Here is a 230,686-nt window from a genome sequence, read left to right on the forward strand (position 1 = left end):
CGCATTGCGCGCCATCTGTTCGCTGCCCCTGATTGCCCTGTACGTGGCCTGGCGCGGCGCGTTTGCCGGCATCTTCCGGGTGCGCTGGCCGATGCACCTGCTGCGCGCCGGGCTGGGCATCCTGATGCTGGCGCTGTTCGCGTTCGGCCTGCAGAAGCTGTCGTTGGCCGAAGCCTATTCGATTTTCTTCATTGCGCCGGCCCTGATCACAGCCTTGTCGGTGCTGCTGCTGCGCGAGCGCGTCGACCTGGCGCGCTGGGTCGCGATCGGCGTGGGCCTGGTTGGCGTGCTGGTCGTGCTGCGTCCCAGCGGCGCGGGTTTTCTGACGGTGGGCGGCCTGGCGGTACTGGGGTCGGCCGCCTGCTACGCCGTCTCGGCGATCACGGTACGCGTGCTGTCACGCACCGACCGCAGCGAGCACACGGTGTTCTGGCTGATGGTGCTGATTGCCATTGGCGCGGGCACCCTGGCGGCGCCCGACTGGGTGCCGCTGTCGGCCCGTGACATCCCGATCCTGTGCGGGCTGGCGGTGTCGGGCTTCATCGGCCAGCTGGCGATCACCGAAGCGTTTTCGCGCGGCGAAGCGTCGAGCGTGGCGCCGTTTGAATACTCGGCCCTGGCCTGGGGCGTGGGCCTGGACTGGCTGCTGTGGCGCGCGCTGCCCGACAGCTACACGCTGCTGGGCGCAGCGATCATCATCGGCAGCGGCCTGTATCTGATCCGCCACGAGAAAGAGCATGTCGAGGCCGAGCATCCTTGAGGCGCAGGGGAGGGGCGCAGCAGCGCCGGAAGCGCTGGGCTATAATCGATCCATGCTGAAACAACGAACCATCAAGGAACTGGTCCGCGCCACCGGCGTCGGACTGCACTCGGGCCGCAAGGTCGAACTCACGCTGCGCCCGGCCGCTCCGGACACGGGCATCGTGTTTCGCCGGGTCGATCTCGATCCGATCGTGTCCATTCCCAGCTCCGCGCACGTCGTGGGCGACACGCGCATGGCGTCGGTCCTGATCAAGGACGATGCGCGCGTCTCGACCGTCGAACACGTGATGTCGGCCTGCGCCGGTCTGGGCATCGATAACCTCGTCATCGACGTGACGGCCGAGGAAATCCCGATCATGGACGGTTCGGCGTCGTCGTTCGTGTTCCTGCTCCAGCAGGCCGGCGTGCAAGAGCAGCCGTCGGCGCGCAAGTTCATCCGCGTGCTGAAGGACGTCGAAGTGCGCCAGGGCAGCGGCGCGGCCGAAAAGTGGGCGCGCCTGTCGCCGCACAACGGCTACAAGCTCGATTTCTTCATCGAATTCAATCACCCGGCGGTCGATGGCACGATGCAGCGCGCAAGCGTGGACTTCGGCGACATCACCTATGTGCGCGACGTCGCGCGTGCCCGCACCTTCGGCTTCATGCAGGACGTGGAAAGCCTGCGCGGTATGGGCCTGGCGCGCGGCGGCTCGTTCGAGAACGCGATCGTGATGGATGAATACCGCATCCTCAATGCCGACGGTCTGCGCTACGAAGATGAATTCGTGCGCCACAAGATCCTCGACGCGATCGGCGACCTGTACCTGGTCGGCCATCCTCTGCTGGCCAGCTACACGGCCCACAAGTCGGGCCACGCGCTCAACAACGACCTGCTGCGCGCCTTGCTGGCGCAGCCGGACGCGTACGAGATCGTCAGCTTCGATGCGCTCGATACCGCGCCGCCGTCGTACGTCAAGCAGATGACGCGCGAGTGGGCGCAGAGCTGACCCCAACGCTGCCGCTGCTTATTTCAGATTAGCGTCTTTTCGCTGCCAGCGCCCTGAGCGCGGCCACCAGATCGCGGTTGTGCTTGTCGTCCGGCAGTGATGCTGCCAGTTCCTCGAATGCGCGCACCGCCGTCGGTGGCAGCTCCAGCGTGCGCATCTCGGGTTTGTCGGGCAGCGCGCGCGTGACCTGCACCTTGATGCGGGTGGATTCCACCTGCCAGCCGCGCCCGATGAGCGTCGTCTGCAGCTTGGGCAGCATCTGCTTCAGTCGCGCCGCCAGCGCCGAGCTGGGCACGGCCAGAATCAACACCCCTTCCTGGAACGACAGCACATCGCAGTTGTGAAACACGGCCGGCAGCGCCGCGGCGCAATCGGCCTGCAGGCGCGCCATGCGCGTGATGGCCGGCATCAGGCTGGCCAGGCGGTCGTTCGAGCGCAGGAAGTCGGTGGCGGCGTGCGAGGTCTGCCGGTTCTTGGTGCCGAAGATATGGACCGGGCGCTTTGGGGGAGGTTGCTGCATGCTCGGAACATACCACAGCGCGCGCCAGATGGGGAAACCCCGGCGCAGCGCCGGGTCGCGGGCCATGCAGGGTGGGATTTTGCACGCTGCACGAGGCAGTCTGATAACGTTTCTGTCCCTGCGGGACTTGTTATCCTGCCCACGATCCCCAAGTGTGGCCGAATCGCATGATAAAATCAGTGGTTATTTGCCTAACGCGGTCTTTGGTGAAATCTGTTTGATATCATCTTGGCTCCCTCATTGGCGTCTATTGCGGCGTATTTAATACTAGAAACCAAGCATGTCATTCCTGACCCAGATTTTCGGCAGTCGCAACCAGCGACTGCTCAAGCAATATCAAAAGACCGTGCGTGTCATCAACGCGCTCGAGCCACAGATGGAGCAGCTCTCGGACGCGGAACTGCAAGCCAAGACGCCTGAATTCAAGGACCGGCTGGCCAAGGGCACGACCCTCGACGAGATCCTGCCGGAAGCGTTTGCCGTCTGCCGCGAAGCTGCCAAGCGCGTGATGAAGATGCGCCACTTCGACGTCCAGCTGATCGGCGGCATGGTTCTGCACCAGGGCAAGATCGCGGAGATGGGCACGGGCGAGGGCAAGACCCTGATGGCCACGCTGCCGGTCTACCTGAACGGCCTGTCGGGCAAGGGCGTGCACGTCATTACCGTCAACGATTACCTGGCGCAGCGCGATGCTGACCAGATGGGGCAGCTGTACGGCTGGCTGGGCCTCACGACCGGTGTCAACCTGTCGCAGCTCGACCACGACAGCAAGCAGAAAGCCTACAGCTCGGACATCACGTACGGCACCAACAACGAATTCGGCTTCGACTACCTGCGCGACAATATGGTCTACGACCTGCGCGAGCGCGTCCAGCGCGGCCTGAATTTCTCGGTGGTCGATGAAGTCGACTCGATCCTGATCGATGAAGCGCGTACGCCTTTGATCATCTCGGGCCAGGCCGAGAACCATACCGACCTGTACATCCGCCTGAACGCGGTGCCGCCGCAGCTGGTCCAGCAGATCGGCGAAGAAACCCCGGACGGCAAGGGCAAGATCGAAGTCCCGGGCGACTACCTGAAGGACGAAAAAGCGCACACTGTGCTGCTGACCGAATCGGGCCACGAGCACGCCGAAGCGATCCTGACCGAGATGGGCCTGCTGCCTGAAGGCGCGTCGCTGTACGACGCCGGCAACATCACGCTGATCCACCACCTGTATGCGGCGCTGCGCGCCCACGTCCTGTACCACAAGGACCAGCACTACGTGGTGCAGAACAATGAAGTCGTCATCGTCGACGAATTCACCGGCCGCCTGATGACGGGCCGCCGCTGGTCGGATGGCCTGCACCAGGCCGTCGAAGCGAAAGAGGGCGTGCGCATCCAGAACGAGAACCAGACGCTGGCCTCGATCACGTTCCAGAACTACTTCCGCATGTACGGCAAGCTGGCCGGCATGACCGGTACCGCCGATACCGAAGCGTTCGAATTCCAGGAAATCTACGGCCTCGAAACCGTCGTCGTCCCGCCGAACCGGCCGTCGCAGCGCAAGGACCGCCAGGATCAGGTCTACAAGACGTCCGACGAAAAGTACAACGCGATGGTCATGGACATCCGCGACTGCTACGAGCGCGGCCAGCCGGTCCTGGTGGGCACCACCTCGATCGAGAACTCCGAGCTCCTGTCCGGCATCCTGACCAAGGCGAATCTGCCGCACAACGTCCTGAACGCGAAGCAGCACGCACGCGAAGCGGAAATCGTCGCGCAGGCCGGCCGTCCGAAGATGATCACCATCGCCACCAATATGGCCGGCCGTGGTACCGACATTGTCCTGGGCGGCAATATGGGCAAGCAGATCCAGCTCATCGAAGCCGATGGCAACCTGACCCCCGAGCAGAAAGCGGCCCAGTCGCAGACGCTGCGCGACGAGTGGCAATCGCTGCACGACCACGTGGTCAATGCCGGCGGCCTGCACATCATCGGCACCGAGCGCCACGAATCGCGCCGCGTCGACAACCAGCTGCGCGGCCGTTCGGGCCGTCAGGGCGATCCGGGTTCGTCCCGCTTCTACCTGTGCCTGGACGACGCGCTGCTGCGCATCTTCGCGGGTGACCGCGTGCGCGCGATCATGGACCGCCTGAAAATGCCGGAAGGCGAACCGATCGAAGCGGGCATCGTCTCGCGCTCGATCGAGTCGGCCCAGCGCAAGGTCGAGGCCCGCAACTTCGACGTGCGCAAGCAGCTGCTCGAGTACGACGACGTCGCCAACGACCAGCGCAAGGTGATCTACACCCAGCGTAACGAACTGCTCGAAGCGACCGACATCAGCGAGATGATCAATTCGCTGCGCGTGGGCGTGTTCACCGACCAGGTGCGCATCCATGTGCCGGCCGAATCGGTCGAAGAACAGTGGGACGTCAAGGCGCTGGAAACGACGCTGGCAGGCGAGTGGAGCCTGAACGTGCCGCTGCAGCAGATGCTGCAGGACGAGCCGAACCTGAACGACGACGAACTGCTCGAGCGCGTGCTGGCTGCGGCCGAAACGTCGTACAACAACAAGGTCGGCATCGTGGGCCGCGAATCGTTCGGCGGCTTCGAGCGCAACGTCATGCTGCAAAGCGTCGATACCCACTGGCGCGAACACCTCGCGGCGCTGGACCACCTGCGCCAGGGTATCCACCTGCGCGGCTACGCACAGAAGAACCCGAAGCAGGAATACAAGCGCGAAGCGTTCGAGCTGTTCAGCAGCATGCTGGACCTGATCAAGAACGAAGTGATCCGTACGGTGATGACGGTGCACATCCAGTCGCGCGAAGAAGTCGAAGCGGCCGAAGCAGCGATGGCAGCGCAGGCGGCCCAGCTCGAGAACGTCAACTACCAGCACGCCGACTACAACCCGTCGGCCGCGCCGGAAGAGCTGTTCAATCCGAACCCGAACAAGGGTGGCGAAGGCGACGCGGTCTCGGCCGAAGACCACAGCAGCTACATGGGCGTGAAGGTCGGCCGCAACGACCCATGCCCTTGCGGCAGCGGCAAGAAGTTCAAGCAGTGCCACGGCAAGCTGGCGTAAGCGCAGCAGGCAGGTAGCATGTGAAAACGGCCGGGGAAACCCGGCCGTTTTTTATTTGGCCCGCAATTTCGTACCGGAGGATCGTGCCGTTACAATAAGCGATTCGAATTTTTCCAACGAGATCACCATGGCCGTCAATTCCCCCCTGCCAGTCGCAGCCGACCTGAAACCTGTCAACGGCATCCAGATCGGTTTCGCCGAAGCCGGCATCAAGAAGCCCAATCGCAAGGACATCCTCGTCATGCGCGTGGCAGAAGGCGCCACTGTCGCCGGCGTGTTCACGCTCAATCGCTTCTGCGCCGCACCGGTCCAGGTCAGCAAGGCCAACCTGGCCGCCGTGAAAAACGGCGGCGCGCCGATTCGCGCGCTGGTGGTCAATACCGGCAATGCCAACGCCGGCACGGGCGAAGAAGGCCTGGCCAATGCGCAGGCCACTTGCGCCGAGCTGGCCAAGCTGCTGAATATCGAGCCAGGCCAGGTGCTGCCGTTTTCGACCGGCGTGATCCTGGAACAGCTGCCGCTGCAGAAGGTCGTCGCCGGCCTGCCGGCCGCAGTGTCGAACCTGAAGGCGGACAACTGGTACAACGCCGCCGAGGCGATCATGACCACCGACACCCAGCCGAAGGCCGCGTCGCGCACCGTCACCATCGGCGGGCACACCGTCACGATGACCGGCATCAGCAAAGGCGCTGGCATGATCAAGCCGAACATGGCCACAATGCTGGGCTACCTGGCGTTCGACGCCAAGGTCGCGCAGCCGGTGCTCGATGAACTGGTCAAGCATGCGGCCGACCATTCGTTCAACGCGATCACGATCGATGGCGATACGTCGACCAATGACTCGTTCATCATCGTCGCCACCGGCGCCGGTTCGCTTGTCATCGACAAGGCCGAAGGCGCGGATTACGAAGCGTTGAAAGACGCGGTCACCGACATCTCGCGCAACCTGGCGCAGCAGATCATTCGCGACGGCGAGGGCGCCACCAAGTTCATGACCATCACGGTCGACGAAGGCGCCGATGTGGCCGAGTGCCGCAAGATCGCGTATGCGATCGCGCATTCGCCGCTGGTGAAAACCGCGTTCTTCGCGTCGGACCCCAACCTGGGCCGCATCCTGGCCGCCATCGGCTATGCCGGCGTCGATGACCTCGATGTGACGAAGCTCGACCTGTATCTGGATGGCGTCTGGGTCGCCAAGGCGGGCGGCCGCAATCCCGACTACAAGGAAGAAGACGGCCAGCGCATCATGAAGCAATCCGAGATCACGGTGCGCGTCAAGCTCGCGCGCGGCGACGCCACGGCCACGGTCTGGACCTGCGACCTGTCGCACGACTACGTGACGATCAACGCCGACTACCGGTCCTGATCTTGACGTCGCCACTGGACCAGTTCCTGCGCCGCGCCGAAGGGCTGCTCGAGCGCCTCGAGGCCGTGCTGCCGGCCGCGCATGCCCGTGAGCCGGACTGGAAGCGCAGCACGGCCTTCCGCTGGCGCCGCCGCGCGGGTGGCGCCGGCAATTACCTGCAGCCGGTGCTGCACGCGTCCACGATCAACCTGGACGACCTGCACCACGTGGCTGCGCAAAAGCGCCAGATCGAGCAGAACACGCGCCAGTTCGTCGCGCGCCGCCCGGCCAACAACGTGCTGCTGACCGGCGCGCGCGGCACCGGCAAATCGTCGCTGATCAAGGCGTGCCTGAACGGCTACGCCGACCAGGGCCTGCGACTGATCGAAGTCGACAAGGCCGATCTGGCCGACTTGCCCGACATCGTCGACCTGGTCGCGGGCCGGCCCGAGCGCTTCGTGATCTTTTGCGACGACCTGTCGTTCGAAGAGGGCGAGGCCGGCTACAAGGCGCTCAAAGTTGCGCTGGATGGCAGCATCTCGGCGCAGTCCGACAATGTGCTGATCTACGCGACGTCGAACCGGCGTCACCTGATGCCCGAGAAAATGTCGGACAACGCCGGCTACCAGCATGGCACGGATGGCGACCTGCATCCGGGCGAGACGGTCGAAGAGAAAATCTCGCTGTCCGAGCGGTTTGGTTTGTGGCTGTCGTTCTACCCGTTCCGCCAGGACGACTACCTCGCGATCGCCGGCCACTGGCTGGCCAGCTTCGGCTGCACGCCGGAGCAGATCGCGGAGGCCCGACCCGAAGCGCTGCAGTGGGCCTTGCAGCGCGGCTCGCGTTCGGGCCGTGTGGCCTGGCAGTTCGCGAAAGACTACGCAGGCAAGTTGCCGGATCAAGCCGCATGAGTGATGTGAACATTCAACCCGTCGATGTCGCCGTCGGCGTGCTGATGCGCCCGAATGGCGACGTGCTGCTCGGCCAGCGCCCGGAGGGCAAACCGTATGCCGGCTACTGGGAATTCCCGGGCGGGAAAGTGGAGGCCGGCGAAGACATCTTCGCGGCGCTGCAGCGCGAATTCATGGAAGAACTCGGGGTGCAGGTCGTCAGTGGGGAGGCCTGGTGCTGCGTCGAACACGTCTATGAGCACGCGCACGTGCGCCTGTATTTCTACATCTGCCGCGCGTGGACTGGTGAACCGCAAAGCCTGGAAGGGCAGGCCTTTGCCTGGCAGGGCGCGTATGGCGTCAGTCCGCTGCTGCCGGCGACGATACCGCTGCTCGAATGGCTCGACCGCGTCCGTTTTCCGGATCGCATCACGTAAAGTTCATCGCATAAAGATCCGGCCAGCACTGGCTGCGCACTGGTAGCGCAGGACCCTTGCCAGCGCCGACGCCAACTGGCGAGGGGCCTGGGTGTGACGTTCCGCGACGGCGTCAGGATGGCAGATCAGCGCTGTTGTCGTGACTTCTTGCGCGCATCGCCCCAGCCGCGCAGCCAGCGGGTCAGCCAGCGATCGACCTTGTCGCACGCACATTCCCCCGCTGCCTAGCAACCCAGGTGCGCCATAGCACTGCCCAGCGGCCTGCTGCAGCCATCGCACGGCAACAGGTCGCACTCCCCACGCTGGTAGTGCAAGACAGGATTGGGCGCCGCAACCACACGTGCAGCCAGCGCGCGGTCGTGCGCAGCACCACAACGCCGCGACTGGCGCCGCAGGAGCGGCAACCCCAGCCTCAGGCCATGGCGCGCAATGACGCGGTAGCCATGGCCCGAGCAGCTGGCGCGGCCCGTGGCGGCGCGCCAGGCGCAGGAAAAACCCTTGAGAGGGGAGAGGTGGCGCTGGTACAGGCGAATTGCCCACAGCGCCAGTCGCGTGCCGATGGAATGCGGCGCGCGCGCCATGTCAGCGCTGTGGCTGAGGCGGTGGCGGCTCGTCGAACGGGTCGAGCGGGTCGGCCGGCACGGCGCCGGGGATGACGAATTTTTCTTCGGCCCAGGCGCCCAGGTCGATTTGCTTGCAGCGCTCGGAGCAGAACGGGCGATACTTGTTCGCCTCGGTCCATTCGACTTTCTTGCTGCAGGTAGGGCAGGAAACAACGGTCATCGTACGGTCAATCGGTTAAAAATTACAGAGCGTCAGGTCGAACGGCACATCGGCTTCGAGCGGCTTGGGCTTGCAGTCGCCGTCCTGGCTGGTGAAGCGCACCCACAGCATGTACTTGTTGGCCGAGATCTCGGGGATCGCGCCGGTCGTTTCGTCCAGCGTCAGGCGCAGCATCTGGTAGATTTTACCCTGCAACATCTGCTGGTAGCTGCCGGCGGCGGCGAACAGCTTGACCGACGTGCCCGAATTGCGCAGCAGGCGCAGCACCAGCGACAGCGCTTCGAGCAGTGGCGAGAGCGGCCCGAACCAGCCCATGATGTCCTCGAAGCGCTTGTCGAACGGGCGCTTTTGCCAGGCAAAGTACGACGGCAGGTCGAACTCGCAGGCGCCGCCCGGAATGATGGTGCGGCCTCGAATGCTCATGAGCCACTCGTTCTCACGCACGTTCTGCCCGGTCTTGCCCTGGCTCGCGACCAGCGCGCTGCTGGCCGTATCGAGTTCGGCCAGTACGGCATCGAGGGTTTCGGCCACGACGGCCGGGTTGCTGCGGTAGGCCAGCAGCGACTGCTTCTGGCGCTCGAGTTCCTGCAGCAGGTCGGATTTCAGGTCGGCGCGACCGGCCACTTCCAGCATGTCGAAGATCGTCGCGAGCGCGACATGGTGCTGCATCGGGTGTTCCTGATGCACGAAGAACTTGAATTTCTCGTACAGGTCTTCCAGCCGCAACAACGTGCGAATCCGCTCGTTGAAAGGATATTCGTAGACGATCAAAATGACATTCCTCTGAATGTAGGCGGGAAGGCAACTGCGTGATTCTGAACCATGCGGCCCGAAATTACAAACACTGCATCACTCTTGTTACACACTTAACGCGAGATACCGTTCATGCAATGCCTGCACCTGCTTTTGCAGGACGTCCAGGCCGGCGTCGTTGTCGACGACATCGTCGGCCTCGGCCAGGCGCCGGGCACGCGTGACCTGGGTTGCCATGATCGCACGGACCTCGTCGGCAGTGAGGTGACTGCGCTGCATGACGCGCGCCACCTGCGTGTCTTCGCTGCAGTCGATGGCCAGCACGCGCGTGACGCGTTCGCGCCAGCTGCCCGATTCGATCAGGAGTGGCACCACATAGATCACATACGCGCCGGTGGCCGCCTGGCCGGCCGCTTCGGTTGCGGCGCGGATGCGCGGATGCAGGATGGCTTCCAGGCGCGCACGCGCGGTGGCATCGGAGAACACGAGGGTACGCATGCGCGCGCGGTCGAGCGCGCCGTCGGGCTGCGCGAAGTCGGGCCCGAATTCGGCCACGATGGCAGGCATCGCCGCGCCCTGCGGCGCCGTCAACCCATGGGCGATGACGTCGGTGTCGACGATCGTCGCGCCCCGCGCGGCAAACAGGTCGGCGACGGTGCTCTTGCCGCAGCCGATGCCGCCGGTGAGCCCCACCGAAAAGGCCGGCGTCATCCGAACAGGCCCGCCGTGAAGCCGCCCAGCTGCGCGCCGTACAGCATCGTCAGCAGGCCCGCCGCCGCCAGGTAGGGGCCGAACGGGATCGCCTTGTCGCGCGCGCGCTTGGCAAACACGATCAGGCTGATGCCGACAATGGCGCCGACGACCGACGACAGCAGGATGATCGTCGGCAGCGCGGTCCAGCCCAGCCACGCGCCCAGGCCGGCGAGCAGCTTGAAGTCGCCGTAGCCCATCCCTTCCTTGCCGGTGGCCAGCTTGAACAGCCAGTACACGGACCACAGCACCAGATAACCGGCGGCGGCGCCGATGACGGCATCCTGCAGCGGCACGAAGGTGCCGTTCAGGTTGATGAGCAGGCCCGCCCACAGCAGCGGGTAGGTGAGGTCGTCCGGCAGCAGTTGCGTGTCGTAGTCGATGAAGGTCATCGCGATCAGCAGCCACGCAAACACCAGGCTGGCCATGCCCATCGCGCCGCTGCCGAAGGTCCAGACCAGCAGGCCGGACACGATCGCGGTGAACAGTTCGACGGCCGGATAGCGCGGCGAGATCGGCGTCTTGCACTTGCGGCACTTGCCACCGAGGACCAGATAACTGATGACCGGGATGTTTTCCATGGCCGTGATCCGGTGCCCGCAGCACGGACAGGCGGAGCGGGGCACGGTCAGGTTGAAGCGGTCCGTGTGCGGTGGTGGCTGGCCGTTTTCCTGCGCAACGTAATTGTCGGATTCACGCTGCATCATCTTCGGGATGCGGTAGATCACGACGTTCAGGAAGCTGCCGACCAACAGGCCCAGCAGGGCCGCTACCAGCGTGGGTGCAAGCTGCGCAGGGAGCGCAAACAAAAGGGATTCCAGGGGCATGTCGGTCGTTTCGGGTCGGGTGGCATGCAGTACGGGCAGGCTGCACGGTAGATTCTGTAGAACAACCTTATTGTAGGGCGTTTCCCCCGTTTGGCGAAGCGCTTTGCCGGTTCCCGCACACGATTGCGACGCCTCACGCATGGTCTGCCGCCGCACACCAGACTCGGTCCATCGACGCTCCCCTCTACCACGCTCATGCCAACTCCGACATTCACATTTCTGAACCACGCCAGCTGGTTGCTGCGCACCGACAGCGCGCTGTTGCTGGCCGACCCGTGGCTGGAAGGCACGGTGCACAACGACGCCTGCCGTTTGCTCGACGGTTCTACCGGCAGCGCCGGCCTGATCGCCGAACTCAATGCCAGCGGCTTGCCGGTCTTTGTCTGGTGCTCCAGCGCCCGGCCGGATCACCTGTCGCGCCGGTTCGTCGAGCGTTTTCGCGCCGAATTTCGCGGGGTCGCCACCTTTCTCTGCCGCCAGGGCGACTGGCGCCTGGCCCACGAACTGCGGCGCCACCACCTGGCCATCGCCGAATGTCCCGTTGGCGCAGTGCGCGCGCTGGCCCCAGGCCTGCACCTGACGGCCCATGCCAGTGGCGAAGCCGAATCGTATTGCCTGATCGCGTGCGGCCGGTACACGCTGCTGCACCTGGGCGAACGGGCGCTGGCCACTGCCGCCGCATGCCACCGCGCTGCTGCACAACTGCGCGCGGCACAGGTCAGGGTCGATGTGCTGCTGACCGGCTTTGCGGATCTGGCCTGGTATGACAATCCCGACGATGCCCCACGCGGCGAGTCGTCAGCCGGGCGCGGCATCGAGCGCATGGCGTGCCAGGCCGACGCATTCCGGCCGCGGCTGATCGTGCCGGTCGCCTCGTTCGCGCAGTTCAGCCGCATCGACAACGCGTGGCGCAATCAAGGCCATCCCGCGCCACTGGACATGCTGGAGGCGCCAGCGCTGGCTGCGCTGCGTGGCGTGATCCGGTTCATGCGGCCCGGCGCGCAGTTCGATCTGGCATCCGCCACGCCAGCCACCTTGCGCGCGCAGCACGACGCAGCGCTGGTGTACTGGATGGCATGCTGGCTCACGCAGCCAGCACCGCTGCCGCGCCCGGCCCAGGCCACGCTGGCCGAATTGAAAGAGGCATTTGCCAGTTACTGCGAGCGCGCCGACGCGCGCCTGCATGGGTTGCCGCGCTGGCTGGAATGGCTCGGCGCCATGCGTCCGCTGCACCTCGCGCTGCCCGACCTGCACCGCACGCTCGTGCTGTCGTACCGGCACGGCCTGCGCCCACTGGCGTGCGATGCCAAGGCCGATATCGCGATGTGTTCGGGGACCGCGCTCTACTTGCTGCGCGCCGGGGACGGGTTCGACACAACGGTCGCCGGCGGCTGCCTGCGCAGCATGCGCGCGCGTGGCTTGTCGACGTTCGTGCGGTTCTTCTTGCCGCAGCGTCTTTGCCGGCACGTATTGAATCAACCACGGCCATGGATATTGGGCGGTACCTTGCTGCGCGCGGTATTGGGTTGGGCCTGGCGTGCAATACGTACATCATTGCCGTAAATGCACTGCTTGAATTGACTGCAGCGCAGCCAATTACTATCGGCTGTGATACGGGCATGAATCCGAATCGGTCATTCATTTAATCCCATCATATTACGTGATGGGAGCATTCGAAATCCGCATGGGTTTGTCGTTACATCTCGACCATAAACCACGGCGCCGGCATTTTGAGCGATGACGATATTGATATTGGCCTGGCTATTTTTCTGGCTGAAATGTCATTTTGCATGGCGCGAATAGTGTTGTTACACTGTTTCATTTATGCAACATGTGAAGTTTTTTGCCTGCATGGGTCGATCATGCTTGAGCCCCCTGGCACAGGGTGGCCAGAGTGACATTGATCTTTGTCCGACCCCTCTTGCGGTAATTCGTGAGGCCGGGTTGTCGCGCCCTGTGTGCTGGGACGCGGCCAATTACGAAACAATTGTATTGACGCTGATGTTGGTTATGCCGAACGCTGACCGCGCCTTGTAATACAGTGTTCATGTAGTAAATGCATTTCATTCACTGCATTAAAACTCTTGAAATTTCTGAATATTCGAATGTTTCATTTGTAAATATATACGCGTTGTCGATCCTGATTTCCCTATACGGCAACGAGCGCGGCGGGGTCGCCAAAAAACTGCACCAATCAACGATAGATAATGGCCAGTGCCAATTCCAGCGCCGGGATTTTCAATGGCGTATCAAGTTCAGCATGGTTATCATGCGAGATGCCTGAAGTATATATATCCAACGTCAATATGGAGCAACGACATTATGTCCGATGACCAGCAATCTCCTTCCCGGCGCCGCACGCTCATCAAGACCCTGGTCTTCGTGCCGATGGGTGCGGGCGCGGCAGCGGCGATCCAGCAGAACCTGCCCAACGCGACGGCCGCAGCGCCGACCGAAGGCAAGCCTGACGCCTACACCCCCAAATTCTTCACCGCGACCGAATGGAAATTCGTCATCGCCGCCGTCGATCGCCTGATCCCGCATGACCAGCACGGCCCTGGCGCCGTCGAACTGGGCGTGCCGGAATTCCTCGACCGCCACATGCAGAGCCCGTACGCCGCCGGCGCGATCTGGTATATGCAGGGCCCGTTCCTCGAAGCGACGTCCGAATTTGGCTATCAGGGCAAGCTGGCGCTCAAGGACATCATCCGCGTGGGCATCAAGGCCGTCGACGCGCATTGCGCCAGTAGCTTCTCGGGCAAGGCGTTTGCCGACCTCGACCTGCGCATGCAGGAGGCGGTATTGAAGGATCTCGAAGAAGGCAAGATCAAGCTGGCCGACATTTCGTCGAAGCTGTTCTTTGCTGATTTCCTCGCCGAAGTGCGGGCCGGCTACTTTGCCGACCCGAGCCACGGCGGCAACAAAAACATGGGCGCATGGAAGATGATCGGCTACCCCGGCATGCGGGGCGATTATCTGGAGTGGGTCAAGATTCGCGACAAACCGTATCCGCTCGGACCGGTCGATCTGGCGGGACGGAGAGGATAAAGCATGGCAATCGTAAAACCAAAAACAGATGCAGTGATCGTTGGCATGGGCTGGGTTGGCGCCATCATTGCCAAGGAATTGACGGACGCCGGCATGAACGTCGTCGTGCTCGAGCGTGGTCCTGACCGCGACACGCAGCCCGACTTCGCTTACCCGCGCGTAATCGACGAGCTCGAAGGCTCGGTGCACCGCAAGTACCTGCAGTCGCTGGCACAAGAGACCATCGCCATCCGCCACAACGGCACGACGTCGGCCGTGCCGATGCGCCGCATGGGCTCGTTCAAGCCGGGCACGGGCGTCGGCGGCGCCGGTTCGCACTGGTCGGGCTGCCACTTCCGCGCGCTGCCGGAGGATTTCAAGATCCGCAGCATCATGGAACAGAAGTACGGCAAGAAGATCCTGCCGGCCGGCATGTCGATCCAGGATTTCCCGATCACGTATGAAGATCTGGAACCGCACTTCGACCACTTCGAATACGTGTGCGGCACCTCGGGCAAGGGCGGCATCATCAATGGCGCGCAAGTTGCTGGCGGTAATCCGTACGAAGGCTCGCGCTCGCGCGAATTCCCGCTCGGGCCCAACCCGGACTACCTGGGCGCCGAATACTTCTACAAGGCTGCCAACGCGATGGGTTACCACCCATACCCGATCCCGGCCTCGAATGCCTCGGGCACCTATGTCAACCCATACGGTTGCCAGATGGGGCCGTGCAATTTCTGCGGCTTCTGCTCCGACTATGGCTGCCTGAACTACTCGAAGGCGAGCCCGAACGCGAACATCCTGCCGGTGCTGCGTGGCCGCAAGGGGTTCGATCTGCGCACGATGGCGCAGGTCATGAAGGTCAACCTGACGCCGGACGGCAAGATGGCCACCGGCGTGAACTACCTCGATGCCCAGGGCCGCGAGACCGAGCAGCCGGCGGACATCGTCATCCTGGCCGCGTTCTCGCTCTACAACGTGCACCTGATGCTGTTGTCTGGCATTGGCCCGGCTTACGATCCTGTCACCAAGACCGGTACCGTCGGCAAGAACTACTCGTACCAGAACCTGAACCGCGTCTCGCTGTTCTTCGACGAGACCGTGCACGCCAACCAGTTCATGGGCATTGGCGGCGGCGGCGCCACGTTCGATGACCTGAACGGCAACCGTAACGATCCGACCAAGACCGGCTTCATCGGCGGCGGCATCATCTGGGCGCGCCAGCCGGGCGGCGGACCCGTGCGCGGCATCGCGACCGCACCGGGCGTACCGGGCTGGGGCAGCGACTGGAAGAAGGGCGCCAAGGAAGCAATGCGCCATTCGTTCTACTTCGAAGTGCAGGGCTCCTGCATGTCGTACGACGATGCCTATCTCGACCTCGATCCGAACTACAAGGACGGCTTCGGCCGGCCATTGCTGCGCATGACATTCGACTGGCACGAGAACGAAATCATCGCGTCGCAATACCTGGTCGGCAAGGCGCAGGACATGTGTCAGGTGCTCAATCCATTGGCCATCAAGGGCGATGCGAAAAAGGCAGGCAGCCACTACAACATCAACCAGTACCAGAGCACGCACACGGTCGGCGGCGCCATCATGGGCGACAACCCGAAGACGTCGGCCCTGAACAAGTATCTGCAATCGTGGGATGTGCCGAACGTGTTCGCGCCAGGCGCCAACGCTTTCCCGCAGAACAATGGCTACAACCCGACCGGCATGGTCGGCGCGCTGGCGTACTGGTGTGCCAAGGCGATCCGTGAGCAGTACATCAAGAACCCAGGCCCACTGGTCCAGGCATAAGAGGACAAACAGATGACGACGAAAAAACCTGTGAAAAAAGTCCTCCTGACCCTTGGCATCGTTGGCGCGCTGGTGTTTGCCGGCATGTACGGCTACGCCGTCGCACCGACCGAGACGCGCAAGATCGAACCGGGTCCGCAGCTTGCAGCGGGCGCGAAGCCTGATGCCGGCCTGATCGAGAAGGGGCGCTATGTCGCCACCGCCTCGGACTGTATCGCCTGCCACACTGCGCCAAGCGGCAAAGCCTTCGCGGGCGGCCGCGTGATCCAGTCGCCGATCGGCAATATGTACTCGACGAACATCACGCCCGACAAGACGACTGGTATCGGCAACTACACGCTGGACGATTTCGATCGTGCGATCCGTCACGGCATCACGCCGACCGGCGGCACGCTGTATCCGGCGATGCCGTTCCCGTCATATGCCCGCATGAGCGACGACGACCTGCGCGCGCTGTACGCCTACTTCATGCACGGCGTGGCGCCGGCGAGCGCTGCAAACCGCGCGGCCGACATCCGCTGGCCGCTGTCGATCCGCTGGCCGCTGGGCATATGGCGCAAGACGTTCGTGCCGGTGCAGGGCCCGATGGACCTGTCGAAGTACGCCGACCAGCGCATTGCCCGCGGCGCCTACCTGGTCCAGAGCCTGGGTCACTGCGGCACCTGCCACACCCCGCGCGCGACCACGCTCAACGAGCTGGCGCTGGACGAGTCCGGTCCTGAGTACCTGGCTGGCGGTCCGCTGATCGACGGCTGGCTCGCGGTGAACCTGCGTGGCGACAAGGTCGACGGCATGGGCAATTGGAGCGAGAAGGATATCGTCGATACCCTCAAGACCGGTCGCAACAGCCATTCCGGCGTGCTCGGCGAGCCGATGCAGGACGTTGTCCTGCACAGCACGCAGAACATGACGGATGCCGACCTGAGCGCCATGGCAGGCTACCTCAAGACGCTGCCTGCCACGGGCAACAAGAAAGCCAGCTTCACGGCCAGCACGGCAACGGTCGACGCCATCATGAGCGGTGACGACAGCCAGCGCGGTGTCCAGCTGTATCTGGACAATTGCTCGGCCTGCCACCGTGTCGATGGCAAGGCCTCGGGCAATGTGTTCCCTGCGCTGCCGGGCAACCCGACCGTGCTGCAGCAGGATCCGAGCTCGCTGATCCGCGTGATCCTGGCCGGTGCACGCCTGCCATCGACCAAGACGGCGCCATCGGAACTGGGCATGCCGGGCTTTGCATGGCGTCTGTCGGACGAAGAGACGGCGCACCTGACCACCTTCGTGCGCAATGCCTGGGGCAACAAGGCTGCGCCAGTCGGTGCCGCCGATGTCGCCAAAGTGCGCAAGGCACTGAAGGACCACGAAATCCACGAGATGGACAAGGGCGATACCAAGCACTAAGCGTGTGGGGGTAGCGTGACGGCGGCGCCGTCGGTACAGGGTCATTCACGTGATCCGGTGCTGGCGGCGCCGCTTTTTTTTGGCGTGTGCCGGCGATAAACGAGGCTTTCCGATCGGCATTCCGCCGTCAGACGTGTGTCCATCACGCCCAACCTTCCTGTACAGTTTCTGCTGTCGGAAGAAAGAGCCCCGTGACGACGGCAGGTTCCACATCGGCACGCGTCGTGTTTCGCTTGAAGGTGTGCACGTGAATAAACCCCACGCCAGCGGCTCCATGCGCTGGCAACCGAGTTCAGCCTGACGGGGCTGCCGGACCATCCATGACAATCGAACTTGTTCTAGTTGCTGCCAGGAGCTTCCTGTTTGTATTGGTAACGATGTTGCCAATCCTTAATCCGGCCGCCACTGCGCCGATTTTCCTGAGCCTGACCGAAGGTGCATCGCCGCCGATCCGCACGCTGCTGGCACGCCGCATCGCCCGCAATATGTTCTGGCTGATGGCCGGTTCGATGCTGATCGGTTCGTACGTCCTCGATTTTTTTGGCATCTCGCTGCCCATCGTCCGCATTGGCGGTGGCCTGATCCTGGCGTCCGTCGCCTGGCGCCTGCTCGGGGCGACGCCGGCCACGCCCGACAGCCGGGCCTCTCTGGCCGAAACCTTTACGCCGGAACACGCGCAGCGCCAAGCCTTTTATCCGCTGACCTTTCCGATCAGCTGTGGCCCGGCCTCGATCGCCGTCGCCATCACGGTCGGCGTGGCCCTGCATGATGTCAAGGTCGTGTTTTCACTGGCGCGCATGGGCGGCGCCTTGCTTGCCCTGGGCCTGATTGGCGTGCTGCTGTACCTGGCGTTCCGCTACGGCGAGCATTTCCTGCGCCTGATCGGCGAAGCCGGCACCGCCGTCTTCCTGCGCCTGACCGCGTTCATCCTGCTGTGTCTGGGCGTGCAGATCGTCTGGGACGGGGTGCGCGAACTGGTGCTCGGGCTGATGCCGGTGGCCACCCAACTTGCCGCTTTAATTTGACCTTATGGTCCTGACCTTTGGAGACCATCGATGACTTTCCTCACCACCACACCTGCCTGCATGGCGTTTGCATTATCGGGGTCGCTCTGCGGCAGCGCTGCGTTCGCGCAGGACACGCCGGAGCTCGACTTCTACGGCTCGCTGCGCACCCAGGTCGAATCGGTCCATCCCGACCGTGCTGATTCCTATACCAGCCTGCGCGATGCGTATTCGCGCGTGGGTGTCAGCGGCAAATACCCGATCAATGCGGGCCTGGCGCTCGTCGGGCAAGTCGAGCTCCCGGTCGATGTCGCCAACGCCAGGCTGCGCGACCCCTACGACCAGGATGAAAACATTCGCATCGCCAGCGTCGGCGTGAAGGGCACGCTCGGCGCGCTCACCTACGGCCAGCAGTGGATGCCTTACTACAACGCCGTGGCAGCGCCGGTGGACATGTTCAGCACGTACTACAGCGGCTATGCGACCTACACCGTGTTCCGGGTGGCCAAGACGCTGGCGTACACGACCCCGGACTACAACGGGCTGTCGTTTGGCGCCGGCTATGCGCCCAGCAGCGGCAACCGCCGTTCGACCTCGCGCATCGACGACCGCCGCTGGCAGGCGGTGGCCACGTATGTCCGCGGCGACACCCGCCTGGCGGCAGGCGTCGATGACCGGGGCGACGCGGGCTATGGCAAGAACCGCATCTACGGCGTCACGCTCAGCCACCAGGCCGATGCCTTGTACCTCGCGGTGAAGTACGAGGCATTCGAGACGGGCAACCGCCAGCCAGGCGGCTTCTCGACCGATGGCAACCGCGCCATCAATCTGTATGGTCACTATGCTCTGGGCAAGAGCACGATCAAGCTGATGCTCGCGAAGGTGGACAACTACGGCGACGAGATCATCCACCTCGGCATCGATTACGCGCTGTCGCGCGACGCACGGCTGTTTGCCGAGCTGTATCGTGAAGCCGAGACGGCGGCGCTGACGACGCGGCGTGGTGGTCTGGCGGATGTGGATGGCGGTGTGCGTGGTGGTCGTGCACTGGCGGTGGGGTTGCGTTACGATTTTTGAGGTTCGACGACGTGAGCCTGCAGGCCTGTCCACAACGTCGTCAGCGCCTTCGCACGTCGGCACAAACGTCAAGGAATGCGTACGATGAATGACGCCGTCGCCCCTTGGGCAAGCGTGCCCGACACGGTAACCGATCCGTCCTGGAAGGCAAGGCCGCCGCTGAGGATAATTTCATAGGTGCCGACGTCGTCTGGCGCAACGGTCGCCTTGATGGAAAGTGTAGCCGATCCGGTACGCAGTGCCCCGAGCGAGCAGCTATTCGATGCGCCGATGTTCGTGGTGCAGATCGTCTTTCCGTTGACGGCAACCGAAAAAGCATCGTCAGCGGCGCTGCCGTTGTCCCTGACTTGAATGTTGCCGCTGACAGCATTGCCGATACAGGAATCCGCATTGACTTTTGACGGCTTCTTGAAGATCTCGCCATTGGGAACATATTCGACATGCAGATGCGCTGCTTGGGAGCCACCTGAATCGTCGGACAACGCAATGATGGAACCTGCCGAAACGGTCTCGTTCAGTGCAACCTTGACGCCGTCTTTCTGCAAGTGCGCATACAGTGATTTGCTACCGTCTTCGTGCTCAATGATAATGTATCGTCCCCAGCCTTTGATCAGCTTTCCGCTGCGCGGATCCGGTTTGGCAAGCGGCCGCTCGTCGAACCCTATCAGCAGGACTTTGCCTTTTGCCATCGAGAGAATATCAGTACCATCTGCAGCGCGATAATCGACACCATAATGTTTGGGGGGATTGAATGCGCCGGTGACGGTACACTTGCGAATGGCGCCTGCAAGGTCGCCCTGTCGCAGGTTGACGCGGTGGCAGAGGATAGAAGGTCAGATTTGATATCCGTGTCACGAAACTCTCCCGTAATCGCCAGCGCAGGCCAGGGACGCAACTGCTCGGCCTCAACGCTCGTCCCCATGGCACCCAGCCGCGCCGCTCTTGCTGTGGAAGGCGTGGGCTTCGTGCGCGTCGAGCCGATGACAATGACTGCTTTCCAAGTTTCGTCCGCTGAGCGACGATTGGTGAACATGCCTGGTTCCAGGCCGAATCGCAAGGTCCTGCTGGCAGCATCATAAGACGCGTCGATTAATTCGAAGTTATCCAGTACTTCGTCGCCACCGTCCTGGAAAACCTGAACAAAAACGCGCGGCTCGTCGTTTTCCTGCAGACGCGCCTCGAGTTCCGCAGGTATGTTTGCGATGACGCTCAATGTATTCAATGGACTGACCTGACGGGTGTTGATCCTCAACTCGCGCACCGCTCGCACTGGTGCCGCAAACATCTGCGAAGTCAGGTCAAAATCAGCGGCGGTCATGGCGCTCGCGGTGCTCCACAGCCCGATCTGGGTCTCGGTGGCAAACGATGCCGCTGGCACATCGACAGTTGCCACCTGCGGCAGAGTGATGCTGAATGGCGTGGTTCTCGAGGATGCCGATACCGCCGGGGTCGTGATTTGAATGGTCTGGCTCACCGATGCAGGTGCCCCGTCATCGTCCGTTACCGTCAATTTCACGATGTATGAACCCGAGGCGCGATATGCATGGACTGGCGATGCTTCGGCATTGCTCGCACCATCACCGAAATCCCAATACTGCGTGGCGATCTGCCCGTCGGAATCCTCGCTCCCGGCTGACGAAAAGGCGTAGGTGGTGACTTGATCTGCGGAGGGCTGTGAGACGGACATTGCCGCCCTTGGTGCTTTGTTGTTGTCGTGGTGACACGCCGCCAATAGCATTGCTATGGCAACCAGCATGATCGATGTTGCCCTGCCTTTATCGAATGACATGATATCTCTTTCATTCTTCTTGGGTATGGCTGGCCAGCGAGGGCATCGTACAGGCTCCTGTGCTGGTGCGTGGGTTGCCTGTTGAATCTACTCCGCGTGGCTGCCCGCACCTTGGCAAGAACAGGGCCAACGGCAAGATCAGGGTCTGGTCTGGCATTCCGACACGAGGCCAACAACAATCTATTGATGAAAGCCCTGCGAACGGACTAAGGAAGAGTTCGTGTCCAAATGTCAGACCTGACCCTCGCTATTACTGGCGGTCGGACTGCGTTACGATTTTTGGTGTGGTGGGCAGGGGTCTGCGAAAGCATTACAGCACCTCGGTTGCATGAAAACCACAGCGGTCTCGAGGTGGATGCACGGGCTTCTCCTACGAACGTGTTGTGAGAAGTAATGCATCACGCACGCTGAGGAATTTTCCACTAGGAAACTTCATGCCGCGTGGGTGACAATGTATTTCATCCCCCACCTCGTGTCGCAACATACCGAATCATGCTGAAAAATCTCAACGTCACCGGCAAACTCGGTTTGCTCGTCGCCATCATGCTGGCGGCAATGATCGCTTTCGGCTGGAGCGCCCATACGGGCCTGCAGCGGGTCTCGGCTGCAGGCGCTGAAGTGGGCCACGTGCGCCTGCCGTCAATCCATGGGCTGCTGTCAGTCAGCGAAGGACAGACGGCGGTGAAGGGCTACGACATGTCGGTAGCGCTGTACCAGAACAATCCTGATGCGCGGCAGCAGCTGGAAGCCATTCTTGCGCATCGCCGCAAAGCCTGGGAGCGGATCGATGCCGGCTGGCGCCTGTATGAGCCTCTGCCACAGACGCCCGAAGAGACCGTACTCTGGAATCAGTTCCAGGGCGAGTGGAAGGCCTGGCAAGCCGCTGAAGAACAGGTTGCGCGTACCATGGCCGCGCTTGCTGGCAATACGTCGCCGGAGCGGCGGCAGGAACTGTTTGCGTCTTTCTTCCAGCAGGTCAGCGCTGCCGAACCGCTGTTCGTGCGCTCCGAAACGACATTGGAGAAGATCGTCGCCCTCAATAACGCCATTGCCAGTGCCAGCATCGAGACGGCCGACGACAGCGCCACTGCTGCACGGGTGGCGATGGCGACAGTTGCCCTGGTGGCGCTGACCGTCGCCGCCGTCTGCGCCGTCGCCATTACGCGCAGCATCGTGCAGCCACTGCGCCAGGCTGTGTCGGTGGCGTTGACCGTCGCCGCCGGCGACCTGACGAGCGTCATCGTCGTCAGCGGCAACGATGAAACCAGCCAACTGCTCGGCGCGCTAAAGCAGATGAACGACAGTCTGGCCGGCATCGTGGAACGTGTCCGGGCCAGCACCGAGACCATCGCGATCGCCTCTGCGCAAGTGGCAGTGGGCAGCCAGGATCTGTCGTCCCGGACCGAAGAGCAGGCATCGTCGCTCGAGGAAACCGCATCGTCGATGGAGGAACTCACCTCCACGGTCAAACAGAATGCCGACAACGCACGCCAGGCCGATGCGCTGGCCGCGCAGGCTTCTCAGGTAGCTGTCCGTGGCGGAGAAGTGATCGCCGGCGTGGTCGATACCATGGACGGCATCAACCGCCATTCGAGCAAGATTGCCGACATCATCGGCGTGATCGACGGCATTGCGTTCCAGACCAACATCCTGGCGCTGAACGCCGCGGTCGAAGCGGCGCGTGCGGGTGAGCAGGGGCGAGGCTTTGCCGTGGTCGCCGGTGAAGTGCGCACGCTGGCGCAGCGCAGCGCGAGTGCGTCGAAGGAAATCAAGGCCCTCATCAATGAATCGGTGGTCCAGGTCGCCCAAGGGACACGACTGGTGGGCGACGCCCGCGCCACCATGACCGAAGTGGTCGACAGTATTCGCCGTGTGAACGACGTGATGTCCCACATCAGTGCCGCCAGTGCCGAACAGTCATCGGGCATCGAGCAGATCAACACTGCCGTCGTGCAGATGGATCAGGTGACACAGCAAAACGCGGCCCTGGTCGAAGAGGCGGCCGCTGCCGCCGAATCGATGCAGAACCAGGCAGCGCAACTGACGCACGTGGTGTCGTCCTTCAAGACACGTGGACCAGTCGCGCAGCAGGGTGGGGCAGCACACATGGCCGCCCGCACACGGCCGGCATTAAGCGCATGAACAGTTTCCGTGGTTTGTGGATGCCGCTGGAAGCGCAGTCGCGATCTGAATTTTTGTTTGACAGCATCCTTGCGTAAACGCATCTTAGCCTTATGTGTTCCCGATGAAAAATTCGATTTCTTCGACGCAGCATCCCGACGTCCTGTACGGACCCCACCAGCCCGAGTTGCTGCGCGATGAAATCCTGGCCGACTTGCTCGAAGCCAGCGCGCAGCGTGCGCCTGACCAACCTGCCTTCGTGTCCGGCGCACGCCAGCTCAGCTACCGCGAACTCGACGAGCAGGCCAGCCTGGCGGCCTCGCGCCTGATCGACTCCGGCATCGGGCCGGGCGATATCGTCGGCCTGTGGATGCCGCGCGGGATCGACCTGTTGATCATGCAGGCCGCGATCGCCAAGACCGGAGCCGCCTGGCTGCCGGTCGACGAAGACACACCGGCCGAGCGCCTGCTGGTCTGCATGACGGACGCCGGTTCGCCGGCGCTGGTGACCAGCGAACGGATGCGCGAGCGTCTCGGCAGTATTACCCAACCCATCCACATGGCCGAGCACCTGCTGCTGCCGGCAGCGGATGGCTACGTGCTCCAGCGCCGCGGCGTGGTCCCGGGGAGTGCGCCGGCCTATGTGATCTACACGTCGGGTTCGACCGGCAAGCCGAAAGGCATCCTGATCGACCAGCGCAGCATCTGCCACTTCCTGCGCAGCGAGAACGCGGTGCTGGGCGTGCGTGCGGATGACCGTGTCTATCAGGGCTTCTCGGTCGCCTTCGACATGTCGTTCGAAGAAATCTGGATTTCCTATCTGGTGGGCGCGACGCTCTGGCTCGGCCCCAAGGAAGCCGCAGGCGATCCGGAAGCGCTGCCGCGCCTGCTCGCCGAAAACGGCGTCACCGTGCTGCATGCGGTGCCAACGCTGCTGTCGCTGTTTGCCGAAGACGTCCCGAGCCTGCGCATCATCAACCTGGGCGGCGAGATGTGTCCGGAAGCCGTGGTCGAGCGCTTCTCGCGGCCCGGCCGTGTCATGTTCAACACCTATGGCCCGACCGAAGCGACGGTCTCGGCCAGCCTGGCGCGCATGGAACCGGGGCGCACGATCACCATCGGCGATCCGCTGCCAAACTATGGGCTGCTGGTCATCTCGACCGAAACCGACAAGGGCCTGCAGATCTTGCCGCGCGGCGCCACCGGCGAGCTGTGCATCACCGGTCCCGGTCTGTCTGCCGGCTACCTGGGCCGCCCTGATCTGACTGTCGAAAAATTCCTGCCCAACCCATGGGCCAGTGGCAGCGACGATGCGCGCCTGTACCGCACGGGCGACCTTGCGCGCATCGAACCGGACGGGCAGGTGGTGTGCCTGGGCCGTACCGACGACCAGGTCAAGATCCGCGGTTTTCGCGTGGAACTGGGCGAGATCGAGGCCGTGCTGGCCCAGCAGGACGGCATCGGTACGACCGCCGTCCTGCTGCGCAAGGACGATGGCATCGACCGCCTGGTTGCCTATCTGGTGCCGACGCCGGCCGCGACCGACGAACAGCTTGCCAGCCCCACGCTGCGCACGGCGCTGTCCGGCCGCCTGCCGCCCTACATGGTGCCGAGCCGCTTTGAAATCCTCGCGGTCATGCCGCGTCTGACCTCAGGAAAGATCGACCGCAATGCCCTCAAGGCCATGGCACTGAGCGCGCCACTGCCGAGCGACCTGGCGGCATCGGACGCGCCGGAAACGCCGGGGGAGACCGCCTTGTTCGCAGCCCTTGTCCAGCTGTTCCCGGGGCAGCCGATCCGGCGCGAGCAGGATTTCTTCTCCGACCTGGGCGGTCACTCGTTCTTTGCCGCCCGCCTGGCAAGCGCCTTGCGTCAGGATCCGCGCTTTGCCCATATGACGGTGGGCGACATCTACCAGAAGCGCCAGGTTGGCGCGATCGCGGCCAGCCTCGATCAGGGCGCGGGAACGGCGGCGATGGAGGCCGACTGGACCCCGCCGCCCGCAGCGCAGCGCTGGCTGTGCGGCCTGGCCCAGCTGGCGGTCTTTCCGCTGCTGGTAACGCTGCGCATGGCGCAGTGGCTGGCGCCGTTCTTTGCTTACCACTACCTGACCGGTGAGCCCGGCGACAGCGTCCCCCGTGCGGTCGCGGCGGCGATCGGCGTGTTCCTGCTGGCGACGGTCATGGAGTTCGTGCTGGCGATTGGCGGCAAATGGCTCGTCGCCGGGCGGCTCAAGCCTGGCTCGTACCCGCTGTGGGGCATCACCTACTATCGCTGGTGGCTGGCCGACCGCCTGATCGATGCGGCGCCCACCTACCTGCTGGCCGGGTCATCGCTGTACACCTGGTGGCTGCGCCTCTTGGGCGCGAAGATTGGCGACGATGTCGTGATCGGCTCGATGACGGTGCGCGCGCCCGAACTGCTGCAGTTTGGCGACAACGTCAGCATCGGCAATGCCGTCAATATCGAGAACGCGCGTGTGGAACGCGGCCGCCTGCTCCTGGGGCGTGTCACGCTCGAAGACGACGCGTTCGTGTCGTCGTACGCCATCTTGGAAGGAAACACCCGCGTGGAGCGGCGCGGCCATCTGGAGGGCCAGTCGGCGCTACAGGACGGTGGAGTCGTGCCCGCGAACCGCGTCTGGAAGGGCTCTCCGGCACGCGATGCCCACGCGTTCGATCCATCGGCACTGCCGCCGCGCCCGCACACGGGCCAGCTGCGCCGCGCAGGCGAAGCACTGTTCTTCGTCTTCGGCATCCTGCTGGTGGCGACGCTGTTCTTCATGCCGGTGTTCCCGAGCTTCGTGCTGATCGACTGGTTCGACGAACGCGGTGCGCTGGCCTGGCTGCAGGCGAGTACCATCGAAGGCCAGCTGGTGCGCTACTTCGTGCTGGCGTTGCCGGCCAGTGCCGTGCTGGTGTTCCTGACCATGCTGGTGTCGGCGGCGATCCGCTGGGGCTTTTTGCCGCGCATCCAGCCGGGCCGCTACGCCGTCCACTCGAACGCCTATTGCAAGAAGTGGCTGGTCAGCCACATCCAGGAGTCGAGCCTGAACGTCCTGCACGGCATCTACGCCACTGTCTACGCGCCGTTCTGGTACCGCCTGCTGGGCGCCAAGGTCGGCCGCGATGCCGAGATCTCCACCGCGCTGGGCGTGGTGCCGGACATGCTGACGCTGGGCGATGAAACCTTCATCGCCGACGCCGTGATGCTGGGCGACGAACATGTCGATGGTGGCTGGATGACAATGAAACCGACCGTGGTGTCGAACCGCTCGTTCGTCGGCAACGGCAGCTATATCCCGGACGGCACCATCCTGCCGGAGGGCGTGCTGGTTGGCGTGCATACCCACGCTCCGGACAACGAGCGCATGACGGCCGGCGACACCTGGCTTGGCTCGCCTCCGATCCGTCTGCCGGCGCGCGAGCAGGTCGGCGGTTATCCGGAACATCTGACCTACCGGCCATCCCTGATGCGCCGCCTGGGCCGCGCGCTGGTGGAAGCCTTCCGCATCGTGGCGCCGCATGCCATGGTGATTACGGTCGGCTACACGGTGGTGCTGGACCTGATGCCCATCGCAGGGGCAGGGCACTGGGGCGCTGTCATTGCCTACCTGGCGCTGATCGGGCTGGCCTACGGCATTGGTAACTACCTGTTCGTGCTGGCGTTCAAGTGGCTGTTACTGGGCCGCTACGAGAAGCGCGCGGAGCCGATGTGGACGCCGTTCGTGTGGCTGTCCGAAGGCGTCACCAATATGTACGAAGGCATCGCGGTGCCCAACTTCATGCGCTACCTGCGTGGCACGCCATGGCTGCCGGTCGCCTTCCGCCTGCTCGGCTGCCACATCGGCAAGGGCGTGTACATGGACACCACCGACATCACGGAGTTCGACTGCGTGCACATTGGCGACCATAGCGAACTCAATGCGCTGTCCTGTCCGCAGACCCACCTGTTCGAAGACCGGGTGATGAAGATCGACCGCGTTGACATCGGCAGCAAGGTCTACCTCGGTCCGCGCAGCGCGGTGCTGTACAGCGCCCGTGTAGGGGATAACGCGCGCCTGGGACCACTGACGCTGGTGATGAAAGGCGAGCATATTCCGGCCGCGACGAGCTGGGTTGGTCTGCCTGCGGCGCCCTTGCGGGCAGCGGGGTGAGCGTGGTGACGCCGCTGGCTGTTCGCTGGAACGGCGACGCCAGCGGCTCGCAGCTCGCTGAACCACGCGGTCTGGCTTTACTCGGTGTACGCGGGCAGTCAGCACGTGAAGCGGCCCGGCTTCGCATCCGCGCCGCTCTGACAGCAGCGCTGGCCGCGCATGTCGGCATCGATGCCGGCCGAATCGCACTGCATTCGCCCCAGGGTGTTGCGCCCTGGGCCGTGGTGGCGCTGGACGCCGGAGATCAGCGGGTTGCGCTGTCGATCAGCCATGACGGCGACATCTCGGTCGCGGCATATTCCTTCAGCGGTGCAGTCGGCATCGATGTAATGTCGATCTCGCCCGTATCGGACTGGCGGGCAGTAGCGCGCGATTACCTGGGGCCGGTCGCAGCAAGTAAGCTGGCAGCATGGCCCGACGGCGAGCGGGATGCCGCGTTTGCGCATGCCTGGAGTGAACACGAAGCACGCCTGAAGTGCCTTGGCTTGCCACTAAGCGAATGGTGCGACGAGCACGCCGTCGCGCTGCAGGCATGCCGCTGCTTTCCGCTGGCGCTGCCGGACGGCTATGTGGGTTATGTCGCGCTGCCGGCAATGCCATCTGTTTGATTATGATCAGAAAACCTGCAGACATGACCTGCAGATGTCAACGTCTGCGATGCTCTGAATATAGCGCCATGAAGTTTTTTGCTGACTATCCAGACTGGGCATTAAAGCGGTCTTCAGGTTAGTTTAAGCGGCGTGCAGGATCCAACCGGAATAATTTAGTCGAACATGTCCGCTGACATGTAGACCGCCACACCTGAACTATCTATTTGCGCCTTGGGATGCCACAAAATCCTGAATGAGCGCGCCAGTGTGCAGATTTACTTTGCCAACGTGGTCAGCCCATGGCAGTGCGGTTCCAATGGAAACACCAATGGTTTGCTGACGCAGTTCATGTCGAAGGGCTGGAGCTGACGGTCTGCTCGCAGGATGACTTCGACACTATCGCGCTTCCACTCGATATCTGACACGGGAAACGCTGGACCTCCAACGACCGCTCGCGGTCCAGAACGAGCACATGGCTCGACTAGACTTGCAAGCCAATTCAATTCATAAACCCTCATGTGTATTTGGTTCTCGAGACCGCCCACAAGGCTCTTTATCGACAGCTCATGCCTTGAAATTGTCGCTCTGTCGCAAAAAATCGAATAGATTGCGAATCTCAATTAAAATTTCCATCTCGTTTTTTAAGAAATGTTGCAAAACATTCTTCAACCCGGAAAATTATTACTTTTATATGAGAAATCTGATTGCAGCTTTTTTCATGGTATCCATTTTTATTCATAATTCTGCCTTCTCGGTGGAGTCAGATCCCCCTGTAACACTCAAGATTGTAGATTTTTCGCCTAAATTTTTGAAATTCTATGAAAAAGCAAAAAGCGAAAATCTCCAACCTGATGCCCGTTGGGCTCTATGGAAAAAAATGGTAAATTTTGCGGCTGTTCCTCCTACCGATGCAGGGCAACAACTGGCTCGAGAAATGCTTGATAACGCTTGGTCACGTTACCCCGATGCTATGGAGCAGATTTCGGCCGGAGCTCCAGGTATGCTTCCACGGCCGGAAGATTCTTTGAAAAGCATCGTCAAGCTGCTCAAGCCAGTAGAGAAGAGCGAAGTAACGTTGATAACGTTTGTCGGCGCATTTGATAATAATGCTTTTACTTCGGCTGGTAGTGGAAAAATCATGACAGCTCTTCCTGTCGAAATGGATCAAAGAGCAAGAAAGCTGGTTACAGATCACGAACTTACACATGCTGTACATATAGGGATCGGTAGCATCAGTGGAGGTTGGGAGCGAAGCATTGGAGCGACAGTCTTGAGCGAGGGTCTGGCAATGCGGGTCACTCAAGAATTGAACCCGGATCTGAGTGATGCAAGTTACGTGGACTTTACTCCAGGTTGGTTGGTTAATGCAGATAAAAAACGTGAAGAAATAATAAAAGGTATCAAACCTTTTTTATTCTCGAGTGACAGTGCAGATGTAATGAAATTCACAATGGGAAATGGCACAACCGGTATTGAACGTGAAGCCTATTATGTAGGGTGGATCGTCGTTAAATATTGGATGGAAAAAGGAATGACTTTGGCCGAAATTGCCCGCATTCCTGAAAAAGAAATGCCCAATAAAGTAGCTGAAGCTCTTGATTCCTTGTAAAAATAAATTATCGATAAGAAGATTGATTTTAGTCTCAGTAAAGATGTTTTGCCCTAGAGAGGCTTTAACGCACGAACGAACGGGGTCACGAGCGAACGGGGTCAGGTCTGGCATTCAGACACGAGCTCAACGCACGAAGTGGGTCAGGTCTTGTAGAGCAAGGTGACGTTGCCGAACGAACGGGGTCAGGTCTGGCATTCAGACACGAGCTCAACGCACGAAGTGGGTCAGGTCTTGTAGAGCAAGGTGACGTTGCCTGGCGTGTCCACGGAAATTCCACGAGCCAAGTCCCTGAACGCTTCCGGATTATTGAAACGTTCAGGATACTTGCTTAGATTTTCTATAGCGGTCTCTGCCGAGTATTGGGTACGGCTTTGCATTAGAATGCAATTGTTGCGTGGTGATATGTGTTGCGTGACGACATTCCGAAACTACCGTAGGCAGAGAGCGCGCTGCGCAAATCCGCGAGAATTTCTTGCCGGTGCATTTCCAGCGCCGGCGGCAAGTCGAGCGGTGGGTGGGCAAGTGTCCAGGTGGTGTTTTCCTCAAACGTCGCATCATCCGGAGATCTGGAAATTAAATCAATTTCAAGTAAAACACTCTTCCAGAAAAACGTAAAGGTCATCGTGGATGGATTTTCCTTATCAAGACGTATCCAGCGGAGATAAATGTTGCGTTCCCGGTCAATAACCCATCCATTCCCGAATCCTACAACAAATAAATCTTCGTTAATTTCCCTCAATCCATAGGCAACAATATCAGCTTCTGAAATATTTTCACGGATAAAGCTCATCATTTCCCCAATCTTGTTATAGGATTGCAAAGGCTTTGGTGCATAACTAGCCGAGTTCGGCATTGCCGGACCCCAGTTGGAATTATGGCATGGTCACCTTCGCAGTTGTGCATAAACAAACGGGGTCACACAAACGAACGGGGTCAGGTCTGGCATTCAGACACGAGCTCAACGCACGAAGTGGGTCAGGTCTGGCATTCAGACACGCGCTTAGCAAAAGTCTATTTATGAAAGCCCTGTCACCGGACAAAGGAAGAGTGCGTGTCTAAATGTCAGACCTGCCCCTGGCTACTGCTGGCTACTGGCTACATGACCCTGGCTACAGTCGTCCAGATGGATCGGGTGACAAAGCAAAACGCGGCTCTGTCGAAGAAGCGGCAGCGGCAGCCGAATCGATGCAGAACCAGGCTGCCCAGCTGGCGCACGTGGTGTCGTCCTTCAAGACCAGCGGACCAGTCTCGCAGGGCGGCTCAGCACACGTGTCTGCACGGGCACTGCGGGCACTGCGCGCATTGCGCGCATGAGCATTTGCTGTCGCACAAACCTGTCGTCTGCTGGGCATGAGCCGAGCCGGCTTCTACCGCGCAGGAGAAGCACTGTTCCTCGTATTCGGTATTCAACCTTGTTCTTTATAGCTGAGCGCCAAACAAATCTCACTGTCTTTGACATCAGCAATTGGCCCAAGAATCGCAGGATCAAAGGGCCGCGGCGCAACACCTGATTCAAACAGAGTAGGCAAGTCAGGGTTTGCCAAAGCTGCGCGTCCCACCGCAACAATATCCGCCCCATCTGCAAGGGCGTCATTGGCACGCGCGGCGTCTCCCAGACTGCCGTTGGCAATGATCGGGACGCCTGGCGCGTACTGATGCGCCAGTTTCACAAGACTTTCCGTACTACCGTCAAATGCTGGTCGCCAAGCCTCAAACTCAGTGATATGGATGAAATCAGCGCCTGCATCAGCCAGGGCGCCAAAAATAGCTTGTGCGTCGCTTTGTTTTCCTGGCCACTTGCTCAAATAGTCGTTCACCTTGGCTTGCGAAATACGAATTCCAACCGGAATCGCGTCGCCCAGCGCTGCTTTTACTGCACGAAGGACCGCTACAGGAAGGGCAAGACGAGATGCAACGGTTCCACCCCATGCATCAACGCGGTCATTTGTTTCAGCGGTCAAGAATTGATCCAGCAAATATCCGTTGGCGGCATGAATCTCAATTCCATCGAAGCCAGCAATATGTACAGCGCGCGTAGCTGCCGCGACGAAGCCTTCGATAACCTCCGCGATGCCTGCTTCGTCCAGAGCGACTGGCATTGGATACGCGCCAGTGCCGTAATAGAACGCCATCTGCTCGCCCTTGGGACGAATCGGCGAGGGCGCTACATTCCAGGAACGGAAGCGGTTCTCCTGGCTCAGCGCGCCTGCATGCATCAATTGAGCGAACATTCTGGTGTTGTGCGCGTGTGCATCGTCTGTAATTGCTTGCCACGTTGCCGCTTGCTTGTCTTCTGCCATACCAGGCTGGTTGCGATAGCCCTGCGAATGGCTGAGGTCAGTGTAGAGTCCCTCAGCAATCACCAGGCCAAAGCCGCCGGCGGCAAACCGTGCGTAGTAGCGGCGCATCGTGTTGGTTGCCAAGCCATCTTCCGTAGCGCTTACACGCGTCATTGGCGCCACCGTCAGGCGATTCTTGAGCACGTTTCCTCTTATATCGAATGCGGATAAAATCGTTTGAGCTGTGTGAATCATAGGGATGCCTGTAAAGATGGGGAAAAGCCTGATAATACGGATGCAGGCATCAGAGGCCAACTCTGTTTGAGGTGAAACCGGCTTAACGGAAAAGGTGAAGCGATGCAGATAGATGACGTTCGTGTTTTCCTTGCGGTTGTAGCAACAGGGAGTCTGTCTGCAGCGGGCCGCCAGCTCGGCGTGGGGCCCATGCAGATATCCCGCCGGATTGCTGCGCTCGAGGCGCAGCTGCAAGTGCGCCTTTTTCAACGCACAACGCGTTCGGTGTCTATGACCGCCGAGGGGGAAGCCTTTTTGTCGTATGCGACAACAATGGTAGATGCGGCAGACAGTGCGCAACAGGAATTGCGGCCATCGCCAACACGAGTGACAGGAACTCTACGGATGACAGCACCCAGCGTTTTCGGTCAGGCTATCGTCATGCCGCTGCTGCCGGGGTTACTCGAAGCGCATCCCGAGTTACGTGTTGATCTGGACCTTTCAGATCGCGTCGTCGACCTCGTTGGTCAAGGGCTGGACCTGGCATTGCGCGTAGCGACACTGGCCGATTCCGACCTGATAGCGCGGCGCCTTGCAGCCAATCCTCGTATCATTTGCGCATCGCCCGATTATGTTTCACGGTTTGGGCAACCTGCAACAGTGGCAGCCCTTGCTAGTCACGTATGCGTGATACTGCAGGCAGTACCGAAATGGCCACTCATAATCAATGGTGTTCTTGTACGGCACCAGGTGCAAGGCCGCGTGGTCACGAGTAGTGTTGATGCGGCACGAGCTGCGACCCTGCAGGGATTGGGTTTGGCAATGTTGACATATCTTGATGTACACGAGCATCTGCGAACAGGCGCGCTTGTGCGGATAGACCTGGCCGACGCGGCAATGGAGAGCCTCGCAGTCTGGGCGGTAACGCCGAGCCGGATTTTTGCGCCGACAAGGGTTAAGGTTTTTCTTGCGGAATTGGAGAAAGCCTTTTCGCGTATCGCTGCGCGGTGATAACCGAGCGCACAATGAAGCATGTCCGCATGATCCAATGAAGGGCTGCCCTTCGCGGAAATCGGCTTTTCAGTGTACCGCGAAGGCCGACCGACCCCAGTCGTCAGGCTTCGTCTACACCACCGACCCAAGCTTGAAAATCGGCAAATACATCGCCACCACCAGACCACCGATCAGCACACCAAGAATCACCATGATCAACGGCTCCATCAGCGACGACAGCGCCGCGACAGCCTCGTCGACTTCTTCCTCGAAGAAGTCGGCCACCTTGCCCAGCATGGCATCCAGCGAGCCCGATTCCTCGCCAATCTGCACCATCTGGATCACCAGGTTCGGGAACACGTCGGCATTCTGCATCGACGCCGTCAGGCTGGTGCCGGTGCTGACCTCGTTCTGGATCTTGCGCGTCGCTTCCAGGTAGACGGCATTGCCGGATGCGCCGCCGACCGAGTCGAGCGCTTCCACCAGCGGCACGCCGGCGGCGAACATGGTGGCCAGCGTGCGGGTCCAGCGCGCGATGGTGGCCTTGCGGATCACGGGGCCGAAGATCGGCAGGCGCAGCAGCAGGCGGTCCATCGCCTGCTGCATCTTGAGCGAGCGGCGCCAGGCCTGGAAGAAGAAGTAGCCGGTGGCGAACATCGAGCCGAAGATCAGGTACCACCAAGTGACGAAGAAGTCCGAGATCGCCATCACCACCAGCGTTGGCGTGGGGAGGTCGGCGCCGAAGCTTTCGAACACCTGCTTGAAGGCCGGCACCACCCAGATCATGATCACGGCGGTGACGATGAAGGCGATGGCCAGGATGGCGATCGGGTAGGTCAGCGCCGACTTGATCTTGCCCTTGAGCGCGAGCGTCTTTTCCTTGTAGATCGCCAGGCGCGTGAGCAGGTCTTCCAGAATACCGGCCTGTTCGCCGGCCCCGACCAGGTTGCAGAACAGCGGATCGAAGTACAGCGGAAACTTGCGGAACGCCCGGTTCAGGCTCGTGCCGGTCTCGACGTCGTTGCGCAGGTCCTGGATCAGCTTGGCCATCGACGGGTTGCCGTGGCCCTTGCCGACGATGTCGAACGATTGCAGCAGCGGCACGCCGGCCTTCATCATGGTCGCAAGCTGGCGCGTGAACATGGTCAGGTCCTTGTCGGTGATCTTCTTGCCGCTGCGGTAGACCTTCTTCTTGACCTTGGTGACCATGATGCCCTGGCGGCGCAGGGTCACGTTGACGATTGCTTCGCCGCCGGCGCGCACTTCGCCGCGCACGGTGCGCCCGGTCTTGTCCTTGCCTTCCCAGGCGTACACGTTCTCCTTGACCTGTGCGCCACGGCTCTTGGGGGATAGGGAAGTTGCCATAGGGGTTCCTGTTCAGGTCTTATTCGTTGGTGCAGCCGAGGACTTCTTCGACGCTGGTCAGGCCCTGCTTGACTTTCATGAGGCCCGAGCGGCGCAGCGAGTTCACGCCTTCCTTCTCGGCCTGGGCCGCGATTTCCATCGCGTTGCCATTGCCCAGGATCAGCGCCTCGATCGCGGGCGAAATCGGCATGATCTGGTAGATGCCGACCCGGCCCTTGTAGCCTGAACCCAGGCAGCGGTCGCAGCCGACCGGGCCGTACGGCTTCCACGTGTCGTCGATGTCGCTCTCGCGGTAGCCGGCGGCAAGCAGCGCGTCGTGGCTCGTCTCGAGCGGCTGCTTGCAGGTGCACAGGCGGCGCGCGAGGCGCTGGGCCGTGATCAGGATGACCGACGAGGCGATGTTGAACGGCGCCACGCCCATGTTCATCAGGCGCGTCAGTGTCGACGGCGCATCGTTCGTGTGCAGCGTCGAGAACACCATGTGGCCCGTCTGCGCGGCCTTGATCGCGATGTCGGCCGTTTCCAGGTCGCGGATCTCGCCGACCATGATGATGTCGGGATCCTGGCGCAGGAAGGACTTCAGGGCGACAGGGAAGGTCAGGCCGGCTTTTTCATTGACGTTGACCTGGTTCACGCCGGGCAGGTTGATCTCGGCCGGGTCTTCCGCGGTCGAGATATTGATGCCCGGCTTGTTGAGCAGGTTCAGGCAGCTGTACAGCGAGACGGTCTTGCCCGAGCCCGTTGGGCCGGTCACGAGCACCATGCCGTAGGGGCGGGCGATGGCATCGAGCAGCAGCGCCTTCTGGTCCGGGTCGTAGCCGAGCGCGTCGATGCCCATCTGGGCCTGGGTCGCATCCAGGATACGCATGACGGTCTTTTCGCCGAACAACGTGGGCAGCGTGCTGACGCGAAAATCGATCGTGCGCGTGGCCGACATGATCAGGCGCATGCGGCCGTCCTGCGGCACGCGTCGTTCGGCGATGTCCAGGCGCGCCAGCACCTTGATGCGCGAGACCAGCTTTTCGCGGATCGCCAGTGGCGGCGACGCATGGTCGCGCAGCACGCCGTCCACGCGCAGGCGGATGCGGTAGAACTTCTCGAAGGGCTCGAAGTGGATGTCGGATGCGCCCATCGTCACCGCGTCGATCAGGATCTTGTTCAGGAAGCGCACGATCGGCGCATCCTCGACATCGTTGGCTGCCTCGAGGGGCGGGGCTTCCTTGTCGTCGTCGGCGAACTCGATCGCCGCTTCTTCGCCGGCCAGGTCGCTCAGGTCCTGCTCGGCACCCTTGGCGATGGCCGCCAGCAGGGCCAGCAGGGCGTCGTGCGGCACGATCACCGGTTCGACCGTGGCCTCGCTCTGGAACTTGATCTGGTCCAGCGCCTGGCTGTTGGTAGGGTCCGACAGCGCGACCGACAGCTTGTTGCCGCGCTTGGCCAGCGCGATCACGCGCTGCGCCTGCATCAGCTTGGCATCGATGGCGCTGGCGGGCAGCACGCCCACCGAGAAGGTCGACAGGTCGAGCAGCGGATAGCCGAAGGTCTCGGCGCAGAAGGCGGCCAGCGTGCGCGCGTCGATTGCGCCACTGGCCAGCAGGGCATCGATGAACGCCCCCTTTTCCTGCGTGGCTTTCTTGTGCAGCATGTCCGCCTGCACGGCGCTCAGGCGGTTAGCCTGGACGAGCGCGCGCGCAAGGCCCGACAACGGTGTGCCGGTGGTCGGATGAGGGAGGACTGCTGCCATATGAGCCGGGTGTGGTACCTCAGGGAAGTGACTAGGGCGCCAGAGTCACCGGCGGGTCAAGGGATGATGCCTACGGGCACTACTTTTGTAAAGGTTTTGGTGTGAGCGGCCGCAAGACGGCCATGTGGACGGTCTGGCATGCGATGCCGGATCGTCCACATGGTAACGCGCGCATCGGGCGCGCTACAGAGTGAGCGGCATTGGCCGCGATGAAACTCTCTTGGCAAACCCATTACGGTTGTGGTCGCCTTGCAAAGCTGGGTTTTCGCAACACTTTGGCCGGTACTGGCTGCCTGCGTTCTAGCGTGCGAGCGCCAGGCGGGTGGTCGATGCTGCACCGGTCACGCCGGTCGCGCCAGGCGCATGCGCAAGCTTGAACACGGCCAGCGCCTCGGTCAGGTGGTCGGTCTGGCCGGTCAGCGATTCGGCGGCGGCGGCGGCTTCTTCGACCAGCGCCGCATTCTGCTGCGTCATCTCGTCGATGCTGCCGATGGCCAGGCCAATGTCCTCGATGCCCGCGTTCTGGCGCGTACCGGCATCGCGGATTTCGAGCATGATGGTTTGCACCTTGGCTACCGCCTCGACGATCTGCGCCATCGTCGCGCCGGCTTCGTCCACCAGCGTGCTGCCGGCATCGACCTTGGCGACCGAGTCGCCGATCAATTCCTTGATTTCCTTGGCGGCGGCGGCCGAGCGGTGCGCCAGCGTGCGCACTTCGCTGGCGACCACGGCAAAGCCGCTGCCCTGTTCGCCGGCACGGGCGGCTTCGACCGCCGCGTTCAGGGCCAGGATATTGGTCTGGAAGGCGATGCCGTCGATGGTGGCGATGATGTCGACGATGCGTTTCGACGAGGCGCTGATGTCGCCCATCGTCGTGACCACGCCGCCGACGACGTCGCCGCCGCGCGAGGCGATTTCGTTGGCCGTGACCACCAGCGCACTGGCTTCGCTGGCGTTGGCGGCGTTCTGGCGCACTTCGCCCGTCAGCTCGGCCATCGCACGCGTGGTGCGGTCGACGTTGGAGGCCTGCGATTCGGTGCGGCTGGCCAGGTCGGCGTTGCCGGTGGCGATTTCGCTGCTGGCGCTGGCGATGGCGTCGGCCGAAGCCTTGATGTCACCCACCAGCGTGGACAGGCGCGTGCGCATCTCCTTCAGTGCGGCCAGCAGGCTGCTGCTGTCGCCCGCGTCGGTATGGATTTCCATCGACAGGTCGCCGGCGGCCACGGCCTGCGCGATCTTGCGCGCATAGGCCGGCTCGCCGCCGAGCTGCTGCCAGATGGTGCGGACCATGAACCACGAGATCGCCACCAGTACCGCAATCACGATCAGGGCCGACAGCACCATCGCGATGACGGTCTGGCGCACGCTGTTCTGGCTGGCTTCGATGCCGGCGGCGAACTGGCGCTGTGCCAGATCGGCGGTCTTGGCCAGGTCGGCATTGAGCGTGGCCAGGGCCTTCTGCATGGCGCCGACGGTGGCTTGCGGATCGCCTTGCTCCAGCTCGAGCATGATGCGGGCCGTGGACAGTGCCGGCGTGTAGTAAGCGGTGAATTCGGTATTCAGGCGTGCGCTCGTGGCTTGCTGGCCGGGGATTTTCCCCAACTGATCGAGCGCGGTGCGCACCTTGGTGGCCTGGTTGTTGGCCTGGTCGACGAGCGCCTTGTCGTTTTCGGTGACGGCATCGGTCAGCATGACGGTGACGGCCCCGATGTCGAGCGACAGGACCTTGACAGCGTCCATCAGCGGATAGTCCACCGACTCGGTGGTGGTGATCGACTTCAGGGCGCCGTTCGCGATGGTCGCGCTGATGCCGGCACCCAGGCCGAAGATGATGGCGGAAATGATGGGCAGTGCCCAGATCCTGCGCTTGATGCTCATGCTTGTCTCCAGATACAACGCCCGCCACGCGGCGCAGAGCCGGCGGCGGGCATGGTTATTACTTGCTTATGGGGTGAGGACGACCTTGACGCTTGCATCGACGGCGCTCTTGTCGATGTAGCCGATGGCCTTCGGGTTGGCGGCGACGGCCGCCTTCACGCCGGCACTGTCGGCAACTTCCTTGGGCATCGTGGCCTTGCCGGTAAATACCAGCTTGGACCACAGGGCCTTGGCCTGGGCCGCGTCCTTGTCCGCGACCTTCTTGTAGAACTCGGCGCGCACCGGGGCGTTGTCAGGCTGGTCGATCGGCGTCATCGACGTCGATTTACCGAGGAAGAACTGGGCGACCTGGTCCTTGGTCAGCGCGCTTTCGGCAGCCTTCGGGTTGACGACGACAACGACTTCGGCGAGGGCCGGCAGTGCAGCGAAAGCGGTACTCAGGCAGGCGGCGATGATGATTTTTTTCATGGTCGCTCCTTAGAACACGAAGTCGAGGGCGACGGCGCCGACGGTCACAGGACCGGAGAAGCCTGGCTTGACATTGATGAACAGGCCGTTGCCGGTTGGCTTGATGCGGTCGATCTGTACCTTCAGCGCGGCCGACTTGTAGAAGTCCCAGCGCACGCCGATGGTGTCGGTGGTCTGCTCCCCCTGGCCGACGCCCGAAACGGCAATCCGGCTCACGCCGGCGCGCAGCGCCCGCAGGGTCGGGGTGCAGGCGGCCGGGAAGCCAGCCGGGCAGGCGGCCGGCACGGTGTTGTTGATGGTGCTGTCGATCTTCAGTTCCGAGCGGGTGTAGTACGGCAGGAACTTGCCGATGCGGTAGCCGCCCATCACGTACCACGACGTGGTGTCGTTGATGTAGGTTTCGGTCTTGCGCTTGGCAAATTCGCTCTGCAGCACGAAGTTGTTCCAGTCGGCAGTCAGGCCGACCGAATTGAAGGTGCCCTTGTCGCCCTTTGCTTCCACTTCGCTTGCCAGCGCCGTCAGCTGGGGCAGGCGATAGCCGGCGCCGGCGGCGCGCAGCGAGCCGACCAGCGTATTGAGCGATGGCAGGTCGTCCAGCGTGATCTTGGTGCGGGCGTGGCCGACGCGCAGCGTGAACGGGCCATTTTCGGCCATCACGTTCAGCGCCAGGATGTCCTTGCCGCGCACGTGGAAGCTCGTCACCGGCGCCTTGGTGCTGCCGGCTGCGAACTGCGTGGTCAGGCTGGTGTTGCCGAACTCGTGGCGCCAGGTGATGTCGGCGCCGTCGACGCTGTTGAATGGCACTTGCGAATACACTTCCGACGGCGGCCGCAGCATCGTGTTGGCATAGCCCACATTGCGATAATCCGAGATCATGAAGATCGGCAGGCCGACGCGGCCCACGCGCACGCTCAGCTCATCCGAGATGCGGAATTTGGCGAAGGCCCAGCTCAGTTCGGCGCCATAACCTTCTTCGGCGTCCTTGCGCACGAGGCCCTGGGCGGTCAGCGACAACCAGTCGTTGACGGTGTAGTCGGCTTGCAGGCCGAGGTTCGAGTCGATACCGGTGCGGAAGTCGCCCGCACTGCCGCTGGCCTGGTTCGGGCGGGCGAATTCGGCGCGGTCGTCATCCGAGTAGGTGGCAGCAGCGGTGCCGAATCCGCTGATCTTCACGGCGTTCTCCTGTGCCTGTGCGACCGACGCGCACAGAGGCAGCGCCAGCAGACTGGCGATCATTGTTTTTTTCATAATTGGATTAAGCTGAAACGTAGGCTGCTAGGGACGACGGCGCTGACAAGGGCAGCAGGCAAGAGCGCCGGTACATACTGGAATTTATTCTATCCACGCGGCAATATTGACAGCAACAGTTTTATGACACGTGGAGAGTATTTGAGACAATTCGCGATGTAGTGTGGCCTAACTGACACAGTAAGTGGTCACGTTAAATTTCATTGTGGCAACTTAGTCGCTGCGCTCCACGGATGGCGGGGTGCAATCCAGATGGCCGGCATCGTTTTGCAGGGGAATGCGGCGGCCATCGATCTCCAGGTCCGCCAGCACCGGCGGTGCGGCGCGCAGACGACCGGCGCGCATGGCGTCGAACAGGGGCGTGCAATCGCCGAGCATCACGGGCAGGCTGGCGGCCAGTTCCCAGGCGCCGCGTGCGTTCTGGCGCAATACGGCGCCGCCATCCCCGCCGGCACCGACCACCACCACCTCGGGCCGGGCGTCGCCACCCAGGTCGAGCACGAACGCATCACACGCGGCGTTCTGACTGCGCATGCAGCGCGGCAGGCGCCCCCATTGCTGCGCGTTTCGCCATTCGGTCTGCACGAAACCTGCCGGCAGCACGGCGCCCGCCGGCCACACGCGCAGCTGGTCGGCCAGCCGGATGACGCCGGTGCCCGGGCCGGCGTCAAGGTCGGGCTGGCGCAGGCGCGCCAGCTCGGTCCGCAGCCAGGCGGCATCCGCGCCGGTCGTGTTGCTCTGGACACGAGCCAGTGCGGCGCGGCCGTAGCGCGCGCCGTTATGCCACAGATAGGCCAGGTCCAGTTGCCGTAACGCGATCTTGCCGGCGTCCAGACGCGCCAGCTGGCTGGCCACGGCGATGCGCCCCGGATCGCCGGGCGGCGAGAGCAGCAGCGCCAGTACGCCAATTACCGTGAAGGCGGCGGCGATGTTCACGCCGGCCAGCGTGGGCAGCCAGCCGCGCCGCAGGGCTGCCGCTGCATACCCGCCGGCATAGCACGCGGCCACCAGCAGGCAGGCGGCGGCGATCACCCGGTCGGTCGACCAGCCGTGATCGAGCACGCGCAGCGCGACGGCATACGCCGCAAGCAGCGTCAGCGGCGCCAGCAGCAGGCTCGCCACGCGCGCCGAGATGGCGATGACGCGTGCCGGACGCTCGCTGCCATCCTGGTAGGCCGCATTGATCAGCACCACGAAGGTGGCCGCCGCCGACAGCAGCATCCCGGCGGCGCTGCGCGTGGCCCACAGCGGCTCGAGCCCGGTGAAAGGCAGGCTGGCCAGGAAGCCGCCCACCAGCAGCGTCAGCACCGGCAGGGTCCATGACAGCAGCACGTGCACCAGATTGCGGATGCCGCGCACGATGGCCGGCTTGACGTCGGTCAGGTGCAGGGCGCTGGCAAAGGCGAAGGTGGTGACGGGAATGAAGAACCAGGCCTTGCGCATGGCCTGGCTCAGAAAGTCGAGCCGGATCAGGTCGAACAGCGATGCGCCCAGTTGCAGCACGAGCCAGGCCGTGCCGACGAACAGGCCGCTGAAGGCCACCTGCAGACCGAGGGTCCAGGCGACTTCAAAATACGTGGCATATGACGCCACGCGCCGGCGCTCACGCGCGCCGGCAAGCACCAGCGCGTGGGCGATGAAGCAGCCGGCCACCAGGCACACCCACAGGGCGCTGGACGGCGTCGGGCGCAGCATGTCGGCGCCGCCCATACGGCGCCAGATGTCGTAGATGGCCAGCAGCGCGATCGCGACGGCGGCGGCGCCCAACCAGCGCGCCAGTGTGCGACGCGGCAGGTGGCCGAGAGCGCTGCTCAGGACGATCGGCAGCAGCACGCCCAGCATCACCAGAGGCGCGAACAGCAGGGGAACCGTTGCGGGCCATGACGTGTTTTGCAGCGCCATATAGAGCAGGTACAGCAGCGCACCCTGTGCCAGGCCGATGCCGATGCGCGCGCGGCCAAGCCAGGCGGGCAGGCGGTGGTCGGTGGTATCGGGGAGCGTATCCATGGCGCTTAGCTGCCGCGGTAGGTCGAGTACGACCAGGGCGTCATCACCAGCGGCACGTGGTAATTCTGGGCGCTGTCGCCGATGCCGAAGCCCAGCGTGATCCGGTCCAGGAAGCGCGGGGTGGACAAGGCCACGCCGCGTGCGGCGTAATAGTCGCCCGCATGAAACACCAGCTCGTACCGGCCGGGCCGCAGCGCTGCTGCATCGAGCAACGGGCTGGCGCAGCGGCCATCGTCATTTGTCACGTCGGCCTTGATCAGCGTGCGGCCTGCGGCGTCGATCGCGTACAGCTCGACGGTGATGCCGGCGCCGGGGCAGCCGTGTGCAGTGTCGAGTACGTGGGTGGTGAGTTTGCCCATGGGTGTCCTTGCGTACGGGGAGACTCATCATAACGTGGCAGGCGCGCGGCGTCACTTGGCGGGGTAGCGGCAGGACTCTATAGGATGGTCATGCAGGCGCAGACCGACTCACCGGGGCTGCGCCGGTCGCATGCATTGCACGGCAATACCGCGTACCGGCATGAATGCTGAGTTGGTTCATGGCAAGCCGGTGTATCATGTGCGATGACTGGTAAATGGCATGTAATGATCGTGGACGACGAGCTGGATTTGCTCGAGAGCGTCGCATGGCTTCTTGAAACTGAGGGCTTCCGGGTGTCGCTGCATGACGACCCGCGGCGAGCCGTGGCCGCTATCAGTGATGGGGTAGCGCCGGATCTGGTCATGCTCGACTATCGCATGCCGTGGTTGAACGGCTCGCAGACCCTCCAGCAGATGCGGGGATTCGGTTTGAAGGCGCCGGCAGTGCTGGTGTCGGCGATGGCAAGCCTGGCTGCCGAATCGGCCGCTGCCGGCTTCGATGAGTCGTTGTCGAAGCCATTCGAGTTCGACCAGATGGTCCGCCTGATGCGCCGCCTGCTGCCAGCCGCGCGCGCATCCGATCCAGGAATGGCCTGATGCAATTTCTGTCCAACGTCCGGCATCCCGATGTCGGGCAGGTGCGCGCAGCATGGGAACGCTATGTGCAGCATCAACATCTTGCGCCGGACACGCTGCGGCCGTACGTGCTCAGGGCGTGGGACCGCGCACGCGCCAGTGGCTGCAATCCGCGCCTCGGCCGCGCCGATCTGCTGGGAGAACACGACACACAGCAGCTGCTCGCACAGCGTCACGAGCTCATCACGGCAACCGCGCCGTTTCTCGGGGCCCTGTCTAGAGCAGCAGGTGAAAACCGGCACGCGGCGATGCTGGCGGACACCGACGGCCGGCTGCTGTGCCTGACGGGCGACCCTGAAACCATGGCTGATGAGAATTTCCCGCGGCCGGGTTCCCTGCTCGACGAGGCGCATGCCGGCGCCAACGGCGTCGGCACCGCCATCGCCGAGAACGGTTATGTGGAACTGGTCGGCCCCGAGCATTTCATCGAGGGCTTTCATGCCTTTACGTGCCAGGGTGTACCGATCACCGGGCCGCATGGGCCGATGGGCGTGCTGAGCATGTCGGTGCGGACGCTGGCCACGGCCGACCGAGTGCGTGACATCCTGTTCTGCGCCACCGAAGCAGTGGAATGCGAGTTGCTGGCCAAGTGGCTCTCCGGTATCAGCGGCCACGAGATGGAGCACACCCTGGAACGCCTGCGGCAAGACATGCTGCAACGCCTGACGAGCGCCCGCCTGCGCATGGAGGTCGCAGCGCGCCGGATTGCCGCCGGTGCCGACGTCACCGCCATGGTGCAGTCTTCCAAGACAATGAGCACGCAGTTCGCCCGTCAGGCCCGCACCTGGCGCGTGCTTGCGCTCGAGCACACTGGCCCCGCCCAGCCCGAGCCCCTGGCGCTTGCCGACATCGTGCAGGACCTGCTGGATCTGCTTGCCACCGAAGCGCGGGTGGTCGGCGTGCAGTTCGAGTGGGGCGCCGCCGAACGTGTGACGGTGCTGGACGATCATCAGGCGCTGACGCGTCGCCTGCTCGGTGGCTGCCTGTCGGCCCTGCAGAAGGCAGCGCCTGGCTCGACGCTGGTCGTCGACGTCGGTGCGGTTGGGGGGCTCGGGCGCACTGCGCTCAAGGAACGCTTCATCGACGGCCGGGTGCGCCCCGGGCCGGTGGTCGAATCCTTGCGAGTGACGTAGAGAACGACGCACCGCGCATCCACACTGGACTGCTGCAGGCATCGCATGGCACGATGTGAGTGGACCAACTCCATCTGGAATGTGCATGCCGACCTTCTACCCGCGCGACCTGGCCGGCTACGGCCGCACGCCGCCCCATCCGCAGTGGCCGGGCGCGGCGCGCATCGCGCTGCAGTTCGTGCTCAACTACGAAGAGGGCGCCGAAAACAATGTGCTGCATGGCGATGCGGCATCCGAAACCTTCCTGTCCGAGATTGTCGGCGCCAGTGCCTTCCCCGCGCGCCATATGAGCATGGAGTCGCTCTACGAATACGGCTCGCGCGCGGGCTTATGGCGCCTGCTGCGCCTGTTCGAGGACCGCAAGCTGCCGCTGACCGTGTTCGGCGTAGCGCAGGCGCTGGCGCGCCATCCCGACGCGGTGGCCGCGTTCCAGGAACTGGGCCACGAAATCGCCTGCCACGGGCTGCGCTGGATCTCGTACCAGAATGTCGACGAAGCCACCGAGCGCGCGCACCTGCACGAAGCCGTGGCGATTTTCCGCGACCTGACGGGCGCGCCGCCGCAGGGCTGGTACACCGGGCGCGATTCGCCCAACACGCGCCGTCTGGTAGTCGAGCATGGCGGCTTTGCCTACGACGCCGACCATTACGGCGACGACCTGCCGTTCTGGCAGCAGGTCGAGGCCGCCGGGCCGGATGGGGTGGTGCGCCGCACGCCGCATCTGGTGGTGCCGTACACGCTCGACACCAACGACATGCGCTTTGCCTCGGCCGGCGGCTTCAATTCGGGCACGCAGTTTTTTGACTACCTGAAGGATGCCTTCGACGTGCTGTACGCCGAGGGCGACCCGCATGGGCTGAACCAGCCCAAGATGCTGTCGGTCGGCCTGCATTGCCGCCTGGCGGGCCGCCCGGGCCGTACGGCGGCGCTGGCACGCTTCCTCGACTACGTGGGCCGGCACGACAAGGTCTGGGTCACGCGCCGCATCGACATCGCCAATCATTGGAAAATGGTGCATCCTTGGACCATGTGACGGCGTTACACTATATTTTTCATGATATGAGCAATATCATCCATTGATTATAGGTTGATGGACCCTGAATGGTAGCCTTCCGCCTTTGGCGTCCAGTAATCCACTCACCAAAGACAGGCATGTCAGAACCGATCCGATTCCTCTACCAGGGCCAGGTGCGCGAACTGCGCGACGTGAAGCCCACGCAAACCATCCTGCAGCACCTGCGGGAGGATTTGCGCTGCACCGGCACCAAGGAAGGTTGCGCCGAAGGCGATTGCGGCGCCTGCACCGTGGTGATCGGTTCGTTGGAAGATGGCGAACTGGCCCTGCGCGCGGTGAACGCCTGCATCCAGTTCACGCCGACGCTCGACGGCAAGGCGCTGTTCACGGTCGAAGACCTGGCGCAGCCGGGTGGCGCGCCCCATCCCGTGCAGCAGGCGCTGGTCGAATGCCACGGTTCGCAATGCGGCTTTTGCACGCCGGGGTTTGCGATGTCGCTGTTTGGTATGTACCTGAAGCAGGAAGGGCGCGCGCCATCGCGCTGCCAGATCAACGATGCGCTGTCCGGCAACCTGTGTCGCTGCACCGGCTACCGCCCGATCATCGACGCCGCGCGCCGCATGGTCGAACTCCCGCCGGTTGCCTTCGACCGCGCTGCGCTGGCCGAGCGCCTGCGCACGCTGCAGCGCGGCCACGGCTTCACGTACGCCGCGCATGGCCAGCACTTCCATGTGCCGCGCACCGTGGCTGAACTGGCGGCGCTGCGCGCAGAGCACCCGGCCGCCGTGCTGCTGGCCGGTTCGACCGACGTCGGGCTGTGGGTCACCAAGCACCTGCGCGAACTGGGTGACGTGATCTATCTCGGCCAGGTTGGCGAGCTCAAAACAATGCGTGAACAAGACGGCATGCTGGAGATCGGCGCCTGCGTTTCGCTGCAGGATGCCTACGCGGCACTGGCCGCGCGCTATCCCGCTGAACTGACGGAACTCTGGCAGCGCTTCGCGTCGCTGCCGATCCGCCATGCCGGCACGCTGGGCGGCAACGTGGCCAACGGCTCGCCGATCGGCGACTCGATGCCGTGGATGATCGCGCTGGGCAGCCAGGTGGTCCTGGCCAGCAGCGCCGGTACACGCGTGCTGGCGCTGGACGATTTTTACCTGGGCTACCAGAAGAAGGATTTGCGGCCCGGTGAATTCGTCCAGGCCGTGCGCGTGCCGCTGCCGCATTCGCGTCCGGGCCTGCGCTTTCGCACCTACAAACTGGCCAAGCGCTTCGACCAGGACATCTCGGCCGTGTGCGCCGCGTTTGCCATCGTGCTCGACGGCGAGACGATCGTCGATGCCCGCATTGCATTCGGCGGCATGGCCGCAACGCCACAGCGCGCCGCGCAGGCCGAGGCCGCGCTGCTGGGCCAGCCGTGGAGCGAAGCCGTGTTGAGCACCGCGATGATGGCGCTGGGCCGCGATTATGCGCCGCTCACTGACGCAAGGGCGTCCAGCAGCTATCGGATGCGCACCGCGCAAAACCTGCTGCGCCGCTTCTGGCTTGAAACGCGCCTGCACGATCCGCTGCCCGCGCAGGCAGTCAATGCCTTTGCCGGCGCCTGAGGAGACGACCATGAACGACGGCGGCATCAAGAACCTGGACGTCTGGGCCGAAGTGGGCCGTGCGCGCAAGCACGAGTCGAGCGAGCTGCACGTGCGCGGCGGCGCGACCTTCACCGACGATATCGCCGAGCTGGCCGGCACGCTGCATGCGGCGCTGGGCCTGTCGACGCGCGCGCATGCGCACATCGCCGCCATCGATCTGGCGCCGGTGCGTGCCAGCGCCGGCGTGGTTGCCGTGCTGACCGTGGCCGACATCCCGGGCCTGAACGATTGCGGCCCGATCATCCACGACGATCCGATCCTGGCCGATGGCCTGGTGCAGTATGTGGGCCAGCCGATCTTCATCGTCGTCGCTGACAGCCACGACAACGCACGTCGCGCAGCGCGCCTGGCGCAGGTGACGTACGAGGACCTGCCCGCGATCCTGACCCCGCAGGCGGCGCGCGCCGCGCAATCGTACGTGCTGCCGCCCATGCGCCTGACGCGCGGCGATGCCGCAGCCGCATTCGCGCGCGCGCCGCACACCGTCAAGGGCCAGCTGTACGTGGGCGGGCAAGAGCAGTTCTACCTCGAAGGCCAGATCGCGTATGCGATTCCCGGCGAAGACCGCGGCATGCACGTGTACTCGTCGACCCAGCACCCGAGCGAGATGCAGCATGTGATCGCCCATGCGCTCGGCCTGCATTCGCATCACGTGACGGTCGAGTGCCGCCGCATGGGCGGCGGCTTTGGCGGCAAGGAATCGCAGTCGGCGTTGTGGGCTGCGGCGGCGGCCATCGCCGCCGTGCGTACGGGCCGTCCCGTCAAGCTGCGCGCCGACCGCGACGACGACATGCTCGTCACCGGCAAGCGCCACTGCTTCCATTACGAGTACGAAGTCGGCTACGACGACGCGGGCCGCATCCTGGCCGCGCGGGTGGACATGGTCACGCGCGCCGGCTACTCAGCCGATTTGTCCGGCCCCGTGGCCACGCGCGCCGTCTGCCACTTCGACAATGCGTATTACCTGTCCGACGTCGACATTCGCGCTGCCTGCGGCAAGACCAACACGCAATCGAACACCGCGTTTCGCGGCTTCGGCGGTCCGCAGGGCGCGATCGCCATCGAATACGTGTTGGATGAGATCGCGCGCAACCTGGGGCGCGATGCGCTCGATATCCGGCGCCTGAATTTCTACGGCAAGCAGGAGTGCAACGTCACGCCCTATGGCCAGACGATTGTCGACAACGTCATCCCCGAACTGGTGTCCAAGCTGGAAGCGGACAGCGACTACCGCGCGCGCCGCGCGGCCGTGGACGACTACAACCGCACCAGCCCCGTGCTCAAGAAGGGGCTGGCGCTCACGCCGCTCAAGTTCGGCATCGCGTTCAATGTCACGCACCTGAACCAGGCCGGCGCGCTGGTGCACGTCTATGTGGACGGCTCCATCCTCGTCAATCACGGCGGCACCGAGATGGGGCAGGGCATCAACACCAAGGTGATGCAGGTCGTCGCGCACGAACTGGGCGTCGAACTGGGGCGCGTGCGCGCCACGGCGACCAACACCAGCAAGGTTTCGAACACGTCGGCCACCGCCGCCTCGACCGGCGCTGACCTCAACGGCAAGGCGGCGCAGGATGCGGCCGGCAAGATCCGCGCGCGTCTGGCGCAATTCGCCGCGCAGCAGTACGGCGGCGCGGCCAGCGACGTGCGTTTCGCGGCCGGCACCGTGTTCGTCGCCGGCCTGGCGCTGCCGTTCGAGGAACTCGTCGCCAAGGCTTACCTGGCGCGCGTGCAGCTATGGTCCGATGGTTTCTACGCCACGCCCGGCCTGCACTGGGACCCGAAAACGATGACGGGCCGTCCGTTCTCGTACTTCGCGTACGGCGCGGCGGTGTCGGAAGTGGTGGTCGACACGCTCACGGGCGAATGGAAGCTGCTGCGTGTCGACGCACTGTACGACGCCGGCCGCTCGCTCAATCCGGCGATCGACATCGGCCAGGTCGAAGGTGCGTTCATCCAGGGCATGGGGTGGCTGACCACCGAAGAACTGTGGTGGAACCCGGCCGGCAAGCTGATGACGCATGCGCCGTCGACCTACAAAATCCCTGCGGTGTCGGACTGCCCCGAGGATTTCCGCATCGCGCTGTTCGACAACGCCAACGTCGAAGACAGCATCCACCGCTCCAAGGCCGTGGGCGAACCGCCGCTGCTGCTGCCGTTCTCGGTCTTCTTCGCAATCCGCGACGCCATCTCGAGCGTGGGCGGGCACCGGGTCAATCCACCGCTGAATGCCCCCGCGACGAGCGAAGCCATTCTGGATGCGATCGCGTTCGTCGAGGGCGCCGCCGGCGCGCGCGCGTGACGATGGACTGGTTGCGCGCCCAGGGCGATGTGCCGTCCGTGCTGGTCACGGTGGCGGCCGTGAAGGGCTCGGCGCCGCGCGAGCCGGGCGCGAAGATGCTGGTGCGCGCACACGACTTTGATGACACCATTGGCGGCGGCCATCTCGAACACCGCGCGCTGGAGATTGCGCGCACGATGCTGGGGCTGGGCGAAGCGCGCCGCTTCGAGCGTTTTGCGCTGGGCCCGAGCCTGGGCCAGTGCTGCGGCGGCGTCGCCTGGCTGGCGTTCGAGCGCGTCGATGCCGCGCAGGTTACCCTGCTGCGCGCCCGCCGCAACGCCGACACCTGGCGCCTCGTTGCGCTGGACGGCGCGTTCGAATGGGCCTTGTTCGACGACGCGGCGCCCCTGGCGGGTACGCCGGACGCGCCGGCATTTGAACGCGCACCCGCAGCCCGCGTGCTGGACGGCGAGGGCGGTCGCCGCTGGCTGCTCGACCCGGTCCTGGCGCCGCGCGCGCACCTGATGCTGTTCGGCGCCGGCCATGTCGGCGCTGCCATCGTGCGCGCGCTGGCCGAGCTGCCATGCCGCGTGACGTGGGTCGACGAACGCGACGCCATGTTCCCGCCATCCATCCCTCCGAATGTGACGATCGAGGCGACCGATACGCCCGAGGCGCTGGTAGAACACGCCGCGCCTGGCACGAGCTTTCTCGTCATGACCCACAGCCACGCGCTCGACTTGCGCCTGTGCCACGCGATCCTGGCGCGCCCCGCGCATCTGGCCACGCCCGACTGGTTCGGCCTGATTGGATCAGGCACCAAACGCAGCCAGTTCGAAGCGCGCCTGCGCGAGCGCGGCATCGACGATGCGCGCCTGGCCAATATGGTCTGCCCGATCGGCTTGCCCGATATTGCCGGCAAGGCCCCGGCCGTGATTGCGGCGTCGAGTGTGGCGCAATTGCTGGCCGTGTGGGAAGCTTCAGGCCACACTGCATATCACCCAGAACTTCAACCGGAATTCCTGTAATGCCCACTGCATCACCCAATGTGCAGGCCTATCGCGCCAGCCTGCTGCACTTTCGCGCCGATCCGGCGTTCGACGATGGCGCCGCGCTGTTGTATGAAGACGGCCTGCTGATCGTCGAGGATGGCCGCATCCAGGCCGCCGGCGACTACGCCGCGCTCGCGCCCACGCTGCCTGCCGGCCTCGAACCTGTCGACTACCGCGGCAAGCTGATCGTCCCCGGCTTCATCGACACGCACCTGCATTACCCGCAGACTGACATGATCGCCTCGCCAGCCCCGGGCCTGCTGCCGTGGCTCGAGACCTATACCTTCCCGACCGAGCGCCGTTACGAAGATCAAGAGGATGGCCGCACCACGGCTGATTTCTTCCTCGACGAGCTGCTGCGCTGCGGAACCACCACGGCGATGGTCTACTGCACCGTGCACCCGCAATCGGTCGATGCATTCTTTGCCGCAAGCGAAGCGCGCAACCTGCGCATGGTGGCCGGCAAGGTGCTGATGGACCGCAATTGCCCGGACTTCCTGCGCGACCTCGAAGGTGAATTGGGCGAGAGCGAAGCGCTGATCAAGCGCTGGCACAAGCGCGGCCGCGCGCTGTACGCGATCACGCCGCGCTTTGCGCCGACATCGACCGAAGCCCAGCTGCGCCTGACGGGCGAACTGGCGGCGGCGTATCCGGACACCTTCATCCAAACCCACGTGGCCGAGAACCGCGACGAATGCACCTGGGTCGGCGAGCTGTTTCCGCAGGCGCGCAGCTATCTCGACGTGTATGACAGCTATGGGCTAATGCGCCCGCGCGCAATGTTCGGCCACTGCATCTGGCTCGACGACGAAGACATGGCGCGCATGGCGGCCACCGGCTCGGCCGCCGCCGTGTGCCCGACGTCGAACCTGTTCCTGGGCAGCGGCCTGTTCGACTTCGAGCGTGCCGACAAGGCCGGCATGCTGCTGTCGCTGGGTACGGACGTGGGTGCCGGCACCTCGTTCTCGCTGCTGCAGACGATGAACGAAGCGTACAAGGTCGCCCGCATGAAGGGCAGCTACCTGACGGCGCTGCGCATGTTTTATCTCGCCACGCTGGGCGCCGCACGCGCGATGGGGCTGGACGACACGATCGGCAGCTTCGCGCCCGGGCTCGAAGCCGACTTCGTGGTGCTGGACCGCGAAGCCACGCCGCTGATGGCGCGCCGCACGGGCCACAGTCACTCGCTCGAAGAGCTGCTGTTTGCGCTGGCGCTGCTGGGGGATGACCGTACGGTGGCCGCGACGTATTCATATGGTCGCCTCGTCCACGAAAGGTAGGGTTGACAATATTGCCAACCCCGCACGAAGGCGTTAGAGTCTGACGCTTGCCACCCATCCTGAAAGTTTCACATGCACAAGTATTTGCCCGGCAGTGCGCTGCTGGCGCTGGCCGTCGTCGCTTCGCCCGTCCTGGCCCGGGCGCCATCGGTCACCGCCAACGAAGCGGTCACCGCGCGTCACTACGCCAGCCTGATCGAGGGCAGCACGCCGCGCCTGTCCGAGCTGACGATGTTCTTCACGCAGATGCCCAAGGGCGGCGATTTGCACCACCATTATTCGGGCGCGATTTATGCCGAGACCTATGTCGATTTCGTTGACAAGCAGGGCTTCTGCATCGACAAGAATACCTACCGCATCGAGACCGATAAGGCGACCATTGCCGCGCAGCGCGCCAAGCCGGCTCTTGAGCGCACCTGCCTGACGGGCGCACAAGTCAACGCCGATGAAAACACCTGGCGCGAGCTGGTCAAGCGCTGGTCGAACAAGGACTTCAGCAACCACGTCGCGATCCAGCCAGCGCCGGACCGCCTGTTCTTCGGCACCTTCGGCTACTTCGGCCCGGTGGCCAACGACAATCTGCGCGAAGGCCTGCAGGAGATCAAGGCGCGCGCCATCGCCGAAAATGTCGGCTACATCGAAACGATGTTCCTGCTCTCGCCGTTCGTGGCCAACCCCGCCTTCGACACCAGCACCCGCGCCAGCGTGAACGACGACGCGGCGCTGGGCGCCCAGTTGCGCGCCGAGCTGGCAGCACTGGACGCCAACGCGGCCTACAACACGTCGATCGACAGCTTCGTCGCGCAGATCAACGCGGCCTCGGAAGGCATCGACGACGAGCGCTTCACGATGCGCTACCAGAACTACACGCTGCGCCTCCTGGCGCCGTCGCAGGTGTTTTCGGCGATGGTGTCGAGCTTCAAGGCCGCCGCCAAGGGCGGGCGCATCGTCGGCGTCAACATCGTCGGCCAGGAAAGCCTGAACGTGTCGATGCGCGACTACCTGCTGCACATGAAGATGTTCCGCTTCCTGAAAACGGTGTACCCGGACGTGAAGGTGGCGATGCATGCGGGCGAGCTGGCGCTGGGCGAGGTGCCGCCGGAAGGCCTGAAGTTCCACATCGACAGCGCCCTGGGCATTGCCGGCGCCGACCGCATCGGCCATGGCCTGGACCTGGCGCATGAAGCCAATGCGCCGGCCATCATCAAGACGATGCGCGAGAAGGATATTCCGGTCGAGATCAACCTGACCTCGAACGCGTTCATCAGCGGCGTGGCAGGCGCGGATCATCCGATCCACCTGTACCGCAAGTATGGCGTGCCGTACGTGATCTCGACCGACGACGCCGGCGTGACCCGCCACACGCTGTCGCATGAGTACGTGCAATTTGCCAGCCAGTTCAAGCCGTCTTACGCCGAGATCAAGAAGGCGTCGTACAACAGCATCCACTATGCCTTCTTGCCCGTTGCAGAAAAACAACGCTTAACAAAACAGCTGGATGGGCGCTATGCCCGATTCGAAGCGCAAGTCGCTGCCATGGCGACCCAGGCAGCGCGCGTGAAATAAAGTGTGTCACTCCCGATCCGGCGCTCGCCGGATCGCCTCCCTGTCATAAACAACCTTCGACTTTTCGGCACTAAGTTAGTCCAGAAGTAAGGTTTGTCGTCTTCTCGCTACAGAATTTCCCCTTGCACCGCTGGTTCTACTGATTTTTTGCCGAAAAAATTTCACCGTGGAATGCCACGCATATAATTCCGCCATGTCATAAAGCGCGCCAAATGACACGATTTATGTCGCGTAACGACAACGTCGACCGGACGATTTATACGGAAAAGCTCTGAATAGCGAAGCCAAATTGAATTTGTCGGGCTGAAAACGCTGATGCATATTGGCGCAATTCTGGTGTAAATCAAGCCACAGATCGTGTCATTTTGTTGAAACATTGTACCGATACAATCGCAGCCGCTTGCCGGCTGAATCACTGACGCGGCACGAAGAATACAACAAGCAGTAAAGCAGGGGAGGACGTCCGTCGGGCGTCCAACAAACAACTTTGAAGTTCTTTTTGGGGTAATCAATGATCACTCAGCAGCAGATCCGGCTCACCAAGTTGGCGCTGGCTTTGTCAGTTGCGTTGGCGGCGTCGCCGTCGTTCGCACAGAACACCACTTCGGCCGTCGGTGGCCGTATCTCGAACGTCTCGGGTCAGCCTGCCGCTGGCGCGCAAGTGCAGATCCTGCACACCGAGTCGGGTTCTGTCAGCAATGTCGTAACCGACGCTGAAGGCCGCTACGTTGCACGTGGCCTGCGCGTGGGTGGTCCTTACACCATCACTATCACCAAAGACGGTATCACCCAGACCCGCAACAACGTCTTCCTCGATCTGGCCCAGACCGCCGAAGTCGACGCCACCCTGGGCGTGCAGACCGTGACGATCGCCGGCACTGCACAGCGTTCGGAAATCTTCTCGAGCAACAACATGGGTGCGGGCACTGCCATCAGCAACACCCAGCTGCAGACCCAGGCATCGATCCAGCGTAACCTGCAAGACTATGCGCGTGCCGACCCGCGCGTCTCGCAGACCGACAAGGACCGCGGCGAAATCTCGGTCGCCGGCCAGAACTCGCGCTACAACTCGACGACCATCGACGGCGTCGCGATCAACGATACCTTCGGCCTGGAATCGAACGGCAGCCCGACCGCGCGCCAGCCGATCTCGATCGAAGCGATCCAGTCGGTGCAGGTCAACGTCGCCAACTACGACGTCACCCAGAAGGGCTACACCGGCGCGAACATCAACGCCGTGACCAAGTCGGGTACCAACACCTACAAGGGCGGCGTGTACTACGTGTTCCGCAACGACACGATGTCGGGCGACCGTTACAACCCGATCACCGACGTCTACACCGACGCGCCAAAGTCGAAGGAAACCACCAAGGGTATCTGGGCTTCCGGTCCACTGATCCAGGACAAGCTGTTCATCTACGCATTGGCTGAAAACTTCGAAAGCTCGCGCTCGAGCCCGGAATTTGGCCCAATCGGCAGCGGTACCGGCACCACCGTCGGCATCCCGCAGTCGGCCATCTCGGAAGCGCAGCGCATTGCCCAGCAGACCTACGGCGTCGACATCGGCAGCTCGGCTGTGCCAACCGGCTCGATGCTGACCTCGAAAGAGCGTATGGTGAAGTTCGACTGGAACATCACCGACGAACACCGCGCCAACCTGCGCTACGCCAAGACTGAACAGAGCGAACCGTTCTACCCGGGTTTCTCGGCCACCGGCGTCGGCCTGTCGTCGGGCTTCTATAACCAGGGCAAGACGATCGAGACCGCTGTCGCCCAGGTGTTCTCGGACTGGACCCCGAACTTCTCGACCGAGTTCAAGTTCTCGACCCGCGACTACGATTCGGTTCCGACCAACGCGACCCGCACGCCATCGATGTCGCTGCAGTTCAGCGGCGCGCTGCCGGCTGATGCGCCTGCCGGCCTGTCGACTGCCAACCGCTTCATCAACTTCGGTACCGATTTCAGCCGCCACAACAATGTCCTGCGCAACAAGACCAAGGATATGTATGCCGGCGCCAACTGGATTGTGGGTGACCATGAACTGAAGTTCGGCGTCGACCAGACCAAGAACGAAGTCTACAACTCGTTCCTGCAGGGTATCAATGGCTCGTACACGTTTGCCTGCCTCGATTCGACCGATGTGAATTTCTACAGCTTCGGCGCATTGCCAAGCTGCGCAAATGCCTCCAATGCTCGGGTACAGCAAGCCGTGCTGGAGAACTTCCAGCGTGGCCGTCCACTGGTCTATAACCAGCAGCGTGCATTGGCAGGCGCATCACTCGAGGATGCGATTGCCCGTTTCGACACCAAGAACACCGGCCTGTTCCTGCAAGACACCTGGACCGTCAATGACCAGCTGACCCTGACGTACGGCGTGCGTTACGACCGTAACGACATCGGCGGCCGTCCACTGGCCAACGCGGCTGCGGCCCGGCCGCTGGTGGCGGGTAACCCGGCCACTGGCGTGCGTCAGTCCGGCGGCTTTGGTCTGGACAATACCCAGACCATCGACGGTACCGACCTGATCCAGCCACGCTTCGGCTTCAACTACCGCTTCGACAAGTCGCAGCGTCCGACCCAGATCCGCGGCGGCGTCGGTCTGTTCCAGGGCGCGGCAGCCACCGTGTGGATGTCGAACCCGTTCTCGGGCACCGGCGCTGCCACGGCCACCATCGGCTGCTCGGGCACTGCTGCGACCCGTTGCCCGACCACGGGCGGCCTGATCAGCTTCAATCCGGATGGCCAGCCAGCCGTCGCCGGCGCCATTCCGGCCGCCGACGTCAACTTCCTGGATCCGAACTTCCGTCAGCCATCGATCTGGAAAGCCAACGTGGCGTTCGACACCGAACTGCCGTGGTATGGCATCGTGTTCGGCGCCGAAGCGCTGTACACCAAGAACAAGAACGGCATCTTCTATGAACACCTGAACCTGGGCGCAGCAACGCGCACCGGCTCGGATGGCCGTCAACTGTTCTGGAATACCCAGGGCCTGAACCCGGCGTGCTATGGCGTGTCGAACAACACGGCAAACCTGATCACCACCTGCGGCGCGGTCAACCGTTCGCTGAACAACCGCAGCTTCGGCAACGTGCTGGTGGCGCGTGATACCGACAAGGGCGATGCAAAAGTGCTGACCGCGTCGCTGTCGCAGCCAATGACCAAGGGCTTTGGCTGGTCGGTGGCGTACACCTACACCGATGCAACCGAAGTCTCGCCGCTGACGTCGTCGGTGGCCAACTCGAACTTCAACGGCCGCTCGGTGTTCAACCCGAACGAAGAAGTCGCCGCGAACTCGAGCTATGCGATCAAGAACCGCGTCAATGCGCTGATGAACTTCCAGAAGAAATTCTTCGAAGGCTACAACACGCGTCTCGGCGTCTTCTACGAAGGTCGTGAAGGCCGTCCGTACAGCTGGACGTTCAACAACGACATGAACGGTGACAATCTGGCCGGCAACGACCTGATGTACATCCCGACCGCCTTCGGTGCGAACGAAGTCGTGTTCTCGGGCGACACCGCGACCAGCCGTGCGAACGAGCAGCGCTTCTGGGACGTCGTCAATGCGAACAAGGGCCTGAGCAAGGCTGCCGGTGGTGTCGTGAAGCGTAACAACTCGACCGCCGAATGGGTCAACACCTTCGACGTGCGCATCAGCCAGGAAATCCCGGGCATCTTCGCACGCAACAAGGCGACCTTCTCGCTCGACTTCATGAACTTCGGCAACCTGCTGAACAAGAAATGGGGCCGTACCGAAGAGATCAGCTTCCAGTCGGCTGGTGGCCAGGCACGCAGTTTCGTCGATGTCGCCGGTATCGATGCACAAGGTCGTTATATCTACGTCGTGCGTAACGATGTCGAGCGTCAGGACCTGAAGCAAGCCAAGGGCGAGTCGCAGTGGGCCATCCAGGCAACCCTGCGTTACGAATTCTAAGCAGCGCGAATTGGTAGCTTGAAGTAGCCTGAAGTAGCCAGAACGGCCGGTGGAAACACCGGCCGTTTTTTCATCAAAAAAGTCCGCAGCCCTGCTGCTGTAAGGATTTCCTGCGCACAGGCGGCATGGGATAATGCCTGCTGTTGCGCTTATCCAAGCCCCCGTTTTTCGGGCGCCGGCCACCCCGGCCCGATTCCATAAAAGGTGTTTTTCATGATCGTCTCGCGTCGCGCAAGCGCCCGTCTTTCCACGCTGACCGTTGCGCTGCTGCTGGCCGGCTGCGTGACCGCTCCCCAGACCCCGGTTACCATCAATCTGGTCTCGCTCAACGACTTCCACGGCAATCTGGAGCCAAGCCGCTACGTGCTCAAGGGCGCCGATGGCAAGGATCAGGTCATGCGCGCCGGCGGCGCCGAAGCGGTGGCCGCGGCCCTTCAGGCCTGGCGCAAGCAGGACAAGGACCTGCTGCTCGTGTCGACCGGCGACATCGTCGGCGCCAGCCCGGCGCTGTCGTCGCTGTGGGCCGACGAGCCGACGATCGAAGTGATGAACATGCTGAACCTGCGCGCGAGCGCGGTGGGCAACCACGAATTCGATGGCGGCCGCAAGGAACTGCTGCGCCAGCAGAATGGTGGCTGCGATTCGCCGCACCCGACCAAGGCCTGCAAATTCACGCCGACCTTTGGTGGCGCCAAATTTACCTATCTGGGTGCGAACGTGATCGACAAGGTCACGGGCAAGCCAATCATCCCGGGCTTCACCATCGAAACCGTCAAGGGCATCAAGGTCGGCCTGATCGGCGTGGTGCTGCGCGATACGCCGAACATGGTGGTCGCATCGGGCATTGCGGGCTTGACGTTCGGCGACGAAGCCGAAGCGATCAACAACGCGCTGCCTGCGATGCGCGCAGCCGGCGCCAAGGTCATCGTGGCCCTCGTGCACCAGGGCGGCCGCACGGTCGAGTCGCCATTGCAAGCCGGTTGCAGCAAGCTCACGGGCGACATCGTCCCGGTCGTCCAGAAGATCGATCCGACGGTCAAGCTGGTGCTGACCGGGCACTCGCACCAGGGCTATCTGTGTGATGTCGATGGCCGCGTCGTGACTCAGGCCGATACGGCCGGCCACTTGCTCACGCGCGTGTCGATGCAGGTCGAGCCAACCACCGGCGCAGTGTCGAACCTGACCGTCGCCAACGTCGTCATGAAGCCGGGCGAGTACCCGGCCGATCCGAAGATGGTTGCGTATATCGCGCAGGTAAAAGAGCGCAGCGAGGCTGCGCTGACGCGCCCGATCGCGAAGATCGCCGTGGCGCCGCTGCTGCGCAAGAATAACGATGCGGGTGAATCGCCGCTCGGTAACCTGGTCGCCGACGCGGCGCTGGACTCGGCCCGCAGCCTGGGTGCGCAGTTCGCGTTCATGAACAATGGCGGCATCCGGCGCGACCTCGAAGCGCTCGCCGACAAGACCGTCAACTTTGGCCAGGCCCAGGCCGTGCTGCCATTCGGGAACACGACCGTCGTGATGAACCTGACCGGCGCGCAGATCCGCAACCTGCTCGAGCGCCAGTGGCCCGACGGCGCGAACGTGACGTCCGGCGTGTTGCAGGTCTCGCAAGGCTTTACCTATACGTGGGATGCCAAGCGGCCCGCCGGCACCCGCCTGGTACCGGGCAGCATCAAGCTCAATGGCAAACCGCTGGTGGATACCGCAACGTATCGGCTGGCACTGAACAACTTCCTGGCCGAAGGCAGCGACGGCTATCCCGAATTCGCACTTGGCACCGAGCGTATCGACACCGGCCTGCGCGACCTGGATGGCTTCATCACCTACCTGAAAAAACTCGAAGGGCAGGGCGCCGCGCTGGCCCCGGCTACCCCGCGCATCGTGCGCCTCAATTAAGCACCTCAAAAATGATCATGAAAAAACTCGCATGCGTGCTGGCGCTCACCAGCGCCTTCGGATTACTGGGCGCATCGGACGCCGCTGCCTGGGGCCGCGACGGCCACCGCGCCGTCGGCTCGATCGCCGACAAGCTGCTCAAGGGGACGAACGCCCAGAAGCAAATCGCACTACTGCTGCAGCCGGGCGAATCGCTAGCGTCGGTCGCCAACTGGGCCGACTGCGTCAAGGGCACCTACTGCGGCCCGCAGACGCCCGAGATGGTGGAATACGTCGAAGGCAACCCGCGCCACAGCGAATACCACTACACCAACGTGCCGTTCCAGCTCGATCACTACCATGAGCATGGCGTGGGCACGAGCGATGTCGACATCGTGCAGACGCTGGAGCAGTGCATCGCCGTCCTGCAGGGCAAGACCGATCCGGCGCTGAATCCGCACAAGTTCACCAAGCGCCAGGCCCTGATCCTGCTGGCGCACTTTGCCGGCGATATTCACCAGCCGCTGCACGTCGGTTCGGCGTTCGTCAGCAAGGACGGCAAGTTCATCGTGCCAAAATCGCGCGCGGAGATCGACGATACGCTCGTGTTCGATTCGCGCGGCGGCAATAACCTGCTGCTCGATGACGAGAAACTGGCAGCGCTGTCGAAAGGGGTGATCCCTGCTGCAGAAGCGGGCGATGCGCCGGTCGTCATCAAGGAAGGCGTGCCGAAGGCACTGACTAAGCCGTTCCACTCGTACTGGGACAGCACGACGGTCGACTATGCATTCCGCCGCGTCAAAACGCGCACGCCGGAGCAGTTCGCGGACGTGGCGATCGCCAGCGCGCCGCTGGTCGCGAAAGCCAAAGGCGACGTGGCCACCTGGCCGGTGCAGTGGGTGGAAGATGGCCTCAAATCCGCCAAGCTGGCGTATGCCGACGTGGTGCCGGGCAAGCTGACGCCGCAAACGGGCAAGAAGGGCGAGACCTACTACACCTTCGCGCTCGAAGTGCCGGCCAACTATCCGGTGCCAAGCTCCGAAATCGCCAAGACCCAGCTGATCAAGGGCGGGTACAACCTGGCCGCAATGCTGCAGGCGATCTGGCCGTAAGTTTCATCTTCGGCGCTGCGCAGATTGTTCGTTGCGCGCGCTGCACTTTTGGCACGGCCTCGGATAGAATCCGGTCATCCCCCGACCACAGACTCCCGAGGCCCCATGCATGTTCCATTGAAGGCTGCCATCGCGGCAGCCTGCCTGCTCCCCGCATTCCACGCTCACGCACAATCGCCAGCGGGCGCCAGCCTGCCGCTGTGGGAATTCGGCCTGGGCGCCGCTGCCCTGAGCACACCGGCGTATCCCGGCGCCGACGACCGCACCACCCGCGTCCTGCCCATCCCGTTCCTGCTTTATCGCGGGGAAGTGCTGCGCGCCGACCAGTCGGGCATCGGTGCGCGTCTGTTCCGCTCCGACCGGCTTGAGTTCGACGTTGGCCTGTCGGGTGCGTTGCCGTCGGACTCGGACGACGTCGAGGCTCGCGCCGGCATGCCGGATCTGGGCGCGCTGTTCGAATTTGGCCCGCGCCTGAAAATCCGCGTGGCCGACATTGACGCGACGAGTCGATTGCGCGCCGAACTGCCGCTGCGCGCGGTGATCGAAGCGCGGGGCGGCCTGCGACGCCAGGGCTGGACGTTCGAACCGAAGCTGGCCTACGAAACGCGCGGCGAGCGCGGTCTGTGGTCGTTCGAAGCCAACACGTCGGTGGTGTTCGGCGACAAGCGCATCAACCGCTATTTCTATGAGGTCGCGCCGCAGTATGCAACCGCCAGCCGCGATGCGTACAGCGCCGATGCCGGCCTGGTACTGGCGCGCGTGGGCCTGTTTGCCACGCGCCAGCTCAATCCCGACGTGCGCCTGTTCGGCTACGTGCGCTACGAGTCGTACGCCGGCAGCGCCAACCGCGACAGCCCGCTGCACCTGAAGAATTCCGGCACGTCGGCCGGCATCGGCTTCGCCTGGACGCTGGCACGCTCGAGCCGGCGTGCGGCAGGCTTCGAGCCGGTCGATCCGGTCACGCCATGACGTAACGCGGACAAGATCGGTGTTTGGCGCCATTCAGCTTTACGGCTTGTGAATGGCACCATCAGAAATCGCCAAGAAAAAGAGCGGCATGTAAAAAGAGTGGGACATACGCCGCTCTTTTTACATGCCGCTCTTTTCTTCAGGCCGTCACGACGCAGTGTCAGCGTCGCGTGGCGCTGTTTCAGCGATTACTTCTGCTTGTAAGAAACACGACCCGATAACCCGATCGTACCGGCGCCGTTGGACAAGTCTTCGGTGCCGCTCAGCGAGCCGCCGCCGGTTGCGTGAAAATAGGTGCCGGAGCCGCCGGTGATGGTGAAGGTGCCGCCGTTCATGACGTAGGCAGTGCCTGCGCCGGTAGGAACGAACTGACCACTGTAATCGGCGAAAATCTGGTCGCCGTTTGGATACAGCAGGATGAACTTGCCATTGCTGAAGGTGAACGTCGTGCCAGACTGGGCGAAGCAATCTCCGCCCACGAAGGCGACTGGCGTACCTTCAGCCGTCTCACCGTGGCCGGCAAGCTTGCCGCCGAGGGTGGACGCACATTGCGGCGCAGGGCCCACTTTTTCATTGAAGACGCCTTTGACTTCAAGCGCCCTGACTACGTTCGGACCGGCCGAGGCCGAAAACGAAGCGGCCATCAGAACCAGGCTGGACAGGAGGCGTACGGAGGCAGTCTTCATTACAATAATTCCTTGGCTGTTAAAAAAATGATATTGCACATACTAAGATAAGAGAAGAAATCCTCTTGCTCGCACGATTCCATTTTTTTACGTTGTTGCAGGTTTCCCACATGCTCCTGGTGCTGGCGTCCATCGTCAGCAAGACGCGCCCGTTGTCGGCGTTCTGGCGCACGGTCGAGGTCAGCTCTTCCATCGACGATGCGGTCTCTTCCAGCGCGCCGGTGTCGTTGTCGCCCTGAACGACGATCTGGCTGCCCAGGTCACCCGTGGCGACAGTCTGCGCCATCAGCACCGCTTGTTCGAGCGGCGACGTGATGAGCAACACAAGCAGGGTGAAGCACAAGCAGGGTCAGGTCTGACATTCGGACACGAACTCAACAAGCACAAGCAGGGTCAGGTCTGACATTCGGACACGAACTCAACAAAACCTCCATTTATGAATTCCGTGTGGAAGATAGTAATGAAGAGTCTGTGTCCGAATGTCAGACCTGACCCTGGCTATGCTGGCTACATGACCCTGGTTACGGGCCGGCCCAGTGTGCTTTGAAATCTCGTGCCGCGTCAGCTTGTCAGGAAAAGCAAGCTGCCGCAAATCCGGCCCAGTGCCAGCCGGCTTAGATTGGGCCGGGCTGGCGTACGTAGTCGCGCGGTGCGCAACCCATGACACGCTTGAACGCGGTACTGAAGGCGCTCTCCGATTCATAGCCGAGCGCCGGTGCGATGACGGCGATCGCGTCGCGCGATGTCAGCAACCGGTCGGCGGCCAACAGCATGCGCCAGCGCGTCAGGTAATCGATGGGGGTTTCGCCGACGCGCTCCTTGAAGCGCAGCGCAAACGTCGAACGCGACATCGCCGCCAAGGCGGCCAGCGCGTCGATCGTCCACTTGCGGGACGGATCGCCATGCAGCGCATTCAACGCGGCGCCGATCTGCTTGTCGCCCAGGCCATAAATCCAGCCGATGCCGCCAGCCCGGCCCTCGGCCAGGATGATGCGCAGCGCCTGAAGCAACACCAGGTGCGCCAGGTGCCGCGCCATCAAAAATCCACCCGGCAAAGGCGTGCGCAGTTCGGCCATGACGCGCTCCATCGCACTGCGCAATGCTGCACGGTCTGCCTCCGCGCGGATGTGCACGATGGGCGGCAGCACGCCGAGCAGGATGTCCGCATGGCGGCTGTCAAAAGCGAAGTAGCCGCCCAGGCCGTAGACGGCGCCGCCATTGTTGAGGGTGACGACGCCGCCTTCTTCCACCGACGGGAACACATCCCACGCGTCGGCCGGAACCACGTCGAGCGCACTGCCCAGCCGGAACGCCAAACCCCGGGGCAGCAACACGCAGTCGCCCGCCTCCAGCAACACACCGGCAATGCCGTCGACTGCCAGCCAGGCCTGCCCCGACAAGATAGCGAAGCATCTAATGCTGCGGTGCTCCGGGTAGCCGATGGCCCAGTCGCCGGCGGCATCGACGGCACGGAACATGTAGTTCACGGGCTTAAGCAGGGAAAGTACATCCGATAGTGCATCCATGAGTGTCCTCGGACGATGGCAAAGATAATGCAGACTTTAGCATATAGATCATGCAGAAAGACGTCTGTACTATCGTTGCTTTCGTAACGGAGGTCGCGATGTCCCTGCTTGTCTTTGCCGCCATTCTGGCACTGTGCATGATCCCGGCCACGTTGGCCGCGCGCCGCGATCTGCGGACGATCCGCGGCGTCAACGTCTGGGCCAAACCACTCAAATTCCTGGCGGCCCTGGCGCTGTTTTCCGCTACCACGGCCGTGCTGATGCGCGCCGCTGGCCCCGGCGCCCCTTTCGCCGCCATCGAGGCGCTGATCGTCGCAACATCGACCTTCGAGGCGGCCTATATTACTTACCAGGCCAGCCGTAACGAGCCGTCGCATTACAACACCAGCGACGCGCTGCACACGGCGTTGACGGTGCTGATGGCATGCGGCGCCATCGCATTGACCGCGTCGCAAGCCTGGCTGGCCTGGATCATCATCGACACCAATCCCGCATGGCGCGCGTCGGTGACCGTCTTTGGCGCCGTCACCGGCTTGCTCATGACCTTCGTGCTCGCCACCGTCAGCGGGTTGATACTGGGCGGGAAGCGCGCGCCAGCCGGGGCCGGGTTGCCGCTGGTCGGCTGGCGCCGGGTTGGCGATGCGCATCCCGCGCATTTCATGGGCGTGCACGCGCAGCAGATCATCCCCGCTTTCGGTTTCATTGCAGACCGTCTGCTTGGTAGCGCCGCGCATGCGGGCTTTACGGCCATGACCGCGACCTATGTGTTGGCGTGGGCGGCACTCACGCGGATGCAACTCAAACAAAGCACTGTGGCGACCGCCGCGGCCTGACCGTCCACTCACCAGGATCCCCTTGTCCAATCCACTTCAAATCGCCATTATCGGCACCGGCAACATCGGTAGCACCTTCGCCTACCAATTGGCCCTCGCCGGTGGGCACGCCGTGACCGTCATCGCCCGCCCGGATTCCCCCCGGCTGCGGCAACTGCAGCGCGACGGCGCCATTGTCAGGGATGACGGCACGCGCGCCTCGGTGACCGTCGCCGATCGGCTCGACACTGCGACGCCGTATGACCTCGTGATCGTCACTGTGCCGGCGCAGCAGGTCGACACCCTGATTCCCGCTCTGCGCGACAGCGCCGCCGCACGCATCCTGTTCATGGTCAACCAGTTCGACCCCGAGCGCTTGCGCGATGCAATCGGTCCCGCGCGCTGCGACTTCGGCATGCCATTCGTGCAGGCCAGCCTCGACGCCGACGGCAGATTGCATGCGGTTATCGGCGCCGGCGGACAAAAGAGCAAGCTCAGCGCGCAGCGCTGGGCTGACGTGTTCAACGCTGACGGTCTGCCTGCGGTCCTGGAGCCGGACATGCTGCGATGGCTGCGCTGCCATGCACCCTTGTGCGTCGCATTCGAAGCAGTTTCGGTGGCAGGCGTGCGCCGGGGAGGCGGCGCCACCTGGGGCGAAGCGGCAGTCCTGGCACGCGGCGTGCAGGCGTGTTTTGCGCTGATCGTCAGCGGCGGCGACCAGCTCTATCCAGCCGGGAAACGGCGGCTGCACGCCAGCCCGTTCTGGGTGACGGCCGCCATCTTGTGGTCGGTGTCGCGCATTCCCTCGTTTCGTATCCTGCTGGCCCAGGGCGAGAATGAATGCCGGGCGCTGGCCGGCGCCATGGCAGCCGCAGCGCAGCAGGCCGGCCGATTCAACGATGTAAGAAAGATCACCGCCATGCAGCCGCCCAGGGTTGATGCACAACGTACGTGAACGCCGGATCTGCCGTGACGCAGGTGTATCAGGTTGGTAACGCCACGAAGCCAGTGCACCCTGCGCCAGGTTTTTCTTTACTCAGCCGTGGCGCACTGGCCACCACTGCGCCACGCCCCACGCCAGCTCGGGCAGGATAAAAATCCAGAGCACCGGCTCGCCAGTGGCGCTCAACGCCCACACCATCCATGTGGCAAACATCATGCGCGCAGCGCCGTCATAGCGGCCAAACCGCTGCTGCGGATCGGCGATGCGCAGCAGTGACCATACCAATACCACGCTACCCAGCAGGCAGGCGAACAAGACGTGAAACGGAGCGAACACGGGCAGCGCAGAGCCACCGAGCGCCTGGTTAATGCCGCTGAGCTGGCTATGGGCTAGCGCAAAAGTCCATGGTGTAGCAAATAGCGCTGTTACCAGGACGTCGTACACGCCGCTGGCGCGCACCAGGCGCGTAAAGCTGGAAGCTGAAAACTGCATGATCTCTCCTCATATTGAACGAGACCGGATGCTAAAGCCTGGAGTACACTCCATGGTCAAGCGAAAACAGGAGCAACCATGCAGATAGGAGAAATGGCAAGCGCCACTGGCCTGTCGCGCGACACCTTGCGGTTTTACGAGAAGCGTGGCCTGCTGCATGCCCGGCGCAGCGCCAACGGCTACCGCGACTATCCACCCGAGGCGGTGGAGTGGCTACGCTATATGCGCCTGGCGCAGTCACTGGGTTTTACGTTGGTAGAAATCGAAGCGGATCTGCCGCTTTTGACCAATCCAGATGCATCCGGCAAGCAGCTGCGAGCGGCGCTGGCGCGCAAGCTCCAGGACATCGATCGTCGTATCTCTGACCTGCAGACGCTGCGCGACGATCTGGCGCGGCGACTGACGCCCGATATGGAACAATGTCCATTGCGATCTAGCCTGGAAGCTTGATCGCTTTGCAGTCTTCACCAGGATAGATCTGTCTGATGAACGCTTGATCGATAGTCGTCCATTGCACTTTTGCTCCCTGACGTTTGCTGGTCTTCGTAAAACCGTCATTTGCGAAGCGGTGACGGGCCGCATGCGACCCGAAGCGGACCTTGCATATGAAACTCTACCGAGAATATTCATGACAAACGCCATCGTTAAGACTGAAATTCAAGGCAACTGCGTAACCGTCTGCGGAGTAGCGCGTAACCAGCAGCCCTTTTGATGTGTTGTAGGTTCCGCCATTCAATGCCTGATCGACAAAGCAAACCTCCAAGTCCTCGATCCCATCCTCGTTGACGTCCTTCCTACCCACAATCTTCGGAAGCCGGGGTCAGGTCTGACATTCAGACACGAGCTCAACACAACGTCGATTTTTGAATGCCGTGGGGACGGCAATAAGGAAGAGTCCGTGTCCAAATGTCAGACCTGACCCCGGCTGTGACCCTGGCTACCTTCCGTTCAAACCATGAAAAACGCCGGGCGAACCCGGCGTTTGGCTAGCTACCCGATGTGTCCAGGATTACGCGGCTTCGCGCATCCCCAGCGCCGGCCGCGCCGGGTGTTTGAGTGCCGGGCGCACCTGCTGCGCTTCGAAGCGGAACGTCGACACCAGCTGCGACAGCGCTTTGGCCTGTTCGCGCATCGAACTCGATGCGGCGGCCGCTTCTTCGACCAGCGCCGCGTTCTGCTGCGTCACCTGGTCCATCTGCGCGATCGCCTGGTTCACCTGTTCGATGCCGGCCGACTGCTCCTGGCTGGCCATGGCAATGCCGGACATGATGCTCGTCACACGACCGATACTGCTGACGATTTCCTGCATCGTCGCGCCGGCATCCGACACCAGACGGCTGCCTTCCTCGACCTTGGCGCTCGAGTCGCCGATCAGGGTCTTGATCTCTTTCGCCGCTGCCGCAGAACGCTGCGCCAGGCTGCGCACTTCGGAGGCCACGACCGCGAAACCTCGACCCTGTTCACCGGCGCGCGCTGCTTCCACTGCTGCGTTGAGTGCGAGGATGTTGGTCTGGAACGCGATGCCATCGATGACGCCGATGATGTCCACGATCTTCTTCGACGAATCGGTGATCGCGTCCATCGTCTGGACGACGCGTCCGACCGTGTCGCCGCCACGGCCAGCCACCTGCGAGGCGTTCTGCGCCAGCGTGTTGGCTTCGCGGGCGTTGTCGGCGTTCTGGCGGACGGTCGAGGTCAGTTCTTCCATCGACGATGCGGTTTCTTCCAGCGCGCCGGCCTGCTGCTCGGTGCGGGCCGACAGTTCGAGGTTGCCGGCCGAGATCTGGTCGGCCGCCTCGGCGATGGTTTCGGTACCGCTGCGCACCTGGCTGACGATGCCGACCAGATTGTCGTTCATGTCCCTCAGTGCGCCCATCAGCGCGCCGGTTTCGTTGTTGCCCTGGACGACGATCTGGCTGCTCAGGTCGCCCGTGGCGACGGTCTGCGCGACCAGCACCGCTTGTTCGAGCGGCGTCGTGATGCGACGCCCCATCCACCAGGCGAACAGACCGCCGACGATCAGTGCGATCGAGGCGAACGCCACTTGCAGCTTCAGGCTGGTCTGGAAGCCGTCCTGGATCTGCTTCGAATCGGCGGCCACGACCTCTTGCTGGAATTTGACGATCGCGCTCAGGCTATCGAGATAGGACTGCACGCGTGGCAGCATGTCGGTCGTCAGGAAGGCACGCACCGCGGCGTCGTCGCCGGCCGCTTTTTGCGCCATCACGCTCTTGCGCGCCTTGCGGTAGCCTTCGCGCTGCTCGTCGACTTTGGCAAACAGCGCCATGGCAGCGTCGTTGCCGGCCAGGCTCTCGACCAGGGCCTTGTGCAGCACGTCCGAGCGCTTGGACGCCTTGGACATCGCGTCGACAAAGAATTTCTCGTCGCTTGCATCGGTCACCTTGATGGCGGCAATGGTGCGCGCAGCGTTGGTCTCGATGATGGCTTGCCACTCCTGCAGCATGGCCAGGCGGTACATGCTCTCGCCGGTCAGTTTGTCGGTGAGGGCTTCAGCTTTCTGCATCTGCAGCAGGCCGATCCCTACCAGCAGCAGCATGGCCGCAAGAATGGTGGCGAAGCCGCCGAGGATCAGCGTGCGAATCTTAAGGTTTTGAAATGTCATGGCGTTCCGTGAGTCAGTAAATACGATGTCCGTGAAAACCAAAAGTTTCCATAGGGAATCATATTGTTGCAGATTCGGAACAAGAAAAACTGAAAAATTGCTGTAATGACGATAAATTCGCGCAATTGTGGCGAGATACCGACGATTTCGGTGTCAATACGACTGTTGGTTGTGGGATTTGGAGAGAATGATGTCCTGCCCCCAGCGGTGGAGGGCAGGACGGGGGATGCGCGTTAGCGCGACTTGACGAACGGCTTGCCCAGCGCCTTGGGCGCCACCGACTTGGCCATCAGGCCCGCCAGCACCACCACGGTAACGATGTACGGGATCATCTGGATCAGCGAACCCGGGATGCGGCCCACGACCGGCAGGTCGACGCCTTCGATCTGGATCTGCACCGCGGCAAAAAAGCCGAACATCATGCAACCCAACACCGTGTGCACAGGGCGCCAGTTGCCGAACACCAGCGCCGTCAGCGCAAGGTAGCCGGCGCCGGCCGACATGTCGCGCAAGAAGAAGCCGCTCTGGACGATCGACAAGTAAGCGCCCGAGAACGAACACAGCACGCCGGCGATGATCATCGCCGTGTAGCGGGTGCGCTGGACCGAGATGCCGGCTGCGTCCGCCGCATGCGGGTTTTCGCCACAGGCGCGCAGGCGCAGGCCGAAGCGGCTGTAGAACAGCACCCAGTGCACGATCGGGAGGAGGGCGAAGGCCAGGTACACCAGCACCGAATGCCCGCCGATCAGGCTGCCGTAGACCCAGCCCAGCACCGGCACGTCGGCCACCAGTTCGGTCCCGGGCAGGATGACGCTCGCGAGGCGCGCCTCACCGAGGTCCGGCGTACGGCCGCCCTGCTGGAAGAAGTACTGGGCGACGACGAACGTCAGCCCGCTCATCGCGATATTGATCGCGATGCCGGCCACGAGCTGGTTGCCCTTTTGCGTGATCGAAACGAAGGCCTGGATCAGCGCCAGCACGACGGAGGCGACGATGCCGGCCGCGATGCCCAGCCACGGATCCTGGTAGGTATAGGCAACGCCGGCCGACACAAAGGCCGACGCGAGGATCTTGCCTTCGAGGCCGATGTCGACCACGCCGCTGCGCTCGGCGAACAGGCCGGCCATGGCCGCGAACATCAGCACCGGCGCGTTGCGGATGGTGGAGACGACGATACTGGCGAACTGGAAGTCTTCCATGGCTTATCCCTTGCTTGCGCCGTTGTTGGAGCGTGTTGCGTTGATCAGTTTGAGTACCGCCGGCGCGTACATGTTTTCCATGGCGCCGCAGAACAGGATGATCAGGCCCTGGATGAAAATGAAGGTCTCTTGCGGGATGTTCGGTTTTTCCAGCGACAAGTCAAAACCGCCCTGGATCAGCGCGCCGAACAGGATCGACGAGAGCAGGATGCCCACGGGGTGCTGGCGGCCCATCAGCGCAATGGCGATGCCGATGAAGCCCGCGCCGGCCGGGAAGTTCAGGCTCAGGTAGTGGGTCGAGCCGAGGATCGAGTTCACGGCTGCCAGGCCCGCCAGGGCGCCCGAGATCAGCATCGCCACGATGATCGTGCGGCTGATGCGCACGCCCGCGTAGTGCGCGGCGTGGGCATTCAGGCCGGTCGCCTGCAGGCGATAACCCCAGCTCGAACGCGACACCGCCACCCAGTAGACGACCAGTGCGACCAGGGCCAGGAGGAAGGCCAGGTTCAGCGGCGTGCTCTCGCCGAAGAACGGCAGCCAGTTCGACAGCAGCGGGATCGCGGCAGCGTCGGTGAAGGTGCGGCTGGCCGGGTTCTGGTCACCCTCGGGAATCATGTACTTGACGATGATGAAGTTCATCAGGCCAGCGGCGATGAAGTTGAACATGATGGTCGTGACCACCACGTGGCTGCCGCGCCTGGCCTGCAGGTAGCCCGGCAGGAAGGCCCAGGCGGCGCCGAACACGGCGCTGGCGACGACCGCCAGCGGGATCAGGAGCCATGGCGAGAGCGTGGCATCGAACGCCAGCATCGCCAGCGTCAGGCCCAGGCCGCCCAGATACATCTGGCCTTCGGCGCCGATGTTGAACAGGCCCGCCTTCATCGCGATCGACACGGCCAGACCCGTGAACACGAAGGTCGATGCATAGAACAGCGTGTACGACAGGCCTTCCGGATTGATGACGGCGCTGTTGACGAGGATCTGCAGCGACTCGACCGGGCTTTCGCCCAGCAGATGGATCACGAGCGCCGCGACCAGCAGGGCAGAGAGCAGATTCAGGACCGGCAGGACAAAGCCCGAGGCCCAGCGTGGGAGTTCAGTGGTTTTCATGATTTGTGCATCCCGCCCATCAACAGGCCAATGCGGGTCGTGTCGAATTCGTCGATCGGCAATTCGCCGGTAATGCGCCCGCCCGACATCACGATGATGCGGTCCGCCAGCGCGCGCACTTCTTCCAGCTCGGTCGAGACCAGCAGGATCGCGACGCCTTCGTCGCGCAGGCGCAGCAGTTGCGTGTGGATGCTCTCGATGGTGCCGATGTCCACGCCGCGCGTGGGCTGGCCCACCAGCAGCAGTTTCGGCGCCGCCGAGACTTCGCGCGCGATGACGACCTTCTGCTGGTTGCCGCCCGAGAGCAGGCCGATGCGCACATTCGGGTCCTTCGGGCGCACATCAAAGGCTTCAAGCAAATGGGCGCAGCGCTTGGCGATGGCGTCAAAGTCGAACAGGCCCAGGCCCTTCGTGACGCGTTCCTGGTAGCCGAACACGGTGTTCTGCATGACCGAGAAATCCTTGATCACGCCGTCGCGCAGGCGGTCTTCCGGCACGTGGCCGATGCCCATGTCGCGCAGTTCGGCCGGCAGGCCGTCGGCATTCGAGCGGCCAGCGAAGGGCAGGGGTTTGCCCTCGAGTGAGACCGCGCCGGAGGTTGGCAGACGCATGCCCGACAGGATGTGCATCAGCTCACTCTGGCCATTGCCCGACACGCCGGCAATGGCGACGATCTCGCCAGCGCGCACCGACAGGGCGATGTCGCCCAGCAGCTGCACGCCGTTGGCGTCCTTCAGTTGCAGGTTCTCGACCTGCAGCACCGGCGCGCCCGGCGCGTACGGTTTGCGCGGCAGGTTGCCTTCGATCGGGCGGCCGACCATCATGTTGGCAAGCTGCTCCTTGCTGGTGTCGACGGTGGCGACGGCGCCGGCCAGGCGGCCCGCGCGCATTACGGTCACCTGGTCGGTGATGTCCATGATCTCGCCCAGCTTGTGGGTGATCAGGATGATGGTCTTGCCCTGTTCCTTGAACAGCCGCAGGATGTCGAACAGCGACGCGATTTCCTGCGTGGTGAGCACGGCGGTCGGCTCGTCCAGGATCAGGATTTCGGCGCTGCGGTAGATCTGCTTGAGGATTTCGACGCGCTGCTGCGCGCCCACCGACAAATCGGAAATCACGGCCAGCGGATCGACGTCGAGGTGGTAGCGCGCGCAGATCTCGCGCAGCTTCACCTCGGTCTCGCGGCGTTTCTTCGAGAGCTTGAAGGCGCCTTCGGCCCCCAGCATGACGTTGTCGAGCACCGTCATGTTCTCGACCAGCATGAAGTGCTGGTGAACCATGCCGATGCCGAGCCCGATGGCTTCCTGGCTCGAGCGGATCTGCTGCTCCTTGCCGTTGATGACGAGCTGCCCGCTGTCGGCATGGTAGTAGCCGTACAGGATGCTCATCAGGGTGGATTTGCCCGCGCCATTTTCGCCGATCACACCATGGATCGAACCCTTGGCGATCGAGAAGCTGACGTCGGCGTTCGCCTGCACCGGCCCGAAGGCCTTGCTCACGTTGCGAAATTCTACGGCTGGCTGCATTGCGATCTGTCGTAAAAAGGAAGTGTGCTTATCATTCAAAAGCGCGCCGGACCGGTAATCAACCGGCGCGGCGCGCTTCGAATGGAATGAAGGTGATCAGACCGGGCAGGAACTGCCGGCGCGGTAATCGATGACCTTGATCTTGCCGTTGATGATGTCCTGGCGTACGCCGTTGACGCGCTTTTCGATCTCCGGCGTGACGACCGCGCGGTTATCTTTGTCGAGCACCCAGTCGACGCCGCCTTCTTTCAGGCCCTTGTAGGTGACGCCTGCTTTCCAGGTGCCTTTCTTGACTGCCATGAACGAGTCATACACGGCCACGTCGACGCGCTTGACCATCGAGGTCAGCATCGTGCCCGGGTGCAGGTAGTTCTGGTTCGAGTCGACGCCCACGGCCAGCTTGCCCTTGGTCTTGGCCATCTGCAGCGCGCCCATGCCGCTGCCGCCGGCCACGGCGAAGACCACGTCCACGCCGCGGTCGAATTGCGCACGTGCCAGCTCGCCGCCCTTGGCCGGGTCGTTCCAGGCCGCAGCCGTGGTGCCGACCATGTTCTGGATGATTTCAGCTTTCGGTGCCTGTGCCTTGGCGCCCTGGCCGTAGCCGCAGGCGAACGCGCGGATCAGCGGAATGTCCATGCCGCCGACAAAGCCGAGCTTCTTGGTCTTGGACGCCATGGCCGACGCCACGCCGACCAGGTACGCGCCTTCCTGCTCCTTGAACATCACCGATTCGATGTTCGGGCCTTGCGCCACGCTGTCGATCAGGATGAAGCGCACGTTCGGAAATTCACGGGCGACTTTTTGCACGGCCTGGGTCTGCGAGAAACCGATGGCGGCGATCAGGTCGACCTTCTTGCGCGCCAGGCCGCGCATGACTTGCTCGGCCTGGGTATCGCTATTGGCCTGGACTTCCAGCACTTTCACGCCGGTCTCTTTCGAGAAACGCTGCAGGCCCTCGAAGGCCGACTGGTTGAACGACTTGTCGAACTTGCCGCCCGCATCGTAGACCATGCCGAATTTCGGCGCGGCGATCGGTGCGGTCGATGGCGCCGCCAGCGCGCTGCCGGCAAGGCACATGGCCGCCACGGTGATGCTGAGTTGCTTGAATTTCATGGTTGAGCTCCTGGAATAGCGATATTGTACCCGCCGCATGCCTTGCGATGGGATCGGCTGCGCGATTGTCGCAGCACGGCGCCGTGCAAGTGGTTACGGTTTGTATCTGGGGAGGGGCGTTGAGGCCAGGCCCGCGCCCTTCGGGCACAAGCTGTCAAATATGCATCAAGCTGCAAGTTGATGACAAATACGATTTTACTTCCCAATTTATTCGCTGGAAATATAAATGCTGACAAATTCGGCGATTATTTTGCAGCGAGGGCCAATTCGGGCGCTGTCGCCGTCGTTTCGACCGGTGGCGTGGCATTGGCCACGGCATCGGCCACGGCGGCAGCAGCAGCCGGCGTCACCGGCGCGCTGAACTGGCGCGTGAGGAAACCGGCGACCATGGCGTGCGTCGCTTCCAGGTACGGGATGGTCATGTGGTCGGAATCCGGCACCACTTCGTCGGCCACCAGCGCGCCCAGCTTGGCCACCAGGAGGTCGGTGTGGAAGTGGGGCACGACATCGTCGCTGGCGGCGCGCAGCACGTAGGTGGGGGCCTTGAGCATCGGTGCGTACTTGATCGACTCGAAGCGGTGGCGCAGCATGTATTCGATGGGCATCACGCGAAACCGTCGCTTGGCAATCGCCAGGATCGAATCGTACGGCGTGATCAGCACGACCGAATGCGCGGGGCGTTCGCGCGCCACCTGCACCGCAACGCCCGAGCCCAGGCTGCGGCCAACGACGGCGATGCGCTGCGGATCGACCTGGCCGCGTGTGGCCAGCCAGTCGTAGAGCAGGGCGCCGTCTTCGATCATGTGAATCTCGGCCGGGATGCCTTGCGAGTCGCCATAGCCGCGGTAATTCATCGCCAGCACGGTCATGTTGGGGAACAGCTTGCCGGCGTCGCGCGCGACCCACGACACTTCTTCGGAGCGTCCGCCGAAATACAGCACGGCCGGGCGCGGGCCGGGAATCACGGGCGTCATCAGCCAGCCGGCCAGGCGCGTGCCGTCCTTGGCGCGCAAGACGACAGGGCGGGTGCGGTGGCCGCTCGAACGGGGACTTTTGACTTCGCGTTCGAGCGTTGGATTGAACACCAGGCGGCGCTGGTTGGCCGCGACGGCAGCGGTCAGGCCCAGCCATAACATGCTGGCCAGTCCAGTGAGTCCCGCCGCCATTTTTTTCGAAGTGTCCATGCTTGCAAGTCTACGCCTGCCGTCGAGTTTTGTTCTTAGAGGCATCCTTCTATGCACGTTCCATGACGGTTTGTCCGCCTAAAAAGTTGTTTTATTCCAACATGGCAGAGCCTGCCCCATGGTAGCGATGCCGGACGGCATGCTTGCGCCACTGCCTCGGCTTTCCGGTAGGATCTAGCTATCCGGCCTCGCGCCATCTCCTGGAGTCTTCGTGCACTTTCTTCTGACCTATGATCTGGCCCCCGACTATCTCGAACGCCGCGGTGAATTTCGCGACGCCCACCTGGCGCTGGCGTGGGAAGCGCAGGAACGTGGCGAGCTGATTCTTGCCGGCGCTACAGCCGAGCCGGCCGACAAGGCCGTTCTCGTGTTCGACTGCGAGACCTCGGAGACGGTGCAGCTGTTCGCGGCGCGCGACCCGTATGTGCTCAACGGCCTCGTGCGCGCGTTCCACGTGCGCCAGTGGAATACGGTCGTCGGTGACCTGGCGGCCAATCCTGTCCGGCCGGGGTAACGGTAGCAACCTGGATTCGCCTCGGCGCCCCATGAACATCGGGTAAGATTGCCCGCGTTTATCACCGCCGGGGAATGCAATGCAATCTGCTGTGAATCTGTGGCCACTGCTCGGCGTGGTCGTCATCGTGGTCGGGTTCGTGCTGCGCGCCAATCCGGTGCTGGTGGCCGTTGCCGCCTGCGGCGTGACGGGCGTTGCCGCCGCGATGTCGGTCATGACGCTGCTCGAAACGCTTGGCGCCGCCTTCCTCAAGACCCGCAACCTGCCACTCATCCTGCTGCTGCCGCTGGCCGCCATCGGCCTGCTCGAGCGCTTCGGCCTGCGTGACCGCGCCCAGGCCGCCATTGGCAAGGTGCGCTCGGCCACCGCCGGGCGCCTGCTGATCGTCTACCTGTTCGCGCGCGAGAGCACGGCGGCGCTGGGCCTGACCAGCCTGGGCGGGCATCCGACGATGGTGCGTCCGCTGGTGGCGCCAATGGCCGAAGCGGCGGCCGAGGCGCAACACGGTCCGCTGCCGCAGCGCATCCGCTACCGGATCCGCGCGATGTCGGCTGCCACCGACAATATCGGCCTGTTCTTCGGCGAAGACATCTTTGTGGCGTTCGGCGCCATCGTCCTGATGCACACGATCCTGCAAGCCGAAGGCATCGAGGTCAATCCGCTGCACATCGCGCTGTGGGGCATCCCGACGGCAATCACCGCGTTCGTCATCCACGCCTGGAACCTGCGCCGCCTGGATGCCGAGATCGCCCGCGCCGTGCTGGACGAGAAGGGCGCCGCATGACGCTGTCGATCGATCACTTCTACATCCTCGTCGGCCTGCTGCTGGCGGCGGTGGCCATCATGAACCTGGTGGACCGCAGTAATCCACGCCGGGTCACGACGGCCCTGTTCTGGGGCCTGTACGCGCTGCTGTACCTGGCGGGCGAAGCGCTGCCGCTGGCGGCGGTCGGCGCCCTGATGATCGGCATGGCGCTGCTGGCCGGCTTTGGCGGTGTGAAGGCCGGCCAGCCCAAGGCGCTGGCGCCGGAAGCGCGTCAGGCCAGTGCCGCGCGGCTGGGCAACCGCCTGTTCATCCCGGCGCTGCTGCTGCCGCTGGTGACCGTCATCGGCGCGACTCTGCTGAAAGACGTGCAGCTGGGCAGCCTGCCGCTGCTCGATCCGGCCCACATCACGATCGTGAGCATGGGTTGCGGCGCGGTCGTGGCGCTGATTGCTGCATGCTGGCTCACGCGGGCCACGCCGCTGCAGGGCGTGCGCGAAGCGCGGCGCCTGGTGGATGCGATGAGCTGGGCGGTCGTGCTGCCGCACATCCTGGCGGTGCTGGGCCTGCTGTTTTCCGAAGCGGGCGTGGGCAAGGCGGTGGCGCATCTGACGACAACCTACATCGGCCTGGACTCGGCGTTCATCGCGGTGGCCGTGTACTGCCTCGGCATGGCGCTGTTTACGATCGTGATGGGCAACGGCTTTGCCGCGTTTCCCGTCATGGCCGGTGGCGTCGGGATCCCGGTGCTGGTGGGGGTGTACGGCGCCAACCCGGCCGTGATGGCGGCGATCGGCATGTTCAGCGCGTATTGCGGTACCCTGATGACACCGATGGCGGCCAACTTCAATATCGTGCCGGCGGCGCTGCTGGAACTGCCCGACAAGAACGCCGTGATCCGGGCCCAGATCCCGAGTGCGCTGCCGATCCTGGTGGCCAATATCTTTTTGCTCTATTTTTTGATGAGAGTTCATTAGATAGGTGGTTGGATAAAACATATGGCTCATTAAATTAAGAATATAATAATCTTTTGGTTCATTCAGTTGTGCCTAGTAAGATGAGCCCATTTAATTTTTCTTGGAGGTGATTGTGGGTGAGGAACTCAAGTTAGAGTTAAGTGATTCAAAAAAAGAAGAATTGATAAAAGAATATATTTCTATTCGAGATTTATATGAAGATCTCGCTAGCTGCATTCAAGGGGAATTAAAAGCTTCGCTTGATAGTAAGAATATTTCTTACTCGAGCGTGGATTCGCGAACTAAGAGTGTTGATTCTTTTATTGAAAAGGTTCAAAGAAAAGGCTATGTGAATCCACTTGAGGAAATTGAGGATTTATGTGGGGTACGAGTAATCTGTTATTACCCGGATGAGATTGAGCAGATTTGTTCAGTATTGAGCGAAGATTATGATGTAAAACAAAAAGAAAATACTCAGAGCAGACTTCAGCCACATGAATTCGGATATCGATCCACACATCTCATAGTGACACTTAAATCTTCATGGCTCCAAACCCCTCGTTATGGAAAATTAGGAAATCTTAAAGCAGAGGTTCAAGTACGTACGATCCTCATGCACGCTTGGGCAGAAATTGAACATAAAATAGCTTACAAAAGTACAGAGCAAGTTCCAGATCAGTTCAAGAGGAAATTGTCTGTGCTCAGCGCTAAGTTTGAGGAGGCCGATGAGCAATTTGAAGATTTGCGAAGAGGACTTTTAGAATATAAAAAATCGATTTTTGAAAAAAGCTTGGAAGGTGTTGGCGCGTTTTCAATGCATGATTTAAATCTAGATTCTTTGCAGGGTTTTTTAGATGCTGCCTTTCCAACGAGAGCGGGAAGTAAGATGCATACCGCCGTACTATTGGAGGAAATGGTAAGAAGCGATCTAAAGATGAAAGATTTGGTCGAAGCATACCAAATGCTAGAGCCAATTATTCCAGAAATGGAGGCAACACATATGTCCGAAAAAGTTAATTTTACCAGTTGGGCACAGATTGGAGTCGCTATTAGTCTTTTGGAGGCATATAATCAAAAATATTACGTGGAGCGATATAGGAGAATGGCCAATTCAGAATATTGGATTGATTCAGTAGAGAAAATGAAAAAGGTTGTTGATAATTTCTTGAAAAAAAACAAGAAATAAAAATTTGAGTTTTCAATTTTGTGTATTTTTAAATAGGATATGAATTGATAAGGACTATCCTTCTTACCGGCTTCGAGCCGTTCAATGGCGCCACCATCAATCCGGCCTGGGAGGCGGTGCGCTCGCTCGAAGGCTGGCAGGGCGACGGCTTCCAGGTCGAGGTGCGCCAGTTGCCATGCGTGTTCGGCGACGCCATCGAAGATCTGACGGCGCTGATCGACGAGCTGCATCCGGACGTCGTCATCGCGGTTGGGCAGGCGGGCGGACGGCCCGATATCTCGGTCGAGCGGGTAGCGATCAATGTCGACGATGCGTCGATCCTGGACAACGGCGGGCGGCAGCCGGTCGATACGGCGATTGCCGCCGACGGCCCGGCCGCGTATTTCTCGACGCTGCCGATCAAGGCGATCGTGCACGCGCTGCGCGCACGGGGGCTGGTGGCGGGAGTCTCGCAGACGGCCGGTACGTTCGTCTGCAACCACGTATTCTATGGCTTGATGCACCACGCTTCGACCCAGCCGCAGACTATCAAGGCGGGGTTTATTCACGTGCCGTTCCTGCCCGAACAGGCGGCCGCGCGGCCGGATGCGCCACCGTCGATGGCGCTGGAAGACATCATCGCCGGCGTCAAGCTGGCGGTGGAAGTCACGCTCGGCGTCGACACCGACCTGCGCGAAGCAGGCGGCGCAACGCACTGACAGCGATCAGCGCAGCTTGATCATGGTGACGGCTTTCTCGTCACGCAGCTCGAATGCGGCATCCTCGAAGCTCGGCGGACCGAAACGGCCACGGGCATCGCGGCTGAATGCGTACGGCTCTTTCGGGATGCCCAGCACGTTACGATCGAGCTTGCCGTTGTCGTTCTCGTCCTGATACGACAGCACGGCCCACGAGCCGGCCGGCACGCCATCGACCGTGACGACCGTCTCGCCCGCCTTCGCCGGTGCCGAGCCCGAATACGCGCAATCCTTTAAAAAGGTCGTCTTGTCGCACACCGCGACGAGCACCTTGCCCTTGGCCGTGACGCCCTGGACGCGCACTTCGATCGAGGCGGCCGAGGCGCTGCCTGCGGCGCAGAATGCTGCTGCGAGCAGCAGGGTACGGAAAGTCGATTGCATGGTTTCTCCAATGGTTCAATTGTTGGTGTATCGTGTTTGACCGCCTGCCGCCATGGCTGCGCAACCGTCCCGCTACCGTGCGCGGCGGTCGCATGTTAGGCTGTCGGCATCCGCTTCCATGCCCGCCACCCCATCTAGGCGCTTACTTCATTATGCTGCTCAACGCGCTCATCGTTATCGCCACCATCGCCTTCATGGAATTGTTTTCCATCGTCGCGCACAAGTACATCATGCACGGCTTCGGCTGGGGCTGGCATCGCTCGCACCACGAGCCGCGCACCGGCTGGTTCGAAAAGAACGACCTGTACGCCGTCGTCTTTGCCGGCATCGCCATCGCCCTGATCTGGTTCGGCACGCGCGGCTACGGGCGCATCGAATGGATCGGCGCCGGCATGACCGGCTACGGCCTGCTGTACTTCATCGCCCACGATGGCCTGGTGCACCAGCGCTGGCCGTTCCGCTACGTACCGCGCAGCGGCTACTTCAAGCGCCTGTACCAGGCCCACCGCATGCACCACGCGGTCGAGGGCAAAGAGGGCGCCGTGTCGTTCGGCTTTTTGTACGCGCCGCCCGTCACCAAACTCAAGCAGCAGTTGCAGGCCCAGCAGAACCAGCTGCGGGGGCCGCGCGGCCAGGCCGCTGCCACAGACCACGCCGCACCGGCAGCTCGCGACTAGACCCAAAACGCGAGGCCAGCGCCTGCAGCCCGCCCAGCGCGAGCAGGCGCAGCTTGGTCGCCTTCGACGTGCCGACCCGCTTGTCCCACGCGCGCGGTCCGCGCCGTTTTACTTCCACACCGATCTGCCGATACACATTGCGCGCCGTGGCAATCGCCCACGCCGAGCGCAGCGGCAACGCCGCCAAACCAATTGACGCCGACGCGTAGTATGGCTCCGCATGGTCCACCAGGCGCGCAGCCACTGTCGCCAGCGCAGCGCGGTGGCGCGGCAGCGCGACCAGATCCGGCTGGATGCCCGCCTCGATCAGCCACGCGTCCGGCACGTAGCAACGGCCGATGGCGGCGTCGTCGATGATGTCGCGCGCGATATTCGTCAGCTGGAACGCGAGGCCCAGATCGCAGGCCCGGTCGAGCACCGCTTCGTCGCGCGCGCCCATGATCGACGCCATCATCAGCCCGACGACGCCGGCCACGTGGTAGCAGTAGCGCAGCGTGTCGTCGATCGTGCGGTAGCGCGCTTCGTTGACGTCCATCGCAAAGCCGGCCAGGTGATCGTACGCATAGCGCGGCGCGATCGCGTGGCCCAGGGCCACTTCCTGGAACGCGGCAAAGGCCGGGTCGCGCATCGGCTCGCCCTCGTAGGCGCGGCGGGTGTTGTCGTACAGCCGGTCGAGTTCGAACGGCGCATTGTGCGTGGCCTGCACCACCGGGGCGCTGGCAAAACCCAGTTCCTGGCCATCGACGACATCGTCGCAGTGGCGGCACCACGCATACAGCATCAGCACGGCGCGCCGCGTGGCCGGCGGGAACAGCTTGGCGGCCGCTGCAAAGCTCTTCGACCCGACCTCGATGGTCTGGGTCGCGTGCGCCATCAGGTTCTGGCCAGCCTCTGTCGTCATCGCAGCCCTCCGGCGTGCGCTCCCGCGTTGACACCTTCGAGCATCAGGCCGGCCGTGGCCTTGGCCGAACCGATCACGCCCGGCACGCCCGCGCCCGGGTGGGTGCCGGCGCCGACCAGGTACAGGTTCGGCAGTTCGGCGTCGCGGTTGTGCGGGCGGAACCAGGCGCTTTGCGTCAGGATCGGCTCGAGCGAGAAGGCCGAACCCACGTGCGCATTGAGCTCATCGCGGAAGTCGTTCGGCGTGAAGATGCGGCTCGTGACCAGCTGGCTGCGCAGGCCCGGCATGTAGCGCTTCTCGAGGTAGTCGAAGATGCGGTCGCGGTAGCGCGGCCCTTCGACGTCCCAGTCGATCGGCGCATTGCCCAGGTGCGGCACTGGCGCGAGCACGTAGTGGCTGCCGCAGCCCGGTGGCGCCAGCGACGGGTCGGTCACGCACGGCGCGTGCAGGTACAGCGAAAAGTCGTCGGCCAGCTTGTCGCTCTTGAAGATCTCGGTGATCAGGTCTTTGTAGCGCGCGCCAAAGCAGACCGTGTGGTGCTGCAGCTGCTCATGGTGCTTGTTCAGGCCGAAGTAGATCACGAACAGCGAATTGCTCCAGCGCTTCTTGCGCAGCGCTTCGCCCTGGCTGCTGCCGCGACCGTGGTTGCTCAGCAGGTTGGCATACGTGTGCACGACGTCGGCATTCGACGCAACGGCGTCGGCCGGGAACCAGCGACCATCTTCCAGTCGCACGCCGCTGGCCAGGTTGCCGACGGTTTCGATGCGCGCCACGGGGGCGTTCAGTTCGAGCTTGCCGCCCATGTCCTGGAACAGGCGCACCAGACCATTGACGAGTGCACCGGTGCCGCCGCGCGGGAACCAGACGCCCCAGCGCCGTTCCAGCGCGTGGATCAGCGTGTAGATCGAGCTGGTGGCGAATGGATTGCCGCCCACCAGCAGCGAATGGAACGAGAAGGCCTGGCGCAGGTGCTCGTTCTTCACGAAACGCGAGACCATGCTGTAGACGCTCTTCCATGCTTCGAGGCGCGCCAGTTTCGGGCCGGCGTTGATCATGTCGCGGAACGACAGGAACGGCACCGCGCCCAGCTTCAGGTAGCCCTCGTCGAACACGGCTTTCGAATAGGCGAGAAAGCGCTGGTAGCCGGCCACGTCAGCCGGGTTCATGGCATGGATCTGGCGGTCGAGCGCTTCCTGGTCGTTCGCGTAGTCGAAGAAGGTGCCGTCTTCCCAGCACAGGCGGTAGAACGGCGTGACCGGCAGCATCTCGACATAGTCGCCGATCTTCTTGCCGCACAGCGTGAAGAGTTCCTCGATCGCGGTTGGATCCGTGATGACGGTGGGGCCGGCGTCGAAGGTAAAACCCTGGTCTTCGTAGACATAGGCGCGGCCGCCCGGCTTGTCGCGTTTTTCGAGCAGGGTGGTCTGCGTGCCGCCGGCCTGCAGCCGGATGGCCAGGGCCAGGCCACCGAAGCCGGCGCCGATCACGACGGCGCGCTTGGGTTCGATTTTCATCTGGTTCATTCGGGATTCCTGATCTGATGGGGTTGTGTCTTGCGGACGGCGACGAAGGCTTCCATGACCGGGACCGGCGGCTTGCCGGTCAACAGGCGCAGCTTGTCGGCGAATGTCAGGCGGCCGGCGTAAAAGCGCACGATCATTGGCGCGCCCAGGCGGTAAAAGCGTTGCATCACATGCCAGCGGTGGTCGGGGCTGCCGGCCATGAACAGCATGCGGTTGAGCATGCGGAAAAAGCCCTGGCGCCGCCACTCCTCGCGCGCCTCGGCGCGAATCGCGGCAAACAGTGATTGTGCCGCAAATGGCGCTGCCAGGTCGGGCAGGGCCGCGATACGTTCAGCCAGGCGCACGGCCACGGGCAGCGAATAGCCGGTGGTCTGGTGAAACAGGCCGGCGCGCAGGCCGACGGTGGGCTGGCCGTCCAGCGCAGCCCAGAAGCGGTCGAAGTCGCCCGCCAGCACGATCGGCAACGAGCCCTGTTCTTCGCGCAGCACGTCGCGGATCTGCCAGCCGCGCCCGGCGGCGTAGGCCGCGATGTTGGCGCGCAGCCGCTCCGGTTCCCAGACAGCGCTGTCGACGTAATGGGTGTCTTCGATCAGCACGCGGTCGGGGCCGAACGGCAGCAGATACACGAAGCGGTAACCGCCTTGCTGGGCCACGCTCGCGTCCATGATCACCGGCTGCGTCAAACCGTGCGGCGCGTGCAGGCGCACTTCCTGGCCCAGAAAGGTCTGGTAGCCCAGCGCCAGATGCGGGCTGGCGCTGGGGCCGCGTCCGTCGATGACGGCGTGCGCATGCAGCAGCGTGCCATCGGCCAGGCGCACGCTCGTGGGCGTGACGGCGTCGATCCGCACGCCGGTGCGCAGCAGCGGGCCGAGAGCGGCTTCGATCGTGCGCGCAAAATCGGGCGAGGCAATGCTGGCGTAACCGCCATTCAGGGCGCGCGCGTGTTCGGGAAACACGACGTCGTAGCCCGGCCAGCGGTGCGAAACGAGGGGCGCGATCCAGCGCAGCTGGGCCGCCGTCAGGTCGCTGTCGTGGAATGACCAGGTATGGTTGCCGCCCAGGTGCCGGCCCTGCTCGAGCAGCAGGATGCGCAGTTCGGGGCGCTCGCTCTTCAGGCGCCAGGCGATCAGGCTGTTGGCCAGGCCGCCGCCGACCAGGATCAGGTCGTGGTCGATGCTGGCGCGCTCACCGTTGCTGCGCTCATCCATGGCTGGCCACCGCCGTCGGCAGGTGCAGTGCGGTCTCGATGATGTCGGCTGCGCGCGGCGCGCCGCCGGCAACGCGGATCGCGTCGGACAGCGGGGCCATGCGTGCAGCGAAATCCGGCTCGGCCAGCAGCCGGCGCAGCTTGCGCACCAGGTCGGCCACGCTGCTCATGCGCGGCGAGGCGCGCAGGCCAACACCGCTGTACTCGACGCGCGCGGCCCCGCCCGGGTGGTCGAAGGCAATCGGCAGCGCCAGGATTGGCGTACGCGCCGCCACCGCTTCCATGATGGTGTTCGCACCCGCATGCGAGACGATCGCATCGGCGCGCGCCAAGACGGCCAGTTGCGGCACGTAGGCATGCACGCGCGTGCTGCCGATGGCTTCGAGCGCGCGCACCTGCGCGGTATTCAACCCGCCGCAGTGCGCGATCAACAGGTCGGCATCAAGCTGCTTGCAGGCCTTGGCGATGCGCTTGAAGAGCGGATAGCGGTCGCTCACCAGCGTGCCGAGCGACGCGTAGATGAACGGGCGCGTGCCGGAGGCTGGTGGCAGGAACGGCGCCAGTTCTTCCGGGGTCAAGGCTGGCGCCACATTGGCCGCGTGCAGCGGCCCGACATGGTGGAAGTGTGCCGGCAGTTCGCGGCGCGGGAAATCGAAGCCCGGCACGATCTGCGCGATCTGCGCCAGCGGCGACAGGCATTCGTGCAGCATGCTGCGTGGTGGCAGGCCAAGGCGTTGTGCTTGTGCCGCGATCGCGCGGTGGTGCGGGCCCATCATCCAGTCATACACGCGCGTGCTGCCTTCGACGATCTTGAAGGCGCGCTCGCTGTCTTCGTAGACGAACGGCATCACCGGCAGCGGAATGCCCGGCTCGCGGTTGACGGGCAGGGCGCATGCGATCGAAATAAACGGCATGCCGATGCTTTCGGCCACCATGCCGCCGGCCGCTTCCATCTGGTCTGCCAGCACGCAGTCGACCTGCAGCGCCTTAAGCGCCGCCGGCAGTTCGCGGCACAGCATCTCGGTGCTGGCCGCCATGTCGAGGATCACGCGGCGCAGGCCCAGCGGGCTGCCGGGATTGGCCACACGTGCGAGCATCGCAGGCAGCGAGCCGGCCGGATGGGTTGTCGCGCCAATGGCGTGAAAGCCGACGCGCGCATCCTTGACATAGGCGGCCGCGTCCGGGCGATGGATGAACGTGACGCGGTGGCCGCGCGTGACGAGTTCGCGCGCCAGCACCATCAGCGTGTTGAAGTGGCTATACAGGGCCGGAGCCACGACCGCGAAGTGCGTCATGCGAAGGTTGGTCAGATCAGGAGAATTCAGTTCAGGCGCAACTCGGCCAGCTGGGGACTCGGGCGCAGTTCGCGCGGCTTGGCAGGTTCGGCGATGAAGCGCGCGCCCTTGGCTTCCTTGGCGAACAGCGCGCCCATGAAGTGCCGCGTGCGGCCCTTGCCGCCAATGGCGGCGCCCAGACAGCGGTCGGCCTCGATCAGGCAGGCCGACAGGCGGCGCTGCGCTTCGTCGAAGCCGAGCGTGTTGATCAGGGTGGCCTTGCCGATGTCCTTGCCGGTGTCCTTGCCCGTGATGGCGCTGTCATTGCCCGCGCCATCGAGGAAGTCATCCTTGATCTGGAATGCCTGGCCGGCTGCCAGCGCAAAGGCGCGCAGCTGCTGCGACACGCTCTCGTCGGCATGGCACATGATCGATGCCATGTCGACGGCAACGCCCAGCAGCAGGCCGGTCTTGAGTTCATTGGTGGTGGCAATCGCCTCGGGCGAGCGGGCGCCGCCGTGCAGGTCTTCGAACTGGCCGCGTACAAGCCCCTGGTCGCCCACCGTCTGCGCCAGCGTCGCGACCAGGCGCGCACGGGTGGCCGGCTGGATATCCTGGGATTGCGACAGCACGCCAAAGGCGCGGCTGAGGAGGGCCACCGAGGCCAGGATGGCAACATCCTGGCCAAACTGGATGTGGATCGCCGGTTTCCCGCGGCGCAGGCTGGCGTCGTCCATGCATGGCAGGTCGTCGAGGATCAGCGACGCCGCGTGCACCAGTTCGACCGAGCAGGCCACGTCGATCAGGGCAGGCGAGGCGCAGCCGAGGTCGCGCGCCACCAGCATGACCAGCAGCGGCCGCATGCGCTTGCCGGCCGACAGGGCCGACGTACGCATGGCCTTGGCCAGGCTGTCAGACTGGCCGTTCGCGCTCAATAGTTGTTCAATGCGGTCGTCGATCGCCGAGCGCAGCGTGTCGATGTCATCGAACACGGCGTCGTCGAATTTTTTCAGGCGGAGCCCGTCGTAGCGCGGCGTTGCTGTAGTCATACGAGCTCCTCTGGAAAATTGATGGTCTTGATAACTATCATACCGGACCCAAAGTTAAAAAATAATTAATTGGCCTCAATCGTGCGTAGTTTCCTGCCTAGAAATTATACACATGCATGCAAAAAGGCAATACATGGCGGGACAATCACGGTTCGATTGTTCACAAGGTTGGTGGATCGGGGAAAAGGATTTTCAAAAACGCCCGCACGACCGGCGCATCGTCCTGCGCCGGATAACTGATATACAGGTTGGCCGACGGCGCATGTTCGTTAATTGGCAGGAAGCGCACCCCCGGCCAGCCGATGCGGCTCGTCGTTTCCGGCATCAGGGCCACGCCCAGGCCGGCGCCGACCATCGCCAGCAGCGTCTGCGGCTCGGCCGCTTCCTGGAAAATGGTCGGCTCGAAGCCCGCATTCACGCAGCATTGCATCAGGTAGCGCGGCTCGGCCGACTGGTCCAGGTGCAGCGTCAGCATCGGCTCGCCGGCGATGTCGAGCAGCGAGATCGCGTCGCGCCCCGCCAGCGGGTGGCGTGCATTGACGGCCACGCAGAACTGCTCCTTGAAGCACAGCTCCTGGCGCAGGTTGGCCGCTTTCAGCACGTCCGGTTCGATGCGTGGCTCGCGCCAGAAGCCCACGTCGATCTGCTTGTTGCGCAGCGCCTCCCACTGGTCATTCGGCCCCAGTTCGTGGATCGTCCACGTCACGCGCGGGAAATCCGTCTGAAAGCGTTCGAGCAGGCCAGGGATCGGCCCCCACATCGCCGAGCCGACGATGCCCACGCGCAGCCGGCCCACCTGGCCGCGGTCGATCTGGCGGATGGTATCGATCGTCATGCGCATCCGGCCCAGCAGGTCGGCCGCCTCGACCATCAGCGCGCGCCCGGCCACGGTCAGCTCGAAGCTGCGCGTGGTGCGGGTAAACAGGCGCACGCCCAATTCGCTTTCGAGCTTCATGATCTGCTGCGACAGCGGCGGCTGCGAAATGTGCAGGCGCTCGGCGGCGCGGCTGAAGCTTTTCTCTTCAGCCACCGCCAGGAAGTACTTCAGTTGTTTCAGGTCGATCGACATGGGCGGCTACGCTGACGACTCAGGCCGCGCGGTGGTTCAGCGCCACGGCCAGGCGCGCGCCGATCAGCGCGTTGTTCTTGACCAGTGCGATATTGGTGGCCAGGCTGCGGCCCTCCGTCAGCTCCTTGATGCGGCCCAGCAGGAACGGCGTGACCTTCTTGCCCGTGACGTTCTGGCTGGCCGCTTCGCCCAGCGCCTGCGTGATGATCGCGTCGATCTCGGCGGGCGCCATCGCCGCATCGGCCGGCACCGGATTGCTCACCACGACGCCGCCCGCCAGGCCGAGCTGCCACTTGGTGCGGATGAACGCTGCCTGGTCTTCGGGGGAGTCGATCTGGAAGTCGGCCTGGAAGCCGCTCTCGCGCGTGAAGAAAGCGGGAAAGCCCGGCTGGCCGACGCTCAGCACCGGCACGCCGTGCGTTTCGAGGTATTCGAGCGTCAGGCCAATGTCGAGGATCGATTTGACGCCGGCGCAGACGACCGCCACGCTGGTCTGCGCCAGTTCCTGCAGGTCGGCCGAGATGTCGAAGCTCGTTTCGGCGCCGCGGTGCACGCCGCCAATGCCGCCGGTGACGAAGACTTCGATGCCGGCCAGCTGCGCGCAGATCATCGTCGCAGCGACGGTGGTTGCGCCCAGGCGCGCCTGGGCCAGCACGTACGCCAGGTCGCGCCGGCTCACTTTCATCGCGTCGGGCGAGGAGCCGAGCAGTTCGAGCTGCTCGTCCGACAGGCCGATGCAAATCTTGCCGGCGATGACGGCGATCGTGGCCGGCACGGCGCCGGCGTCACGGATGATCTGCTCGACTTCGCGCGCGGTGCGCACGTTCTGCGGGTACGGCATGCCGTGCGAGATGATGGTCGACTCGAGGGCGACGATCGGTTTGCCGGCGGTGCGGGCGGCCGCCACTTCGGGCGAGAGCAGGAGGAAGTTGTGCATGGGAGGTCTCTGGTTAATCAGTCATAAGGAGTTGGCGGTCGGCCGGTTCATCGAGCAGGCCGGGCGCAAGTTGCGGGCAGACGGTCTGCGCGCAACCGATGGTCATGGCGGATAAGGCCAGGCCGCGGCGGCAGGCCAGGTCGAGCGAGGTGGCGCCGCTGTACAGGCTCCAGCAGACGGCGGCGGCAAACGCGTCGCCGGCGCCGGTGACATCGACCACGTCGACGGCCGGTGCGGCCAGGCTGCGCAGGCCATCGGGCGTCGTGAACATGACGCCCTGGGCGCCGCGCGTGACGATCACGTCCTGCGCGCCGTCGGCCTGCAGATCAAGGCAGGCGCGCGCGATCGCGGCCTCGCTGTCCATCGCGCGGCCGGCGCGTTCTGCCAGTTCGCCCAGGTTCAGGATCAACAGGCGCAGGCCGCGCAGGTCGCGCGGCAGGCGGTTGATCTTCGGTTCGGATACGGCGACGACGACCATCGGCACGCCGCCCGCCAGCGCGTCGCCCAGCAATCCGGCCACGGCATCCTGCGGCAGGTTCAGGTCGGCCACGATCAGGGCGGCGCCGGCGCGCTGCGGCGCGCGGCTGGCGAAGAACGCGGGCGTAAGTGCGTCGTTGATCGCCATGTCGGCCAGCGCGACACGCATCTCGCCATCTTCATCGAGCACCGCCGTGTAAGTGCCGCTGGCCGCGCCGTCGACCAGCAGCACGCTGCGCGTGTCGATGCCCGCTTCGTCGGCATGCGCGAGCAGCGCGCGGCCCGAGGCGTCCGGGCCAACTGCAGTGATGAGGCTTGTGGGGGCGCCCAGGCGCGCGAGGTTCTCGGCGATATTGCGCGCCACGCCGCCGAACGATTCGGTCTGGCGTGCCGGATTGGATGTGCCCAGGGCCAGTGGACCGAGCGAGCGCAGCTTGCGATCGAGGTTCGACGCGCCGATACAGACGACGGGGCGGTGATCCGGCAGCACATAGGCGCGGCCGAGGATGCGCCGCTCGCGCACGAGCGTGGCGATGTAATTGGCGACGGCCGAACGCGACAGACCCAGCTGGGCCGCCAGGTCTTGCTGTGAGATGAACGGGTTGGCGCGGATCAACTCGTACAACTGGTCTTTTTTGGGCATCGCTCGGTGGATTGATTTAAACTTATGTCAGGCAATGCTAGACATTTGTCATGGCGCCGTCAACGTCGGCGTGGCCCTGCTAATTTATCGCGAAAATATATAAATCGGGAAGAAAAAGTGTATTTGCCATACATATCGGCATTCATGCATAGTTATAATATTCAGCTGACCAGACGCCGCCGCGCCTGACAAGGCCGCGCCAGTCTCACTCCCATCCCCCGGATTCACCAGAACTTCACAAGGAATATCATGTCCAGCAATCTCCCGTTCGACGCCGCCGACATCATCCGCGCCCGCAAGCCGGGCTTCGCACCGCGCGTCGCGCTGATCCTTGGCTCCGGACTGGGTGTGCTGGCCGAACAGATGACGGACGCCGTCTCGATCAGCTACGCCGACCTGCCGGGCTTCCCGATCAGCACCGTGCATGGCCACGCCGGTGAGCTGGTGCTGGGCGAACTGGCTGGCGTGCCGGTCGCCTGCATGAAGGGCCGCGGCCACTTCTACGAAGGCTACGGCCCGGGCGTGATGACCAACGCCGTGCGTACCCTCAAGCAGATCGGCTGCGAACTGCTGTTCGTGACCAATGCCGCCGGCTCGCTGAACATCGAAGCCGATGCCGGCTCGCTGGTGGCAATTACCGACCACATCAACTTCTTGCCGGGCAGCCCGATGTCGGGCCCGAACGACGAGCGCTTCGGCCCGCGTTTCTTCAGCATGTCCAATGCGTACGATGCCGAGACGCGCGAGCAGGTCAAGGCCGTCGCGAAAGAAAAGGGCATCGTGCTGAACGAAGGCGTGTACCTGGCCGCGGCCGGCCCGCACTTCGAGACCGTCGCCGAAATCCGCGCCTTCAAGACGCTGGGCGCCGATGTCGTCGGCATGTCGCTGATCCCCGAAGTGATCGCGGCGCGCCACTGCGGCCTGAAAGTGACGGCGGTGTCGGCAATCACCAACCTGGCCGAAGGCCTGTCGCCGTTCGCGCTGTCGCACGAGCAGACCCTGAAGTACGCGGCGATCGCGGCCAAGGACATGGTCACGCTGATCCATGCGTATATCGAGCGCCTTGGTTCGACCCCACGCGCAGACGCTTAATCACACTTACCGAAAGCGAGCGATCCAATGTCCCGTGCATTCATCCTCCTGCTGGACTCCTTCGGCCTGGGCGCGCTGCCCGACGCCGACAAATACGGCGACCTTGATGCCAACACCTTCGGCCACATCGCCGAATGGGCCGCAAAAGAAGGCAAGCCGATGGCGCTGCCGAATCTCGAGCGCCTCGGCCTGGGCGCGGCCGGCCACAAGGCCAGCGGCGAATGGGCGCCGGGTTTCAGCCAGCGCGACGGGTTCACCGGCGCCTGGGGCATCGCGCGCGAACAGTCGACCGGCAAGGACACGCAGAGCGGCCACTGGGAAATCGCCGGCGTGCCGGTGCTGTTCGACTGGGGCTACTTCCCGAAGACCGTGCCGTCGTTCCCGCAAGAGCTCACTGACAAGCTGCAGGCGTTGACCGGCGTGCCGGGCTGGCTGGCCAACTGCCACGCCTCGGGCACCACCGTCATCAACGACTTCGGCGATGAACACGTCGCCAGCGGCAAGCCGATCCTGTACACGTCGGCCGACTCGGTGCTGCAGATCGCCGCGCACGAAGAGCACTTCGGCCTGGAGCGCCTGTACGCCGTCTGCGAAGCGGCCTATGAGCTGGTCAAGCCGTACAACATCGGCCGCGTGATCGCGCGTCCGTTCACGGGCGCCAACGGTGACTACAAGCGCACGTCGAACCGCCACGACTACGCGGTGCCGCCGGTCGCGCCGACGCTGCTGGACCACGTCAAGGATGCGGGCGGCGACGTCTTCGCGCTTGGCAAGATCAGCGACATCTATGCAGGGCAGGGCGTCACGCGCCTGATCAAGGGCCCGGACAATATGGCGCTCTTCGACCGCCTGCTCGAAGTAGCCGACGAAGCGGGCGACAAGTCGCTCACGTTCGTCAACTTCGTCGACTTCGACATGCACTTCGGCCACCGCCGCGACGTCGCCGGCTACGCCAACGCGCTGCACGAACTGGATGCGCGCCTGCCGGAATTCATGGCCAAGCTGAAGGACGGCGACCTGGTCGTACTCACCGCCGACCACGGGTGCGACCCGACCGCGCCGGGTTCGGACCACACCCGCGAACACATCCCGATGATCTTCTTCGGCCCGAACGTCGCGCCGCAGGAACTGCCAGTGGCAGACACCTTCTCGGACATCGGCGCCACGCTGGCGAAACACCTCGGCGTCAAACCACTTTCGAACGGAATCGCACAGCTATGAGCCAGCCGCTGGACTTCAAACGCAACGTCGCCATGGACCTGGACCTTGGCCTGATCAACAGTCTCAAGGTCAATCGCAACGCGGCCGACCGCCGCGCCGCGAGCCTGGCGAACCGCCGCACGGTGAAGAAGGAATACCAGGCCGCGTGGCTGGTGCGCGCGATCGAGTGCATGGACCTGACCACGCTGTCGGGCGACGACACGCCGGGCCGCGTCGAGCGCCTGTGCATGAAGGCGATGCGCCCGCTGCGCGCCGATCTGATGGCCGCGCTGGGTCTCGAGACCCTGAGCACGGGCGCCGTCTGCGTGTATCACGAGATGATCACGCCGGCCGTCAAGGTGTTGCAGGGCCGCTTGCCGATCGCCGCGGTGTCCACGGCCTTCCCGGCCGGCCTGTCGAGCATGGAAACCAAGCTGCGCGAGATCGAACTGTCGGTCGCTGCCGGCGCCACCGAAATCGACATCGTCATCACGCGCCAGCACGTCTTGCTGGGCAACTGGCAGGCGCTGTACGACGAGATGGTGGCGTACCGCCAGGCCTGCGGCGACGCGCACGTCAAAGCCATTCTGGCCACCGGTGACCTGGTCACGCTGGAGAATGTGGCAAAAGCTTCGTGGGTCTGCATGATGGCCGGTGCGGACTTCATCAAGACCTCGACCGGCAAGGAAGGCGTGAACGCCACCATCCCGGTCTCGCTGGTGATGGTGCGCGCGATTCGCGACTACCACGAACTGACCGGTTTTCAGGTCGGCTACAAGCCCGCCGGCGGCGTCTCGACGGCGAAGTCGGCGCTGCAATACCTGACCGTGATGAAGGAAGAACTGGGCAACGACTGGCTGCAGCCGCACCTGTTCCGCATCGGTGCTTCAAGTCTGCTGACCGACATCGAACGCCAGCTCGAGCACTACGTGACCGGGAACTACTCGGCCGCCCATCGTCACGCGCAACCTTAAATCCGGATACGTCATGCCAACAATTAAAGAGATTCTTCAGACCATGGACTACGGCCCCGCTCTCGAGACCACCAAGGAAGCGCAAGCATGGCTGGACGGTCACGAGCGCCGCTTTGGCCTCTTCATCGACAACGCCTGGAGCGATGCGGGCGAGACCTTCGCCACGACCAATCCGGCCGATGGCGTCGAACTGGCGCAGGTCACGCAGGCGACGAACGACGATGTCGAACGCGCCGTGGCAGCCGCGCGCCGCGCGCAGCCGGGCTGGGTCGCGCTGGGTGGCCATGGCCGCGCCAAGATCATGTACGCGCTGTCGCGCCTGCTGCAAAAGCACGCGCGCCTGTTTGCCGTGCTCGAAACGCTCGACAACGGCAAGACGATCCGCGAAACGCGCGACGCCGACCTGCCGCTCGTGGCCCGTCATTTCTACCATCACGCCGGCTGGGCGCAGCTGCAGGCCGAAGAATTCGCGGACTACCGCGCCGTCGGTGTCGTCGGCCAGATCGTGCCGTGGAATTTCCCACTGTTGATGTTGGCGTGGAAGATCGCGCCGGCGCTGGCCGCTGGTAACACGGTCGTGTTCAAGCCGGCCGAGTACACGCCGCTGACCGCCTTGCTGTTTGCCGAACTCTGCCAGCGCGCCGGCGTGCCGGCTGGTGTCGTCAACATCGTCACGGGCGACGGCCGCGTGGGCGAGGCCATCGTCAATCATCCGGGCATCGACAAGATCGCGTTCACCGGTTCGACCGAAGTCGGGCGCCTGATCCGCAAGTCGACCGCCGGCAGCGGCAAGAAGCTGTCGCTCGAGCTGGGCGGCAAGTCGCCGTTCATCGTGTTCGACGATGCCGATCTGGACGCCGCCGTCGAAGGCCTGGTCGACTCGATCTGGTTCAACCAGGGCCAGGTCTGCTGCGCCGGTTCGCGCCTGCTGGTGCAGGAATCGGTGTACGACCGCTTCATCAAGAAGGTCAAGGCGCGCATGGAAACCCTGCGTGTCGGTTCACCGCTCGACAAGTCGAACGATATCGGCGCACTGGTCGACCCGGTGCAGCAGCAGCGCATCCACGGCCTGGTGGAATCGGCCCGCGCCGAAGGTTGCGAAGTCTGGCAACCGACGGGCGAGCTGTCGGCGGCAGGTTCGTGGTACCTGCCAACCCTGATCACGGGCGCATCGACGTCGGCCGCCGTGGCGCAGGCCGAAATCTTCGGGCCGGTGCTGGTGGCGATGAGCTTCCGCACCCCGGCCGAAGCGGTCCAGCTGGCGAACAATACCGTCTACGGCCTGGCCGCCTGCGTCTGGAGCGAGTCGATCAGCCTGGCGCTGGACGTCGTCCCGCAGATCAAGGCCGGCGTGGTCTGGATCAACACGGCGAACCAGTTCGATGCAGGCTGCGGTTTTGGCGGCTACAAGGAATCGGGCTACGGCCGCGAAGGCGGCAAGGAAGGCATGTATGAGTACCTGACGCCGCTGTCGGAAGATGCACGGCCTGCCGCGCCGGTGTTTGCTGCCAAGGGCGCGGTGAAAGCAACGGACGCCGACAGCCCGTTCGCGATCGACCGCACCGCCAAGCTGTACATCGGCGGCAAGCAGGCGCGCCCTGACGGCGCCTACAGCCGTGCGATCAATGGCGCCAACGGCGCGTTCCTGGCCGATATCGGCGAAGGCAGCCGCAAGGACATCCGCAACGCGGTCGAAGCGGCGCACAAGGCCGCCGGCTGGGCCAAGGCCACCGCGCACAACCGCGCGCAGGTGCTGTACTACATCGCCGAGAACCTGGCGATCCGCGCCGACGAATTCGCCGCGCGCATCGCGCAGCAGACCGGCTCGAATGACGCCGCGCGCGAAGTGGCAGCCTCGGTCGAGCGCCTGTTCTACTGGGCAGCATGGGCCGACAAGTACGACGGCCAGGTGCACCAGCCGCCGATGCACGGCATCACCGTGGCACTGAACGAGCCAGTGGGCGTGATCGGCATCGTGTGCCCGAACGAGAACCCGCTGCTGGGCTTTATCTCGCTGGTCGCACCGGCGCTGGCACTGGGCAACCGCGTGGTGGCGGTGCCGTCGGAACAGTATCCGCTGTCGGCGATCGACCTGTATCAGGTGCTCGATACGTCGGACCTGCCGGGTGGCGCGCTCAATATCGTCACCGGATCAAGCGACGAACTGGCGCGCACGCTGGCCTCGCATGGCGAGATCGATGCCGTGTGGCGCCATGACGGTTCTGCCGAGGGGTGTGCCGAAGTCGAGCGCCTGTCGAGCGAGACCCTCAAGCGCACCTGGACCGGCGGCGCAAAAGGGCGCGACTGGTTCGATACGAAGCAGGCTGGCGGCCGTGTCGTGCTGCAGCATGCGAGCCAGGTGAAGAACGTCTGGATCCCGTACGGCGTGTAACACACCACCAATCCACAACAACGTCATTCCCGGCCAAGGCCGGGAATGACGTTTTGAAGCCAACAATTGATAGAGACGTCCCCATGTTCCTCCCCCAAGAAATCATCCGCAAAAAACGCGATGGCGGCATCCTGTCGGCCGAAGAGATCCAGTTTTTTGTCCGCGGCATCCCTGACGGCAGCGTCACCGAAGGCCAGATCGCCGCGCTGGCGATGGCGGTCTACTTCAACGACATGACGATGGATGAACGCGTCGCCTTCACGCTGGCGATGCGCGACTCGGGCCGGGTCATGGAGTGGAAGTCGCTGGACCTCCCAGGCCCGGTCGTCGACAAGCACTCGACCGGCGGCGTCGGCGACGTCGTCTCGCTGATGCTCGGCCCGATGATCGCGGCCTGCGGCGGTTTCGTGCCGATGATCTCGGGGCGGGGCCTGGGCCATACCGGTGGCACGCTCGACAAGTTCGATGCGATCCCCGGCTACAGCACCGTGCCTGACCCGGACACCTTCCGCCGTGTCGTCAAGGACGTCGGCGTGGCCATCATCGGCCAGACCGCCCAGCTGGCGCCGGCTGACAAGCGTTTCTACAGCATCCGCGACACCACGGCGACCGTCGAATCGGTGGCGATGATCACCGGCTCGATTCTGTCGAAGAAGCTGTCGGCGGGTCTCGATGCGCTGGTGATGGACGTGAAAGTGGGCAGCGGCGCGTTCATGCCGACGCCCGAAAAATCGCTGGAACTGGCCGAATCGATCGTCAACGTCGGCAATGGCGCCGGCACCCGCACGTCGGCCATCCTGACCGGCATGAACGAGTCGCTGTGCCATGCAGCCGGCAATGCAGTGGAAGTGCGCGTCGCCATCGATTACCTGACCGGCAAGGCGCGCCCGGCACGCCTGCACGAAGTCACGATGGCGCTGTGCGCCGAAATGCTGGTCATTTCGGGCCTGGCAGGCACGGACGCCGAAGCGCGCGTCAAACTCCAGACCGCGCTCGACTCGGGCGAGGCAGCCGAGCGCTTTGCGCGCATGGTCACGGCGCTGGGCGGCCCGGCCGATCTGATGGACAAGCCGGACGCGCACCTGGAAACGGCGCCCGTCATCGTGCCTGCGCCGGCCCTCCAAGCCGGCTACGCCGTCTCGGTCGACACCCGTGGCCTGGGCCTGGCGGTGGTCGCGCTGGGTGGCGGTCGTGTGCGCCCGCAGGACACCATCGACTTCGCCGTGGGCCTGACGGGCCTGGTTGAACTGCGCGACCCGATCGCCGTGGGCCAGCCGCTGGCAATGGTGCATGCACGTTCCGCGGAGGCCGCTGAACGCGCCGTGCGCCAGGTGCAGGCGGCTTACCAGATCGGCGACACCCAGCCCGCTGCCGAGCCAATGATTCACCGCATCGTCCGTCCTTGAAAGAAACGCCATGACCTACACAAAACTGATCGACGAAGCGCGCGCCGCGCGCGAGCTGGCCTACGCGCCGTACTCCAACTTCCAGGTGGGGGCAGCGCTCGAATGCAAGGATGGCCGCATCTTCCGCGGCTGCAATGTGGAAAATGCCGCCTACGGCCTGTGCAATTGCGCCGAGCGCACGGCGTTCTTCAGCGCCATTGCCAACGGCTACAAGCCGGGTGACTTCGCAGCGCTGGCCGTCATCGGCCAGACCGAAGGCCCGATCGCGCCCTGCGGCGCCTGCCGGCAAGTGATCCTGGAATTGGGTGGCAATGAATTGCCGGTGATCCTGACCAATCTGACGGGTGCGATGTTCGAGACCACGGCAGCGGCGCAGTTGCCGAATGCGTTCGGGGGCCATGACCTGCAGTCCTGAAAGAAAATGTTCATGGCGCGCGGAAACGTCTGCGCGCCATGATCGCAGCTTCGGTCAATCAGCCCTTGTAATCGCCAGGTTGATCACAAAGTGATGATATATACACATTGACTTGGAGCTTGTTATGAAAAAATTGATCGTCTTGCTTAGTGGCGTCGTCATCGCGGCCAGTGCCGCGGCCCAAACCACCCCGACCACGCCGCAGCCAGCCAACGCAGGGGCCGCCCAGCAAAAAGCGCCGGTGATGGGCACCGCGGACAAGCGCGCCAACCCTGCAGCGGAGCCGGAAGACAGCGCGAACTCGGTCTCGACCGATTTCCAGGGCAGCAGCAAGCAGGAAACCACGGCGGCAGGCATGGGTCAGCCGAAGAAGCAGACCGAGCGTACCTCGAGCGCGACCCGGACCGGGACCGCCACTCAGGACGTTGAAGACAAGACCAAGAAGTAATCCAGTGCCGGAACGGCGTCGCAACGCCGTTCCAACTGCGTTATAACCGCGTTACAACCTACTATCACCACATCAGATCGTCCGGAATCTTGAAGTCCGCGTACGGATCGTCTTCTTCCACTTCCTGTACTTTCTTCTTGATCTGCACGACGATCGACGCATCGCGCTGGGCGATCTTTTCGCCGATGATGCGCGGCACCAGCTCGAAGCTGCCGTTCATGTGCACGATCACCAGTCGACCTGCCACCAGGTGCTCGACGATCTGCGACGTCACGTGGATACGCTCGATCCTGGTGCCGAACGTGAAGTTGTAGGGCACGTCGCCCTTGCCCTTGGGCTGCTTGTTCTTCTGCACCATCTGCGCGATCTGCGCCAGGATGGCTTTTTGCGCAGCAGCCGCATCGCGCTGCGTGTTCAGCTCGCGCGCACGCTCGGCGTTCTTGCGCTGCAGCTCGAGCGCCGCTTCGCGCGCCTCGTTGACCGACTCCACGCCCGTGCGCAGCTCGTGCTTGTGCTGTTTGCTTTTTGCCTGGGTGACCTGTTTGACCTTTTTCTTGTCGACCAGGCCGGCCTTGAGTAACTGCTCTTGCAGCGAAACCATAATGTGCTTTCCCTAAGTATGACGGGCCGCCCGATCACGAAGGCGGCGCAAGGGCGCTAGCATAACAAACAAGCGCCAAGCCGAGCCAGTCAGGCAGCGTCCCACGGATTGTAGGTGCCGACCTGCCACAGATGGCCTTCCAGATCGCGGCAGGCAAATGCGCGCCCGCCCTGCGGCGCGTCGCCGATCGGCTGGGTGATCACTGCGCCACTGCCGAGCACGCGGGCATGCACGGCGTCGGCGTCGTCCACGTTGAGCCAGATCGTTTGCGTCAGCAAGCCGCCAGCCTGTGCCGGTGTCGCCAGCAAGCGGCCATAGTCATCTTCGGTATGGGTGCCGATCATCACCATGCCATCGCCCAGTGTGAGCTCGGCGTGCGCAACTTCGCCCTGCCTGCCGGGGATGCAACGCCGTATCGTGAAGCCGAAATTCGTGCACAGCCAGGCAAGCATGGCAGGGGTATCGTGGTAACGCAGGCAGGGGACGACAGTGGAAGGCATGACACGCTCCCGGTTCGGTTGGTCGGAACAGCGAAGACAATCCAAAGATGCTTGAAATTTCGACAACGGGCCCACAATGTAAGCATATCGTACCTTCCAACCGGAGACCATCATGAACCCGTCAGACGAAAAAACCTTGCAGGACTTCCTGGGCCAGCTGGTCCAGGCCCGTGGCGTGACAAAAGATCCGCAAGCCGATGCGCTGATCCAGCGCGCCGTGGCCGAGCAGCCGGACGCAGCCTACCTGCTGGTGCAGCGCGCGCTGCTGGTCGAGCAGGCGCTGGGCAATGCCAAGGCGCGCATCGCCGAGCTGGAACGTCAGACCACGAAAAGCAGCGGCGGGTTCCTCGACGCGAATACGTGGGGCAACTCGGCGCAAAGCAATTCACCGTCATCAGCACAGGCTCCGGCGCAAGGCGCAGGGCAGGGTACGGCAGCACCAGCCCGCAGCGGCGGCTTCCTGGGCGGGGCCGGCGGTGGCATGCTGGGCACGATCGCGGCCACGGCAGCCGGTGTGGCGGCGGGTAGTTTCCTGTTCCAGGGTATCGGCAATCTGCTCGATCATGGTGGGTCCCACGGCGGCGCAGAAGGTGGCGCCAATCATCTGCTGGCCGACAATGGTGCGGGCGAGACGAACAGCGGCGGCGCCCTGGCCGACCAGGCGGGCATCGGTGCCATCGATGAACCGAACGCGGCCGACGATCCGCTGGCCGACAGCAACCATGGCGATGAGCCGAGCGGGTTCTTCGATGGCGACGGATCGGACGAGGGCGTGTTCGGCTGATCAGGCCGGCATGCGTAAGCTCAGCCGGTTACGAGCGCCGTGATTCTTGCCGCGTCGTCCGGCGTCGCCGGGTTGTAGACGACCATCGACAGGTCCGGGCGAGCATCGACCGCAAACGACGAATATTCCAGTGCGAGCCAGCCGGCAACCGGATGGTTCAACTGCTTCGTGCCTTCGCCGTAGGTGCCGACATCCCGGCTTTGCCACAGCGCGTCGAAGTCCGGGCTGCGCTCGCGCAGCTCGCGGACCAGTGGTTCCGACTGGACGTCGACGCCGGCGCGCGTCATGTCGGCCCGGAAGGCCGCGACGACGAACCGCGCCACGCTGTCCCAGTCGCGCTGGGCGGCGCGCGTGGCGGGGTCACAAAAGATGCGGCGCAGGATATTGCGTTGCCCGGGCGTGGCGCTGTCGTAGCCGAACACCGCCGCGGCGGCGCGGTTCCAGGCGACCACATCCCAGCTGGCAGTCTTGACGAAGGCCGGGCTCGCGGGTAAGGCGTCGAGCACGCGCTGGATGCGCGGCGAGATTGCTGCGTGCGGCGCATGGTGCGGGGCTGGTGGGCGGCCCAGCGCCAATAGGAACAGGTGCTCGCGCTCGGCCCCGGTAAGCATCAGTGCGCGCGCGATGCGCCCGGCGACCTCGGCCGACGGGGCGCCGCCCCGGCCCTGTTCCAGCCAGGTGTACCAGGTGGTGCTGATACTGGCGCGCTGCGCGACTTCTTCGCGCCGCAGGCCAGGCGTACGCCGGCGCGTGCTGCCCAGCCCGAGCGCTGCCGGATCGAGGCGGGCGCGGCGGTCTTTCAGGTAGCTGCCCAGCGGATTGTCGCGGCTCGTTGCCCCATCCATCCTGTTACCTCTTATACCCGTATAAAGTCACTACTTTACCCGGATACGCAGCCCGTCGATAGTGGACATCAACCCAACAAGGAGGATGTCATGCATGTATTCATTACCGGTGCGACCGGATTCGTTGGCACTGCCGTGGTACAGGATGTACTCGCTGCCGGCCACACCGTCACGGGCCTGACGCGGTCGGAAGCCGGCGCGGCGGCGCTGGCCGCGCTTGGCGTGCGGGCCTGGCGTGGCACGCTCGATGATGTGCAGGGACTGCGCGACGCAGTCGCGGCGGTCGATGGCGTGATCCATACCGCGTTCGATCACGACTTTTCACGCTACGCCGCCAACTGCGAGCAGGACCGGCGCGCGATCGAGGCGCTGGGCGCCGCGCTCAAGGGCTCGAATCGTCCGTTGATTGTGACGTCAGGCATGGTGCTTGATGTGCAGGGCCGACCGGCGACCGAGGAGGATGTGACGTTTCCGCTCAGCCCGGCCTATCCGCGTGCATCGGAACATGCCGCCAGCGCGCTAGTCGCGCGCGGTGTGAATGCCTCGGTCGTGCGCCTGCCGCCATCTGTCCATGGTGAAGGGGATCATGGCCTGGTACCGATGATGATCGGTTTCGCGCGCACAAAAAGAATGGCGGCATTTGTCGACGATGGCGCCAACCGCTGGTCGTCGGTGCATCGTCTCGATGCCGCGCGCGTGTTTCGCCTGGCGCTCGAGCGCGCCGCTCCCGGCGCGCGCTATCACGCCGTGGCCGAGGAGGGCGTGCCGTTCAGCGAGATTGCAGCGGCGATCGGCCGCCGGCTGGGCGTGCCGGTGACCGGCATCGCGCGCGCGGCAGCAGCGCAGCACTTTGGCGCGCTGGCGCATTTCGCCGGGATGGACGTGCCGGCAGCGTGCAGCTGGACACGCGAGGTGCTCGATTGGCATCCACGCCAGGGCACGCTGATGGAGGATGTCGACAGCACGCGTTATTTCCCGGCTTGATCGGGCACGCGACGTTCGTCAGACGGGCGTCATCAGTACGCCGGTTGCGGCGGCCAGGGCCACGACCAGCCAGGCCGGCGCACGCCACGTTACCAGCAGCATGAAGCAGCCCAGCGCCACGGCGGCGTCGCGCAGGTCGAGCACGGCGCTCGTCCAGACCGGGTTGTACAGCGCCGCGCCGAGGATGCCCACGACGGCGGCGTTGGCGCCCATGACCGCGTGGTGCAGCGCGCGCTGGCGCTGCAGCCGGGCCCAGAACGGCAGGGCGCCGTAGACGAGCAGCAGTCCTGGCAGAAATAACGCCACCAGGGCCACGCAGGCGCCGCCGACGGCAGTGGCGCTCATCCCGGCCTGCGCACCAAGGAATGCGGCAAATGCAAACAAGGGTCCGGGCAGCGCCTGGGCCATGCCATACCCCGACAGGAACGTTTCGCTGGCGATCCAGCCGCTGGCAACGGTTTCGGCCTGAAGCAGCGGCAGCACCACGTGGCCGCCGCCGAACACGAGCGCGCCAGAACGGTAGAAGGCGTCGAACAGGGCGAGCGGTCGGTACTGCGTGGCAGTGGCGACGACGGGCAACAGCACGAACAGCAAGGCACACAGGACCAGCGCGGCAACCCCGCCCGCCACACCCACCGGAAACGCGAGCGGGGCAGCGCCGTGCGGTGTCTCACCGCGACACCAGGCCCAGCCGGCCAGCGCACCGGCCGCGATGGCAATCAACTGGCCACCGGGGCCGGCAGCAACGACGACGATCGCGATCGCGGCCAGGGCAATCACCTTGCGTTGCCAGTCGGGCGTCAGCGTGCCCGCCATCCCCCACACGGCTTGCGCGACGACGGCGACCGCCACCAGTTTCAGCCCGTGCACCGCGCCAGTGGCCAGCGGGCCGGTCGTGACGGCGGCGCCGAGCGCCCAGGCGAGCATCAGCAGCGCCGACGGCAAGGTAAAACCCAGCCACGCGGCGCAGCCACCCAGTACGCCCCCGCCGCGCAGCACGCCCAGCGCGAAGCCGACCTGGCTCGACGCCGGGCCGGGCAGGAACTGGCATAGCGCGACCAGTTCACCATAGCGCGCGTCGTCCAGCCAGCGGCGGCGCAGGACGAATTCGTTGCGAAAGTACCCCAGGTGGGCGATCGGGCCGCCGAACGAGCGCAGGCCCAGCAGCAGGAAGATCCGGAAGATGGCGAACAGCGAACTGGCGCCTGCGCCATACGCCGGGGGAGGGAGCAGGTCGGTTTGGTCGTGCACGACTACATTTGCTGGAACAGCGTACTGTGATTGCGGCTGACTTCCAGCGCCTCGGGGTAGCCGTGCAGCGTGAGCATCTGGCGGCCGCGCAGGTCGCGCCGCACCTCGGCGATCGCATCGACCCGCACCAGCGTCGAGCGGTGGATGCGCCAGAATTCGTCCGGGTCGAGCGCTTCTTCGAGTTCCTTGAGCGTCTTGCGGATCAGGTGCTGGGCGGTGGCCGTCTGTACCCGCGTGTACTTGTCGTCGGACTGGAAGAACAGCACCTCGGACGTCGCGACCATGCGCAGGCTCGTGCCCGACTGGGCCTGGATCCAGCGCAGATAAGCCGGTTTTGACGAAGGCGCCGCGCGCCCCAGCAGCTGGTCGCCCAGTTGCGCCAGCCGCGCCAGCTGGGCGCCGATGTCCTGGGGCTTGTGGTCAAGCTGGCGGCGCAGGCGCGCCACCGTGGTGTCGAGCCGCGCCAGCGTCACGGGCTTGAGCAGATAATCGATCGCGCCGTGCTCGAACGCCTCGACTGCATACTGGTCGTAGGCGGTGGCAAACACGATGTGGCAGTCGGCGTACAGCTGCCGCGCCGCGTCGATGCCACCCATGCCGGGCATGCGGATGTCGAGAAAGGCGATGTCCGGCTTGTGCTGCGCCGCCAGCGCTACCGCCTCGACGCCGTTGGCGGCTTCGGCGACGATGCGCAGCTCGGGCCACGCCTCGTGCAGGCGCGAGCGCAACTGGTCGCGCATCAGGGCTTCGTCGTCGGCAATCAGGGCAGTGGGCATGGCGGAATGCATGGCGGAGTGCATCGTAATATCAACCGTCTTCGGTCATCCGGTACGGCAGGCGAATCGACACGCAGGCGCCGCCCGTCACCGGTGCTTCGATCACGAGTTCGGCCGACGTGCCGTACAACAGCGCCAGGCGTTCGCGGATATTCGCCAGGCCTACGCCGCTGCCGGCATGCAGGTTGAAGCCAACGCCGTCGTCGAGGACATCGACATGCAGCGTCGCGCCTTCGACCCGCGAGCGCACGACAATCGTGCCGCCGGCAACCTTGGGCTCGAGTCCGTGCTTGATCGCGTTCTCGATCAGCGTCTGCAGCATCATCGGCGGGAACGGCGCGCTGCCGAGAAAATCGGGCACCTCGAAGCGGACCTGAAGCCGCTCTTTCATCCGCGCCTGCATGATGGCGAGATAAGCGCGCGAGAGTTCGACCTGCTTGCCCAGCGTGCCGCCGGTGCCGCCTTTGCCCATCGCGCCGCGCATCTGCGGCAGCGATGCGCGCAGGTATTCGATCAGGTGGCCGTGCACGCGCGCGGCTTCCTTCGGATCGGTTTCGATCAGCTGGCCGATCAGCGCCAGCGTGTTGAACAGGAAGTGCGGCTCGACCTGGGCCTGGAGCGTGGCCATCTGCGCCTCGGTCAGGCGCCGTTCGAGATTGGCCACGTCGGCCTTGCTCGACGCATCGCGCGCCAGTAGTTCGGCGCGGCGCTTGCCGCCGGCGAGCACCTTGACGCCAAACGAGACCAGGATGAACCAGCTCGCCGGTTCGACCAGGTTGACGAACAGGCCCGCGACAAAGCTCAGGAACCAGACCAGGTACAGCTGGCGCCACTCGATCAGCGCGAGCCAGTCGAAGAAGCGCCACCACAGCGCGCCCGCTTCGCGCATGGCGTCGCGCACGAAGTCGAGCGCACGGTTGATCCGGACCGCTGCCATCGCTTATTCTCCGCTCGTGTGGCGCAGGCGGCGCTGTGGGCGGCCAAACACGGCCACGGCAACGAACTTGAGCACCAGCAGGCCAACGAACAGGCTCAGCACGATCGGCACGATGGTGAGCAACGCGGCGAGGGCAATGGCGAGCACCAGCAGCACCGGCCACGGCATGCGGGTCAGGTAGCGTGCACCGGATTTGGCCAGGCGCCAGGTGGTGCGGCCGGCCACTTCGGCATTGCGCAGGATTGACTGGAAGCGGCTGGCGGGCGTATGAATGGTTTTCACGTGCAGTCCTTTCAAAGAGTGATGACCCTACTGTAGGGATGCAGCCCGCGCAGGCCAAGGGCGATCCGACGAACGGTGTGAATTTCGGGGCGAGCGGTCGTCAGCGTGGATGAGCGGGGCACGGTTTTGCCTGTCAATACGGCGGCGCTGCACGATGGATGCTACGGCGCGGTGAGCTTGAGCGCTTCCTGGCGCATCACGTCGAGCATGCCCGCCTGCGGCGTGCGCGCGCAGCCGGCCAGCGTCGCGTCAAACAGCGTGTCGGCCGGCGGGAATGTCCGGCTTGCGCCTTCACGTTGAAAGCTGTAGATCAGTTTGCCGACGCTCTCGTAGAACACCGGCAGTTCGCGCAGGCTGCGCTCCGGGAACGTCGCAATATGGTAGGCCACATCGACGTTCAGGTCGGCGCAGGTCTTGGTGGCGATGGTCGCGGTGTGGTCCTTGCGGAAGCGGTACGTGACCAGCCCACTGACAGCGCCGTCCGCGCCGGTGATGTCGAGCTGCCTTGCCATGCCAAGGGCCAGCGCATCGAGGTCGGCCGAGCGCGATGAATCACGCACCGCCGCTGCAGCCTTGCGGCCCCGCGTGCCGGGCGTGAGTTCGACCGTGACCATGCCCTGGACGCCGCGCTGCACGAGTGCCTGCGGATAGCTGGCGTCGCTGGCGTAGATCGTGATCTCGCGCCAGGCCGGCACCGTGGCCTGTGCCGCGACCGATTGCGGGGCCAGCCCAAGAACCCCAAGCGCCAGGGCTGAACACGCTGCGATGGTTTTCATGGCTGGCCTCTGCATCGTCGTCAGGATGCCTTGCGCTCGTTCCAGTAATCGCGCAGCAGGCCGTAGAACACGGTGTCGGCGTATTCGCCGTGCACGCGCCACCGCTGCGGCATGAAGCCTTCCTTGCGAAAACCGAGTTTTTCCAGCACGTGGGCGGACGCGTCGTTGCGCGGGTCGATGTCAGCCTCGACCCGGTTGATGCCGACTTCGTTAAAGCCGTGATCGAGCACCGCTTCGATCGCTTCGCTGGCATAGCCATTGCCCCAGTGGCCCTTGGCGATGGCGTAGCCCAGTTCGCAGCGGTTGTACTGGTTGTAGAAGTGGTGCAGGGCGACGGTGCCGATCACTTCGCGGCTGCCCGCCAGCTCGATGGCAAAGCGCAGCTCGGTCTCGTCGCGGTAGGCTTCGAGCGCGCGCGCGATGGCGGTTTCGGCCATCGAGATGTCGGTCCACGGCTCGGCGCTCCAGTAGCGCACGACGGCAGGGTCGGAAAAAATGGTGTACAAGGCCCGTGCATCGGTGGCGGCCAGCGGGCGCAGCATCAGGCGTTGGGTGGTCAGGACAGGGGTGCTATAAGTCGACATGGGTTTGCATTGTCATAGTTGTAAGCGTTAGCATACCATCGACTCGGGGCGTGCAGACAAGCGCCACGCGCTTTACTGTCACCGTCTACCATCGCCATCGAGGCAGGAGATCCTTCATGCACCAGGCCAGGCCCGGCACCATGGCATCCTTCTGGATGCCCTTCACGAACAACCGCGACTTCAAACACGACCCGCGCCTGCTGGTCTCGGCCGAAGGCATGTATTACCGCGACGTCGATGGCAACCAGGTGCTCGACGGCGCCGCCGGCCTGTGGTGCGTGCCGTGCGGGCACGGCCAGCCGAAGATCGCGGCGGCGATTGCGCAGATGGCCGGCCAGCTCGATTTTGCGCCCACGTTCCAGATGGGGCATCCGGCTGCATTCGAATTGGCCGAACGGCTGATCGACTTCAGCGGGGGCCGTTTCTCCCATGTGTTTTATACCAACTCCGGTTCGGAAGCGGTCGACACCGCACTCAAGATCGCGCTGGCCTATCACCGGCTGCGTGGCGAAGGCGGGCGCACGCGTTTGATCGGCCGCGAGCGCGGTTATCACGGCGTGGGCTTCGGCGGGCTGTCGGTCGGCGGCATCGGCGCCAACCGCAAGGCGTTCGGCCCGCTGCTGCCGGGTGTCGACCATCTGCGCCACACGCACGACCCCGAGCGCAACGCCTTCGCGCGCGGCGAGCCCGAACACGGCGCCGAACTGGCCGACGACCTCGAACGCATGCTGCTGCTGCACGATCCGTCGACGATCGCCGCCGTGATCGTCGAACCCGTGGCCGGTTCGACCGGCGTGCTGATTCCGCCCAAGGGCTATCTGGCGCGGTTGCGCGCGATCTGCGACCGGCACGGCATCCTGCTCATCTTCGATGAAGTCATCACGGGCTTTGGCCGCCTGACCACGCCGTTTGCGGGCGACTGGTTCGGCGTCGAACCGGACATGATGACGACCGCCAAAGGCATCACCAACGGCGCCGTGCCGATGGGCGCCGTGTTTTCCAGGGGCTTCATCCACGATGCGTTCATGGAGGCACCGCCCGGCATCGAGCTGTTTCACGGCTATACCTATTCGGGCCACCCGCTGGCATGCGCCGCGGCGCTGGCCACGCTCGACGTGTTTGCCGAGCAGGGCGTACTGGCCAATGCGGCGGCCATCCAGCCGTATTTCGAAGAAGCGCTGCAGTCGCTGCGCGGCCTGCCGCACGTGATCGACCTGCGCTCGCTCGGCATCATCGCCGGCATCGAGCTGGCCCCGATCCCGGGCCAGCCGGGCGCGCGTGGTTATGCGGCGCTCAAGGCGGCGTTCGCCGAGGGTCTGTTGATCCGTACGACGGGCGACATCATCGCGCTGTCGCCGCCGCTGGTCATGGGGCGCCAGCATGTGGATGAATTGTTCGGCAAGCTGGCGGATGTGTTGAAACGGCTGGCTTGATCCGCGTCAAGCTTGCGGGAAATCCAGCAAGAAGTCAGATAAGACCCGTCCCGCAATATCGGCATCGTCGGCCGTCATCGTCTCGAGCGGATTGTGGCTGATCCCGCCGTTGCCGCAGCGGACGAACAGCATCGCCACGTCGGTCAATTCTGCCATGCGCATCGCGTCGTGGCCGGCGCCGGATGGCAGCTCGAAATGGGGCAAGCCTGCCCGTTCCACCGCTGCGCCCAGCTGCGCCATCAGGCGCGGCGCGCATGGTACGGCGTCGATCTCCAGCAGCTTGACCAGCCGCTCGCCGATGCCGCGCGTGGCGCAGATGGCGCTGATGCCGGCCAGGATATCGGCCACTGCGTCCAGGCGCACCGCATCGTCGGCGGCGCGGATGTCGAGCGACAGGCGGCAGGCGCCGGGGATCACGTTGACCGAGCCGCCTGGTACCTCGAGCTGGCCGACCGTGCCGACCAGCGCTGCGCCCTGGCGGCAGCGCGCTTCCACCAGCAGCACGATCTCGGCGGCGGCGGCGGCCGCATCGCGCCGCATGCCCATCGGCGTGGTGCCGGCATGGCTGGCCACGCCGCGCAGTTCGACGAGATAGCGCGAGCTGCCGGCAATCGCGCTCACCACGCCCAGCGGCAGGCCGCGTTCGAGCAGCACCGGGCCTTGTTCGATATGGACTTCGATAAAGCCGAGCAGCAGCGCCGGATCGCGCGCGATGCCGGCGATATCAGAATGGTCGTGGCCAGCCAGCGCCAGCGCGTCCCCGAGCATGACGCCGTCGCTGTCGACCGCGGTCAGCAACCCCATGTCGAAGCTGCCCGCAACCGCGCTGCTGCCCAGGAACGTGCTTTGATACCGCACGCCTTCTTCTTCGGCAAACGCGATCACTTCCAGGTCGTACGGCAGGCGCTGGCCGTGCGCGTGCAGGTCGGCGACGACGGCGATCGGCAGCAGGATGCCCAGGCGCCCATCGTACTTGCCGCCATCGCGCACGGTGTCGTAGTGCGATCCCGTCGCCAGCGTTTTTGCGCCCGGTTGCGCGGCGGCGTAGCGGCCAACGACGTTGCCCAACGCGTCGATGTGGACCGTCATGCCAGCATCGCGCATCCAGCCGGCGATGCACGCGGCGGTGCGCTGGTGGGCTGGCGTCATGTAGGCGCAGGTCAGGTTCGTTTCAACGTCGCTGATGGCGCCCAGCGCTTCGCACCAGTCCATCACGCGCGCGCCCAGCGACGGCGTCACACCCAGCAGCGCGTTCAGCCGGATCTCGGCGATGCGGTGCACCTGGCGCAGTGCTTCGCGCAGCTCGTCGCCACGCGCATTGCCGATGCGCCGCTCGAAGGTGGCGATGATGGCCTGGCGCGACAGGCCCTGGCCGGTCGGCCCTTTGACTGCGAGGAGGAACGGAAAGCCGAAGCGGCCGTTGTAGTCGGCATTGAGCGCGTGCAGCTGCGCGTATTCGGCCGGTGTGCAGCGGTCCAGTCCCGAGCTGGCTTGCTCGCTCGTCGATTCAGCCGTCAGGGCGCCGGCGATCGCCGCCTTGCCCGCCAGTTCCGGATGGGCGCGCAGCAGCGCCAGTTGTTCGTCGATGCTGGCCGCGTCCACCACCGACTGCAAGGCGCGCTTGAGCGCGGCCAGGCTGGCGAACGGGCGGGCATGCGCGGCGCGCGCCGCGATCCATGGCGAGTGTTCGTAGATGCCGCGCAGGGCCTCGACAAAGCTGGCAGCCTCGCTTGCGTTCAGCGTCGCGATCGTGGTCATGTGCGCTCCATGGTGGTCAAGCGATCGATCATACGGGCTGGCGGTGGCCGCGCCCATATCGGCCGGCGGATGGCTGCCAGCAGCCTGCGCATATAGACTAGCCCTGCACCAGGGCGCGCGCGGCGCTGCTGACCTGGTCGCGCAGCCATTTGTGCTCGGTCGACTGGTGCACGCGCTGGTGCCACAACTGATAAAAGCGCATCGGCGGAAACTTCACCGGCACCGTGAAGCTTTTCAAAGGCAGCGTCTTCTCGTAGGCGCGGATGAACTGGCGGCCGGTGGTCAGGACCAGGTCACTTTGCGTAAGCATGTACGGGATCACGCCGAAGTAGGGCGACTCCACCGCTACGCGACGCTGCAGGCCGAGGCGTTCGAGATGCGCGTCGATCACGCCGTGGTACCCGGGCAGCATCTGGGTCGGAGCGACATGGGGCAGGTCGAGATAGTCCTCGAGCGTCATCGCGTCCGGCGCCGTGCGCCGCGCATACGGGCTGTCGGCGCGCATCGTGCAGATGATCGGGTCTTCGAACAGCTTCGAGATGTGCAGGTGCGCCGGCGGCTCGTCCCAGTTGGCGATCACCAGGTCCATGTCGCCATCGGACAGCATGCGCAGGTAATCCTGGCCCGGCCCCAGCGCATGGATCACCACCTTGCTGCCGGGCGAACCGCGGCGCAGCAGCGCCACCACATTGGGCAGGAAGCGCGCATCGAGGTAATCCGGCGCGGCGATGTGGAAGGTGCGCGTGGCGTCTTCGGGCTGGAACGGCGCCTTGCGCACGAACAGGCTCTCGGCTTCGTCCAGAATGCGCTTGGCGGGCTTGAGCAGACCTTCGCCGTGCTGCGTCGGCACCATGCCGCGTGCGCCGCGCACGAGGATCGGATCGCCCGTCAGCTCGCGCAACTTGCGCAGCGAGGCCGAAATCGAGGGCTGCGGCTGATTGAGTTTGAGCGCCACGCGCGAGACGTTTTTCTCCACCAGCAGCAGGTAGAGGATGCGGATCAGGTGCAGGTCGAGGTTGCGGGGAAGGCTGGACATGGCCGAGAATTCTTGGTTGTATATCGAGTCGGATATGTCGAATATACGCCGATTTTGTTGTTGCAGAAATGGAAATCAGCGTATCGTCAAGCCGTCGGTTGCCATGGTTGCACTGGCGCGCGCGCGTAGTTCCCCTTGAATCTGCGACCCTGAAGGACGCCCATGTTCGACCCCGGATACCTGGCCCCCTACGTTCTCGAATGGCTCAATCTGCTGGTGCGCTGGCTGCACATCATCACCGGCATTGCCTGGATCGGCGCATCGTTCTACTTCGTCTGGCTCGACAACACGATCAAGCCGCCGGCGCCCGGTTCGGAGCTCGAGCGCAAGGGCGTGGCCGGCGAGCTGTGGGCCGTGCATGGCGGCGGCTTCTACAACCCGCAAAAATACCTGGTGGCGCCTGCCGAATTGCCAAAGGAGCTGCACTGGTTCAAGTGGGAAGCCTATTCCACGTGGCTGTCGGGCTTTGCGCTCCTGACCATCGTGTATTACATGAACGCGAAAGCGATGATGATCGACCGCAGCGTGGCCGATTTGTCGAGCGGGCAGGCGATCGGCATCGGCATCGGCAGCCTGATTGTCGGCTGGATCGTCTACGACCTGCTGTGCCGCTCACCGCTGGTGCAGCGCCCGCTGGCGTTTGGCGCGACGGTCTTCCTGTTGTTGGTTGGCAGCAGCTGGGTGCTCACGCACCTGCTCAGCGGGCGCGCGGCGTACCTGCACGTGGGCGCGATGATCGGCACGATGATGGTGGCAAACGTAGCAATGCTGATCATTCCCGGCCAGCGCAAGATGGTGAATGCCATGCTGGCGGGGCAGAAGCCCGACCCGGTCCACGGCATCAAGGCCAAGCAGCGCAGCGTCCACAACAACTACTTCACGCTGCCGGTGCTGTTCATCATGATCAGCAACCACTACGCGATGACCTACAACCACCCGCATGCATGGGCGGTGCTGGGCGTGATCATGCTGGCCGGCGTGTTGATCCGTCACTTCTTCAACCTGCGCCACAAGGGCCGCATCGAATGGCGGTACCCGGTGGCGGGCGCCGCGCTGCTGCTGGGACTTGGCGTGCTGCTGGCGCCAGCCCGGCCTGTGCGCGTCGATCCGGTGGTCACTACCGCGACGGCCGACGCCGCACGCTTCGCCGAGGTCCGCACGATCATGGGGGCGCGCTGCGTCTCGTGCCATGCGGCGCAGCCGACGCAGCCCGGCTTTGCGGCCGCGCCGCTGGGCGTCATGCTCGAAACACCGGAACAGATCGGCCAGAACGCCGCGCGCATCTACCAGCAGACCGTGCAAACCAGGGCCATGCCGCTGGCGAATCTGACGCACATGACCGATGCCGAACGCGCCGTGGTCAAGGCCTGGTTCGAGGCCGGCGCCAACACAGGAACCACACCATGAACGCATTGCAGACACGCCTGACCGACTGGATCGACGCCCACTTCGATGACGAAGTGCGCTTCCTGCAGGCCGTCGTGCGGATCCCCACCGATACGCCGCCGGGCAACAACGCGCCACACGCCGAAGCCGTGGCCGACATGCTGGAGGGCGCCGGCTGGCCGGTCGAGCGGCACCCGGTACCGGCGCAGCAGGTGATTGACTACGGCTTGGCCAGCATCACGAACCTGATCGTGCGCCGGCCGTACGGCGGAGCCGGGCCGACGCTGGCGCTCAATGCGCATGGCGACGTGGTGCCGCCGGGCGAGGGCTGGACCCATCCGCCGTATGGCGCCGTGATCGAGGACGGTTACCTGTACGGGCGCGCGGCAGCGGTATCGAAAAGCGACTTCGCCACCTATGTGTTCGCGGTGCGCGCGCTCGAAGCCCTGGGCGCGCCGCTGCATGGCGGCGTCGAGCTGCATTTTACGTATGACGAAGAATTCGGCGGGTTGCTGGGGCCGGGCTGGCTGCTGGAGCAGGGCCTGACGCAGCCCGACTACGTGATCGCCGCCGGTTTTGGCTACAGCATCATCACGGCGCACAACGCCTGCCTGCAGCTGGAAGTGACGGTACATGGCAAGGCCGGCCACGGCGCGATGCCCGAGACAGCGGTCGATGCGCTGCAGGCAGCCACGCGGGTATTGAATGCGATCTACGGCGACCTGCCACGGCTCAAGACCACCAAGTCGGGCGTACCGGGCATCGATTCGCCGACGATGCTCGTCGGGCGCATCGACGGCGGCACGAATACCAATGTGGTGCCAGGCAAGGTGGTGTTGAAGCTCGACCGGCGCATGATTCCCGAAGAAGACCCGGTCGCGGTCGAGGCGCAGGTGCGCGCGCTGATCAACGACGCGGTAGACGGCATGCCCGGCATCCGGCTCGAGGTCAAGCGCCTGCTGCTGTCGCAGGCATTGCGCCCGCTACCCGGCGCGCAGCCGCTGGTCGAGAGCCTGCGCCGCAATGCGCACACCGTGCTGGGCGAAGCGATTCCCGCCGTCGGCACGCCGCTGTATGCCGATGCGCGGCTATATGGCGAGCGTGGCATTCCGGCCGTCCTGTACGGGGCCGGACCGCGCACGGTCACGGAGGCCAATGCCAAGAAAGCCGACGAGCGGCTGGCGCTGGACGACTTGCGCAGCGCCACCAAGGTGGTGGCGCTGACGCTGCTGGACATGCTGGGCGCGCCGTAAACGGTCAAGGCCGCCCGGTTGCCCCGGCCTGGCCCAGCGCTTCGGCCATCCGCACGAGCTTCACGAACTCGGCACGATAGCCGTCCGGATCGTTGCCCCGGGCGTCGTTGGCCAGCGTGGCGATGTCGGCATAGCTGTAGTCACTCACCTGCGGCTCGCCGCGCAGGCGCTGGCCAAACGCGGCGACGGCCACCGCGAAGCGCTGGTCAGCCGGCGCGGCGGCCAGCGTGGCGCGCGCTGTTGAAGGACGCACCGGCTGCTCGGCCAGTCGGCTCTTGTTCTCGCCCGGCAGCTTGTAGCGCACCCGCACGAACGCCAGCTCGTCGTTCTTGCCCACGGGTACGGCCTTCTTGCCGGTGCCGTAGCGCAGCGGGTCGACCAGTTTGGCAGCACCCACCGCCGGCGTGATCTCGTAGATCGCCGTCACCGTGTGGCCGGCGCCCATGTCGCCCGCATCGACATTGTCGTCCTTGAAGTCCTGGCGCGCCAGCATGCGTGTTTCGTAGCCGATCAGGCGGTAGGCCGCCACGCGGGCCGGGTTGAACTCGACCTGCATCTTGACGTCGTTGGCGATCGGGAACATGGTCGAGCCAAGTTCGCCCTGCAGCGCCTTGCGCGCTTCCAGCAGCGAGTCGATGTAAGCCGCATTGCCATTGCCTGACTGCGTCAGGCGCTGGATCAGCGCATCGTTCAGGTTACCGTCGCCGACGCCGAAAATCGACAGGTAGACGCCGCTCTTGCGCTTGTCGGCGATGAAGGTTTCGAGCTGGCGCGGGTCCCTCACGCCAATATTGAAGTCGCCGTCGGTGGCCAGGATGACGCGGTTGACGGCTTTCGCATCGAAGTGGCGTTGGGCCATGGCGTAGGCGCGCTCCAGGCCATCGCGGCCGGCCGTACCGCCGGCTGCCTGCAATGCATCGATGGCGTCCAGGATCTTCTGCTTGTCGCCCCCCGTCGTGGGCTCGAGCGCCACCGTCGTGCCATTGGCGTAGGTGACGATCGCCACCCGGTCCTGTTCGCGCAAGCCTTGTGCGAACAGGCGAAAGCCCTGCTTGAGCAGCGGCAGGCGGTCTTGCGGGGCCATCGAGCCGGACACGTCGACCAGCAGCACGACGTTCATCGGCGGCCGCTCGGCGCGCTGCAGATCGTAGCCGCGCACGGCCACGTGCAGCAGCTGGCTGTCCGTATTCCAGGGGCTGGGCATGATGGCCGTGGTCAGCGCGAATGGCTGGCTGGCCTTGTTCGGTGCGGCGTAGGCGTAGGGGAAGTAGTTCACCATTTCCTCGACCCGCACGGCGGCCGGTGGCGGCATGCGGCCGGCGCTCAGCTGGCGCCGCACGTACGCATACGACGCGGTATCGACGTCGCTGCTGAAGGTGGATACGGGTTGTTCTTCGACCAGCACTGCGCGGTTGGTCTGGGCGTCGGGGAAGCGCTCGGCGCCGGGTGCATAGCTCGGGGACGGGTAGGGCATCACGTAAGGCTTCGTGGCGACGCGACGCTGCATGCTTGTCGGCGGCGCACCCGCGTAGCCGTGATAGGAGGAGATATTGCGGTTGCTGCTCCCGCTGACTCCAACCACGGTGGAGGGCGCAGGAGGGGGCGGCGGTGCGACGGCGCTATCCTCTTTCATCTGCTCGGGCGCACTGCAGGCGGCCAGCAGCAGCGTCGCTGCAAGGAGGGGCAAAGCGGCGGGCAGGGCGGCGGCGGCGCGCGAGCGTGGCATGGCGGGACCTCATGACGTGGTGGTTGTCATAAGGTGCACCAGCCGCGCGCCGCCGGCAATCGCGCTTACATCCTGTAATGCCTATGCACGCAGGGTATGCGCAGCGGTTGCCTGCGCGGGGATTACTTCTGCTTGAGCGAGCGCTCGAACAGCTGATAGATCCGGCGGTACTGGTCGTACCAGGCTTCGGGCTGCACGTAGCCGTGGCGTTCGAGTGGGTAGCTCGCCATCTCCCAGTGGTCCTTCTTCATCTCGATCAGGCGCTGCGCCATGCGCACCGAGTCCTGATACAGCACGTTATCGTCGATCATGCCGTGCGAGATCAGCAGGTGGCCTTTCAGGTTCTGCGCGTACTCGATCGGCGACGATTTTTTATACGCTTCCGGGTCGATGTCCGGCGTGTTGAGGATGTTGGCCGTGTACTCGTGGTTGTAGCTGGTCCAGTCGGTCACGGGGCGCAGCGCGGCGCCGGCCTTGAACACGTCCGGTGCGCGCATCAAGGCCATGAAGGTCATGAAGCCGCCGTAGCTGCCGCCATACACGCCGATATTGTTGGCGTCGCCCTGCTGCTGGCCGACCAGGTATTTCACGCCGTCGAGGTAGTCGTCCAGTTCCGGGTGCCCCATCTGGCGGTAAATCGCGGTGCGCCATTTGGCGCCATAGCCTTTGGAGGCGCGGTAATCCATGTCCAGCACGATGTACCCCTGCTGGACCAGCAGGTTGTGGAACATCTGCTCGCGGAAGTACACCGGATAACGCTTGCTGACGTTCTGCAGGTAGCCGGCGCCGTGCACGAACATCACGACCGGGTAGGTCTTGCCGGCTTCCAGCTGCGCAGGGCGATACAGCTTGGCGTGCACCGGATCGCCGCCGGCGCTCGATGGCACGGCCACGTATTGCGGCTCGATCCATTCACGCGCCTTGAAGTCCGGCGTGCGGGTGTCGGTCAGCTTGGTGGCGGCGCCGCCCGAGACGGGCACGGTCGCGATCTGGATCGGCGTGTAGCTCGACGACCAGTGCACCAGCAGCTTGTTCTGGTCCGGCGACAGGTTGAAGCGTTCGACGCCGTCGAGCTTCGTCACTTCACGCACCGCGCCGCCTTTGGCGCTCACGGCGCAGACTTCGTAGTCGCCCGGCGCTTCGTGGTTGCACAGCATGTAGGCGGTGCTGCCATCCGCGCTCCAGCGCACGTCGCTGGCTTCCCATTTGCCCGAGGTCAGCGCGCGTGGCGCAGCCGATCCGGCGCCCATGGTGTCCTGCGTGTACAGGTGCGAGTAGCCCGATTCTTCCGACAGGTACCACAGCGTGCGGTTGTCCGGCAGCCAGCCGAATTCGGCGTTGTCGTAATTGACCCAGGCGCCGTCGGTGACGCGGTTCAGGGGTTTGAGCTTGGCGTCACGCAGGTCGACGCTGGCGATCCAGCGGTCCTTGTTGTCGACTGAGCGCAGCATCACGGCGACGTTGGCGCCATTGCTGCTCCAGTCGATCGCATTGCGGCCACCCGAGACCACCACCGGCCGGTTGCCCTTGAGTGGATCCTTCTTGGCGGCGGCGCGCAGCGCGGCCAGCGGATCGACGGTAATGCCGGGCAGGGTGTCGAAGCCGATGTCCTTGACGGTATTGGTGCGCAGGTCGACCAGTTTCAGCGAATGCGCAGGCGGCATATTGCGGCCCACACGCGTACGCACGTCTTCCGTTTCTTCGTAACCCGATTCGTTCACGTAGCGCGGCATCTTGCCCACGCGGCCCTTGTCGGCGCTCTTGGCGGCCGTGACGACCAGCAGCCAGCGGCCGTCCGGCGACAGCGAACTTGCCTCCAGCGTGACCTTGTCGCCCAGGTAGACGGGCGTTGGCGCCATCGAGGCATCGACCCGGCGCAGTTCGTCGTTGCGGGCACGCAGCGCGTCGCGGTCATCCTTCTGGCGCTTGAGGTGCTCGATCAGGCGCAGTTCGGTGGCACGGTAGGCGTCGTCTTCCGGTGCATTTGGATCCTTCGCGGCGCGCGGCAGCGCGGCCGGGCCGGTGACCCGGGTGACGCGGTCCCACACATACCAGTCGGTGCCGATGCGGTACTGCACCGAGCGCTCGTCGGCCGCGTACTGCGCGTTGCCGATGCGGCTCGCGCCGCGCGTGACCTGCACCAGCTGGCCCGATTTCAGGTCGCGTTCGAACAGATCGTTGTTGCGGATGACCAGCATGCGCGTGTTGTTGCGGTTGTAGACCACGTCGGCGCTGTCGATCTTCGCCAGCTCGGCATCGCTGACCATCTGCGCCTTGCCGGCGTTCGCGCCAGCCTGAAACGTGTCACGCACGGGCGAGCCGGTGCGCTTTTGCTTGTAGTACACCTGCTTGCTGTCCCAGCTGAACCAGGCGTCTTCCACCGGCGTGCCGATCCAGTCGGGATGGCTCATGGCCTGGTCGAGGGTGATGGGTGTCGGTGCTGCTGCTGCCGGCAGTGCGACCGATGCCAGCGAGGCCGCGAACGAGGCCGCAAAGAGGGTGAGTGCAGGTGTGCGCATGGGTATGTGGTAAGTGAAAGAAGGGCTTTCTGGCCAGAAATGCGAATGCATTCTAGCGCAGCCACTTGCCACGGCGCGCGGATCGGAGAAGGTTTTTTTACTATAAATACAACGCCGGCAGTATGTCAATACGGCCGGCGTGCGGTAAAACAGGCGGATTATTCCGCCTTGATCGGGGCATGTGCCCTGATGCTTACATTGACTTGAACGGGCCTTTTGGCGGGCGTGGCAGGTACATCGAGACACGGGCGGCAACGGTCAGCACGGCCAGGGCGATGGTCAGGTATTCGAGTGGATGCATGATTAACCCCGCACCGATGGAGCGTAACCGCCGTGGGCGATGTACAGGTCTTGCGAGAAACTACGAATGGCGGCGATGGCCGCTGCGAAGAAATTGGTTTGCTGGATAGCTGCAGTCATGTTGCGCTCCTGGTTAAATACTGTCATGTTGCGTTGCAGTATATGAGCCATCGAGTCATAAGAAAACTTTTCATTCGTGATTCCCGCGATTCACAAAACGAATAATTGTTTAGTTGCTCACTGGAAAGATATGCGGTTGACGCATATCTCGACAATCGGCACACGCATAAGAAGGGCGAGGATTCGATGCAATGGGGAAACAAGGTATGATTCTTGCATGCAAAAACGGCATGAAACCGCGAGACACAACAACCCCACATTTGCGCATTGTTGTCGTGCTGTCCGCAACGGCACCCGGCGCCGACCCCGATGCGGCCCAGGCAGCGCAGACCCGGCGCAGCACCGCACTGCGCATTGGCCTGCTCGAATCGGGCTACGACCTGGTCGCATCGCTCCCGGCCGACGTGTTCCTGCCCGAGCGCATCGCGCAGTTGCAGCCCGACCTGATCATCCTCGACAGCGAGTCCGACGCCCGTGACGTGCTCGAACACATCGTGATCGCCACCCGCGACGCGCGCCGGCCCATCGTGCTGTTCACCGAAGACGACGCCCCTGCCAGCATGGACGCCGCACTGGAAGCGGGCGTGTCGGCGTACATCGTGGCCGGCCTGCAGGCCGAGCGCGTCAAACCGGTGCTCGACGTCGCGCTGGCGCGCTTCCGGCGCGAGCAGCGGCTGCTTGATGAATTGAGCGATACCCGGCAAAAGCTGGCTGAGCGCAAGGTGCTGGACCGCGCGAAAGGCATGTTGATGACGCGCTACCAGCTGACCGAAGACCAGGCCTACCAGCGCCTGCGCAGCCTGGCCATGAACAAGAACATGAAGCTGGTCGACGTCGCGCAGCGCCTGATCGACGTGGAAGACCTGCTGGGCTGAGCGCCCCGCAGCTAATAAGAACATCAGGATATCTATGACATTGGCAGGCAAGGGCGCATGGATCGCCGGTACCGACCGTCCCGAGATCGAGACCATCCGCATTGGTTTCATGCCGCTGGCCGACTGCGCGCCGTTGGTGATGGCGTCGGTGCTGGGCTTCGATGAACTGTACGGCGTGCGCTTTGCACTGAGCCGCGAACAGTCCTGGACCGGCATGCGCGAGCACCTGGTGGGCGGGCAGCTCGATGCGGCGCAGGCGCTGTACGGCATGGTGTATGGCATTCAGAACGGCATCGGCACCGGCCAGTGCGACATGGCCGTCTTGATGAACCTGAACCAGAATGGCCAGAACATCACGCTCTCGCGCACCTGGGCGGAAGCAGCAGCAGAACCGGGCGGGCTGGCGCGCCTGGTGCAGGCAGGGCAGCGGCTGACGCTCGCGCACACCTTCCCGACCGGGAACCACGCGATGTTCCTGTATTACTGGCTGGCGGCGCAGGGCGTCGATCCGTTGAGAGACTGTCGGGTGGTGACAGTGCCGCCGGGGCAGATGGCGGCCAGCCTGGCGGCCGGCCATATGGACGGCTTCTGCGCGGGCGAGCCGTGGGGCCAGCGCGCGCTGCGCGACGGCGCCGGTGTGCAGGCCGCATCGAGCGAGCAGGTATGGCCGAACCATCCCGGCAAGGCGCTGGGCACGCGCGCTGCCTTTGCCGCGACCCATCCGAATGCCTGCCGCGCGATGATCGCTGCGCTGCTGCAGGCCGCGCGCTGGCTCGACGCCTCGCGCGCCAATCGCGAAGCGGCAGCCGAGGTGCTGGCCAGTCCCGCGTATGTCAATGCCAGCCGCGAGACGCTGCAGTATTGCCTGGCCGGTGCGAACGAAGGCGCGGCCTGGCGTGGCCACAACGGCCTGCGGTTCTACGCGGACGGCGAAGCGAACTTCCCATGGCTGTCCGATGGCATGTGGTTCATGACGCAGCACCGCCGCTGGGGCTTGCTCCGTACTGATTCCGATACCGATCCCGATTACCTGGCGCTGGCGCAGCAGGTCAACCGCATCGACCTGTATCGCGAAGCGGCCGAGCGCACCGGCACGTCACTGCCTGCGGCCACGCTGCGCACGTCCACGCTGATGGATGGGCGGGTCTGGGATGGCAGCGACCCGCATGCTTTCGCTCAAGACCTCGCACCTGCTTGACGCCGGTCGCGGTGCACGCCCGTGCATCATCTTGGGGAATGGTGCACCGCGATGCAGCGTCCAGCAGGCGCCTGTCACCGGCCCCGCCCTGAACCGCGCGTGGCACGCCTCTTGCTGATACAGAGCACAGGATCAATGACGATCTCCTTCATATAACGCTGGCCCAACGACGGGCCGGCACCAGGACAACGGCGTCCGCAGCTTCTGCCCCAGGCAGCAGCGCGGACGCCTTTTTGTTTTCCAAGGACGAAAATCATGACCGGCAAAGCAGACAGCATTCATCTCTTCTCGTTCCAGGGCGCGCCGATGCGCGCCTTCCATCTGACCTGGGTGGCCTTCTTCATTTGCTTCTTCGCGTGGTTCGCCTGCGCGCCGCTGATGCCCGTCATCAAAGGTGAATTTGGCCTCTCGATGGAGCAGATCGCCAATATCAATATCGCGGCCGTGGCGATCACGATTTTTGTCCGCCTGCTGGTCGGCCCCCTGTGCGATCGCTACGGCCCGCGCAAGACCTACACGGGCCTGCTGCTGATCGGCGCGATTCCCGTGCTGGGCGTGGCGATGGCGCAGAGCTACGAAACCTTCCTGCTGGCGCGCCTGGGCATCGGCGCGGTCGGCGCCAGCTTCGTCATCACCCAGTACCACACCTCGGTGATGTTCTCGCCCAAGGTGGTCGGCACCGCCAACGCGGCTGCTGCCGGCTGGGGCAATGCGGGCGGTGGCGCGGCGCAGGCGCTGATGCCGCTGCTGCTCACCGCCGTCGTGATGCTGGGCGTGAGCCAGTCGATGAGCTGGCGCGTGGCGCTGGTGGTCCCGGGCGTCATGATGATCATCATGGCCTTTGTGTACTGGCGCTACACGCAGGATTGCCCGGCCGGTAACTACGACGACCTGCGCAAGACCGGCAACCTGCCGGCCAGCGCCGGCAAGGGCGGCTGGGCCAGTTTCACCGAAGGCTGTCGCAACCACCGCGCCTGGCTGCTGTTCGTCACCTACGGCGCCTGCTTCGGCATCGAGATATTCATCCACAACATCGCTGCCGTGTATTACGTCGAGCATTTCGACCTGACGCTGGGCCAGGCCGGGATGGCCGCCGGCAGCTTTGGCCTGTTGGCGCTGTTCGCCCGCGCGCTGGGCGGCTGGCTGTCGGACCGCGCTGCCAGGGGCGGTGACGTCAATCGCCGCGTGACCATGTTGTTCGTGCTGATGATCGGCGAAGCGCTGGGCCTGTTGTGGTTTGCGCAGGCCGACGGCGTCGTGTTTGCGGTGGTGGCCATGCTGGTGTTCGGCCTGTTCACGCACATGGCCTGCGGCGCCACCTATGCGCTGGTGCCGTTCATCGCGCCCAAGGCGCTGGGCGGCGTGGCCGGCATCGTCGGTGCCGGTGGCAATGTGGGCGCCGTCGCCGCGGGCTTCCTGATGAAGGGTACGGGTGATATCCAGAGCACGCTCACGATCCTGAGCGGCCTGGTCGTGGTGGCCAGCCTGTGCGCGCTCGGCGCGCGCTTCGGCAGCACGTCCCGCATCCCCTCCAGCACCCCGTCCGCAACCGTTGCAGCATAAAGGAGAACGTCATGCATATCGTCGTCATCGGCCACGGAATGGTGGGCCACAAATTCCTCGAAACGCTTGCCGCGGGCAGCATGCAGGACCCGGCGACACCGCTGCGGGTCACGGTGCTGGGCGAAGAGCCGCGCCCGGCCTACGACCGCGTGCACCTGTCGGAATTCTTTGCCGGTAAAAGCGCGGACGACCTGTCGCTGGTCGCGCCGGGCTACTTCGAGCGCGCCGAGTTGGCCGAGCGCGTCGTGCTGCGCCTGAACGCGAAGGTGGTCGCCATCGACCGCGCCGCGCAATCGGTGCTGCTGGGCGACGGCAGCGCTGTCTCCTACGATCGCCTGGTGCTGGCCACCGGCTCGTACCCGTTCGTGCCGCCCGTGCCCGGCGCCGAGCGCAAGGACTGCTTCGTGTACCGCACGATCGAAGACCTCGAAAAGATGAAGGAATGCGCCGGTCGTGGCGACGGCACGCGCCAGCGCATCGGCGTCGTCATCGGCGGTGGGCTGCTGGGCCTGGAGTGCGCCAAGGCGCTGCGCGACCTGGGCCTGCAGGCGCACGTCGTCGAATTCGCGCCGCGCCTGATGGCGGTGCAGGTCGACGATGCAGGCGCACGCGTGCTGCGCACCCGCATCGAAGAACTGGGTGTCGGCGTCCACACCGGCAAGAACACGCTGGCCATCGTCGATGGCGACGCCACGACCCACCGCATGCAGTTCGCCGACGGCACGAGTCTGGACACCGACATGATCGTGTTCTCGGCCGGCATCCGGCCGCGCGACGAACTGGCGCGCCAGGCGGGGCTCGAGCTGGGCGCGCGTGGCGGCATCGTCATCGATGGCCAGTGCCTGACGTCCGACCCGCACATCTACGCGATCGGCGAATGCGCGCTGTGGAGCGGCCAGCTGTTTGGCCTGGTGGCGCCGGGCTACGACATGGCGCGCACGGCCGCGCGCCATGTGCTGGGCGCCGAATGCGGCTTTGCCGGCGCCGACATGAGCACGAAGCTCAAGCTGATGGGCGTGGACGTGGCCAGCCTGGGCGACGCGCATGGCACCACGCCAGGCAGCCGCAGTTATCAGTTCCTCGACGAGCGGCGCCAGACCTACCGCAAGATCGTCGTCTCGAGCTGCGGCAAGTACCTGCTTGGCGGCGTGCTGGTGGGCGACGCCGCATCGTACGGCGCGCTGCTGCAGACAATGCTCAACAAGATCGAGCTGCCCGAAGCACCCGAATACCTGATCCTGCCCGAGAGCGGCAACACCGTGCGGCCGGCGCTGGGCGTGGACAAGCTGCCGGCCACGGCGCAGGTCTGCTCGTGCAACGACATCTCGAAGGGGGCGCTGTGCGAGGCGGTGGCGGGCGGCGCCACCACGATCGGCGCGCTGAAAAGCTGCACGACGGCCGGTACGGCCTGCGGCGGCTGCGTGCCGCTGGTGACGCAGGTGCTGAACGCTGAACTGAAAAAACTGGGCGTGGCCGTCAACAACCACCTGTGCGAACACTTTGCGTACTCGCGCCAGGAGCTGTACCACCTGGTGCGCGTGGAAGGCATCAAGGAATTTGGCGAGCTGCTGGCGCGCCACGGCAAGGGTCTGGGCTGCGACGTCTGCAAGCCGACCGCCGCGAATATCCTTGCCTCCGTGTGGAACGATTTCGTGCTCAAACCGAAGCACGCCAGCCTGCAGGATTCAAACGACTACTTCCTTGGCAACATCCAGAAGGACGGTACCTACTCGGTCATACCGCGCATGGCGGGCGGCGAAGTGACCGCCGACGGCCTGATCGCCGTGGGCATGGTAGCCAAGAAGTACGGCCTGTACACCAAGATCACGGGCGGCCAGCGGGTCGACCTGTTCGGCGCGCGCGTGGACCAGTTGCCGGCGATCTGGGAAGAGCTGATCGACGCCGGCTTCGAGTCGGGCCACGCCTACGGCAAGTCGCTGCGCACCGTGAAATCGTGCGTCGGCTCGACCTGGTGCCGCTATGGCGTGGGCGACAGCGTGGGCTTTGCCATCGAACTGGAAAACCGCTACAAGGGTTTGCGCGCACCGCACAAGATCAAGTTCGGCGTGTCGGGCTGCACCCGCGAATGCGCCGAGGCGCAGGGCAAGGACGTGGGCCTGATCGCCACCGACAAGGGCTGGAACCTGTACGTGTGCGGCAACGGCGGCATGAAGCCGCGCCACGCGGAACTGATCGCATCGAACCTGACCGAGGCCGAGGTGGTACGCCTGACCGACCGCTTCCTGATGTTCTACGTGCGCACGGCTGAACGCCTGCAGCGCACGTCGACCTGGCGCGAAAACCTCGAAGGGGGCCTGGAGTATCTGCGCCAGGTGGTGGTCGAGGACAGCCTGGGCATCGGCGATGAACTCGAAGCGCAGATGCAGCACGTGGTCGACACCTATGCCTGCGAATGGAAGGAGGCCATCACCAATCCGGCCGTACGCAGCCGCTTCCGCCACTTCGTCAACAGCGCGGAAACGGATAGCAACGTGGTGTTTGTGCCCGAGCGCGGGCAGGTGCGTCCGGCCACGTTCGACGAACGCCGCCGCACGATTCCCATCGCCGTGGCTTGAGGAGAATGACCATGCATCGTGACACCCAACTTGCCAACTGGACGGCGGTGTGCCGGCTCGACGAGATCGTCCCCGACACCGGCGTGTGCGCGCTGCTCAACGGCCGCCAGGTGGCCGTGTTCCGCGTCGGCGAACTCGAGCCGCGCGTGTTCGCCATCGATAATTACGATCCGAATTCGCAGGCCGCCGTGCTCTCGCGCGGGCTGGTGGGCAGCATCGGCGAGCGCATCGTCGTGGCCTCGCCCATCTACAAGCAGCACTTCGACCTGGCCAGCGGCGAGTGCCTGGAAGCGCCGGCGCAGTCGGTGGCAAGCTATCCGGCCCGGATCGATGGCGCCGTCGTCTGGGTCGCCGCATGAGCACCACGAGCACCATGAGCACAACGTACAGGCCCGCGCTGGTGGTGGTCGGCAACGGCATGGCCGGGATGCGCACGGTCGAGGAACTGCTCGCGCTGGCGCCAGGCATGTACGACATCACCGTGTTCGGCGCCGAGCCGCACGTGAACTACAACCGCATCATGCTCTCGCCCGTGCTGGCAGGCGACAAGACGCAGGACGACATCGTGCTGCATCCGCGCGCGTGGTACGCCGAGCATGGCATCACGCTGCACACGGGCGACCCGGTCGTGGCCATCGACCGCCGCCGCCGCGTCGTGCGCTCGCAGTCGGGCGTCGAAGTGGCGTATGACCGCCTGCTGCTGGCCACCGGTTCTCAGCCATTCATCGTGCCCGTGCCTGGCGCGGACCTGCCGGGCGTGGTGGGCTTTCGCGACCTGGATGATGTTGACACCATGCTGCAGGCAGCGCGCGACGGCCGGCACGCGGTGGTGATCGGCGGCGGCCTGCTGGGGCTGGAAGCGGCCAATGGCCTGTTGCGGCGCGGGATGGACGTGACGGTCGTGCACCTGACCGGCAGCCTGCTGAACCAGCAGCTCGATGGCGATGCGTCGCTGCTGCTTAAGGGCGCGCTCGAGCGGCGCGGCTTGCGCATCCTGCTGGGCGTGCAGACCGAGGCCATCCTGGGTGACGGCAAGGTGGCATCGGTGCGCCTGTCGGACGGCGTCACGCTGCCGGCCGACCTGGTGGTGATGGCTGCCGGCGTGCGCCCGAACGTGGCGCTGGCGCGTGCGGCCGGCCTGCATGTCGAGCGCGCGATCGTTGTCGACGACACGCTGCAAAGCTACGACCCGCGCGTGTATGCGGTGGGCGAATGCGTCCAGCACCGCCGCGCCACCTTCGGCCTGGTCGCGCCGATTTGGGAGCAGGCGCGCGTCTGCGCGGCGCACCTGGCCGGCTTCGGCCACCGCCGCTACGTGCAGCAGGCCGTGGCCACCAAACTCAAGGTCACGGGGATCGATCTGTACTCGGCCGGCGACATCGTCGGCGGTCCTGGCACGCAAGACCTGGTGCTGCGCGACCGCCGCTCCGGCATGTACAAGCGCCTGGTCCTCGACGGCAATCGCCTCACGGGCGCCGTACTGTATGGCGATGTGGCCGACGGCCCCTGGTATTTCGACCTGATCGGACGCGGCGTCGACATCTCGGCGATGCGCGACCGCCTGTTGTTCGGCCCTGCGTTGTGCGACGCGCAGGCTGCCTAGAAAGCTACCCCATGACGATTCCGATCCACGCTGTACGTACCACCTGTCCCTACTGCGGCGTCGGCTGCGGCGTGAAAGCGACCGCGCTGCCCGGCGGCGGCGCGACGATCGAAGGCGACCTTGAGCACGCCGCCAACCGTGGCCGTCTGTGCGTGAAAGGCTCGGCGCTGGGCGAGACGCTCGATCTGGATGGCCGCCTGCTGCATCCGGCCGCGCGGCAGGGAGGGGCGCTGGTGCGCGCCAGCTGGGACGAAGCGCTGGATACCGTGGCGGCCGGCTTCGCCCGCATCATCGCCGAGCACGGGCCGGACGCGGTGGCGCTGTACGTGTCGGGCCAGATCCTGACCGAGGATTACTACGTCGCCAACAAGTTCATGAAGGGGTACGTCGGCAGCGCCAATATCGACACCAATTCGCGCCTGTGCATGTCGTCCGCCGTGGCCGGTCACAAGCGCGCCTTTGGCGAAGACGTGGTGCCGGGCTGCTACGAGGATTTTGAGCTGGCCGACGTGATCGTGCTGGTCGGCTCGAACGCGGCCTGGTGCCATCCGACGCTGTTCCAGCGCATCGTGCGCGCCAAGGAAGCGCGTCCGGCCATGCAGATCGTCGTGCTCGACCCGCGTCGCACGGCCACCTGCGAGCTGGCGGACCTGCACCTGGCGCTCATGCCCGGCAGCGACGTGGCGCTGTTCAACGGGCTGCTGGCGCACCTGGCGCGCAGCGATGCGTTCGATGCGGACTACGTCGCAACGCACACGACCGGCCTGGATGCGGCGCTCGATGTCGCCAACGCAGGCGATGACGTGGCGCGTACCTGCGGCCTCGATCCGGATGACCTGCAGGCGTTCTACGACCTGTTCGCCCGCACCGACAAAGTCGTCACCGCATTCTCGATGGGCGTGAACCAGTCCAGCAGCGGCACCGACAAGGTCAATGCGATCATCAACTGCCACCTGGCCACCGGCCGCATCGGCCGTCCCGGCATGGGCCCGTTCTCGCTGACGGGGCAACCCAATGCGATGGGCGGGCGCGAAGTGGGCGGGCTGGCCAATATGCTGGCGGCGCACCTGGATCTGGACAATGCCGGGCACCGCGACGCGGTGCGCACGTTCTGGGAGGCGCCGCGCATCGCCGACAAGGCGGGCCTGAAAGCCGTGGACCTGTTCCGCGCGATCGAAGCGGGCAGCGTCAAAGCGGTGTGGATCATGGCGACTAATCCGGTCGTGAGCATGCCGGACGCCGACCAGGTGCGGCGCGCGCTCGCTGCCTGCGAGCTGGTGGTGGTGTCGGATGTCGTGGCGGGCACCGACCTGGCACCGTATGCGCATGTGGCCCTGCCGGCGCTGGCCTGGGGCGAGAAGGATGGCACGGTCACCAATTCCGAACGGTGCATCTCGCGCCAGCGCGCCTTTTTGCCGGCACCGGGCGAGGCGCGGGCCGACTGGCGCGCGCTGTGCGATGTCGCGCAGCGCATGGGGTATGCCGGGTTCGACTTCGACAGCGCGCATGCGATCTTCGACGAACACGCGCGCCTGTCGACCTGGAAGAATGACGACGATGGCCACCGCCGCGCATTCCGGCTCGATTCGCTGGTGGGCATGCGCCGCGCCGCGTATGACGCGCTGCAACCGGTGCAGTGGCCGGTGAATGCAGCGGGGGAGGGCACCGCGCGCCTGTTTGGCAGCGGCGGTTTTTCGTACCCGGACGGCAAGGCGCGCTTCATCGCGACGGACGTGCGCGCACCGGCCAATCTGCCTTGCAGTGAATTTCCGCTGGTGCTCAACACGGGCCGCCTGCGCGACCAGTGGCACACGATGACGCGCACCGGCAAGTCGCCGCGTCTGGCCGGCCACGCGGCTGAGCCGTTCGTCGACCTGCACCCGCACGATGCGCTGCTGGCCGGCGTGCGCGAAGGTGAGCTGGCCCGCATCAGCTCACGCTGGGGCGCGATGGTGGCGCGCGTGGCGCACGGCGGCGGCATCGCGCGCGGCGCCGCGTTCGTGCCGATTCACTGGAACGGGCAGACGGCGTCCGATGCGCGGGTGGGGGCGCTGGTCAATCCGGCCGTCGACCCGGTCTCGGGCGAGCCGGAATTCAAGCACACGCCGGTGCGGATCGAGCCGTTCGGCGTGGCCTGGTATGGCTTCATCATGAGCCGGCACGATCTTGCCCTCGACGGGGTGGCGCACTGGACGCGGGTGCGCGGCAGCGGCTTCATTCGCTATGAGCTGGCCGGGCGCGCACCGGTCACGCCCGGTATCGCGCGCGCGCTGCTGGGCGCCGGTGACGACGCCGATGCGGACGCCGACTGGATCGAGTACCAGGATCAATCGGCAGGCATGCTGCGCGCCGCGCTGCTCGTCGACGGGCGCCTCGAAGCCTGCCTGTTCGTGGCGCGCGTGCCCGATCTGCCGGCGCGCGCGTGGCTGGGCGGGCTGTTCGCCGCCCCCGAACTGGGCCCGCGCGAACGGGCCACGCTGCTGGCCGGCCGCGCCGTGCAAGCCGGGCCCGATCCGGGGCCAACGGTCTGCTCGTGCTTCGGCGTTGGCCGCAACACGATCTGCGCCGCGATCCGGGCCGGGGACTTGCAGACGCCCGGTCAGGTGACAGCCTGCCTGAAGGCGGGCGGCAACTGCGGCTCGTGCATCCCCGAGATCAAGTCGCTGCTGCACGAGGTGCGCTTCGCCACTGCCGCCGCCGCGTGATCAGCCCGGCGGCGTTTTCGGGGCCGGTTTGGAGGTGAGCAGACTGGCCACTACCGACCCCGCCAGGATCACCCCGACCACCCCAAGCGCGATGCCGGTCGGGATCTTGTAGATATCGAGCAGCAGCATCTTGATGCCGATGAAGATCAGGATCCCCGCCAGGCCATATTTGAGCAGGTGGAAGCGGTCTGCCATATCGGCCAGCAGGAAGTACATGGCGCGCAGGCCGAGGATGGCGAAGACGTTTGACGTGAAGACGATGAACGGGTCGCTCGTCACAGCGAAGATCGCCGGAATCGAATCGACCGCGAAGATCACGTCCGTGATCTCGACCATGATCAGCACCACGAACATCGGCGTGGCAAAGCGCAGGCCGTCGCGCATGATAAAGAACTTCTCGCCATGATATTCGTCGGTGATCCGCATGTGCCCGCGCAGCCATTTCAGCACCTTGTTGTCGGCCAGGTCGGGTTCGCTGTCGGCCGAGATCAGCATCTGGATACCGGTGTAGAGCAGGAACAGCCCGAAGATGTACAGAATCCAGTGGAACTGGGCCAGCAGGAGCGCGCCCAGATAAATCAGGATCGCGCGCAGCACGATGGCGCCCAGCACCCCATACAGCAGCACGCGCTTCTGGTATTGCGGCGGCACGCCGAAAAAGCTGAAGAGGGTGATCCAGACGAACACATTGTCGACCGCCAGCGATTTTTCGATCAGATAGCCGGTGAGGTACTCAAGCGACTTCGCTTTGGCCACGACCGGGCCGGCAATGCCTTCGAGATACCAATAGAACCAGCCACCGAAGGCCAGCGCGACCGAGATCCAGATCAGCGACCAGATGGCCGCTTCTTTGGTGCCGACCTTGTGATCGCCCGACGTCTTCAGGCCAAAGAAGTCGATGGCCAGCATGACGACGACGAACGCGGTGAAGGAGAGGTAGAGCGTGGGTGTGCCGACCGATTCGAGCATGTGTCCTCCGTGGAGTGGCAGTGGCCGCTGGTGGGGGCGTGCTGACCGGCACGCGCTGTCATTACAGCATGAATTTTATGGAAATGCTACATGCATGAAGGTCATTGAGACGGGCTTGTGATGACGGTGGCGGCAAGAGAAACGGCTGCTGGTTGCGGCTGTATCGTGCAAGGTGTCGGGTGACACAGAATGTCAACCCGGATCGAACCACTGCCGGCGTTGCGCGATTCCCAGTCGGTAAACAGATCACTTCAAGTCGACATTAAAACGATCAGTTTTATTCAAGCTATTACTCGGAGGGTATATCGTTTGCGACCGATTTTCTGCGTTGTCAGAAATGGCTCATGCTATTTATCTGCAGTGCTGTCCGGTGAATCTTCCCGGTTGATCAACAGCGCGACAAAACCGGGAAAGCAAGCGCAAACTAGCCAACATGCTGCACCAGGCATTTGCCCGCGATCCGAACGACGCGGATTTGCCTGTCATTCAGGCTAGGTAGTAGCCATGAATTAACATTAAATACTTCATTCCAATAATAAATTTGATGAACCAAATTACACTAAAAGCTGTTTTGTTTGACATTGACGGCACGCTTATCGATAGCAATGATGCCCATACGCAAGCGTGGATGCAAACTCTTGAACGGCATGGCCATGTAGTCAGTTACGAGCAGATAAGGAGTTTGATCGGTAAAGGATCGGACAAGGTTTTCGCTGAGCTACTTGACATCGACTCCGAATCGGCCCTGGCGAAACAGATTACAAAAGACCGCACGCAGTTATTGCTGAGCAGGTTTATGGAGAATTTGAATCCGACACCTGGCGCCCGGCTGTTGGTGCAGCACATGAGGTCCAAAGGTCTGCGTCTGGTCATTGCATCATCCAGCGGCGAAGAGCTACCGGCATTACTCGCGCAGGCCGGCCTGCAGGATTTGCTCGACACATCGGTCTCTTCGGATGAGATAAAGGCGTCCAAACCCGACAGTGACATCATCGAAGTTGCCTTGCAAAAGGCCGGCGTGCATTCCACCGAGGCCGTGATGATTGGCGACACTCCCTATGATATTGCGGCGGCCAAGGCAGCCGGCGTCAAGTGCATTGCACTGCGCTGCGGCGGCTACTGGGACGATGCAGCGTTGTCCGAAGCCTTCGCGATCTTCGATGATCCCGCAACGTTATTGCGTCACTGGCCCGACGCGCTGGTGGCAGGCTGAATTCGATGGCGAATTTCGAAATTCTTCTTAGCCTGGTGGCATTCTGCGTCCTGCTTGCGATCGTGGCACAGCGCCTGGATTTGCCGGTGGCGATCCCTCTGGTATTGGGCGGCATGGGTCTCGCTCTGATACCAGGGTTGCCTGCGGTCGAGCTGGATCCGGAGCTTGCACTGGCTCTGTTTCTGCCGCCACTTCTGCAGGTCAGTGCCTACCGCACAGATTGGCCTGCGTTCCGTTCGAACCTTCGGCCCATTCTTTTACTGGCTATCGGCGCCGTTCTCTTTACGACAGCTGCAGTCGCCGTTGTGGCGCACTGGCTGGTGCCCGGACTTCCCTGGTGGGCTGCAGCAGCACTTGGTGCCATTGTGGCGCCGCCCGACGCTGTTGCCGCCAGCTCGGTTCTGAAGAAATTTAACCTGCCCAAGCGGATCGTCACCGTCCTGGAAGGCGAAAGCCTGATCAACGATGCGTCGTCACTAGTCCTCTACCGTTTCGCTGTCGCGGCGGTAGCGGCAAGCTCGGTCAGCTATTCGAGCGGCCTGTTTCAGTTTTTTGGCATGGGAATCGGCGGAATCATCATCGGCTGGTTGACCGGTCGTTTGGCGATGTGGGTGTTCAGCAAGGTCGATGACACGATGCTCGACATCACGATCAGCATTCTGGCAGGTTTTGCAGCTTACCTGAGCGCTGAGGCGCTGCACGCATCGGGCGTGTTAGGCGCGGTAGTTTGTGGTCTCGTCCTGGGCCGGAAACAGCATGCGGAATTCACAGCCCGTACCCGATTGGAGCTCCACGCAGTCTGGAATTTTATCGAGTTCCTGCTTGCCAGCTTGATCTTCATGCTGATCGGACTTCAAATGCGGGGCATCGTTGAACGGCTTGCAAGTGAGAGTGCCACGGCGCTTACGTCGCTTGCATTGCTTGCACTTGCCGTGTCTGTGACCCTCATTGTCAGTCGCTTCGTTTGGGTGTTCATGACAGGCTGGCTGCCAGGCGCGTTCTCGCGGAGCGAGGCAGCGCAGTCGACGCGTCCCCTTTGGACGCACCATGCGGTCGTGTCCTGGGCCGGGATGCGAGGGGTGGTCAGCCTGGCGGCGGCACTTGCACTGCCGGCCAACTTTCCCGCGCGAGATGTCATCGTTTTCCTGGCATTTTGTGCGATTTTCGCGACGCTTATTGTTCAGGGCACCACGCTTGGCTGGCTGGTACGAAAACTCGAAGTGATCGAGCCGGAAAAGGACGCTGCTGAACCAGCAGAAGCACTGGCCAGAGCAGAGATTGCTGACGCCGCGCTTGAAGTAGTCAAGGAACACCTCGAGCCAGCCGCCAGCCCGGAGCATTCAACTGCAGCGTCTGCACTTGTTGACGAGTACGAAGCCAGGGCTGAGCGGGCAGCTGACGAGAAAGAAGCTGAATCGCCCGAGAACGCCGAACAGTTCAATGCGCAAAGACGCTTGCGGCTGGTGGCAATTGAAGCAGCCCGGGAGAAGCTGTCCGAGCACACAGATCAAGTCGATGCGGAGACGCACCGCTCACTGGCAAACGAATTGGACCTGGAGGAGCAGCAAATCAGAAGTGCAATGAGCAAATCCAGCTAACTCGTCAGTGTCAGTCTGCACTACGCAAAAGCTTTAATGCAGAGAATATATGAAGCTTTTGCGATCGCGGTGCCACATCTTGACGAATTACTGCGTTTAACAAAATGCGTTGTACCTGATCACGATGGGCCTTGCTGCCATCAAGCAGGGGAGGCGCCTTCAAAACTTTTAATGGAGTAAGTTAATTATTCTGTCTCCGCCATCTTGCGCAGTTGACCAATTACCGACATAGACCATGGAAAAAACGAAAATTACTGGCTGAGCAGCCCTGTCGACAACGACTATATTTCGGCAGAAAGATATTTGAGTTTGTTGTTTAAACCACGTAAATGTCGCAAACTGTTGCAGAAATTGCGCGCCGCGCCAATGTCAGAATATCCGGCCAAAGATATTTTACGCGCCTCCCGCACGCCGATGTCCGAAGTCGCTGCCTTTGACTGGTCTCACCATCAGCAGCAAATTCGCGATGGTGAGGCGCTTGGCCCCATCCTGATCGTTCGACAGAACGACGGCTCAGGCTTGATCATTGCGGATGGCTTTCATCGCATGTGTGCCCTTTTTACGGAAGATGAGCTGATCAAGGTTCCGTGCAAGATTGCCTGAACCTGGGCAGTCTTGTCGTTCAGGTGTCACGTTCGGTGTCATGTCAGGTTCGGTGTCAGGTCTGACATTTGGACACGGACTCTAACATGGTCAAACGTGTTCGCCTTCCAACGCCATTGCTGAGGAAGGATGAGTTTGTTCTGGACGCCGTCGCATAAAACTGGAGATAGATGAAAACGTCAACTCTGTACAAACTGGAATTGTGTAACGCTGAGGCTGTGTCCAAATGTCAGACCTGACCCCCGCTTTTTTTCCATTGGAGCGTAAATGATGCTATGAGGCCTTTGAAGATCCGTACTCTGCAAAGTAGTGACGCTGAACAGTTGCTGAAATTTGAATTGGAAAATCGCCAATGGTTCGAGCGGCATATTGACGCCCGCAGACCCGATTTTTACTCAGTCGAGGGCGTTACTGAACATATCGCCTCGTATTTATCCGGCCTTGCTGACGGAACATGGCATCCGCTTGTCATCGAAGATTCTGACGGCCAAATAGTTGGTCGAGCAAACCTGAAAGATATCGATATAGCGGAAAGATCGGCAGAAGTCGGCTATCGGATTGCCGAGCGCGCTTGTGGGCAAGGGCTGGCAACACTCGCGGTCAGGCGGTTGATTCAGGAGGCACGGTCACGTTGGAACCTGACTCGGCTGGTCGCCAATGTATATGCTGAAAATATTGGTTCGGCAAAAGTGCTTCAACGGTGTGGATTCGTGATCGAACACGTCTTACACCAGCAAGAAACACAAGACGATTATCGGTTCGTGCTTTCGATCAACGGCAATAGCTGATACGAATCGGCCGACTTCTGATCAAACTAGTCAATTGTCTGCATCCGGTTCATGTCGGCCGGAAATTTCCACATCCATCGTCTGCCGGCATGGCGCCGGCAGACGAACATGGCGCCAGGCGCCGGATCAGCGCAGCGTGCGTGCGAAGAACTCGTCGGTGCGGCTGTTGGCCAGCGTGGCCGCGTCATGGTCGTAGTGACCGCCACCCGGACGGGCAAATGCGTGGTCGCAACCAGGGTAGACATGGATTTCGGCATCGTTGCTGTCGGCAAACGCGGCCTTGATCTTTTCCTGCGCCTCAGGGCCGATGTATTCGTCGGCGCCGGCCAGGTGGTACAGGAACGGCGCGCCGATGTTCTTGGCTTCGGCCAGGTAGTTGTCGGTGCCGCCGCCGTAGTAGGCCGCGAATGCATCGCCATCGGTGCGCGCCGCGCTCAGGTAGGTCATCAGTCCGCCCAGGCAGTAGCCGGTCACGCCGACCTTGCCGTTGCTGCCTTCCATCGTGCGCGCTGCGCTGATGGTGGCGGCAATGTCCTGCACGCCGTGGTCAAAATCGTAGCTCTTGTACAGGGCGAATGCGCGCGCGACGTCGGCTTCATTGGCTTCCGACAGATCCACGCCTGGCTCTTCGCGCCAGAACAGGTCGGGGGCGACGGCGATGTAGCCCTTGGCGGCGTAGTTGTCGGCGATGCTGCGGATGCCGGCGTTCACGCCGAAAATTTCCTGCAGCACGATGATGACCGGGTAGGTGCCGACGACGTCGGGACGGGCCACGTAGCAATCGAAACCGCGTTCGGCGGTGGAGACAGTGAGTGTTTCGGACATGGAATTCCTTTTGGTTGACGGAGAGGGTGCCGGCCGGGTTGCATGAGCGGCCGTAGCGACACATATGATAAGACGAATGGGGCGGAAGCTGCCACCAGCACGATTGTGGCCCGTCTTCCTCGTGCGCGCAGACCTCAGCCCTGCAGACTGACGCCCATTTGCCGGCAGTATTGGGCGAGGTGCTCGGGCAGATCCGCTGGGCACACGCCGCACGCCCGGTTGCCCGGCACGGCATAGTCGATGAAGGTCGGATAGGGCAGATCAAGCTCGGCCATGATCGAGCGAAACGCCTCCAGCGTCTTGCCGGCGCCCAGTCGGGCGTTGCGCTGTTTTTCCTGGGCAATCGAGGAAACACGGCGCTGCTGGTAGTCGTGCGCCGGATAGACCAGCGTCTCATCCGGCAGCGCAAACAGTTTTTCGGTCACGCTGCGATATAGCGCATCGGCATCCCCGTTCTGGAAATCCGTGCGGCCGCAGCCGTCGATCAGCAGGGCGTCGCCGGTGAAGACCCGTTCGCCCAGAAGATACGAAAAGTGGCCATCGGTATGGCCGGGGGTATGCAGCGGCTGCAGGGATATGCCGCCGACCTCGAACGGGCGGCCTTCCTCGATCGCGACATCGGCGCAGGGCAGGCAGTCGAACGCGGGTGCGGCGATCTTGCTGCCGGTGGCGTTGCGCAATGCCAGCGCCGCAGTGATGTGGTCGGCATGGATATGGGTGTCGAGCGTGTAGGCCAGTGTCAATCCCAGCTCGTGCAGCACGCCAAGATCGCGCTCCATGCTGACGATCACCGGGTCGATCAGGATGGCCTGGCCGGTCTGCCGATCACCCAGCAGATAGGTATAGGTGCTCGACAGCGGTTCGAAAAGTTGCTTGAAAATCATGGTACCTCCTGTGATCGGTGGATCAGGGCCTGCGTCGCTCGAGCAGTTCGAAGATGCCCATGCCCGCCAGCATGGCGGCGCAGAAAATGAGCGGCTGCACCGCGCCCGTCGCGAGCGAAGCCAGCGCTGGACCGGGACAGAAGCCGGCCAGTCCCCAACCGGCCCCGAACGCGAGGCTCCCCAGCACCAGCCGGCGGTCGATCCGGGTGGCTGTCGGCAGGTGCATGGGCTCGCCCAGCAATGATTGCCGGCGCCTGGCGGCGAACCTGAATGCGGGGAATGCCACCAGGATCGCGCCGGCCATCACCAGCGCCAGCGACGGGTCCCAGCGGCCAGCCAGGTCCAGAAAACCAAGTACCTTGGCCGGATTGGTCATGCCGGCCACGATCAGGCCGATGCCGAACACGAGGCCGGTAATCAATGCCATCAGGATGCGCATGCCGTTCTCCTCAAGCCAGTAGATGGCGCACGATGAACACGGTCGCGAAGCCGGCGCCCATGAAGGCCAGCGTGGCCGCCAGCGAACGAGCCGAGCCGCGCGCCAGCCCGCACACGCCATGGCCGCTGGTGCAGCCGGCGCCGTAGCGGGTGCCGATGCCGACCAGCAGGCCGGCGGCGGTCAGGGTGCCCGTACCGGCATCGATGCGCATGGCGGGCAACGGGACGGCTAGCGTGTACACAAGCGGCGCCGCGACCAGGCCGAGCAGAAACGCGATGCGCCAGCCACGCTCGCCCGGGGCCGGCCCCAGCAGCCCGCCGAGAATGCCGCTGATGCCGGCGATGCGGCCATTGAACAGCACGAACATGGCGGCCGCCAGGCCGATCAGCAGGCCACCGCCCAGCGCGCTCCAGGGAGTAAAGTCAGTCCAGTTCACGGTCATTGCTGCCTCCTGGTTGTGCACAGAATTGCTGGTACAGGACCTGCAGCACGGCACTGGCCGCGTCGCTGGCCAGGCTGTAATAGATCTGCTTGCCGTCGCGCCGGGTCGTGACCAGGCGCTCCTCGCGCAACACACCCAGCTGTTGCGAAAGGGTGGGCTGGGCAATGCCCGACGCCGCTGCCAACTCGCTGACGCAGTATTCGGCTTGTGTGAGCTGGCACAGCAGCAGCAGCCGGTCCGGATTGGCCAGCGTCTTGAGCAATGCGCAGGCGCGCACGGCGGCGGCTTGCATCTCGAGCAGGTTCAATGGTTCTGGATGGGGGGTCATGGTTATCGCTTTCATCTGGCGCCCATTGAATCACACTATATCGAAAAACAAACTATCTTTTAATATATTGATGGGTTCTTGGCGAAGGTTTGGCCGGCGCCGACGCGTGTGCCCGGCACGGGGTAGAATTTCAGGGCATTGTGGTCGTCATGCCGTCGTCGAACGTCTTCATGGCTCACCACGACCATTGCCATATTCTGAAAGAACCGTACATGAGTCATTTCGAGCACCTCCGCAGTCACGCCATTCCTGCACTCCAGGCCACGATGGAAGAGTATGTCGCGCCGGCGTCCGGCGCGCGCCACATCCACCTGACCACCAGCGGCGCCGACATGGCGTTCCTGGTGGGCTTCCCCACCGTGCCCGACGCCAGCGATGGCCGCGCGCACATTCTCGAACACCTGGCGCTGTGCGGCTCGCAGCGCTATCCGGTGCGCGATCCGTTCTTCGCCATGCTGCGCCGCTCCACCGCGACCTTCATGAATGCATTCACCTATGCCGACCGCACCGTGTATCCGTTCGTCAGCACCGACGAAAACGATTTCTACAACCTGCTCGACGTGTACCTCGACGCGGCCTTCTTCCCGAAGCTCGACTACCTGAACTTCCTGCAAGAGGGCTGGCGCTACACGCTCACCGATGGCGTGCTCGGTTATCAGGGCGTGGTCTTCAATGAAATGAAGGGCGCGTTTGCCGACCCGGGCCACGCGCTGTACAAGGGCCTGACCTCGACCATCCTCAGCGGCACCACCTACGAAGTCGATTCGGGCGGCGATCCGCTGGCCATTCCCGAACTCACGCACCAGATGCTCAAGGACTTCCACGCCAGCCATTACCATCCGTCGCAGGCGGTCTTCATGACGGCCGGGCCGCTGCCCGCTGCCGCAGTGCAGGAGCGCATTGCCGAGCGCGTGCTGGCGCGCCAGATCGATGTCTCGGCACGGCGCGTCCCGCAACTGGCCAGCGCTTTCGCGGCGCCGCAGCGCAATACCGTGCGCATCCCGTCACAGCAGGGCCGCGACAACGAATTCGGGCTGCAAATGACGTGGCTGATGGGCGAGTCGGCTGTCCCGAAAGTAGCGTTTGAAGCGAGCCTGCTGTCGGCCGGCCTGCTGGGCGACGCTGCCGCGCCGCTGATGAAGGCGATGGAGACGGCGGGCTACGGCCGTCCATCGGGCTTCAATGGCCATGACGACAGTGCGCGCCAGATGCTGTTCCACGTCGGCATGGAGGGTCTCACCGAGGCCCAGGCGCCCATGGCCGAAGCCCTGATCTGGTCCACGCTGGAGCAGGTGGCCGAGCAGGGCGTGGAGCACGCCACGCTGCAGGCCGCGCTGCGCGACCTGAAATACCAGCAGCGCAATACCCGCAGCGGCAGCATGCCGAATGTGCTCGAACGCCTCTTGACCGCGCTGCCGGTCGCGATGCGCGACGGCGACGTCGTCACCGCGTTCGACAGCGATGCGATCCTGCAGGCGATGGAAAGCGATATCGCCGATCCGGCTTACTTCAAGTCGCTCGTGCGTAACCTGTTGACGTCGCCTGGCCGCCTGGTCTCGACCATCGTGCCGGACGCCGCCTATTTCTCCGACCGCGACGCGGTGGAAAGCGCGCGCCTGGCGCAGGCTTCGGCCCAGCTGACCGACGCCGACCGCGCGCGCATCGCGGCCGATACCGTGGCCCTCGAAGCGCATCAGAAAACAGCCTTCGATTCGCAGGTGTTGCCGCGTATCCGGCCCGGCGATGTGAGCACGCAGCCGCGCGCCTTGCCCGCGTTTGCACCGACCGCCGACGACATCCACGCGTTCAGCATCGGTTCGAACGGCATTTCGTCGGCCAGCATCGTGTATGACGTGTCGGCCATCCCGGCCGCCGACTGGCCATGGCTGGCGCTGTACACGCAGCTGCGCGACGACCTGGGCCTCGAAGGCCAGGACTATGCCGAGGCCGGCGCCTGGCGTCAGCGCATGGTGCCGTCGTTCGGCTTCGACCTGCAGCCGTTCCAGTTGCCGGACGGCGCGCTGCGCATCGACCTGACGGTATCGGCCAACGCCCTGCGCGAAGAGCATGCCAATATCGTCGCAGTGCTCGACGCCTATATGGCACGGCCACGTTTCGACGAGGCCGTGCGCCTGCGTTATCTGCTCGAGCGCAAGGTGGAAAACACGCTGGACGACCTGGCGCAGGCCGGCAGCCACTACGCGGCCATGGCCGTGAGCGCGCCGCTGGCGCAGGTGCGGCGCTTCCAGGACGCCATTGCCGGACCGACAGCGCTGGCATTCAACGCCCGCCTCAAAACCCTGGCCGCAACGCCGGAAGGCGTGGAGCAGGTCGCGGCCGAACTGGCGCGCATTCACGCTACCATCGTGGCTCAGCGCCCGAGCATGCTGTGCGCCGGTAGTGGCGACGATGGCCACGAGTTGGCGCGTCTGCTGGCGGCGGCCTGGCCGACATCCAGCACTACCACTGGTGCAACTGTGGCGCCTGGCGCGTCCGCAGAAGCCGCACCGCAGCCTCCGGCGAATGTCGCGCTGCACGCGGCAGGCCAGGTCAATCACTGCAATATCGCCTGGGCAGTGCCGATGTCGCACGACGATGACGCCGGCGCGCTGAGCGTGGCTGCCGAGCTGTTCACCAACCAGGTGCTGCACACGGCGCTGCGCGAAGCGGGCGGCGCGTATGGCGGCAGCGCATCGTATGCAGGCGATTCGGGCGTGTTCTCGATGGCGTCGTTCCGCGACCCGCGTCTGGCGGCGACCTACCGCGATTTCGACGGGGCGGTCGACACCATTCTGGCGTCCGACTACAGCGATGAGCAGGTCGAGGAAGCCATCATCGGCGTGATCAAGAAGCTCGACAAGCCGGAAGCACCGTGGGATGCGGTGCGGCTGGGCTGGCGCATGTTCCGGCGCGGCACCGACATGGCCACGCGCGAGCGTTTCCGTCAGAGCGTGCTCGGCTGTACGCAGGCGCAGGTGAAGGCGGTCGTACAGAAGTACCTGAAGAACGGCACCGCCAGCCGCGCTGCGTTCGCGGGCAATACCGAGCAGGATCTGGGCGGCCTGGCCGTGCTGGATTTGTCGGTGCTGGCCGGGGCTTGATGCAGGATGGTTGATGGAGGGCGGCTGCCGTCGGTCGCCGCTTTTCAAGCTAATTCCCTATTAAAATATTTTAGGCACAATATTTAATAGGGTATTTATTCTCGGTTATATTGGCAGGCGCACTACCTGTCGTGCAATTCAGCCAGCGCTGATCCCTTCATTCGTTTTCCAATCACTCCGATGCATTGATGGTACGCAGAATCCGTCCCGGATATCCTGCATACCATGCAATGGTATTGCGCGTGGGCGCACGATTTTTAAAAAGATTTTCTCAATTAAATATCTGCACGGATAATGTGGGTGAGATGCGCCATGAAACTGGTTGAAGCATTGGATATTGCGCCGGGTATATCGCAAGTCATCGATATTGGCGCTGCAGCGAAAGCCGGCACGGTCACGTCGTATTCAACCAGAATGCCGCGTATCAGTATCAAGCAATGGAAAATGTTTCATGCGGTAATTGATTACGATGGTTTCGATGGCGCCGCCGATCGTTTGCACGTAACCCAATCGACCGTCAGCCACGCCGTTGCCAAGCTCCAGGAGCAACTCGGCCTCTCTCTGTTGGAACTGAAAGGCCGCAAGGCCCAGATTACTGCCGAAGGTCAATGGTTGCTGGAAAGGTCACGCGAACTGGTCAGGCATGCCAATGCACTCGAGGGGCTGGCCGACAATCTGCGCCAGGGCTGGGGGCCTGACGTGCGCGTGGCAATCGACCCCGGTTTCCCGTCCGACCTGCTGATTCAGGCCGTGCGGCATTGCTCGCCGTCGTTGCACGACATGCGCCTGAGCGTCAGCGAAGTCACGCCCGACGGCGCCCGGCGCGCGCTGCATGCCGGCGAGGTCGACATCGCCATCGGCGCGCAACCGGTGGCGGGCTTTGCTGCCCGTTTCCTGTTCGAGGTCGAGCACATCGCCGTGGCCCATCCCGCCCATCCGCTGTTGTCAGGCAAGCGCGCCATCACGTACGATGAGCTCGTCACGCATTCCCAGATTGTCATCGGCCCGGAGCAACACGGGGGCGTTGCCAGCCCGGCCGAGTCGGCGTCACACCCCCCGGGGGCCTGGCGCGTTTGTCATCCGGACCGGGCGATCGATATCCTGCGACAGGGTGTGGGTTATGCGTGGTTGCCCAGGTTCCAGGTGCAACAGGCGCTCGACGCCCGGCACTTGTGCGCGGTGCCGGTGGTGGGCGGACGCCATCACCACACGCGCCTGTACCTGATGTGCGCGCAGTCGGTAGCGGCGGGGTCGGTCGCCAGGCAATTTGCCGATGCATTGCAGGTCTGCAGCGCACGCTGCTTGCATGCAGGCACAGGCCAGGCATGAAACGCGCCCAGCAACCGATGTCCATGGCGCTGTCGCGGCGTGGCAAAGACGGTGACGCGCTCGAAGCGCTGTCCGGGATCAGGCACGTGCTGCGCAACGGCTGGCTGATCGTTGGCACGGCCTGTGCCATCACCATCTTCGCGATCACTGTCGCACTGGGTGTGAAGCCACTCTATGAATCGAACATCCTGATCCAGATCACGCGCCACGCGCCCCCGTCGGCCGACCTGCAGACCGAAACCCCCGCCATCACCGAAATCGAGATACTGCGCTCACGCTCGGTCCTGGCGCGGGTGGTCAATGCGCTTCACCTCGATATCGCCGTCGAGCCGACCGTGTTTCCCGTCGTTGGCGCGTTCATTGCGCGCAGCAATCCGGGCTTGTCCGATCCTGGCCTGTTCGGTCTCGGCGGCTATATCTGGGGCAACGAACAGGTGGGGGTCGACATCTTCAATGTCCCTGATGCGCTGCTGGACCAGCCATTCAAGCTGGTCGTCAGCGGCCATGATGCCTATACGCTCAGCCAGCCAGAGGCCGGCATACGGTTGCACGGCAAAGTCGGTGAGCATCTGCGCGCCAGGACGCTGCCCGGAACGCTGGACATCCTGGTCACGACCATCCATGCCAGACCGGGCGCGGCGTTCACACTGCACCGCAGTCGCGAAGGGCAGGCGGTGGACAGGTTGCAACGGTCACTGGCGATCGCCGAAAAAGGCCGGCTATCGAATGTGATCGGTGTGTCGCTGCAGGGGGGCAATCCCGAGCTGGTCAGCCGCATCCTCAATGAAATTGCCGACCAGTATATCCAGCAGCAAACCGCACAGAAAACCGACGAGGTGAAGAACCAGCTCGTGTTTTATGACCAGCAAGTCTCGCAAGCGCAACGCCGCATTCGTGAGCTCGACGTCAGGCTTAACGAACTCTTGCGCAAGCATGGCGCCTCCGACCTGAGCGAAGACGCACGTATCCTGGCCCAGCAATCGCTCGTGCTGCAGGCCGAACTGACGGCAAAAGAACAGCAGAAAATCGCATTGTCGGCCCGCTTTGGCGACCGGCACCCCGATATGCTGGTCGTGACGCGGCATATCGCCTCGATCCGCCGTGACCTGGCTGACATCGAGACCCGGCGCAAGGGCTTTGCAGCGGCCCAGCAAGAAATTTTGGCGGTCAACCGCGACAAGCTGGCGCACAGCCAGATGAGTTTCGAGCTCCTCAATATGCGCCACAAGCTGGATGCGTTGATGCTGTCGAATCACATCAACGTGCGCCTGGTCGACCGGGCTCAGACACCACTGCAGTCGGTCTCGCTCGCCTTGCCGGTCATGGTCGTGCTGGCCTGCATGCTGGGCATGACCAGCGGCGTCATCGCCTCGGTACTGAAAAACTCACTCGTGCGGCGCAAGTACCGGAGTGGCACAACGTGGGGCGTACGACGCCTCGTGATCGGTACCCAGGCACCGCTGGCCGACGACAACGAGAATCCGCAGGGCGCCATGTCGCCCGCCGCAGGGCAGGGCGACGCGCAACCTGCCGCGGGGCACGGCAGACGGTAGGCAACACCGCAAGGGGCGAGGCACCGGCGACGACTGCGCAGGGGTGAACGGGCTGGCCGGTTGCTGCGGCGCATGGACCTCACTGCAATCGCAAACGCGGCAATCCGACGTGCAACGCGCCACTGCAACTCATCGATGCCATGCAGATGATTCCAGGTGACCACGGCGCGGCGATCGTCATCCAGAAAAATATCTTCCGATATTTTCCAAGGGATTAGTCGCAAAAGAAACCAATCATAAAAATGCATCTGAAGAGCGTCGTCGACTACCGATGCATCGATTTTTTCAACGTTTTCCATTTCTCCTCTTTGCTACAGTAAAAGCCTGTATCGAGACGATCTGCGCGAATGTCGAGACTGCCGATGGCAACGACATGGTGCGTCGTGCGCGTGAATGCCGACGATTTTCGGATATGAACGGAGGGCATGATGGCGGTGAAACAAACATTCGGTGGCCTTGAATCCATGTTTCTATCAGCATTATTGTTTCCGCTTGTCGAAACATTTGTATTGGCATTGTTGGTCAGCTTATGCATTTGCATGCTCAATATCCTCACCGAGCGTTGGCACGGCAAGTTTTCATTCGATCTCGATGTCAATGGCGTTCAGAAAGTTCACAAGACCCTCGTTTCACGTACTGGCGGCGTGGCCATGGTGGCCGGCGTGCTGGCAGTCCCGTCAAGCGCCAGCCTGTTTGGCTATCCGCCAGCGCAGCAAGTCGAGACGAACACGCTCATCCTGCTGCTGTTGCTGGCTGCGATGCCTGCGTTTTTGGCCGGCATCATCGAGGATCTGACCAAACAGGTGTCGGTCCGCATCCGCCTGTGCGCGATCCTCACGAGCGCCGTGCTCGCCGCCTTTCTGGTGGAAGCGCATTTGCCACGCCTCGATATCTGGGCGCTCGACGGCATCCTGCACTGGCTACCGGTCTCGCTTGGCATTACCGCGTTTGCAGTGGCCGGCGTGTCCAATGCCATCAATATCGTCGATGGCTTCCATGGCGTCGCCGGTGGCACGGTGGTTGTCATTCTTGCTGGCACAGGTTTTCTGGCATGGCAGGATGGAGATCTCCTGGTCACGCAGCTGGCTCTGGCCGGGATGGGCGCGACCATCGGCTTCCTGCTGCTCAATTACCCCACCGGCCGCCTGTTCATGGGCGATGGGGGCGCGTACTTCATCGGCTTCTGGGCGGCGGAAGTCGCGGTGCTGACGATTGTCCGCAATCCCGGCATCAACGCCTGGCAGATTCTCGCCATTTACGCCTACCCGGTGATCGAAGTGTTGTTCAGCATCTACCGACGAAAGTTTCTGCGCAGCGCGCTGGTCGGCGCGCCGGACCGCCTGCATCTGCATTCACTGTTTTACCGGCGCGTTGCCTGCAACAGGATCCGCATTTCCCGCTACACATGGGTGCGTAACGCTGGCGTGGCCTGCTTCGTCACCGCATGGCTCAGCGCCGCGACGATCGCCGCCGTGCTGGTCGGCGACACCGTGCCGTCCGCCGTGACGCTGGTCCTGGCTCAGATGGTGGTCTACGTGGCGGTCTACATGCGTCTGGTGCGTGGCCACTGGGGCCGTTGTCGCCACCCGGCCGTCATTCTTGGCTTGCGGCCTCAACCAAGGAGCAGGGCGATCTGACCGATCCGCCTGCCGTGCAACGAGCACATTCATCCGATTTGCCACTCTGACAGGAACAGGTCATGCACAACTACGACGCGATCCAGACGGCGCTGCGCGCGCATCCCCGGCGCTGGCTGATCACCGGCTGCGCGGGCTTTATCGGTTCCAATCTGCTTGAAACCCTGTTGAAGCTCGATCAGACCGTCGTTGGTCTGGATAATCTGTCGACCGGTTTCCAGCGCAACCTGGATGAAGTGCGCAGTCTCGTGACAGCCAGTCAGTGGCAGCGCTTCACGTTCATGCAGGGAGATATCCGCGATCCGCAACTGTGCAGGCATGCCGTCGCGGGGGTCGACAAGATCCTGCACCAGGCCGCGCTGGGCTCGGTGCCGCGCTCGATCGCGGACCCGGTCGCCACCAACGACACCAATATCAACGGTTTTCTTCAATTGCTGATCGCTGCACGCGATGCGCGGATCACGTCGTTCGTGTATGCGGCGTCCAGCTCGACCTATGGCGACCATCCCGGCCTGCCCAAGATCGAAGAGCGGATCGGCAGGCCGCTGTCGCCCTATGCGCTGACGAAGTACGTCAACGAGCTGTATGCCGATGTGTTTTTCCGTTGCTACGGGCTGCGCACCGTGGGCCTGCGCTACTTCAACGTGTTCGGCAAGCGGCAAGATCCCAATGGCGCTTATGCCGCCGTGATTCCCAGGTGGATCGCGGCAATGATGGCAGGTCGCCAGGTGCAGATCCATGGTGACGGCAGCACGAGCCGTGATTTCTGTTATGTCGACAATGCGGTGCAAGCAAACCTGCTGGCGGCGATGGCGCCGGTCGCTGCCGGCAGTGCAATCTACAACGTGGCCGTCAACGACGCGACGACGCTGAACCAGCTATTCGCGTGTCTCAAGACCATTCTGGGTACACACGGCGTGACGGCGATCATGGAGCCGCTTTACACCGCGTTTCGCGCTGGCGATGTGCGCCATTCGCAGGCGGACGTGAGCAAGGCGATGCGCGAACTCGGGTATGCGCCGGCGTACCGCATCGATGCAGGTTTGAGGGCAGCTGTGCCATGGTATCGCGCACACCTTGCCAGTGCAGCACCGCGCGCGGATGCTGTTGAGGGCGCCGTTGGAGTCGCGGCTGAAGGCCTTGTTGCCAGCGCTGGCGTCACTGCAGAGGTTACTTCCGACAGCAACTTCGATATCGCCTCGGATGTCACCTCGGGTGTCACCTCGGATGTCGCCACAAGCGCAGGTGCGAGCCATGCCCACGCCAGCTAAGCATTTCCAGTCGGTGGCGATGCTGCCGCCCGGCTGCGGGGAGTGGTGCAAGTGAGCCTGCTCAATGCGCTTGGTACACGGTGCCGCATCGCCGATCCGCAGCATCTCGCGATTTTTAGGGGGATGCTGACTGTTGCGCTGTTCACCTTGCTCGGCAAGCTGATGAGTGCGGTGAAGGAGATGGTCGTCGCCTACCGCTACGGCCTCTCTGCCGAGGTCGATGCTTACCAGTTTGTGTACAACCTGGTGTCCTGGCCGCTTGGTATCTGGGCCAGTGTGCTGACGGCCGTGCTGGTGCCCCTGGTGGCGCGCATGCGCGTGTCCGATCCGCAGGCAATTCCGCGCTTTCGCGCCGAGCTGGCCGGCTTCACGCTCATGCTCGGCACGGGTCTGGCGCTGCTGGGTGGGCTGGGCATCGGCGCCCTGTTGCGGTTCGACCTGAGCGGCTTGCCGACGCACTCGGCACAGCTTGCCGCGACGGCGCTTCCCGGCATGCTCGTGATGCTGCCGCTCGGTCTGCTGGTCGCGCTGCTCTCGGCGTGGCTGCTGGCGGCGCAGCGCCACATCAACACCCTGCTCGAATGCGTGCCGACACTGTTCATCGCGGCAGCGGTTCTGACGTTCACCGGCGGCGGTATCGGCCCGCTGGTGTGGGGCACGGTTGCCGGCTGCGCCGTTCACCTGCTCACGCTGCTGGCGCCCATGACGAAGCGCCACGAGCTCGTCGCGCCGGTCTTCACCAGAACGTCTGCCCAGTGGCAATGGTTCTGGCAAGGCTTCGGCATCATGCTTGCCGGCCAGGCATTGATGAGCTTTACCGTGATCATTGACCAGTTCAATGCGGTCGGCCTCGGCACAGGCGCGCTTGCCACGCTGGGCTACGCGAACCGGGTGTTGTCGTTGATTCTCGGCCTGGCGGCCATCGCTGTCTCGCGCGCCACGCTGCCCGTGTTCTCGCAGGCCAGCGCCGACGCGACCGGGGACGTCTACCGTGTCGCCGCGTCGTGGGCGCGCCTGATGTTTGTTGGCGGGGTCGTCGTGATGCTGCTGAGTTATCTGATCGCGCCGTGGGCGATACGGCTCCTGTTCGAGCGGGGCCAGTTCCATGCCACGGACACGGCCCAGGTTGCCGAAGTCTTGCGCTACGGCTTGCCGCAGTTGCCCTTCTATTTTTCGTCGATGGTGCTGGTGAGCTACGCGCTCAGCCAACGTCGTTACGGCGTAATTTTCTGGTCCGGCGTCATCGGCTGTGGCGGCAAGGTGATCGGCAACCTCTTGCTGGTGCCGCGTCTTGGCATCAACGGCATCGCGTTGGCGACAATGGTGGTGTACGGTCTGAACGCATCGTTTTTCTGGCTGGTGCTGCGGCGCTGGTCGTCACCGCGGCGCCCTGCGCCCTGTCCGTGAGAAATGGAGCGCATCCCGTGAAGATCCTGTTGCTGTTGCATAGCCTGTCTGCAGGCGGTGCCGAGCGTGCTGCCTGCACGTTGGCCAATGTCTGGGCAAATCGGGGCCGGGAGGTGACCATTGTCACACTGGCTCCGGTCAGTGCCGATTTTTATCCGCTTGACCGCAGGGTGGTGCGCGTGTCACTCCATCTGGCCGGGGACAGTCGTCATGCGCTCCATGGTCTGTGGCAGAACGTGCGGCGCGTGCTGGCGCTGCGGCGCCTGCTGCGCCGTCTTCAGCCGCACGTCGCGCTTGCTATGATGAGCACGCCAAATGTGCTGTTGGCGCTTGCCAGTTTGTGGCTGCCGGCATTACGCACGATCGGTTCGGAGCGGTGCTATCCGCCGCACGCACCGCTCGGTCGCCTGTGGCACGTCCTGCGCCGCAACCTGTACGGCCAACTGTCGGCGGTGGTCGCGTTGACGGGCGAGTGCGCGCACTGGATTGAAACACGCACGTCGGCGTCACGGGTCGTTGTCATTCCCAATGCCATTGCCTGGCCGCTGCCGGACAATCCGCCGCGGCGCAGTCTTGCCAGGCTGTGTCGGTCGCAGCGCAAGCTCCTGCTCGCCGTCGGCCGCCTCGAACCCGTGAAACACTTCGACGCCCTGATCGGCGCTTTTGTGCGCCTGGCGGACGCATTTCCCGACTGGGATCTGGTCATCCTCGGCGAAGGCCCCGAGCGTGCGCATCTGGCAGCGACGATCAATCGCATGGGGCTGACGCAGCGTGTGGCCATGCCCGGGGTGGCCGGCAATATCGCGCAGTGGTATGGTCAGGCGGATCTGTTTGCGCTGACCTCGCTTTCCGAGGGTTTCCCCAACGTTCTGGCCGAGGCCATGGCGCACGGCGTACCGGTGGTCAGCGTCGATTGCGATACGGGACCACGCGATATCGTCCGGGATGGCATCGACGGACTTCTGGTGCCGCCGAACGACACCGCCGCGTTGCGCGACGCGCTGGCACGCGTGATGGGCGACGCGGCCTTTCGCGGGCAGTTGGCGGCCCGTGCGGTGCAGGCAAGGGAGCGCTTTTCGACCGGGAAGATCGGGCAGATGTGGGAGACGCTGTTCCTGGATCTGTGCGGTGGCCAGACGCTGGCCGACGAAGGCCGTCATGCATGCTTGCATCCAGACCACCACCCAGACTGCCACACGGGCTACCACACGGGCAGCCACACCGGGCCCGATACAAGCTGCCATGCAGCCGGCCACCTGGCGTCAGCAGGAGGCACGGGCGATGCACCATGAACTCGTTGCCGGCAACTTGTCGAGGCTGCTCGAACGTCGTGCGGTCCGGCCGCCGCTGCGCACTGACAGCCGGTTTTTCATCCGCTACCACACGCTGCTGATGGCGGCGGCGCTTGGCGCAATGTACGCCAACTTGCCGATCTATTTATATGTTCTTGATGCAGGGCTGCTACCGAAATTTATTTATTTCGGCATTTTTGCATTCATCGCACCGCTGATGGTCATGCGCTGGCAGGCGCTCGGGCATTATCTCGTGTCGCCATTCGCATTGTGGGCACTATTATTATTTTCGTTGAATATGATCCATCTGGCAGGATTTTCTGCCAGCGCCGACCTGGGCGGTGCATCGTTTATCGATATGCATGCCGAAGCCAGGCGCTCCCTGATCGCAACGCGCGCGCAATATGTGTTGTTCGCACTATTCCTCGGATTTGTTGCCTATATCTCGCCCGCGAGAACGTATTTGCGAATCATGATCGTTCTGATGGCCATCGTGCCGTGCGCCGTCATCGTCGATTTCGCCAACCCCGGGTTGTTGTATCCGGTGGATCTGACCGGCGCGGTTCTCGGGCGGGCAGCGGCAATGTTCATCAATCCGAACCTGGCGGGAGAAGCCATACTGCACATCGTCGTACTCGGCTTTGCCGTGCTGGGGCGCCGCTATCGGATGCCCTTGTTCTTACTGGCAGGGGGTGCCATCCTGACCACCTTTTCCCGTGCCGCCATGATCGCGTGGTTAGTGTTGCTGGGCCTCTTTATTTACAACAAGACGTTACCGAAATCTGCCTGGATATCGTTAGGTATTGCATTGGGTACTCTTCTGGTCTTTATCGGCAGCTTTGAAAGTTATATATCGTCCAGAGACGAATTCGAAGATGCAGCGACCAATATTCTGTCAAGGCTCAACTTCTTCTCCAGCTTTAGCTTCGATGATGACAGTTCAGAAGAGCGCGCGGATGTGATTCAGGCAGGCTGGGATTTATTTCTTCAAAACCCTTTATTCGGTACAGGTGCTGGCGCGACGCATTTTTGGCGGCACCGGGGAAGCACGCATAATCAATTGCTTCTTCTGGCAGCCGAATATGGTGTCTTCGGCATTTTATTATGGGGATGGATGCTCATCATGCTGTGTAAAAGCCTGTTTTTCAGCGATCGGGGATTGCGGTATGCAATGGCATTTCTGTTTGCCTTCATGTCGCTGTTCACACATCAGATGCTCGATGCCGCCTCGTACTGGCTGGCCACCTTTGCGCTGGTGTGCGCCACGCCGGGCAGCGCGCCAGCCGGCACGTCCATGCTCTGGCGCGGTCCGCGTACGGCGCGCTTTCGTTGAAAGGGAACGTTGTGCAGCGTGTCACGACACGACCAGCCTGGCCAATTTCATATCACGCGTGCAACTGCACGCACGCACTGCATCGCCTGAGACGTGCTCTTCGTATTCAACCATGGCTTCTGCAAAATTCGTCATTTCGCTCGACTTCGAGCTGTTCTGGGGCGTCGCCGATACGCAGACGGTTGCTGCCTACGGGCGCAATGTGCTGGGCGAATGGGAGGCCGTGCCCCGGTTGCTGGCCTTGTTTGCGCGTTATGGCGTGCGCGTCACGTGGGCAACGGTTGGGATGATCATGTGCCGCAATTACGCTGACTGGCGCGCCACCCGTCCGGCCCTCTTGCCGGGCTATGCGCGCGGCGCTTTGTCGCCATATGGCATGGACCAGGTCGTGCGCAGCTATCCGCAGCTGTTCTTTGCGCGGCCACTGGTCGAGCAAATTCTGGCGGCGCAGGGGCAGGAACTGGGCACGCATACGTATGGGCACTTCTATTGCAATGAAGCGGGCGCATCACCGGCGCAGTTCGCAGCAGATCTGGCATGCGCGCAATCGGTGGCGGCCAGCATGGGTGCCAGCCTGCGTAGTGCGGTACTGCCACGCAACCAGATCGTCGCCGCTTTTCTGCCTGTCCTGGCGCAGTCGGCGATTCAGGTGTATCGCGGCAATGCGCAACACCCGTTGTACCGCCATGGCGACGCGGTGGTCGGCGGTGTTGCCGGTCGCGCGGTGCGCTTTGCCGATGCCTGCCTGCCCCTGAGCGGCAAGCGGACAGTAAGCCCACAGGCGCATGGCACTCTCGTGAATGTGCCAGGAAGTCAGTTTCTCTACCCATGGTCGCGCCGACACCGCGCTTTGTTGCCCCTGCGCCTGCGTCGCCTGAAGCAGGGGATGGCGCTGGCAGCGCGCGAGGGCAGTATTTTTCACCTGTGGTGGCATCCGCATAATTTCGGCGTAAACCTGGATGAGAATCTGGCGCAGCTCGAGGTGCTGTTGCAGCACTACCGGCACCTGGCTGACACCCATGGCATGCAAAGCCATTGCATGGCCGATTTTGCCCCGGCCACTTCCACGGGATCGGACGCATGGGGGCAGCCATGACACGCCACATCCTGCATGTGATCACCGGCCTGGCGGTGGGGGGCGCCGAGATGGCGTTGTACCGTCTCATCCAGGCGTTTCGCGACAGCGGTTACCGGCATACGGTCATCGTCCTCACGCCCGGCGGCGGCATGTATCCGCGGTTTGCCGCGTCCGGCATCACCTTGATCGTGCTCGACGTGCGGCGCGCGCCCGTCACCGATCTCATACGACTGGTGCGCCTGATGCGCGCGATGCGTCCTGACATCGTCCAGACCTGGCTCTATCACGCCGATTTTCTCGGTGGTCTGGCGGCCCGGCTCGCCGGCAACCGCAACGTCATCTGGGGCATTCGCACGACCGACGTCGACGGCGGGTCGGCGCGCAGCACCGCGCTCGTGCGCCACCTGTGCGCAGCGTTGTCGCGCTGGGTGCCGCACACCATCGTGTGCGTGGCAGAAGCGGCGCGCCGCTCCCATTCCCTGCTTGGCTACGATGCCGGCCGTATGGTGGTCGTGAGCAATGGCTTTGATCTGTCGGCGCTGACCCCGGGCGATGACGGCCGCGCTGCGCTGCGCGCGCGCTGCGGCTTCGCGGCCGACCATGTCGTGCTGGGCACGCTCGGGCGCTTCAACCTCGACAAGGATTACGCCAACTTCGTCACGGCCGCCGGCCAGCTTGCCAGCAGTCACCCACGGCTGCGCTTTCTGATGATCGGCAAGAACGTGGATGCAGCCAACACCGAACTGATGCGCTGGATCGACGCTACCGGCTACGCCAGCCACTTTGTCTTGCTGGGCGAGCGTGCCGATGTCGCCATCTGCTTGTCTGCCATGGACATCTTTTGCCTGTCCTCGCGCACCGAAGCCTTTCCCAACGTGGTCGGCGAAGCGATGGCAACGGGCTTGCCGTGTGTGGCAACCGATGTCGGCGATGTCGCGGTCCTGATGGCGGGCACGGGTGTGCTGGTGCCGCGGGCCGATCCCGACGCGCTTGCGCGGGGCGTGGCGGGTCTGGTGGCGCTGGGCCCTGCGCATCGCAGGCAGATGGGGCAGCAGGCCAGGGCGCGGATCGGCGCCGAGTACACGATGGCCTGCGTGCGGGAGCGCTTCGAGCGCATTTACGAAGGCATCATGGCAAAAGGGGAACGCTAATGTGCGGATTCACTGGTTTTCTGGCAGCGGCTGCTGCACCGGCGACCGACCAGATCGGCTGGCTCAGGCGCATGACCGACGCGATTGACCATCGCGGCCCTGACGATGCCGGCTATTGGTGCGACGGCGGGCATGGCATCGCGCTGGGGCACCGGCGCCTCGCAATCATCGACCTGTCACCGGCCGGTCAACAGCCGATGCGCTCGTGTTCGAGCCGCTTCGTGCTGGTATTCAACGGCGAAATCTATAACCACCTGGCCATCCGCCGCGAGCTCGAGGCAGATGCAGGGGTGTGCGGGTGGCGCGGCCGTTCCGACACCGAAACGCTGCTTGCCGGATTCGATGCCTGGGGCATCGCTGCCACGGTCGAACGCGCCATTGGCATGTTCGCCTTCGCCGTCTGGGACCGGCAGACGGGCGTGCTGACGCTGGGGCGCGACCGCATCGGCGAAAAGCCTCTGTACTACGGCTGGCAGGGCCGGGGGACCGATGCGGTGTTCCTGTTCGGCTCCGAACTCAAAGCACTGCGCGCACACCCGGCATGGGCTGCCGACATCGACCGCGCGGCGCTGTGCCTGCAGATGCGGCACAGTTATGTACCGGCGCCGTATTCGATCTATCGCGGCATCGCCAAGCTGCTGCCGGGCTGCCTGCTGACCGTCTCGGCGGTGTGCCCGGAACCGGTGCTGCACAGGTACTGGTCGGCCGCGCAGCAGTACACGGCGGGTCTGGCCACGCCGTTTGCCGGTACGCCAGCGCAGGCCGTCGATGCGCTCGACACCTTGCTCAGCGATGCCGTCGGCGCCCAGATGATGGCCGACGTCCCGCTGGGCGCGTTCCTGTCCGGCGGGGTCGACTCGTCGACGATCGTGGCACTGATGCAGGCCAGATCGACGCGTGCGGTACAGACCTTTTCCATCGGATTCCACGAGCAGGGCTTCGACGAGGCGCCGTATGCGAAAGCCGTGGCCCGTCATCTCGGCACCGATCACACCGAGCTGTACGTGACGGCTGCACAGGCCCAGTCCGTCATTCCACGGCTGCCGTCGATGTACGACGAACCGTTTTCCGACTCATCCCAGATTCCCACGTTCCTCGTGTCCCAGCTGGCGCGCCGGCACGTCACGGTGTCGCTGTCGGGCGACGCTGGCGACGAACTGTTTTGCGGCTACACCCGCTATGGCTTCGCCGCGCATCTGTGGAAGTCGATCAGTGCCGCGCCGTTGCCCGTGCGCCGGCTCGCCGCCCGCGGCGTCACGCGGCTGCCGGTCGCCTCCTGGAACCGGCTGGCGCGCATGCTGGGACCGTGTCTGCCGCGCGCCATGCGTTTTGCCAACCCCGGCGACAAGCTGCACAAGGGCGCACAGGTCATTGCCAGTGCGTCGCTTGACGCTGTGTACCTGGGCCTCGTGTCGCACTGGGACGATCCGGCCGCGCTCGTGATCGGTGGACATGAACCGGCGACATTGCTGCGTGGCGCCGCGCCGGCACTGGCCGGACTCGGCAGTGTCGAACGCATGATGGCGCTCGACACACTGACTTATCTGCCCGACGACATCCTGGTCAAGGTCGACCGGGCGGCCATGAGTGTGTCGCTGGAAACGCGGGTGCCATTCCTGGACCATCGCGTGATCGAATTTGCCGCGCGGCTGCCGCTGGCGCTGAAATTGCGCGATGGCGTGGGCAAATGGGCGCTGCGGCAGGTGTTGTACCGCTACGTGCCGCAAGCATTGATCGAGCGGCCCAAGATGGGTTTTGGCGTGCCGATCGGCGACTGGCTGCGCGGCCCGCTGCGTGATTGGGCCGAGACCCTGCTGGCCGAGCCGCGGCTGCGCAGTGAAGGCTTCTTCGATCCTGCGCTCCTGCGCACCCGTTGGGGCGAACACCTGGAGGGCCGCCGTAACTGGCAATACCACCTGTGGGACGTCCTGATGTTCCAGTCGTGGCTTGAACAGCAGGGCGCGTCGCACCGTGAAGCAGACGACGCCGGGCTGCGTTGTCCGCCGGCGCCAGCCGTGGCATCGCCCTGCACGCTGGCGAGCTGGCCCGCGTGAACTGCGCCGACTTTCCTGAGGATGCACATCATGAACAAGAAAATCGTTATTTCGGTCAATACCGCCTGGAACATCCACAATTTTCGCGCCGGTCTGGTCAAGGCGCTGATCGCGCAAGGCTACGACGTCATGGTGATGGCGCCCGCCGACACCTATGCACCCCGGCTGGCATCGCTCGGGTGTCGTTTCAAGACGATTTCGATGGACAACAACGGCACCAGTCCCAGCCGCGACTTGTCGCTGCTGGTCAAGTATTGGCGCGTGTTGCAATCGGTGCGCCCGCTGGCCTACCTGGGTTACACGATCAAGCCGAACATCTATGGATCGATCGCTGCGCATGGGCTCGGTATTCCCGTCATCAACAATATCGCCGGGCTCGGAGCGACCTTCATCAACAACTCACTGCTGACCTGCCTCGTCAAGCGGCTGTATCGCAGCTCGCTCAGACGATCGCATCGGGTGTTCTTCCAGAATGCCGACGATTGCAAGCTGTTCGTCGACGCGGGCCTGACGCGGCCCGGTGTGGCGGAAGTGTTGCCCGGCTCCGGGATCGACCTGCAGCGCTTCCAGCCCTATCCGGCGCAGCAACCCGCAGCCGCAGCGTTTCGGTTCTTGCTGGTGGCCAGGATGCTGCGGGATAAAGGCGTCGAGGAATACGCCGCCGCCGCGCGCATCGTGCGTCAGCAATTGCCCGAGGTGCAGTTCCAGCTGCTGGGCCCGGTGGATGCGCACAATCCGAACTCGATCCCGTTCGAACGGATCGCGGGCTGGGACAGCAGCGGGCTGATCGAGTATCTGAAAGAGGCCGACGATGTCCGGCCCCATCTGGCGCGTGCCGATTGCGTCGTGTTGCCGTCGTACCGCGAGGGCGTGCCGCATACGCTGCTCGAGGCGGCGGCCATGGGGCGCCCGATCATCGCCACCAATGTGGCCGGCTGCAAGGATATCGTCGAGCATCAGGCCAACGGCTTGCTGTGCAAGGTAAAGGATGCGGGCGACCTGGCCGCCAGGATGGTCGAGATGGTGGGCCTCGCGCCTGCGCAGCGCCTGGCCATGGGCCAGGCTGGCAGAAACAAGGTCGTCGCGCAGTTCGATGAAAACGTCGTGATTGCGCGCTACCTGCACGCGCTGCGGCAGATTGAAGCCAGTGCGCACGCCCCTGCCGTGCAGGGCATCGAAACCACGGCGCAAGTCTGATATGACGCTGCGTTTACTGACCGGCGCCGCCGCACTGGAACACATCCGCGCACACGCGTTCGTGACGGCGTGGATGGCGCTGCATGCCGTCTGCCCGTGGGCGACTTCGTGCCAGCATGCGGATTTTGTCGTGCCATGGTACGACTTGTACCAGCCACTGTTCGTGCCCGTGGTCGTCATCGGGCAAACCGATGATGGCGCATTGGTCGGCCTGTTGACACTGGCTCTGGACGAGAAGGGCCAGCGTCTTGCCGGTGCCGGCGAACGACATGCCGAATACCAGGGCTGGCTGCAGCTCCCGGCGGCTGGCGCAGCATTCATCACGGCTGCGCTGCGCGCCATCCGCGCGCATCTGCCGCGCGCCGAACTCGCGCTGGGTTACCTGCCGGCCGGCACACCGCTGTCCTGGCTCGATGCCTGGCGAAATGAAGCGGGCGCTGCTGGCCGGTGGTGCACGCTGCGCACCGTGCGCCGGCCACTGATGCGGATCGACCCGGTCGCGATGCGCCGGCAGCGCAACAAGAAGAATCACCGGCAGAACGTCAATCGCCTGGGCCGGCTGGGCGCGGTGCAGTTCGAGCAGGTCACCGAGCATGACCAGTTCTTGCGAGTGATCGACACCATCTGCGACCAGTACGATTTCCGGCAGGCGGCCCTGTACCGCGCAAGGCCGTTCTCACTCGATGCGGCAAAAAAACCGTTTTATATCGCACTGCATCGGCGTGGGCTGCTGCACGTGACGATCCTGACCGTGGGCGGGGAGGTTGCCGCATCCCACATCGGCCTGTTGAGCGCGGGCCGCGCCGTGCACCTGGGGATCAACACCTATCACCCGGCCACGGCCGCTCACTCGCCAGGAAATTTATTGTTGGCCATGCTGGGCGAGCATCTCGCGGCGCAGCAGCTGCCGTTGCTCGACCTGACGCCGGGCGGCGACGGATACAAAGAGCATTTCGCCACGGACCACGATCATGTTTCGGCACTGACGGTCCACCGCGACCTGCGCAGCTTCTTGCTGACGGCGGCGCGTCAGCGCCTGGTTGATGCTGCCAAGTCACTGGCGACCAGGGTCGGCTGGCGTCACCATGACCTGCTCGCGATCGTGCAATGCGTTCGCACGTGGCGCCCCGCGAGTCTCGCTGCTGCGTGGAGGCAGCGCCGCGTCCGTCCCGAGGCCGTCTCGCGCGTCCTTCGGCCCGGCGCTTTCCGCGCGGGCGCAGGCGCGTGGCTGCCGTCCCGCGACAGCGTGCCCGACGTGCTGCAGTTTGACGCCGGAGGGGCGCGATGGGCGTACAGCGCGTTCATGAACACGGTCATGAAGCGGATGGAGCGCGCCGAGCATGTCTACAGTCTGGTCCGGGACAACCGGCTGGGCCTGCTGTGCTGGGCCAGAGACGACACGGCGGGCACCACCATCGTCCTGTCCGGCTTGTACGTGCATCGGCAATGCCGGCAGTCCGATCTGGTCGAAGGATTTATCGCAGGAGTAGTGCAGGACATCCTGCGCCGCAATCCGCATGCGTCGATTCACTACCAGGGCAGCCTCAGCGCTGAACTCGACGAAAGCCTCGCGCGCTGTGGTTTCAGCGGGCTCAACCCCCAACAGGAGCAACCGGCATGCATGCAAGCGCATTGAGTTCCCCTGCCGACAGCATCACCTGCCACGTCGGGCAGATTCCGGCCGGTGTCGAAGAGGCACTGGTGACGACCTACGCCTCGCTGCATTCGTCGCTGGCATTTTTCAAGGTATTCAGGTCGATCGAAGGTGCCAGCTGCTATCTGGCCCGGTGTGCCGGCGCGCCCAGCACGGTCTTGCTGTTCACCTTTAGCGGTCACCGGATCGACGTGATCAACGAAATGATCGAGATCGGGCAGGCCGAGATGACGCGCTTCGTGGCGTATGTCTTCGCACATTTTCCGCAGATCGACGTCATCAGCTTCAAGGCGCTCAAGACGCCGGCCCGAGAGCTCCCGTTCCCGGTGCAACAATACCGGGCCAAGGGCAGCTATGTCATCACGCTGCCCGCCACGCCCGAGGCCTACACAGCGCGCATCGGCAAGTCCACGCGCGCCAGCATCCACCAGGGCCGCAATGGCATCCGGCGTCACTTCCCGTCGTTCCAGTCGCGCTTTTTCGTCAACGACGATATCGACGAAGACCATATCCGGGCGATCGTGGCGTTGAGTGAACGAAAGATCAATGCCGGCGACGCCGTGTTTTTCTATGACGTGGCGCGGCTTGTCCGGCTGGCAAGGCTGTGCGGGTTCGTGCACGTGATCCTGATCGATGGCCGCGTCTGCGCCGGCTCCGTCAATTACCAGGTGGGCACCAGCTTTTTCGGCGACGCCATGGGGTACGACCCGCAGTATGAAAAGTTCGGGCTTGGCAAATTGTGTGTCTACCTGACGATCTGCGAAAGCATCGTGCGCGGCGGAACCAGGTTCTATCTGGGCGGGGGCGTGTTCGCCTTCAAGGAGCGCTTGCTGGGTGTCCCATTCGACATGGACGAAGTGCATGTCTACCGTTCATCCGCGAAGCTGATGCGCCATATCGGTCATGCGATCGGCGTCACGCTCGCTGCCGCCCTGCGATCGGCCAAGCATCTGGTGCACCAGCACAAGCACACGCGGTGGGCCCGGCTCGTGGTCAAGTCGTTCTGCCTGTTACAGCGCCACAAGTGACACTCTGCCCGCATGGTCACCAGATGAAGAGCCTGTCAACAAAGCGGCGTCACCTGCTGCTGCGTGGCGCTACCCTGGGCGCGGCGGCGGCGTTGTTGCCCGCTCCGCTTGGCGATGCGACAGGGGGCCAGCCACGGCGCAGCAAGGTGGGCGGCATCAAAGCCGCCATGGTGCCGCCGGCCACCGTCAACCTGGCCGATTACGGCGGTGTACCTGGTGCGCGGGCGGCAGCACTGGTGCTGGCGTTTCGCCATGCGCTCGCTGACCTGGCGGGGCAGGGCGGCGGCACCTTGGTCGTCCCGCGCGGCGTCTACGATTTTGGCAAGTGTGCCGACGCCGCCACGCTCGTCCTGTGCCGTGATGCGCGTGACATTGCCATCTCGGCATACGGCGCCCTGTTTGTGGTCACGACGTCAGCCAATGTCGTGCCCAATCTGTTCTACTTTTTTAATTTTCAGAACATCACGATTGCTGGCGCCAGTTTTACCGATGCAGGCTTCGATCCCCGGCCCGACTGGCGCGGCATGGTGTGCGTCGGCCTGCAGGCGGACCGGCCGAGCCGCGGCTTCACGATGGTCGATTGTTACGCCGAACGGGTCGTGAGTCTGCTCTCGTCGCAGAACAACGCTGTCACCCGGCGCTTTCTGTCGAATATCCGGGTGCATGGCGAAGTGCGCCACGCATATTACGGCGTGGGCGCCAGTTTTATCAGGGATAACGTCGATGTTGACCTCGTGTGCCACAACGTGCGGCGCGGCATCATCGCCTCTGCGCTGCGCAATGCCGACATCCGCATGACGGTGTCCAGTACCGCGTACTGGCCCGGCAGCAATGGACTGATTGCGCTGGTCTGCGGTGGCGCGAGCGTGGGTAATGTCGAGAACGTGCGGGTCGCGCTCGCAGCCTCGGGCGCGGGCATCCACGACAGCTACGTGCACTTCTATCACCAGGGCGATGAGCCGGGCGGCGCGATGCGCAATGTCGATGCCACGGTCCATCTCGACAATGCCGGCGCTGGCACGATCCTGTTCCTGTTCGACCACGAAGCCCGCTTCGTCAAGGCGACCACCGCCCGGGTGTGGGACGCGATCGCGCTGCATGGCACGATCACCGGCGACTTCGACGGCCGCGTCGTGGCCAATCCATCGGCCAGCAGCGCGCCCGGCACGGTCTGCCTTGATCGTCATCTGGCGCAGCAGGCGCGTTCCGGCCACATGCTGTTGCTGGTGCAATGAAACCCGGAGGCGATGGTCGACGATGCGCTTGCTGATCTATATTCACTCCCTCGAAAATGGTGGCGCCGAGCGCGTGGTCGCCAACCTGGCCAACTACTGGGCGTCGCTCGGCTGGGCCGTCACGGTGGTGACCGTCGCCCCCCGGGCGTGTGATTTCTATGTGCTGGATCCCGGCGTGGGGCGCCGCTGCCTTGACCTCACCGGCCACAGCAAAGGCGTGCTGGCCGGTGTCGTGCGCACGGCCAGGCGCGCGCGCGCGCTGCGCCGGGTGCTGCGCGACCTGCAGCCCACTGTGGCCTTGTCTGCCATGCACACGGCCAATGTCGTGCTGGCGCTGGCGGCACATGGACTACCGGGCGTGCGCACGGTTGGCTCCGAGCACAATTTTCCGCCCAAGGCGCCGATGGGCGTGATCTGGGAAACATTGCGGCGTCATGCCTATGGCCACTTGCACGCCGTCGTCGCGCTGACCCACGAATGCGCGCACTGGCTGGAACGTTATTCCCACGCACGGCGCGTTCCCGTGATTCCGAATCCCGTCGTGTGGCCGTTGTCGCAGCATGCGCCGCAGGTCAGTCCCGCGCTCTCGTGCGCGCCCGGCCGGCAGATCCTGCTCGGTGTTGGCCGGCTCAGCGAAGAGAAGAACTTCACGACCCTGATTGCCATCTTTGCCCAACTGGCACCCGCGCACCCGGACTGGGATCTCGTCATCCTGGGCGAGGGGCCGCAGCGCGCTGCGCTGGCTGCGCAGGTGCGCTCTGGCGCACTGGCGCAGCGCGTGTTCTTGCCGGGCAGTGTCGGCAATATCGGCGACTGGTATGCGCAGGCCAGTCTCTACGCGATGAGTTCGCATTTCGAGGGTTTCCCGAACACGCTGGTCGAAGCCATGGCGTATGGCGTGCCGGCGGTGAGCTTTGACTGTGACACCGGCCCCCGCGACATCATCCGTCACGGAATCGATGGTCTGCTGGTGGCGCCAGGCGATGTCGATGGCATGGTGTCGTCGCTCGATATGTTGATGCGTAACGCGCACACACGGGCAGCGTTCGCGCAGCGCGCCGTCGATGCGCGCGAGCGGTTCTCGATGGCCAAGATATCGCGCAGATGGGAAGCAGTGTTCACCGGGTCGACGTGTGTGCAGGGCGTCGATGCTGAGCTTGACATGACCGCGCGGTGATCCACGCAGCTTCCTGATGCGCCAGAAGCAGTAACACCTCTCTGTCATTCCCCGATCCGTCGATCCTCTCCCAGCCGTCACCTTGCGGCGGCTACGTCACGTCCAAAAATTCCCAAAATAAATGCGCTTGATGCAATGTTGCATCGTCTCAGTTTTCCCGAAGAAAAATATTTTGGGAACTTATTTGCTTAAGGCATCTCCAACGCCAGTGTTTGAATTTTTAAGAGGCACTTTTCTGACACACGCCAAACGTTGGAGCTGAACTTTTGCAAGCCAATGCACGTGATTGGCTTGCCATAAAGTGAACTCCAAGACTTTTTTCAAGGAATTTTTTTTTAATTCTTGGAACCAATCGCTTTGAGGAAACTCAAACGGGTTCTTGATTCCAGGAAATTAGGAGATGCCATGATCGATAGCACGTTGTTGTAGTCACGGAAGACCCGGCAGGGGATTTCTGTGTGCGCTCTCTCGCGTCATGTAGTGGGAAGACAACCCGTCTTCTCGTCGCCGGTTGACCACCATAGCGCCTGACCGGCGCTGCCCCGTCACCAGTTGATCGCCCGTCGATCCAGCTGGTCTTTTCAGCAGGTCCTGCGGATATCCCTGCACTCCCATTCGGGCGGCAGCGGGATTGTCACGCCTTCGTCTGCGGATGGTTCCTGCCACTTGCGCTGCAAGCGGCGGCTGGATCGTCACGCGCCAGTAGTTGGATTTTTATATAAAGCGATTCTCACATGTCACAGGTTAACATCACTTCCATTCCTTCGATCCGTCGTCCCATTGGACTCGCACTGCTGTGCGCCGGACTCATTTCCAGCCCGGTGCTGATGTCGGCTGCTACCGCTGCGCCGATGGCGTCAGCCCTGATCACGGCAGGCCCGACGACGGCAAGCAGCGACGGCGCCAATGTCAGTATTCGCATCCGTTATGCCGGCACGCCGACCTGGGTGCGCGTCTTCATCGATAACGATGCCGTCACCACGACCGGTTATGCCTATAACGGCGTCGGCGCCGGCTACATGATCGAGAACGGCCGCCTGTATCGCTACAGCGGCAGCAATGGCGCATGGACCTGGACCTTCGTCAAAACCGTCCCGTACGCGCTGGCCAATAACGAGGCGACGATGACAGTGACCCGTGCCGATCTGGGCGGCGCCACCGACATCAGCGTCATTACCCAGACCGATCCGCCAGCACAGCTCTCACCGATCCTGAAACTGTCGATCATCAAGTCGACCCCGGCCCCAACGCCAACGCCAACGCCAACGCCAACCCCGACGCCGACCCCGACGCCGACACCAACGCCGACACCAACGCCGACGCCAACGCCAACGCCGACCCCGACACCAACGCCGACGCCAGCCCCGGGCACCACGGTGCCAGTGAACTACACCGCCAGCACCGCGGTCATCACCAACCCGGAGCGCGGCTTTTACCGCCACGTCGGTTGCGAAACACCGCTGAGCCAGTCGCAACTGACGAGCTTCCGCACCTCGGGTGGCGAATCGCTGATGCTGTGCGTGTTCTATCTGCGCAGCTTCGTCAACGCGCCGATCAGCCAGTCCACGCTCAATCTGTTCCAGCAACAGATGGACACGGTGCGCAAGGCTGGCCTGAAAGCCATCGTCCGCTTCGCCTACAACGACAACAACTCGCCGGTCGATGCGACCCCGGCGATGGTCAACACCCACCTGACACAGCTGGCGCCGTACCTGACAGCCAACAAGGACATCATCGCTGTCGTGCAGGCCGGCCTGATCGGTGCGTGGGGGGAGTGGGGCAACACCAACAACTATGGCGACAGCTACAACATGACCGCCAAGAACATTGCTGACCGCAAATCGGTGGTCGACAAGCTGCTCGACGTGGTGCCGGCCGAACGCATGGTGCAGTTGCGCATGCCCCTGTTCAAAACTAAGCTGTATACCCCGACCGCCCTGACCGCGAGCGAGGCCTACAACGGTTCGGCCAAGGCACGCCTGGGTCACCACAACGATTGCTTCCTGTCCAACGCATCGGACTACGGCACCTACATCAATCCATCGGTGGAGTTCCCGTACCTGGCGGCCGAAACGAACTATGTCCCATCGGGCGGCGAGACCTGCAACTATGCGCCGCCGCGCAGCGATTGCCCGACTGCAGTTGCCGAAATGGGCCGCTTCCACTGGTCGTACCTGAACCTGGACTACAACACGACGGTGCTGAACAACTGGAAAACGCAAGGTTGCTTCACCCAGGTCAAGCAGAAGCTGGGCTACCGTTTCGTACTCAAGAGCGGCGCGTTCTCGCGCACGGCGAAACCGGGTGGCGGCTTCGTCGTCAACCTGCAGTTGCAGAACGAGGGCTGGTCGGCGCCATTCAACAGCCGCGACGTAGAGCTCGTGTTCCGCAATACGGCGAGCGGCACAAACTACCGCGTGAAGCTGGCAACCGACCCGCGCCATTGGTTGTCGAACCAGACCGTGACGATCAACCAGACCGTGGCGCTGCCGGCCAATATGCCAGCCGGTTCCTACGCGGTGCTGCTGAACCTGCCGGATCCACAGGCGTCGCTGCGCGACCGGCCGGAGTACGCGATCCAGCTGGCCAACAGCAACACCTGGGAAGCATCGACCGGGTTCAACAACCTGCAACACACGGTTGGCGTTGCACCATAAGCAGCATCGCGGCCTGATACTGAAAGGCAGGCAATAAAAAAAGCCAGGCCGGGTTGCCGGTCTGGCTTTTCTGGCGGGGCTGACGGTGTTGAATTTGTCGGCGGCGGCCGGCGCCTGAACGTCGGCGGCACGGCACTGGTGTAGACTGGCAACTTGTGGTTGATCGACCGCATCGGACCACCTTTCAGACCAGGACAGCACACGATGAACAGTTTTGCCTCATGGCAGGCACGGGCGGCGGAATACAGCGCCACCAGCAAGCGTGAAACCGTGTTATTTCTGGCGTATGAAGCGGCGTCGGCATCTGAGGCCAGTGCCGCGGGCTTTGAATTGATGGGAACGACCTGGGACGCCAATGGCGTCGAGGTCAAGGCGTATAAATCGAAGCCGCCTGGCGTGCCGGAATTCGGGTGTGTCGTTTGCGGTAAAAATTCGCAGTACTACCATGGCGTGTATTGCTGCGGAAGGAAACGGGTTCTGATGCTGTGAACGCTGCCATTGCAGCATGACGACAACCACAACGTGACGCGGCCCGGTATCGCGCAAGACGAGCACCGATCCAGGCGTAGGCAAATGAAAAGCCAGACTGGCTGACGCCTCGTCTGGCTTTTTGTTCACTGGTCGGGGTGAGAGGATTCGAACCTCCGGCCTCTACGTCCCGAACGTAGCGCTCTACCGGGCTAAGCTACACCCCGACGGTTCGGGGTGTACGTACAAGCACCCCGGGATGGTCGTACTATAAAATCGCTCAGTGGTTCCTGTCAACGGCGAAGCTGCTCAGTTGCAGCAGGCTGTTCTTGAACACGCTGTCGGGCAAGCCGGCAATCGCTTCGGACGCCCGGCGCGCTGCCTGTTCGGCCTGTGCGCGCGTGTAATCGAGCGCGCCGCTCGACGTCACGGCCGCCAGCACGGCGTCGAATTGGGCTTCGTCGCCTTGCTCGATGCAGCTGCGCACCAGTTCACGTTGTTCCTGGGTGCCGTGTTCCATCAGCCAGATCAGGGGCAGGGTCGGCTTGCCTTCGCGCAGGTCGTCTCCCAGGTTTTTGCCGATTTCGGCGGCGTCGCCAGCGTAGTCGAGCACGTCGTCGATCAGCTGGAATGCGGTGCCCAGCGAGCGGCCGTATTCGCCGGCCGCAGCGATCTGCGCGTCATTCGCGCCGGCGATCAGTGCGCCCAGTTCGGCGGCGGCTTCGAACAGCTTGGCAGTCTTGGAGCGGATCACGAGCAGGTAGCTCGCTTCGGTCACGTCCGGGTCGTGCATGTTCAGCAGTTGCAGTACTTCGCCTTCGGCGATCACATTGGTGGCGTCGGACAGGATCTGCATGATGCGCATGCTGTCCAGGCCAACCATCATCTGGAACGCGCGCGAGTAAAGGAAGTCGCCCACCAGCACCGAGGCGGCGTTGCCGAACAGGGCGTTGGCGGTCTGGCGGCCACGGCGCATCGACGATTCGTCGACGACGTCGTCATGCAGCAGCGTGGCGGTGTGGATGAATTCGACGACGGCGGCCAGCTCGTGGTGCGCGGTGCCCCGGTAGCCGTAGGCATTGGCCAGCAGCAGCACCAATACCGGACGGATGCGCTTGCCGCCGGCACTGATGATGTACTCGGCGATCTGGTTGACCAGCGTGACTTCGGAATGCAGCCGCTGGCGGATCACCGTGTTGACGGCCTCCATATCGGGCGCGATCGACTGGACGATGGTGTTCTGTTGGGCGTGTTGGGTAGCGGCTGACAAGGCTGACCTGCGTGAGCGTTGGGTTAACTATAAGAGTGGGGCGATTATACGTCATGGGAGGGGGAACCGTCGGGCTGACGGGGACGCATTCGCCGCAAGGCGGGTCAGGCTTGCGCTGGCATCGATGCACGCCGTGAACAGGGTGTTGAATGCCTTTGACGCAGTGCACGCACTTATGTATAATCCTCTGTTCCCCGGCTTAAGAATAGTTCAGCGTTACAAGCGCAGGACGACGCGCCGAGGGGTTCTTTTAACATTTGATGAGGTTTCAAATCATGTACGCGGTCATAAAAACCGGTGGCAAGCAATACAAAGTTGTCGCTGGTGAAAAACTTAAAGTAGAACAGATACCGGCAGACATTGGTTCCGAACTCACGATCGATCAGGTCCTCGCCCTCGGCGAAGGCGAAAGCATCAAGTTTGGTGCTCCGCTGGTCGAAGGTGCAACGGTGCTGGTGAAAGTGGTTTCGCAGGGTCGCCACGACAAAGTGCGTATCTTCAAGATGCGTCGTCGTAAGCACTACCAGAAGCGTATGGGCCATCGCCAAAACTTCACCGAAATCCAGATCGTTTCGATCAACGGCTAATCCCCGTTCCGGTTCCCAGCAACGTCATCCAGGAGTAAATAAATGGCACACAAAAAAGGCGGCGGTACTACCCGCAACGGCCGTGACTCAGAAAGCAAGCGCCTTGGCGTGAAAGTCTACGGCGGCCAGGCAGTCAATGCCGGCGGCATCATCATTCGTCAGCGCGGCACGCCAGTGCGCGCCGGCACCGGCGTCGGTACGGGCAAGGATCACACCCTGTTCGCGCTGGTCACTGGCACCGTCAAGTTCGTCAAGCAAGGCGTGGGCTCGAAGCAATTCGTGACCGTCGTTGCTAACGAAGCAGCGGAAGCAGTCGCAGCGTAATTGCGCATTTCGCGCCGCTTTCGAGCGGCGCTTCTTTGCAAGGCGCAAGCCTTCCATCGAAAGGCTCTGCCCAAGGTAGGGCCTTTTTAGTTTTTAAGCGGTCACAATCATGAAGTTTATCGACGAAGCAAAAATTGAAGTCATCGGAGGCGACGGCGGCAACGGATGCGCCTCGTTCCGGCGCGAAAAGTTCCGCCCATTTGGCGGTCCCGACGGCGGCGATGGCGGCACGGGCAGTTCGATCTTTGTGGTTGCCGACCGCAACGTCAACACGCTGGTCGACTTTCGCTATTCGAAAGTCCACACCGGCAAGCACGGCGAACCGGGCCGCGGCTCGGATTGCTACGGCAAGGGTGCCGAAGATATCTATATGCGCATGCCGGTTGGCACGCTCATCATCGACGATGTCAACGGCGAAATCATTGCCGACCTGACCGAACATGGCCAGACCGAACTGCTCGCAAAAGGCGGCGAGGGCGGCTGGGGCAATATCCACTTTAAAAGTTCGACCAACCGCGCTCCGCGTCAAAAGACCGAAGGCAAGGAAGGCGAGCGTCGCACGTTGCGCCTGGAACTGAAAGTTCTGGCGGACGTGGGCCTGCTGGGCATGCCGAACGCCGGTAAATCGACCTTCATTACCGCTGTCTCGAACGCGCGCCCGAAGATCGCCGATTACCCGTTCACCACCTTGCACCCGAACCTGGGCGTGGTGCGCGTGTCGCACGAAAAAAGCTTTGTCGTGGCCGATATTCCGGGTCTGATCGAAGGCGCCGCCGAAGGTGCGGGCCTGGGTCACCAGTTCCTGCGTCACCTGGCGCGCACCGGCCTGCTGCTGCACATCGTCGACCTGTCGTCGTTCGAAGCGAACATCGATCCGGTCAAGGAAGCCAAGGCGCTGATCAAGGAACTCGAAAAGTACGACGAAGAGCTGCTGAACAAGCCGCGCTGGCTCGTGCTCAACAAGCTTGACGTGCTGGACGAAGCCGAGCGCAAGAAGCGCGTCAAGGACATGATCAAGCGCCTGGCCTGGAAGGGCCCGGTGTTCGAGATTTCGGCATTGAACCGCGAAGGTTGCCAGGAACTGATCAACGCGATCTACCTGCACCTGGAAGAAAAGCGTCACGCCGAGCACCGCGCCGAAGAAACCGCGATGACCGAAGAAGCGCGCGGTATTTCGTCGATCGATCCGGACGATCCACGTTTCAAGATCCTCGAAGACTGACCCTTGGCCGGCAGCGCTCATCAGACCCTGAGCTGGTCGCGCGCCTGGCTGCGTGGCCAGCTGCTGCAACTGGTCGCGACCGTCAGTTCGCTGGCTGCGCTGGCGGCCTTGCTCGATCCCGACCGTATTGCGTCGGCGATGGGCTTGTTTCTCGTTGGCGTGAACGGCTACAGCCAGTTCTACGCCATCTATGTGGGCGTCCGCCTCGCTACCGCGGGGTTGGCGCTGTTGGCGGCCAGGCACGGCAATCAGCCGATCCTGGGCGACCTGACTGCCTTGTTCCTCCTGGCCCAGCCGGCCGGCCGCCTCGTCGCGGCCTTTGCGATCGGCTTGCCCACGGGGGTCTTATTTGCTGTCTGCGCAGTTGAACTGCTGGCAGGAATTGCCCTGCTCGCATTGCGACCGCGGGGAAAATTCCTGTCGCCATGAACTCCGCTCTCCAACAAGCTTCCCGCATCATCGTCAAGGTCGGCTCCTCCCTCGTCACGGACGAGGGCAGGGGGCTGGACCATACCGCCATTGCCCGCTGGGCATCCCAGATTGCCGCGCTGCGCGCCCTTGGCAAGGACGTCGTCCTGGTCAGCTCGGGCGCGATTGCCGAAGGCATGCTGCGCCTGGGCTTCACCAAGCGCCCGCACGACATCCATGAACTGCAGGCGTGCGCCGCCTGTGGCCAGATGGGCCTGGCACAAATCTACGAGACGAGCTTTCGCGCGCACGGCGTACAGACGGCCCAGGTGCTGCTCACGCATGCCGACCTGGCCGACCGCGAACGCTATCTGAATGCGCGCTCGACGCTCACCACCTTGCTGCGTCTGAAGGTGGTGCCGATCATCAACGAGAACGATACCGTCGTCACCGACGAGATCAAGTTCGGCGACAACGACACCCTGGGTGCGCTGGTGGCCAACCTGATCGAGGCCGATGCGCTCGTCATCCTGACCGACCAGCCCGGCCTGTACTCGAGCGACCCGCGCAAGCATCCCGATGCGCGCCTGATCGAACAGGCCCAGGCCGGCGACGTGGCACTGGAAAGCATGGCGGGCGGCGCCGGCAGCAGCATTGGCAGCGGCGGTATGCTGACCAAGGTGCTGGCCGCCAAGCGCGCCGCGCGTTCCGGCGCGCATACCGTGATCGCCTGGGGACGCGAGCCGGATGTCCTCACGCGCCTTGCCAATGGCGAAGCGATCGGCACGCAATTGCTGGCCCCGACCGGCCGCCTGACGGCGCGCCGCCAGTGGATGGTCGACCATCTGCACACGACCGGTGAAGTCGTCATCGACGCTGGCGCGGCAGCCAAGCTCACGCGCGAAGGCAAGTCACTGCTGCCGATCGGCGTCATCGCCGTCAAGGGCGAGTTCGGTCGTGGCCAGGTCGTCACGTGCGTCGATGAAGCGGGCAAGCCGCTGGCGCGTGGACTGACCAATTACGCCAGCAGCGAAGTGCGGCGCATCATGCGTCATTCGTCGACCGAGATCGAGCGTATCCTGGGCTTCGTCGAAGGGCCTGAGCTCATCCATCGCGACAATATGGTCTTGTTGTAGGCAGCGAGCACTCGCTCACCCGCTGTTGCGCCAATCTGACGTAACGGCGGGTTTGTACATCAAATCGTCCAAAAATATTGCTGTATGGATTCAAGCATTGGACTTGGATATACACTGCGCTTGAGCGCGTCGTGCGTATATTCAGGATGTTCACCATGAAATTGAGTCGCAAATTACCACTGGGTTTCGCTGCCGTCACCCTGCTCGTCGCCTGCGCCGGCTTCTTCGGCATGGCGCAGCTGAACAGCTCGGTCGATACCTACCGCCAGGCGGTGGTCACCGAAGGCCAGGCACAGCAAGTGCAAGCGCTGCTGTCCCATTTCCGCAAACAGGTTCAGGAGTGGAAGAACACCCTGTTGCGTGGCAAGCAGGAAAGCGAACGCGTCAAGTACTGGAACGCGTTCCAGAAGAACGAAACGGAAGTGGCGCAGCAGGTCAAGGTCTTGCTGGACGCCATGCCGGAAGGCGAAGTGCGTACGCTGGTCACGCAGTTCGGCGCGGCGCACGCGACCATGGGTGCGGATTTCCGGCGCGGCTACCAGGATTTCGAAGCGGCCGGTTTCGATGCTGCCGCCGGCGATGTGGCGGTCAAGGGGAAGGACCGTGCCCCGGCCGAACTGCTGGTGCAGGCCCAGGAAAAGATGTCGGCCGTCAGCCTGGCAAGCGCGGCCCAGGCCGATGCGGTCGGCAAACAGGCCACGCTGCTCAGCTATAGCCTGATGCTGGTGGGCGCCGTGGTGGCCGTGATCGCCGGTATTCTGGTGTCGCGTTCGATCACGCGGCCGCTCGACGAAGCGGTCGAGGCCGCGCGCAGTGTGGCGGCGGGCGACTTGCGTACCGCGATCACGGTGCGCAGCAACGATGAAACGGGCCAGCTCTTGACGGCGTTGAAGGAGATGTCGGGCAGCCTGCAGCGCATCGTGCTCGAAGTGCGGGGCGGGGCCGAGACCATCGCGGTGGCGTCCGGCGAAATCGCGCAGGGCAATCTCGACTTGTCGGCGCGCACCGAGCGCCAGGCTGGCGCGCTCGAAGAGACAGCGTCGTCGATGGAAGAACTGACCTCGACCGTCATCCAGAACGCCGACAATGCGCGTCAGGCCAGCGTGCTGGCCGTGTCTGCCTGCGATGTGGCGGTCAAGGGCGGCAAGGTGGTCGAGCAGGTGGTGGGCACGATGGCGTCGATCAGCGCCTCGTCGCGCAAGATCACCGACATCATTGGCGTCATCGATGGCATCGCGTTTCAGACCAATATCCTGGCGCTTAACGCGGCGGTCGAAGCGGCGCGCGCCGGCGAGCAGGGCCGTGGCTTTGCGGTCGTGGCAGGCGAGGTGCGCATTCTCGCGCAGCGCTCAGCCACGGCGGCGAAAGAAATCAAGGATTTGATCGGTGAATCGGTGGCCTGTGTGGAAACGGGCGACCGCCTGGCCGGTGAAGCTGGCGTGACCATGGGCGAAATCCTGACCAGCGTGCGCGGCGTGATGGACATCATCACCGAGATCAGCGCCGCCAGCAGCGAGCAGAGCCAGGGCATCTCGCAGGTCAACCAGGCCGTCACCGAAATGGATGTCACGACCCAGCAGAATGCGGCGCTGGTCGAGCAGGCCGCCGCCGCGGCGCAATCGCTGCGCGAGCAGACGGTGGCGCTGACGGAAGTGGTCAGCGTGTTCAAGGTCGAAGAGCCAATCGGCGCCGTGGCGCCGCCTCGTACCAAACTGGCACTGGCGGCTTGACACGAACCGGGTGCGCGGTAAGATGCCCGCGCGCCCGTATTGTCGGGACTGGCCCGACAACCGGTGGCGCACCTTGTGAGCCACCATCCGATGACGCCACTTTCACCTTCCGCCGTGGTCCAGGCGCAGCTCGACGCCTACAATGCCAAAGACCTCGATGCACTGATGGCCACCTATGCGCTGGATGCGGCGCAGTTCGCGCTGCACGGCGACCTGCTGGCCCGCGGTCACGACCAGATCCGGCCGCGCTACGCACAGCGTTTTCTTGAGCCTGACCTGCATGCGCGGCTGCTGTCGCGCACGGTGCTGGGCAACTTCGTCACCGACCTCGAGATCGTGACCCGCAACTTTCCTGAAGGGCAGGGCACGGTCGAGATGCTGTGCGTCTACGAAGTGGTGGACGGGCACATCGTGCGCGCGTCGTTCGCGACTGGCGAGACCCGGATTTAACTTGCCGCAGGTATCGTGGCCTCGGCTGCCGTGGCCGCCGCAACGGCAGCTGGCTCGAGTACGCCCGCTGGCGCCGGTGTCTTGTCCCTGAACTCGCACAGGTCGGCAATCAGGCAATTCCAGCATTTGGGCTTGCGCGCCACGCAGGTGTAGCGCCCGTGCAGGATCAGCCAGTGGTGGGCATCGTGCAAGAATTCCTTCGGCACGAACTTCAGCAGCTTCTGTTCGACGATGTCGACGTTCTTGCCCGGCGCGATCTTGGTGCGATTCGAGACGCGGAAGATGTGCGTGTCGACCGCCATCGTCGGTTCGCCAAAGGCGGTGTTGAGCACCACGTTCGCCGTCTTGCGGCCAACGCCCGGCAGCGCCTCGAGCGCTTCGCGCACGGGCGGTACTTCACCACCATGCTGCTCCACCAGGATCTGGCAGGTAGCGATCACGTTCTTGGCCTTCGTGTTGTACAGGCCAATGGTCGCGATATAGGTCTTGAGCTCATCGATGCCCAGGTCGAGGATCGCCTGCGGCGTGTTCGCCACCGGGAACAAACGGCGCATGGCCTTGTTCACGCCGACATCGGTCGACTGGGCCGACAGCAGGACCGCGATCAGCAATTCGAACGGCGTCGAAAATTCGAGTTCGGTGGTGGGCGTCGGGTTGGCCGCGCGAAAGCGCGTGAAAATCTCGTAACGTTTGGCGGAATTCATGCAGGTCAGGTCGGGTCGGTGTTGCCGGCAGCCTTCAGGCGCGCGCGTTCCATGGCGGCGGCGATGATGGCGCGCTTGCGCTCTTTTTCTGCCAGCTCTTCGGGGGTATTGGTTGCTTCGGCGGTGACTTCACGCAGTTTTTGCACGGCCTTGGCGGCCAGGCGCGCGTCGTTCTCGTCGCGCTCGCGGCGCAGACGCGCTTCGCGGAAGTCGTGGCGGCTGCGCGCCGCGTCGGCAGCCGGTTGTGACCAGGCATCCCAGCCGGTGCGCTCGCCCGTGACCGGTACCATCGCGATGCAATCGACCGGGCAGGGCGCCACGCACAGGTCGCAACCGGTGCACAGGCTCGGCAGGATCGTGTGCATCTGCTTGGCCGCGCCCAGGATCGCATCGACCGGACACGCCTGGATGCACAGCGTGCAGCCGATACACAGCGCCTCGTCGATGAAGGCCACCGGGCGCGGACGCTCGATGCCATTGGCCGGATTGATCGGGATGACAGCGCGGCCCGTCGCAGCGGCCAGGCGGCGCACGCCCTCCATGCCGCCGGGCGGGCACTGATTGATGTCGGCTTCGCCGCTGGCGATCGCTTCCGCATACGGACGGCACGCGGGATAGCCGCACTTGGTGCACTGGGTCTGCGGCAGCAGGTCTTCGAGCTGGTCGGCGAGGGCTTTGGTCACGGTGTGGCGGATCTGGTAAAGCCGACATTATCCGCCAAAACGCCGGGCGCTGCGGTGAAACCCGGCGCGCCGGCATGGCGTGGAAACGGATGCATCACGTGCGTGGGCAATCGAACAGAGGTGTTGGCCGTAACCTGCTGTACTATAAACCGATCCACCGACGAGGACTGACATGAACGAATTGATCGCCCCGTTGCTGTTTGCTGCCATTTTTTCTGCAGGCGACAACCTGCACACGCGCAACACCAAGGACAGCCATGCCACGGCGCCGCCCGAGCATACCGAGGTGGCGCTCGAGCTGCCGTCGCTGTACCGCAGCGTGGAATCCAGTGGCGAGTTGCGCCGTGGCGAGCGCCTGCCCGCACGCTATCAGGCGGTCCAGTACGTAGTCGAGGACTGGCGCAAGCTGCGCCTGACCAAGCCGCCACGCGGGCATCAATGGGTGCAGGCCGATCGCAGCTTCGCCCTTGTGGCCATCGCGACCGGCCGGGTCGAGCAGGTCGTGCAGGGGCGCTGAGCGTCCCGGCAGCACAAAAAAAATGCCATGGCGCTTGCCATGGCATTGTTCATTCAGCGGTCGCTTATTTGTTGTCGCGGATGAATTGCGTGATCTTCGGACACACGATCTCGCGCCAGCGGCGGCCCGAGAAGATGCCGTAGTGACCGGCTTTCTCGACGACAAACGCCTGTTTTTTCTCGGCCGGCACGCCACTGCACAGATCGTGCGCAGCGCTGGTCTGGCCCAGACCCGAGATATCGTCCAGCTCGCCTTCGACGGTGAGCAACGCCACTGTTTTGATATCCTGCGGACGCACCAGATTGCCGCCCACGTTCCATGTGCCTTTTGGCAGACTGAAGTCCTGGAACACGGTCTTGATCGTGTCCAGGTAGTACTCGGCCGGCATGTCGAGCACGGCGTTGTATTCATCGTAGAACTGGCGGTGCGATTCGGCCGAATCGTCGTCGCCCTGCACCAGGTGCTGGTAGAACTCGCGGTGGCTCTGGGCGTGGCGGCCCGGGTTCATCGCGATGAAGCCGGCGTGCTGCAGGAAGCCCGGATACACCTTGCGGCCAAAGCCGGGGTAGTTGCCCGGCACCGAATAGATCACGGTGTTCTCGAACCACGAGAACGGCTTTTCGACGGCCAGGTCGTTGACGGCGGTGGGCGATTTGCGCGGATCGATCGGGCCGCCCATCATCGTCATCGTCTTCGGCAGCTTGGCGTCCTTCTCGCTTGCCATCAGCGCGATCGCGGCCAGCACCGGCACGGTCGGCTGGCACACGGAAATCACGTGCACGTCCGGGCCCAGGTGACGGATGAAGTCCTGGATGTAGAAGATGTAATTGTCGAGGTGGAACGGGCCATCGGACAACGGCACCATGCGCGCGTCGGTCCAATCGGTGATGAACACGTCATGGTCGACCAGCAGCGCCTTGACCGTGTCGCGCAGCAGCGTGGCATGGTGGCCGGACAGCGGCGCGACGAGCAGCACGGTCGGCTGGGCGAGGGCGGCGATGCCGGCGTCCGGCAAGTCCTTCTTGAAGTGCAGCAGACGGCAGAACGGCTTTTCGAGCACGATCTCTTCGACGATGCCGATTTCTTCGCCCTTGATAGTGGTGGTCTTCAAGCCGAAGGCCGGCTTTTGATATTCCTTGCCCAGGCGGTACATCAGCTCGTATCCGGCGGCGATCCGCTGCGAAAACGGGGTGTGTGCAAATGGCGAGACGGGATTGGAAAACATCTTCGACGACGCCTCAGCCCACTGCATGAGTGGGGTCAGGAAGGAGCGTTGCATTTCGTGCAATTGGTAAAGCATAAATAAATCCTTCTATTAACTGCGCGCGCCGCAAAAGATTTGCGTTGAAGCTTCAACGATTATAGGGGATTTGCTTTTGGCTTGTGGAAACCTGAGCGGGCCTGATGCTGAAGCATGCTGCACTTGTAGCATATTTACCCGTGCGCGCTTCGTTGGGCATCCCACATAAAACAAAACGCCCCGCGATGCGGGGCGTTTTAACGGGACCTTGTCGTTGCGATGTTACTGAACGACTGTGGCCGGCTATTTAGTCGAAGACTGGCGTCTCGACGCCCAGGATCTTGTGCAGCTTTGGCGACGTGGTCGTGTACTGCATGTGGATCTTCTTGTCCGGGAAGATGTAAGGCGCAGCGCCGAATGCAGCCAGTGCCGCTTCGTGGAAGCCCGACAGGATCAGCTTTTTCTTGCCCGGATACGTGTTGATGTCGCCGACGGCGAAGATGCCCGGGACATTCGTCTCGAACTTCTCCGTGTCGACCACTTTCAGCTGCTTGCGCTCGATGTCCAGGCCCCATTCGGCGATCGGGCCCAGCTTTGGCGACAGGCCGAAGAACACCAGCAGCATGTCCAGCGGGACGCGGCGGGTGACGCCGTCGGCGCCGGTGACCTTCACTTCGGTCAGCTTGCCGTCTTTTTCATCGAAGCCGGTGACCTGGCCGGTGATCAGCTGCATTTCGTATTCGTCGCACAGCGCCTTCATCTTGGCCACCGAGCTCGGGGCCGCGCGGAAGTCGTCACGGCGGTGCACCAGCACCACGGACTCTGCCTTGCCGACGAAGTTCAGCGCCCAGTCGAGCGCCGAGTCGCCGCCGCCGCAGATAACGATGTTCTTGCCGTCGAAACGTGCCGGATCCTTGACACGGTAGAACAGCTGTTCGTTTTCGAACTTGTCGATCGCGTCGACCTTGATCGTGCGCGCCTGGAACGAACCGACGCCGGCAGCGATGAAGATGGTCTTGGTGATGAACTGGGTACCGGTCGACGTCTCGACATTGAACCGGTTGTCTTCGCGGCGCTGCACGCCGGTGACTTCCTGGTTCAGGTGGAACGTTGGTTCGAACGGTTCGATCTGCTTGAGCAGGTTGTCGGTCAGCTCCTGGCCGGTGCAGACCGGCACAGCCGGAATGTCATAGATCGGCTTGTCCGGATACAGTTCCACGCACTGGCCGCCGACGGCTGGCAGCGAGTCGATGACGTGGGCCTTGATTTCAAGCAGGCCCAGTTCGAAGACCTGGAACAGGCCGACCGGACCGGCGCCGATGATGACGGCATCGGTCTCGATGGCGCCGGCGAACGAACTGTTGGGAGCGATGCTGCCCGCTTCGTGGGTGGCACTGATAGTCATGCGCTTAAATCCTGTGATGTTTGAATGGTGAGGCGAGGGCGGCCGGAGCCGCCACGCGTAACGCCCCCGGGACCGGCGCCGGCGCACAAGGGCCGGCGCAACGGCGACCTGACCGCCCGATCAGCGAACCAATTGGTCGAGCTTGTCCGTGACGTCTTTCCACTTGTCGGCCTCTGGCAGGGCGGCTTTCGTCTTGGTAATCGACGGCCAGAAGCGCGACAGATCGGCATTGATCTTGATGAACTGCTGTTGATCGCCGGGCACGTCTTCTTCGGCAAAGATTGCATTCACGGGGCACTCGGCGACGCACACGGCGCAGTCGATGCACTCGTCGGGATCGATGGCGAGGAAATTCGGGCCTTCCCGGAAACAATCTACCGGGCATACATCGACGCAGTCGGTGTAACGACAGCTGATGCACGATTCGGTGACAACGTGGGTCATAACAGTCCTATCAGTTGGTGGAGTGTCGCATTGCCGGGCGCACGAGGGCCGGCCGGACAAGACAAAGCACTGTATTTTAGGGCAATTCGGGTTTTCTCACAAACTCGCTTATATACACAATGGACATAAGCAAATGACGAGCGGTACCGCACGGGCATGCGGTTCGCGCACGGGTGTGGCGTCAGGCAGCCTGGCGCAAGGGTACCAACAGATTTTGCCATTCGCCGCCGGGGATGGCGGCGCGTGTGCTGCCGCTCATCCTCATCCTTATGCTCATGCTCATGCGCGCCGCGACGCGTCGGCGGCCAGGGCGGCCGTGGACGTGGACAAGCTGACGTCGACGGGGCTAACGTCGCCGGATTCGGTGTGCGAGCGGACCACCAGGCTGGCTGCGTGGTCGTATTCGGGCAATTGCATGGTGCCGCAGCAGGCCTGCCGGTTTTGGCGGGCGCCGGGCGCATCGCACACGCAAGCGGTCAGCGGCGCGCCGGGCAGGTAGACGTCTTCGGTGGCCTCAACTGGCGATGCGCCGGTCTGGACCACTTCGCGCCGGCTGAACTGGTTGCGGATGAAGCCGGCGTATGCCGGGGGCTTGCCGTCGCCCGTGACCGCCAGCAGCATGCCGTTGACGACGTCGGCGAACGTGGCGGCCGCGTCGGGCGCGCCAACCAGGGCGCGCAGCAGCACGCCGCCCAGGTAGGCCGCCACCCGGTGCAGCACGGCGGCGTCGTCTTCGCGCTCGGGATTGCGCTCATGCGCGAACACATCAGCCAGCACGTCATACACGGCGCCCGTGAAGACCTGGGAAATGGCGTGCACCTGGGTGCCCGCCTGGCTCAGGCGCAGGTCGTTGTCGGCATTGCGCAAGCCGTTGCGATAGCCCAGCGCCAGGCCGAACTGCTCGGCGACGTCGGCCAGAAAGGATTTGTCGTGCAGATTGGCCTTGGTCTGCGCGACGATGGCTTCGCACTGGTCGAACTGCGACAAGGCCAGGAAAACGGCGGTGAGGTCGCCGAACGATTCGTGCAGGCCCCCGGTCTGGGGTGGGGCATCGGCCTGAAGCCAGCGTGGCTTGATGCCGTCGAGGATTGCGTGGGCCGTCTCGTGCGAGACGATATCGAACGAGCGACAGGTAAACAAGCGTTCGGGGCTGCCGGCGGGGATGAAGTCACCAAACTTGAGGCAGCCCTGGTTTCGGCTGTAGAACGCGTTCACGACGTCGGGCAAGCCGTGCGGAAAGAGCTGCAGCGGATTGGTATCGCTGCTGCTGTTCCATTGCCATGACAACGGCATGGCGACCCCGGCTGCGGCCAGCACGCGCTGGTACATGGTCAGGGTCTGGCGCACGACGGCAAAGGTATGCACTGCGTCGAACTGGGGCGTGTCGGGCAGGGTGACGAAGTCGCCGGAGGCGTTCGGTTCAACCTGATCGATACCAGGCGCGCCGGACGCGATGCGGCCGTCGCGCGGGCCGGCCAGCACGGTGCCGGGCAAATAGGCCGTGCGGGTGCCGAGCTCGCCGACCGACGGGTCCTGCTTCCACATCAGTACGCGGGCGCCGAAGGCTTGCGGCAGCGGCTCGGCGTCGACGGGCGGATCGGGATCGGGCGGCGCCTCGTGCGGTTGCTGGGGGTGCATATCCATGAAGGCTCCTCGCGTCATGACGGCGTTCGCTTTCATGGTCGCCCGCCATGACAGTCACGCGTTGATACGCGTCAATTACGGCGCCACGACTGCATCAGTTCTAGCGAGCTCTGGCATACGACGGCGTCAACTGGCATCATGGCGGATTGTTCGCAATAATTTAGGAAGGAACGTCCCGATGGCGGAAATCAGCATCGTCCAGCAACACACCCTGAGCCCGGCTGCGGCGCGCACGGCGGCCGAGCAAGTGGCGCAGCGTATTGCAACCGAATATGGACTGGCATGCCAGTGGGATGGCGACGTGCTGCGCTTCGAGCGCAGTGGCGTGGAAGGGGCATTGACGCTGGAAGACCAGCAAGCGGCGATGCGGATCAACCTGGGATTCTTGATGGGCGCTTTCGCGTCGGCCATCGAGGCCAAGGTGGCGGAGAAGATGCGCAAGACCTTCGCCGCCTAGGAAATTGCCCCTTTTGAATCAGCCTTTCAGCTCTTCGATCAGATCGATGTATTGCTGCTGGGCTTCTTCTTGTGACGTACCGGCCAGGCCGGCCCAGGCGTCGAACTTGGCGCGCGCCACGAAATCGGTCATGCCCGGACGTTCGCCGGTCGCATCGCCGCTCGAACCCTGCTTGTACAGCGCGTAAATCTTCAGCAAGGTCATATTGTCCGGACGCTCAGACAGATTCTTCGAATCGAGTTGGGCCTGGGTGAACTGTTCTTGCACGCTCATGGAAACTCCTGTGATGGTTGGTTGCATTCTTGTCGCTTGGACAAGGCGGCAGGCATCTTAGCGCAGGAGACGGGGGCGACCCGGAGATTGGGACGTACTTTAGAGGGGAACTTCAAATGCGGTGCAGTACCTGCCATGCGCCGCCCGAGAGGCGGGGCATGGCAGTGAGGCGATGCTAAGGCTTAGACAGCCAGCAGATCGACGTCGAAGATCAGGGTAGCGTTTGGCGGAATGACGCCGCCGGCGCCGCGCGCGCCATAACCCAGGGATGCAGGGATGGTCAGGCGACGCGAGCCGCCGATTTTCATGCCTTGCACGCCTTCGTCCCAGCCGCGGATGACCTGGCCCGCGCCGAGTGCGAACTCGAACGGATCGCCACGGTCTTTGCTCGAATCGAACTTGGCGCCGAGGCTGCCGTCGTCGTTGCGCAGCCAGCCGGTGTAGTGCACGGTGACGTGCTGGCCAGCCTTGGCTTCGTCGCCGGTGCCGGTGACGAGTTCTTCGTATTGCAGGCCAGAATCGGTAGTGGTGGTGGACATGGTCTTCCTTGTTATGCAGATTGAACGACAATTGTAGTGCATGGGTCGGGAAACCGCCATTGCCCGGGCCTTCCGTGCGCCCCGTTGCCGCCCCACCCGGTCCCGTAGAATGGCCCCTTGACCATCCCATCTGGAACCGCCATGCCGCATCCCGACAGCGCCACCGTTATTCCGAGAACCGCCCCGCTGAAGGGGGTGATGCTGGCCTGGCGGCGCGCGCTGCGTTCGCAGTTCAGCGGCCGCATGCTGCTGCTTTCGCTGGTCCCGCTGCTGCTCTCGCTCACGCTGTGGGGAGTGGCGATGCGGCTGGGTCTGCAGCCGTTGCTTGACTGGCTGCGCGGATTGTTTACCGACTACGGCGGTTTTGATGCCAGCAACAGCATGCTGGGCATGGTCGGCCTGGGGATGCTCAAGGTGATGGTGGTGCCGCTGCTGGCGATTGCCTTGTTGCTCCCCCTGATGATCGCCTCGAGCCTGCTGTTCATGGGCATCGTCGCAATGCCGGTCATCGAGCGCCACGTGAGCAGCCGCCACTTCCCGGGGCTCGAGAGAAAGGAGGGTGGCTCGTTCGTCGGCAGCCTGGGCATCAACCTTGGCAGCACAGCGGTGTTCGCGCTGCTGTGGTTATTGACGCTGCCGCTGTATGCGGTGCCGCCGGTCGCCTGGCTGGTGCAGGCCGTTTTGTGGGCCTGGGTCACGTCGCGCGTGATGAGTTACGACGCGCTGGCGGCGCACGCCAGCCCGGCCGAGCGCCAAAGATTGATGCGCGATGGCCGCCCGGCGTTGCTGGCGATCGGCCTGGCGTCGGGCCTGGCCGGGGCGCTGCCCGGCATTGCGTGGATGGGCGGGGCGGTGATCTCGGTCGTGCTGTTTCCGGTGCTGGCGCTCGTGTCGCTGTGGCTGTACGTCATGCTCTTCCTGTTCGCCGGACTCTGGTTCCAGTACTACTGCTTGCAGGCGTTGGGTGACATGCGGGCGCGCCAGGCCATGACACATTCTGGCGCGGGTGCATCCATCTGAATCAGCGGTGCGTTGTGCACCATTCCGGTCGCGGGTGCGTTAACTGCCAGCGTCGGCCGTGAATACGGCGCTTGATGTGTTGCCGCCAACAGTCGTGACGCCCTGGCATCCCCTGTGATCATGCTATTGCGCCAACTCGTTGTTTTTTTGCGAAAATATTCGTGATAACGCCAATTTGTTAAACGGTATCTCGCATGTGTCTTATTGATGTGGTGGAATATTACCTATGGACGGGGCGATCTGGAGTGAGATTGCACTGCTGAAATTTGTGAACTAACAGACACCACGATCACTCGAACGGACCGGCAGCAATAGATGGCGAGCAGGTTGGCGGGGATTGCAAGCGTTTTGATTCGGACCGGTTAAGCCATCATGGAAAGTATTCGTCGCCTCGTGCGACCAAACAATGTCTTCGGCAAGCGCGCCGCCACCTCGCGGAGCGAACCGACCATGGACGGCGCACCCGCTGCGCCAGTCGTCGCCGCAGCCGGTGCTGCAGCGTCGGGGGCGTCTGCGTCTGGGTCTGCGTCCTTGCCGGATCCGGCGGGTGACGTTCCCCTGCACGATGCCTTCCCGCACCTGGCCGACAACGGTCATGGCGGCGGCGGACCGGGCGACCCGTCGGGCGGGCCGGATGGCTCGCCGCCAGCACCGCGCAAGAGCCGCTGGAAGCTGTGGCTCGCCCTGATCGGCTTGCTGCTGATCGCGGCCGCAGCCGCCTGGGCCGTGATGGAAACCCGCACCTCGCGCCTGCAGTCGAAAATCTTCGCCGACATGGCGAGCGAACTCACGTTCCGCATGGCCAATGGCCCAAGCGATTCGATCCGCTTCCCGGCCGCCAGCCCATACGACACCCGGCTCGGTTACGCCGGCCTGCCGAAATACCTCGAACGCCTGCAGACGCGCGACTACGCGATCGCGTCGCAGGCGCGCATCTCGCCGCAGATGGTCAAGATGGCCGATCTCGGCCTGTATGCCACCTACCACGAGAAAACCAAGGTCGGCCTCGAGATCCTCGATTGCCGCGCCCAACCCTTGTTCACGTCGCGCTTCCCCGAACGTTACTACGACAAATTCGACGCCGCGCCGTCGCTGCTGGTGCAAAGCCTGCTGTTCATCGAAAACCGCGAACTGCTCGACGCGAGCCACCCGCGCCGCAATCCGGCCGTCGAATGGGACCGCTTCTCGAAAGCCGTGTTCGACAAGACGCTGGCCAGTGTCGGCCTGGGCGGCGACGGCCGCGTGGCCGGCGGTAGCACGCTGGCCACGCAGATCGAAAAATACCGCCACTCGGCCGAGGGCCGCACCGGCTCGCTGACCGACAAGATCATCCAGATGGCCTCGGCCACGCTGCGCGCCTATCAGGATGGCGAAGACACGACCAACTCGCGCCGCCAGGTCGTGCTCGACTACCTGAACACCGTGCCGCTCTCGGCCAAGCCGGGCTACGGTGAAGTCAACGGTATCGGCGACGGCATGTGGGTCTGGTACGGCCGCGATTTCGACAAGGTCACCGCCATGCTCAAGGGCCCGATGACCAGCCCGGACGCCGTGATGGCCTACAAAGAGGCGCTGTCTCTGATGATCGCCCAGCGCCGCCCGGCGTATTACCTGGGCGCCGGCGAGAACGACCTGGAAACCCTGACCAACAGCCACCTGCGCGTGCTGACGCAGCAGGGCGTGATTTCGCCGCAACTGCGCGACGCCGCCCTCGGCGTCAAACTGAAACCGGCGCTGCACACGGGCGTGGCGCCGCCACCGGCGGACGCGTTCGTCTCGCGCAAGGCGGCCAACGCGGTGCGCAATCACGTGGGTTACCTGATTGGCGACGCGCGCCTGTACAACGTCGACCGCCTCGATCTGTCGGTGGTCTCGACTCTTGACGGCAATGCCCAGCAAGCCGTCACGGCCGCGCTGCGCAAGCTGTCCGACGCCGAACACGCGAAAGAAGCCGGCCTGACCGGCAAGGGAATGCTCGGCAATGGCGACCCGGCGCAAGTGGTCTACAGCTTCACGCTGATGGAGCGCGGCGAGCACGTCAACTACCTGCGCGTGCAGACCGACAACTACGATCAGCCACTGGACATCAACGAAGGCGCCAAGCTCGACCTGGGCTCGACCGCCAAGCTGCGCACGCTGGTGACCTACCTCGACATCGTCGACCAGCTCCACAAGCGCTTTGGCGCGATGGACAAGATTGGTCTGATGGGCGTCGAAATCGATGCGAAAGACCGCATGTCGCAGTGGGGCCTCGAGTATTTCCGCACGCTGCCTGACGGCGCCGACCGCAGCCTCAAGCCCATGCTGGATGCCGCCATGGCGCGCAAGTACTCGGCCAATCCGGGCGAGCGCTTCTTTACCGGCGGCGGCGTGCACACGTTCGGCAACTTCAGCAAGCTCGACGACAGCCGCATCATGGACGTGAACCAGGCGCTGCGCAGCTCGACCAACCTCGTGTTCGTGCGCATGATGCGCGACGTCGTGCGCTACTACATGTTCCAGTTGCCAGGCTCGTCCGCGCAACTGCTGGCCGACGCCGACGATCCGCGCCGCGCCGCCTATCTGGCGCGCTTTGCCGACAATGAAGGCAAGGTCTTCATGGCCAAGTTCTGGAACAAGTACAAGGGCAAGACGCCACAAGAAGTCGAGACGCTGCTGTTCTCCGGCGTGCGCCCGCTGGCCTCGAAGCTCGCAGCGGCCCACCGCACCGTGGTGCCGAACGCCACGCTGGCACAGTTTGGCGCATTCATCGATGCATCGGTTCCGGCCAGCAACGAGATCGATCCCGATCGCCTCCCGAAACTGTATGAGACCTACGATGTCCGCAATATGTCGCTGGCCGACCGCGGCTACGTGGCGTCGGTGCACCCGCTCGAACTGTGGCTGGTGAGCTATCTGCGCACCCATCCAAAAGCGACCTGGTCCGAAGTAACGGCTGCCAGCGTCAAGGAGCGCCAGGAAGTCTACCAATGGCTGTTCAAGACGCACCGCAAGCACGCACAGGACAACCGCATCGCCGGCTTGCTCGAAGTCGAAGCGTTCCTGAAGATCCACGCGCAGTGGAAGAAGATGGGCTACCCGTTCGACTCACTCGTGCCGTCGTACGCGACCACGCTGGGCGCTTCGGCTGACCGGCCTGCCGCGCTGGCCGAGATGATGGGCATCATCGTCAATGGCGGCGTGCGCAAACCGATCGAGCGCATCGATTCGCTGCACTTTGCCAAGGCCACGCCGTACGAAACGCTCGTGCGCCGCAACAAGGGCGGTGGCAAGGAGCAAGTGCTGGCGCCGGAAGTCGCGCGCGCCGTGGCCGACGCCATCCAGGGTGTGGTCTCGGACGGTACCGCCAAGCGGGTCAAGACCGCTTTCCAGCAGGCCGACGGCAGCATCATTGCCGTGGGCGGCAAGACCGGTACCGGCGACCAGCGCTTCGATGTGTATGCCCGCGGCGGCCGCCTGATCGAGTCGCGCTACGTGAACCGGTCGGCGACGTTCGTGTTCAACATCGGCGAACGCTTCTACGGCAGCATGACCGCGTACGTGCACGGGCCGCAGTCCGAGAACTATGACTTCACCAGCGCACTGCCGGTGCAACTGCTCGTCACGCTCGCGCCGAGCCTGATGCCGATGATCGAACCGCCAGCCGCACCGGCGCCCGTGCCAGGCCAGGCCGTCGCCGCCGCGCCGCGGCAGTGCGTGCGTTGAGGCCAGGGCAGGATCTTCCGGGCGCGCCGGTCAAGGGGCTGCGCGCCCGGCTGCAGAACTTCAGCATCGTTTCGCTGCGCGACCTGGTCGTGGCCACCGGCCCGACGATCCTGATGGTCGCGGCGGCCGTGGTGCTCGCCTACTGGTGGGTCGACCCGGCGCCGCCGCGCACGCTCCGGCTGGCCACGGGCCAGGAAAATTCCGCCTACGAACAATTTGGCAAGCAATATGCCAGCGTGCTGGCGCGCGACGATATCAAGGTCACGCTGCGCGGCACGCTTGGCTCGCAGGACAATCTGCAGCAGTTGCTGGCCGGGCAGGCCGATGTCGCGTTCGTGCAAAGCGGCTCGACCGACGACAAGAGGGGCAGCGCCGACAGCATCGAGCGGCGCGGCCTGGTGTCGCTGGGCAGCCTGTTTACCGAACCCGTGTGGCTGTTCGTGCGCGACGAAGCGAAGGTCACGCGCCTGACCGATCTGCGCGGCAAGCGCATCAACCTGGGGCCGGAAGGCACGGGCGTGCCGCGCCTGGTGCGCCAGCTGCTCGATGCCAACAATATCGTGCCGGGCGCATTGACGATCAGCGACCTGGCCAACACGCCGGCCACCGTCGAATTGCTGGCCGGGCGCATCGATGGCCTGGTCTTCAGCTCGGCGCCCGAAGCGCCGCTGATCCAGATGCTGCTGCAAACGCCGGGCATCCGCCTGTTCGACTTTTCGCAGGCCGAGGCCTATACGCGGCGCCTGCCGTTCCTGACGCACGTCGTGCTGCCGCGCGGGATCGTCGACCTGGGCCGCAATATTCCGAACCAGGATTACCACCTGATCGCGCCGACCGCCACGCTCGTCGCGCGCGAGGAAATCCATCCGGCGCTGGTGGGCCTCTTGGTCAAGGCGGCGACCGAGATCCACGGCGGCGCCGGTTGGTTCCAGCAGCAGGGCCAGTTCCCGTCGCCGAAGTACACCGAGATCCCGGTCGCGCCCGAAGCGGCGCGCTACTACCGCGACGGCCCGCCGTTCATGCAGCGTTACCTTCGGTTCTGGCTGGCCAATCTGGCCGAGCGGCTGTGGGTCGTGGTGGTGGCACTGACGGCGCTGTTGATTCCACTGTCCAAGATCGTGCCCCCGATTTACGTCTGGCGCGTGCGCTCGCGCGTGTACCGCTGGTATGGCGAACTGCGTGCCATCGAACAGTCGCTCGAGGAGAGCGGGACGGACGCCACCGACGCAGTGCGCAAGGAGTTGCTGGGCCGGCTGGACGGGCTGGAAGACCGCGTCAACCATATCTCGGTGCCGCTGGCCTATGCCGACGAGCTGTACCGCCTACGCAGCCATATCCACCTGGTGCGCGAGCGGGTGCGCGGCGTGCACGAGGAGCAGGCGGCGCAGCCGTTGGCGTGATCATTTCTCTTTGAAATTGGCCGGGGAATCCCATTACACTGGCGTCCCCAGTCATCTCTTCGAAGGCCGTCATGATCCGCCGCACGCTTCCCGCCCTTGTTTTCGGCTTCTGCCTTGCCGCTGGCCTCGCCAGCCCGTCTGCCGCGATTGCTGCGGACAGCGCCAAAGACAGCAAGCGCCCGACGCGCGAAGCCTATACCAAATACGAATACCGGATCCCGATGCGTGACGGCGTGCAGCTGTTCACGGTCGTCTACGTGCCGAAGGACAGCTCGCGCAGCTACCCGTTCCTGATGCAGCGCACCCCGTACAGCGCCGGCGTGCGCGCCGAAGGCGAACTGCGCTACGGCGTGGACTGGCTGCCGGAGTCGCTGGGGCCGTCGCGCGAATTCGAGGAAGCGGGCTACATCTTCGTGAACCAGGATGTGCGCGGCCGCTACATGTCCGAAGGGACGTGGCAGGAAATGACCCCGCACGGCAAGGGCAAGCTGGCAAAAGGCGAGGGCCGCGAGAGCGACGACATGCACGACACGGTGGCATGGCTGCTCAAGAACATCCCGAACAATAACGGCAAGGTGGGCATCTGGGGCATCAGCTACCCGGGCTTCTACGCCGTCGCCAGCGTCATCGATTCGCACCCGGCGATCAAGGCCGCCTCGCCCCAGGCGCCGATTGCCGACCTGTACATGGGCGACGATTCGTACCACGGCGGCGCCTTCAAGCTGGCCGCCAACTTCGACTTTTACGCGGCCTTCACGGCGGCCCCAAACCCAACCCCGCTGCCGAAAACCGGTAGCGAATTCGATTACGGCGTGGCCGACGGCTACGATTATTTTTTACAGCACCGCACGCTGGCGAATATCGCCGCCACGATGACCGACACGCAGCGCGAGCTGTTCATGCCGAACATTGAGCACGACACGTATGACAGCTTCTGGAAAGAGCGCGCCATCGGCCCGCACATCAAGAACGTCAAGGCCGCCGTGCTGACGGTGGGCGGCTGGTTCGATGCCGAAGATGCGGCCGGCCCGTTCATCGTGCACCGCGCGCTGGAAGCGCAGAACAAGGGCGGCAACCATGCCCTCGTGGTGGGTCCGTGGGTGCACGGCGGCTGGGCGCGTGGCGATGGCGCCCGGCTTGGCCACGTGAAGTTCGACGCAAAGACAAGCGAATGGTTCCGGCGCGAGGTCCAGTTCCCGTTCTTCGAGCAGCACCTGAAGGGCGTCAAGCCGGGCAAGACGCTGGCGCCGGTGACCGTGTTCGAGACGGGGTCGAATGTCTGGCGCCAGTACGACGCCTGGCCACCGAAACCGGCGAAGGCACGCACGCTGTACTTTGGCGCGAATGGCACGCTGGGCTGGCAGCAGCCGGCCGCGACAATGAGCACGGCCACGGGCGCCGGTTTCGACGAATACGTGGCCGACCCGGCGCGCCCGGTGCCGTACATCGGCTATCCGGCGCTGGGCGTGCCGCGCGAATACATGGTGTCGGACCAGCGCTTTGCCGCCACCCGACCCGACGTGCTGGTGTACCAGAGCGCCGTGCTGGAAGAGGATGTGACGGTTGCCGGGCCGGTCACGCCCAGGCTGTTCGTCTCCACGAGTGGCACCGACGCCGACTGGGTCGTCAAGCTGATCGATGTCTACCCGGCCAGCTTCCCGAGCCCGGCGGCTGAGCGGGGCGGCGATGTCGGGCCGCCTGCGGTGAGCCTAGGGGGCTTCCAGCAACTGGTGCGTGGCAATCCGCTGCGCGGCAAGTTCCGTAACAGCTATGAAAAGCCGGAACCATTCGTGCCGGGCAAGGTCGAGCCGATCAAGTATGAACTGGGCCAGGTGAACCATACCTTCCGGCGCGGTCACCGGATCATGGTGCAGGTGCAGAGCTCGTGGTTCCCGCTGATCGACCTGAATCCGCAAACGTTCATGCGCATTCCCGACGCCAAGCCGGGCGACTTCAGGAAGGCGACCCAGCGCGTGTATCACGCGCCAGGGACGGCCTCGGGGCTGGAGCTGATGGTGTTGCCGAACCCGGGTAGCGCCAACTAGCTCAGGCGCCGACCCACGGCAGGCCGGCGGTGCACCAGCCGCCGATCGTCTTGCGGTGGCCGTCGCCATCGCGGTCGCCTTCGAACCCTTCCAGGATGTCGAAGGCGTTTGCATAGCCGAGTTCGGTCGCCACGCGCGCGCTGTGGCGCGAGCGCACGCCCGAGCGGCACAGGAACAGCAGCACGTCGTCCTTCTCCGCCACCTGTTCGAGCTGCGCGCCGAAGTCGGGATTGGGCGCGCCACCCGGGTAGGTGGCCCACTGCACCGCCAGATGCTGCTCCTGGCCAATGGCGACGCGTCCCACCCAGTCGCGTTCGGCATTGGTGCGCACGTCGACCAGCTTGACGTCGGCACCGCTCTGCAGCAGGTCGAATGCTTCCTGAGGCGTGACTGCACCAGCGTAGGGCTGGCCAGCGCCACGCTGGCGCGCTGCGGTGAGAATTTGTTCTTTGGTCATGTTGGTAGTGCCCATTGTTGGTTCATCGTCTGCAATGCACCATTCCGGCGCGCAGCGTAGTGCGCCTATTTGGTGCAAGCACGTAGAATTGCTCTTTGCTGGTGCACATTGACACACAGGTAAATCTTTCCGGATGCCCCCGGTCGAGGCGATTTTATGGGTAAACTAGCCCATTGCCCAAGAACGATTTGCGCATGCCGTCATGCACATAAGTTAGCACCCTGGTTCGCAACGCAGTTGGCACAATTTGTGCTTCAACATGATGCAAGTTGTCGGTTCGCATAGACTGACATCCCTTTTTCAATTAGGAGATTCCGAATGGCAAAGTCCGCCGCAGATGTAATGCAAATGGTCAAAGACAACGAAGTCAAATTCGTTGATTTACGCTTCGCCGATACCCGCGGCAAGGAACAGCACGTCACGGTCCCGGTGTCGCACTTCGACCTGGACAAATTCGAATCCGGCCACGCCTTCGACGGTTCGTCGATCGCCGGCTGGAAAGGTATTGAAGCATCGGACATGCTCCTGATTCCGGATGCAAACACCGCCAATATCGACCCGTTCATGGAAGAGACCACGCTGTTCATGCAGTGCGACGTCGTCGAGCCATCGGACGGCAAGGGTTACGACCGCGATCCGCGTTCGATCGCCAAGCGCGCTGAAGCCTACCTGAAATCGTCGGGCATCGGCGACACCGCCTACTTTGGCCCAGAGCCGGAGTTCTTCATCTTCGACGCCGTGCGCTGGAAGCTGGACATGTCGGGTTGCTTCGTCAAGATCGACTCGGAAGAAGCATCGTGGTCGACCGACAAGGAATTCGAAGGCGGCAACAGCGGTCACCGTCCAGGCGTGAAGGGCGGCTATTTCCCAGTGCCACCAGTCGACTCGTTCCAGGACATGCGCTCCGAAATGTGCCTGATCCTCGAATCGATGGGCATCCCGGTCGAAGTGCACCACCACGAAGTCGCCGGCGCCGGCCAGAATGAAATCGGCACCAAGTTCTCGACGCTGATCGAGCGCGCCGACTGGACCCAGAACATGAAATACGTGATCTGGAACGTGGTCCACAGCTACGGCAAGACCGCAACCTTCATGCCAAAGCCAATGGCTGGCGACAACGGTTCGGGCATGCACGTGCACCAGTCGATCTGGAAAGACGGCAAGAACCTGTTCGCAGGCGACGGCTACGCAGGTCTGTCGGACACGGCGCTGTTCTACATCGGCGGCATCATCAAGCACGCCCGCGCTCTGAACGCGATCACCAATCCAGGCACCAACTCGTACAAGCGCCTGGTGCCAGGCTTCGAAGCCCCGGTCAAGCTGGCGTATTCGGCCCGTAACCGTTCGGCGTCGATCCGCATCCCGCACGTGGCGAACCCGAAAGGCCGCCGCATCGAGACCCGTTTCCCGGATCCACTGGCGAACGTCTACCTGTGCTTCGCAGCACTGATGATGGCTGGCCTGGATGGTATCCAGAACAAGATTCACCCGGGCGAAGCGGCAACCAAAGACCTGTACCATCTGCCGCCTGAAGAAGACAAGCTGATCCCGACGGTGTGCGCATCGCTGGAAGAAGCACTGGACGCACTGAACGAAGACCGCGAGTTCCTGACCCGTGGCGGCGTGTTCAGCGACAGCATGATCGATGCCTACATCGACCTGAAGATGCAGGAAGTCCAGCGCATGCGCATGACCCCGCACCCAGCCGAATTCGACATGTACTACTCGTCGTAATCGGTCCATCCAGGCTGGCGCGGATGTGCATCGCGCCAGCCTGGCGGGTAGAACAAACGCGGGGAAAGCCATGCTTTCCCCGCGTTTTTTGTTGCTTGGGGTTTATATTCCTTGGGGTATAGTCGGGCGCATCTACAATAGCGTGCCCTTGCGACCAACCGGGATGGGAATGACAAATAGTGTGTTTCAGGCCAGTGTGGCCGTTTTTACTGCCGTGTTTGCCTCAGTGCTGCTGTGCGCCAGTGCGCACGCGCAAATCTACCGTTGTACCGATGCCAATGGCCGGCCGCTGTATACCGACACCAAGGTCGGCAAGTGCCAGCTGATCGATACCGGCTACAGCGCGCCGCCGGCAGCCTCGGCCCCGATTCCTGCACCGCGCTCGGCCGGCGGTGGGGGCGGGTCATCCGCGTCGAATTCCGCCCCGAGTGCGGCCCCGAGCGCGGCCCAGTCGAACTTCCCGCGCGTGGACAACGTGCTGCAGCGCGCCCGCGACGACGACCGGCGCGAGATCCTGGGCGATGAACTGCGCCTGGAAGAACGCAAGCTCACCGACCTCAAGCGCGTCTTCAATAACGGCGAGCCGGAGCGCCAGGGCAACGAGCGCAACTACGCCAAATACCAGGAGCGCGTGGCGTCCATGCGCGAGGAAATCAACCGCAGCGAACGCAATATCGAAGCGCTCAGGCGCGAGATCGGCAATATCAGATGACCCTGCCTCCGATGGCCCCACCCGTGTACGACCCAGGCAACCCGGCCCGTTATGCCGGCCTGGACTTGCTTGCCTCGGCCGTGATGATGACGGGACCGGATGGCGAAGTGGTGTATGCCAACGCCGCCGCCGAAAACCTGATGGAGCTGTCGTTCAAGTCGCTGCAGCGCCATCGCCTGCCCGAACTGTTTACCAATGGCGCCGAGATTGGCGTGTTGATCACGCAGGCGCTGGTGCACCAGTACGCCGACCTGCGCCAGGACCTGACGCTGCAGCGCAGCGGGCGCGAACCGCTGCACGTGAACAGCATCGTCAGCGCCCTGGGCGATGGCACGGCGCTGATCGAGCTGCGCGAGAACGTGCAGCAGCTAAAGCTCGACCGCGAAGAGCGGCTGATGGACCAGAGCCAGGCCAACAAGGAGCTGATCCGCAACCTGGCGCACGAAATCAAGAACCCGCTGGGCGGCATCCGCGGCGCGGCGCAATTGCTCGAACTCGAGCTGCCGCCGCACCACCTGCTGGAGCTGCAGGAATACACGCAGGTGATCATCAAGGAAGCCGACCGCCTGCAAACGCTGGTCGACCGCCTGCTGGCGCCGCACCGCAAGCCGCACATCGTCGGCGACGTCAATATCCACGAAGTGTGCGAGCGCGTGCGCAGCCTGATCCTGGCCGAATTTCCGCAGGGGCTGTCGATCCGGCGCGATTACGATGCGTCGATTCCCGAGTTTCGCGGCGATATGGAGCAGCTGATCCAGGTGGTGCTGAACATTGCCCACAACGCCGCGCAGGCCGTCGCCGGGCGCATTGCGCAGGGCGACGCCGAGATCGTTTTGCGCACCCGCGTGGCGCGCCAGGTCACGCTGGCCAAGGTCCGCTACGGGCTGGCATTAGACTTGCATATCATCGACAATGGACCGGGCATCGCGCCCGATATCCGCGACCGCATTTTCTATCCGCTCGTATCCGGGCGTGACGGCGGGAGTGGCCTCGGGCTGACGCTGGCGCAAACGTTTGTGCAGCAACACCTGGGTGTGATCGAGTGCGAAAGCCGGCCTGGACTGACGGATTTCCGGATCCTGCTGCCCCTGCCATAAGCGGGAGACAGCGGACCGCACCGGCCAGTCCTTTATTGAATCCATGTTGCGGGAAGCACGAAACCATGAAACCAATCTGGATTGTCGACGACGATGCATCGATTCGCTGGGTCCTTGAAAAGGCCCTGGCGCGCGAAAGTCTGGAGACCCGCAGTTTCGCCAATGCGCGCGAAGCCATGACCGCCTTTGAAACCGACACGCCGCAAGTGCTGGTGTCGGACATCCGCATGCCGGGCGAATCCGGCATCGACCTGCTGCAAGCGGTCAAGGAACGCCATCCGGGCCTGCCGGTCATTATCATCACCGCGTTCTCGGACCTCGACTCGGCGGTGTCCTCGTTCCAGGGCGGCGCCTTTGATTACCTGGCCAAGCCATTCGATATCGACAAGGCCGTCTCGCTGATCCGGCGTGCGTTAGAGGAGAGTTTGCGCGAAGCGAGCGTCGAAGCGCCGCCCGCTGAAACCCCCGAGATCCTCGGCCACGCGCCGGCGATGCAAGAGGTGTTCCGCGCCATCGGCCGCCTGTCGCAGTCGAACGTCACGGTGCTGATCACGGGCGAATCGGGCACCGGCAAGGAGCTCGTGGCGCGCGCGCTGCACAAGCACAGCCCGCGCGCGCAGCAACCGTTTATTGCGCTCAACACAGCGGCGATCCCGAAGGACCTGCTCGAATCCGAACTGTTCGGCCACGAACGCGGTGCGTTCACGGGTGCGCAGGCGATGCGGCGCGGCCGCTTCGAGCAGGCCGAGGACGGCACGCTGTTTCTCGATGAAATCGGCGACATGCCGTTCGACCTGCAGACGCGCCTGCTGCGCGTGCTGTCCGATGGTCACTTTTATCGCGTGGGCGGCCACCAGCCGGTCAAGGCCAATGTGCGCGTGATTGCCGCCACCCACCAGAACCTCGAACAGCGCGTGCGCGACGGCTTGTTCCGCGAAGACTTGTACCACCGCCTGAACGTGATCCGCCTGCGCCTGCCGTCGCTGCGCGAACGCAACGAAGACATTCCCGTTCTCACGCGCCACTTCCTGGTGCAGAGCGCGCACCAATTGGGGGTGGAACCCAAGCGCATGAGCGAGCAGGCAATGCGCTTCCTGTCGGGCCTCGAGCTGCCGGGCAACGTGCGCCAGCTGGAAAACCTGTGCAACTGGATCACCGTGATGGCCCCGGGGCAGACCGTGGAGGTCAAGGATCTGCCGCGCGACCTGACCCAGGGTTCGGCGCCGCTGACGGGGAGCAGCGTGCCGAACGTCGTGCCGCTGTCCGACGGCATCGTCAGCGCCGGTGCGCAGCCAATGGCATCCAGCGGTGGCGTCGTGCTGCAGGCTGCCGGCGCGCAGTCGCCCGAAGGCTGGCTGGGGCTGCTCGAACTGCAGGCGGCCGGCATGCTCAGCGCAGGGCAGATGGACGTGATGGATATCCTGGGCCGCCAGTTCGAATCGGCGCTGATCCGCACGGCGCTCAAGCACACACACGGGCGCAAGAACGACGCAGCCATGCGGCTCGGGATCGGGCGCAACACGATCACGCGCAAGATCGTGGAGCTGGGGATCGACGGCGCGCGCGAAGAGTAGGGAATGACCCTATATGCATACTTGTTGACTGTGCAATTTGGCGGTGATAACTTTCTTTGGTCATGAAGCGTAATTCGGCTCCTCAACTTCTAGACAGTGTTCACGTCATTTAACTTTTACATCAAGGGTTGATTCGAATGAAACTTGGAAAAATCATGTTCGCCGGCGCAGGTATGCTGGTCGCTGCAGTTGCCTTTGCCCGCCCAGATTACGGTTACACCACGACGTACTACGCCGATGCAACGTATGGCACTGTCGTGGGCGAGTCTGAATTCACCTGCAGCGGGCGCTGGTTCCGCAGCGGTGTCGAAACCGATTATTTTGTCATCTCCAACGAAAACAAGTGCTGATTGACGTTGTGTCTGGCGCCGGCACGTAGCGAGGCCAGGCGCCACAACGAAGAGCAAACAAGGTTAGGTGACTCGCGCACTCTTTCCTTGCGGCGCGCAAGAGCTGTCCTGGCCGCGCGCCGATCGTTTCCTTCTTCGACTTTGTTGGTGATCAGAAAATTATTCTCACCGGCATTGCCAATTCCTGTAGTGCCCCTTCCGCTTTTGGTAAGCTCTCGTCTTTTCCAGAGACATTACCGCACCAATTCCCATGCTGATCAATTGCGTCGCCTACCAGGAAGGCAAGAAGCTGTCCGATATCCCGGTCGAGGATATCAGCGAATACATCAAGCTCGATGACACCTTTGTCTGGGTCGCACTGCGCGACCCGGACGCTGCCGACATCGCGCTGATGCAGGAAGAATTCGGCCTGCACGAACTGGCGGTGGAAGACGCGCTGCGCGGTCACCAAAGGCCCAAGCTCGAAGAGTATGGCGACTCGCTGTTCGTCGTCGTGCAGATCGTCGAACTGGTGGGCGAGGAGATGTCGGTCGGTCAGTTGTCGGTCTTTGCCGGCCCCAATTACGTGCTGTCGGTGCGGCGCGATGCCAACCAGGGTTTTCTCGGCGTGCGTGCGCGCGCCGAGCGCGAACCGCACCAGCTCAGGAAAGGCGCGGGCTTCGTGCTGTATGCGCTGGTGGACGCCGTCGTCGACCGTTATTTCCCCGTGGTCGACACGCTCGAATCCGAGCTCGAATCGATCGAAGACCACATCTTTTCCATGCAGGGCAAACAGCGCGACAATGTCGAACGCCTGTATGACCTGAAGCGCAAGGCGCAGACGCTGCGCCACGCCGTGGTGCCGCTGATGGACGCGCTGGGGCGCCTGTACGGCGGGCGCGTGCCGGCCGTGGTGGACGAGACCCAGGAATACTTCCGCGACGTGCACGACCACCTGCACCGCATCGCCGGCCGTCTGGACGCCGTGCGCGACACGATCAATACCGCGATCCAGGTAACGCTGTCGATGGTGGCGATCGAAGAAAACGAAGTGAGCAAGAAGCTGGCGTCGTACGCCGCGATCTTCGCGGTGTTTACGGCGTTCGCCGGTGTGTGGGGGATGAACTTCGAATTCATGCCCGAGCTGAAATGGAAGTATGGCTACCCGTTCGCGATGCTGACGATGATCTGCGTGTGCGGCTATCTGTATCGCAAGTTCAAACGGGTGGGGTGGTTATAGGGGCTGGCGCTTGCCGGCCGTGGCGGCCGCGCCGCCAGACGCCACGATCACCAGCGCGATTGCCAGCCATTGCAGGCTGGTCAGGCGTTCTCCGAGCCAGATGAAGCCGGCCAGCGCCGCGATGGCCGGTCCGCTGCTGACCAGGATGCCGAACACCCGCTGCGGCAGGCGCCGCAGGGCCATCATCTCGAGCGAGTAGGGCAGGGCGGACGACAGCAAGGCCACCGCCACGCCGCCCGCCAGCATGGCCGGCGTGAACAGCGCCATGCCTGCATGCGCCACGCCAAACGGCACCGCGAACACGCTCGCCGCCAGCAAGCCCCAGGCCACGGCCTGGCCGCCGTTCAGGGTCGAGACGCGCTTGCCGAACACGATGTACATCGCCCAGCAGAATGCGGCCGCCAGCGCGTACGCGATGCCGGCCGGGTCGAGCTGTGTTGCGCCGGCAATCGGCAGCAGCAGCCACAGGCCAAAGCCGGCGCACACGACCCAGATAAAATCCCTCGCATGGCGCGACGACAGCACGACCACTGCCAGCGGTCCCGTGACTTCAATGGCCACCGCGATCCCCAGCGGAATGCGCTCGAACGCGCGGTAGATGCACAGGTTCATCGCGCCCAGCATCAGGCCGTACACGAGCAGGTTGCCCACATCGGCGCGCGCCGGGCGGCCGAAGCGCCATGGCCGCACGATGGCCAGCAGGATCAGCGCCGCCAGTCCCACGCGCAGCGCGGTGACGCCTTCGCTGCCGACGGCCGGAAACAGCCCTTTGGCCCAGGCCGCGCCCGCATTGACCGACACCATCGAGGCCAGGATCGCCAGACCCGGGCCCCATGCCGCATGCCGGCCCGCCGCGTTCAACGTGGCGCCATGGCCAGCGCCACTGCCTCGGCCACGCGGATGCCGTCGACGGCGGCCGACATGATGCCACCCGCGTATCCAGCGCCTTCGCCAGCCGGGAACAGGCCGCGCGTGTTCAGGCTTTGCAGGTCGTCGTTGTTGCGCCGGATGCGGATCGGCGACGAGGTACGCGTTTCCACGCCCGTCAGTACCGCGTCTTCCTTGTAGTAGCCCTTGATCTGCTTGTCGAAGGCGACGAAGGCTTCACGCATCGCGACGATCGCGTAATCGGGCAGCGACGTGGCCAGGTCGGTCAGGTGTACGGCCGGCAGGAACGAGGGCGTGACCGAACCGAGCGACGTGGACGGCCGGCCTGCCACGAAGTCGCCCATCAGCTGGCCCGGTGCGTCATAGGTCGAGCCGCCCAGCACGAATGCGCGCGATTCGAGCTCGCGCTGGAACGCGATGCCGGCCAGCGGATGGCCCGGGAAATCCTCGGGCGTGATGCCGACCACGATGGCGCTGTTGGCATTGCGCTCGTTGCGCGAATACTGGCTCATGCCGTTGGTGACGACGCGGCCTTCTTCGCTGGACGCGGCCACCACCGTGCCGCCCGGGCACATGCAGAAGCTGTAGACCGAGCGGCCATTGGAGGCGTGGTGCACGATCTTGTAGTCGGCCGCGCCCAGCAGCTTGTTGCCGGCGTTCGGGCCGAAGCGGCAGACGTCGATCAGCGACTGCGGGTGCTCGACCCGGAAGCCGATCGAGAACGGTTTGGCTTCGATGTACACGCCGCGTTCGTACAGCATTTCGAAGGTGTCGCGCGCGCTGTGGCCGATGGCGATCGTCAGGTGGCGGGTGGGGATTTCTTCGCCGCTGGCCAGGCGCACGCCGACCACCTGGCGCACCCCGCCGGTTTCTTCGACCAGTACATCCTGCATGCGCGTATCGAAGCGCATTTCGCCGCCCAGGTTGATGATCTCGGCGCGCATCTGCTCGACCATCTTGACCAGGCGGAAGGTGCCGATGTGCGGCTTGCTGACGTACATGATCTCTTCGGGCGCGCCGAACTTGACGAACTCGGTAAGCACCTTGCGGCCGTAATGGTTGCTGTCCTTGATCTGGCTGTACAGCTTGCCGTCCGAGAAGGTGCCGGCGCCGCCTTCGCCGAACTGCACGTTCGACTCGGTATCGAGCTTGCGTTTGCGCCAGAAACCAAAGGTGTCGACGGTGCGCTCGCGCACGACCTTGCCGCGCTCGAGCACGATCGGGTTCAGGCCCATCTGCGCCAGGATCAGCGCGACGAACAGTCCGCACGGACCGGTGCCGACCACGACCGGGCGCGGGGTGCCGGGGGCTGGTTTGGCGGCATTGACAAACTTGTACTCGACGTCGGGCGCGCGCATGACGTGCGGATCGCGCAGCTTGGCCAGCACGGCCTCGTCGTCGGCGACAGTCGCGTCGATCGAGTAGATCAGGACGATGGCGGCTTTCTTGCGCGCGTCATAGCTGCGCTTATAGACGGCAAAGTCGAGCAGGTCGGCATCAAGGATGCCAAGGCGCGCCAGGATGGCGTCGCGCAGGGCAGCGTCCGGGTGGTTCAGGGGCAGTTTGAGTTCGTTGATACGTAACATAGGTTCGCGACGGTGCGCCGGGAAGGGCGAGAAGATCAATCCGCTATTTTACTTCAGTGATGCACCATCGCCGCATCTGACCAGCGGCCTTTCCCTCGGGTGTCGTGCGCCTGCCAATAAAATTTTTTTTACTGCTTACCAGTCATAAGTAGATCAAATATCCTTCCCGCATTTTTAGCATGTCCGAGCCCATAAAATTTTGTGTTTTATGGTGACTGCAAAATCTTCAACGCCGAGAAAACCGGTTTCCCAACGTATGTTCTACAACCATCGTAGGGTGCATAAGAATAGACGGAAAATTGCTGACAGGCCTCTTTTGGTGCATTGCAACGCGTAAAAAGTGCGGCGCTGCACCATTCTGGCCAATTTTATTCACCGTCGTGCCTAAGCGTCCTCTAAGTGTTGTTTATATGCATAACGCCAATGCGTGTTGTTGACACGGTAACTTTGCACGTGGTTTTATGTAACTGCACCCGCGCCAGAATTATCAATTAAATGAATATTCCGGGAATTGGGTCAGGGGAGAAATCAGGAATGCAGTCGCACCAGTGATTCGCAAAGTAAAACCATGATTGGCATCCCCATAAGGGGTGTTGAAAAAATAAACAGGAAATCACAATGTTGAAAAAAACCGTTTTAGTACATGCTCTGAGCCTCGCATTCTGCGGTGCCGTCATCAGTGTCGCCTCGATGGCGCCGGCGATGGCACAGTCGAACGCATCGGGTTCGGTCTACGGTAAAGTTGCAGGCGGAACCGGCGATACGGTGACGCTGGTTAACTCGGGTACCAACGCAACGCGCACGACGACCGTCGATGCAAGTGGCAACTTCCGTGTTACCAGCCTTCCTATCGGTGTCTACACTGCGACGCTGACCAAGGGCGGCGCGAGCGTCGGCAGTACCCAGGTCGAGGTTCTGGCTGGTCAGGGTATCGAAGCGAGTTTTGCGACTGCAGTGGCAGGTGGTGTTCAATCGGTCCAGGTGAGCGGTCGCCGCAACCGGATCGACGTGTCGAGCTCGAACAACGGTGCCACGTTCACGGCGCGCGAGCTGGAAAAACTGCCGGTCGCCCGCACTGTCGAGTCGATCGTTCAACTGGCCCCGAACACCACGCGCGGCGATCCGAGCTACCCTGCCGGCGCCAGCTTCGGCGGCGGTGCGGCATCCGAGAATGCGTACTATATCAACGGCATGGTTGCGACCAACGCGCTGTCGCAGCTGGGCGCAATGGAGCTGCCGTTCGGCGCGATCGCGCAAGCGCAGATCCTGACCGGTGGCTTCGGTGCCGAATTCGGCCGCTCGACCGGCGGCGTGGTCAATATCACGACCAAGTCCGGTACCAACACCTGGGAAGCCGGCGGCATGGCGTCCATCACGCCAAAATCGACCCGCGCCAAGTACCATGACTTGTACTATGCAAACACGGGCGCGTTCCCACGCACTGACGGCACGCTGTACCAGCGCCGTGAAGACAATGAGCTGACCGAGAAGCAATATTCGGCATGGGCCGGCGGCCCGCTGATCAAGGACACCCTGTTCGGCTTCGTGGCACTGGAACAGACCGAACGCGAACAGAATCTGGTGAACGGTACCAGCGCATCGACCGTGTTGGGCAGCACCGGTTACCGCGAAGCAGAGACGACGACCAAGCGCTACCTGGCTAAGGTGGACTGGAACATCAACGATAACCATCGTCTCGAATTCACCTCGGTCGGCGACCTGCCGGAAACCGACCTGCGTTACCGCTCGTACAACTACGCGACCCGCGCTGTCGGTTCGACGGTCAATTCCGAAATCCACCAGGAATTCGGCCCGATCAATCCGAACGGGGGCAAGCTCAATAGCCTGCGTTACATCGGCAATATCACCGACGACCTGACCATTAGCGCCCTGTACGGCAAGACCAAGTCTGACCATATCTATGAGCCGACGGGGTACGATCCGACCATTCTTCAAATCACGGCATCGCCCGAGAACCGCGCGCCGGGCCTGGCTTACGTCGGCGGACAGCGCATCACCGGCAGCATCCCGCTGAACGGCGCGACTGACGAAGTAACCTCCAAGCGTCTGGATCTCGAATACAAGCTTGGCAACCACACCCTGCGCGCGGGTCTGGACAACAATAAAGCGGTCTCGGTCAATGCGGGCGACGCGTATGCCGGCGGCGGTATCTGGACGTATCTGCGTGAAGTCAATGCGAATGGCACGCCGCAGGTCACCCAGCCATTTGCAGGTGATGGTGTCGATGTCCCGGCGCTGGGGCAATTTGGTGGTCTTGCAGCGCAAGGCTACTATGTGAACCGGTCGATCGTTTCGACCGTCTCGAATGCGTTCGCTGGTCAGGATGCGCAGTATCTGGAAGACCGCTGGCAAGTCACGCCAGACGTGCTGTTGACCCTGGGCGTGCGTCGTGAAGGTTTCTACAATGCGAACCAGGACAACGTCAAGTACATCGAGATGAAGAACCAGATCGCGCCGCGTGCCAACGTGGCGTGGGACGTGAATGGCGATGGTACCTTCAAGGTCTTCGGTAGTGCCGGCCGCTACACGGTGCAGATCCCGACCTTGGTTGCACTGCGCGGCGCCAATGGCTCGACGTTTACCAATCAGTACTATGCCTACACCGGCACCGATGCGAATGGCCAGCCGACCGGCCTGACGCAGTTGACGGGCATTGGCTCGACGAACAACGAGTTCGGCCAGGCCAAGGATCCGAAAACGGTCGCCGCGCAAGACATGAAGCCTGCTTTCCAGGACGAAATCACGTTCGGCCTGGAGCGTCAGTTGACGCCAGACTACAACTTCGGCGCCAAGTTCACCTATCGGACGCTGCGTTCGACCATCGATGACACCTGCGACGCCCGTCCGTTCAACGCGTACGCCGCGCGAAATGGCATCAATACCGACAACTATGCAGGTTTCGGTTGCGCAAGCTTCAACCCGGGCGAAGCCAACGATTTCCTCGTGGATTACGCGGGCAACGGTACCTACACGCAAGTTAATCTGACCAAGGAAGACCTGGGCTTCGACAAGCCGAAACGTACTTATGCGGCGCTCGACTTCTTCCTGGAACACGGTTACCGCAACGGCTGGTACGCCAAGGTCAACTACACCCTGGGCCGCAGCAAGGGCAATACCGAGGGTCAGACCCTGTCTGATACCGCAGTTGCGCAAGGCGACGTGGCCGCAACCCAGACCTGGGATTACCCGGAGCTGATGGTGGGTTCGAATGGCTTGCTGCCAAACGATCGCAAGCACCAGATCAAGGCCTTCGGCTTCGTCGATGTGACTGAAGAAATCGTTATTGGCGGCAACCTGCTGCTGGCATCGGGTCGTCCGCGTTCGTGCTCCGGCACCAACCCGATCACCAGTGTTCCGGGCTGGGAAGGTCCGAACTATCAGTCGGCTTCGCGCTACTGCTTCGGCGCAACTGGTGCTCAGAACACCCTGGTTCAACGTGGTACGCTTGGTCGTTTGCCATGGGAGAAGACGCTCGACCTGAACGTCGTCTACCGTCCGACCTTCCTGGCTGGCCTGGCACTGAAAGTAGACGTGTTCAACGTGTTCAATGACCAGTCGGTGCAGAAGGTCAACGAGCGTTATAACACCGGCAATGCTCGCTACGCACTGTACGAAACGCCGACCTACCTGAGCGCACCACGTGCAGCGAAGTTCTCGGTCGAGTACAACCGCCGGTTCAACTGATCGCGTGGTTCACGGCTCGCATCGCAGCACACTGGCAGTGACAAGCCGGTGATGGTGCCGATGACGTAGCCGTGCAGATTGTCTGGCAGTGATGTGCACCCGTGCCATCACGATCTTTACGGCCCGGTCGATACGTCGACCGGGCCGTTTTTCGTGTGCGCACGGCATGCATGCATTCTCCTGGATGGACGTGATGCCGCCAGGCAGAGCAGGCGGCATTCTGGCGTGCGATCACGTGGCTGGGAATCCACGGGTAAAGGTGACGGCCAGCGCAGTTGCGATTCGGCCGATCAATCAAGGCAAGAGCATGCGGCGATCGCGATATCGACGCTCAACATGCAGCGGTGCATCAGCCATCGGTAGGGCGCCGGATGGCCCTGTACCTGCCTCAGTGCGCGCTTCTGGACGGCGCCGTGTCAATATCCGTCATATGCCGCCCCAGACGCCGGCAAGCAAGGCGAGCGCGGCCAGTCCTGCCGTCTCAGTGCGCAGTACACGCGGGCCCATTGACAGGGCAATTGCACCGGCTTCCAGCGCTGCATCTTCTTCTTCCGGCGAGAACCCGCCCTCCGGCCCGATCATGATCGTCGCTGCCTGTGGAGCTCGGGCGCGCGCCCAGTCCGCCAGCGAATCCGTAGCGCGCGGTGTCAGCAGAATGCGCGGCGTGCCCGAAAGGGTCGTCAGCCAGTGCCTGAATTCGCTCAGTGCATGCAGCCGCACCAGTTGATTGCGCCCGCACTGTTCTGACGCAGAAATAATCACGCCCTGCCAGTGCGCCTGACGTTTTTCGGCGCGCTCGCCGGACAGGCGTACCACGCTGCGCTGCGCTGCCAGCGGCTGAATCGCGGCAGCGCCCAGTTCGACCGCCTTCTCGACCACCCAGTCCATCTTGGTCCCTTCCGGCAGCGCCTGGGCCAGCGTGATCGCGTAGGGAGCCTCGACATCGCGCAGCTCCAGCGCATCGATATTTACAGTGGCATGCCTTTTGCTGATCGCAGTGACTGTGGCCGCATATTGATTGCCTTCGCCGTTGAACAGGGTGAGCGTGGCACCTGTTGGAAAACGGACAACGTTCAGATGGTGGGCTACCTCAATGGGCAGGTCGACGGCTGTGCCAGGCGTCAGCGGCTGGGGAATATAGAAGCGGGGCATGTTGTGCTTGCTCAGTAAGTGTAGCGATGAAGCACATTGTAGTGTGCCAGCGTGAGCCGGACAAATGTGCGAACTGATTGGCGCCGGCCGCCAAAATCGGCATGCGAGCCACGAGGTGTCATTTTTTAGACACAACGCGCGATGTGTATTGACAGTTAGCCAGCGGAAATGATTCCATGACATCAACGCGTTGCCTCACATGCGTCGCGTCTTCAGACCGAAAGAGAGGTTGCACGGTATCTATATCGCCATAGAGCGTAATCCGAAGTTGACCGCAAAAATTGTTGTTCAATACGTGGGAAGATAAGAATGATTAAAGAGAAAGCACTTACGCGCGCTGTTCGCCTCACCCTGGTCGTTGCCGGCCTGAGCGCAGCAATTCATCCGGCCCTGGCGCAAGATGCCGCCAATGTGGTGCAAGTGACAGGTACACGCATCACATCGCCAGGGTTCGCGTCAAACAGCCCGATCTCATCGATCAGTGCCGAAGAGATTCGCACCACCCAGCCAATCGCCGTCGAAGAATTCTTCAAGTCGCTCCCATCGGCGAGCGCGGCAGTCGGCCCGGCGACCAATAACGGCACGGGGGGTGGTGCGACCATCGACTTGCGCGGCCTGGGCGCAAACCGTTCGCTGGTGCTGGTCAACGGTCGTCGCCTGGTGCCGTTCAATCTGAATGGCACGGTCGATACCAACTCGATTCCCATTGCATTGCTCAGCCGCGTCGATGTGCTGACCGGAGGCGCATCGGTCGTGTATGGCGCCGACGCCGTTGCCGGCGTGGCCAACTTCAACCTGCGCCGCAATTTCACCGGCGTCGACATCAGCAGCACGTACGGCGCCAGCGCCGACGAGCGTGACACCAAACGTCGCCGCACCGACATCACCATGGGCAGTTCGCTGGCCGATGGCCGCGGCAATGTGGTGCTGAGCCTGGGCAAGACCAAATCCGACCCGCTGACGCAGGGTGAGCGCGACTTCGGTATCACCAGCCTGAACTCGGTCACCGGCGCACCGACTGGTTCGACCACCGGCCTGCCAGGCATCTTCTCGACCACCGTGGGCCCGGGCGGCACCACGGCACTGTCGGGTAACTCGCAGATCGATCCTGCTACCGGCCGTCTCGTACAGCCAGCTGTTCCCTACAACACCAATCCGCCGAATTACTACGCAACCGGCCTGGATCGCACGCAGGTCACCGCGCTGGGCAATTTCCGCATCAACGATCACGCCGAGGTGTATTCCGACGTGTTCTATACCGGCAGCGAAGTGTCGTCGGCGCTGGCCGAATCGGGCACCTTCGGCAATACCTTCCAGGTGCCGATCGGCAATCCGTATATTCCTCAGGCAGCGCGCAATCAGCTCTGCTTGCGGCGCGGCATTTCGACCGCCAACTGCGTCGCAGGCAACCCGACGCTGGTGCCGCTGACCATCGGTCGTCGCTTTGTCGAACTCGGTCCGCGTTTTAACGACTTCGACAACAAGACGCTGCAGTACACGGTGGGTCTGAAGGGCGATATCGCTGCCAACTGGACCTATGACGGTTACTGGAGCAGCGGCACTGCCGAACAGACCCAGACCCGCCTGAACTGGGGTTCGCTGTCGAAAGTCAGCCAGGCGCTCAACGCCCTGAGCACGACCGCCTGCGTCAACCCGGCCAACGGTTGCGTACCATTGAACGTGTTCGGTGCTGCCGGTTCAATCACGCCGGAGCAGTTGGCCTTTATCAATCAGTCCGCGATTCTGCGCCAGAAAGTCAGGCAGGATGTTGCTGCGCTCTCGCTCTCGGGCGACCTGGGCGAGACCCTGCGCAGCCCGTTTGCCGAAGATCCGATTGCCATCTCGTTGCTGGCCGAGCACCGCAAGGTCATCGCCAGCACGCAGTCTGACGCCGCTTCACAGATCCAGAGTGAAGTGCTCGGCACCGGGGCGCCGACGCCGGACCGTACCGGCCAGTTCTCGCTGATGGAGTACGGGGTCGAGATGTTCGTTCCGCTTGTCAAAAACAAGCCGTTCATCCGTTCGCTCAACGCCGAACTCGGTTATCGTGAAACCAGCTTCAAGACCAACACCAAGACCAATTACGGCAGCTGGAAAGCTGGCGGCGAATGGGCGCCGGTGCAGGCGTTCCGTATTCGCGGCATGCTGCAGAAAGCCACCCGCGCACCCAACGTCAACGAGCTGTTCGCGCCAAATGTCACCGGCTTGTCGAACCTGGGTACCGATCCATGCCAAGGTGCACGCATCAATGCAGGGCAGGCCAATACGCCCGGCACGCTGTCGAATCTGTGCCGCCTGACCGGCGTGCCGCTGAGTGAGATCGGCAGTCTGCCTGCGCCGTCGTCCGGCCAGATCAACAACCTCAGTGGTGGCAACCCGAATCTGGGCCCGGAATCGGCCAAGACCAAGACCTTCGGCTTCGTGCTCGAGCCACTGCCGCGTCTGGCTGTGTCGGTCGACTATTACAAGATCGACATCACGGATGCGGTGTCGTCGCCGTCGACCACCGATATCCTGGACGGTTGCTACAGCGCAGCGCTGAACCCTGGCTTTACGCTCAACGAAGCGTGCGCCATGATCGGCCGGAATACGGGCAACGGCACCTTCAACGGTGTGGAAGCGCGTGGCGTGCAGACGCCGCAGTCGAATCTTGGAACGCAGAGCACTGCAGGCTTTGACCTGAACGCAGGCTACCGCCTGAACATGAGTCAATTCGGGCTGGATACGCGTTACGGCAGCCTCGACCTCGGTCTGGGCGCGAACTTCGTTACCGACTACAAGTTCCAGGCTACCCCGACGTCGATCGAGCGTGACTGCCTCGGTTACTACAGTATCGCCTGCAACAACGTGGTCAGTGCCCCGGTCTACAAGCGCAAGTTCAACCAGCGCACGACATGGAACGTCGGCGCGTTTTCGGTGGGCTACAACTGGCGCTATGTCAGCTCGGTCATCGAAGAACCGGGCGGTACTGTGTTCCTGCCAGCGTTCTCGCAGATCAAGGCGTACCACTACGTCGACATGAACGCCAACTGGCGCTTCAACGAAAACGTGCGTGTGACCCTGTCGGTAGTGAATCTGGCCGACAAGAAACCGCCTATCGTTGGCGGTTCGATCGGTGGCACCGGCCCGAACAGCGGTAACACCTTCCCGCAAAGCTATGACGTGATTGGTCGTTACGTCACCTTGGGCGCCAACGTCAAGTTCTGATCGACGTCGTCGCAAGTGCGAGGGCCGCCGGCGGCCTTCGTTCCAAGCCCGGTGCACGCACCGGGCTTTTTGTTTGGTGCATTATCTGGCGCGCCACCGTCACCTGGCGCGCTCCCGTTATCTGTCGATCACGCGGGCAGGACCCGCATTTTCCTGCTGTCGAGAGAAGCGCTTTCGATAACGTCCACCTGCCCTCTGTTAAAATAACGGGCTACGGCCACATGGCGGCCACCAGCTTTCCAATCCCTGATCCCCGATCTCCATGAAATCTACGCAAACCACCACCCTGATGGCCAACGCGATCCGCGCGCTGGCGATGGACGCTGTTCAGCAAGCCAACTCGGGCCACCCGGGCATGCCAATGGGCATGGCCGAGATCGCCGTTGCGCTGTGGGACAAGCACTACCGTCACAATCCGGCCAATCCGGGCTGGATGAACCGCGACCGCTTCCTGCTGTCGAACGGCCATGGCTCGATGCTGCATTACGCGCTGCTGCATCTGGCAGGCTACGACCTGACGATGGACGACCTGCGCGCGTTCCGCCAGATGCATTCGAAGACGCCGGGTCACCCTGAAGTGGGCATCACCCCGGGCGTGGAAACGACCACCGGTCCGCTGGGGCAGGGTATCGCCAACTCGGTCGGCATGGCGCTGGCCGAATGGCTGCTGGGCTACGAATTCAACCGTCCGGGCTACGACGTGGTGGATCACTACACCTATGCGTTCCTGGGCGACGGCTGCCTGATGGAAGGCATCTCGCACGAAGTGGCGTCGCTGGCCGGCACCCTCAAGCTGAACAAGCTGATCTGGCTGTACGACGACAACGGCATCTCCATCGACGGCAAGGTCGAAGGCTGGTTCACCGATGATACGCAAAAGCGCTTTGAAGCCTATGGCTGGAACGTGATCCCGAAGGTCGACGGCCACAGCGTCGCAGCTGTCGATGCGGCCATCGAGCAAGCCAGGACGTCGGATCGTCCAACGCTGATCTGCTGCAAGACGATCATCGGCAAGGGCGCCCCGAATCTGGAAGGCGGCGACAAGGTCCACGGCGCGCCACTGGGCGACAAGGAAATTGCTGCCGTACGTCAGCACCTGGTCTGGGATCCGATCCCGTTCGACATTCCTGCCGAACTGTACGAAGCATGGGACGCGAAAGAGCGCGGCGCCCAGGCTGAAGGCGAGTGGAACACGATGTTCGCGGCCTACCGCGGCGCGCACCCCGAGCTGGCGAGCGAATTCGAGCGCCGCATGAAAGGCGAGCTGTCGGGTGAATTCACCAAGGCGCTGGACGCCGCGATTGCGAGCTGCATCGAGAAGCAGGAAACCATCGCCACCCGCAAGGCCTCGCAAAATGCGATCCAGGCGCTGGCCGCGAGCCTGCCAGAATTTTTGGGCGGCTCGGCCGACCTGACCGGTTCGAACCTGACCAACTGGAAAGAATCGGTCGCCGTCCGCTCGGGCATCGCCGGCAACCACATCAACTACGGCGTTCGCGAATTCGGCATGGCCGCGATCCAGAACGGCGTGGCGCTGCATGGCGGTTTCATCCCGTTCGGCGCAACGTTCCTGACCTTCTCGGACTACAGCCGCAATGCGCTGCGCATGGCCTCGCTGATGAAGATCCGTTCGATCTCGGTGTTCACGCACGACTCGATCGGTCTGGGTGAAGACGGTCCAACCCACCAGTCGGTCGAGCACGTCTCGTCGCTGCGCCTGATCCCGGGCCTGGACAACTGGCGTCCGTGCGACACGGTCGAATCGGCCGTGGCATGGGGCGCAGCAGTCCAGCGCAAGGATGGTCCGACGACGCTGATCTTCTCGCGCCAGAACCTGCCGTTCATGGCCCGCGACGCCCAGCAGGTGACCGACGTCGCCAAGGGCGGCTATGTGCTGCGCGACACGCCGGACGCCAAGGTCATCTTCATCGCCACCGGCTCGGAAGTCGAACTGGCCGTCAAGGCCTTCGACGCACTGGCCGCTGAAGGCATCGCCGCACGCGTCGTCTCGATGCCGTCGACCGACGTGTTCGACCGCCAGGACGCCGCCTACAAGGCCAGCGTGCTGACCCGCGGCACGCCGCGCGTGGCCATCGAAGCCGGCATCACCGCCTTCTGGTACAAGTATGTGGGCCTGGAAGGCGCCGTGGTCGGCATCGACACCTTCGGCGAATCGGCGCCGGCGCCCGTGCTGTTCAAGCACTTCGGCTTCACCGTCGAGAACGTGGTTGCCAAGGCCAAACAAGTTATCGCAGCGTAAGCATTCGCCAGAAAACGGACTGTCCCAGAGGGATGGTCCGTTTTACTATGTTCGTTACGAAAAAGTTTTTTTTCTAATCAGGAGCCAAGCATGACGATCAAAGTTGCAATCAATGGTTATGGCCGTATCGGCCGCAATATCCTTCGCGCATTCTACGAAGGCGGCAAACAACAGGACATCCAGATCGTGGCGATCAATGACCTCGGCAATGCCGAGTCGAACGCCCATCTGACCCGCTACGACACGGCCCACGGCAAGTTCCCTGGCACCGTCACGGTCGAAGGCGACAACATGATCGTGAACGGCGATCCGATCCGTGTGTTCGCGCAGCGCAACCCTGCCGAAATCCCATGGGGCGAGCTGGGCGTGGACGTGGTGCTCGAGTGCACCGGTTTCTTCACCACCAAAGAAAAAGCATCGGCCCACATCAAGGGCGGCGCCAAGAAAGTCATCATCTCGGCCCCGGGCGGCAAGGATGTCGACGCGACCATCGTGTTCGGCGTGAACCAGGACGTGCTGAAAAGCTCGGACACCGTGATCTCGAACGCATCGTGCACCACCAACTGCCTGGCCCCGCTGGTCAAGCCGCTGCATGACGCCATTGGCCTGGAAACCGGCCTGATGACCACCGTGCACTCGTACACCAATGACCAGGTGCTGACCGACGTGATGCACGAAGACCTGCGCCGCGCCCGCTCGGCCACGCAGTCGATGATCCCGACCAAGACCGGCGCTGCCGCTGCAGTCGGCCTGGTGCTGCCAGAGCTGAACGGCAAGCTGGACGGCTTTGCGATCCGCGTGCCAACCATCAACGTGTCGATCGTCGACCTGACCTTCATCGCCAAGCGCGACACCACCGTCGATGAAATCAACGAGATCATGAAGACGGCCGCCGACGGCGCGCTGAACGGCATCCTGACGTACCAGACCGAGCCGCTGGTGTCGGTTGACTTCAACCACAACCCGGCCTCGTCGAACTTCGACGCGACCCTGACCAAAGTGTCGGGCCGCCTGGTCAAAGTGACGTCGTGGTACGACAACGAGTGGGGCTTCTCGAACCGCATGCTCGACACCACCGTCGCACTGATGAACGCCAAATAACTCCGCGTTTTCCTCATCGATCACCCCGGCGTGCCAGATGGTCGCCGGGGTTTTTTTTGCGCTACGCTGGTGCATTGTGCAGGAAGGACAGCGCACCCGATCGGGGAAGCCCTGCAGACGAAACCTTCAGGACGACCGGGATTAAAATCAGGTTTGTGACAGGAAATATGAAGGATTAACATTGTGCTGATCAACGGTTGCAACTTAACAACGATTTTTTGCACAACATCCATCGTATTGACGATGACTGAAGTAAATATATCAATACGTAATGGGGATATTTTCGATGACGTTAGGCATGGGTTTCATGCAGTTACGGTAAATCATTAACGACAGGAATCTTTCTTGTTGCATCGCAGCACGTATTTGCACTGGTTTGATAGCACCACGGTTGCCATAATTAAATGAGTGCCAGAGGGAGGCGAGTGAGAGACATGCCCTGATTTGGCGCGTTTTATGAATGCAACTAAGGATGAACCAATGAAGTTGAAAGAGAAAATGAGCGTGCGCGCAGTGCGCATCGCCCTTGGCCTGGTTTCCACTCTGGCTGTGTCCCAAGCAATGGCCCAGGAAGCGCCAATGCAGCGCGTCGAAGTGACCGGTTCCGCGATCAAGCGCATCAACGTCGAAGGCGCCTTGCCGATCCAGACCCTCAGCCAGGAAGCGATTGCCAAAACTGGCGCGACCAGCGTTGCCGAACTGATTCAGACCCTGCCAGCGATGCAGGGCTTTACCATCGGCGCGATTGCCGCCGGCACCAACTCGGGCGGCCGCGTCTCGGCATCGATCCACGACATCGGCGAATCGTACACATTGGTGCTGCTTAATGGCCGTCGTCTGGCGCCGCAAGGCTCGGGCGGCACGGTCAACCTGCAAGCCATTCCGATGAGCGCGGTCGAGCGCGTCGAGATCCTGACCGACGGCGCTTCGGCACTGTACGGCTCGGATGCAATTGCAGGCGTCATCAACTTCGTGCTGAAAAAGAACCAGCAGGGCGGCGACATCGAGGCGAACTACAGCCAGCCGACCGCCGGCAAGGCAGGCGGTTCGCGCTACATCGCCGCAACGTACGGCATGGGCGACCTGGACACCGACGGCTGGAACGTGCTGGCCAGCTACCGCCGCGACGAGCAGGACCAGATCCTGTCGACCGAACGCGACTTCGCCGACACGGCTTTCCGTCGCTTCTCGCGCAACGGCACCAACTATGTCTACGACAACACCAGCACCGCATCGGTGCCGGCCAACGTCACGGTAGCGTTCCGCAACCCGGCCGGCGTCGCCGCACTGCCAGCGGTCGGCTTCTCGCCGTACCTGCTGGCCAACGGCAATTGCCCGACGCTGACCGTGCCGAGCATCAACAACAACGGCACCACCGCGCGCAACTGCACCTTCGACTACATCCAGACCGTCGAGATGGTCCCGGAAAACAAGCGTGACAGCCTGTTCCTGAAGGGCACCAAGAAGCTGGGCGAGAACTGGGAAGTGTTCACCGACATCGCTTACTCGCGCTTCGACCTGACCGCACGCATCGCGCCGAATACCGCGCCGTTCACGATCGTCGCGGGTTCGCCGCAATTCAACCAGTACGTGGCGCCGTACCTGAACGCGACCCAGCTTGGCCGCGTCAACACCGTCTCGGGCAACTACCGGGCCTATGATTGGGGCACCCGCGACAGCCAGACCATCACCGAATCGAAGCACGCAGTGGCGGGCATCGAAGGCGAGTTCGCTGGCTGGAACATCAACAGCGCGCTGACCTGGTCGGAAAACTCGATCGACGAGCGCTATGTTGGCGGCTACATGAAGAACGCCGAGTTCCGCAACATGCTGACCAACCGCCTGTTCGATCCGTTTGCACCGATCGGCGCGCAAAGCGAAGCGACCCAGAAACTGATCGATGCCTCGATCTTCAACGGGTCGATCCGCAAAGCCTCGACCACCCTGAAGGCGGCCGACGTGCGCGGTTCGCATGAACTGTTCGCCCTTGGCGGCGGCGCAGCCCAGCTGGCCCTTGGCGCCGACTACCGCGAGTACCACTACCAGCAGGATCCATCGACGGACGCTGTCAATGGCGTGATCTACAACTTCAACGCGCCACCGCGCTACGACATGAAGCGCGACAACGTCGGCGCCTTCGCTGAAGTGCTCGCCCCGCTGACCAAGCAGATCGAAGTCACGGCGGCCCTGCGTTACGACAGCATCTCGGCCATCGACAACGGCGTCACCGGTCGCAAGGTCGGCAGCGACCAGTCGAAGACCACGTACAAGGTGTCGGCGCGTTACCAGCCGATGCCGGAACTGCTGTTCCGCGGTTCGTACGGCACGGGCTTCAAGGCGCCGGACATGCTCAGTCTGGCGCAGCCAACGGTCAACGCCGGCTTCACCGCATCGTCGTGGGCCTGCCCGATTCCTGACGCCACGCTGTGCCGCCCGGGTTCGACGCAGTACAACGTGCTCTCGACCGGCAACGAAAACCTGCGTCCAGAAACCTCGAAGCAATTCACCGTCGGCATGCGCTTCGAACCGTCGGCGCGCTTCTCGGCAGGCCTGGACCTGTGGGACGTGAAGATCAAGGATGCCGTGAGCGCCGTCAGCGAACAGCAGGCCTGGGCCGACACGACCAAGTTCCGCGAACTGTTCCAGACCTACACCGAACCTGCCACGGGCAACACCTACTGGGCGTTCCTGCAATCGTCGGTGAACATCGGCCAGGCCCATAACCGCGGCATCGACTGGGACCTGACCGGCCGCCAGCGCTTCGGTTTCGGCACCTGGACCACGACCCTGAATGGTACCTACATGCTCAAGGCGGACTACACCCGTCCGGGCACGAGCAACGAGTTCACCAACAGCCTGAACTACTTCGGCATCAACAACGCCGTCACGTTCCGTCACATCGTCCGTCTGTCGAGCTCGCTCGATACGGGCAAGCTGTCGAACTCGCTGATCGTCAACTACCGCAACGGCTACGTCGATGCGGCAGCCACCGTGCGTAACCTCGACACCGGTCTCAACGTACCCGGCTACCGCCTGGATGTGCCGTCGTTCCTGACGTTCGACTGGCAGGGTCGCTATGCGTTCACCGATGCCTTCACGCTGCGCGCCGGCATGAAGAACATTGCGAATCGCAAACCGCCACTGTCGCTGCGCGCCTCGTCGGGCCATCAGGTCGGCTTCGACCCGCGCTACGCCGATCCGCTCGGTCGTCAGCTGTACGTGACGGGCAACTACAAGTTCTGATCAGGACCTGAGCTGAACGAAAAAAGGGCCGGATCCTTGACGGGATCCGGCCCTTTTTTATCTTTCTATGTCTCGTCGCCGACCGGTCAGCGCGTGTCCGGCCACGGCGTCAGGATCTCGGCGCCATTTTTTGTCACCACCAGCATGTGTTCCCACTGCGCCGACAGCGAACCGTCGCGCGTCATCACGGTCCAGCCATCCTCTAACTGGATCACGTCATCTGCGCCCATATTGATCATCGGCTCGACCGTGAAGGTCATGCCTTCCTTTAGCAGCAGGCCCGTGTTCTTGCGACCGTAGTGCAGCACCTGCGGCTCTTCGTGATAGACGCGGCCGATGCCGTGGCCGCAGTAGTCGCGCACGACCGAGAAGCCGGCGCCTTCGGCCAGCTTCTGGATCGCGTGGCCGACGTCGCCCAGGCGCGCGCCGGGACCGACGGCATGGATGCCGGCCATCATGGCGTCATAAGTGACTTCCACCAGCTTCTTTGCTTCAGGCGACGGTGTGCCGGCAAAGTACATGCGGCTCGTGTCGCCATGCCAGCCATCCTTGATCACGGTGACATCGATGTTGACGATGTCGCCGTCCTTGAGGATGTCCTTGTCGCTCGGGATGCCGTGGCAGACCACCCCGTTGATCGACGTGCACAGGGTTTTCGGAAAACCGTGGTAACCGATATTGGCCGGCGTGGCCTTTTGCACCTTGCGGATGTAGTCGTGGCAGCGGCGGTCGAGTTCTTCGGTAGAGACGCCGGGGACGACGAATTCCCTGATCATGTCCAGCACTTCGGCGGCCATGCGGCCGGCCACACGCATCTTGGCGATGTCTTTGTCGTTCTTGAGTTTGATGGTCATACGGGGAGGAAGTGACGCGGCAGCGCCGCAGGCAAACCGCCATGATACCGCGTTGGCGCCAGCCGGGCAGGGCAGGGATGCAAAAATGCCCGCCAGGCTGGGGCCGGGCGGGCATTGGTCAGGACTTCAGGACAGGGTCTTGCGACCCCGGTCCATCAGAACGACTGGTTGTAGCGGACGTAGAAGAAGCGGTCCAGTGCCAGGTCGACGTCGACTGCCGATGCCGATGCCTGCGTGTTGTACACGATGCGTGGCGACTTGTCGAACACGTTGTTGATACCGACCAGGAAGCGGCCATCCCACGAGGTCTTGTAGCCGACGCTCAGGTCATGAATGATGTACGAACCGAGCTTGTTGGCGCCAGTACCCGAATCCGCGGTCACGAAGTTTGGCATGTTGCACTCGATCTGCTCTTCGACATCCCAGCACGCATCCTTCACCGGGCTGTAGTAACGGAAGCCCCAGGTGGCGCTCCAGTCACCCTTCGTCCAGTCGACGCTGGTGTTCGACTTCACGCGGTTGTAGAAGTACTCGCCCGCGTATTCCTTCCATGGCGTACCTGCGCCGTCGTTGGTACGGAACGAGTCGGTGTACGACGTTTCGTTACGAATCGAGAACTGGCCGTAGGCGGTGCGTGGCAGGCGGTACGTGATCGCCATGTCCAGGCCTTCGGTTTCCATCGAACCCAGATTGACGGTGCCGCGGTTCAGGCTGTTGAGCTGGCCGTTGGCGCCGCGCGAGACTTGGGAGCAGTAGGCCGGGTTGTTGGAAATGTAGCACTGGTTGGCGACATACTCGGCGCTCAACGCGGTGATACGGTTTTCGATCTTGATGTTGTACCAGTCAAAGCCGATGCTGAAGCCGCTCAGGAACGACGGGCTGTACACGAAACCGACGGTCTTGGTGACGGCGGTTTCCGGCACCAGCGTGTTGTTGCCTTCACCGGAGTTGAACGCCACCAGCGACTGGGTGCCGTTGGTGCTGGTGATCGGCGTGCCAGCCTGCTGCAGTTGACGGTAGGTCGGGGTGGTGCCGCGAGCGACGCAGTTGTCGCGCACGACCTGGTTGCCTGCAGCTTCGCCGAAGCGGGTGTCGCATGGATCCAGGAAGGTGTCGTACGACTGCGAGCCGCCGCCGAAGGTGTCGCCCAGGGTCGGTGCACGGAAGCCTTCTGCCCAGGTGCCGCGGAACAGCACATCCTTGACCGGCTTGTACATGAAGCTGGCCTTGCTGTTGTTGGTCACGCCGAAGTTGCTGTAGTCGGAGTGGCGGGTGGCCAGGTTGAAGCTCAGCAGTTCAGCGAATGGCTGGGCCTTCAGGACCGGGATGTTCAGCTCGGCATACGCTTCACGCACGGTGTAGCGGCCAAAGGTCGACTGACCCGACAGGTTGGTCGAGTAGCCGGACTGCGAGAACTGGTCAGGTACGTCCGAACCCTTGACTTCACGGTGTTCGATACCGACTGCCAGGCCCAGTGCACCTGCCGGCAGTTGATACAGTTCACCGGCCAGGTCGGCGGTGGCGCTGTTGATGGTCGAACCGTAGGTACGGGTACCGTTGGTGTTGACGTAAGCCAGTGCGTCAGCGGTCGAAGCCGATGGGCCGCCCAGGATGTCGAACGGCGTGCAGCTCGACATCATGATCGGATTGGCGGCAGTGCCGCACTGCACGACGCCGTTGGCGTTCAGGAACGATGGGCCAAGGGCTTTCTGCAGGTTCAGCAGGTTGATGTTACCGGTGTCCGACTGGGTGCCCGAGACCTTGTTGTGGTTGTAGCCTGCGCTCCAGTTCCATGCCAGATCCTTGACGGTGAATTCACCTTCCAGGGTGGCATCGATGTGCAGCGTGCGGTTTTCGTTGTCGGTGACACGTGGCAGTTCGATCGTGCGACGGGCAAAGAACAGATCCTGGCCGGTGCCGGCAGGAACGCCAGCAGCCTGATTGCCGAGCGGATTGTAGTAGCTGTCTGCATCGATGTAGACCGGGAAGCCCAGCTGCGAGGTCGATTGCAGTGGGTAGCCGGCGATGGTGCGGGTCGACTGACGCTGCGAGTACATCGCGGTCGTCTTCAGGCGCATGTCTTTCGGCAGCGCGATCTCGCCCTTGACGAACAGCGTGTCGAGCTTGTTCGGCGACAGCAGGTCCATTTGCTGGCTGGAGTTGAACTTGTCTTCAGGGGCGCCGTTGCCGTATGCGTGGTAGTTGTTGATGTCGCGCGAGCTTGCGCCCTGGCCCTGGCCGTCGAACGAGCCGGTGTGGTTCAGGTAACGATTGAAGCCGCCCTGGTTGAGGGGCAGTGCGCCGCCGCCGACCGGGTTGATCGGGGCAATGCGGCCCCATGGACCAGCACCGAGGCCGTCCAGTGGGTGCGCCGGACCGTACGAGGTCGACGTGATGTCGCGCGTCTGGGTGCCAACGCGGCCCTGTTCGGTGTGCGACAGGCCGAACATCAGCGAGGCCTTGTCGTCACCTGCGCCGTAGCTCAGCGAGAAGTCCTTGTTCTTGCCGTCGTTCTTTTCGTTCTGGCCGGTATAGATGGACAGCTGACCGCCCTGCATGTTCTTTTTCAGGATGATGTTGATCACGCCTGCAATCGCGTCCGAACCGTAGATCGAGGAGGCGCCATCCTTCAGGATTTCCATGCGCTCGATCATGGCCGACGGAATGGTCGACAGGTCGGTGAAGCCGTCAACCGACTGGGTCCAGCGCTTGCCGTCAACCAGCACCAGCAGGCGGTTCGAACCCAGGTTACGCAGGCTGACGAACTGGCCGCCGGCTTCCGGGTTCGAGGTCAGCGAGGCCGAACGGCTGAAGTCAGGCGCACCGGCCGATGACAGGTTGTTCAGGACGTCACCGACGGTCACCAGACCAGATTTCTGAATCTGTTCCTGGCTCATGATCTGCAGTGGCTGAGCCGTTTCCAGATCAACCTGGCGAATACGCGAACCGGTCACTTCAACGCGCTGTGGCGCAGCGACTTCCTGAGCGATCGCGGCGGTCATGCCAAGGGTCATACCGCCGAGGCAGATAGCGCGGACCGAACGGGACAAGAGTGTTTCCATCATGTTGCAGAACTCCTAGGGGTGTAAGCGCAGCGGGACCTGGGTAAGGGCCGGCCACCGAAAAATGTCGCTGTGCGACTCGCTGAAAAGCGCCAACTAATTTGGTTAAACGACTTTCAAGTCAGCAATAAAACCATTTGCGGTACTTCGCTGTCAATCCATACACATTAGAAGAATGAGAATGTAACGATTCTGTTGCGTAAATGTGTATTTACCCAGTTCCGATATCACATATAATTGACTGTAAGGTTATTTTCTGTTCTAAGTTTGGCAAAGTGCAAAAAAGCCCATCCGGATTGCGCCGGATGGGCTTTCTGAGCAATTAACTTGCGACTCGGGCAGGCGCTATCTGAGCTGCCCAACTGTGATAATTGTGAACATCCTCATTGACCTGTAACCACTCGCCAATATTCCTGCGCGGTGGACATTGCGTCAGTCGCTGAAGCAGGCGTGCCACAAGCGCAGCACGCTGTCGGGATGGGCGCCCACCTGGGCCGGCTCGACCCGGGTCTTGTCGTGTCCCTGCAGCCGCACGCTGTGCTGCAGCTTGCGCATCGCGCGGTACGCGGCCGCCACCTGGCTGGCCAGGGCCGCCTCGATCAGGCCCAGCTCACCGCACAGGTGCAACAGGGCGATGTTGCCGGTATTGGCCGTCAGCTGCGGGTAGGTGTGCGCGTGGCGCAGCACCAGGTATTGCACGATGAACTCGATGTCGATCATGCCGCCCGCATCGTGCTTGAGGTCGAACTGCGTGCTGCGGTTCAGGTTGGCGTCATGCATGCGCGCTCGCATCTGCACCACCTCGTTTTTCAGCACGTCCGCCTGGCCGGCACGGTCCTTGCGCAGCACCTGTTCGCGGATTGCCTCGAAGCGCGCGCCGATGGCGGCGTCGCCCGCGCAGAAGCGCGCCCGCGTCAGTGCCTGGTGTTCCCAGATCCAGGCCGCCTCGCCCTGGTAGCGCTCGAAGGCGGCGAGTGACGAGACCAGCATGCCGCTGGCGCCGTCCGGGCGCAGGGCAATGTCGATGTCGAACAGGATGCCGGCCGGCGTCGGCGCCGTCATCCAGGTGATGAAGCGCTGTGCCAGCCGGGCGTACAGGGGTGGCGCGTCGCCGTCGTCGTCCTCGTACAAAAAGATCACATCCAGATCGGACACATAGCCCAGCTCCTTGCCGCCCAGCTTGCCGTAGGCGATGACGGCAAAGCGCGGTACCTCGCGGTGGTGGCCGTTGACAGCGCGCCAGGCGTGCGTGACCACGGCGCCGACGATCGTGTCGGCCAGCGCCGACAGGTGGTCGGCCAGGTGCTCGACCGACAGTTCGCCGGCCAGGTCCAGCGCCAGCAGGCGAAACAGTTGCGCATGGTGCGTCTCGCGCAGGATGTCGAGCTGGCGCTCGGTGTCGCCGGCGGCCTCGGTCAGCTGCGTGTCGAGGGTGGCCGCCAGCTGCGGCAGCGCTTCGGCGCCGGCGTTGCGGTCGTCCAGCAGCTCGTCGAGCAGGATCGGGTGCTGGGTCAGGAACGTCGCGGCCCAGCCGCTGGCATTGATCATGCGGATCACGCGCTCGAGCGTGTGCGGGTATTCGGTCAATAGCGCCAGATAGGCCGAGCGGCGCGCGATGGCTTCGAACAGGTCGAGCAGGCGCCCCAGCGTGGCGGCGTGGCTCCCCATGCCCGCGTCCTTCACGACGGTGGCGATCAGGGGCAGGGCGGCCTCGACCAGCGCCAGCAGGCGCACGCGGCTGAAGTCGGGCAGGCTGGCCAGGCGCGCGCCCTGCAGCGTGTTGGTCAGGCGGCCGGCGGCGGCGCGGGTGTCGTTGAAGCCCAGACCCGCCAGGCGCTCGGTCAGCGCATCGAGGTTGTCCAGGTCGTCCACCAGTGCCGGCGCGTCGGGGTCCTGATCGGGCGCTTCCTTGTCGGCGAAAATCGCGTCGAACTGCTGCGCGACGTAGGTGCGCTGTTCTTCCAGCTGCGCGAGCAGCGTGGCTTCGTCCGGGTAACCCATCATGCGCGCCACCGTCAGCCGGTCGTCGTCGCTCACCGGCAGCGTGTGGGTCTGGGCGTCTTCGAGGTATTGCAGCCGGTGTTCAAGGTTGCGCAGGAAGGTGTAGGCCGCCAGGAGGCGTTCGACCGTGTCGACCGACAATAGTTCGCGTTCGGCCAGCAGCAGCAGCGTCTTGCGCGTCGAGCGCTCGCGCAGCGCGGGATCGCGCCCGCCGCGGATCAGCTGGAAAACCTGGGCCAGGAACTCGATCTCGCGGATGCCGCCGCGCCCGAGCTTGACGTTGTGGCTGCGCTCGGGGTGCAGGCGCTCCTGGCGTTTCACTTCGGCGCGGATCTGGGCGTGCATCGTGCGGATCGCGTCGATGACGCCGAAGTCCAGGTAGCGCCGGAAAATGAACGGCTGCACGATCGCGTCCAGCGCCGCGATGTCGTCCGCCTCGCCCGTGACGGCGCGCGCCTTGACCCACGCATAGCGCTCCCATTCGCGACCCTGGACGATCAGGTATTCCTCGACCATGCCGAAGCTGGCCGCCAGCGGGCCCGACTTGCCGTTGGGGCGCAGCGCCATGTCGACCCGGAACACGAAACCGTCCTCGATCACTTCGGACAAGGCCGCGCTCAGGCGGCGCCCCAGGCGGATGAAGAATTCGTGGTTCGACAACTGGCGCTGGCCGGCCGCCGCCGCCGTGTCGCCGTCTTCCGGGTACACGAAGATCAGGTCGATGTCCGACGACACATTGAGTTCGCCGCCACCCTGCTTGCCCATGGCCAGCACGATCAGGTGCTGGGGGCGGCCGGATTCGTCGCCGACCGGCATGCCGTGCGCCGTGACGAGCTCGGCCATCAGGCTGTTCACATGGGTCTGGATCGCAAAGTCGGCAAACGCTGTCATTGCGGTGACGACTTCATCGAGGTCGGCCTGACCGCCGAGATCGCGCGCAACGATGGTCGAGATCAACAGGTTGCGCACCCGGCGCATCGCGCGTTCGAGCGGCAAGCCTTTGGCCAGTTCGCTTTCCAGCAACACCCGGAAATCGGCGTCGGCCAGCGATACGGCGGACAAGCTGGCGAGCTGTTCAGCGCGCTCGGGCGCGGCGCCCAGCCAGCGCGCGACGAAACGCGATGCGGTTACAGGAACAACAACAGTGGTTGGGGCAGTCTGTGGTGCAGGTGAAACTTCGGTCATCGTTGATCCTGGGAAACGCGATGGACGGCCGCTTCAATAGGCCGTTAGTCGGGGCCGGCAGGCAGTCGATGCGTTAAAATGGCCCGCTAACAGGCCGTCGATGCTGCCCGGGTCAGCACCGATGGTAAGGTAGACGCCGCAGCGCATGCAAGCGACCTGTTTTTTAAGCTATACATTTTTCGGCGAGCCTTTGTTATTAGCACCTTGATGCACAACCCGGATCCGCAGGCGACATCCGCGTCCCGACCGCTGGCCATACGCTGGCGCCGGTTGCGCGCGTGCTACCGCTTCACGAACCTGGCTTCGCACCACGTGCTGGGCTTTGCCATCAAACTGCTGCTGATCGTGTATTTTGCGCTGGCCGTGCTGTTCCTGGTGCTGCGCTACGCCATCCTTCCCAACATCGACCTGTACAAGAACGACATCGAACGCGTCGCCGGCAACGCCCTCGGCAGCCGCGTGACGATCGCGCAGCTGGCGGCGTCCTGGCACGGCATGCGCCCGGCGTTGTCGCTGCGCGACGTGCGCCTGCACGACCGCCGCGGCCGGCAAGTGCTGGCCTTGCCGCAAGTCGACGCCACGATCGGCTGGTGGAGCATCGCCGCGCTCGAACCCCGGTTTGCTTCGCTTGAAATCATCGGCCCGCGTCTGGCCGTGCGGCGCGGTCGCGACGGCGTGCTGGTCGTGGCCGGTGTGCGGCTCGACCAGCAGCAGGGCAATGGCGCCGGCGCCGACTGGTTGCTGCGCCAGCGCGAAATCGTGATCCGCGATGGCCGCGTCGACTGGGTCGACGAACTGCGCGGCACGCCGCCGCTGGCGCTGCAGGGCGTCACGCTGGCGCTGCTCAACCGCTGGGGCGCGCACCATGTGGCGCTGACGGCGACCCCGCCGGCGCGGCTGGGCGGTCCGGTCGACATCCGCGCGCGCTTCCGGCACCGCTTCGGCCAGCAGCCGTCCGATGTCACGCGCTGGAAGGGCGAGCTGTACGCCGATCTGCGCGACGTCGACCTGGGCGCGTGGAACCGCTTCGTCGATTATCCGATCCAGCTCGACCGGGGCCGTGGCTCGCTGCGCACCTGGATCAACGTCGACCAGGCCCGCCTGGCCGGTTTTACCGCCGATCTGGCGCTGGCCGGCGTGAATGCGCGCCTGGGCCCGGACATCGCGCCGCTGCAACTGGCGCGCGTGTCGGGCCGCCTGAGCGCGCGCGAAACGCTGCTGTCCGGCAAGGGCGACGGCAAGCCGACCTTTGGCGCGAACGGCCACACAATGCGGCTCGACAATTTCACGGTGGTGGCGCGCGATGGCCGCGCCTTGCCGCCCGCCACGCTGGAACAGACCTGGCGGCCCGCCGCGAACGGCAAGCCCGAGCAAGGCACGCTGCGCGCGCAGGGCCTCGATATCGGCGCGCTGGCGGCGCTGGCCCAGTACCTGCCGATCTCGCCCGTGCAGCGCGGCCTGCTGGCCGATTACGCGCCGCGCGGGGTGTTGCAGGATGTCGGGGTCGAATGGGATGGCCGCTACCCCGGTGTGACCGGCTGGCGCATCCGCGGCGACGTCGCCGGGCTGGCGTTGAAAGCCCAGTCGGCGCGCCCGGGGCGGTCTGCCACGCCCGGCTTCGAGAACCTGAGCGGGCGCATCGACGCCAACGAGCGCGCCGGCAGCGTCAAGCTCGACTCGCAGCAATTTGCCTTGAATATGCCGGCCTGGTTCGCCGAACCGCGCATGCCGTTTAATCGTCTGGCCCTCGATGCAAGCTGGCAGTTCGACGCGGGCCGGCAATTGCAGGTCGATATCGAGGACCTGGATTTTGTTCAGGGCGCGTTCAAGGGATCGGTGTCGGGTCGCCACATCATGCCGCTCACGCCGGGTCACGGTCCCGGCACGGCCGACTTCACCGGCAGCCTCGACGGTTTTTCGATCGACAAGATCGGCACCTTTTTGCCGCTGGCCACGCCGCACGGCCTGCACGACTGGCTGGTGGGCGCGCTGCAGGGCGGCCAGCTGCGCGACACCACGCTGCGCCTGCGCGGCGACCTCGCGCAGTTTCCATTCAAGGCTGCCGATACGGGCGAATTCCGCGTCGCCGGGCGTCTGGCGGGCGCGCGGCTCGAATACGCACCCGGCCACCGCCATCCGGATGGCACGCCGCTGTGGCCGCTGGCCGAAGCGATCGACGGGCGCATCGTGTTCGACCGTGCGCGTATGGAAATCAATGGCAGGAGCCTGCGCACGCTGGGCGTGGCGCTGTCGAACGTCAAGGCCGTGATCCCCGATCTGGGCGCGCACGACAAGATGATGCTGGAAATCGATGGCGCCGGCGCCGGACCGCTGCAGGAATTGCTGCGCTACGTGGCCGCGACGCCGGTACTGGGCTGGATCGGCCACTTTACCGAAGACACGCAGGGCACCGGCAACGCAAAGCTCGACCTGAAGCTGCGCCTGCCGCTGTCGCACCTGAACGAAACAAAAGTGCAGGGCAGCCTGCAGTTGCAGGGCAATGATGTCGTGCTGTTCCCCGAGCTGCCGCCGCTGCAGAACGCCCAGGGAAAGATTGCGTTCCACGACCACGGCTTTGGCCTGGAAGGTGTTGGCGCCGATTTTCTGGGCGCACCGCTGGCCGTGGGCGGCGGCACGGCGCCGGACGGCAGCACGCGCGTGACGCTGGCCGGCACGCTGTCGGCCGAAGGCATGCGCCGCACCGCACCGGTGCCGGCGCTGGGCCGCCTGGCCGAACGCCTGTCGGGCAGCACGCCGTATCGGGGCGACATCGTCGTCAAGGCCGGGCATCGCACGATCACCATCGACTCGGCGCTGGCCGGCCTGGGCATCGAACTGCCGGCCCCGCTGAACAAGGTGCAGGATGCGAACCTGCCGCTGCACTTCGTGCTCGAAGGCGAGCCGACCGTCGAGGGCCTGGCGCGCGACGTCATCCGCGTCGGTGTGGGGCAGGGCCTGGGCGCGCGGTACGAACGTGAAAAACAGGGCAAGGGCGCCTGGCGCGTGACCCACGGCGGCATTGGCGTGAACGTGCCGGCCCCGCGTCCGGATCAGGGTCTGATGGCGCACCTGGACATGAAGGCGCTCAACGTCGACCACTGGCTGGCGGCGGGTCGCGCCATTGCCGGCATGGACAGGAACGCGCCTGCCCCGGCCCCCGATGCAACCCCGTCCGGCGGCGCCGACTTTACCCAGTATGTGCTGCCGACGGTGGTGGCCGGCCGCGTCAGCGAGCTGACGGTCGGCGAACGGCGCGTGGCCGACGTGGTCATCGGCGCCACGCACGTGGGCGACACCTGGCGCGCCAACCTGCATTCGCGCCAGGCCAGCGGCTACCTCACCTGGGCCGAGACGCCAAGCGGCCTGGGCAAGGTCACGGCGCGCCTGGCCTCGCTCGTGATCCCGGAGTCGGCCGAAGCCGAGGTCAAGGACCTGCTCGAGTCGAGCAAGGGCGCCACGGCCAGCATTCCGTCGCTCGACATCGTGGCTGAGCGCTTCGAGCTGTTCAATACGAACCTGGGTCGCCTGGAACTGGACGCCAGCAATGTGCGCGCGCTGGCCGGACGCGAGTGGCGCATCGACCGCCTCGCACTGAGCAACCCCGATGGCAAGCTGAAGGCATCGGGCCGCTGGCTGACCAAGGATGGCAAAAGCAATACCAGCCTGAACTTCGCGCTCGACATGGACAATGCCGGGCGCCTGCTCGACCGCGTGGGTTTCCCGGACACGCTCGGGCGCGGCAACGGCTACCTGCGCGGCGACATCTCGTGGGCCGGCCTGCCATATGCAATGGACATCCCGAGCCTGTCGGGCCAGATCGAGATGAATGTGGAGTCGGGCCAGTTCCTCAAGCAGGACCCGGGCGCGGCCAAGCTGCTGGGCGTGCTCAGCCTGCAGGCCCTGCCGCGCCTGCTCAAGCTCGACTTCCATGACGTGTTTTCCGATGGTCTGGCATTCGACGGCATCACCGCCAACGCGCTGATCACGCGCGGCGTGGTGCGTACCGACAACCTCAGGATGCATGGCGTGGCAGCCACCGTCCTGATGAACGGTTCGGCCGATATTGCCAACGAGTCGACCAATCTGCGCGTGGTCGTGATCCCGGAATTCAATCTGGGCACCGGCCCGCTCGTGTACGGCCTGGCCGTCAATCCGGTGCTGGGCCTGGGCGGCTATCTGGCCCAGTTGTTCCTGCGCGCGCCCGTGATGAAGGCGCTGACTTACCAGATGCAGGTGACAGGGCCGTGGAAATCGCCGACCATTACCAAAATCCCCAACGGACCTGACAGCGTCCCTGTCAGCACGCCAACCACCCCAACCGCCAGCAAGGAATGACATGACGACCGTCGCCGCGATCCAGATGATTTCCACTCCCCACCTTGACGACAACCTGGTCACCGTACGGCGCCTCGTGGCCGAGGCCGCCGGCAAGGGCGCGACGCTCGTGGCCCTGCCCGAGTACTGGCCGATCATGGGCATGACCGATGTCGACAAGGTGGCGCTGGCCGAAGCGCCGGGCGCCGGGCCGATCCAGGACTGCATGGCCGAACTGGCGCGCGAGCACGGCATCTGGCTGGTGGGTGGCACGCTGCCGCTCGTCTCGCCAAGCGCCGGCAAGGTCCTCAATACCACGCTCGTGTATGACCCGCAGGGTGTGTCGATGAGCCGCTACGACAAGATCCACCTGTTCGGCTTCAACAAGGGCACGGAATCGTACGACGAGGCGCGCACCATCGTGCCGGGCGACGCGGTCGGCGTGTTCGATGCGCCGTTCGGGCGCGTCGGGCTGTCGGTGTGCTACGACCTGCGCTTTCCCGAGCTGTACCGCGCAATGGGCGAGTGCGCCTTGATCATCGTGCCGGCCGCGTTCACCTACACCACCGGCCGCGCGCACTGGGAAGTGCTGCTGCGCGCGCGCGCCATCGAGAACCAGTGCTATGTGCTGGCTGCGGCGCAGGGCGGCATGCACGTCAATGGCCGCCGCACCTGGGGCCACAGCATGCTGGTCGACCCGTGGGGCGAGGTCAAGGCGGTACTGCCGGAAGGCGAGGGCGTGATCACGGGCGAACTCGATCCGGCGTTCCTGCGCGGCGTGCGCGACAGCCTGCCGGCGCTGCGGCACCGGAAGATGTAAATCAGGCTGTCACATGCACCTGGCGCAGCGATGCGAACAAACGGGATATGGCACAATGCCCGTTCCAACCGACGCCTGAATCGAACCACCATGACGCCATTCGAACCGAATCTTTCCGCCATCGCCGTTGCCCGTGACGTCCTCCTGACGCCATTCGGCCTGGACGAAGACAAGCTGCTGCGCGCGCTGGGGACGATGTTCACGCACAAGGTCGACTACGCCGACCTGTATTTTCAGTTCACCAAGAGCGAAGGCTGGAGCCTCGAAGAAGGCATCGTCAAGAGCGGCAGCTTCTCGATCGACCAGGGCGTCGGCGTGCGCGCCGTGTCGGGCGAAAAGACCGCGTTTGCTTATTCCGACGAGATTTCCGAAGGGGCGCTGCTGGATGCTGCCGCGGCCACCCGCACCATCGGGCGCCAGGGCGCCGGGCGCATCAAGATTGCTCGCAGCACCCAGCACAGCGGCGGGCGCTCGCTGTACCTGCCCAACGATCCGCTGGCCTCGCTCGATGCGACGGCCAAGGTGACGCTGCTCGAGCGCGTCGAAAAAATGGCGCGCGCGAAAGACCCGCGCGTGGTGCAGGTGATGGCGGGCCTGGCCGGCGAATACGATGTCGTGCTGGTGCTGCGCAGTGATGGCGTGCTGGCGGCCGATATCCGGCCGCTGGTGCGCGTGTCGGTCACCGTCATCGCTGAACAAAATGGACGGCGCGAAGTGGGTTCGTCCGGCGGCGGCGGGCGCTTCGACTATGGTTACTTTACCGACGAAGTGCTGGACCGCTATGCGACCGATGCCGTCAAGGCGGCCTGCGTGAATCTGGAAGCGCGGCCGGCGCCGGCTGGCCCGATGACGATCGTACTGGGCCCGGGCTGGCCCGGCGTGCTGCTGCACGAAGCGGTCGGCCACGGCCTCGAGGGCGACTTCAACCGCAAGGGTTCGTCGTCGTACGCCGGCATGATCGGCCAGCGCGTGGCCGCCAAGGGCGTCACCATCGTCGACGACGGCACGCTGCAGGACCGGCGCGGCTCGCTCAATGTCGATGACGAAGGCAATCCGACCCAGTGCACGACGCTGATCGAGGACGGCATCCTGAAAGGCTATATCCAGGACACGATGAACGCGCGCCTGATGAAGATGCCCGTCACCGGCAACGCGCGGCGCGAATCGTTCGCGCACCTGCCGATGCCGCGCATGACCAATACCTATATGCTTGCCGGCGACAAGGACCCGCAGGAAATCCTGGCCTCGGTCAAGAACGGCCTGTATGCGGTGAACTTCGGCGGCGGTCAGGTCGATATCACGAACGGCAAGTTCGTGTTTTCGGCCAGCGAGGCCTACATGATCGAAGACGGCAAGGTGACGTACCCGGTCAAGGGCGCAACGCTGATCGGCAATGGCCCTGAAGTCATGAACCGCATCTCGATGATCGGCAACGACATGCGCCTGGATTCGGGCGTGGGCGTGTGCGGCAAGGAAGGCCAGAGCGTGCCGGTTGGCGTGGGCCAGCCGACCCTGCGCATCGATGGCGTGACGGTCGGCGGCACGGCTTGAAGCTGCATCGATACTGTACTGCTGTGGTATCGGGTAACAAGCTGTCTGTACAAGCCGTCATCGACGGATAAAGGGCTTGCCAAGTTTTGCGGGTTGTTGCTATAGTCAATTGACCAAACACGGACGACATCATGCGCCACGCTTTCTTTACCTGCTTTTCTTACTTTAGCCATTCCAGCCTCAGGCGGTGGAACAGCAGCGGGTACGCGCAGTAAAAGTCCCGGCAGCATCCAGACAAACCGCCAGCAATGGCGGTTTTTTTATTGTCAGACGGTATAAAACCAAACTCAACCGAGCACGAAAGAGAGTCCAGCATGCCCCGCACCGACGACCTACGCATCCGTGAAATGAAGGAATTGACGCCGCCCTCGCACCTGATCCGCGAGTACCCCGTCACCCCGGCGGCCGAGCAGACCGCGGCCGGCGCGCGCGTCGACCTGCACCGCATCCTGCATGGCCAGGACGACCGCCTGATGGTGGTGATCGGGCCGTGCTCGATCCACGACCCGAAGGCGGCGATCGAGTACGCGCGCCGCCTGGTCGAACAGCGCCAGCGCTTTGCCGGTGAACTCGAGATCGTGATGCGGGTCTATTTTGAAAAGCCCCGCACGACGGTGGGCTGGAAAGGCCTGATCAACGACCCTTACATGGACAACAGCTTCCGCATCAATGACGGCCTGCGCATGGCGCGCGAGCTGCTGCGCGACATCAACGAGATGGGCCTGCCGGCCGGCACCGAATTCCTCGACGTGATCAGCCCGCAGTACATCGCTGACCTGATCAGCTGGGGCGCCATCGGTGCGCGCACGACCGAGTCGCAGGTACACCGCGAGCTGGCGTCTGGCCTGTCGTGCCCGGTCGGTTTCAAGAACGGCACCGATGGCAATATCAAGATCGCGACCGAGGCCATCAAGGCCGCGTCACAGCCGCACCACTTTTTATCGGTGACCAAGGGCGGCCACTCGGCCATCGTGTCGACCTCGGGCAACGAGGATTGCCACATCATCCTGCGTGGCGGCAAGGCGCCAAACTACGACGCCGCCAGCGTCGACGAAGCCTGTCGCCAGATCGCCGCGCTGGGCCTGGCCAGCCGCCTGATGATCGATGCGTCGCATGCGAACAGTTCGAAAAAGCCCGAGAACCAGGTGCCGGTGTGCGCCGACATCGCCGCGCAAATCGCGGCCGGCGACGATCGCATCGTGGGCGTGATGATCGAGTCGAATCTGGTGGGCGGGCGCCAGGATCTGGTGCCGGGCAAGGAGCTGACATACGGCCAGTCGGTGACCGATGGCTGCATCGACTGGGACAGCAGCCTGCAGGTACTCGATGGCCTGGCGGCGGCGGTGCGCCAGCGCCGTTTGCGCCAGGAGTAAAGGCGCAGTCAGCGTTATCTGTTGATGACGCTGATAGCAATGCGAAGCAATTGTTCCGGCGACGTGACCCGTTCACCATCCAGCGCCCAGCGCCAGCCCAGGTAATTGGGCAGGTAGCGCGACGCCACGCCACGAAAGCCCTGTAGCCAGGCCTTGAAGCGTTGATGGTAGGCGTTTACGTTTTGCACGTGAATGGCAAGGTTGCCCAAACGCCTCACACGTACACTGGCGCCCAGATTGACCGCTTCGTGCGCGATCCTGTGCTTGCTTGCAAAGGCGCGGTAAGCAGGGTGGCCGTCACTGACAAGCAAGGCCTGCGGATCGAGCTTGGGCAGCAAGTCACGCTCGAGTTGCGTAGCCTTGAGCGCACCGCGGCCAGTGACGGCATCGATGGTGCGCCCCTCGCGGTCGCGCGCGACCAGGATGCAATCGAGTTCGCTGGAAATGCCCCGTTTGGCAGCATGGCCGCCGCGGTGGCGTGGTGGCCGATCAAGCGTACGCGAACCTTTTTGTGATTCAAGCAGAAATGTTTCGTCAGCCTCGACAATGCCATTCAGGAGCGCGGGCCGGTCGAGCTTGACCCAATGCAGGAAGCGGTGGCGCCAGCGAAAGGCCGTGTTGCGGTGTACGCCGACCCGATCTGCTGCCTTGCGCACGGAGAGTGAATCGAGCAGCACCTGCGAATAGGCGAGCCATTTGGCCTTGAGCCTGAGCCGCGCCAGCGGCGTGCCGGTCAGGTCATTGAAGGTGCGGCCGCAGGCACAGCAGCGGTAGCGCTGCAAATCGTTGGCGAAACCATGCCGGTAGCAACGTTCGTCGCCGCATCTGGGGCAGCAGCGGCCGGGTGATCTGACCTCAATGATGAGCGCGACCACCTGATCGAGCCCGGCGGCAGGATGCAGGGCATCGAGCACTTGACGGCGCTGCGGCTGGTTCAGCGAAGGCAGTTTTGCGAGCCAGCTTTTGAAACGTGGCGCTTTCATGATCGACTCCTGACGCTGGGGGCAGGGGTTGGACCACGAGGATGCTCGTCAGTTCAAAGCTGGTCTCTATTTAACGTTGACTGCGCCCATAAAAAACGGCGCACCGAGGTGCGCCGTTGTTCTATCTGCTCGCCGCGATCAGAACTTGGCGGTCAGGTTCAGGAAGATATGACGGCCCATCGCGTCATACATCTGCGGGTAGGTATTCCCGTTACCGAACACGTCGGCAACCACGCCCGACAGCGGTGGATCCTTGTCCAGCGCATTGTTCATGCCGGCGCGCAGGGTGAAGATCGGGCTGATCTGCCAGCTGGCCACCAGATCCAGGTAGCTGCGTGCGCCGAGGCGTGCATCAGCCGGTTCCGACTCGGTGTCGAGGTTCACAGCGCGCACGTAGCGCCAGGTTGCGCCCAGTTCCACGCCGTTCCACGGGGTGCCCCAGACGGCGCGCAGCTTGTGGCGCCACTTCGGCAGCGGTACGCCGCAGGTTGGGCCATGCAGGCCGGCGCAGTCACGCGTGTCGCCGCCTGGCAGATCCTGCTGCTTGAATTCCTTCAGGTAGGTGCCCATCAGCGACAGGTTCAGGCTGCCCCATTCGCCCAGCTTGGTATTCCAGTTCGCGCCCAGGTCCACGCCCTTGGTCGATGCCATGCCCAGATTCTGGTTGGTGGCGACGATCTGCGCGGTTTCCAGCGCCCACAGGGTGCCCAGACGGTCACGCGTGATCAGCGAGCAATACGTCGCGTCGCCCGTGGCCAGGCACGAGTCCAGGCTGGTTGTTGCCGGCAAGCCGCCGATGATGCCCTTGACCTTCATGTCGAAGGCGTCGATGGTGACCGACGTGTTGCGCGTCGGGGTCAGCACCAGACCCAGCGTGTACGAGTCGGATTTTTCCGGCGCCAGGTTGGCATTGCCGCCGCTGATCTGGTTGTATTGCTGGGCCGGGGAATCGACGATGTTGCCGTACTGGGCAGCGGTGACGCCGGTGCGTGCGCACTGGGCCAAGGTGGCGGTCGGCGTCGTGCCTGCGCATGGATCGGACGACATGCCGTACAGGCCCAGGCCGGCTGGCGTGTACAGTTCGACCACGTTGGCGGCGCGCGCTGCGCGCTGATAGCTGAAGCGGAACTTCGCTTCCTTGATCGGCGCCCATTCGATGCCCGCACCATACGAGCTGGTTTTCTGGCCGGTCGAGTAATCCGACTTGCGATAGCTGGCGGTGACGTTGAGCTGGTCGGCGAATGCCTGCTTCTGCAGGATCGGGATACGGGTTTCAGCGTAGTAATCGCGCACGCTGAACTGGCCGCTCACGTTCTTGGTCGGGCCACCCTGGCCGGCGAGGTCGCCCGATTCGAAGGCGGCATCGTTATCCAGCCCCAGCTTTTCGGTGCGGTGTTCCCAGCCCAGCGCCAGGCCGATGCCTTCGGTGCTGGTCGGGAGCTTCAGGCCGTATTCGCCCAGGTCGGTCGACAGATTGACGCCCTGCACGGTTTGCGAGGTGCTGCCGCGCTGGAAGCCCGGGGTCTGCAGATAGGTCAGTGCTTCCTTGGTAACGCCGCCGAGGCTCCAGATATTGTAGGGCACGCAGTTCGGATCGATGCCGTTCAGCGTGCTGCGGCAGACCGGTGCACCGTTGGCGCCAGGCACGACGTCCAGTGCCCGCGCGCTGCGTGCCACCGAGAAGTCGTTGAAGTAGGTTTCGGCGTAGCGGACCTTGCCCACTTGCGCAAAGACGTCGTATTTCCAGTTGCCGATGTCGCCCTTGACACCGACCACACCGCGGTAGGACGTGTGGTTCAGGTCGTCGCGGCGGCCACCGCCTTCGACGTTGCGGCGGAAGATCACCAGGTCAGCCGTGTCGCCCGGGGCGTTCAGGCCCAGCGTCTGGCGCCAGGCGTTCGACAGCAGCGGGTTTTCAAAGGTGATCGCATTGGCGCCGGAAGCGTCGAGGCCGAACAGGCCGGATGGGGCGATCTGGGCCACGGTGCTGTCATCGTGGAAGCTGGCCTCGGCGTAGACGCGGGCCTTGTCGTTGATGTCGTAGTGCGTGAACGAGCTGAACGTATAGCGCTCGGACGGACGGCGGAAATAGTTCAGCGGACCGAAGTTGTAGGCATCGCTTGCGCTGACATATGGACGCACGCCGCCGTTCGCATCGGCCACGGTGAAGCTGCGCGTGCCGACCAGGAAGCGACCCGGGAAGCTGGTGCCGGAGCCGCCGCAGTTGAACGTGTCGCCCGTGGTGGAGCCGCCCAGCGAGCACGCGGTGAAGTCACGCTCCGATTGCAGCAGCGCGTCTTCTTTCTTGTAGCCGAGGTAGACCACGGCGTTGCCGCGGCCGTCGGCGAAGTTGCCGCCCATCGTGATGCTGATGTCCTTGACCTTCGCATCGGCGCTCTTGTCGCCCGGGAGCGGGAAATTGCGGCGCGTGGCGGCATCGGCCGCAGGTCCGCCATTTTGCTGGTGGTTGTAGAACTGGTAGTTGCTGTCGATCTGGACGCCCTCGAACCTGTCATCCATGATGAAGTTGACCACGCCGGCCACGGCGTCGGAGCCATAGATGGCGCCAGCGCCGCCGGTCAGCACTTCGACGCGCTTGACCAGGCCCACCGGGATCTGGTTCAAGTCGGCGGCCGTGTTGCGCGGGCTGCCTGCTGGCAGGCGGCGGCCATTGACCAGCACCAGGGTGCGATCGGCGCCGAAATTGCGCAGGTTGACAGTGGCCGTACCGGTCGAGCCGTTCGACACCGAGCCGCCCTGGTCGGCGAAGACCTGGGGCAGGTTGTTGAGCAGGCTCTCGACCGAACGCACACCTTCGAGCTTGATGTCCTTGGCGTTGACGACGGTAACTGGACTGATGCTTTCCAGATTGGCCGTGGCGATGCGTGAACCGGTCACTTCCACGCGCTGAGGTTCGCCTGTGGCGGGCGCCGTGTCCTGGGCGTGGGCCGCCGAGAACGCGACGATCATGCCGCCTGCACAGATCAGTCGAACCGATCGAGATAACACTGTTTCAACCATCATGTCGATTTTCCCAGGTAAGACCTGCAAGGCGGATGTCGCCCGCAGTGATGTCATTGGATTGCCACCGCGATTAGCAGCGGCGATTTTTTATTACTTGGCAATAAAAACATTTCCAAGAAGGCAGTGTCAACGTATAAAGTCTTGACGAATCAAAAATACAACTGTGCGCTAACCAGTCTGTACAAGTACGCATTTTGGTGCTAGTCATGACGTCGTCATAAAAAATAATACTTGGAATATCATTGGGAAAATATAGTTTGAAACGTCCTTTAATGCGGTATGAAGGTATTTTTTTGGCAGAAAATGCTGCCTATATGTATGTATAAATAATTCATGCGCTAGGCATTGGCGACACCATTTTTCGTCACAAACGTCAATACAGTAAATAACCGGCGTTTATCAGTGCATGACAACGCGCATCTGTCAGGCAGCCGGGATATGCGCTATCGTGTCGGGTTCGCAATGCCGGAATCGGCGTAGCAGATTTCGCGGGAAATGGCACGGTTGCCTGGTTCCGGTTCGGGAGTTTCATGGTTGCTTATATTGTCCGGCGCCTGTGGCAGATGTTGCCGACCATGGCGGGCGTCGTGCTGCTGGTGTTCGTGCTGTTCAACTGGGTCGGCGGTGATCCCGCCTATCTGTTGGCCGGCAAGATGGCCGATGCCAGCGCCATCGAGAATATCCGGCGCCAGCTGGGCCTGGATGAGCCATATCCGGTGCAGCTGTGGATTTTCGTCCAGCAGATCCTCACGTTCGACTTTGGCAACGCCTGGAGCACGGGCGAGCCGGTCGCGCAGATCATCACCAGCCGTCTCGGGCCGTCGCTCACCGTCCTGATCCCGCTCACTGTGCTCGAAGTGTTCTTCGGGATCGCGCTGGCGTTGGGGATCGCCTTCGTGCGCGGCTCGCTCACCGACCGCGCCGTGATGATTGCCTGCACGGTGGGCATGTCGATCTCGATCCTGGTGTATATCTCGGTGTTCCAGTACGTGTTTGCTTACCAGCTGGGCCTGTTTCCGGTGCAGGGCTGGGGCAGCAGCCTGGGCGAGAATCTGCGGCACTACGCGCTGCTGCCGATCATCATCGGCCTGGCCGTCTCGATCGCGCCGACGCTGCGCCTGTACCGCAGCTTCGTGCTCGATGAGGTGGGGCAGGACTACGTGCGCACCGCGCGCGCCAAGGGCCTGAGCGAGCGCCGCATCGTCTGGGTGCACGTGCTGCGCAATGCGGCCATTCCCATCATCACGCATGTGATGGCAAACCTGCCGGCGCTGTTGATCGGGGCCTTTCTGCTCGAGCGCTTCTTCGGCATTCCCGGCATCGGGCGCGAAGTCATTCTGGCCGTCGAACGCAGCGACTTCCCGGTGATCAAGGCGATCACGGTCTACGTGGCGGTGGCAACGATGGTGTTCAACCTGCTGGCCGACCTGCTGTACCGCGCCGTCGATCCGCGGGTGCAATTCCGATGATGACGCTGCAGACGTCCGCCGATTCGGCTGGCTTGTGGACACTGGCCTGGCGCCGCCTGCGGGCCGACCGGGTGGCGATGGCGGCGCTTGCCGTCGTGGCTGGCTTCTTGCTGCTCGTGCTGCTCTCGAGCACGGGCCTGGTGGCCGCTGACTGGGAAGACGAGGTGGCCGTCAATTACGCCCCGCCCGGCTTTGTCGGCGCCGATGCGACGGCGCGTGCACTGGCGCAAGCGCAACTGCCACGCGCCACGCCGCCGAATGCGTTCGATCCGCTCGCGGCCGAACTGGCAGCGCTGCAGGCGCAACTGGCGGCGACCCATCCGCCGGTGGCCAAGCAAACGACGCTGCTGTTTGGCGCCGATAAATGGGGCCACGACATCGTCAAGAAGACGATCAAGGGCGGTGAAACGTCCATTGTCGTGGGTCTGGTGGCGGCGCTGGTGGCGGTCACGCTGGGCACGCTGTTCGGCGCCGTGGCCGGGTTTTTCGGCGGCTGGATCGACGATTTGTTCAACTGGTTCTACAGCATCTTCACGTCGATTCCGTCGATCCTGATGATCCTGACCGTGGCCGCCGTGCTGCAGCAAAGGGGCGTGACGACCATCGTGCTGATTCTGGGCCTGACCGGCTGGACCGGGCCGTTTCGCCTGATGCGCGCCGAGTACATCAAGCACAGCGCGCGTGAATACGTGATGGCCGCCAACGCCATCGGCGCGTCGAACTGGCAACGCATGTTCGGGCATATCCTGCCGAACGTGTCGCACGTGGCGCTGGTGCAGATGTCGATCCTCGTGGTCGGCTTCATCAAGGCCGAAGTGATCCTGTCGTTCCTGGGCTTCGGCGTGCCGGTCGGGACCGTCTCGTGGGGCAGCATGCTCAACGAGGCGCAGAATGAACTCATCCTCGGCAAGTGGTGGCAGTTAGCGGCGGCGGCCGGCGCCATGGCCGTGCTCGTTACCAGTTTTTCGCTGTTCGCCGATGCCTTGCGCGACGCGCTCGACCCCAAGATCAAATGACCCAGGACACAAACCCCTTGCTCCGGGTGCGCGATCTGCGCATCGCGTTCCGGGTCGACAGGCACCGTACCAGCGTCGCGCTGAAAGGCGTGTCGTTCGACGTGCCCGACAACAGCACGGTGGCGCTGGTGGGCGAATCGGGCAGCGGCAAGTCGGTCAGTTCGCTGGCCGTGATGGGGCTGCTGCCGCCCGAGACCACGATCGTCGATCCGGGCTCGCGGATCGCGTTTGCCGGCCGCGAACTGCTCGGCTTGC

Annotated in this window: 183 protein-coding genes, 1 tRNA gene and 1 pseudogene (2 of these 185 cut by a window edge); 111 read left to right on the top strand and 74 right to left on the bottom strand. The window is 63.5% G+C overall.

Features of this window, described 5'->3' with window-relative positions; genetic code table 11:
• Together AC56LH_RS01345 and lpxC are read left to right on the top strand one after the other, a co-directional pair.
• A protein-coding gene (locus tag AC56LH_RS01345) for a DMT family transporter (RefSeq protein ID WP_499648343.1) crosses the window boundary here: on the top strand, positions 1–760 show its 3' portion. The gene continues 83 nt to the left of window position 1, outside the view; only the last 760 of its 843 coding nucleotides appear in the window; its start codon lies beyond the left edge, outside the window; its stop codon occupies positions 758–760.
• 52 nt (positions 761–812) lie between these two features.
• Positions 813–1,748 (top strand): UDP-3-O-acyl-N-acetylglucosamine deacetylase, encoded by a 936-nt coding sequence (gene lpxC, locus AC56LH_RS01350; RefSeq protein WP_499643363.1) that lies wholly within the window; start codon positions 813–815, stop codon positions 1,746–1,748.
• A 28-nt stretch (positions 1,749–1,776) separates the two neighbouring features.
• On the opposite strand, the gene AC56LH_RS01355 is transcribed toward lpxC, so the two are convergent.
• The gene (locus AC56LH_RS01355; RefSeq protein WP_499648345.1) at positions 1,777–2,268 is read right to left on the bottom strand and encodes a DciA family protein; all 492 of its coding nucleotides are present in this window, start codon (positions 2,266–2,268) and stop codon (positions 1,777–1,779) included.
• A gap of 280 nt (positions 2,269–2,548) precedes the next feature.
• Here AC56LH_RS01355 and secA point away from each other — a divergent pair, with 280 nt between their 5' ends.
• From secA to AC56LH_RS01375, 4 genes are all read left to right on the top strand, one after another.
• Entirely contained in the window at positions 2,549–5,335 is a 2,787-nt protein-coding gene (secA, locus tag AC56LH_RS01360) for a preprotein translocase subunit SecA (protein ID WP_499643365.1), read from the top strand.
• A 127-nt stretch (positions 5,336–5,462) separates the two neighbouring features.
• Entirely contained in the window at positions 5,463–6,701 is a 1,239-nt protein-coding gene (gene argJ, locus AC56LH_RS01365) for a bifunctional glutamate N-acetyltransferase/amino-acid acetyltransferase ArgJ (protein ID WP_499643367.1), read from the top strand.
• Between the two features lie 2 nt (positions 6,702–6,703).
• Positions 6,704–7,591 (top strand): ATP-binding protein, encoded by an 888-nt coding sequence (locus tag AC56LH_RS01370; protein ID WP_499643369.1) that lies wholly within the window; start codon positions 6,704–6,706, stop codon positions 7,589–7,591.
• Complete coding sequence (locus tag AC56LH_RS01375) at positions 7,588–8,007, top strand: NUDIX domain-containing protein (RefSeq protein WP_499643371.1); 420 nt, start codon at positions 7,588–7,590, stop codon at positions 8,005–8,007. The genes AC56LH_RS01370 and AC56LH_RS01375 overlap by 4 nt, the downstream gene beginning before the upstream one ends.
• A gap of 224 nt (positions 8,008–8,231) precedes the next feature.
• Here AC56LH_RS01375 and yidD read toward each other — a convergent pair whose 3' ends face one another.
• The 5 genes from yidD to AC56LH_RS01400 form a co-directional block, all read right to left on the bottom strand.
• Entirely contained in the window at positions 8,232–8,588 is a 357-nt protein-coding gene (gene yidD / locus AC56LH_RS01380; protein ID WP_499643373.1) for a membrane protein insertion efficiency factor YidD, read from the bottom strand.
• Position 8,589: 1 nt separating this feature from the next.
• Positions 8,590–8,790 (bottom strand): DNA gyrase inhibitor YacG, encoded by a 201-nt coding sequence (locus AC56LH_RS01385; RefSeq protein ID WP_499643375.1) that lies wholly within the window; start codon positions 8,788–8,790, stop codon positions 8,590–8,592.
• A gap of 15 nt (positions 8,791–8,805) precedes the next feature.
• Positions 8,806–9,561, bottom strand: a complete 756-nt coding sequence (gene zapD, locus AC56LH_RS01390; RefSeq protein WP_499643377.1) for a cell division protein ZapD — start codon at positions 9,559–9,561, stop codon at positions 8,806–8,808.
• Between the two features lie 87 nt (positions 9,562–9,648).
• A complete protein-coding gene (gene coaE, locus AC56LH_RS01395; RefSeq protein ID WP_499643379.1) occupies positions 9,649–10,254 on the bottom strand; it encodes a dephospho-CoA kinase in 606 nt (201 codons plus the stop codon).
• On the bottom strand, positions 10,251–11,120 hold the full coding sequence (locus AC56LH_RS01400) for a prepilin peptidase (protein WP_499643381.1): 870 nt from the start codon (positions 11,118–11,120) through the stop codon (positions 10,251–10,253). Before AC56LH_RS01400 ends, coaE begins: the two co-directional genes overlap by 4 nt.
• A 195-nt stretch (positions 11,121–11,315) precedes the next feature.
• Between AC56LH_RS01400 and AC56LH_RS01405 the strand changes: the two genes are divergently transcribed.
• The 6 genes from AC56LH_RS01405 (at position 11,316) to AC56LH_RS01430 (ending at position 19,429) form a co-directional block, all read left to right on the top strand.
• Positions 11,316–12,683 (top strand): MBL fold metallo-hydrolase, encoded by a 1,368-nt coding sequence (locus AC56LH_RS01405; protein WP_499643383.1) that lies wholly within the window; start codon positions 11,316–11,318, stop codon positions 12,681–12,683.
• Positions 12,684–13,442: 759 nt separating this feature from the next.
• Positions 13,443–14,168, top strand: a complete 726-nt coding sequence (locus AC56LH_RS01410; protein WP_499643385.1) for a gluconate 2-dehydrogenase subunit 3 family protein — start codon at positions 13,443–13,445, stop codon at positions 14,166–14,168.
• A 3-nt stretch (positions 14,169–14,171) separates the two neighbouring features.
• Entirely contained in the window at positions 14,172–15,947 is a 1,776-nt protein-coding gene (locus AC56LH_RS01415; protein ID WP_183557271.1) for a GMC family oxidoreductase, read from the top strand.
• Positions 15,948–15,959: 12 nt separating this feature from the next.
• Positions 15,960–17,348 carry a cytochrome c gene (locus AC56LH_RS01420; protein WP_499643387.1) on the top strand — a complete coding sequence of 463 codons (1,389 nt, stop codon included), beginning with the start codon at positions 15,960–15,962 and terminating at the stop codon, positions 17,346–17,348.
• A gap of 320 nt (positions 17,349–17,668) precedes the next feature.
• The gene (locus AC56LH_RS01425) at positions 17,669–18,373 is read left to right on the top strand and encodes a MarC family protein (protein WP_499643389.1); all 705 of its coding nucleotides are present in this window, start codon (positions 17,669–17,671) and stop codon (positions 18,371–18,373) included.
• 30 nt (positions 18,374–18,403) lie between these two features.
• Complete coding sequence (locus tag AC56LH_RS01430) at positions 18,404–19,429, top strand: porin (protein WP_499643390.1); 1,026 nt, start codon at positions 18,404–18,406, stop codon at positions 19,427–19,429.
• Positions 19,430–19,497: 68 nt separating this feature from the next.
• Here the strand turns inward: AC56LH_RS01430 and AC56LH_RS01435 are convergent, their stop codons facing one another.
• Both AC56LH_RS01435 and AC56LH_RS01440 read right to left on the bottom strand, forming a co-directional pair.
• A complete protein-coding gene (locus AC56LH_RS01435; protein WP_499643392.1) occupies positions 19,498–20,118 on the bottom strand; it encodes a M23 family metallopeptidase in 621 nt (206 codons plus the stop codon).
• Positions 20,094–21,218 carry a PKD domain-containing protein gene (locus AC56LH_RS01440; protein WP_499643395.1) on the bottom strand — a complete coding sequence of 375 codons (1,125 nt, stop codon included), beginning with the start codon at positions 21,216–21,218 and terminating at the stop codon, positions 20,094–20,096. Before AC56LH_RS01440 ends, AC56LH_RS01435 begins: the two co-directional genes overlap by 25 nt.
• 492 nt (positions 21,219–21,710) lie before the next feature.
• Here AC56LH_RS01440 and AC56LH_RS01445 point away from each other — a divergent pair, with 492 nt between their 5' ends.
• The 4 genes from AC56LH_RS01445 (at position 21,711) to AC56LH_RS01460 (ending at position 29,694) form a co-directional block, all read left to right on the top strand.
• On the top strand, positions 21,711–23,360 hold the full coding sequence (locus AC56LH_RS01445; protein ID WP_499643397.1) for a methyl-accepting chemotaxis protein: 1,650 nt from the start codon (positions 21,711–21,713) through the stop codon (positions 23,358–23,360).
• 103 nt (positions 23,361–23,463) lie between these two features.
• A complete protein-coding gene (locus AC56LH_RS01450) occupies positions 23,464–27,495 on the top strand; it encodes a Pls/PosA family non-ribosomal peptide synthetase (protein WP_499643399.1) in 4,032 nt (1,343 codons plus the stop codon).
• On the top strand, positions 27,492–28,103 hold the full coding sequence (locus tag AC56LH_RS01455; RefSeq protein ID WP_499643401.1) for a 4'-phosphopantetheinyl transferase family protein: 612 nt from the start codon (positions 27,492–27,494) through the stop codon (positions 28,101–28,103). The genes AC56LH_RS01450 and AC56LH_RS01455 overlap by 4 nt, the downstream gene beginning before the upstream one ends.
• A 454-nt stretch (positions 28,104–28,557) precedes the next feature.
• Complete coding sequence (locus tag AC56LH_RS01460; RefSeq protein WP_499643403.1) at positions 28,558–29,694, top strand: hypothetical protein; 1,137 nt, start codon at positions 28,558–28,560, stop codon at positions 29,692–29,694.
• 379 nt (positions 29,695–30,073) lie between these two features.
• Here the strand turns inward: AC56LH_RS01460 and AC56LH_RS01465 are convergent, their stop codons facing one another.
• A complete protein-coding gene (locus tag AC56LH_RS01465) occupies positions 30,074–30,490 on the bottom strand; it encodes a hypothetical protein (RefSeq protein WP_499643405.1) in 417 nt (138 codons plus the stop codon).
• A 266-nt stretch (positions 30,491–30,756) separates the two neighbouring features.
• Here AC56LH_RS01465 and AC56LH_RS01470 point away from each other — a divergent pair, with 266 nt between their 5' ends.
• Positions 30,757–31,011, top strand: coding sequence for a hypothetical protein (locus AC56LH_RS01470; protein WP_499643408.1), 255 nt, complete (start codon positions 30,757–30,759; stop codon positions 31,009–31,011).
• A gap of 92 nt (positions 31,012–31,103) precedes the next feature.
• On the opposite strand, the gene AC56LH_RS01475 is transcribed toward AC56LH_RS01470, so the two are convergent.
• Positions 31,104–32,231, bottom strand: coding sequence for an oxidoreductase (locus AC56LH_RS01475; protein ID WP_499643412.1), 1,128 nt, complete (start codon positions 32,229–32,231; stop codon positions 31,104–31,106).
• Positions 32,232–32,333: 102 nt separating this feature from the next.
• On the opposite strand from AC56LH_RS01475, the gene AC56LH_RS01480 reads away from it, so the two are divergent.
• Positions 32,334–33,221, top strand: coding sequence for a LysR family transcriptional regulator (locus AC56LH_RS01480; protein ID WP_499643414.1), 888 nt, complete (start codon positions 32,334–32,336; stop codon positions 33,219–33,221).
• Between the two features lie 114 nt (positions 33,222–33,335).
• On the opposite strand, the gene AC56LH_RS01485 is transcribed toward AC56LH_RS01480, so the two are convergent.
• The 7 genes from AC56LH_RS01485 to uraH all read right to left on the bottom strand — a co-directional run bounded on the left by AC56LH_RS01485 (position 33,336) and on the right by uraH (position 42,272).
• Positions 33,336–34,568: a type II secretion system F family protein gene (locus AC56LH_RS01485; RefSeq protein WP_258836492.1), complete on the bottom strand. Its 1,233-nt coding sequence runs from the start codon at positions 34,566–34,568 to the stop codon at positions 33,336–33,338.
• Positions 34,569–34,587: 19 nt separating this feature from the next.
• The gene (gene pilB, locus AC56LH_RS01490; protein WP_499643416.1) at positions 34,588–36,312 is read right to left on the bottom strand and encodes a type IV-A pilus assembly ATPase PilB; all 1,725 of its coding nucleotides are present in this window, start codon (positions 36,310–36,312) and stop codon (positions 34,588–34,590) included.
• 300 nt (positions 36,313–36,612) lie between these two features.
• Positions 36,613–38,190: a methyl-accepting chemotaxis protein gene (locus AC56LH_RS01495; protein WP_499643418.1), complete on the bottom strand. Its 1,578-nt coding sequence runs from the start codon at positions 38,188–38,190 to the stop codon at positions 36,613–36,615.
• A 66-nt stretch (positions 38,191–38,256) separates the two neighbouring features.
• Entirely contained in the window at positions 38,257–38,658 is a 402-nt protein-coding gene (locus tag AC56LH_RS01500; protein WP_499643420.1) for a type 2 periplasmic-binding domain-containing protein, read from the bottom strand.
• Positions 38,659–38,667: 9 nt separating this feature from the next.
• Entirely contained in the window at positions 38,668–39,894 is a 1,227-nt protein-coding gene (locus tag AC56LH_RS01505) for a porin (protein WP_499643422.1), read from the bottom strand.
• A gap of 225 nt (positions 39,895–40,119) precedes the next feature.
• Positions 40,120–41,913 (bottom strand): DUF4153 domain-containing protein, encoded by a 1,794-nt coding sequence (locus tag AC56LH_RS01510; protein WP_499643424.1) that lies wholly within the window; start codon positions 41,911–41,913, stop codon positions 40,120–40,122.
• Between the two features lie 5 nt (positions 41,914–41,918).
• On the bottom strand, positions 41,919–42,272 hold the full coding sequence (uraH, locus tag AC56LH_RS01515; RefSeq protein ID WP_499643426.1) for a hydroxyisourate hydrolase: 354 nt from the start codon (positions 42,270–42,272) through the stop codon (positions 41,919–41,921).
• 225 nt (positions 42,273–42,497) lie between these two features.
• Here uraH and AC56LH_RS01520 point away from each other — a divergent pair, with 225 nt between their 5' ends.
• From AC56LH_RS01520 to AC56LH_RS01575, 12 genes are all read left to right on the top strand, one after another.
• On the top strand, positions 42,498–42,869 hold the full coding sequence (locus AC56LH_RS01520; RefSeq protein WP_499643428.1) for a response regulator: 372 nt from the start codon (positions 42,498–42,500) through the stop codon (positions 42,867–42,869).
• Positions 42,869–44,041 (top strand): hypothetical protein, encoded by a 1,173-nt coding sequence (locus AC56LH_RS01525; RefSeq protein ID WP_499643430.1) that lies wholly within the window; start codon positions 42,869–42,871, stop codon positions 44,039–44,041. The genes AC56LH_RS01520 and AC56LH_RS01525 overlap by 1 nt, the downstream gene beginning before the upstream one ends.
• A gap of 85 nt (positions 44,042–44,126) precedes the next feature.
• Entirely contained in the window at positions 44,127–45,074 is a 948-nt protein-coding gene (gene puuE / locus AC56LH_RS01530; RefSeq protein WP_499643432.1) for an allantoinase PuuE, read from the top strand.
• A 119-nt stretch (positions 45,075–45,193) separates the two neighbouring features.
• On the top strand, positions 45,194–46,663 hold the full coding sequence (xdhA, locus tag AC56LH_RS01535; RefSeq protein ID WP_499643434.1) for a xanthine dehydrogenase small subunit: 1,470 nt from the start codon (positions 45,194–45,196) through the stop codon (positions 46,661–46,663).
• A gap of 10 nt (positions 46,664–46,673) precedes the next feature.
• Complete coding sequence (xdhB, locus tag AC56LH_RS01540) at positions 46,674–49,007, top strand: xanthine dehydrogenase molybdopterin binding subunit (RefSeq protein WP_499643436.1); 2,334 nt, start codon at positions 46,674–46,676, stop codon at positions 49,005–49,007.
• Positions 49,008–49,009: 2 nt separating this feature from the next.
• Entirely contained in the window at positions 49,010–50,014 is a 1,005-nt protein-coding gene (gene xdhC / locus AC56LH_RS01545) for a xanthine dehydrogenase accessory protein XdhC (protein WP_499648347.1), read from the top strand.
• A complete protein-coding gene (guaD, locus tag AC56LH_RS01550) occupies positions 50,014–51,318 on the top strand; it encodes a guanine deaminase (RefSeq protein ID WP_499643438.1) in 1,305 nt (434 codons plus the stop codon). Before xdhC ends, guaD begins: the two co-directional genes overlap by 1 nt.
• A 72-nt stretch (positions 51,319–51,390) precedes the next feature.
• A complete protein-coding gene (locus tag AC56LH_RS01555; RefSeq protein WP_499643440.1) occupies positions 51,391–52,884 on the top strand; it encodes an adenosine deaminase in 1,494 nt (497 codons plus the stop codon).
• A 511-nt stretch (positions 52,885–53,395) separates the two neighbouring features.
• Positions 53,396–56,815, top strand: coding sequence for a TonB-dependent receptor (locus AC56LH_RS01560; protein ID WP_499643442.1), 3,420 nt, complete (start codon positions 53,396–53,398; stop codon positions 56,813–56,815).
• A 213-nt stretch (positions 56,816–57,028) separates the two neighbouring features.
• Positions 57,029–58,714: a bifunctional metallophosphatase/5'-nucleotidase gene (locus AC56LH_RS01565; protein WP_499643444.1), complete on the top strand. Its 1,686-nt coding sequence runs from the start codon at positions 57,029–57,031 to the stop codon at positions 58,712–58,714.
• 17 nt (positions 58,715–58,731) lie between these two features.
• Positions 58,732–59,805, top strand: coding sequence for a S1/P1 nuclease (locus AC56LH_RS01570; protein WP_499643446.1), 1,074 nt, complete (start codon positions 58,732–58,734; stop codon positions 59,803–59,805).
• Between the two features lie 105 nt (positions 59,806–59,910).
• Positions 59,911–60,774: a MipA/OmpV family protein gene (locus tag AC56LH_RS01575; protein ID WP_499643448.1), complete on the top strand. Its 864-nt coding sequence runs from the start codon at positions 59,911–59,913 to the stop codon at positions 60,772–60,774.
• A gap of 188 nt (positions 60,775–60,962) precedes the next feature.
• Here AC56LH_RS01575 and AC56LH_RS01580 read toward each other — a convergent pair whose 3' ends face one another.
• The 3 genes from AC56LH_RS01580 to AC56LH_RS01590 all read right to left on the bottom strand — a co-directional run bounded on the left by AC56LH_RS01580 (position 60,963) and on the right by AC56LH_RS01590 (position 62,986).
• Positions 60,963–61,460, bottom strand: coding sequence for a hypothetical protein (locus tag AC56LH_RS01580; RefSeq protein WP_499643450.1), 498 nt, complete (start codon positions 61,458–61,460; stop codon positions 60,963–60,965).
• A gap of 19 nt (positions 61,461–61,479) precedes the next feature.
• Positions 61,480–61,803 carry a hypothetical protein gene (locus tag AC56LH_RS01585; RefSeq protein WP_499643451.1) on the bottom strand — a complete coding sequence of 108 codons (324 nt, stop codon included), beginning with the start codon at positions 61,801–61,803 and terminating at the stop codon, positions 61,480–61,482.
• 271 nt (positions 61,804–62,074) lie between these two features.
• Positions 62,075–62,986, bottom strand: a complete 912-nt coding sequence (locus tag AC56LH_RS01590) for an AraC family transcriptional regulator (protein WP_499643453.1) — start codon at positions 62,984–62,986, stop codon at positions 62,075–62,077.
• 50 nt (positions 62,987–63,036) lie between these two features.
• Here AC56LH_RS01590 and AC56LH_RS01595 point away from each other — a divergent pair, with 50 nt between their 5' ends.
• Both AC56LH_RS01595 and AC56LH_RS01600 read left to right on the top strand, forming a co-directional pair.
• Positions 63,037–63,819 carry a hypothetical protein gene (locus AC56LH_RS01595; protein ID WP_499643455.1) on the top strand — a complete coding sequence of 261 codons (783 nt, stop codon included), beginning with the start codon at positions 63,037–63,039 and terminating at the stop codon, positions 63,817–63,819.
• 22 nt (positions 63,820–63,841) lie between these two features.
• Positions 63,842–64,753, top strand: coding sequence for a ketopantoate reductase family protein (locus tag AC56LH_RS01600; RefSeq protein WP_499643457.1), 912 nt, complete (start codon positions 63,842–63,844; stop codon positions 64,751–64,753).
• A gap of 81 nt (positions 64,754–64,834) precedes the next feature.
• On the opposite strand, the gene AC56LH_RS01605 is transcribed toward AC56LH_RS01600, so the two are convergent.
• Positions 64,835–65,233 carry a hypothetical protein gene (locus AC56LH_RS01605; protein ID WP_499643459.1) on the bottom strand — a complete coding sequence of 133 codons (399 nt, stop codon included), beginning with the start codon at positions 65,231–65,233 and terminating at the stop codon, positions 64,835–64,837.
• A gap of 78 nt (positions 65,234–65,311) precedes the next feature.
• Here AC56LH_RS01605 and AC56LH_RS01610 point away from each other — a divergent pair, with 78 nt between their 5' ends.
• Positions 65,312–65,683 (top strand): MerR family transcriptional regulator, encoded by a 372-nt coding sequence (locus AC56LH_RS01610; protein ID WP_499643461.1) that lies wholly within the window; start codon positions 65,312–65,314, stop codon positions 65,681–65,683.
• A 559-nt stretch (positions 65,684–66,242) separates the two neighbouring features.
• Here the strand turns inward: AC56LH_RS01610 and AC56LH_RS01615 are convergent.
• The 6 genes from AC56LH_RS01615 to AC56LH_RS01640 form a co-directional block, all read right to left on the bottom strand.
• Complete coding sequence (locus AC56LH_RS01615) at positions 66,243–67,856, bottom strand: methyl-accepting chemotaxis protein (RefSeq protein WP_499643463.1); 1,614 nt, start codon at positions 67,854–67,856, stop codon at positions 66,243–66,245.
• Between the two features lie 233 nt (positions 67,857–68,089).
• Positions 68,090–69,055, bottom strand: a complete 966-nt coding sequence (locus AC56LH_RS01620; protein ID WP_183557370.1) for an ABC transporter permease — start codon at positions 69,053–69,055, stop codon at positions 68,090–68,092.
• A gap of 3 nt (positions 69,056–69,058) precedes the next feature.
• The gene (locus tag AC56LH_RS01625; protein ID WP_499643465.1) at positions 69,059–70,165 is read right to left on the bottom strand and encodes an ABC transporter permease; all 1,107 of its coding nucleotides are present in this window, start codon (positions 70,163–70,165) and stop codon (positions 69,059–69,061) included.
• Positions 70,162–71,691 (bottom strand): ABC transporter ATP-binding protein, encoded by a 1,530-nt coding sequence (locus AC56LH_RS01630; RefSeq protein ID WP_499643467.1) that lies wholly within the window; start codon positions 71,689–71,691, stop codon positions 70,162–70,164. The genes AC56LH_RS01625 and AC56LH_RS01630 overlap by 4 nt, the downstream gene beginning before the upstream one ends.
• A gap of 96 nt (positions 71,692–71,787) precedes the next feature.
• Positions 71,788–72,804 (bottom strand): BMP family lipoprotein, encoded by a 1,017-nt coding sequence (locus AC56LH_RS01635; protein WP_499643469.1) that lies wholly within the window; start codon positions 72,802–72,804, stop codon positions 71,788–71,790.
• A 245-nt stretch (positions 72,805–73,049) separates the two neighbouring features.
• Complete coding sequence (locus AC56LH_RS01640; protein ID WP_499643471.1) at positions 73,050–73,988, bottom strand: alpha/beta hydrolase; 939 nt, start codon at positions 73,986–73,988, stop codon at positions 73,050–73,052.
• A gap of 211 nt (positions 73,989–74,199) precedes the next feature.
• On the opposite strand from AC56LH_RS01640, the gene AC56LH_RS01645 reads away from it, so the two are divergent.
• The 5 genes from AC56LH_RS01645 (at position 74,200) to pcp (ending at position 78,105) form a co-directional block, all read left to right on the top strand.
• Positions 74,200–74,502: a YciI-like protein gene (locus tag AC56LH_RS01645; RefSeq protein ID WP_499643472.1), complete on the top strand. Its 303-nt coding sequence runs from the start codon at positions 74,200–74,202 to the stop codon at positions 74,500–74,502.
• Between the two features lie 79 nt (positions 74,503–74,581).
• Positions 74,582–75,286, top strand: coding sequence for a DUF969 domain-containing protein (locus tag AC56LH_RS01650; RefSeq protein ID WP_499453587.1), 705 nt, complete (start codon positions 74,582–74,584; stop codon positions 75,284–75,286).
• Positions 75,283–76,242, top strand: a complete 960-nt coding sequence (locus AC56LH_RS01655) for a DUF979 domain-containing protein (protein ID WP_499643473.1) — start codon at positions 75,283–75,285, stop codon at positions 76,240–76,242. Before AC56LH_RS01650 ends, AC56LH_RS01655 begins: the two co-directional genes overlap by 4 nt.
• A 112-nt stretch (positions 76,243–76,354) precedes the next feature.
• Positions 76,355–77,407: a GTP pyrophosphokinase gene (locus tag AC56LH_RS01660; RefSeq protein WP_499643474.1), complete on the top strand. Its 1,053-nt coding sequence runs from the start codon at positions 76,355–76,357 to the stop codon at positions 77,405–77,407.
• A 47-nt stretch (positions 77,408–77,454) separates the two neighbouring features.
• Entirely contained in the window at positions 77,455–78,105 is a 651-nt protein-coding gene (gene pcp / locus AC56LH_RS01665) for a pyroglutamyl-peptidase I (protein ID WP_499648349.1), read from the top strand.
• Between the two features lie 6 nt (positions 78,106–78,111).
• Here pcp and AC56LH_RS01670 read toward each other — a convergent pair whose 3' ends face one another.
• Positions 78,112–78,525: a DUF2141 domain-containing protein gene (locus AC56LH_RS01670; protein WP_499643476.1), complete on the bottom strand. Its 414-nt coding sequence runs from the start codon at positions 78,523–78,525 to the stop codon at positions 78,112–78,114.
• A gap of 152 nt (positions 78,526–78,677) precedes the next feature.
• Here AC56LH_RS01670 and AC56LH_RS01675 point away from each other — a divergent pair, with 152 nt between their 5' ends.
• Positions 78,678–79,202, top strand: coding sequence for a sterol desaturase family protein (locus AC56LH_RS01675; protein WP_183557398.1), 525 nt, complete (start codon positions 78,678–78,680; stop codon positions 79,200–79,202).
• On the opposite strand, the gene crtB is transcribed toward AC56LH_RS01675, so the two are convergent.
• The 8 genes from crtB to AC56LH_RS01715 form a co-directional block, all read right to left on the bottom strand.
• On the bottom strand, positions 79,108–80,103 hold the full coding sequence (crtB, locus tag AC56LH_RS01680; protein ID WP_499643478.1) for a 15-cis-phytoene synthase CrtB: 996 nt from the start codon (positions 80,101–80,103) through the stop codon (positions 79,108–79,110). The genes AC56LH_RS01675 and crtB overlap by 95 nt on opposite strands.
• The gene (locus AC56LH_RS01685; RefSeq protein ID WP_499643479.1) at positions 80,100–81,626 is read right to left on the bottom strand and encodes a phytoene desaturase; all 1,527 of its coding nucleotides are present in this window, start codon (positions 81,624–81,626) and stop codon (positions 80,100–80,102) included. The genes crtB and AC56LH_RS01685 overlap by 4 nt, the downstream gene beginning before the upstream one ends.
• Positions 81,623–82,834 carry a lycopene beta-cyclase CrtY gene (gene crtY / locus AC56LH_RS01690; RefSeq protein ID WP_499643481.1) on the bottom strand — a complete coding sequence of 404 codons (1,212 nt, stop codon included), beginning with the start codon at positions 82,832–82,834 and terminating at the stop codon, positions 81,623–81,625. Before crtY ends, AC56LH_RS01685 begins: the two co-directional genes overlap by 4 nt.
• The gene (locus AC56LH_RS01695) at positions 82,827–84,128 is read right to left on the bottom strand and encodes a glycosyltransferase (RefSeq protein WP_499643483.1); all 1,302 of its coding nucleotides are present in this window, start codon (positions 84,126–84,128) and stop codon (positions 82,827–82,829) included. Before AC56LH_RS01695 ends, crtY begins: the two co-directional genes overlap by 8 nt.
• A 26-nt stretch (positions 84,129–84,154) precedes the next feature.
• A complete protein-coding gene (locus AC56LH_RS01700; RefSeq protein ID WP_499643485.1) occupies positions 84,155–85,156 on the bottom strand; it encodes a polyprenyl synthetase family protein in 1,002 nt (333 codons plus the stop codon).
• A gap of 160 nt (positions 85,157–85,316) precedes the next feature.
• Positions 85,317–86,225 (bottom strand): LysR family transcriptional regulator, encoded by a 909-nt coding sequence (locus tag AC56LH_RS01705; RefSeq protein WP_499643487.1) that lies wholly within the window; start codon positions 86,223–86,225, stop codon positions 85,317–85,319.
• Between the two features lie 19 nt (positions 86,226–86,244).
• Complete coding sequence (locus AC56LH_RS01710) at positions 86,245–87,162, bottom strand: pseudouridine-5'-phosphate glycosidase (RefSeq protein WP_499643489.1); 918 nt, start codon at positions 87,160–87,162, stop codon at positions 86,245–86,247.
• Positions 87,163–87,175: 13 nt separating this feature from the next.
• A complete protein-coding gene (locus tag AC56LH_RS01715; protein WP_499643491.1) occupies positions 87,176–88,282 on the bottom strand; it encodes a carbohydrate kinase in 1,107 nt (368 codons plus the stop codon).
• A gap of 249 nt (positions 88,283–88,531) precedes the next feature.
• Here AC56LH_RS01715 and xapA point away from each other — a divergent pair, with 249 nt between their 5' ends.
• From xapA to AC56LH_RS01750, 7 genes are all read left to right on the top strand, one after another.
• Positions 88,532–89,374, top strand: a complete 843-nt coding sequence (gene xapA, locus AC56LH_RS01720; protein WP_258836453.1) for a xanthosine phosphorylase — start codon at positions 88,532–88,534, stop codon at positions 89,372–89,374.
• Positions 89,375–89,401: 27 nt separating this feature from the next.
• Positions 89,402–90,595: a phosphopentomutase gene (locus tag AC56LH_RS01725; protein ID WP_499643492.1), complete on the top strand. Its 1,194-nt coding sequence runs from the start codon at positions 89,402–89,404 to the stop codon at positions 90,593–90,595.
• Positions 90,592–91,548, top strand: a complete 957-nt coding sequence (gene deoC, locus AC56LH_RS01730) for a deoxyribose-phosphate aldolase (protein WP_499453613.1) — start codon at positions 90,592–90,594, stop codon at positions 91,546–91,548. Before AC56LH_RS01725 ends, deoC begins: the two co-directional genes overlap by 4 nt.
• A 13-nt stretch (positions 91,549–91,561) precedes the next feature.
• The gene (locus tag AC56LH_RS01735) at positions 91,562–93,940 is read left to right on the top strand and encodes an aldehyde dehydrogenase family protein (protein WP_499643495.1); all 2,379 of its coding nucleotides are present in this window, start codon (positions 91,562–91,564) and stop codon (positions 93,938–93,940) included.
• Positions 93,941–94,023: 83 nt separating this feature from the next.
• Entirely contained in the window at positions 94,024–95,346 is a 1,323-nt protein-coding gene (gene deoA / locus AC56LH_RS01740; protein WP_499643497.1) for a thymidine phosphorylase, read from the top strand.
• 10 nt (positions 95,347–95,356) lie between these two features.
• A complete protein-coding gene (locus AC56LH_RS01745) occupies positions 95,357–95,761 on the top strand; it encodes a cytidine deaminase (RefSeq protein WP_499643499.1) in 405 nt (134 codons plus the stop codon).
• A 124-nt stretch (positions 95,762–95,885) separates the two neighbouring features.
• A complete protein-coding gene (locus tag AC56LH_RS01750) occupies positions 95,886–96,209 on the top strand; it encodes a hypothetical protein (protein WP_499643501.1) in 324 nt (107 codons plus the stop codon).
• A 64-nt stretch (positions 96,210–96,273) separates the two neighbouring features.
• Here the strand turns inward: AC56LH_RS01750 and AC56LH_RS01755 are convergent, their stop codons facing one another.
• Positions 96,274–96,810 (bottom strand): DUF2058 domain-containing protein, encoded by a 537-nt coding sequence (locus AC56LH_RS01755; RefSeq protein WP_499643503.1) that lies wholly within the window; start codon positions 96,808–96,810, stop codon positions 96,274–96,276.
• A gap of 89 nt (positions 96,811–96,899) precedes the next feature.
• Entirely contained in the window at positions 96,900–97,310 is a 411-nt protein-coding gene (locus tag AC56LH_RS01760) for a VOC family protein (RefSeq protein WP_499643505.1), read from the bottom strand.
• 112 nt (positions 97,311–97,422) lie between these two features.
• Here AC56LH_RS01760 and AC56LH_RS01765 point away from each other — a divergent pair, with 112 nt between their 5' ends.
• On the top strand, positions 97,423–98,094 hold the full coding sequence (locus AC56LH_RS01765; protein WP_499643507.1) for a DUF2076 family protein: 672 nt from the start codon (positions 97,423–97,425) through the stop codon (positions 98,092–98,094).
• Positions 98,095–98,114: 20 nt separating this feature from the next.
• Here AC56LH_RS01765 and AC56LH_RS01770 read toward each other — a convergent pair whose 3' ends face one another.
• Positions 98,115–98,939, bottom strand: coding sequence for a helix-turn-helix transcriptional regulator (locus AC56LH_RS01770; RefSeq protein ID WP_499643509.1), 825 nt, complete (start codon positions 98,937–98,939; stop codon positions 98,115–98,117).
• 90 nt (positions 98,940–99,029) lie between these two features.
• Here AC56LH_RS01770 and AC56LH_RS01775 point away from each other — a divergent pair, with 90 nt between their 5' ends.
• Complete coding sequence (locus AC56LH_RS01775; RefSeq protein WP_499643511.1) at positions 99,030–99,923, top strand: SDR family oxidoreductase; 894 nt, start codon at positions 99,030–99,032, stop codon at positions 99,921–99,923.
• Between the two features lie 18 nt (positions 99,924–99,941).
• On the opposite strand, the gene chrA is transcribed toward AC56LH_RS01775, so the two are convergent.
• The 6 genes from chrA to AC56LH_RS01805 form a co-directional block, all read right to left on the bottom strand.
• On the bottom strand, positions 99,942–101,174 hold the full coding sequence (gene chrA, locus AC56LH_RS01780; RefSeq protein ID WP_499643515.1) for a chromate efflux transporter: 1,233 nt from the start codon (positions 101,172–101,174) through the stop codon (positions 99,942–99,944).
• Between the two features lie 2 nt (positions 101,175–101,176).
• A complete protein-coding gene (locus AC56LH_RS01785) occupies positions 101,177–101,950 on the bottom strand; it encodes a LytR/AlgR family response regulator transcription factor (protein WP_499643517.1) in 774 nt (257 codons plus the stop codon).
• A gap of 31 nt (positions 101,951–101,981) precedes the next feature.
• The gene (locus AC56LH_RS01790) at positions 101,982–102,887 is read right to left on the bottom strand and encodes a sensor histidine kinase (RefSeq protein WP_499643519.1); all 906 of its coding nucleotides are present in this window, start codon (positions 102,885–102,887) and stop codon (positions 101,982–101,984) included.
• Positions 102,888–102,890: 3 nt separating this feature from the next.
• On the bottom strand, positions 102,891–103,169 hold the full coding sequence (locus AC56LH_RS01795; protein ID WP_499643521.1) for a hypothetical protein: 279 nt from the start codon (positions 103,167–103,169) through the stop codon (positions 102,891–102,893).
• A 161-nt stretch (positions 103,170–103,330) separates the two neighbouring features.
• Entirely contained in the window at positions 103,331–103,945 is a 615-nt protein-coding gene (locus tag AC56LH_RS01800; protein WP_499643523.1) for a TonB family protein, read from the bottom strand.
• Positions 103,946–103,965: 20 nt separating this feature from the next.
• Entirely contained in the window at positions 103,966–104,529 is a 564-nt protein-coding gene (locus AC56LH_RS01805) for a GNAT family N-acetyltransferase (protein ID WP_499575988.1), read from the bottom strand.
• Between the two features lie 116 nt (positions 104,530–104,645).
• Here AC56LH_RS01805 and aptA point away from each other — a divergent pair, with 116 nt between their 5' ends.
• Complete coding sequence (gene aptA, locus AC56LH_RS01810) at positions 104,646–105,962, top strand: omega-aminotransferase AptA (protein ID WP_499643525.1); 1,317 nt, start codon at positions 104,646–104,648, stop codon at positions 105,960–105,962.
• A 6-nt stretch (positions 105,963–105,968) separates the two neighbouring features.
• On the opposite strand, the gene AC56LH_RS01815 is transcribed toward aptA, so the two are convergent.
• Both AC56LH_RS01815 and AC56LH_RS01820 read right to left on the bottom strand, forming a co-directional pair.
• Positions 105,969–107,720, bottom strand: coding sequence for an allantoate amidohydrolase (locus AC56LH_RS01815; RefSeq protein WP_499643527.1), 1,752 nt, complete (start codon positions 107,718–107,720; stop codon positions 105,969–105,971).
• A 97-nt stretch (positions 107,721–107,817) separates the two neighbouring features.
• Positions 107,818–108,756, bottom strand: coding sequence for a LysR substrate-binding domain-containing protein (locus AC56LH_RS01820; RefSeq protein WP_183557478.1), 939 nt, complete (start codon positions 108,754–108,756; stop codon positions 107,818–107,820).
• A 162-nt stretch (positions 108,757–108,918) separates the two neighbouring features.
• Here AC56LH_RS01820 and AC56LH_RS01825 point away from each other — a divergent pair, with 162 nt between their 5' ends.
• Both AC56LH_RS01825 and AC56LH_RS01830 read left to right on the top strand, forming a co-directional pair.
• The gene (locus tag AC56LH_RS01825) at positions 108,919–110,163 is read left to right on the top strand and encodes a urate hydroxylase PuuD (RefSeq protein WP_499643529.1); all 1,245 of its coding nucleotides are present in this window, start codon (positions 108,919–108,921) and stop codon (positions 110,161–110,163) included.
• Positions 110,160–111,395, top strand: coding sequence for a M20/M25/M40 family metallo-hydrolase (locus AC56LH_RS01830; RefSeq protein WP_499643531.1), 1,236 nt, complete (start codon positions 110,160–110,162; stop codon positions 111,393–111,395). The genes AC56LH_RS01825 and AC56LH_RS01830 overlap by 4 nt, the downstream gene beginning before the upstream one ends.
• Before the next feature lie 4 nt (positions 111,396–111,399).
• On the opposite strand, the gene AC56LH_RS01835 is transcribed toward AC56LH_RS01830, so the two are convergent.
• Positions 111,400–113,121, bottom strand: coding sequence for a vWA domain-containing protein (locus AC56LH_RS01835; RefSeq protein WP_499643533.1), 1,722 nt, complete (start codon positions 113,119–113,121; stop codon positions 111,400–111,402).
• A gap of 122 nt (positions 113,122–113,243) precedes the next feature.
• Positions 113,244–115,640, bottom strand: coding sequence for a S9 family peptidase (locus AC56LH_RS01840; protein ID WP_499643535.1), 2,397 nt, complete (start codon positions 115,638–115,640; stop codon positions 113,244–113,246).
• Positions 115,641–116,290: 650 nt separating this feature from the next.
• Here AC56LH_RS01840 and AC56LH_RS01845 point away from each other — a divergent pair.
• From AC56LH_RS01845 to AC56LH_RS01875, 7 genes are all read left to right on the top strand, one after another.
• A complete protein-coding gene (locus AC56LH_RS01845) occupies positions 116,291–116,935 on the top strand; it encodes an ANTAR domain-containing response regulator (protein ID WP_183557494.1) in 645 nt (214 codons plus the stop codon).
• A 34-nt stretch (positions 116,936–116,969) separates the two neighbouring features.
• Positions 116,970–118,133, top strand: a complete 1,164-nt coding sequence (locus AC56LH_RS01850; RefSeq protein ID WP_499643537.1) for a CmpA/NrtA family ABC transporter substrate-binding protein — start codon at positions 116,970–116,972, stop codon at positions 118,131–118,133.
• A 255-nt stretch (positions 118,134–118,388) separates the two neighbouring features.
• Positions 118,389–119,696, top strand: coding sequence for an MFS transporter (locus AC56LH_RS01855; protein ID WP_499643539.1), 1,308 nt, complete (start codon positions 118,389–118,391; stop codon positions 119,694–119,696).
• Positions 119,697–119,707: 11 nt separating this feature from the next.
• On the top strand, positions 119,708–122,272 hold the full coding sequence (gene nirB / locus AC56LH_RS01860; protein WP_499643541.1) for a nitrite reductase large subunit NirB: 2,565 nt from the start codon (positions 119,708–119,710) through the stop codon (positions 122,270–122,272).
• An 11-nt stretch (positions 122,273–122,283) separates the two neighbouring features.
• Entirely contained in the window at positions 122,284–122,631 is a 348-nt protein-coding gene (nirD, locus tag AC56LH_RS01865) for a nitrite reductase small subunit NirD (protein ID WP_499643543.1), read from the top strand.
• Between the two features lie 14 nt (positions 122,632–122,645).
• Entirely contained in the window at positions 122,646–123,875 is a 1,230-nt protein-coding gene (locus AC56LH_RS01870) for an NAD(P)/FAD-dependent oxidoreductase (protein WP_499643545.1), read from the top strand.
• Between the two features lie 11 nt (positions 123,876–123,886).
• Positions 123,887–126,580: a molybdopterin-dependent oxidoreductase gene (locus AC56LH_RS01875; protein WP_499643547.1), complete on the top strand. Its 2,694-nt coding sequence runs from the start codon at positions 123,887–123,889 to the stop codon at positions 126,578–126,580.
• Here the strand turns inward: AC56LH_RS01875 and AC56LH_RS01880 are convergent, their stop codons facing one another.
• Positions 126,581–127,549, bottom strand: a complete 969-nt coding sequence (locus AC56LH_RS01880) for a TerC family protein (RefSeq protein WP_499643549.1) — start codon at positions 127,547–127,549, stop codon at positions 126,581–126,583.
• Between the two features lie 544 nt (positions 127,550–128,093).
• Here AC56LH_RS01880 and AC56LH_RS01885 point away from each other — a divergent pair.
• From AC56LH_RS01885 to AC56LH_RS01900, 4 genes are all read left to right on the top strand, one after another.
• On the top strand, positions 128,094–128,762 hold the full coding sequence (locus AC56LH_RS01885; RefSeq protein WP_499643551.1) for an HAD family hydrolase: 669 nt from the start codon (positions 128,094–128,096) through the stop codon (positions 128,760–128,762).
• Between the two features lie 5 nt (positions 128,763–128,767).
• Positions 128,768–130,360, top strand: coding sequence for a Na+/H+ antiporter (locus tag AC56LH_RS01890; RefSeq protein WP_499643552.1), 1,593 nt, complete (start codon positions 128,768–128,770; stop codon positions 130,358–130,360).
• A gap of 312 nt (positions 130,361–130,672) precedes the next feature.
• On the top strand, positions 130,673–130,963 hold the full coding sequence (locus AC56LH_RS01895; RefSeq protein ID WP_499643554.1) for a ParB N-terminal domain-containing protein: 291 nt from the start codon (positions 130,673–130,675) through the stop codon (positions 130,961–130,963).
• A gap of 284 nt (positions 130,964–131,247) precedes the next feature.
• Positions 131,248–131,751 (top strand): GNAT family N-acetyltransferase, encoded by a 504-nt coding sequence (locus AC56LH_RS01900; RefSeq protein WP_499643556.1) that lies wholly within the window; start codon positions 131,248–131,250, stop codon positions 131,749–131,751.
• A gap of 126 nt (positions 131,752–131,877) precedes the next feature.
• Here the strand turns inward: AC56LH_RS01900 and AC56LH_RS01905 are convergent, their stop codons facing one another.
• The 5 genes from AC56LH_RS01905 to AC56LH_RS01925 all read right to left on the bottom strand — a co-directional run bounded on the left by AC56LH_RS01905 (position 131,878) and on the right by AC56LH_RS01925 (position 134,669).
• The gene (locus AC56LH_RS01905; RefSeq protein ID WP_499643558.1) at positions 131,878–132,576 is read right to left on the bottom strand and encodes a dienelactone hydrolase family protein; all 699 of its coding nucleotides are present in this window, start codon (positions 132,574–132,576) and stop codon (positions 131,878–131,880) included.
• Positions 132,577–132,710: 134 nt separating this feature from the next.
• Positions 132,711–133,460, bottom strand: coding sequence for an MBL fold metallo-hydrolase (locus AC56LH_RS01910; protein ID WP_499643560.1), 750 nt, complete (start codon positions 133,458–133,460; stop codon positions 132,711–132,713).
• A gap of 22 nt (positions 133,461–133,482) precedes the next feature.
• The gene (locus AC56LH_RS01915) at positions 133,483–133,899 is read right to left on the bottom strand and encodes a YeeE/YedE family protein (protein ID WP_499643562.1); all 417 of its coding nucleotides are present in this window, start codon (positions 133,897–133,899) and stop codon (positions 133,483–133,485) included.
• 10 nt (positions 133,900–133,909) lie between these two features.
• Positions 133,910–134,341: a YeeE/YedE family protein gene (locus AC56LH_RS01920; protein ID WP_499643564.1), complete on the bottom strand. Its 432-nt coding sequence runs from the start codon at positions 134,339–134,341 to the stop codon at positions 133,910–133,912.
• Positions 134,322–134,669, bottom strand: coding sequence for an ArsR/SmtB family transcription factor (locus AC56LH_RS01925; protein ID WP_499643566.1), 348 nt, complete (start codon positions 134,667–134,669; stop codon positions 134,322–134,324). Before AC56LH_RS01925 ends, AC56LH_RS01920 begins: the two co-directional genes overlap by 20 nt.
• A 212-nt stretch (positions 134,670–134,881) precedes the next feature.
• Between AC56LH_RS01925 and AC56LH_RS01930 the strand changes: the two genes are divergently transcribed.
• From AC56LH_RS01930 to AC56LH_RS02015, 18 genes and pseudogenes are all read left to right on the top strand, one after another.
• Complete coding sequence (locus AC56LH_RS01930) at positions 134,882–137,770, top strand: insulinase family protein (RefSeq protein WP_499643568.1); 2,889 nt, start codon at positions 134,882–134,884, stop codon at positions 137,768–137,770.
• A 312-nt stretch (positions 137,771–138,082) separates the two neighbouring features.
• Positions 138,083–139,099 carry a LysR family transcriptional regulator gene (locus tag AC56LH_RS01935; protein ID WP_499643570.1) on the top strand — a complete coding sequence of 339 codons (1,017 nt, stop codon included), beginning with the start codon at positions 138,083–138,085 and terminating at the stop codon, positions 139,097–139,099.
• Positions 139,096–140,652: a GNVR domain-containing protein gene (locus AC56LH_RS01940; RefSeq protein WP_499643572.1), complete on the top strand. Its 1,557-nt coding sequence runs from the start codon at positions 139,096–139,098 to the stop codon at positions 140,650–140,652. Before AC56LH_RS01935 ends, AC56LH_RS01940 begins: the two co-directional genes overlap by 4 nt.
• A gap of 425 nt (positions 140,653–141,077) precedes the next feature.
• The gene (locus AC56LH_RS01945; RefSeq protein ID WP_499643574.1) at positions 141,078–142,289 is read left to right on the top strand and encodes an MraY family glycosyltransferase; all 1,212 of its coding nucleotides are present in this window, start codon (positions 141,078–141,080) and stop codon (positions 142,287–142,289) included.
• A gap of 62 nt (positions 142,290–142,351) precedes the next feature.
• Positions 142,352–143,368, top strand: a pseudogene (locus AC56LH_RS01950) (SDR family oxidoreductase); the annotation flags it as partial.
• A 315-nt stretch (positions 143,369–143,683) separates the two neighbouring features.
• Entirely contained in the window at positions 143,684–144,967 is a 1,284-nt protein-coding gene (gene murJ / locus AC56LH_RS01955; protein ID WP_499643576.1) for a murein biosynthesis integral membrane protein MurJ, read from the top strand.
• 17 nt (positions 144,968–144,984) lie between these two features.
• Positions 144,985–146,259 carry a glycosyltransferase family 4 protein gene (locus tag AC56LH_RS01960; protein WP_499643578.1) on the top strand — a complete coding sequence of 425 codons (1,275 nt, stop codon included), beginning with the start codon at positions 144,985–144,987 and terminating at the stop codon, positions 146,257–146,259.
• On the top strand, positions 146,210–147,592 hold the full coding sequence (locus AC56LH_RS01965; protein WP_499643580.1) for an O-antigen ligase family protein: 1,383 nt from the start codon (positions 146,210–146,212) through the stop codon (positions 147,590–147,592). Before AC56LH_RS01960 ends, AC56LH_RS01965 begins: the two co-directional genes overlap by 50 nt.
• 112 nt (positions 147,593–147,704) lie before the next feature.
• The gene (locus AC56LH_RS01970; RefSeq protein ID WP_499643582.1) at positions 147,705–148,688 is read left to right on the top strand and encodes a polysaccharide deacetylase family protein; all 984 of its coding nucleotides are present in this window, start codon (positions 147,705–147,707) and stop codon (positions 148,686–148,688) included.
• The gene (locus AC56LH_RS01975; RefSeq protein ID WP_499643584.1) at positions 148,685–149,821 is read left to right on the top strand and encodes a glycosyltransferase family 4 protein; all 1,137 of its coding nucleotides are present in this window, start codon (positions 148,685–148,687) and stop codon (positions 149,819–149,821) included. The genes AC56LH_RS01970 and AC56LH_RS01975 overlap by 4 nt, the downstream gene beginning before the upstream one ends.
• Positions 149,821–151,875 carry an asparagine synthase (glutamine-hydrolyzing) gene (gene asnB, locus AC56LH_RS01980; RefSeq protein WP_499643586.1) on the top strand — a complete coding sequence of 685 codons (2,055 nt, stop codon included), beginning with the start codon at positions 149,821–149,823 and terminating at the stop codon, positions 151,873–151,875. Before AC56LH_RS01975 ends, asnB begins: the two co-directional genes overlap by 1 nt.
• 30 nt (positions 151,876–151,905) lie before the next feature.
• On the top strand, positions 151,906–153,072 hold the full coding sequence (locus AC56LH_RS01985) for a glycosyltransferase family 4 protein (RefSeq protein ID WP_499643588.1): 1,167 nt from the start codon (positions 151,906–151,908) through the stop codon (positions 153,070–153,072).
• Complete coding sequence (locus tag AC56LH_RS01990) at positions 153,023–154,708, top strand: GNAT family N-acetyltransferase (protein WP_499643590.1); 1,686 nt, start codon at positions 153,023–153,025, stop codon at positions 154,706–154,708. The genes AC56LH_RS01985 and AC56LH_RS01990 overlap by 50 nt, the downstream gene beginning before the upstream one ends.
• Entirely contained in the window at positions 154,690–155,754 is a 1,065-nt protein-coding gene (locus AC56LH_RS01995; RefSeq protein WP_499643592.1) for a GNAT family N-acetyltransferase, read from the top strand. Before AC56LH_RS01990 ends, AC56LH_RS01995 begins: the two co-directional genes overlap by 19 nt.
• Before the next feature lie 23 nt (positions 155,755–155,777).
• Complete coding sequence (locus AC56LH_RS02000; protein ID WP_499643594.1) at positions 155,778–156,989, top strand: hypothetical protein; 1,212 nt, start codon at positions 155,778–155,780, stop codon at positions 156,987–156,989.
• Positions 156,990–157,011: 22 nt separating this feature from the next.
• A complete protein-coding gene (locus tag AC56LH_RS02005) occupies positions 157,012–158,166 on the top strand; it encodes a glycosyltransferase family 4 protein (RefSeq protein ID WP_499643596.1) in 1,155 nt (384 codons plus the stop codon).
• Positions 158,167–158,900: 734 nt separating this feature from the next.
• Entirely contained in the window at positions 158,901–160,823 is a 1,923-nt protein-coding gene (locus AC56LH_RS02010; protein ID WP_499643598.1) for a DUF4832 domain-containing protein, read from the top strand.
• A gap of 159 nt (positions 160,824–160,982) precedes the next feature.
• Positions 160,983–161,312, top strand: a complete 330-nt coding sequence (locus AC56LH_RS02015; RefSeq protein ID WP_499643600.1) for a hypothetical protein — start codon at positions 160,983–160,985, stop codon at positions 161,310–161,312.
• Positions 161,313–161,441: 129 nt separating this feature from the next.
• Here AC56LH_RS02015 and AC56LH_RS02020 read toward each other — a convergent pair.
• A tRNA-Pro gene (locus tag AC56LH_RS02020) sits at positions 161,442–161,518 on the bottom strand.
• Between the two features lie 53 nt (positions 161,519–161,571).
• Positions 161,572–162,501 carry an octaprenyl diphosphate synthase gene (gene ispB / locus AC56LH_RS02025; RefSeq protein ID WP_499581915.1) on the bottom strand — a complete coding sequence of 310 codons (930 nt, stop codon included), beginning with the start codon at positions 162,499–162,501 and terminating at the stop codon, positions 161,572–161,574.
• Positions 162,502–162,836: 335 nt separating this feature from the next.
• Here ispB and rplU point away from each other — a divergent pair, with 335 nt between their 5' ends.
• The 7 genes from rplU to AC56LH_RS02060 all read left to right on the top strand — a co-directional run bounded on the left by rplU (position 162,837) and on the right by AC56LH_RS02060 (position 168,418).
• Positions 162,837–163,148, top strand: coding sequence for a 50S ribosomal protein L21 (gene rplU, locus AC56LH_RS02030; protein ID WP_183549341.1), 312 nt, complete (start codon positions 162,837–162,839; stop codon positions 163,146–163,148).
• 42 nt (positions 163,149–163,190) lie between these two features.
• On the top strand, positions 163,191–163,472 hold the full coding sequence (gene rpmA, locus AC56LH_RS02035; RefSeq protein WP_183549343.1) for a 50S ribosomal protein L27: 282 nt from the start codon (positions 163,191–163,193) through the stop codon (positions 163,470–163,472).
• 109 nt (positions 163,473–163,581) lie between these two features.
• Complete coding sequence (gene cgtA / locus AC56LH_RS02040; RefSeq protein ID WP_183549345.1) at positions 163,582–164,694, top strand: Obg family GTPase CgtA; 1,113 nt, start codon at positions 163,582–163,584, stop codon at positions 164,692–164,694.
• A gap of 3 nt (positions 164,695–164,697) precedes the next feature.
• Positions 164,698–165,123: a hypothetical protein gene (locus AC56LH_RS02045; protein ID WP_499643602.1), complete on the top strand. Its 426-nt coding sequence runs from the start codon at positions 164,698–164,700 to the stop codon at positions 165,121–165,123.
• A complete protein-coding gene (gene proB / locus AC56LH_RS02050) occupies positions 165,120–166,238 on the top strand; it encodes a glutamate 5-kinase (protein WP_499643604.1) in 1,119 nt (372 codons plus the stop codon). The genes AC56LH_RS02045 and proB overlap by 4 nt, the downstream gene beginning before the upstream one ends.
• A gap of 155 nt (positions 166,239–166,393) precedes the next feature.
• Positions 166,394–167,968 (top strand): methyl-accepting chemotaxis protein, encoded by a 1,575-nt coding sequence (locus AC56LH_RS02055; RefSeq protein ID WP_499643606.1) that lies wholly within the window; start codon positions 166,394–166,396, stop codon positions 167,966–167,968.
• Between the two features lie 90 nt (positions 167,969–168,058).
• Positions 168,059–168,418, top strand: coding sequence for a nuclear transport factor 2 family protein (locus tag AC56LH_RS02060; RefSeq protein WP_499643608.1), 360 nt, complete (start codon positions 168,059–168,061; stop codon positions 168,416–168,418).
• Here the strand turns inward: AC56LH_RS02060 and nth are convergent.
• On the bottom strand, positions 168,415–169,122 hold the full coding sequence (gene nth, locus AC56LH_RS02065) for an endonuclease III (protein ID WP_499643610.1): 708 nt from the start codon (positions 169,120–169,122) through the stop codon (positions 168,415–168,417). The two genes, AC56LH_RS02060 and nth, sit on opposite strands and share 4 nt — an antisense overlap.
• 5 nt (positions 169,123–169,127) lie before the next feature.
• Positions 169,128–169,805 carry an electron transport complex subunit RsxB gene (rsxB, locus tag AC56LH_RS02070; RefSeq protein WP_499643612.1) on the bottom strand — a complete coding sequence of 226 codons (678 nt, stop codon included), beginning with the start codon at positions 169,803–169,805 and terminating at the stop codon, positions 169,128–169,130.
• 172 nt (positions 169,806–169,977) lie between these two features.
• Here rsxB and AC56LH_RS02075 point away from each other — a divergent pair, with 172 nt between their 5' ends.
• Entirely contained in the window at positions 169,978–170,322 is a 345-nt protein-coding gene (locus tag AC56LH_RS02075) for an RcnB family protein (protein WP_499643614.1), read from the top strand.
• A gap of 64 nt (positions 170,323–170,386) precedes the next feature.
• Here AC56LH_RS02075 and AC56LH_RS02080 read toward each other — a convergent pair whose 3' ends face one another.
• From AC56LH_RS02080 to AC56LH_RS02095, 4 genes are all read right to left on the bottom strand, one after another.
• On the bottom strand, positions 170,387–171,622 hold the full coding sequence (locus AC56LH_RS02080) for a polyhydroxyalkanoate depolymerase (RefSeq protein WP_499643616.1): 1,236 nt from the start codon (positions 171,620–171,622) through the stop codon (positions 170,387–170,389).
• A gap of 247 nt (positions 171,623–171,869) precedes the next feature.
• On the bottom strand, positions 171,870–172,967 hold the full coding sequence (locus AC56LH_RS02085; RefSeq protein WP_499643618.1) for an NAD(P)/FAD-dependent oxidoreductase: 1,098 nt from the start codon (positions 172,965–172,967) through the stop codon (positions 171,870–171,872).
• Positions 172,968–173,087: 120 nt separating this feature from the next.
• Positions 173,088–173,411: a ferredoxin FdxA gene (gene fdxA / locus AC56LH_RS02090; protein WP_183549368.1), complete on the bottom strand. Its 324-nt coding sequence runs from the start codon at positions 173,409–173,411 to the stop codon at positions 173,088–173,090.
• Between the two features lie 279 nt (positions 173,412–173,690).
• Positions 173,691–175,055, bottom strand: coding sequence for a hypothetical protein (locus AC56LH_RS02095; RefSeq protein WP_499643620.1), 1,365 nt, complete (start codon positions 175,053–175,055; stop codon positions 173,691–173,693).
• Between the two features lie 178 nt (positions 175,056–175,233).
• Between AC56LH_RS02095 and AC56LH_RS02100 the strand changes: the two genes are divergently transcribed.
• Positions 175,234–175,512, top strand: coding sequence for a polyhydroxyalkanoic acid system family protein (locus AC56LH_RS02100; RefSeq protein ID WP_499643622.1), 279 nt, complete (start codon positions 175,234–175,236; stop codon positions 175,510–175,512).
• A gap of 18 nt (positions 175,513–175,530) precedes the next feature.
• Here the strand turns inward: AC56LH_RS02100 and AC56LH_RS02105 are convergent, their stop codons facing one another.
• A complete protein-coding gene (locus AC56LH_RS02105; protein ID WP_183549378.1) occupies positions 175,531–175,785 on the bottom strand; it encodes an acyl-CoA-binding protein in 255 nt (84 codons plus the stop codon).
• Positions 175,786–175,967: 182 nt separating this feature from the next.
• The gene (locus AC56LH_RS02110; RefSeq protein WP_499643624.1) at positions 175,968–176,324 is read right to left on the bottom strand and encodes an FKBP-type peptidyl-prolyl cis-trans isomerase; all 357 of its coding nucleotides are present in this window, start codon (positions 176,322–176,324) and stop codon (positions 175,968–175,970) included.
• A gap of 141 nt (positions 176,325–176,465) precedes the next feature.
• On the opposite strand from AC56LH_RS02110, the gene AC56LH_RS02115 reads away from it, so the two are divergent.
• From AC56LH_RS02115 to AC56LH_RS02130, 4 genes are all read left to right on the top strand, one after another.
• Complete coding sequence (locus AC56LH_RS02115; RefSeq protein WP_499643626.1) at positions 176,466–177,344, top strand: EI24 domain-containing protein; 879 nt, start codon at positions 176,466–176,468, stop codon at positions 177,342–177,344.
• 372 nt (positions 177,345–177,716) lie between these two features.
• Positions 177,717–181,049 carry a transglycosylase domain-containing protein gene (locus AC56LH_RS02120; protein ID WP_499643628.1) on the top strand — a complete coding sequence of 1,111 codons (3,333 nt, stop codon included), beginning with the start codon at positions 177,717–177,719 and terminating at the stop codon, positions 181,047–181,049.
• Positions 181,046–182,449 carry a TAXI family TRAP transporter solute-binding subunit gene (locus AC56LH_RS02125; RefSeq protein WP_499643630.1) on the top strand — a complete coding sequence of 468 codons (1,404 nt, stop codon included), beginning with the start codon at positions 181,046–181,048 and terminating at the stop codon, positions 182,447–182,449. The genes AC56LH_RS02120 and AC56LH_RS02125 overlap by 4 nt, the downstream gene beginning before the upstream one ends.
• Positions 182,450–182,520: 71 nt before the next feature.
• Positions 182,521–184,494, top strand: coding sequence for a CocE/NonD family hydrolase (locus tag AC56LH_RS02130; protein WP_499643632.1), 1,974 nt, complete (start codon positions 182,521–182,523; stop codon positions 184,492–184,494).
• A 1-nt stretch (position 184,495) separates the two neighbouring features.
• Here AC56LH_RS02130 and AC56LH_RS02135 read toward each other — a convergent pair whose 3' ends face one another.
• Positions 184,496–184,951 (bottom strand): rhodanese-like domain-containing protein, encoded by a 456-nt coding sequence (locus tag AC56LH_RS02135; protein ID WP_499643634.1) that lies wholly within the window; start codon positions 184,949–184,951, stop codon positions 184,496–184,498.
• 318 nt (positions 184,952–185,269) lie between these two features.
• On the opposite strand from AC56LH_RS02135, the gene glnA reads away from it, so the two are divergent.
• The 6 genes from glnA to corA all read left to right on the top strand — a co-directional run bounded on the left by glnA (position 185,270) and on the right by corA (position 191,637).
• Positions 185,270–186,685, top strand: coding sequence for a type I glutamate--ammonia ligase (gene glnA, locus AC56LH_RS02140; protein WP_499643636.1), 1,416 nt, complete (start codon positions 185,270–185,272; stop codon positions 186,683–186,685).
• Between the two features lie 196 nt (positions 186,686–186,881).
• On the top strand, positions 186,882–187,397 hold the full coding sequence (locus tag AC56LH_RS02145; RefSeq protein WP_499643638.1) for a DUF4124 domain-containing protein: 516 nt from the start codon (positions 186,882–186,884) through the stop codon (positions 187,395–187,397).
• Complete coding sequence (gene glnL / locus AC56LH_RS02150; protein WP_183549396.1) at positions 187,394–188,494, top strand: nitrogen regulation protein NR(II); 1,101 nt, start codon at positions 187,394–187,396, stop codon at positions 188,492–188,494. The genes AC56LH_RS02145 and glnL overlap by 4 nt, the downstream gene beginning before the upstream one ends.
• A gap of 65 nt (positions 188,495–188,559) precedes the next feature.
• Positions 188,560–190,068 (top strand): nitrogen regulation protein NR(I), encoded by a 1,509-nt coding sequence (gene ntrC / locus AC56LH_RS02155; RefSeq protein ID WP_499643640.1) that lies wholly within the window; start codon positions 188,560–188,562, stop codon positions 190,066–190,068.
• 155 nt (positions 190,069–190,223) lie between these two features.
• A complete protein-coding gene (locus tag AC56LH_RS02160; protein WP_499643642.1) occupies positions 190,224–190,418 on the top strand; it encodes a hypothetical protein in 195 nt (64 codons plus the stop codon).
• A 250-nt stretch (positions 190,419–190,668) separates the two neighbouring features.
• Complete coding sequence (gene corA / locus AC56LH_RS02165) at positions 190,669–191,637, top strand: magnesium/cobalt transporter CorA (RefSeq protein ID WP_183549401.1); 969 nt, start codon at positions 190,669–190,671, stop codon at positions 191,635–191,637.
• Here corA and AC56LH_RS02170 read toward each other — a convergent pair.
• Together AC56LH_RS02170 and AC56LH_RS02175 are read right to left on the bottom strand one after the other, a co-directional pair.
• Complete coding sequence (locus AC56LH_RS02170) at positions 191,632–192,441, bottom strand: EamA family transporter (RefSeq protein WP_499648351.1); 810 nt, start codon at positions 192,439–192,441, stop codon at positions 191,632–191,634. The genes corA and AC56LH_RS02170 overlap by 6 nt on opposite strands.
• A 53-nt stretch (positions 192,442–192,494) precedes the next feature.
• On the bottom strand, positions 192,495–194,111 hold the full coding sequence (locus AC56LH_RS02175; protein WP_499643644.1) for an NAD(P)/FAD-dependent oxidoreductase: 1,617 nt from the start codon (positions 194,109–194,111) through the stop codon (positions 192,495–192,497).
• A 618-nt stretch (positions 194,112–194,729) separates the two neighbouring features.
• Between AC56LH_RS02175 and AC56LH_RS02180 the strand changes: the two genes are divergently transcribed.
• Positions 194,730–197,816, top strand: coding sequence for a TonB-dependent receptor (locus AC56LH_RS02180; protein WP_499643646.1), 3,087 nt, complete (start codon positions 194,730–194,732; stop codon positions 197,814–197,816).
• A 426-nt stretch (positions 197,817–198,242) separates the two neighbouring features.
• On the opposite strand, the gene AC56LH_RS02185 is transcribed toward AC56LH_RS02180, so the two are convergent.
• Positions 198,243–198,968 carry a 16S rRNA (uracil(1498)-N(3))-methyltransferase gene (locus AC56LH_RS02185; protein ID WP_499643648.1) on the bottom strand — a complete coding sequence of 242 codons (726 nt, stop codon included), beginning with the start codon at positions 198,966–198,968 and terminating at the stop codon, positions 198,243–198,245.
• 309 nt (positions 198,969–199,277) lie between these two features.
• On the opposite strand from AC56LH_RS02185, the gene AC56LH_RS02190 reads away from it, so the two are divergent.
• The 4 genes from AC56LH_RS02190 (at position 199,278) to AC56LH_RS02205 (ending at position 208,779) form a co-directional block, all read left to right on the top strand.
• The gene (locus tag AC56LH_RS02190) at positions 199,278–202,175 is read left to right on the top strand and encodes a TonB-dependent receptor domain-containing protein (protein ID WP_499643650.1); all 2,898 of its coding nucleotides are present in this window, start codon (positions 199,278–199,280) and stop codon (positions 202,173–202,175) included.
• Positions 202,176–202,437: 262 nt separating this feature from the next.
• A complete protein-coding gene (tkt, locus tag AC56LH_RS02195; protein WP_499643651.1) occupies positions 202,438–204,435 on the top strand; it encodes a transketolase in 1,998 nt (665 codons plus the stop codon).
• 90 nt (positions 204,436–204,525) lie between these two features.
• Entirely contained in the window at positions 204,526–205,536 is a 1,011-nt protein-coding gene (gene gap / locus AC56LH_RS02200) for a type I glyceraldehyde-3-phosphate dehydrogenase (RefSeq protein WP_499643653.1), read from the top strand.
• A 480-nt stretch (positions 205,537–206,016) separates the two neighbouring features.
• On the top strand, positions 206,017–208,779 hold the full coding sequence (locus tag AC56LH_RS02205) for a TonB-dependent receptor (RefSeq protein WP_499643655.1): 2,763 nt from the start codon (positions 206,017–206,019) through the stop codon (positions 208,777–208,779).
• 86 nt (positions 208,780–208,865) lie between these two features.
• Here AC56LH_RS02205 and map read toward each other — a convergent pair whose 3' ends face one another.
• The 3 genes from map to glnE form a co-directional block, all read right to left on the bottom strand.
• On the bottom strand, positions 208,866–209,633 hold the full coding sequence (gene map, locus AC56LH_RS02210; protein ID WP_499643657.1) for a type I methionyl aminopeptidase: 768 nt from the start codon (positions 209,631–209,633) through the stop codon (positions 208,866–208,868).
• Between the two features lie 155 nt (positions 209,634–209,788).
• Positions 209,789–212,635 (bottom strand): TonB-dependent receptor domain-containing protein, encoded by a 2,847-nt coding sequence (locus tag AC56LH_RS02215; protein WP_499643659.1) that lies wholly within the window; start codon positions 212,633–212,635, stop codon positions 209,789–209,791.
• Between the two features lie 492 nt (positions 212,636–213,127).
• The gene (gene glnE / locus AC56LH_RS02220; RefSeq protein ID WP_499643661.1) at positions 213,128–215,881 is read right to left on the bottom strand and encodes a bifunctional [glutamate--ammonia ligase]-adenylyl-L-tyrosine phosphorylase/[glutamate--ammonia-ligase] adenylyltransferase; all 2,754 of its coding nucleotides are present in this window, start codon (positions 215,879–215,881) and stop codon (positions 213,128–213,130) included.
• A 207-nt stretch (positions 215,882–216,088) separates the two neighbouring features.
• Here glnE and AC56LH_RS02225 point away from each other — a divergent pair, with 207 nt between their 5' ends.
• From AC56LH_RS02225 to aroG, 4 genes are all read left to right on the top strand, one after another.
• Entirely contained in the window at positions 216,089–220,216 is a 4,128-nt protein-coding gene (locus AC56LH_RS02225; RefSeq protein WP_499643663.1) for a YhdP family protein, read from the top strand.
• 1 nt (position 220,217) lies between these two features.
• The gene (locus AC56LH_RS02230; protein ID WP_499643665.1) at positions 220,218–221,015 is read left to right on the top strand and encodes a carbon-nitrogen hydrolase family protein; all 798 of its coding nucleotides are present in this window, start codon (positions 220,218–220,220) and stop codon (positions 221,013–221,015) included.
• Positions 221,016–221,105: 90 nt separating this feature from the next.
• The gene (tldD, locus tag AC56LH_RS02235) at positions 221,106–222,566 is read left to right on the top strand and encodes a metalloprotease TldD (protein WP_499643667.1); all 1,461 of its coding nucleotides are present in this window, start codon (positions 221,106–221,108) and stop codon (positions 222,564–222,566) included.
• A gap of 314 nt (positions 222,567–222,880) precedes the next feature.
• Positions 222,881–223,939 carry a 3-deoxy-7-phosphoheptulonate synthase AroG gene (gene aroG / locus AC56LH_RS02240; protein WP_499643669.1) on the top strand — a complete coding sequence of 353 codons (1,059 nt, stop codon included), beginning with the start codon at positions 222,881–222,883 and terminating at the stop codon, positions 223,937–223,939.
• 14 nt (positions 223,940–223,953) lie between these two features.
• On the opposite strand, the gene AC56LH_RS02245 is transcribed toward aroG, so the two are convergent.
• Together AC56LH_RS02245 and AC56LH_RS02250 are read right to left on the bottom strand one after the other, a co-directional pair.
• Positions 223,954–224,922 carry an IS1595 family transposase gene (locus AC56LH_RS02245; RefSeq protein ID WP_499643671.1) on the bottom strand — a complete coding sequence of 323 codons (969 nt, stop codon included), beginning with the start codon at positions 224,920–224,922 and terminating at the stop codon, positions 223,954–223,956.
• Positions 224,923–225,060: 138 nt separating this feature from the next.
• The gene (locus tag AC56LH_RS02250; protein ID WP_499643673.1) at positions 225,061–227,892 is read right to left on the bottom strand and encodes a TonB-dependent receptor domain-containing protein; all 2,832 of its coding nucleotides are present in this window, start codon (positions 227,890–227,892) and stop codon (positions 225,061–225,063) included.
• A 584-nt stretch (positions 227,893–228,476) separates the two neighbouring features.
• Here AC56LH_RS02250 and AC56LH_RS02255 point away from each other — a divergent pair.
• The 3 genes in view from AC56LH_RS02255 to AC56LH_RS02265 are tightly spaced (each overlapping or abutting the next) and all read left to right on the top strand, a layout consistent with a single transcriptional unit that may run on beyond the window.
• Positions 228,477–229,415, top strand: coding sequence for an ABC transporter permease (locus tag AC56LH_RS02255; RefSeq protein ID WP_499643675.1), 939 nt, complete (start codon positions 228,477–228,479; stop codon positions 229,413–229,415).
• Positions 229,415–230,431 carry an ABC transporter permease gene (locus tag AC56LH_RS02260; RefSeq protein ID WP_499648353.1) on the top strand — a complete coding sequence of 339 codons (1,017 nt, stop codon included), beginning with the start codon at positions 229,415–229,417 and terminating at the stop codon, positions 230,429–230,431. Before AC56LH_RS02255 ends, AC56LH_RS02260 begins: the two co-directional genes overlap by 1 nt.
• Positions 230,428–230,686: the beginning of an ABC transporter ATP-binding protein gene (locus AC56LH_RS02265; RefSeq protein ID WP_499643677.1), read on the top strand. Its footprint extends 1,433 nt past the window's final position; the window shows 259 of its 1,692 coding nt (coding positions 1–259); the start codon lies at positions 230,428–230,430; its stop codon lies off the right edge, out of view. The genes AC56LH_RS02260 and AC56LH_RS02265 overlap by 4 nt, the downstream gene beginning before the upstream one ends.

This window comes from Telluria sp. LT1R51-2 (genome assembly GCF_059685775.1).

Coding starts and splice junctions, on each gene's coding strand:
- AC56LH_RS01910 (WP_499643560.1), bottom strand. CDS start 133,460: ATGATTTTCAAGCAACTTTTCGAACCGCTGTCGAGCACCTATACCTAT.
- AC56LH_RS01475 (WP_499643412.1), bottom strand. CDS start 32,231: ATGATTCACACAGCTCAAACGATTTTATCCGCATTCGATATAAGAGGA.
- AC56LH_RS01915 (WP_499643562.1), bottom strand. CDS start 133,899: ATGCGCATCCTGATGGCATTGATTACCGGCCTCGTGTTCGGCATCGGC.
- AC56LH_RS01755 (WP_499643503.1), bottom strand. CDS start 96,810: ATGGTTTCGCTGCAAGAGCAGTTACTCAAGGCCGGCCTGGTCGACAAG.
- AC56LH_RS01465 (WP_499643405.1), bottom strand. CDS start 30,490: ATGATGAGCTTTATCCGTGAAAATATTTCAGAAGCTGATATTGTTGCC.
- AC56LH_RS01705 (WP_499643487.1), bottom strand. CDS start 86,225: ATGTCGATCGACCTGAAACAACTGAAGTACTTCCTGGCGGTGGCTGAA.
- AC56LH_RS01470 (WP_499643408.1), top strand. CDS start 30,757: ATGTCAGACCTGCCCCTGGCTACTGCTGGCTACTGGCTACATGACCCT.
- aptA (WP_499643525.1), top strand. CDS start 104,646: ATGCACCAGGCCAGGCCCGGCACCATGGCATCCTTCTGGATGCCCTTC.
- AC56LH_RS01715 (WP_499643491.1), bottom strand. CDS start 88,282: ATGCCCAAAAAAGACCAGTTGTACGAGTTGATCCGCGCCAACCCGTTC.
- pilB (WP_499643416.1), bottom strand. CDS start 36,312: ATGGCAGCAGTCCTCCCTCATCCGACCACCGGCACACCGTTGTCGGGC.
- AC56LH_RS01520 (WP_499643428.1), top strand. CDS start 42,498: ATGATCGTGGACGACGAGCTGGATTTGCTCGAGAGCGTCGCATGGCTT.
- rplU (WP_183549341.1), top strand. CDS start 162,837: ATGTACGCGGTCATAAAAACCGGTGGCAAGCAATACAAAGTTGTCGCT.
- AC56LH_RS01905 (WP_499643558.1), bottom strand. CDS start 132,576: ATGTCCGAAACACTCACTGTCTCCACCGCCGAACGCGGTTTCGATTGC.
- AC56LH_RS01575 (WP_499643448.1), top strand. CDS start 59,911: ATGCATGTTCCATTGAAGGCTGCCATCGCGGCAGCCTGCCTGCTCCCC.
- AC56LH_RS01400 (WP_499643381.1), bottom strand. CDS start 11,120: ATGCCCCTGGAATCCCTTTTGTTTGCGCTCCCTGCGCAGCTTGCACCC.
- AC56LH_RS01970 (WP_499643582.1), top strand. CDS start 147,705: ATGGCTTCTGCAAAATTCGTCATTTCGCTCGACTTCGAGCTGTTCTGG.
- AC56LH_RS01800 (WP_499643523.1), bottom strand. CDS start 103,945: ATGAAAACCATCGCAGCGTGTTCAGCCCTGGCGCTTGGGGTTCTTGGG.
- AC56LH_RS02085 (WP_499643618.1), bottom strand. CDS start 172,967: ATGACTATCAGTGCCACCCACGAAGCGGGCAGCATCGCTCCCAACAGT.
- AC56LH_RS01650 (WP_499453587.1), top strand. CDS start 74,582: ATGCAATCTGCTGTGAATCTGTGGCCACTGCTCGGCGTGGTCGTCATC.
- AC56LH_RS01590 (WP_499643453.1), bottom strand. CDS start 62,986: ATGGATGCACTATCGGATGTACTTTCCCTGCTTAAGCCCGTGAACTAC.
- AC56LH_RS01920 (WP_499643564.1), bottom strand. CDS start 134,341: ATGACCGTGAACTGGACTGACTTTACTCCCTGGAGCGCGCTGGGCGGT.
- AC56LH_RS02080 (WP_499643616.1), bottom strand. CDS start 171,622: ATGCTTTACCAATTGCACGAAATGCAACGCTCCTTCCTGACCCCACTC.
- AC56LH_RS01420 (WP_499643387.1), top strand. CDS start 15,960: ATGACGACGAAAAAACCTGTGAAAAAAGTCCTCCTGACCCTTGGCATC.
- AC56LH_RS02190 (WP_499643650.1), top strand. CDS start 199,278: ATGATTAAAGAGAAAGCACTTACGCGCGCTGTTCGCCTCACCCTGGTC.
- crtB (WP_499643478.1), bottom strand. CDS start 80,103: ATGACGACAGAGGCTGGCCAGAACCTGATGGCGCACGCGACCCAGACC.
- AC56LH_RS01425 (WP_499643389.1), top strand. CDS start 17,669: ATGACAATCGAACTTGTTCTAGTTGCTGCCAGGAGCTTCCTGTTTGTA.
- AC56LH_RS01655 (WP_499643473.1), top strand. CDS start 75,283: ATGACGCTGTCGATCGATCACTTCTACATCCTCGTCGGCCTGCTGCTG.
- guaD (WP_499643438.1), top strand. CDS start 50,014: ATGCCCACTGCATCACCCAATGTGCAGGCCTATCGCGCCAGCCTGCTG.
- AC56LH_RS01805 (WP_499575988.1), bottom strand. CDS start 104,529: ATGTCGACTTATAGCACCCCTGTCCTGACCACCCAACGCCTGATGCTG.
- AC56LH_RS01460 (WP_499643403.1), top strand. CDS start 28,558: ATGGCTCGACTAGACTTGCAAGCCAATTCAATTCATAAACCCTCATGT.
- AC56LH_RS02135 (WP_499643634.1), bottom strand. CDS start 184,951: ATGACCAAAGAACAAATTCTCACCGCAGCGCGCCAGCGTGGCGCTGGC.
- AC56LH_RS02170 (WP_499648351.1), bottom strand. CDS start 192,441: ATGGTGTCGGTCAATGCGGGCGCGGCCTGGGCCAAAGGGCTGTTTCCG.
- ispB (WP_499581915.1), bottom strand. CDS start 162,501: ATGGAGGCCGTCAACACGGTGATCCGCCAGCGGCTGCATTCCGAAGTC.
- AC56LH_RS01975 (WP_499643584.1), top strand. CDS start 148,685: ATGACACGCCACATCCTGCATGTGATCACCGGCCTGGCGGTGGGGGGC.
- AC56LH_RS01440 (WP_499643395.1), bottom strand. CDS start 21,218: ATGTCATTCGATAAAGGCAGGGCAACATCGATCATGCTGGTTGCCATA.
- AC56LH_RS01635 (WP_499643469.1), bottom strand. CDS start 72,804: ATGAAATTCAAGCAACTCAGCATCACCGTGGCGGCCATGTGCCTTGCC.
- ntrC (WP_499643640.1), top strand. CDS start 188,560: ATGAAACCAATCTGGATTGTCGACGACGATGCATCGATTCGCTGGGTC.
- AC56LH_RS02245 (WP_499643671.1), bottom strand. CDS start 224,922: ATGAAAGCGCCACGTTTCAAAAGCTGGCTCGCAAAACTGCCTTCGCTG.
- AC56LH_RS01430 (WP_499643390.1), top strand. CDS start 18,404: ATGACTTTCCTCACCACCACACCTGCCTGCATGGCGTTTGCATTATCG.
- AC56LH_RS02180 (WP_499643646.1), top strand. CDS start 194,730: ATGTTGAAAAAAACCGTTTTAGTACATGCTCTGAGCCTCGCATTCTGC.
- AC56LH_RS02000 (WP_499643594.1), top strand. CDS start 155,778: ATGAAGAGCCTGTCAACAAAGCGGCGTCACCTGCTGCTGCGTGGCGCT.
- nth (WP_499643610.1), bottom strand. CDS start 169,122: ATGAATTCCGCCAAACGTTACGAGATTTTCACGCGCTTTCGCGCGGCC.
- AC56LH_RS01445 (WP_499643397.1), top strand. CDS start 21,711: ATGCTGAAAAATCTCAACGTCACCGGCAAACTCGGTTTGCTCGTCGCC.
- AC56LH_RS02185 (WP_499643648.1), bottom strand. CDS start 198,968: ATGCCCCGCTTCTATATTCCCCAGCCGCTGACGCCTGGCACAGCCGTC.
- AC56LH_RS01930 (WP_499643568.1), top strand. CDS start 134,882: ATGAGTCATTTCGAGCACCTCCGCAGTCACGCCATTCCTGCACTCCAG.
- AC56LH_RS01825 (WP_499643529.1), top strand. CDS start 108,919: ATGTTCGACCCCGGATACCTGGCCCCCTACGTTCTCGAATGGCTCAAT.
- AC56LH_RS01385 (WP_499643375.1), bottom strand. CDS start 8,790: ATGACCGTTGTTTCCTGCCCTACCTGCAGCAAGAAAGTCGAATGGACC.
- deoC (WP_499453613.1), top strand. CDS start 90,592: ATGAGCCAGCCGCTGGACTTCAAACGCAACGTCGCCATGGACCTGGAC.
- AC56LH_RS01885 (WP_499643551.1), top strand. CDS start 128,094: ATGAACCAAATTACACTAAAAGCTGTTTTGTTTGACATTGACGGCACG.
- AC56LH_RS01890 (WP_499643552.1), top strand. CDS start 128,768: ATGGCGAATTTCGAAATTCTTCTTAGCCTGGTGGCATTCTGCGTCCTG.
- AC56LH_RS01760 (WP_499643505.1), bottom strand. CDS start 97,310: ATGCCTTCCACTGTCGTCCCCTGCCTGCGTTACCACGATACCCCTGCC.
- AC56LH_RS01845 (WP_183557494.1), top strand. CDS start 116,291: ATGAAACCGCGAGACACAACAACCCCACATTTGCGCATTGTTGTCGTG.
- AC56LH_RS02075 (WP_499643614.1), top strand. CDS start 169,978: ATGAACGAATTGATCGCCCCGTTGCTGTTTGCTGCCATTTTTTCTGCA.
- AC56LH_RS02115 (WP_499643626.1), top strand. CDS start 176,466: ATGCCGCATCCCGACAGCGCCACCGTTATTCCGAGAACCGCCCCGCTG.
- argJ (WP_499643367.1), top strand. CDS start 5,463: ATGGCCGTCAATTCCCCCCTGCCAGTCGCAGCCGACCTGAAACCTGTC.
- proB (WP_499643604.1), top strand. CDS start 165,120: ATGAACTCCGCTCTCCAACAAGCTTCCCGCATCATCGTCAAGGTCGGC.
- puuE (WP_499643432.1), top strand. CDS start 44,127: ATGCCGACCTTCTACCCGCGCGACCTGGCCGGCTACGGCCGCACGCCG.
- glnE (WP_499643661.1), bottom strand. CDS start 215,881: ATGACCGAAGTTTCACCTGCACCACAGACTGCCCCAACCACTGTTGTT.
- xdhC (WP_499648347.1), top strand. CDS start 49,010: ATGGACTGGTTGCGCGCCCAGGGCGATGTGCCGTCCGTGCTGGTCACG.
- AC56LH_RS01675 (WP_183557398.1), top strand. CDS start 78,678: ATGCTGCTCAACGCGCTCATCGTTATCGCCACCATCGCCTTCATGGAA.
- AC56LH_RS01410 (WP_499643385.1), top strand. CDS start 13,443: ATGTCCGATGACCAGCAATCTCCTTCCCGGCGCCGCACGCTCATCAAG.
- AC56LH_RS02160 (WP_499643642.1), top strand. CDS start 190,224: ATGTTCGCCGGCGCAGGTATGCTGGTCGCTGCAGTTGCCTTTGCCCGC.
- AC56LH_RS01560 (WP_499643442.1), top strand. CDS start 53,396: ATGATCACTCAGCAGCAGATCCGGCTCACCAAGTTGGCGCTGGCTTTG.
- AC56LH_RS01835 (WP_499643533.1), bottom strand. CDS start 113,121: ATGCCACGCTCGCGCGCCGCCGCCGCCCTGCCCGCCGCTTTGCCCCTC.
- crtY (WP_499643481.1), bottom strand. CDS start 82,834: ATGGATGAGCGCAGCAACGGTGAGCGCGCCAGCATCGACCACGACCTG.
- AC56LH_RS02110 (WP_499643624.1), bottom strand. CDS start 176,324: ATGTCCACCACCACTACCGATTCTGGCCTGCAATACGAAGAACTCGTC.
- AC56LH_RS01770 (WP_499643509.1), bottom strand. CDS start 98,939: ATGGATGGGGCAACGAGCCGCGACAATCCGCTGGGCAGCTACCTGAAA.
- AC56LH_RS02255 (WP_499643675.1), top strand. CDS start 228,477: ATGGTTGCTTATATTGTCCGGCGCCTGTGGCAGATGTTGCCGACCATG.
- AC56LH_RS01355 (WP_499648345.1), bottom strand. CDS start 2,268: ATGCAGCAACCTCCCCCAAAGCGCCCGGTCCATATCTTCGGCACCAAG.
- AC56LH_RS02120 (WP_499643628.1), top strand. CDS start 177,717: ATGGAAAGTATTCGTCGCCTCGTGCGACCAAACAATGTCTTCGGCAAG.
- xapA (WP_258836453.1), top strand. CDS start 88,532: ATGTCCAGCAATCTCCCGTTCGACGCCGCCGACATCATCCGCGCCCGC.
- AC56LH_RS01965 (WP_499643580.1), top strand. CDS start 146,210: ATGCAGCCGGCCACCTGGCGTCAGCAGGAGGCACGGGCGATGCACCAT.
- AC56LH_RS01725 (WP_499643492.1), top strand. CDS start 89,402: ATGTCCCGTGCATTCATCCTCCTGCTGGACTCCTTCGGCCTGGGCGCG.
- cgtA (WP_183549345.1), top strand. CDS start 163,582: ATGAAGTTTATCGACGAAGCAAAAATTGAAGTCATCGGAGGCGACGGC.
- AC56LH_RS01870 (WP_499643545.1), top strand. CDS start 122,646: ATGAGCACAACGTACAGGCCCGCGCTGGTGGTGGTCGGCAACGGCATG.
- AC56LH_RS02010 (WP_499643598.1), top strand. CDS start 158,901: ATGTCACAGGTTAACATCACTTCCATTCCTTCGATCCGTCGTCCCATT.
- lpxC (WP_499643363.1), top strand. CDS start 813: ATGCTGAAACAACGAACCATCAAGGAACTGGTCCGCGCCACCGGCGTC.
- deoA (WP_499643497.1), top strand. CDS start 94,024: ATGTTCCTCCCCCAAGAAATCATCCGCAAAAAACGCGATGGCGGCATC.
- AC56LH_RS01750 (WP_499643501.1), top strand. CDS start 95,886: ATGAAAAAATTGATCGTCTTGCTTAGTGGCGTCGTCATCGCGGCCAGT.
- tldD (WP_499643667.1), top strand. CDS start 221,106: ATGACGCCATTCGAACCGAATCTTTCCGCCATCGCCGTTGCCCGTGAC.
- AC56LH_RS01570 (WP_499643446.1), top strand. CDS start 58,732: ATGAAAAAACTCGCATGCGTGCTGGCGCTCACCAGCGCCTTCGGATTA.
- AC56LH_RS02095 (WP_499643620.1), bottom strand. CDS start 175,055: ATGGATATGCACCCCCAGCAACCGCACGAGGCGCCGCCCGATCCCGAT.
- AC56LH_RS01620 (WP_183557370.1), bottom strand. CDS start 69,055: ATGGAAGACTTCCAGTTCGCCAGTATCGTCGTCTCCACCATCCGCAAC.
- AC56LH_RS01450 (WP_499643399.1), top strand. CDS start 23,464: ATGAAAAATTCGATTTCTTCGACGCAGCATCCCGACGTCCTGTACGGA.
- AC56LH_RS01625 (WP_499643465.1), bottom strand. CDS start 70,165: ATGAAAACCACTGAACTCCCACGCTGGGCCTCGGGCTTTGTCCTGCCG.
- AC56LH_RS01855 (WP_499643539.1), top strand. CDS start 118,389: ATGACCGGCAAAGCAGACAGCATTCATCTCTTCTCGTTCCAGGGCGCG.
- AC56LH_RS01510 (WP_499643424.1), bottom strand. CDS start 41,913: ATGGATACGCTCCCCGATACCACCGACCACCGCCTGCCCGCCTGGCTT.
- AC56LH_RS02230 (WP_499643665.1), top strand. CDS start 220,218: ATGACGACCGTCGCCGCGATCCAGATGATTTCCACTCCCCACCTTGAC.
- AC56LH_RS01850 (WP_499643537.1), top strand. CDS start 116,970: ATGACATTGGCAGGCAAGGGCGCATGGATCGCCGGTACCGACCGTCCC.
- AC56LH_RS02060 (WP_499643608.1), top strand. CDS start 168,059: ATGACGCCACTTTCACCTTCCGCCGTGGTCCAGGCGCAGCTCGACGCC.
- AC56LH_RS01880 (WP_499643549.1), bottom strand. CDS start 127,549: ATGCTCGAATCGGTCGGCACACCCACGCTCTACCTCTCCTTCACCGCG.
- AC56LH_RS01640 (WP_499643471.1), bottom strand. CDS start 73,988: ATGGACACTTCGAAAAAAATGGCGGCGGGACTCACTGGACTGGCCAGC.
- AC56LH_RS01580 (WP_499643450.1), bottom strand. CDS start 61,460: ATGAAGACTGCCTCCGTACGCCTCCTGTCCAGCCTGGTTCTGATGGCC.
- AC56LH_RS01745 (WP_499643499.1), top strand. CDS start 95,357: ATGACCTACACAAAACTGATCGACGAAGCGCGCGCCGCGCGCGAGCTG.
- AC56LH_RS01495 (WP_499643418.1), bottom strand. CDS start 38,190: ATGAGCATCAAGCGCAGGATCTGGGCACTGCCCATCATTTCCGCCATC.
- AC56LH_RS01525 (WP_499643430.1), top strand. CDS start 42,869: ATGCAATTTCTGTCCAACGTCCGGCATCCCGATGTCGGGCAGGTGCGC.
- rpmA (WP_183549343.1), top strand. CDS start 163,191: ATGGCACACAAAAAAGGCGGCGGTACTACCCGCAACGGCCGTGACTCA.
- nirB (WP_499643541.1), top strand. CDS start 119,708: ATGCATATCGTCGTCATCGGCCACGGAATGGTGGGCCACAAATTCCTC.
- AC56LH_RS01925 (WP_499643566.1), bottom strand. CDS start 134,669: ATGACCCCCCATCCAGAACCATTGAACCTGCTCGAGATGCAAGCCGCC.
- map (WP_499643657.1), bottom strand. CDS start 209,633: ATGACCATCAAACTCAAGAACGACAAAGACATCGCCAAGATGCGTGTG.
- AC56LH_RS02225 (WP_499643663.1), top strand. CDS start 216,089: ATGCACAACCCGGATCCGCAGGCGACATCCGCGTCCCGACCGCTGGCC.
- corA (WP_183549401.1), top strand. CDS start 190,669: ATGCTGATCAATTGCGTCGCCTACCAGGAAGGCAAGAAGCTGTCCGAT.
- AC56LH_RS01505 (WP_499643422.1), bottom strand. CDS start 39,894: ATGATCGCCAGTCTGCTGGCGCTGCCTCTGTGCGCGTCGGTCGCACAG.
- glnA (WP_499643636.1), top strand. CDS start 185,270: ATGGCAAAGTCCGCCGCAGATGTAATGCAAATGGTCAAAGACAACGAA.
- AC56LH_RS01985 (WP_499643588.1), top strand. CDS start 151,906: ATGAACAAGAAAATCGTTATTTCGGTCAATACCGCCTGGAACATCCAC.
- murJ (WP_499643576.1), top strand. CDS start 143,684: ATGCTGACTGTTGCGCTGTTCACCTTGCTCGGCAAGCTGATGAGTGCG.
- AC56LH_RS01375 (WP_499643371.1), top strand. CDS start 7,588: ATGAGTGATGTGAACATTCAACCCGTCGATGTCGCCGTCGGCGTGCTG.
- AC56LH_RS01830 (WP_499643531.1), top strand. CDS start 110,160: ATGAACGCATTGCAGACACGCCTGACCGACTGGATCGACGCCCACTTC.
- glnL (WP_183549396.1), top strand. CDS start 187,394: ATGACCCTGCCTCCGATGGCCCCACCCGTGTACGACCCAGGCAACCCG.
- AC56LH_RS02100 (WP_499643622.1), top strand. CDS start 175,234: ATGGCGGAAATCAGCATCGTCCAGCAACACACCCTGAGCCCGGCTGCG.
- AC56LH_RS02055 (WP_499643606.1), top strand. CDS start 166,394: ATGAAATTGAGTCGCAAATTACCACTGGGTTTCGCTGCCGTCACCCTG.
- asnB (WP_499643586.1), top strand. CDS start 149,821: ATGTGCGGATTCACTGGTTTTCTGGCAGCGGCTGCTGCACCGGCGACC.
- AC56LH_RS01840 (WP_499643535.1), bottom strand. CDS start 115,640: ATGCGCACACCTGCACTCACCCTCTTTGCGGCCTCGTTCGCGGCCTCG.
- AC56LH_RS02130 (WP_499643632.1), top strand. CDS start 182,521: ATGATCCGCCGCACGCTTCCCGCCCTTGTTTTCGGCTTCTGCCTTGCC.
- uraH (WP_499643426.1), bottom strand. CDS start 42,272: ATGGGCAAACTCACCACCCACGTACTCGACACTGCACACGGCTGCCCC.
- AC56LH_RS01670 (WP_499643476.1), bottom strand. CDS start 78,525: ATGCAATCGACTTTCCGTACCCTGCTGCTCGCAGCAGCATTCTGCGCC.
- AC56LH_RS01685 (WP_499643479.1), bottom strand. CDS start 81,626: ATGAACCAGATGAAAATCGAACCCAAGCGCGCCGTCGTGATCGGCGCC.
- AC56LH_RS01785 (WP_499643517.1), bottom strand. CDS start 101,950: ATGCCCACTGCCCTGATTGCCGACGACGAAGCCCTGATGCGCGACCAG.
- AC56LH_RS02215 (WP_499643659.1), bottom strand. CDS start 212,635: ATGACCGCCGCGATCGCTCAGGAAGTCGCTGCGCCACAGCGCGTTGAA.
- AC56LH_RS02005 (WP_499643596.1), top strand. CDS start 157,012: ATGCGCTTGCTGATCTATATTCACTCCCTCGAAAATGGTGGCGCCGAG.
- AC56LH_RS01695 (WP_499643483.1), bottom strand. CDS start 84,128: ATGACGCACTTCGCGGTCGTGGCTCCGGCCCTGTATAGCCACTTCAAC.
- AC56LH_RS01820 (WP_183557478.1), bottom strand. CDS start 108,756: ATGTCCAGCCTTCCCCGCAACCTCGACCTGCACCTGATCCGCATCCTC.
- AC56LH_RS01775 (WP_499643511.1), top strand. CDS start 99,030: ATGCATGTATTCATTACCGGTGCGACCGGATTCGTTGGCACTGCCGTG.
- AC56LH_RS01605 (WP_499643459.1), bottom strand. CDS start 65,233: ATGCAGTTTTCAGCTTCCAGCTTTACGCGCCTGGTGCGCGCCAGCGGC.
- AC56LH_RS01405 (WP_499643383.1), top strand. CDS start 11,316: ATGCCAACTCCGACATTCACATTTCTGAACCACGCCAGCTGGTTGCTG.
- yidD (WP_499643373.1), bottom strand. CDS start 8,588: ATGGCGCGCGCGCCGCATTCCATCGGCACGCGACTGGCGCTGTGGGCA.
- AC56LH_RS01415 (WP_183557271.1), top strand. CDS start 14,172: ATGGCAATCGTAAAACCAAAAACAGATGCAGTGATCGTTGGCATGGGC.
- AC56LH_RS01790 (WP_499643519.1), bottom strand. CDS start 102,887: ATGGCAGCGGTCCGGATCAACCGTGCGCTCGACTTCGTGCGCGACGCC.
- gap (WP_499643653.1), top strand. CDS start 204,526: ATGACGATCAAAGTTGCAATCAATGGTTATGGCCGTATCGGCCGCAAT.
- AC56LH_RS02105 (WP_183549378.1), bottom strand. CDS start 175,785: ATGAGCGTGCAAGAACAGTTCACCCAGGCCCAACTCGATTCGAAGAAT.
- AC56LH_RS02260 (WP_499648353.1), top strand. CDS start 229,415: ATGACGCTGCAGACGTCCGCCGATTCGGCTGGCTTGTGGACACTGGCC.
- AC56LH_RS01435 (WP_499643392.1), bottom strand. CDS start 20,118: ATGGCAAAAGGCAAAGTCCTGCTGATAGGGTTCGACGAGCGGCCGCTT.
- coaE (WP_499643379.1), bottom strand. CDS start 10,254: ATGACGCCGGCCTTTTCGGTGGGGCTCACCGGCGGCATCGGCTGCGGC.
- fdxA (WP_183549368.1), bottom strand. CDS start 173,411: ATGACCCACGTTGTCACCGAATCGTGCATCAGCTGTCGTTACACCGAC.
- AC56LH_RS01500 (WP_499643420.1), bottom strand. CDS start 38,658: ATGAAAAAAATCATCATCGCCGCCTGCCTGAGTACCGCTTTCGCTGCA.
- AC56LH_RS01940 (WP_499643572.1), top strand. CDS start 139,096: ATGAAACGCGCCCAGCAACCGATGTCCATGGCGCTGTCGCGGCGTGGC.
- AC56LH_RS01710 (WP_499643489.1), bottom strand. CDS start 87,162: ATGCACAACTTCCTCCTGCTCTCGCCCGAAGTGGCGGCCGCCCGCACC.
- AC56LH_RS01815 (WP_499643527.1), bottom strand. CDS start 107,720: ATGACCACGATCGCGACGCTGAACGCAAGCGAGGCTGCCAGCTTTGTC.
- AC56LH_RS01615 (WP_499643463.1), bottom strand. CDS start 67,856: ATGACATTTCAAAACCTTAAGATTCGCACGCTGATCCTCGGCGGCTTC.
- AC56LH_RS01700 (WP_499643485.1), bottom strand. CDS start 85,156: ATGACTACAGCAACGCCGCGCTACGACGGGCTCCGCCTGAAAAAATTC.
- AC56LH_RS01480 (WP_499643414.1), top strand. CDS start 32,334: ATGCAGATAGATGACGTTCGTGTTTTCCTTGCGGTTGTAGCAACAGGG.
- AC56LH_RS02205 (WP_499643655.1), top strand. CDS start 206,017: ATGAAGTTGAAAGAGAAAATGAGCGTGCGCGCAGTGCGCATCGCCCTT.
- tkt (WP_499643651.1), top strand. CDS start 202,438: ATGAAATCTACGCAAACCACCACCCTGATGGCCAACGCGATCCGCGCG.
- AC56LH_RS01945 (WP_499643574.1), top strand. CDS start 141,078: ATGATGGCGGTGAAACAAACATTCGGTGGCCTTGAATCCATGTTTCTA.
- AC56LH_RS01735 (WP_499643495.1), top strand. CDS start 91,562: ATGCCAACAATTAAAGAGATTCTTCAGACCATGGACTACGGCCCCGCT.
- AC56LH_RS01485 (WP_258836492.1), bottom strand. CDS start 34,568: ATGGCAACTTCCCTATCCCCCAAGAGCCGTGGCGCACAGGTCAAGGAG.
- AC56LH_RS01630 (WP_499643467.1), bottom strand. CDS start 71,691: ATGCAGCCAGCCGTAGAATTTCGCAACGTGAGCAAGGCCTTCGGGCCG.
- AC56LH_RS01565 (WP_499643444.1), top strand. CDS start 57,029: ATGATCGTCTCGCGTCGCGCAAGCGCCCGTCTTTCCACGCTGACCGTT.
- aroG (WP_499643669.1), top strand. CDS start 222,881: ATGCCCCGCACCGACGACCTACGCATCCGTGAAATGAAGGAATTGACG.
- xdhA (WP_499643434.1), top strand. CDS start 45,194: ATGTCAGAACCGATCCGATTCCTCTACCAGGGCCAGGTGCGCGAACTG.
- secA (WP_499643365.1), top strand. CDS start 2,549: ATGTCATTCCTGACCCAGATTTTCGGCAGTCGCAACCAGCGACTGCTC.
- AC56LH_RS02175 (WP_499643644.1), bottom strand. CDS start 194,111: ATGTTACGTATCAACGAACTCAAACTGCCCCTGAACCACCCGGACGCT.
- xdhB (WP_499643436.1), top strand. CDS start 46,674: ATGAACGACGGCGGCATCAAGAACCTGGACGTCTGGGCCGAAGTGGGC.
- AC56LH_RS01555 (WP_499643440.1), top strand. CDS start 51,391: ATGCACAAGTATTTGCCCGGCAGTGCGCTGCTGGCGCTGGCCGTCGTC.
- AC56LH_RS01595 (WP_499643455.1), top strand. CDS start 63,037: ATGCAGAAAGACGTCTGTACTATCGTTGCTTTCGTAACGGAGGTCGCG.
- AC56LH_RS01765 (WP_499643507.1), top strand. CDS start 97,423: ATGAACCCGTCAGACGAAAAAACCTTGCAGGACTTCCTGGGCCAGCTG.
- AC56LH_RS01875 (WP_499643547.1), top strand. CDS start 123,887: ATGACGATTCCGATCCACGCTGTACGTACCACCTGTCCCTACTGCGGC.
- AC56LH_RS01995 (WP_499643592.1), top strand. CDS start 154,690: ATGCATGCAAGCGCATTGAGTTCCCCTGCCGACAGCATCACCTGCCAC.
- AC56LH_RS01610 (WP_499643461.1), top strand. CDS start 65,312: ATGCAGATAGGAGAAATGGCAAGCGCCACTGGCCTGTCGCGCGACACC.
- nirD (WP_499643543.1), top strand. CDS start 122,284: ATGCATCGTGACACCCAACTTGCCAACTGGACGGCGGTGTGCCGGCTC.
- AC56LH_RS02250 (WP_499643673.1), bottom strand. CDS start 227,892: ATGATCGTCGCGTTCTCGGCGGCCCACGCCCAGGACACGGCGCCCGCC.
- AC56LH_RS01935 (WP_499643570.1), top strand. CDS start 138,083: ATGAAACTGGTTGAAGCATTGGATATTGCGCCGGGTATATCGCAAGTC.